Source organism: Leucobacter sp. GX0328, assembly GCF_053567315.1.
The window spans coordinates 397,013-624,083 of sequence record NZ_JBSGPC010000001.1 but is presented as its reverse complement, the minus strand read 5'-3'; the positions used below and the strand labels follow the sequence as shown (position 1 = coordinate 624,083).

General features: G+C 69.1%; 195 protein-coding genes, 3 tRNA genes, 1 other RNA gene, 2 pseudogenes and 1 riboswitch (2 of these 202 cut by a window edge). Of the genes and pseudogenes, 128 read left to right on the top strand and 73 right to left on the bottom strand.

What is annotated here, in order from left to right:
- The 3 genes in view from ACUYTF_RS02770 to ACUYTF_RS02760 are tightly spaced (at most 26 nt apart) and all read right to left on the bottom strand, a layout consistent with a single transcriptional unit that may run on beyond the window.
- Window positions 1–740, bottom strand: the 5' portion of a protein-coding gene (locus tag ACUYTF_RS02770; protein WP_434140883.1) for an NUDIX domain-containing protein. 1 nt of this gene lie to the left of the window's left edge; only the first 740 of its 741 coding nucleotides appear in the window; the start codon lies at window positions 738–740; the stop codon is cut by the window's left edge — 2 of its three bases fall inside, at window positions 1–2.
- A gap of 26 nt (window positions 741–766) precedes the next feature.
- A complete protein-coding gene (locus ACUYTF_RS02765) occupies window positions 767–1,039 on the bottom strand; it encodes a hypothetical protein (protein ID WP_434140884.1) in 273 nt (90 codons plus the stop codon).
- 13 nt (window positions 1,040–1,052) lie between these two features.
- The gene (locus ACUYTF_RS02760) at window positions 1,053–2,645 is read right to left on the bottom strand and encodes a carboxyl transferase domain-containing protein (protein WP_434140885.1); all 1,593 of its coding nucleotides are present in this window, start codon (window positions 2,643–2,645) and stop codon (window positions 1,053–1,055) included.
- Between the two features lie 113 nt (window positions 2,646–2,758).
- Here ACUYTF_RS02760 and ACUYTF_RS02755 point away from each other — a divergent pair, with 113 nt between their 5' ends.
- Entirely contained in the window at window positions 2,759–3,616 is an 858-nt protein-coding gene (locus tag ACUYTF_RS02755) for a biotin--[acetyl-CoA-carboxylase] ligase (protein WP_434140886.1), read from the top strand.
- Between the two features lie 22 nt (window positions 3,617–3,638).
- On the opposite strand, the gene purU is transcribed toward ACUYTF_RS02755, so the two are convergent.
- A complete protein-coding gene (gene purU / locus ACUYTF_RS02750) occupies window positions 3,639–4,523 on the bottom strand; it encodes a formyltetrahydrofolate deformylase (protein ID WP_434140888.1) in 885 nt (294 codons plus the stop codon).
- Between the two features lie 66 nt (window positions 4,524–4,589).
- Here purU and ACUYTF_RS02745 point away from each other — a divergent pair, with 66 nt between their 5' ends.
- The 6 genes from ACUYTF_RS02745 (at window position 4,590) to ACUYTF_RS02720 (ending at window position 11,598) form a co-directional block, all read left to right on the top strand.
- Window positions 4,590–5,984 (top strand): hypothetical protein, encoded by a 1,395-nt coding sequence (locus ACUYTF_RS02745; protein WP_434140889.1) that lies wholly within the window; start codon window positions 4,590–4,592, stop codon window positions 5,982–5,984.
- Window positions 5,985–6,195: 211 nt separating this feature from the next.
- Window positions 6,196–7,923 carry a carbon starvation CstA family protein gene (locus ACUYTF_RS02740; protein ID WP_434140890.1) on the top strand — a complete coding sequence of 576 codons (1,728 nt, stop codon included), beginning with the start codon at window positions 6,196–6,198 and terminating at the stop codon, window positions 7,921–7,923.
- A gap of 3 nt (window positions 7,924–7,926) precedes the next feature.
- Window positions 7,927–8,250, top strand: a complete 324-nt coding sequence (locus ACUYTF_RS02735) for a cory-CC-star protein (protein ID WP_434140892.1) — start codon at window positions 7,927–7,929, stop codon at window positions 8,248–8,250.
- Complete coding sequence (locus ACUYTF_RS02730; protein ID WP_434140893.1) at window positions 8,241–9,245, top strand: TRC40/GET3/ArsA family transport-energizing ATPase; 1,005 nt, start codon at window positions 8,241–8,243, stop codon at window positions 9,243–9,245. Before ACUYTF_RS02735 ends, ACUYTF_RS02730 begins: the two co-directional genes overlap by 10 nt.
- 51 nt (window positions 9,246–9,296) lie before the next feature.
- A riboswitch (ZMP/ZTP riboswitch) is annotated at window positions 9,297–9,379 on the top strand.
- 36 nt (window positions 9,380–9,415) lie between these two features.
- Window positions 9,416–10,699 carry a serine hydroxymethyltransferase gene (glyA, locus tag ACUYTF_RS02725; RefSeq protein ID WP_434140894.1) on the top strand — a complete coding sequence of 428 codons (1,284 nt, stop codon included), beginning with the start codon at window positions 9,416–9,418 and terminating at the stop codon, window positions 10,697–10,699.
- A 14-nt stretch (window positions 10,700–10,713) separates the two neighbouring features.
- A complete protein-coding gene (locus ACUYTF_RS02720) occupies window positions 10,714–11,598 on the top strand; it encodes a bifunctional methylenetetrahydrofolate dehydrogenase/methenyltetrahydrofolate cyclohydrolase (RefSeq protein ID WP_434140895.1) in 885 nt (294 codons plus the stop codon).
- A 42-nt stretch (window positions 11,599–11,640) separates the two neighbouring features.
- Here ACUYTF_RS02720 and ACUYTF_RS02715 read toward each other — a convergent pair whose 3' ends face one another.
- On the bottom strand, window positions 11,641–11,964 hold the full coding sequence (locus ACUYTF_RS02715) for a DUF6907 domain-containing protein (protein ID WP_434140896.1): 324 nt from the start codon (window positions 11,962–11,964) through the stop codon (window positions 11,641–11,643).
- Window positions 11,965–12,039: 75 nt separating this feature from the next.
- Window positions 12,040–12,324 carry a helix-turn-helix domain-containing protein gene (locus ACUYTF_RS02710; protein WP_434140897.1) on the bottom strand — a complete coding sequence of 95 codons (285 nt, stop codon included), beginning with the start codon at window positions 12,322–12,324 and terminating at the stop codon, window positions 12,040–12,042.
- 182 nt (window positions 12,325–12,506) lie between these two features.
- Between ACUYTF_RS02710 and ACUYTF_RS02705 the strand changes: the two genes are divergently transcribed.
- Window positions 12,507–15,710: a DUF5979 domain-containing protein gene (locus tag ACUYTF_RS02705; RefSeq protein ID WP_449279308.1), complete on the top strand. Its 3,204-nt coding sequence runs from the start codon at window positions 12,507–12,509 to the stop codon at window positions 15,708–15,710.
- Between the two features lie 105 nt (window positions 15,711–15,815).
- Here the strand turns inward: ACUYTF_RS02705 and ACUYTF_RS02700 are convergent, their stop codons facing one another.
- Entirely contained in the window at window positions 15,816–15,980 is a 165-nt protein-coding gene (locus ACUYTF_RS02700; protein WP_434140899.1) for a hypothetical protein, read from the bottom strand.
- A 247-nt stretch (window positions 15,981–16,227) separates the two neighbouring features.
- Here ACUYTF_RS02700 and ACUYTF_RS02695 point away from each other — a divergent pair, with 247 nt between their 5' ends.
- From ACUYTF_RS02695 to ACUYTF_RS02685, 3 genes are all read left to right on the top strand, one after another.
- Window positions 16,228–16,911, top strand: coding sequence for a VTT domain-containing protein (locus ACUYTF_RS02695; RefSeq protein WP_434140900.1), 684 nt, complete (start codon window positions 16,228–16,230; stop codon window positions 16,909–16,911).
- A gap of 74 nt (window positions 16,912–16,985) precedes the next feature.
- A complete protein-coding gene (locus tag ACUYTF_RS02690; RefSeq protein ID WP_434140901.1) occupies window positions 16,986–17,357 on the top strand; it encodes a metalloregulator ArsR/SmtB family transcription factor in 372 nt (123 codons plus the stop codon).
- 20 nt (window positions 17,358–17,377) lie between these two features.
- Window positions 17,378–18,370, top strand: coding sequence for an SRPBCC domain-containing protein (locus tag ACUYTF_RS02685; RefSeq protein ID WP_434140902.1), 993 nt, complete (start codon window positions 17,378–17,380; stop codon window positions 18,368–18,370).
- A gap of 22 nt (window positions 18,371–18,392) precedes the next feature.
- Here ACUYTF_RS02685 and ACUYTF_RS02680 read toward each other — a convergent pair whose 3' ends face one another.
- On the bottom strand, window positions 18,393–20,300 hold the full coding sequence (locus ACUYTF_RS02680; RefSeq protein WP_434140903.1) for a glycerophosphodiester phosphodiesterase family protein: 1,908 nt from the start codon (window positions 20,298–20,300) through the stop codon (window positions 18,393–18,395).
- Window positions 20,301–20,528: 228 nt separating this feature from the next.
- Between ACUYTF_RS02680 and ccsB the strand changes: the two genes are divergently transcribed.
- Entirely contained in the window at window positions 20,529–21,449 is a 921-nt protein-coding gene (ccsB, locus tag ACUYTF_RS02675; protein WP_434141665.1) for a c-type cytochrome biogenesis protein CcsB, read from the top strand.
- 23 nt (window positions 21,450–21,472) lie between these two features.
- Window positions 21,473–22,027: a DUF308 domain-containing protein gene (locus ACUYTF_RS02670; protein ID WP_434140904.1), complete on the top strand. Its 555-nt coding sequence runs from the start codon at window positions 21,473–21,475 to the stop codon at window positions 22,025–22,027.
- On the opposite strand, the gene ACUYTF_RS02665 is transcribed toward ACUYTF_RS02670, so the two are convergent.
- Together ACUYTF_RS02665 and ACUYTF_RS02660 are read right to left on the bottom strand one after the other, a co-directional pair.
- Window positions 22,014–22,403: a response regulator gene (locus tag ACUYTF_RS02665; protein ID WP_449279307.1), complete on the bottom strand. Its 390-nt coding sequence runs from the start codon at window positions 22,401–22,403 to the stop codon at window positions 22,014–22,016. The genes ACUYTF_RS02670 and ACUYTF_RS02665 overlap by 14 nt on opposite strands.
- Window positions 22,404–22,559: 156 nt before the next feature.
- Entirely contained in the window at window positions 22,560–23,093 is a 534-nt protein-coding gene (locus ACUYTF_RS02660) for a chlorite dismutase family protein (protein WP_434140907.1), read from the bottom strand.
- Window positions 23,094–23,174: 81 nt separating this feature from the next.
- On the opposite strand from ACUYTF_RS02660, the gene galE reads away from it, so the two are divergent.
- Window positions 23,175–24,191, top strand: coding sequence for a UDP-glucose 4-epimerase GalE (gene galE, locus ACUYTF_RS02655; RefSeq protein ID WP_449279306.1), 1,017 nt, complete (start codon window positions 23,175–23,177; stop codon window positions 24,189–24,191).
- Between the two features lie 458 nt (window positions 24,192–24,649).
- Here galE and ACUYTF_RS02650 read toward each other — a convergent pair whose 3' ends face one another.
- Genes ACUYTF_RS02650 through ACUYTF_RS02640 form a run of 3 tightly spaced genes read right to left on the bottom strand, consistent with a single transcriptional unit; the run spans window position 24,650 to window position 28,625 of the window.
- Entirely contained in the window at window positions 24,650–25,267 is a 618-nt protein-coding gene (locus ACUYTF_RS02650; protein ID WP_434140910.1) for a response regulator, read from the bottom strand.
- Entirely contained in the window at window positions 25,264–26,550 is a 1,287-nt protein-coding gene (locus ACUYTF_RS02645) for a histidine kinase (protein WP_434140911.1), read from the bottom strand. The genes ACUYTF_RS02650 and ACUYTF_RS02645 overlap by 4 nt, the downstream gene beginning before the upstream one ends.
- A complete protein-coding gene (locus ACUYTF_RS02640; protein WP_434140912.1) occupies window positions 26,547–28,625 on the bottom strand; it encodes an MMPL family transporter in 2,079 nt (692 codons plus the stop codon). The genes ACUYTF_RS02645 and ACUYTF_RS02640 overlap by 4 nt, the downstream gene beginning before the upstream one ends.
- Window positions 28,626–29,227: 602 nt before the next feature.
- Here ACUYTF_RS02640 and ACUYTF_RS02635 point away from each other — a divergent pair.
- From ACUYTF_RS02635 to ACUYTF_RS02580, 12 genes are all read left to right on the top strand, one after another.
- Window positions 29,228–32,254 carry a LamG-like jellyroll fold domain-containing protein gene (locus tag ACUYTF_RS02635; protein WP_434140913.1) on the top strand — a complete coding sequence of 1,009 codons (3,027 nt, stop codon included), beginning with the start codon at window positions 29,228–29,230 and terminating at the stop codon, window positions 32,252–32,254.
- Window positions 32,255–32,392: 138 nt separating this feature from the next.
- A complete protein-coding gene (locus ACUYTF_RS02630; RefSeq protein WP_434140914.1) occupies window positions 32,393–35,971 on the top strand; it encodes a family 43 glycosylhydrolase in 3,579 nt (1,192 codons plus the stop codon).
- A gap of 92 nt (window positions 35,972–36,063) precedes the next feature.
- Window positions 36,064–37,083, top strand: coding sequence for a substrate-binding domain-containing protein (locus tag ACUYTF_RS02625; RefSeq protein ID WP_434140915.1), 1,020 nt, complete (start codon window positions 36,064–36,066; stop codon window positions 37,081–37,083).
- 338 nt (window positions 37,084–37,421) lie between these two features.
- Window positions 37,422–38,423 (top strand): ABC transporter substrate-binding protein, encoded by a 1,002-nt coding sequence (locus tag ACUYTF_RS02620; protein WP_434140917.1) that lies wholly within the window; start codon window positions 37,422–37,424, stop codon window positions 38,421–38,423.
- 111 nt (window positions 38,424–38,534) lie between these two features.
- On the top strand, window positions 38,535–40,139 hold the full coding sequence (locus ACUYTF_RS02615) for a sugar ABC transporter ATP-binding protein (protein WP_449279305.1): 1,605 nt from the start codon (window positions 38,535–38,537) through the stop codon (window positions 40,137–40,139).
- Complete coding sequence (locus tag ACUYTF_RS02610; protein WP_449279304.1) at window positions 40,136–41,236, top strand: ABC transporter permease; 1,101 nt, start codon at window positions 40,136–40,138, stop codon at window positions 41,234–41,236. The genes ACUYTF_RS02615 and ACUYTF_RS02610 overlap by 4 nt, the downstream gene beginning before the upstream one ends.
- A complete protein-coding gene (locus ACUYTF_RS02605; RefSeq protein WP_449279303.1) occupies window positions 41,233–42,300 on the top strand; it encodes an ABC transporter permease in 1,068 nt (355 codons plus the stop codon). The genes ACUYTF_RS02610 and ACUYTF_RS02605 overlap by 4 nt, the downstream gene beginning before the upstream one ends.
- A 4-nt stretch (window positions 42,301–42,304) precedes the next feature.
- Complete coding sequence (locus tag ACUYTF_RS02600; protein ID WP_434140924.1) at window positions 42,305–43,045, top strand: L-ribulose-5-phosphate 4-epimerase; 741 nt, start codon at window positions 42,305–42,307, stop codon at window positions 43,043–43,045.
- Between the two features lie 5 nt (window positions 43,046–43,050).
- Window positions 43,051–44,820 carry an FGGY-family carbohydrate kinase gene (locus ACUYTF_RS02595; RefSeq protein ID WP_449279586.1) on the top strand — a complete coding sequence of 590 codons (1,770 nt, stop codon included), beginning with the start codon at window positions 43,051–43,053 and terminating at the stop codon, window positions 44,818–44,820.
- Window positions 44,817–46,340, top strand: a complete 1,524-nt coding sequence (gene araA, locus ACUYTF_RS02590) for an L-arabinose isomerase (RefSeq protein ID WP_449279302.1) — start codon at window positions 44,817–44,819, stop codon at window positions 46,338–46,340. Before ACUYTF_RS02595 ends, araA begins: the two co-directional genes overlap by 4 nt.
- A gap of 81 nt (window positions 46,341–46,421) precedes the next feature.
- Entirely contained in the window at window positions 46,422–49,448 is a 3,027-nt protein-coding gene (locus ACUYTF_RS02585) for an immunoglobulin-like domain-containing protein (RefSeq protein WP_449279301.1), read from the top strand.
- Window positions 49,449–49,680: 232 nt separating this feature from the next.
- Entirely contained in the window at window positions 49,681–51,771 is a 2,091-nt protein-coding gene (locus ACUYTF_RS02580) for a choice-of-anchor G family protein (RefSeq protein WP_449279300.1), read from the top strand.
- Window positions 51,772–51,985: 214 nt separating this feature from the next.
- Here the strand turns inward: ACUYTF_RS02580 and ACUYTF_RS02575 are convergent, their stop codons facing one another.
- The 11 genes from ACUYTF_RS02575 to ACUYTF_RS02525 all read right to left on the bottom strand — a co-directional run bounded on the left by ACUYTF_RS02575 (window position 51,986) and on the right by ACUYTF_RS02525 (window position 62,758).
- Window positions 51,986–53,431, bottom strand: coding sequence for a type II toxin-antitoxin system HipA family toxin (locus ACUYTF_RS02575; protein WP_449279299.1), 1,446 nt, complete (start codon window positions 53,429–53,431; stop codon window positions 51,986–51,988).
- The gene (locus tag ACUYTF_RS02570; protein ID WP_434140930.1) at window positions 53,428–53,718 is read right to left on the bottom strand and encodes a helix-turn-helix domain-containing protein; all 291 of its coding nucleotides are present in this window, start codon (window positions 53,716–53,718) and stop codon (window positions 53,428–53,430) included. Before ACUYTF_RS02570 ends, ACUYTF_RS02575 begins: the two co-directional genes overlap by 4 nt.
- Window positions 53,719–53,794: 76 nt before the next feature.
- Window positions 53,795–54,139 (bottom strand): metal-sensitive transcriptional regulator, encoded by a 345-nt coding sequence (locus ACUYTF_RS02565; RefSeq protein WP_434140931.1) that lies wholly within the window; start codon window positions 54,137–54,139, stop codon window positions 53,795–53,797.
- Between the two features lie 10 nt (window positions 54,140–54,149).
- Complete coding sequence (gene rarD / locus ACUYTF_RS02560; protein WP_449279298.1) at window positions 54,150–55,061, bottom strand: EamA family transporter RarD; 912 nt, start codon at window positions 55,059–55,061, stop codon at window positions 54,150–54,152.
- 3 nt (window positions 55,062–55,064) lie between these two features.
- Window positions 55,065–55,517: a GNAT family N-acetyltransferase gene (locus tag ACUYTF_RS02555; RefSeq protein ID WP_434140933.1), complete on the bottom strand. Its 453-nt coding sequence runs from the start codon at window positions 55,515–55,517 to the stop codon at window positions 55,065–55,067.
- 225 nt (window positions 55,518–55,742) lie between these two features.
- The gene (locus tag ACUYTF_RS02550) at window positions 55,743–56,645 is read right to left on the bottom strand and encodes an ROK family protein (protein ID WP_449279297.1); all 903 of its coding nucleotides are present in this window, start codon (window positions 56,643–56,645) and stop codon (window positions 55,743–55,745) included.
- Window positions 56,642–58,201, bottom strand: coding sequence for a glycoside hydrolase family 3 N-terminal domain-containing protein (locus tag ACUYTF_RS02545; RefSeq protein ID WP_434140937.1), 1,560 nt, complete (start codon window positions 58,199–58,201; stop codon window positions 56,642–56,644). The genes ACUYTF_RS02550 and ACUYTF_RS02545 overlap by 4 nt, the downstream gene beginning before the upstream one ends.
- Window positions 58,198–59,094 (bottom strand): ABC transporter permease subunit, encoded by an 897-nt coding sequence (locus ACUYTF_RS02540; protein ID WP_434140938.1) that lies wholly within the window; start codon window positions 59,092–59,094, stop codon window positions 58,198–58,200. Before ACUYTF_RS02540 ends, ACUYTF_RS02545 begins: the two co-directional genes overlap by 4 nt.
- Entirely contained in the window at window positions 59,091–60,023 is a 933-nt protein-coding gene (locus tag ACUYTF_RS02535; protein WP_434140939.1) for an ABC transporter permease subunit, read from the bottom strand. Before ACUYTF_RS02535 ends, ACUYTF_RS02540 begins: the two co-directional genes overlap by 4 nt.
- Before the next feature lie 94 nt (window positions 60,024–60,117).
- On the bottom strand, window positions 60,118–61,458 hold the full coding sequence (locus tag ACUYTF_RS02530; protein ID WP_434140940.1) for an extracellular solute-binding protein: 1,341 nt from the start codon (window positions 61,456–61,458) through the stop codon (window positions 60,118–60,120).
- A 97-nt stretch (window positions 61,459–61,555) separates the two neighbouring features.
- Window positions 61,556–62,758, bottom strand: a complete 1,203-nt coding sequence (locus ACUYTF_RS02525) for an ROK family protein (protein ID WP_434140941.1) — start codon at window positions 62,756–62,758, stop codon at window positions 61,556–61,558.
- Between the two features lie 201 nt (window positions 62,759–62,959).
- On the opposite strand from ACUYTF_RS02525, the gene nagB reads away from it, so the two are divergent.
- Together nagB and ACUYTF_RS02515 are read left to right on the top strand one after the other, a co-directional pair.
- Window positions 62,960–63,751: a glucosamine-6-phosphate deaminase gene (gene nagB / locus ACUYTF_RS02520; RefSeq protein ID WP_449279296.1), complete on the top strand. Its 792-nt coding sequence runs from the start codon at window positions 62,960–62,962 to the stop codon at window positions 63,749–63,751.
- Between the two features lie 3 nt (window positions 63,752–63,754).
- Entirely contained in the window at window positions 63,755–64,957 is a 1,203-nt protein-coding gene (locus tag ACUYTF_RS02515; RefSeq protein ID WP_449279295.1) for an N-acetylglucosamine-6-phosphate deacetylase, read from the top strand.
- A gap of 222 nt (window positions 64,958–65,179) precedes the next feature.
- Here the strand turns inward: ACUYTF_RS02515 and ACUYTF_RS02510 are convergent, their stop codons facing one another.
- On the bottom strand, window positions 65,180–65,878 hold the full coding sequence (locus ACUYTF_RS02510; RefSeq protein ID WP_449279294.1) for a GntR family transcriptional regulator: 699 nt from the start codon (window positions 65,876–65,878) through the stop codon (window positions 65,180–65,182).
- Window positions 65,879–66,057: 179 nt separating this feature from the next.
- Between ACUYTF_RS02510 and ACUYTF_RS02505 the strand changes: the two genes are divergently transcribed.
- Both ACUYTF_RS02505 and ACUYTF_RS02500 read left to right on the top strand, forming a co-directional pair.
- On the top strand, window positions 66,058–67,533 hold the full coding sequence (locus ACUYTF_RS02505) for a sugar porter family MFS transporter (protein WP_434140947.1): 1,476 nt from the start codon (window positions 66,058–66,060) through the stop codon (window positions 67,531–67,533).
- On the top strand, window positions 67,530–68,420 hold the full coding sequence (locus ACUYTF_RS02500) for an N-acetylglucosamine kinase (protein ID WP_449279293.1): 891 nt from the start codon (window positions 67,530–67,532) through the stop codon (window positions 68,418–68,420). The genes ACUYTF_RS02505 and ACUYTF_RS02500 overlap by 4 nt, the downstream gene beginning before the upstream one ends.
- Window positions 68,421–68,468: 48 nt before the next feature.
- Here ACUYTF_RS02500 and ACUYTF_RS02495 read toward each other — a convergent pair whose 3' ends face one another.
- Together ACUYTF_RS02495 and ACUYTF_RS02490 are read right to left on the bottom strand one after the other, a co-directional pair.
- Entirely contained in the window at window positions 68,469–69,536 is a 1,068-nt protein-coding gene (locus ACUYTF_RS02495; protein ID WP_449279292.1) for an LLM class flavin-dependent oxidoreductase, read from the bottom strand.
- 60 nt (window positions 69,537–69,596) lie between these two features.
- The gene (locus tag ACUYTF_RS02490; protein WP_449279291.1) at window positions 69,597–69,965 is read right to left on the bottom strand and encodes a DUF2568 domain-containing protein; all 369 of its coding nucleotides are present in this window, start codon (window positions 69,963–69,965) and stop codon (window positions 69,597–69,599) included.
- A 178-nt stretch (window positions 69,966–70,143) separates the two neighbouring features.
- On the opposite strand from ACUYTF_RS02490, the gene ACUYTF_RS02485 reads away from it, so the two are divergent.
- The 7 genes from ACUYTF_RS02485 to ACUYTF_RS02455 all read left to right on the top strand — a co-directional run bounded on the left by ACUYTF_RS02485 (window position 70,144) and on the right by ACUYTF_RS02455 (window position 79,401).
- Window positions 70,144–71,370, top strand: a complete 1,227-nt coding sequence (locus ACUYTF_RS02485; protein ID WP_449279290.1) for an amidohydrolase family protein — start codon at window positions 70,144–70,146, stop codon at window positions 71,368–71,370.
- The gene (locus ACUYTF_RS02480) at window positions 71,367–72,932 is read left to right on the top strand and encodes an ABC transporter substrate-binding protein (protein ID WP_449279289.1); all 1,566 of its coding nucleotides are present in this window, start codon (window positions 71,367–71,369) and stop codon (window positions 72,930–72,932) included. Before ACUYTF_RS02485 ends, ACUYTF_RS02480 begins: the two co-directional genes overlap by 4 nt.
- A complete protein-coding gene (locus tag ACUYTF_RS02475; protein WP_449279288.1) occupies window positions 72,910–73,896 on the top strand; it encodes an ABC transporter permease in 987 nt (328 codons plus the stop codon). The genes ACUYTF_RS02480 and ACUYTF_RS02475 overlap by 23 nt, the downstream gene beginning before the upstream one ends.
- Window positions 73,896–76,511 carry an ATP-binding cassette domain-containing protein gene (locus tag ACUYTF_RS02470; RefSeq protein WP_449279585.1) on the top strand — a complete coding sequence of 872 codons (2,616 nt, stop codon included), beginning with the start codon at window positions 73,896–73,898 and terminating at the stop codon, window positions 76,509–76,511. Before ACUYTF_RS02475 ends, ACUYTF_RS02470 begins: the two co-directional genes overlap by 1 nt.
- A 108-nt stretch (window positions 76,512–76,619) precedes the next feature.
- Complete coding sequence (locus ACUYTF_RS02465) at window positions 76,620–77,162, top strand: hypothetical protein (RefSeq protein WP_434140959.1); 543 nt, start codon at window positions 76,620–76,622, stop codon at window positions 77,160–77,162.
- Between the two features lie 38 nt (window positions 77,163–77,200).
- Window positions 77,201–78,748 carry an SPFH domain-containing protein gene (locus tag ACUYTF_RS02460; protein ID WP_449279287.1) on the top strand — a complete coding sequence of 516 codons (1,548 nt, stop codon included), beginning with the start codon at window positions 77,201–77,203 and terminating at the stop codon, window positions 78,746–78,748.
- A gap of 5 nt (window positions 78,749–78,753) precedes the next feature.
- Window positions 78,754–79,401 carry a PH domain-containing protein gene (locus tag ACUYTF_RS02455; protein WP_449279286.1) on the top strand — a complete coding sequence of 216 codons (648 nt, stop codon included), beginning with the start codon at window positions 78,754–78,756 and terminating at the stop codon, window positions 79,399–79,401.
- Here ACUYTF_RS02455 and ACUYTF_RS02450 read toward each other — a convergent pair.
- Window positions 79,365–79,919, bottom strand: a complete 555-nt coding sequence (locus ACUYTF_RS02450) for a YqaJ viral recombinase family protein (RefSeq protein ID WP_449279584.1) — start codon at window positions 79,917–79,919, stop codon at window positions 79,365–79,367. The genes ACUYTF_RS02455 and ACUYTF_RS02450 overlap by 37 nt on opposite strands.
- Window positions 79,920–80,294: 375 nt before the next feature.
- On the opposite strand from ACUYTF_RS02450, the gene ACUYTF_RS02445 reads away from it, so the two are divergent.
- The 6 genes from ACUYTF_RS02445 to ffs all read left to right on the top strand — a co-directional run bounded on the left by ACUYTF_RS02445 (window position 80,295) and on the right by ffs (window position 86,460).
- Window positions 80,295–81,002, top strand: coding sequence for a response regulator (locus ACUYTF_RS02445; protein ID WP_434140965.1), 708 nt, complete (start codon window positions 80,295–80,297; stop codon window positions 81,000–81,002).
- Between the two features lie 402 nt (window positions 81,003–81,404).
- Window positions 81,405–81,914 (top strand): 50S ribosomal protein L10, encoded by a 510-nt coding sequence (rplJ, locus tag ACUYTF_RS02440; RefSeq protein WP_434140966.1) that lies wholly within the window; start codon window positions 81,405–81,407, stop codon window positions 81,912–81,914.
- A gap of 81 nt (window positions 81,915–81,995) precedes the next feature.
- The gene (gene rplL / locus ACUYTF_RS02435; RefSeq protein ID WP_434140968.1) at window positions 81,996–82,379 is read left to right on the top strand and encodes a 50S ribosomal protein L7/L12; all 384 of its coding nucleotides are present in this window, start codon (window positions 81,996–81,998) and stop codon (window positions 82,377–82,379) included.
- A gap of 144 nt (window positions 82,380–82,523) precedes the next feature.
- The gene (locus tag ACUYTF_RS02430) at window positions 82,524–84,260 is read left to right on the top strand and encodes an ABC transporter transmembrane domain-containing protein (RefSeq protein ID WP_434140970.1); all 1,737 of its coding nucleotides are present in this window, start codon (window positions 82,524–82,526) and stop codon (window positions 84,258–84,260) included.
- On the top strand, window positions 84,260–86,341 hold the full coding sequence (locus ACUYTF_RS02425; RefSeq protein WP_449279285.1) for an ABC transporter ATP-binding protein: 2,082 nt from the start codon (window positions 84,260–84,262) through the stop codon (window positions 86,339–86,341). Before ACUYTF_RS02430 ends, ACUYTF_RS02425 begins: the two co-directional genes overlap by 1 nt.
- 22 nt (window positions 86,342–86,363) lie before the next feature.
- An RNA gene (gene ffs / locus ACUYTF_RS02420) (signal recognition particle sRNA small type) lies at window positions 86,364–86,460 on the top strand.
- 216 nt (window positions 86,461–86,676) lie between these two features.
- Here ffs and ACUYTF_RS02415 read toward each other — a convergent pair.
- The 3 genes from ACUYTF_RS02415 to ACUYTF_RS02405 all read right to left on the bottom strand — a co-directional run bounded on the left by ACUYTF_RS02415 (window position 86,677) and on the right by ACUYTF_RS02405 (window position 91,665).
- Window positions 86,677–88,155 carry a sensor histidine kinase gene (locus ACUYTF_RS02415; RefSeq protein ID WP_449279583.1) on the bottom strand — a complete coding sequence of 493 codons (1,479 nt, stop codon included), beginning with the start codon at window positions 88,153–88,155 and terminating at the stop codon, window positions 86,677–86,679.
- Window positions 88,156–88,294: 139 nt separating this feature from the next.
- Window positions 88,295–88,996 (bottom strand): response regulator, encoded by a 702-nt coding sequence (locus ACUYTF_RS02410; protein WP_434140974.1) that lies wholly within the window; start codon window positions 88,994–88,996, stop codon window positions 88,295–88,297.
- Window positions 88,997–89,067: 71 nt separating this feature from the next.
- Window positions 89,068–91,665, bottom strand: a complete 2,598-nt coding sequence (locus ACUYTF_RS02405) for a LuxR C-terminal-related transcriptional regulator (RefSeq protein WP_434140975.1) — start codon at window positions 91,663–91,665, stop codon at window positions 89,068–89,070.
- A gap of 291 nt (window positions 91,666–91,956) precedes the next feature.
- On the opposite strand from ACUYTF_RS02405, the gene ACUYTF_RS02400 reads away from it, so the two are divergent.
- From ACUYTF_RS02400 to ACUYTF_RS02390, 3 genes are all read left to right on the top strand, one after another.
- Entirely contained in the window at window positions 91,957–94,611 is a 2,655-nt protein-coding gene (locus tag ACUYTF_RS02400) for a DUF5979 domain-containing protein (protein WP_449279284.1), read from the top strand.
- 138 nt (window positions 94,612–94,749) lie between these two features.
- Complete coding sequence (locus ACUYTF_RS02395) at window positions 94,750–96,222, top strand: SpaH/EbpB family LPXTG-anchored major pilin (RefSeq protein ID WP_449279283.1); 1,473 nt, start codon at window positions 94,750–94,752, stop codon at window positions 96,220–96,222.
- 136 nt (window positions 96,223–96,358) lie between these two features.
- Window positions 96,359–97,336, top strand: a complete 978-nt coding sequence (locus tag ACUYTF_RS02390; RefSeq protein WP_449279282.1) for a class C sortase — start codon at window positions 96,359–96,361, stop codon at window positions 97,334–97,336.
- A 212-nt stretch (window positions 97,337–97,548) separates the two neighbouring features.
- On the opposite strand, the gene ACUYTF_RS02385 is transcribed toward ACUYTF_RS02390, so the two are convergent.
- Window positions 97,549–99,210, bottom strand: coding sequence for a DNA repair helicase XPB (locus ACUYTF_RS02385; RefSeq protein ID WP_434140979.1), 1,662 nt, complete (start codon window positions 99,208–99,210; stop codon window positions 97,549–97,551).
- Between the two features lie 64 nt (window positions 99,211–99,274).
- Window positions 99,275–100,024, bottom strand: a complete 750-nt coding sequence (locus ACUYTF_RS02380) for a UTRA domain-containing protein (RefSeq protein WP_434140980.1) — start codon at window positions 100,022–100,024, stop codon at window positions 99,275–99,277.
- 240 nt (window positions 100,025–100,264) lie between these two features.
- Here ACUYTF_RS02380 and ACUYTF_RS02375 point away from each other — a divergent pair, with 240 nt between their 5' ends.
- Genes ACUYTF_RS02375 through ACUYTF_RS02340 form a run of 8 tightly spaced genes read left to right on the top strand, consistent with a single transcriptional unit; the run spans window position 100,265 to window position 111,001 of the window.
- The gene (locus ACUYTF_RS02375) at window positions 100,265–101,350 is read left to right on the top strand and encodes a substrate-binding domain-containing protein (RefSeq protein WP_434140981.1); all 1,086 of its coding nucleotides are present in this window, start codon (window positions 100,265–100,267) and stop codon (window positions 101,348–101,350) included.
- Between the two features lie 40 nt (window positions 101,351–101,390).
- Window positions 101,391–102,920, top strand: coding sequence for an ATP-binding cassette domain-containing protein (locus ACUYTF_RS02370; RefSeq protein ID WP_434140982.1), 1,530 nt, complete (start codon window positions 101,391–101,393; stop codon window positions 102,918–102,920).
- Window positions 102,917–103,888, top strand: a complete 972-nt coding sequence (locus ACUYTF_RS02365) for an ABC transporter permease subunit (RefSeq protein WP_434140983.1) — start codon at window positions 102,917–102,919, stop codon at window positions 103,886–103,888. The genes ACUYTF_RS02370 and ACUYTF_RS02365 overlap by 4 nt, the downstream gene beginning before the upstream one ends.
- Window positions 103,885–104,976 (top strand): ABC transporter permease subunit, encoded by a 1,092-nt coding sequence (locus ACUYTF_RS02360; RefSeq protein WP_434140985.1) that lies wholly within the window; start codon window positions 103,885–103,887, stop codon window positions 104,974–104,976. The genes ACUYTF_RS02365 and ACUYTF_RS02360 overlap by 4 nt, the downstream gene beginning before the upstream one ends.
- Window positions 104,969–105,841 (top strand): 3-hydroxy-5-phosphonooxypentane-2,4-dione thiolase, encoded by an 873-nt coding sequence (gene lsrF / locus ACUYTF_RS02355; RefSeq protein WP_449279281.1) that lies wholly within the window; start codon window positions 104,969–104,971, stop codon window positions 105,839–105,841. The genes ACUYTF_RS02360 and lsrF overlap by 8 nt, the downstream gene beginning before the upstream one ends.
- A 53-nt stretch (window positions 105,842–105,894) precedes the next feature.
- The gene (gene glpD / locus ACUYTF_RS02350) at window positions 105,895–107,595 is read left to right on the top strand and encodes a glycerol-3-phosphate dehydrogenase (RefSeq protein WP_449279280.1); all 1,701 of its coding nucleotides are present in this window, start codon (window positions 105,895–105,897) and stop codon (window positions 107,593–107,595) included.
- Window positions 107,592–109,082 (top strand): FGGY family carbohydrate kinase, encoded by a 1,491-nt coding sequence (locus ACUYTF_RS02345; protein ID WP_434140989.1) that lies wholly within the window; start codon window positions 107,592–107,594, stop codon window positions 109,080–109,082. The genes glpD and ACUYTF_RS02345 overlap by 4 nt, the downstream gene beginning before the upstream one ends.
- Complete coding sequence (locus ACUYTF_RS02340; RefSeq protein ID WP_449279279.1) at window positions 109,079–111,001, top strand: SDR family NAD(P)-dependent oxidoreductase; 1,923 nt, start codon at window positions 109,079–109,081, stop codon at window positions 110,999–111,001. Before ACUYTF_RS02345 ends, ACUYTF_RS02340 begins: the two co-directional genes overlap by 4 nt.
- Window positions 111,002–111,012: 11 nt before the next feature.
- Here ACUYTF_RS02340 and ACUYTF_RS02335 read toward each other — a convergent pair whose 3' ends face one another.
- The gene (locus tag ACUYTF_RS02335) at window positions 111,013–112,803 is read right to left on the bottom strand and encodes a helicase-associated domain-containing protein (RefSeq protein ID WP_449279278.1); all 1,791 of its coding nucleotides are present in this window, start codon (window positions 112,801–112,803) and stop codon (window positions 111,013–111,015) included.
- A gap of 2 nt (window positions 112,804–112,805) precedes the next feature.
- Window positions 112,806–113,084 carry a hypothetical protein gene (locus ACUYTF_RS02330; protein WP_434140993.1) on the bottom strand — a complete coding sequence of 93 codons (279 nt, stop codon included), beginning with the start codon at window positions 113,082–113,084 and terminating at the stop codon, window positions 112,806–112,808.
- A 187-nt stretch (window positions 113,085–113,271) separates the two neighbouring features.
- On the opposite strand from ACUYTF_RS02330, the gene ACUYTF_RS02325 reads away from it, so the two are divergent.
- Together ACUYTF_RS02325 and ACUYTF_RS02320 are read left to right on the top strand one after the other, a co-directional pair.
- A complete protein-coding gene (locus tag ACUYTF_RS02325) occupies window positions 113,272–113,649 on the top strand; it encodes a cold-shock protein (protein ID WP_449279277.1) in 378 nt (125 codons plus the stop codon).
- Window positions 113,650–113,671: 22 nt separating this feature from the next.
- On the top strand, window positions 113,672–114,349 hold the full coding sequence (locus ACUYTF_RS02320; protein ID WP_449279276.1) for a DUF3027 domain-containing protein: 678 nt from the start codon (window positions 113,672–113,674) through the stop codon (window positions 114,347–114,349).
- 58 nt (window positions 114,350–114,407) lie between these two features.
- Here the strand turns inward: ACUYTF_RS02320 and serC are convergent, their stop codons facing one another.
- Window positions 114,408–115,523, bottom strand: coding sequence for a phosphoserine transaminase (gene serC, locus ACUYTF_RS02315; protein WP_449279275.1), 1,116 nt, complete (start codon window positions 115,521–115,523; stop codon window positions 114,408–114,410).
- A gap of 96 nt (window positions 115,524–115,619) precedes the next feature.
- Between serC and ACUYTF_RS02310 the strand changes: the two genes are divergently transcribed.
- From ACUYTF_RS02310 to ACUYTF_RS02290, 5 genes are all read left to right on the top strand, one after another.
- The gene (locus ACUYTF_RS02310; RefSeq protein WP_449279274.1) at window positions 115,620–116,312 is read left to right on the top strand and encodes a metal-dependent transcriptional regulator; all 693 of its coding nucleotides are present in this window, start codon (window positions 115,620–115,622) and stop codon (window positions 116,310–116,312) included.
- An 81-nt stretch (window positions 116,313–116,393) separates the two neighbouring features.
- Window positions 116,394–117,746 carry an NADP-specific glutamate dehydrogenase gene (gene gdhA / locus ACUYTF_RS02305; protein WP_434141001.1) on the top strand — a complete coding sequence of 451 codons (1,353 nt, stop codon included), beginning with the start codon at window positions 116,394–116,396 and terminating at the stop codon, window positions 117,744–117,746.
- Window positions 117,747–118,069: 323 nt separating this feature from the next.
- Window positions 118,070–118,783, top strand: a complete 714-nt coding sequence (locus ACUYTF_RS02300) for an NlpC/P60 family protein (RefSeq protein ID WP_434141003.1) — start codon at window positions 118,070–118,072, stop codon at window positions 118,781–118,783.
- 114 nt (window positions 118,784–118,897) lie between these two features.
- Window positions 118,898–118,970 (top strand) — tRNA-Arg (locus ACUYTF_RS02295).
- Between the two features lie 173 nt (window positions 118,971–119,143).
- Entirely contained in the window at window positions 119,144–119,908 is a 765-nt protein-coding gene (locus ACUYTF_RS02290; protein WP_449279273.1) for a formylglycine-generating enzyme family protein, read from the top strand.
- A 15-nt stretch (window positions 119,909–119,923) separates the two neighbouring features.
- Here ACUYTF_RS02290 and ACUYTF_RS02285 read toward each other — a convergent pair whose 3' ends face one another.
- The 5 genes from ACUYTF_RS02285 to ACUYTF_RS02265 all read right to left on the bottom strand — a co-directional run bounded on the left by ACUYTF_RS02285 (window position 119,924) and on the right by ACUYTF_RS02265 (window position 124,909).
- Window positions 119,924–121,582, bottom strand: a complete 1,659-nt coding sequence (locus ACUYTF_RS02285; protein ID WP_449279272.1) for an ABC transporter permease subunit — start codon at window positions 121,580–121,582, stop codon at window positions 119,924–119,926.
- The gene (locus ACUYTF_RS02280; RefSeq protein WP_449279271.1) at window positions 121,579–122,463 is read right to left on the bottom strand and encodes an ATP-binding cassette domain-containing protein; all 885 of its coding nucleotides are present in this window, start codon (window positions 122,461–122,463) and stop codon (window positions 121,579–121,581) included. Before ACUYTF_RS02280 ends, ACUYTF_RS02285 begins: the two co-directional genes overlap by 4 nt.
- The gene (locus ACUYTF_RS02275; protein WP_449279270.1) at window positions 122,460–123,098 is read right to left on the bottom strand and encodes a TetR family transcriptional regulator; all 639 of its coding nucleotides are present in this window, start codon (window positions 123,096–123,098) and stop codon (window positions 122,460–122,462) included. Before ACUYTF_RS02275 ends, ACUYTF_RS02280 begins: the two co-directional genes overlap by 4 nt.
- Before the next feature lie 45 nt (window positions 123,099–123,143).
- Complete coding sequence (locus tag ACUYTF_RS02270; RefSeq protein WP_449279269.1) at window positions 123,144–124,088, bottom strand: helix-turn-helix domain-containing protein; 945 nt, start codon at window positions 124,086–124,088, stop codon at window positions 123,144–123,146.
- 254 nt (window positions 124,089–124,342) lie between these two features.
- Window positions 124,343–124,909 (bottom strand): hypothetical protein, encoded by a 567-nt coding sequence (locus ACUYTF_RS02265; protein ID WP_449279268.1) that lies wholly within the window; start codon window positions 124,907–124,909, stop codon window positions 124,343–124,345.
- A 40-nt stretch (window positions 124,910–124,949) separates the two neighbouring features.
- On the opposite strand from ACUYTF_RS02265, the gene ACUYTF_RS02260 reads away from it, so the two are divergent.
- From ACUYTF_RS02260 to ACUYTF_RS02245, 4 genes are all read left to right on the top strand, one after another.
- A complete protein-coding gene (locus tag ACUYTF_RS02260) occupies window positions 124,950–125,726 on the top strand; it encodes a CYTH domain-containing protein (RefSeq protein WP_449279267.1) in 777 nt (258 codons plus the stop codon).
- A gap of 9 nt (window positions 125,727–125,735) precedes the next feature.
- A complete protein-coding gene (locus ACUYTF_RS02255; protein ID WP_434141018.1) occupies window positions 125,736–125,948 on the top strand; it encodes an HPP family protein in 213 nt (70 codons plus the stop codon).
- A 66-nt stretch (window positions 125,949–126,014) separates the two neighbouring features.
- Window positions 126,015–126,404, top strand: a complete 390-nt coding sequence (locus ACUYTF_RS02250) for a cupin domain-containing protein (RefSeq protein ID WP_434141020.1) — start codon at window positions 126,015–126,017, stop codon at window positions 126,402–126,404.
- Between the two features lie 133 nt (window positions 126,405–126,537).
- The gene (locus ACUYTF_RS02245) at window positions 126,538–130,266 is read left to right on the top strand and encodes an AAA family ATPase (RefSeq protein ID WP_449279266.1); all 3,729 of its coding nucleotides are present in this window, start codon (window positions 126,538–126,540) and stop codon (window positions 130,264–130,266) included.
- 410 nt (window positions 130,267–130,676) lie between these two features.
- Here the strand turns inward: ACUYTF_RS02245 and ACUYTF_RS02240 are convergent, their stop codons facing one another.
- Window positions 130,677–131,015 carry an FmdB family zinc ribbon protein gene (locus ACUYTF_RS02240; RefSeq protein WP_434141023.1) on the bottom strand — a complete coding sequence of 113 codons (339 nt, stop codon included), beginning with the start codon at window positions 131,013–131,015 and terminating at the stop codon, window positions 130,677–130,679.
- An 11-nt stretch (window positions 131,016–131,026) separates the two neighbouring features.
- Window positions 131,027–131,644, bottom strand: coding sequence for a 5-formyltetrahydrofolate cyclo-ligase (locus ACUYTF_RS02235; RefSeq protein ID WP_449279265.1), 618 nt, complete (start codon window positions 131,642–131,644; stop codon window positions 131,027–131,029).
- A gap of 96 nt (window positions 131,645–131,740) precedes the next feature.
- Here ACUYTF_RS02235 and ACUYTF_RS02230 point away from each other — a divergent pair, with 96 nt between their 5' ends.
- From ACUYTF_RS02230 to ACUYTF_RS02205, 6 genes are all read left to right on the top strand, one after another.
- Window positions 131,741–132,688 carry a UTP--glucose-1-phosphate uridylyltransferase gene (locus ACUYTF_RS02230; RefSeq protein WP_449279264.1) on the top strand — a complete coding sequence of 316 codons (948 nt, stop codon included), beginning with the start codon at window positions 131,741–131,743 and terminating at the stop codon, window positions 132,686–132,688.
- Window positions 132,685–133,296: a GNAT family N-acetyltransferase gene (locus ACUYTF_RS02225; protein WP_449279263.1), complete on the top strand. Its 612-nt coding sequence runs from the start codon at window positions 132,685–132,687 to the stop codon at window positions 133,294–133,296. Before ACUYTF_RS02230 ends, ACUYTF_RS02225 begins: the two co-directional genes overlap by 4 nt.
- Window positions 133,297–133,352: 56 nt before the next feature.
- A complete protein-coding gene (locus ACUYTF_RS02220; protein WP_434141029.1) occupies window positions 133,353–134,423 on the top strand; it encodes a hypothetical protein in 1,071 nt (356 codons plus the stop codon).
- Window positions 134,424–134,490: 67 nt separating this feature from the next.
- A tRNA-Ala gene (locus tag ACUYTF_RS02215) sits at window positions 134,491–134,563 on the top strand.
- A gap of 75 nt (window positions 134,564–134,638) precedes the next feature.
- On the top strand, window positions 134,639–135,787 hold the full coding sequence (locus ACUYTF_RS02210) for a calcium:proton antiporter (protein ID WP_434141030.1): 1,149 nt from the start codon (window positions 134,639–134,641) through the stop codon (window positions 135,785–135,787).
- Window positions 135,788–135,880: 93 nt separating this feature from the next.
- Window positions 135,881–137,140: an MFS transporter gene (locus ACUYTF_RS02205; RefSeq protein WP_434141031.1), complete on the top strand. Its 1,260-nt coding sequence runs from the start codon at window positions 135,881–135,883 to the stop codon at window positions 137,138–137,140.
- On the opposite strand, the gene ACUYTF_RS02200 is transcribed toward ACUYTF_RS02205, so the two are convergent.
- Window positions 137,120–138,004, bottom strand: a complete 885-nt coding sequence (locus ACUYTF_RS02200; protein WP_434141033.1) for a helix-turn-helix domain-containing protein — start codon at window positions 138,002–138,004, stop codon at window positions 137,120–137,122. The two genes, ACUYTF_RS02205 and ACUYTF_RS02200, sit on opposite strands and share 21 nt — an antisense overlap.
- A 116-nt stretch (window positions 138,005–138,120) precedes the next feature.
- Here ACUYTF_RS02200 and ACUYTF_RS02195 point away from each other — a divergent pair, with 116 nt between their 5' ends.
- The 3 genes from ACUYTF_RS02195 (at window position 138,121) to ACUYTF_RS02185 (ending at window position 142,163) form a co-directional block, all read left to right on the top strand.
- Window positions 138,121–138,468 carry a YbjQ family protein gene (locus ACUYTF_RS02195; protein ID WP_434141034.1) on the top strand — a complete coding sequence of 116 codons (348 nt, stop codon included), beginning with the start codon at window positions 138,121–138,123 and terminating at the stop codon, window positions 138,466–138,468.
- 194 nt (window positions 138,469–138,662) lie between these two features.
- Window positions 138,663–140,684 (top strand): biotin carboxylase, encoded by a 2,022-nt coding sequence (locus ACUYTF_RS02190; protein WP_434141036.1) that lies wholly within the window; start codon window positions 138,663–138,665, stop codon window positions 140,682–140,684.
- A gap of 54 nt (window positions 140,685–140,738) precedes the next feature.
- The gene (locus tag ACUYTF_RS02185; RefSeq protein ID WP_434141038.1) at window positions 140,739–142,163 is read left to right on the top strand and encodes a serine hydrolase; all 1,425 of its coding nucleotides are present in this window, start codon (window positions 140,739–140,741) and stop codon (window positions 142,161–142,163) included.
- A 39-nt stretch (window positions 142,164–142,202) separates the two neighbouring features.
- Here the strand turns inward: ACUYTF_RS02185 and ACUYTF_RS02180 are convergent, their stop codons facing one another.
- From ACUYTF_RS02180 to ACUYTF_RS02170, 3 genes are read right to left on the bottom strand one after another with little or no spacing between them, the layout of a single operon-like run.
- The gene (locus ACUYTF_RS02180) at window positions 142,203–142,805 is read right to left on the bottom strand and encodes a histidine phosphatase family protein (RefSeq protein ID WP_434141040.1); all 603 of its coding nucleotides are present in this window, start codon (window positions 142,803–142,805) and stop codon (window positions 142,203–142,205) included.
- A 37-nt stretch (window positions 142,806–142,842) separates the two neighbouring features.
- Window positions 142,843–143,073 carry a helix-turn-helix domain-containing protein gene (locus tag ACUYTF_RS02175; RefSeq protein WP_434141042.1) on the bottom strand — a complete coding sequence of 77 codons (231 nt, stop codon included), beginning with the start codon at window positions 143,071–143,073 and terminating at the stop codon, window positions 142,843–142,845.
- Window positions 143,073–143,690: a hypothetical protein gene (locus tag ACUYTF_RS02170; RefSeq protein WP_449279262.1), complete on the bottom strand. Its 618-nt coding sequence runs from the start codon at window positions 143,688–143,690 to the stop codon at window positions 143,073–143,075. The genes ACUYTF_RS02175 and ACUYTF_RS02170 overlap by 1 nt, the downstream gene beginning before the upstream one ends.
- A 185-nt stretch (window positions 143,691–143,875) precedes the next feature.
- On the opposite strand from ACUYTF_RS02170, the gene ACUYTF_RS02165 reads away from it, so the two are divergent.
- The 4 genes from ACUYTF_RS02165 (at window position 143,876) to ACUYTF_RS02150 (ending at window position 148,070) form a co-directional block, all read left to right on the top strand.
- Window positions 143,876–146,401: an AAA family ATPase gene (locus ACUYTF_RS02165; RefSeq protein WP_434141046.1), complete on the top strand. Its 2,526-nt coding sequence runs from the start codon at window positions 143,876–143,878 to the stop codon at window positions 146,399–146,401.
- A gap of 101 nt (window positions 146,402–146,502) precedes the next feature.
- Entirely contained in the window at window positions 146,503–147,030 is a 528-nt protein-coding gene (locus ACUYTF_RS02160) for an amino-acid N-acetyltransferase (RefSeq protein ID WP_434141048.1), read from the top strand.
- Window positions 147,031–147,057: 27 nt separating this feature from the next.
- The gene (locus ACUYTF_RS02155; RefSeq protein ID WP_434141050.1) at window positions 147,058–147,735 is read left to right on the top strand and encodes a hypothetical protein; all 678 of its coding nucleotides are present in this window, start codon (window positions 147,058–147,060) and stop codon (window positions 147,733–147,735) included.
- A 161-nt stretch (window positions 147,736–147,896) separates the two neighbouring features.
- Window positions 147,897–148,070: a hypothetical protein gene (locus ACUYTF_RS02150; protein WP_434141052.1), complete on the top strand. Its 174-nt coding sequence runs from the start codon at window positions 147,897–147,899 to the stop codon at window positions 148,068–148,070.
- Between the two features lie 24 nt (window positions 148,071–148,094).
- Here ACUYTF_RS02150 and ACUYTF_RS02145 read toward each other — a convergent pair whose 3' ends face one another.
- Window positions 148,095–149,606: a PucR family transcriptional regulator ligand-binding domain-containing protein gene (locus ACUYTF_RS02145; RefSeq protein ID WP_434141054.1), complete on the bottom strand. Its 1,512-nt coding sequence runs from the start codon at window positions 149,604–149,606 to the stop codon at window positions 148,095–148,097.
- Window positions 149,607–149,690: 84 nt separating this feature from the next.
- On the opposite strand from ACUYTF_RS02145, the gene ACUYTF_RS02140 reads away from it, so the two are divergent.
- The 5 genes from ACUYTF_RS02140 (at window position 149,691) to ACUYTF_RS02120 (ending at window position 154,514) form a co-directional block, all read left to right on the top strand.
- Window positions 149,691–150,869 carry a CoA transferase gene (locus ACUYTF_RS02140; RefSeq protein WP_434141055.1) on the top strand — a complete coding sequence of 393 codons (1,179 nt, stop codon included), beginning with the start codon at window positions 149,691–149,693 and terminating at the stop codon, window positions 150,867–150,869.
- A 55-nt stretch (window positions 150,870–150,924) separates the two neighbouring features.
- Complete coding sequence (locus tag ACUYTF_RS02135; RefSeq protein WP_434141056.1) at window positions 150,925–152,085, top strand: acyl-CoA dehydrogenase family protein; 1,161 nt, start codon at window positions 150,925–150,927, stop codon at window positions 152,083–152,085.
- Between the two features lie 60 nt (window positions 152,086–152,145).
- Window positions 152,146–152,496 carry a hypothetical protein gene (locus ACUYTF_RS02130; RefSeq protein ID WP_434141058.1) on the top strand — a complete coding sequence of 117 codons (351 nt, stop codon included), beginning with the start codon at window positions 152,146–152,148 and terminating at the stop codon, window positions 152,494–152,496.
- Between the two features lie 114 nt (window positions 152,497–152,610).
- On the top strand, window positions 152,611–153,741 hold the full coding sequence (gene ygfZ / locus ACUYTF_RS02125) for a CAF17-like 4Fe-4S cluster assembly/insertion protein YgfZ (RefSeq protein WP_434141669.1): 1,131 nt from the start codon (window positions 152,611–152,613) through the stop codon (window positions 153,739–153,741).
- Between the two features lie 32 nt (window positions 153,742–153,773).
- Entirely contained in the window at window positions 153,774–154,514 is a 741-nt protein-coding gene (locus ACUYTF_RS02120) for a phosphoglyceromutase (RefSeq protein ID WP_434141059.1), read from the top strand.
- Between the two features lie 96 nt (window positions 154,515–154,610).
- Here the strand turns inward: ACUYTF_RS02120 and ACUYTF_RS02115 are convergent, their stop codons facing one another.
- Window positions 154,611–154,799 carry a DUF3073 domain-containing protein gene (locus ACUYTF_RS02115; RefSeq protein WP_434141060.1) on the bottom strand — a complete coding sequence of 63 codons (189 nt, stop codon included), beginning with the start codon at window positions 154,797–154,799 and terminating at the stop codon, window positions 154,611–154,613.
- Between the two features lie 187 nt (window positions 154,800–154,986).
- On the opposite strand from ACUYTF_RS02115, the gene ACUYTF_RS02110 reads away from it, so the two are divergent.
- Complete coding sequence (locus ACUYTF_RS02110; protein ID WP_434141061.1) at window positions 154,987–155,628, top strand: hypothetical protein; 642 nt, start codon at window positions 154,987–154,989, stop codon at window positions 155,626–155,628.
- 20 nt (window positions 155,629–155,648) lie between these two features.
- Here ACUYTF_RS02110 and ACUYTF_RS02105 read toward each other — a convergent pair whose 3' ends face one another.
- Window positions 155,649–156,944 (bottom strand): DUF445 domain-containing protein, encoded by a 1,296-nt coding sequence (locus ACUYTF_RS02105; RefSeq protein WP_434141063.1) that lies wholly within the window; start codon window positions 156,942–156,944, stop codon window positions 155,649–155,651.
- Window positions 156,945–156,997: 53 nt separating this feature from the next.
- Between ACUYTF_RS02105 and ACUYTF_RS02100 the strand changes: the two genes are divergently transcribed.
- From ACUYTF_RS02100 to ypfJ, 6 genes are all read left to right on the top strand, one after another.
- Entirely contained in the window at window positions 156,998–160,819 is a 3,822-nt protein-coding gene (locus ACUYTF_RS02100; RefSeq protein ID WP_449279261.1) for an efflux RND transporter permease subunit, read from the top strand.
- A 2-nt stretch (window positions 160,820–160,821) separates the two neighbouring features.
- On the top strand, window positions 160,822–162,321 hold the full coding sequence (locus ACUYTF_RS02095; protein ID WP_434141065.1) for a DEAD/DEAH box helicase: 1,500 nt from the start codon (window positions 160,822–160,824) through the stop codon (window positions 162,319–162,321).
- A gap of 24 nt (window positions 162,322–162,345) precedes the next feature.
- On the top strand, window positions 162,346–162,843 hold the full coding sequence (locus ACUYTF_RS02090; protein WP_434141066.1) for a hypothetical protein: 498 nt from the start codon (window positions 162,346–162,348) through the stop codon (window positions 162,841–162,843).
- Window positions 162,844–163,057: 214 nt separating this feature from the next.
- Window positions 163,058–165,139 (top strand): acyl-CoA dehydrogenase family protein, encoded by a 2,082-nt coding sequence (locus ACUYTF_RS02085; protein ID WP_434141068.1) that lies wholly within the window; start codon window positions 163,058–163,060, stop codon window positions 165,137–165,139.
- Window positions 165,140–165,347: 208 nt separating this feature from the next.
- Window positions 165,348–166,373 carry a prolyl aminopeptidase gene (pip, locus tag ACUYTF_RS02080; protein WP_434141069.1) on the top strand — a complete coding sequence of 342 codons (1,026 nt, stop codon included), beginning with the start codon at window positions 165,348–165,350 and terminating at the stop codon, window positions 166,371–166,373.
- Between the two features lie 221 nt (window positions 166,374–166,594).
- Complete coding sequence (ypfJ, locus tag ACUYTF_RS02075) at window positions 166,595–167,488, top strand: KPN_02809 family neutral zinc metallopeptidase (protein WP_434141070.1); 894 nt, start codon at window positions 166,595–166,597, stop codon at window positions 167,486–167,488.
- A 15-nt stretch (window positions 167,489–167,503) separates the two neighbouring features.
- On the opposite strand, the gene ACUYTF_RS02070 is transcribed toward ypfJ, so the two are convergent.
- The 3 genes from ACUYTF_RS02070 to ACUYTF_RS02060 form a co-directional block, all read right to left on the bottom strand.
- On the bottom strand, window positions 167,504–168,364 hold the full coding sequence (locus tag ACUYTF_RS02070) for a LysR substrate-binding domain-containing protein (RefSeq protein ID WP_434141071.1): 861 nt from the start codon (window positions 168,362–168,364) through the stop codon (window positions 167,504–167,506).
- The gene (locus ACUYTF_RS02065; protein WP_434141073.1) at window positions 168,361–168,705 is read right to left on the bottom strand and encodes an MGMT family protein; all 345 of its coding nucleotides are present in this window, start codon (window positions 168,703–168,705) and stop codon (window positions 168,361–168,363) included. The genes ACUYTF_RS02070 and ACUYTF_RS02065 overlap by 4 nt, the downstream gene beginning before the upstream one ends.
- A gap of 169 nt (window positions 168,706–168,874) precedes the next feature.
- Window positions 168,875–169,597, bottom strand: coding sequence for a VIT1/CCC1 transporter family protein (locus ACUYTF_RS02060; protein WP_434141074.1), 723 nt, complete (start codon window positions 169,595–169,597; stop codon window positions 168,875–168,877).
- Window positions 169,598–169,867: 270 nt separating this feature from the next.
- Here ACUYTF_RS02060 and ACUYTF_RS02055 point away from each other — a divergent pair, with 270 nt between their 5' ends.
- Window positions 169,868–170,371: an SRPBCC domain-containing protein gene (locus ACUYTF_RS02055; RefSeq protein ID WP_434141076.1), complete on the top strand. Its 504-nt coding sequence runs from the start codon at window positions 169,868–169,870 to the stop codon at window positions 170,369–170,371.
- Window positions 170,372–170,378: 7 nt separating this feature from the next.
- The gene (locus ACUYTF_RS02050) at window positions 170,379–170,819 is read left to right on the top strand and encodes a DUF1801 domain-containing protein (RefSeq protein WP_434141078.1); all 441 of its coding nucleotides are present in this window, start codon (window positions 170,379–170,381) and stop codon (window positions 170,817–170,819) included.
- Window positions 170,820–170,875: 56 nt separating this feature from the next.
- Here ACUYTF_RS02050 and ACUYTF_RS02045 read toward each other — a convergent pair whose 3' ends face one another.
- Together ACUYTF_RS02045 and ACUYTF_RS02040 are read right to left on the bottom strand one after the other, a co-directional pair.
- The gene (locus ACUYTF_RS02045; RefSeq protein ID WP_434141080.1) at window positions 170,876–171,367 is read right to left on the bottom strand and encodes a nucleoside deaminase; all 492 of its coding nucleotides are present in this window, start codon (window positions 171,365–171,367) and stop codon (window positions 170,876–170,878) included.
- 57 nt (window positions 171,368–171,424) lie between these two features.
- Complete coding sequence (locus ACUYTF_RS02040) at window positions 171,425–171,961, bottom strand: dihydrofolate reductase family protein (RefSeq protein WP_434141082.1); 537 nt, start codon at window positions 171,959–171,961, stop codon at window positions 171,425–171,427.
- Window positions 171,962–172,009: 48 nt separating this feature from the next.
- On the opposite strand from ACUYTF_RS02040, the gene ACUYTF_RS02035 reads away from it, so the two are divergent.
- A complete protein-coding gene (locus tag ACUYTF_RS02035) occupies window positions 172,010–172,432 on the top strand; it encodes a hypothetical protein (protein ID WP_434141083.1) in 423 nt (140 codons plus the stop codon).
- A gap of 28 nt (window positions 172,433–172,460) precedes the next feature.
- On the opposite strand, the gene ACUYTF_RS02030 is transcribed toward ACUYTF_RS02035, so the two are convergent.
- A complete protein-coding gene (locus tag ACUYTF_RS02030; protein ID WP_434141085.1) occupies window positions 172,461–172,928 on the bottom strand; it encodes a GNAT family N-acetyltransferase in 468 nt (155 codons plus the stop codon).
- Between the two features lie 212 nt (window positions 172,929–173,140).
- Between ACUYTF_RS02030 and ACUYTF_RS02025 the strand changes: the two genes are divergently transcribed.
- Window positions 173,141–173,395, top strand: coding sequence for a hypothetical protein (locus ACUYTF_RS02025; protein WP_434141087.1), 255 nt, complete (start codon window positions 173,141–173,143; stop codon window positions 173,393–173,395).
- A 153-nt stretch (window positions 173,396–173,548) separates the two neighbouring features.
- On the opposite strand, the gene ACUYTF_RS02020 is transcribed toward ACUYTF_RS02025, so the two are convergent.
- The 4 genes and pseudogenes from ACUYTF_RS02020 to ACUYTF_RS02005 form a co-directional block, all read right to left on the bottom strand.
- The gene (locus ACUYTF_RS02020; RefSeq protein WP_434141088.1) at window positions 173,549–174,334 is read right to left on the bottom strand and encodes an alpha/beta fold hydrolase; all 786 of its coding nucleotides are present in this window, start codon (window positions 174,332–174,334) and stop codon (window positions 173,549–173,551) included.
- A 63-nt stretch (window positions 174,335–174,397) separates the two neighbouring features.
- Window positions 174,398–174,523, bottom strand: a pseudogene (locus tag ACUYTF_RS02015) (LLM class flavin-dependent oxidoreductase); the annotation flags it as partial.
- 2 nt (window positions 174,524–174,525) lie between these two features.
- The gene (locus ACUYTF_RS02010; RefSeq protein WP_434141089.1) at window positions 174,526–175,026 is read right to left on the bottom strand and encodes a GNAT family N-acetyltransferase; all 501 of its coding nucleotides are present in this window, start codon (window positions 175,024–175,026) and stop codon (window positions 174,526–174,528) included.
- 28 nt (window positions 175,027–175,054) lie between these two features.
- On the bottom strand, window positions 175,055–176,104 hold the full coding sequence (locus ACUYTF_RS02005; protein WP_434141091.1) for an LLM class flavin-dependent oxidoreductase: 1,050 nt from the start codon (window positions 176,102–176,104) through the stop codon (window positions 175,055–175,057).
- A gap of 139 nt (window positions 176,105–176,243) precedes the next feature.
- Here ACUYTF_RS02005 and ACUYTF_RS02000 point away from each other — a divergent pair, with 139 nt between their 5' ends.
- The 6 genes from ACUYTF_RS02000 to ACUYTF_RS01975 all read left to right on the top strand — a co-directional run bounded on the left by ACUYTF_RS02000 (window position 176,244) and on the right by ACUYTF_RS01975 (window position 180,539).
- Complete coding sequence (locus tag ACUYTF_RS02000; protein WP_434141092.1) at window positions 176,244–176,975, top strand: CPBP family glutamic-type intramembrane protease; 732 nt, start codon at window positions 176,244–176,246, stop codon at window positions 176,973–176,975.
- 5 nt (window positions 176,976–176,980) lie between these two features.
- The gene (locus tag ACUYTF_RS01995; RefSeq protein ID WP_449279260.1) at window positions 176,981–177,373 is read left to right on the top strand and encodes a hypothetical protein; all 393 of its coding nucleotides are present in this window, start codon (window positions 176,981–176,983) and stop codon (window positions 177,371–177,373) included.
- A gap of 21 nt (window positions 177,374–177,394) precedes the next feature.
- Window positions 177,395–177,634, top strand: a complete 240-nt coding sequence (locus ACUYTF_RS01990) for a helix-turn-helix domain-containing protein (RefSeq protein WP_434141094.1) — start codon at window positions 177,395–177,397, stop codon at window positions 177,632–177,634.
- A gap of 9 nt (window positions 177,635–177,643) precedes the next feature.
- On the top strand, window positions 177,644–178,276 hold the full coding sequence (locus tag ACUYTF_RS01985; protein ID WP_434141095.1) for a LysE family transporter: 633 nt from the start codon (window positions 177,644–177,646) through the stop codon (window positions 178,274–178,276).
- A gap of 113 nt (window positions 178,277–178,389) precedes the next feature.
- Complete coding sequence (locus tag ACUYTF_RS01980) at window positions 178,390–179,154, top strand: ATP-binding cassette domain-containing protein (RefSeq protein WP_434141096.1); 765 nt, start codon at window positions 178,390–178,392, stop codon at window positions 179,152–179,154.
- Entirely contained in the window at window positions 179,151–180,539 is a 1,389-nt protein-coding gene (locus ACUYTF_RS01975) for an FtsX-like permease family protein (RefSeq protein ID WP_434141097.1), read from the top strand. The genes ACUYTF_RS01980 and ACUYTF_RS01975 overlap by 4 nt, the downstream gene beginning before the upstream one ends.
- A gap of 30 nt (window positions 180,540–180,569) precedes the next feature.
- Here ACUYTF_RS01975 and ispF read toward each other — a convergent pair whose 3' ends face one another.
- From ispF to ACUYTF_RS01960, 3 genes are all read right to left on the bottom strand, one after another.
- On the bottom strand, window positions 180,570–181,037 hold the full coding sequence (ispF, locus tag ACUYTF_RS01970; protein WP_434141098.1) for a 2-C-methyl-D-erythritol 2,4-cyclodiphosphate synthase: 468 nt from the start codon (window positions 181,035–181,037) through the stop codon (window positions 180,570–180,572).
- The gene (gene ispD, locus ACUYTF_RS01965; RefSeq protein ID WP_434141099.1) at window positions 181,034–181,822 is read right to left on the bottom strand and encodes a 2-C-methyl-D-erythritol 4-phosphate cytidylyltransferase; all 789 of its coding nucleotides are present in this window, start codon (window positions 181,820–181,822) and stop codon (window positions 181,034–181,036) included. Before ispD ends, ispF begins: the two co-directional genes overlap by 4 nt.
- Before the next feature lie 119 nt (window positions 181,823–181,941).
- Window positions 181,942–182,442 (bottom strand): CarD family transcriptional regulator, encoded by a 501-nt coding sequence (locus tag ACUYTF_RS01960; protein WP_434141100.1) that lies wholly within the window; start codon window positions 182,440–182,442, stop codon window positions 181,942–181,944.
- A gap of 221 nt (window positions 182,443–182,663) precedes the next feature.
- On the opposite strand from ACUYTF_RS01960, the gene ACUYTF_RS01955 reads away from it, so the two are divergent.
- A complete protein-coding gene (locus ACUYTF_RS01955) occupies window positions 182,664–183,194 on the top strand; it encodes a DNA modification methylase (protein ID WP_449279259.1) in 531 nt (176 codons plus the stop codon).
- Between the two features lie 85 nt (window positions 183,195–183,279).
- On the opposite strand, the gene ACUYTF_RS01950 is transcribed toward ACUYTF_RS01955, so the two are convergent.
- From ACUYTF_RS01950 to ACUYTF_RS01940, 3 genes are read right to left on the bottom strand one after another with little or no spacing between them, the layout of a single operon-like run.
- Window positions 183,280–184,383, bottom strand: coding sequence for a variant leucine-rich repeat-containing protein (locus ACUYTF_RS01950; protein ID WP_434141102.1), 1,104 nt, complete (start codon window positions 184,381–184,383; stop codon window positions 183,280–183,282).
- 47 nt (window positions 184,384–184,430) lie between these two features.
- A complete protein-coding gene (locus tag ACUYTF_RS01945; protein ID WP_434141103.1) occupies window positions 184,431–185,123 on the bottom strand; it encodes a winged helix-turn-helix domain-containing protein in 693 nt (230 codons plus the stop codon).
- Window positions 185,123–186,385 (bottom strand): sensor histidine kinase, encoded by a 1,263-nt coding sequence (locus ACUYTF_RS01940; protein ID WP_449279258.1) that lies wholly within the window; start codon window positions 186,383–186,385, stop codon window positions 185,123–185,125. The genes ACUYTF_RS01945 and ACUYTF_RS01940 overlap by 1 nt, the downstream gene beginning before the upstream one ends.
- Window positions 186,386–186,540: 155 nt before the next feature.
- Here ACUYTF_RS01940 and phoU point away from each other — a divergent pair, with 155 nt between their 5' ends.
- Genes phoU through rlmB form a run of 3 tightly spaced genes read left to right on the top strand, consistent with a single transcriptional unit; the run spans window position 186,541 to window position 189,659 of the window.
- Complete coding sequence (phoU, locus tag ACUYTF_RS01935) at window positions 186,541–187,182, top strand: phosphate signaling complex protein PhoU (protein WP_434141105.1); 642 nt, start codon at window positions 186,541–186,543, stop codon at window positions 187,180–187,182.
- A 36-nt stretch (window positions 187,183–187,218) separates the two neighbouring features.
- A complete protein-coding gene (cysS, locus tag ACUYTF_RS01930) occupies window positions 187,219–188,646 on the top strand; it encodes a cysteine--tRNA ligase (RefSeq protein WP_449279257.1) in 1,428 nt (475 codons plus the stop codon).
- Window positions 188,643–189,659, top strand: a complete 1,017-nt coding sequence (gene rlmB / locus ACUYTF_RS01925) for a 23S rRNA (guanosine(2251)-2'-O)-methyltransferase RlmB (RefSeq protein WP_434141108.1) — start codon at window positions 188,643–188,645, stop codon at window positions 189,657–189,659. Before cysS ends, rlmB begins: the two co-directional genes overlap by 4 nt.
- Before the next feature lie 24 nt (window positions 189,660–189,683).
- Here the strand turns inward: rlmB and ACUYTF_RS01920 are convergent, their stop codons facing one another.
- Window positions 189,684–190,199: an Rv3235 family protein gene (locus tag ACUYTF_RS01920; protein WP_434141109.1), complete on the bottom strand. Its 516-nt coding sequence runs from the start codon at window positions 190,197–190,199 to the stop codon at window positions 189,684–189,686.
- Window positions 190,200–190,384: 185 nt separating this feature from the next.
- Between ACUYTF_RS01920 and ACUYTF_RS01915 the strand changes: the two genes are divergently transcribed.
- From ACUYTF_RS01915 to cls, 6 genes are all read left to right on the top strand, one after another.
- Window positions 190,385–190,909 (top strand): PH domain-containing protein, encoded by a 525-nt coding sequence (locus tag ACUYTF_RS01915; protein WP_434141110.1) that lies wholly within the window; start codon window positions 190,385–190,387, stop codon window positions 190,907–190,909.
- Window positions 190,906–192,594, top strand: coding sequence for a PH domain-containing protein (locus ACUYTF_RS01910; protein ID WP_434141111.1), 1,689 nt, complete (start codon window positions 190,906–190,908; stop codon window positions 192,592–192,594). The genes ACUYTF_RS01915 and ACUYTF_RS01910 overlap by 4 nt, the downstream gene beginning before the upstream one ends.
- Complete coding sequence (locus ACUYTF_RS01905) at window positions 192,591–193,310, top strand: DUF2520 domain-containing protein (protein WP_434141113.1); 720 nt, start codon at window positions 192,591–192,593, stop codon at window positions 193,308–193,310. Before ACUYTF_RS01910 ends, ACUYTF_RS01905 begins: the two co-directional genes overlap by 4 nt.
- 128 nt (window positions 193,311–193,438) lie before the next feature.
- The gene (gene lysS, locus ACUYTF_RS01900; RefSeq protein ID WP_434141114.1) at window positions 193,439–195,010 is read left to right on the top strand and encodes a lysine--tRNA ligase; all 1,572 of its coding nucleotides are present in this window, start codon (window positions 193,439–193,441) and stop codon (window positions 195,008–195,010) included.
- Between the two features lie 202 nt (window positions 195,011–195,212).
- The gene (locus tag ACUYTF_RS01895) at window positions 195,213–195,386 is read left to right on the top strand and encodes a hypothetical protein (RefSeq protein WP_434141115.1); all 174 of its coding nucleotides are present in this window, start codon (window positions 195,213–195,215) and stop codon (window positions 195,384–195,386) included.
- 114 nt (window positions 195,387–195,500) lie between these two features.
- Window positions 195,501–196,982: a cardiolipin synthase gene (gene cls / locus ACUYTF_RS01890; RefSeq protein WP_434141117.1), complete on the top strand. Its 1,482-nt coding sequence runs from the start codon at window positions 195,501–195,503 to the stop codon at window positions 196,980–196,982.
- A 22-nt stretch (window positions 196,983–197,004) separates the two neighbouring features.
- On the opposite strand, the gene ACUYTF_RS01885 is transcribed toward cls, so the two are convergent.
- On the bottom strand, window positions 197,005–198,240 hold the full coding sequence (locus tag ACUYTF_RS01885) for a CapA family protein (RefSeq protein WP_434141118.1): 1,236 nt from the start codon (window positions 198,238–198,240) through the stop codon (window positions 197,005–197,007).
- Between the two features lie 204 nt (window positions 198,241–198,444).
- Here ACUYTF_RS01885 and pstS point away from each other — a divergent pair, with 204 nt between their 5' ends.
- The 6 genes from pstS to ACUYTF_RS01855 all read left to right on the top strand — a co-directional run bounded on the left by pstS (window position 198,445) and on the right by ACUYTF_RS01855 (window position 205,055).
- A complete protein-coding gene (gene pstS, locus ACUYTF_RS01880; protein WP_434141120.1) occupies window positions 198,445–199,536 on the top strand; it encodes a phosphate ABC transporter substrate-binding protein PstS in 1,092 nt (363 codons plus the stop codon).
- Window positions 199,537–199,678: 142 nt separating this feature from the next.
- Entirely contained in the window at window positions 199,679–200,617 is a 939-nt protein-coding gene (gene pstC, locus ACUYTF_RS01875; protein ID WP_434141122.1) for a phosphate ABC transporter permease subunit PstC, read from the top strand.
- Complete coding sequence (gene pstA, locus ACUYTF_RS01870; protein ID WP_434141124.1) at window positions 200,617–201,735, top strand: phosphate ABC transporter permease PstA; 1,119 nt, start codon at window positions 200,617–200,619, stop codon at window positions 201,733–201,735. The genes pstC and pstA overlap by 1 nt, the downstream gene beginning before the upstream one ends.
- A 63-nt stretch (window positions 201,736–201,798) precedes the next feature.
- On the top strand, window positions 201,799–202,578 hold the full coding sequence (gene pstB, locus ACUYTF_RS01865) for a phosphate ABC transporter ATP-binding protein PstB (RefSeq protein WP_434141126.1): 780 nt from the start codon (window positions 201,799–201,801) through the stop codon (window positions 202,576–202,578).
- A 447-nt stretch (window positions 202,579–203,025) separates the two neighbouring features.
- Window positions 203,026–204,918, top strand: coding sequence for an amino acid transporter (locus tag ACUYTF_RS01860; RefSeq protein WP_434141670.1), 1,893 nt, complete (start codon window positions 203,026–203,028; stop codon window positions 204,916–204,918).
- A gap of 65 nt (window positions 204,919–204,983) precedes the next feature.
- Window positions 204,984–205,055, top strand: a tRNA-Lys gene (locus tag ACUYTF_RS01855).
- Window positions 205,056–205,150: 95 nt separating this feature from the next.
- On the opposite strand, the pseudogene ACUYTF_RS01850 reads toward ACUYTF_RS01855, so the two are convergent.
- Window positions 205,151–205,354: pseudogene (locus ACUYTF_RS01850) on the bottom strand (helix-turn-helix domain-containing protein); the annotation flags it as partial.
- A 106-nt stretch (window positions 205,355–205,460) separates the two neighbouring features.
- Here ACUYTF_RS01850 and ACUYTF_RS01845 point away from each other — a divergent pair.
- The 9 genes from ACUYTF_RS01845 (at window position 205,461) to ACUYTF_RS01805 (ending at window position 222,534) form a co-directional block, all read left to right on the top strand.
- The gene (locus tag ACUYTF_RS01845) at window positions 205,461–205,655 is read left to right on the top strand and encodes a hypothetical protein (protein WP_449279256.1); all 195 of its coding nucleotides are present in this window, start codon (window positions 205,461–205,463) and stop codon (window positions 205,653–205,655) included.
- A gap of 393 nt (window positions 205,656–206,048) precedes the next feature.
- Window positions 206,049–207,128 carry a hypothetical protein gene (locus tag ACUYTF_RS01840; protein WP_449279255.1) on the top strand — a complete coding sequence of 360 codons (1,080 nt, stop codon included), beginning with the start codon at window positions 206,049–206,051 and terminating at the stop codon, window positions 207,126–207,128.
- 364 nt (window positions 207,129–207,492) lie between these two features.
- On the top strand, window positions 207,493–208,503 hold the full coding sequence (locus ACUYTF_RS01835) for a hypothetical protein (RefSeq protein ID WP_449279254.1): 1,011 nt from the start codon (window positions 207,493–207,495) through the stop codon (window positions 208,501–208,503).
- On the top strand, window positions 208,496–209,278 hold the full coding sequence (locus tag ACUYTF_RS01830; protein WP_449279253.1) for a hypothetical protein: 783 nt from the start codon (window positions 208,496–208,498) through the stop codon (window positions 209,276–209,278). The genes ACUYTF_RS01835 and ACUYTF_RS01830 overlap by 8 nt, the downstream gene beginning before the upstream one ends.
- Window positions 209,271–210,071, top strand: coding sequence for a hypothetical protein (locus ACUYTF_RS01825; RefSeq protein ID WP_449279252.1), 801 nt, complete (start codon window positions 209,271–209,273; stop codon window positions 210,069–210,071). Before ACUYTF_RS01830 ends, ACUYTF_RS01825 begins: the two co-directional genes overlap by 8 nt.
- 1,152 nt (window positions 210,072–211,223) lie before the next feature.
- Window positions 211,224–212,543 (top strand): hypothetical protein, encoded by a 1,320-nt coding sequence (locus ACUYTF_RS01820; protein ID WP_449279251.1) that lies wholly within the window; start codon window positions 211,224–211,226, stop codon window positions 212,541–212,543.
- A 95-nt stretch (window positions 212,544–212,638) separates the two neighbouring features.
- On the top strand, window positions 212,639–215,485 hold the full coding sequence (locus ACUYTF_RS01815) for a hypothetical protein (protein ID WP_449279250.1): 2,847 nt from the start codon (window positions 212,639–212,641) through the stop codon (window positions 215,483–215,485).
- Between the two features lie 663 nt (window positions 215,486–216,148).
- Window positions 216,149–217,360 (top strand): sigma-70 family RNA polymerase sigma factor, encoded by a 1,212-nt coding sequence (locus tag ACUYTF_RS01810; RefSeq protein WP_449279249.1) that lies wholly within the window; start codon window positions 216,149–216,151, stop codon window positions 217,358–217,360.
- Window positions 217,361–217,599: 239 nt separating this feature from the next.
- Window positions 217,600–222,534, top strand: a complete 4,935-nt coding sequence (locus ACUYTF_RS01805) for an SdrD B-like domain-containing protein (RefSeq protein ID WP_449279248.1) — start codon at window positions 217,600–217,602, stop codon at window positions 222,532–222,534.
- 919 nt (window positions 222,535–223,453) lie between these two features.
- Here ACUYTF_RS01805 and ACUYTF_RS01800 read toward each other — a convergent pair.
- The 4 genes from ACUYTF_RS01800 to ACUYTF_RS01785 all read right to left on the bottom strand — a co-directional run bounded on the left by ACUYTF_RS01800 (window position 223,454) and on the right by ACUYTF_RS01785 (window position 225,261).
- Complete coding sequence (locus tag ACUYTF_RS01800) at window positions 223,454–224,017, bottom strand: hypothetical protein (RefSeq protein WP_449279247.1); 564 nt, start codon at window positions 224,015–224,017, stop codon at window positions 223,454–223,456.
- Window positions 224,014–224,265, bottom strand: coding sequence for a hypothetical protein (locus ACUYTF_RS01795; protein ID WP_449279246.1), 252 nt, complete (start codon window positions 224,263–224,265; stop codon window positions 224,014–224,016). Before ACUYTF_RS01795 ends, ACUYTF_RS01800 begins: the two co-directional genes overlap by 4 nt.
- A gap of 71 nt (window positions 224,266–224,336) precedes the next feature.
- The gene (locus ACUYTF_RS01790) at window positions 224,337–224,996 is read right to left on the bottom strand and encodes a DUF6349 family protein (protein WP_449279245.1); all 660 of its coding nucleotides are present in this window, start codon (window positions 224,994–224,996) and stop codon (window positions 224,337–224,339) included.
- 4 nt (window positions 224,997–225,000) lie between these two features.
- The gene (locus ACUYTF_RS01785; RefSeq protein WP_449279244.1) at window positions 225,001–225,261 is read right to left on the bottom strand and encodes a hypothetical protein; all 261 of its coding nucleotides are present in this window, start codon (window positions 225,259–225,261) and stop codon (window positions 225,001–225,003) included.
- Window positions 225,262–225,699: 438 nt separating this feature from the next.
- Between ACUYTF_RS01785 and ACUYTF_RS01780 the strand changes: the two genes are divergently transcribed.
- The 3 genes in view from ACUYTF_RS01780 to ACUYTF_RS01770 are tightly spaced (each overlapping or abutting the next) and all read left to right on the top strand, a layout consistent with a single transcriptional unit that may run on beyond the window.
- Window positions 225,700–226,284 carry a hypothetical protein gene (locus tag ACUYTF_RS01780; protein WP_449279243.1) on the top strand — a complete coding sequence of 195 codons (585 nt, stop codon included), beginning with the start codon at window positions 225,700–225,702 and terminating at the stop codon, window positions 226,282–226,284.
- Window positions 226,274–226,789: a hypothetical protein gene (locus ACUYTF_RS01775; protein ID WP_434141146.1), complete on the top strand. Its 516-nt coding sequence runs from the start codon at window positions 226,274–226,276 to the stop codon at window positions 226,787–226,789. The genes ACUYTF_RS01780 and ACUYTF_RS01775 overlap by 11 nt, the downstream gene beginning before the upstream one ends.
- Window positions 226,786–227,071: the 5' end (the start) of a hypothetical protein gene (locus tag ACUYTF_RS01770; RefSeq protein WP_434141148.1), read on the top strand. It continues 602 nt past the right edge of the window; only the first 286 of its 888 coding nucleotides appear in the window; it begins with the start codon at window positions 226,786–226,788; the stop codon falls past the right edge of the window. The genes ACUYTF_RS01775 and ACUYTF_RS01770 overlap by 4 nt, the downstream gene beginning before the upstream one ends.

Genomic DNA, 227,071 nt, shown 5'->3' with positions numbered 1-227,071 from the left:
TACGGCAGCACCTCGAATTCGCGCCCCGCATCCCACGGCACCGACCAGCCGAGCCGGTCGAACATGGTCGCGAGCAGTATGCCCGTGAAGCCCCACAGCACGCGGCCGCCGAAGCGTTCGTGCAGCGCGAAGGCAGGGCCGCGGTGGGTGTAGCCGCCGCGCCTGAGCACTGACGACCCGCGGCTGGCGGGGTCGAGCAGTTCGGCGACGGGGGTGCGGAAGACGTCGACCGATTCCGAGTGGTCGGCGGCGACCTCGCTGGGCGAGCGCCACCAGCCGACGACGGGGGTGACGAGGTTGTTGCTGACAGGGATCAGCACTTCCGGCAGCCTGCCGAGCACCTCGACGCCGTCGGGGTCGAGGCCGGTCTCCTCCTGCGCCTCGCGCAGCGCGGTGCGGTCGGGGGAGTCGTCTGCGGGTTCGGCGCCGCCGCCGGGGAAGGCGATCTGGCCGGGGTGGTGGCGCATGCCGTCGGCGCGGCGGGTGAGCAGCACGTCGAGTTCGGCGGGCACGGGGAGGTCGGGCGCCCGGGGCGCCGCGGATGCGGAGGTCGCCTCTGGATCCGCGAGCCGGCCCGAGGGCTGCGCGATCGTGCGGTCGAGCGCCCCGAAGAGGATGAGCACCGACGAGTGCCGGGCCGGTCGGTCGGCGAGCGGCCCCTGCGGTTCGATGTCGTAGGGGCGCGGGTCGCGCAGCAGCTCGCGCAGGTCTCGCTGCACGTCGTCGATGCTGCGGGTCATGCCCGCCAGCCTAGCGAATCCGACTGTCAGCCCTCGACGAGCAGTTCGTGAATGCCCTCGGGTACGCGCTGCGAGCGCGACCACGGTTCGCGGTCGCGGCGTGCGACGCGCTTGACGCGGTCGGTCTCCTCCGTGCGCACGCGGGTGAGCACGGCGATGACGGCGGCGCGCTCTTCGGGGCGCACCTGGCGGGTGACGAAGCGGATGTCGTCGCCGCTGAGCGCGGCGTCGGCGTCGCCCTGCTCCTCGCGCCGTGCGGCATCACGGGCCGCCGCGTCGGGCGGCAGTGGGGTGTCCATCGTCTCTGCCTCCTTACAGCGGGATGTTGCCGTGCTTCTTCGCCGGCAGCTCGTCGCGCTTGCCGCGCAGGCCGCGCAGGGCCTTGATCACGGCGAGGCGGGTGCCGGCGGGCTCGAGCACGTTGTCGAGCTCGCCGCGCTCGGCGGCCAGGAAGGGGGAGGTGACGTCGGCGGCGTACTTCGCGGTGAGCTCGGCGCGCAGCGCCTCGACGTCCTCGCCGCGCTCGGCGGCCGCGGCCAGCTCCTTGCGGTAGAGGATGTTGACGGCGCCCGAGCCGCCCATGACGGCGATCTCGGCGGTGGGCCATGCGATGTTGAAGTCGGCGCCCATCTGCTTCGAGCCCATCACGATGTACGCGCCGCCGTAGGCCTTGCGGGTGATGATGGTGACGAGCGGCACGGTCGCTTCGGCGTAGGCGAAGAGCAGCTTCGCGCCGCGGCGGATGACGCCCTGCAGCTCCTGGTCGGTGCCGGGCAGGTAGCCGGGCACATCGACGAGGGTGAGGATCGGGATCGAGAACGCGTCGCAGAAGCGCACGAAGCGTGCGGCCTTCTCGCTCGCATCGATGTTCAGGGTGCCCGCCATCTGCGCGGGCTGATTCGCGACGATGCCGACGGTGCGGCCCTCGACGCGGCCGAAGCCGATGAGGATGTTGGGGGCGAACAGGGGCTGCACTTCGAGGAAGTCGCCGCCGTCGAGAATCGCCTCGATGACCACCTGCATGTCGTAGGGCTGGTTCGGGCTGTCGGGGATGATGCTGTTGAGCGCGCGGTCGGCCGCGGTGATCTCGAGCGCCGTGTCGGTGTCGTAGATCGGGGCCTCTGCCAGATTGTTGTCGGGCAGGTAGCTGATGAGCGCGCGGGCGTAGTCGAGGGCGTCGTGCTCGTCGCTCGCGAGGTAGTGCGAGACGCCGCTCGTCTTGTTGTGGGTGAGCGCGCCGCCGAGCTCTTCGAAGCCGACGTCTTCGCCGGTGACGGTCTTGATGACGTCGGGGCCGGTGACGAACATGTGGCTCGTCTTGTCGACCATGATGACGAAGTCGGTGAGGGCGGGGGAGTACACGGCGCCGCCGGCCGACGGGCCCATGACGATCGAGATCTGGGGGATGACGCCCGAGCACGCCGTGTTGAGACGGAAGATGTTCGCGTACTTCGAGAGCGAGACGACGCCCTCCTGGATGCGCGCTCCGCCCGAGTCGAGGATGCCGATGCAGGGCGCGCCGGTCTTCAGCGCGAACTCCATCGCCTTGACGATCTTCTCGCCGGCGACCTCGCCGAGCGAACCGCCGAAGGTGGTGAAGTCCTGCGAGTAGACGACGACCTGCCGGCCGTGGATCATGCCGGCGCCGGTGACGACGGAGTCGCCGAAGGGGCGGCTGTTCTCCATGCCGAAGCCGTGGGTGCGGTGCTTCACGTACTTGTCGAACTCGACGAACGAGCCCGGGTCGAGCAGCTGGGCGATGCGCTCGCGTGCGGTCATCTTGCCGCGCGCGTGCTGCTTGGCCGCGGCGGCGGCATCGCGGTCGCCCACGGCCTCCTGGTACTTGCGGCGGTGGTCGGCGATACGGCTCGCAGTGGTTGCAAGCGGGGCGTTGTCTCCAGTCACGCAGCCAAGCCTAGCGCGGGCCGTATGCCTGACGCGCAACAACTTCTCCAACTGATCCCGAAATCCTTAGTCGAAAGCCTACGAAGGCGCTCCGTGGGCGATAACGTGTGGGCATGGAGTTGCCGCGTACCCGGGATGTGCTGCCGCAGGTGATCTGGCGCGAGAGCTCGCCTTCGACGAACGCCGAGCTGCGCGATCTCGCGCTCGATCGGGCGGGGGGCGCCGAGCCACTGCCGCACGGCACGCTGCTCGCGACGACCGAGCAGACGGCGGGCCGCGGCCGCCTCGGGCGCGGATGGGTGACGCCGCCCGACATGGCGGTCGCGGCATCGCTGCTCGTGCGCGGGTTCGGGCAGGGCCACGGTGCGGGCCAGGGATCGGGCCTCGGCCCCGGCTGGCTGCCGCTCATCGCGGGGGCCGCGATGACGGCTGCGCTGCAACCGTATTTCGGCGACGGGATGCGGGTCGGGCTGAAGTGGCCGAATGACGTGCACGTGCGCGATGAAGACGATGCGATGGCGGGGCGGCCGGGGTTGAAGCTCGTCGGCATCCTCTGCGAGATGCTGCCCGACGGGGCGATCGTCGTCGGCACCGGTGTCAACCTGCTGCTGCCCGAATGGGAGCTGCCGACCGAACGCGCCACGTCGCTGCTCGCGGCCGGCGCCGACGTCGACGGCGCCGAGTCGCTGCACGATGCGGCCGGGCAGCGCCTGCTCGACGACGTGCTCGCCGACTACGCGACCGATCTGCTGCGGCTCATCGAGCTCGCGGGCACGAACCCGGGCGCCGTGCGCTCGCGGGTCGCACGCACCTCGGTGACGCTCGGAGCCGAAGTGCGGGTGCACTTGCCGGCCGGCGAGGTCGTCGACGGGCGGGCGCGATCCCTCGCCCCAGACGGTTCGCTCGTGGTCGACCTGCCGACGGGCGGCGAGCTCACGGTCGCGGCGGGCGACGTCGAGCACCTGCGCTGACCGACCGGCGGGCGGCGCCCCGCTACTTGAAGATGATGGTGCGGTGACCGTCGGCGAGGATGCGGTTCTCGGCGAACCAGTTCACCGCGCGGCGCAGCACCCGCGCCTCCTCGTCCTGCCCCAGCTGCACGAGCTGGCGGGGCGAGTACGAGTGGTCGACGCGCACGACGTCCTGCTCGATGATCGGGCCCTCGTCGAGGTCGGTGGTGACGAAATGCGCCGTCGCGCCGATGAGCTTGACGCCGCGCTCGTGCGCCTGCTTGTAGGGGTTGGCGCCCTTGAAACCGGGCAGGAAGGAGTGGTGGATGTTGATGGCCCGGCCCTCGAGCGCCGCGCACAGCCCGGGCGAGAGGATCTGCATGTAGCGGGCGAGCACGACGAGCTCGATGTCGTGCTCGTCGATCGCCTCGAGCACGCGGGCCTCGAAGGCGGCCTTGTCGGCCGGCTCGGCGATGGCGCGGTGCTCGAACGGCACGTCGTAGAACGCGGCGAGGTCGCGCACGGTCTCGTGGTTCGACAGCACGAGCGGCACCTCGATCGGCAGTTGGCCGGCGCGCTGGCGGTAGAGCAGGTCGTTGACGCAGTGCGTGGCGGTCGAAGCGAGAATGAGGGTGCGCACCGGGCGGCCGACGCGGTCGAGGCGCCAGGTCATGCCGTAGCGTTCGGTGACCGGGGCGAGGGCGGCGGTGAAGCGCTCGTCGAAGGTGCCGATGTCGGTGAGCGCCTCGATCTGCAGGCGCATGAAGAAGCTCGCGGTGTCCTGGCTCGAGAACTGCTGGCTCTCGGCGATGTTGCCGCCGGCCTCGACGATCGCGCCGCTGATGGCGTGCACGATACCCGGCCCGTCGATGCATGAGAGGGTCAGAACCCATTGGGCGCAGGTGTTGGTCGTCTCGATCGTGCTCACGAGGCACAAGGCTAGTAGATCGCGGCGCGTCGGGTGAGACGCGGCCTCTGCGATTACAGTCGAACCATGGCGACACCTGCAGCACCGATGGCGGCCCCCGAATGGGCGCCGCCGCGAAAACGCGCGAAGAAGCCCAAGGCCAAGGGCGTCGGGGTGCTCTGGAGGTCGTGGCTGTGGGTGTCGTGGTTCATCTTCCCGGCCGCGTTCCTGTTCCGCTCATTCGCGGGCGTCGGCGGCTGGGAGTCGCTCTTCGCGGTACTCTTCTCGCCCCTGATCGTGCCGGGGGTCGGGCTGCTCGGCGCCGTGCCCCGCTTCGTGCTGAAGCATCGCGGGTTCCGCAGCATCCCGGTCTCCGTCGGCGTCACGATCGTCACGAGTTGCTGGGGCCTCGTGATGATCTGCCTCTCGATGCCCGGCGCTACGGACGCGGCGCCGATCGAATCGGTCGTGCGCGCGACGTTCGGCTTCGTGTCGCAGCGCGCCGAGGAGACGCTGCTCGGCATCTCGTTCATCGTGTGGGTGGGTGCCTACCTCGCGGCGCTCGTGCTGGTGTTCGTGCTGCGCCCCGCACCGCCGGCGCTGGCGGGCGCGGTAGAAGCGGCCGTACCGCAGCAGTTCGGCGCTGCAGGGATCGCTGCTCCCGACGCCGAGCCCGCGCCTGCGGCCGCGCATCGCGCTCGCCGCAGCAACATCGCAGCGCTCATCGCGGTGTGCGTCGTGCCCGCGATGCTGATCGGCGGGGCGGTCGCGGCCGATTACGTCTCGATGAACGGCGAGCGCGACTTCGGCGGTCAGAAGGAGATCGAGGTGGCGGGGCTTTCGCTCGACCAGCAGCGCGACCGACACGAGGCGCAATGGCGCGAGGCGCAGGAGGCGCTCGCGCCGCTGCGCACCGAGATCTCGCCCACCGGCTGGCGGGTGCTCGGCGGCGCCGGCATCGACTACGACGAGTACAGCTACTCCGACACCTTCAACTACCAGGTCGACGTCGTCTGGGGTCGGGCTCTGGCGGGCGACCCCGAGTCGGTCGCGAAGTCCGCGCGCAAGTCCGCCGAACAGCAGGGGTGGATGCTGCGCGAGATCGACGACGGCCCCACCTACACGGCGAGGCCCGGCGAGCCCGGCATCTTCTGGGAAGACGAGAACGGCGAGGTCGAGTCGGTGCGCTACGAGTTCGAGAACGAGCGGGGCTACCGCCTCTCGATGACGGCGGCGCGGCCCGATACTCCAGCGCCGGGCGACGAAACGGCAGACCCCGAGTTCGACCTCGACACCGACCAGCCCGCCATCCCTGAGGCGACCCTGGCGCTCTTCCTCTCGAGCGGCGACTACTGGCAGAGCCGCGGCGGCATCTTCGACTGGTTCGACGTCGAGCGCACCGGCGTGAGCCTGCCGAAGACCTATGCGAGCGACCAGTGGCCGACCCTCATGGAGCTGGCGTCTGAACCCTCGAGCTCCTGAGACTCGAAGCGAGACGCTGCGGGAGCGGGATCGAGGGCCCGAATGCGACGACGACCGGTTGCTGGCTATCGCCTCGGCGTTGTTGGTAGCTTCGAGGGGAGAGGTACGGGCCGCACCGTCGCGGCACGCGCCTCTCAAGGTGTGACCCGACTTCACCCGCCCGACGGAGGCCTCGCAGAGACGCGCGGCCAATGAGAGGAAGAACAGTTCTATGAGTCCCGTCATTCTCATGTTCATCGGTCTCGCGATCTTCGTGTTCGGATACCTCGTCTATTCGAAGTATCTGGCGAAACGCGTCTACCGGTTGGACGACGATTTCGAAACCCCGGCGCACGAGCTCAACGACGGCGTCGACTACGTACCTACCAACAAGTTCATCCTGTGGGGCCACCACTTCACCTCGGTCGCGGGAGCCGCACCGATCGTGGGCCCCGCGATCGCCGTCATCTGGGGCTGGCTGCCGGCCTTCCTCTGGGTGACGATCGGCACGGTGTTCTTCGCCGGCATGCACGACTTCGGCGCGCTCTGGGCCTCGGCCCGCAACAAGGGGCGCTCGATCGGCGCACTGTCCGAGCGGTACATCGGCAAGCGCGGCGCGAACCTGTTCCTCGTCGTGATCTTCCTGCTGCTGCTCATGGTGATCGCCGCGTTCGCGGTCGTCATCAAGAACCTGCTCATCAGCACCCCGACCGCGGTCATCCCGACCTGGGGCGCGATCATCGTCGCGCTGCTCGTCGGCGTGGCCGTGTACCGTCTGCGCTGGCCGCTCATCCCGGTCACCATCGTCGGCGTGACGGCGCTGTACGCGCTCATCGTGCTCGGCGACCAGGTGCCGGTCGTGCTGCCCGAGTCGGTGCTCGGCATGAGCCCGGCGACGTTCTGGATCGTCGCGCTGTTCGTCTACGGCGCGATCGCCTCGCTGCTGCCGGTGTGGGTGCTGCTGCAGCCGCGCGACTACATCAACGGCGTGCAGCTGTTCGTCGGTCTCGCACTGCTCTACGGCGCGGTGCTCATCGGCTCGCTGTTCGTGGGCAACTCGCACACCATCGTGGCGCCCATGATCAACAACGCGGTGCCCGACGGCACCCCGAGCATGGTGCCGCTGCTCTTCGTCACGATCGCGTGCGGCGCGATCTCGGGCTTCCACGGCATGGTGTCGTCGGGCACGAGCTCGAAGCAGCTCGATAAAGAGACCGATGCGCGTTTCGTCGGCTACTTCGGCGCCGTCGGCGAGGGCCTGCTCTCGCTCGGCACGATCCTCGCCGTCATCGCCGGCTTCCGCACCGTGGCCGAGTGGGACGAGGTCTACAACGCGTTCGGCGCGGGCGGCGTGAACGCCTTCGTCGAGGGCGGCGGCATGCTCATGCAAGACGGCATCGGCCTGCCCGCATCGCTCAGCGCGACCGTGCTCGCGACGATGGCGGTGCTGTTCGCGGCGACGACCATGGACACCGGCATGCGTCTGCTCCGCTTCGTGGTGCAGGAGATCGGCGAGACCATGAAGGTGCGCATCACGAAGGTGCCGGCCACCCTCATCGTCGTGATCGTCGGTCTCGGCCTCACCTTTTCCCAGGGCCTCGGCGGCGACGGCGGCCTGCGCATCTGGCCGCTGTTCGGCACGACGAACCAGCTCATGGCATCGCTCACGCTGTCGATCATCGCGGTGATCCTCATCCGCAAGCGCCGCAGCCCGCTGCCGGCGCTCGTGCCGCTCGTGTTCGTGTTCGTCACCTCGTTCTGGGCCGCGATCGACCAGCTCGCGTCGTTCGCGAACCCCGAGAACCCCGACTGGCTGCTCTTCGTGCTCGACGCCATCATCATCGTGGCGAGCATCTGGGTCGCCGTCGAGGCGGTGCTCGCGATGCGCCGCGCGGCGAACGAGCCGCCCGAGGCGTTCGACGCCGACGTGAAGCTCGAGGCCGTACGCGAAGAGGTCTGACGCATGGCAAGCGCACCGCGCCCGCCGCACCACGATGGCGGGCGCGGCACCCGGCGCCGGGGGAGCGAACTCTCCCGGCGCTGGGCCGCGCTGCGCGACGGCCTGCAGGAGTACTATGCGGGCCCCTACCGGCAGGCGATCGCGCGCGACAAGCGCGACGAGGACGACTTCTTCACCCTCGCCGTGCTCGGCGAGGCGCTCGGCGTGCCCGACCCGGCCGCGTACTACACGGTCGAGCTCATGCCGAGCCTCTACGACGACTTCCATCAGTGGCATCGCCGCATGGGCATGCCCCGAAGCCCTTTGGATCACGTGTCATGCTGCTAGACGCCACGCTCCTCGAGACCGTGCGCGCGCGCCGCGTGCTCTTCGTCGGCGGCAAGGGCGGGGTCGGCAAGACCTCGGTGTCGTCGGCGGTCGCGCTCGCCCGCGCCCGCGAGGGCTCCCGGGTGCTCGTCGTGTCGACCGACCCGGCGCACAATCTCGGCCACCTCTGGGGGTGTCGGGTCGGCGACTCGCCGGCGCGACTCGCGACCACGGAGGGCGGCGGCCGCGTCGACGGCATCGAGATCGACCCGCAGCGCACCGTCGACGCGCACCTGCGGGCGGTCGCCGAGACCATGCGCCGCATGCTGCCCGAGCGCATGCACGCGCACGCCGAACGCCACCTCGCGCTCGCCCGCGAAGCACCCGGCAGCCACGAGGCCGCCGTGCTCGAACGCGTCGCCGACGCGGTCGCGCTCGGGCTCGAGGGCTACGACCTTGTCGTGTTCGACACCGCCCCGTCGGGGCACACCCTCCGGCTCATGCGCCTGCCCGAACAGCTCACGGGATGGACGGAGACGCTCCTGTCGAATCGCGACCGCTCCGAGCGCTACGCCTCGGCAATGCGCGGTCTCGCGAGTAGCCGCCAGCGCACCCCCGACGAGAGCGCCGACGCCGAACTCAGGCGCGTGCTCATCGCGCGCCGCGAACGGTTCGCGAGACTGCGCACCACGATCGAGGACGCGTCGCTCACCGGCTTCGTCATCGTCAGCATCGCCGAACCCATGCCCGTCTCTGAGACCCTCGAACTCGCGGCCGCGCTCGACGGCATCGGCGTCGACCTCGCCGCCCTCGTCGTGAACCGCGTCTCGCCCGACGACGCCGGCCCCCTGCTCGCTGCTCGCCGCGCGCTCGAGAACGAGCAGCTCGATCGCCTCGCCCGCGAGCTGCCCCGCGCCCCGCGCGTACTCGTGCCGCTCATCGGCGGTGCTCTGGTGGGCGAGTCGGCGCTCGGGGCGCTCGCCGCCGAGTTCGGGGCCCCGGCCGAGGCCCGCTGACGGACGGTGCGGAGAAAATCCGTGCGCCTCGCAGGCGGGGCTTGCTAGGCTGGTGGGCGTCGTGACTGGCGTGCAGATGGGCGACCATCGGGGAGCGACGATTCGAACATAGGCCGCTCGCCTGGGCCGCAGGAACAGACCTGCGTGCGCAGGAGGAACGAGGAGTCCGTATGTCCCAGCAGTCCGCCTTCTTCAACGAGCCGCTCGCGGCCGTCGACCCCGAGATCGCCGCGGTGCTCGAGCAGGAGCTCGGCCGTCAGCGCAGCACGCTCGAGATGATCGCGAGCGAGAACTTCGTGCCGCGCGCGGTGCTCGAGGCCCAGGGCTCGGTGCTCACGAACAAGTATGCCGAGGGCTACCCGGGCCGCCGCTACTACGGCGGCTGCGAGTTCGTCGACATCGCCGAAGATCTCGCCAGGGATCGCGCCAAGGCGCTCTTCGGCGCGAAGTTCGCGAACGTGCAGCCCCACTCGGGCGCCTCGGCCAACGCGGCCGTGCTGTCGGCGATCGCCGAGCCCGGCGACACCATTCTCGGCCTCGAGCTCTCGCACGGCGGCCACCTCACTCACGGGATGAAGCTGAACTTCTCGGGCAAGCTCTACACCGTCGCCTCGTACGGCGTCGACCCTGAGACGATGCTCGTCGACATGGATGTCGTGCGCGCGAAGGCCCGCGAGCATCGGCCGAAGGTCATCATCGCCGGCTGGTCGGCGTACCCGCGCACGCTCGACTTCGCGGCGTTCCGCGAGATCGCCGACGAGGTCGGCGCGACCCTGTGGGTCGACATGGCGCACTTCGCGGGCCTCGTCGCGGCGGGCCTGCACCCGAACCCCGTGCCCTACGCCCACGTCGTCTCGTCGACCGTGCACAAGACCATCGGCGGCCCGCGCTCGGGCTTCATCCTCACGAACGAGGCCGAGATCTCGAAGAAGCTCAATTCGAACGTGTTCCCCGGCCAGCAGGGCGGCCCCCTCATGCACGTGATCGCCGCGAAGGCGACCGCGTTCAAGCTCGCCGCGACCGATGAGTTCACGGAGCGCCAGGTGCGCACCCTCTCGGGAGCGAAGCTGCTCGCCGCGGCGCTCACCTCCGATGCGTCGAAGGCCGCCGGCGTCGACGTGCTCACGGGCGGCACCGATGTGCATCTCGTGCTCGCCGATCTGCGTAACTCCGCGCTCGACGGTCAGCAGGCGGAAGACGCGCTGCACGCCGTCGGCATCACGGTGAACCGCAACTCGGTGCCGTTCGACCCGCGCCCGCCGATGGTCACCTCGGGCCTGCGCATCGGCACCCCGGCGCTCGCGACCCGCGGCTTCGGCGACGCCGAGTTCGCCGAGGTCTCGGACATCATCGCGCTGACGCTGCAGGGCGAGGCCGACTCGGACGCGCTGCGCGGCCGCGTCGAGGCGCTCGCCGAGGCGTTCCCGCTGTACCCCGGCCTCGAGAACTGGTGAACGGAGCACGCGAGATGACTGCGCAGAAACTCGACGGCCGCGCCGCCTCCGCGGCGATCAAGGCGGAACTGACCGAGCGTGTCGCAGCGCTCGCCGAGCGGGGCGTCGTGCCCGGCATCGCGACCGTGCTCGTGGGCGCCGACCCGGCCTCGCAGCTGTACGTCGGCATGAAGCACCGGCAGTCGCAGGCGATCGGTATGAACTCGATGCAGCGCGAGCTGCCGGCAGACGCCACGCAGGCCGACGTCGAGGCGCTCATCGACGAGCTGAACGCCGACCCCGAGTGCCACGGCTACATCGTGCAGCTGCCGTTGCCGAAGCATCTCGACACCGATGCGATTCTCGAGCGCATCGACCCGGCGAAGGATGCCGACGGGCTGCACCCGACGAATCTCGGCCGTCTCGTGCTGAACGTGAACGGCCCGATCGACACCCCGCTGCCGTGCACGCCGCGGGGCGTGATCGAGCTCTTGACCCGCAACGGCTACGATCTCGCAGGCAAGCACGTCGTGGTCGTCGGCCGCGGCGTGACGATCGGGCGCTCAATGGGGCTGCTGCTCACGCGCCGCGAGTTCAACGCGACCGTGACGCTGACGCATACGGGCACGGTTGATATGCCGTACTACCTGCGCCAGGCTGATGTCATCGTCGCGGCTGCGGGCGTGAAGCACATGATCCGCGCCGAAGACGTGAAGCCGGGCGCCGCGGTGCTCGACGTGGGCGTGAGCCGCGAAGAGGGTTCCGACGGCGGTCAGGATCGCGTGTTCGGCGATGTCGACCCGGCCGTCGCCGAGGTCGCGGGCTGGGTCTCGCCGAACCCCGGCGGGGTCGGCCCGATGACCGTGGCGCTGCTCATGACGAACGTCGTGGAGATGGCCGAGCGCCGGGCCGGTATCTAGCGGGGTGCCCGCCGGCCCGCGGCCAGCGGGTCGACGGGCGTCTCAGGGGCCGCCCTCGCGGAGATGGACCATCTCGTCGGTGAGGCGTGCGAAGCTCTCCGCGCTGATCTCGATCTCGAGGCCCGCGTCGTCGCCGATGAAGTACCAGACCCGATCTTCGCCGTCTCGCTGCCAACGGCCGAGGGTCAGGCTGCCTTCGTGGATGCGCTCGACGAGTCGGCCCTCGTGGAAATCGCGGTGGCGGAACACCGCAGGGATCGCGATGCCGGCGTCGCGATGGGCGCGGTCGTCGGGGTGATCGGCCTCGTCGTGGTCGATGACGCACCACTCGGGGCAGGGGCTGCTCTGCCAGCTTGTTCGGAACACGGGCCCTCCGTATACGATGACTGCGGCACGGCATTCACAGGCTAGGCCGGACCCCGGACATCCGGAGGCGCAGGGTCAGTCGTCGAAGAGACCGAGATCCGGCCACGGTTCCGGGAGCAGCTCGTCGAGTGTGCAGCCGAGCTGCTGCGCTACCGCCATGATGGTGCGCAGACTCGGGTTCGCGGGGGTGCCGGGAGCGGATTCGCCCTTCTCGAGCTTCTGGTACGTGTAGCGCGTGATCCCTGCGGATGCCGCGAGACGCTCCTGGCTCACACCGAGCTCGATGCGCCTGCGCTGCAATCGCGTGCCGATGTCGCGTGCGTACTCGACCCAATGCTCCCCCGGGATGTGCTTTGCCATGCCTCCAGATTGAAGGTTTCGCCTAACTCATGAGGCCTCTTTTATTTTGCTTTCCGTTTCATTATATGCATAATAAAAGAGGCCATTCGTCTTATGTGAGCTCTCAATTTCAACGCCCGAATGGTCGGGAATGCTCCGAAACCGGACCTTCCTCTATCCGTGTGAAGAATCGAGGAGACTGCATGAGTACCTTTGCGCTGCGAAAGGGGGACCACGACTCGAGGTCGAGACGCGTGCGCTTCGAAGGCGCCATACTCGCCTTCCTCGCGTTGGTGGCCACCCTCGTCGTCCTGCCGCAATCAGCTGCGCTCGCCGCTACCGCGGCGACCATCGACAGTGTGGATTTCGTGAACGACGAGTTCCCGGGCGGCAGCCGTCAGGAGATCAACGTCGCTTGGAGCGTGGCGGATAACCCGTCGACGCCGCTCACGGCCACGGTGGAGCTGCCGGAGGAACTGCGTGGGCACGCCGACCGGTTCCCCGCGATCGATTCCGACGGTGAAGTGGCAGGCGAATGCATTGTCTCAGCGCAGCAGGTGGTGTGCACGATCGATGATGACTACGTTGCGAGTCATCCGGTCGAGATCAGCGGCACCTTCACATTCCTCGTGAACGTGAACATCTACAACACCGAGGAGGTCGAGCGCACTTTCGACTTCGGCAATGTGACGGCACCTCCGGTGACGGTGACGCCGAACCCGGTCGTCTGCATCGAGGACTGCGACTACGAGGGCTCCTGGCAATGGAAGGGCGGCTGGTACGACAACCTCACTGACCAGATCGAATGGACGGTGGCGGTCGACGATAGCGTCAACGGCTCGGCGCGCGGGGACGGTATGCCGGTCGGTCTGAACGTCGAGGTCACCGACCTGCTCGACACCTCGGCGTTCGAGCTCATCGGTGATCCTGTGGTATATGAGGCGGGCAGCGTGCGGCGCAGCCCGCAGACCAACCGCGAAGACCTCGTGTGGCACAAGATTCCCGACGACCTCGTAACGGTCTCTGCCGACAAGCTGACCGTCTCGTTTACGACGCGCGAAGGCTTGCCCGATGACCAGCCGAACGCGGGCGACCGCGGCCTTACCGGTTCGGTCTACCATGTGGAGTGGCTTGTGAAGGTGCTCGACGAGGGCAAGGCGAAGACCTACCGGAACCAAGCGGAGTACACCGTCGAGGGGCAGAAGAAGCGTATCGTCGAGGGCAGCGCGACCCGCTACTCCGGTTCGGGCACCGTCGTCGGGAAGAACTTCGGCAAGTTCGCCGTCACCAAGGCGCTCGCCGGTGACGCCGCGTTCAACCCGACTCCCGAGTTCACCCTGAACTGGACGGCCTACGATACGACGGACGCGAACTACCCCGGCACGCCCGGTTCGACGAAGATTCGCGTAGGCGAGACCTTCTTCAGTGAGGAGTTCTTCAAGGACACCCGCCTCGTCATTACCGAGGTGCAGCCGACGGATCCCGCGAACGTGACCTGGGGCACGCCGAAGTTCATCGCGACCAACGCGAACGGCGAACCCCTCGAGGGTGCGGAACCGACCGACAGTATCGAGATCACCTTCTCCGCCGCCAACAAGAACTTGGCGAAGGTCTCGTACTTCACGCTCACCAACGAGGCCATGCTCGACAAGACGACTTTCCAGGCGAAGAAGACCGTCGAGAACCCCGACGGCGCGAACCTCGACGGCGTCGACGGCTACACCGTGAACTACAGCTACCCGGCTTCGAGCACCTGGGCCGCGGGCTCGGGTACCCTCACGCTGCCCGCAGACGGCACGCTCGTCACGAGCGGTGAACTGCCGGTGGGTGCGAAGCTCACCTTCTCCGAGGTCATGCCGAACGCGATTCCGGGCGCGACCTGGGATGCGCCGGTGATCAGCCCGCAGACCCTGACCGTCGGGGTCGACGCCGAAGCAGTGGTCGAGGTGACCAACCGGATCACGAAGGATCTGGGCGCGTTCAGCATCCAGAAAACCCTCTCCGGCGACGGCTCAGGGCTCGTGCCCGAGGGCACTGAATTCCGGGTCGCCTGGTCGCACCCGGCAGGCCCCGGCTACGAGGCCGACACCGGCACCGTGACCGGGGTCGCCGGCGGCGATCCCGTCATCGTAGAAGGCCTGCCCGCGGGCGTCGAGATCACGCTGACCGAGGCCGCACCGGATCCGGTGACCGGCGGCGAGTGGCTCGACCCGGTGTTCTCGCAGTCGACGTTCACGATCATCCAGAACCAGAGTGTGACGATCGACCTCGACAACCCGATCCTGCTCGGCAACGGCGACTTCCAGATCCGTAAGGTTCTCGAAGGCACGGGCGCGGAGCTGGTGGACCCGTCGACGACGTTCACCGTCGAGTACGGCTACCCGGCAGGCATCGGCTTCGAAGCCGGTTCCGGCACAGTGACGATCTCGGCGGACGGCGAGCCCGTCGCGAGCGGCCCCCTCCCGTACGGCGCCGAGGTGACGCTCGCCGAGATCGACCCGGCCCCGGTACCCGGCGGCACCTGGGAAGGCCACATCTTCGACCCGCAGACCTTCACCATCGGTGACGGCACCACGGCCGAAGTGACGCTGACCAACACGATCAGCCGCGATGTGGGCGCGTTCAGCCTCGCCAAGACGGTCACGGGCGACGCCCTCCACCTCGTACCCGACGGGCAGGAGTACACCTTCGAGTACGCCTACCCGGCCGGCGACACCTTCGACGCCGGCGAAGGCACCATCAATGTGACCGCGGGCAGCGACCCCGCGACCGTCAGTGACATCCCCGCCGGTGCGGTCGTCACCGTGACCGAGGTGGCGCCCGAGAAGGTCACAGGCGGTACCTGGCAGCCCGTCGAGCTCGACGGCCCGAGCACCTTCACCATCGAGAAGGATGTGACGGTCGAGCTGCTCGCGACGAACGAGCTCTCGCTCAACAGCGGCGGTTTCGCGGTCACGAAGCAGATCGCCGGGAGCGGTGCGAGCCTGGTGGCCGACGGTACCGAGTTCGAGGTGCGCTTCACCTACCCCGCTGGCGACGGCTTCGAAGCCGGTGTGGGTTCGCTCACGGTGGCCGCGTACGGCGAGACCATCAGTGTCGAGGGGCTGCCCTACGGCGCCGAGGTCACGTTGACCGAGGTCACACCCACGAAGATTGAAGGCGGGGCCTGGCAGCAGCCCGCGTTCAGCACCGACACGTTCACCATCGGCGACGGCACCGTCGTCGAGGTCGAACTCACGAACACCATCACCCGCGACCTGGCTCCGGCATCCCCCAAGAAGCCGAACCTCGTCGCCACCGGCGGCGCTCCCTTACTCCCCCTGGGGATCGCCGGTGCCCTGCTCCTCGCAGCAGCCGGCGGAGTGATGGCGCTATCCGCGCGGCGACGCAGTTTCAAGACTGAGTAAGTCGAACGGATAGCACCTCGGGCCCGCAGTCGGAGTATTCCCTACTTCCGGCTGCGGGCCCACCCCTTTTCGGGTGCGCCGTCCCGATGGAGCGCTTCGTCGTATTCAGGCCTGATCGGTGGGGAAGATGCGCTTGGTGATCGCCTGCACGTCGCGGTCGAGGTGGATGATCTGGGTGCGCACGTTTCCGATGTCTGCCGGTAACTCGGGTCGTACGTTCGGGATCTCGGCGTGCAGGTCAGTACGAATGCTCGTGCCTTCGATGCGCACGCTCGTGACAGCGGACGTCGGCCCGCAGCTCGTGCCCGAGCGACTTCGATTGCTGGAGCGTGGTCGCGAACTGTATGTACACCGTGCGGAGAATCACCGTGATGGTGCGGATCATGATCGCAATGACAGCACCGATCATGGTTCAGGTTTGCGGTTCGGTCATCGCGCACATCCCTTCGTTGCGCCGGTGAGTTCAACCACCATGCCCGGGGTTTCTCACTGGCCCGCCTGGTATCTTGACGGGGTGATGACCCCCCTTCTCGTGCCCGCACTGCTCGGCATCGACTGGCTCGACCCCGAGACCCTGCTGCAGGCCGGCGGCTGGTTCGCACTGATCCTCGCGTGCGTGTTCGTCTTTCTCGAGACCGGTGTCGTCGTGCTCGCGTTTCTGCCCGGCGACTCGCTGCTCTTCACGGTCGGGCTCTTCAGCGCGACGGGCCCGGGCGGGGTGCCCATCATCGATATCCCGATCTGGATCACCTGCGCGGTGCTGTTCGTGTTCGCCTTCGCGGGCGACCAGCTCGGATTCATGCTCGGCCGCAAGATCGGCCCGGCCATCTTCAACCGGCCGAAGAGCAAGCTCTTCAACCCCGAGAACGTCGAGCGCACGCACGCGTTCTTCGAGAAGCACGGCCCGAAGGCGATCATCATCGCGCGGTTCCTGCCCATCATCCGCGGCTTCGTGCCGGCGGCGGCCGGTATCGGCCACATGACCTATCGCCGCTTCGTCGTCTACAACGCGGTCGGCGCGCTGCTGTGGGCGGTCGGCGTGACGCTGCTCGGCTACTTCCTCGGGCAGATTCCGTTCGTGCAGAAGTACAGCGAGATCTTCATCATCGTGCTCGTACTGATTCCGGGGATCCCGATCCTGATCGAGATGTGGCGCGCGTTCTCTTCGTGGCGCGAGAAGCGCCGCAGCGTCGCCGAGTAACGGGCCGGGCTGTCCCGAGCGGTTTGCCGCTCGGGGGTTGACAACGGCTTTCGGCGGACGTAACGTACAACCAAATGGTTGCACAAATTGATCTTGACGACGACCGGGTAGATCGTATCTTCCGGGCCCTGGCCGACGCGACGCGGCGCGATATCGTGCGCCGCACGCTCGTCGGCGAGGCCTCGGTCTCCGAGCTCGCCCGCGACTACGACATGAGCTTCGCGGCTGTGCAGAAGCACGTCGCGGTGCTCGAGGCCGCAGACCTCGTCGCCAAAGTTCCGCGGGGGAGGGAGCGCATCGTGCGAGGCAACCCCGAGACCATTCGCCGGGCGCAAGCGCTTCTGGCTCATTTCGAACAGCTCTGGCGAGGCCGCATCGCCCAGCTCGATGCGCTGCTCGCCGAAGACGACGGGCAAGAGCGGCGCTCCGCAGTCGAGCGCCGCTGATCAACGAGGAGGAAAACATCATGCCGATCACCGCATTCACCACCGACCCCGAGGCGCTGACGACCACCATCGTCGCCGACTTCACCGCCCCGGTCGAGAGGCTCTGGGATGCCTACGTCGACCCGCGCCAGATCGAGCGCTTCTGGGGCCCGCCCGGGTACCCGGCGACCTTCGCGCGTCACGACGCTGCCGTCGGAGGCCTGAGCAACTACTACATGACCGGGCCCGAGGGCGACCGCTTCGGCGGCTACTGGAAGTGGGTGGCCGTCGACGCCGGCCGCTCGTTCGAAGTGCGCGACGGATTCGCCCTCGATGATGGTTCGCCCAACGAAGACCTGCCGAGCCTGCGCATGGTGTTCGAATTTCAGCAGACGGCGCTGGGTTCACGGGTGACGACGAAGACCTACTACGGTTCGCTCGACGAACTGGAGCAGCTGCGCGAGATGGGCATGGAAGAGGGCACCCGTCAGGCCATGGGGCAGATCGACGATGTGCTCGCAGATCTCGCATCGTTCGCCGCCGACCTGCCGACGAAACTGCAGCGCATCGGCGAGACGCAGGCGCGCACGAGCCGCGTCGTGCGCGGCGACGTCGAGCAGGTGTGGCGTGCCCACCATGACGCCGACCTGCTGCGTCGCTGGATGCTCGGCCCCGACGGGTGGGAGATGCCGGTGTGCGAAGTCGCGACCGAACCCGGCCAGCGCTTCCGCTACGAGTGGCAGAACGTCGAGAGCGGCGAGCGCTTCGGCTTCATCGGCGAGTTCCTCGAGGGGCAGCGGCCGGTGCGCGCCGTCACGACCGAGACGATGGTCTCGCCCGTCGACCCCGAAGGCGCGAACAGCGCGGTGACCCGCAACGAGCTCACGCTGACCGCCGTCGAAGGCGGCACACTCATCACGCTCCTGATCACGTACCCGGATGCCGAGACCCGCGAGATGATCCTCTCGACCGGCATGCTCGACGGCATGGAGGTCGGGTACGCCCGCCTCGAGGCTGAGGTGCTCGTGCATTGACCGCGGAGGCCCGCGGGCGCGCTCAGATGATCGTCACGAATCGGCTGAGCGCGTCTGCGAGCACCGGCATGAGACCGGTCTGCTGCTGCATCTCGTCGCGCAGTGCGAGCACCTCGTCGGGGTGGTCGCTGATGATGCCGTCGGTGCCCCGGCGCAGGTGCTCGCGCATGCCGTTCTCGTCGTTCACGGTCCAGGCCATGAACCCGTAGCCCGATGCGATCGCTGCCCGCTGCATCTTCTCGGTCGCGGTCCACTCCTCGACGACGATGAAGTCGGCGGGGGTGTCGGGCACGTCGACGGCGGCGAACGCCATGGTGTAGCCGACGGTCGTGTCGGGGCGCAGGTGCTTCAGTCGCTCGACGCTCGGGGCGTCGAGCGAGTGGTAGATGTTCTGGTCGAGCGCCCCCAGCGTCTCGAGTTCTGCGACGAGCCGGTCGACGTGGTCGGGTGTCTCGGCGCCGCTCAGCTTGATCTCGACGAGCAGCGGCATCTCGAGGGCGGCGGCCCGCTCGACGTACTCGGCGAACGACGGGATGCGGTCTTCGTGGCCGAAGCGGTCGTGCACCGTGATGGCGGTGAGCTCGTCGAGGGTCAGATCCTTGACGGCCACGTCCTTCCCGGCGAGGCGCGACAGGCTCGCATCGTGCATCGCGACGAACTCGCCGTCTTGGGTCTGCATGACGTCCATCTCGACGAGGTCGGCGCCGGCGGCATGGGCGGCCTCGAGCCCGCTGATGGTGTTCTCGACCCCGCCGTCGGTGAAGCCGCGGTGCGCGAGCACGAGAGTCTCGGGGCTGTTCGAGAGCTGCTGCATCGTGCCGATGCCGAGCGTGCCGGTCACCGCTGCGACGGCGACGAGCCCGATCGCGGTGAAGGCTCCCGAGCGGGAGCGCAGCGCACCGTAGCGAGGTTGCAACGGGGGCGATGCGGCAGGAAGCGCACCGTCGGGTGATCCGGCCGTGGAACCGGCGGACGAGGAGACGAGGGCGACGCCCGCGGGCAGTCGCTCGGCGCCCCGCAGCGCGAGGGTGATGAGCACTCCGGCGACGAGCGCCGTGACGATGCCGCTGAGCATGAAGCCTACGGCCTGGGCGATGCCGAGCGAGTAGGCGGCCACGACGTACGAGGCGTCGGGCGCGACGGCATCCGAGATCGCGGTCGGCACGACCGCGGCAACGGTGAGGAGGCCGCCCGCGAACCCGCCGGTCGCGACCACGGCGACGACGGCCAGCACCATCGGCATACTCGAGCGCAGGCCGCGCGTGAGGCGCCACGAGCTGCGCGCGAGCTTGCCGCCCGTCGTGAGCACGAACACGGGGACGGTGGGCGCCAGGCGAATGTTCAGCAGCGCGAGCAGCAGCAGAACCCCCGAGTAGACGATCGCGGTGACGGTGCTCTTCTCGAGCTCGCCCGACACGAACGAGGGGATGGCGATGCCGCGGGTGAACACCGAGGTGAACCCGAATCCGGTGAGCGGTACGAGCAGGAAGAGGTAGAAGACGAGCGGTGCCGCCCCGGGGTGCACGAGCTTGCGCGCGACCCGGCCGAGCTCGCGCAGGTATGCGCGGCCGCCGAGTTTCGGCCAGCGCAGCAGCACGACGAGCGCGGTGAACTGCAGGGCGATCAGCCAGAACGCGATCGTGATGATCGCGATGATGAGGGCGACGGTGAGAGGGAAGCCGCGGCCGAGCTGCAGCTGCCCCATGTCGAGGCCGTGCATGCCGACGGCGCGCAGCGCTTCGCGGAAGAGCCAGCCGATGACGGGCAGCGCGACGGCGACGATGATGAGCTGGCTCGCGAGCAGCAGGGCGAGCAGTTTCGCGCCGCCGGCGCGCACGAGTCGCATCGAGCCGGCGAGCAGCGCCCCGGTCTCGTGCCAGATGCCGGTGCGCGGTACGGCAGAGCTCGAAGTGCGGCGCTCGCTGGTCATGTTTCCCCCTGCACCCGGTCACCGACGACGAAGGGTGTACTGCATCCAACGTTATTGTGCCGATCATATGGCATGGCTGTGAGTTCACCGCGATCGGCCGGCGAACCCGCACCGCATACGGGGCACGGGCGCCGCAGTTCTCAAGCGAATTCACGGAGTGACCGGATACTCTGAACGATTGTGGTGAGTGAGCTGGAAACCTATTCGACGATCGCGCTCTATTCGGCGATGATCGTGTACGCGATCGCGTTCGTCTTCTACGTCGTCGACCTGGCGAACCGCAGCGGCGATGTCGCTCTGCGCCAAGCATCGGCCGCCTCGCAAGAGCGCGCCGAGGCCGCCGGCAGCGGCGGTGTCGCCACCCTCACCCGCACGGCGACCGAGGCCCCGGCGAAGCGTTCGCGCTCGCTGAAGATCGGCTTCTCGCTCACAGTGCTCGGCTTCGTGCTGCACCTCGCCGCGACCGCAATGCGCGGCATCGGCGCCGAGCGCGTGCCGTGGGCGAACATGTACGAGTTCGCGCTCACCGCGACCTGCGCGATCATGCTCATCTTCATCGTGACCCAGTTCATCGTCGACGTCCGCTTCCTCGGCGCCCTCGTCACCGGCCTGACGGTGCTGTTCCTCGGCATCACGAAGCTCAACTTCTACGTCGCGATCGTGCCGCTGCCGCCGGCTCTCGACTCGTACTGGCTCGTCATCCACATTCTCGTCGCGGTGCTCGCGGTCGGCTTCCTGACGCTCTCGTTCGGTCTGTCGATTCTGCAGCTGGTGCGCGCGAAGTGGGATGCGGCGAAGAGCGGCGAGAGCTCGCTGCGCTTCATCTCGACGCTGCCGACCGCGGTGCGGCTCGAAGACCTCGCCTACCGTCTTGCGATCATCGGCTTCGTGTTCTGGACGTTCACGCTCATCGCCGGTTCGATCTGGGCCGAGGCCGCATGGAGCCGCTACTGGGGCTGGGACGTCAAGGAGGTCTGGACCTTCGTGATCTGGGTGCTCTACGCCGGCTACATCCACGCGCGTGCGACGCGCGGCTGGCGCGGCACCCGGTCGGCGTGGCTGAACCTCATCGCGTACGGCGCGATCCTGTTCAACTACACGATCGTCAATGTCTTCTTCAAGGGCCTGCACGCCTACTCGGGCCTCTAGGCCGAGCCTTCGACGGGAGCATCATGACCTGGGAGATCGTTCCTGAAACATCGGGGCCGGCGCGCAAGTTTCCGTGGTGGATCCCGCTCGTCGTCGGCATCGTCGTGCTGGCGGCCGCGCTCGGCCTGCTGCTGTGGCCGTTCATCGCTGCGTCGTGGGTGCTCGTCGTGCTGTTCGGTTCGGCGATGGTCGCGAACGGGCTCGCGCTGCTCGTGCGGCGGCGTTCGTCGGGCGCGACGATCGGTGCCGGCATCGTGCTGATCGTTGTCGGTGTGCTCGCGATGCTGTTCTCGCAGTTCACCGTGAACGTGCTCGTCACCTTCGTCGGCGTCTCGGTGATTCTGATCGGCGCGCTCTGGCTGACGCTGGGCATACGCGCCGGCGGAGGCGCCGCAGCGCTCGGCCCCGCGATCGTCATCATGCTGGCGGGCGTCGTCGCCCTCATCTGGCCCGACGTCGCACTCGCGTTCGTCGCCGTCATCGGCGGGCTCATCATGGTGCTGCTCGGCGCCACAATGGTGTGGACCGCCCTCGCACTGCGACGCGCGCTGCAGAACTCGCGCGTCAGCGTGCGCTGATCAGGCGCGGCGCCGGGCCTTCGAATCGGGCGATCGCGATCTTGACCTCGGTGAGTTCACCGGCCATGGTGCTGGACCCATCCTCGAGTAGGCCGATACGACGGTCGACTTCGTCGAAACGCCGGTCGACTTCGTCGAAACGTCGGTCAACGACGTCGAATCGCCGATCTACTTCTTCGAAGCGTCGATCTACTTCTTCGAAGCGGCGATCTACGTCGTCGAAGCGTCGATCTACTTCCTCGAAGCGTCGATCGATGCCTGCGAAGTGCTGATTGAGACGCTTCTCCAAGTAGTGGAGCATGCCGAAAACACCGCCGAGTATTGCCGCGCCTATTGCGACAAGGCCAGCGAGAGTGCTGATCATCTCCGGGCTCACGTACATGCCTCCATTCTCGGCGTCGTGTGACGGAACTACAAGCGACGCTAGCGATACCGGGCACATTCAGCCTCGGCGGACGCCTCATTGTGGATAACTCGCTCGTGAACCGGGCAGTACTAGGCCTGTGGATGAAGGTACGGGAGCACTCGGCGACTACTGCAGCACCTCGACGAGCTCGAACGCTTCGATGAGGCGCCCCACGTACGCCGCAGCGCGGCGCTTGCCCGCATGGCGGCCGCCTGTCGTTTCGTCATCATTGAGTGCACCGATGAGTTCGGTGATCGAATCGGCCTCGCGCACGTCCGGGTACTCCAGCGGCCCCGATGGCCGCAGCGCGACCCACGACTGCGCCTCGTCGCCGAGCGGCGGCGCTTGCTCGTCGTCTTCGAGGTAGATGGTGCCCCAGGTGCGAATGAGCGAGCGCAGCAGCGTCGTGCGTCGCAGTTCGCGCAGCGACCACTGCACATCCTCGGCGGCCGATCCCTGCAGGCAGACCATGATGTCGGCGTCGGCGCGCATCCCGCTGACGTCGTACCAGCCGCGCACGGTGACGTCTTCGTCGCCGATGAGGCCGACGACGTCTTCGAGCTCTTGCACCGTCTCGGGCACATCGTGGCCGTCGAAGACGACCGGGTGCGACGAGCTCACGCGGAAGGTGGCGAACAGGGTGTAGGTGTTCTCGCTCATACCCTCATGGTCCCGCGCTACGGGTGAAGCCGCAAGAGGTTCGCACATGCTGGTCAGGCGGGCTCAACTACGATGAACTGCATGCGAGTATTGCTGACCGGGGGAGCCGGATACATCGGGAGCCACACGGCTCTGGCTCTGCTCGAGTCGGGCAACGAGGTCGTCGCGCTCGATGACCTCTCGAACTCGAGTCGAGAGTCGCTGCACCGCGTCGAAGAGCTGACGGGCAAGACGGTCGATTTCGTGGAGGCCGATCTCACCGACGCCGTGGCGACCCGCCAGAGCCTTGAAGGCGTCGAGTTCGACGCGGTCATCCACTTCGCCGGGCTCAAAGCGGTGGGGGAATCGGTCGCCCAGCCGACCCGGTACTACCGCACCAATATCGACTCGACGCTCACGCTGCTCGACCTCATGCGCGAGCGCGGCGTGACCCGTCTCGTATTCAGCTCCTCCGCCACCGTGTACGGCGACCCGCTGACCGACCGCATCGCTGAGACGCACCAGGTGGGCGTCGGGCTCACGAACCCGTACGGCTGGTCGAAGGCGATGATCGAGCAGATCATCGCCGATGCCGCGCACGCCTGGCCCGAGCTGGCCGCGGTGAATCTGCGCTACTTCAACCCGGTCGGGGCGCACCCGTCGGGCCGCATCGGTGAAGACCCCGACGGTATTCCGAACAACCTGATGCCGTTCGTGGCGCAGGTCGCGGTCGGTCGGCGCGAGCGGCTCAGCGTCTTCGGTGACGACTACCCGACCCCCGACGGCACGGGCGTGCGCGACTACATTCACGTCATGGATCTCGCGGAGGGCCACGTCGTCGCACTCGAGCACGCGAAGCCGGGAGTGCGGTCGGTGAATCTCGGTTCGGGCGAGGGGTCGAGCGTGCTCGAGGTGGTGCGCGCGTTCGAGCGCGCCTCGGGTCGCGAAGTGCCGTTCTCGATCGAGCCGCGCCGTGCGGGCGACGTGGCGAGCGTCATCGCCGACCCGTCGCTGGCGCTCAGCGAGTGGGGCTGGCGCACGACGCGCTCGCTCGACGACGCCTGCCGCGATGCCTGGGCCTGGCAGCAGAGCAACCCGCAGGGGTACGCGAACGCGTGAATGCTCGTCGAAGTGCGGGCCTCACGTCGACGCCGAGCGCGTTGATGAGGTATGGCGGCAGCACGAAGATGATTGTGAACTCTCCGATGGCGACCATCGTGGCCGTGATATTGCCTCACGAGAACGTCGAGAACGAGAATAGCCCGAGAACGATCAAAGCCGCGCGGCGTACTTTCTCCCGGTGCCGCTCTTGGATTACGAACTGGCCGAGTGAGATCGTCGCGACCGCCGATAGGTATAGGCTCCGCTGAAATCGCCGCGTGTCTTGAGCGCCCCGAGCGGCACGTTCACCAGGAAGATCCAGTGCGACGACGCCCACTGCGTCAGCGCGCCGCCCGCAGGCGAGCCCCCGAGATCGCGGGGCCGCACACTCCGTGCGCGGGCGCCCGGTGCGTGCCGCGGACCGTCGTGTTCACCGTCGGCAGAATCGGCGGCATCATGTACGCCGCCCGTTCGTTCTAAATGAGACCGGTCTCGCGTGCGAGGTGCGTCGCGCGCGATCGGCTGTCGACATCGAGCTTCGTGAAGATATGGGCGATGTGACTCTTCACCGTCGCCTCCGTGACGAACAGGGCGCGGGCGATATCCCTGTTCGCCGCGCCCGTCGCCATGAGTCGCAATACCTCGAGCTCCCGGTCGGTGAGGCGGGGCAGCGGGTTGCGCATGCCCTTGAGCACGCGATTCGCGAGCTCAGGGGCAAGCACCATGTCGCCGCGGGCCGCACGAAGAATGCCGTCGATGATCGTCTCGGGCGCGACATCCTTGAGCAGGTAGCCCGCGGCACCCGCCTCGAGCGCGCCGAGAATCTCGGCGTCGCGGTCGTAGGTGGTGAGCATCAGCACGGCGGGCGCGGGGTCGATGCGCCGCAGCGCGGCCGTGGTCTGGATGCCGTCGATCCCTGCCCCGAGACGCAGATCGCAGAGCACGACATCGGGATGCACGTGTTCTGCGAGGGCGATAGCCTCCTCGCCCGTCGCGGCCTCGCCCACGATCCGCACGGTGCCGCCGTCGAGCACGGCACGCAGCCCGCTGCGCACGACAGGATGGTCATCGACGAGCAGCACGGTCGTGGTCACGGCGTCTCCTCCGGAACGGTCTCGGAACCGGCGGTGCGCCCCGGCTCCCGATGGATCGGCAGGTGCACCGAGATCGCGGTGCCCTCGCCCGGGGCGCTCTCGATATCGAGGCCGCCGCCGAGCTCCCTGAGCCGTGCACGCATGAACCGCAGACCGTAGCTCGACGACCCCGAACCGGGCTCCGCCGCCCGCTCCCAGGCCGCCGCGTCGAAGCCGACACCGTCGTCGAAGACGTCGAGGCGCACCGTGCTGCCGGAGTCGATGAGGCTCATCACCACCCGGTTCGCCCCCGCGTGCAGGCGCGCATTCGCGAGGGCCGATTGGGCGGTGCGCAAGAGGGCGACTTCGATATCGCTGGGCAGGATCGGCAGGCCCGCGTCGACGTGCAGCTCGGTGCGCAGACCCGCCTCGTCGTGCGCGCGGTCGAGCATACGCCCCAGTGCCGCTGCGAGGGCATTGTCTTCGAGCTCGGCGGGTACGAGAGCGGCGACGATGCGGCGCACATCTGCGAGGCTGTCGCCCGCGAGCGCCTCGACCTGTCCGAGCGTGCGCGCCGCATCGGCATCACCGGTGCGCGCCGCGCCAGCGTGCGCGAGCAGACGGATCGAGGAGAGCGCCTGCGCGACCGTGTCGTGGATGTCGCGCGAGATGCGGGTGCGCTCGGCGACCGCGCCCGACTCGCGTTGTACGAGCGCGAGCTCGTCTTGCAGCCCCGCCATCTCGGCCTGCGCCCGCGTGAGCGAGGTCACGAGGCGCTCGCGCTCCGCCGCATCGCGCAGCAGCTGCAGGTAGCCGCGCGAGATGCCGAACGCGAAGACTCCGCCGATGAGCGGCCCGAATACGTTCGCGTAGCTCGTCGCACCGTGATGCAGAATCGGGGCGACCACTACCACCACGAGCACCAGAGCCGAGTACAGCAGCCCCCACGGTACAGGCAGCAGGTGGCCTGCGAGCAGCCACAGCAGAAACGCGACCCACACGAACTCGGCCGATACGGCGGTCGCAGCGACCCACACGAGTGCGAACCCGACGAGCCACCACACGGCCGGCTGCCGCGAACTCGTGCGCACCGGAAGAACGGTGCCGGCGGTGTGCCAGGCGAGGATCGCGACGCCTGCGATAACCGCAGCCACTGCCGAGGTGCCGTCGCCGATCGCGCGGATGACGCCGATCAGTGTGAGCACGACCGCGATGAGGTGCCGGCCGACCTCCATCGCCCGCACCGTGGCGCTCGCCGGGGCCGCCGAGCCGGTGCGCGCCAGAGGTGCGTTCACGAGATTCATGCGTCAAGTCTCTCGGAACGCGGCCGCCCTGGCCACCAGATGCGGTCACCGACGAGCGCGAAGATCGCGGGCACGATCACCGTGCGCACCACGAGCGTGTCGACGATCACTCCGACCCCGACGATCAGGCCGAGCTGCCCGAGCGTTACGAGCGGCAGCACGCCGAGCGCGGCGAACACCCCCGCGAGCACGATGCCCGCGCTCGTGATCACGCCGCCGGTGTGCGCGACCGCCTCGACGATGCCATATCGGGTGCCGTGCCGGGCTGCCTCGCTGCGGGCGCGGTGCACCAGGAAGATCGTATAGTCGATGCCGAGCGCGACGAGGAAGAGGAAGGCGAGCAACGGCACCTGCAGATCGAGCGCGTGCTGCCCGAACAGCACCCGGCTCAGCCAGGCGCCCGCCCCGATCGCGGCGACCGCGCTCGCGAGGTTCACCGCGAGCAGCAGCACCGGCGCGACGACCGACCGCAGCAGCACCAGCAGCACGAGGAAGCTGACCGCGAGCACCAGCGGTGCGATGAGCCAGAGGTCGTGCTGATTGCCCGCTCGGGCGTCGAGGTCGGTGGCGACCGCGCCGCCCACGACCGCGTCGGCGCCCGTCACTTCGTGCACGGCGCCCCGCAGCTCGGTGATCTGGTCGAGGCTCTCGGCGGTGCTCGGCGCGTAGTCGCTCGTCACCATGATCTTCGTGAGCGCACCGTCGTCGGTGGCACCGACCGGGTGCGCGCGCACGACGCCCTTGACGCTCGCCGCAGCCTCGATCACGGGGTCGGCTTCGGCGCTGTTCGCGACGACGAAGATCGGCTGTGCCTCGCCGGGCGGGAAGTGATCCGAGAGCACCTCGAGCCCTGCTGCCGACTCGGACTGCACCCGAAACTTCTCGAGCTGATCGAGCCCGACCGAGGTGCCGAAGAGTCCCGTCGCCATCACAGCGAGCAGGGCGAGGCCCGCGGCGAGGCTCAGTGCCGGGCGCCGAGTCACGCGGGAGGCGATCGCGCGCCAGACGCCGCCGTGCCGCTTCGCGTTGCGCTTCGTGTCGGTGTCAGGGCGCGGCACGAACGGCCAGAACACCCGGCGCCCGCACACCGCGAGGAGCGGCGGCAGCAGGAGGAGCACGGCGGCGAGAGCGATGACGAGCCCGATCGCCGAGGCGATGCCGAGGCCGTGCGTACCGGGGATGACCGCGAGCACGAGGGTGAGCAGCGCGAGCACGACCGTGACGTTCGAGGCGAGAATCGCGGGCGCGGTCTTGCGCCAGGCCGTGCTGAGCGCCCGGCGGTGGTCGTCGGTCAGGTGCAGCTCCTCCCGGTACCGCGAGATGAGCAGCAGGGCGTAGTTGGTGCCCGCTCCGAATACGAGCACGCTGATGATGCCCGCATCGAACTGCAGGTTCCACGCCGCGCCCGCCGCCGCGGTCATGCGGCCCGCGAGGCCGTCGGCGAGCCCGACCGCGGCGAGCGGCAGCAGCCACAGCACGGGGGAGCGGTAGGTGACGATGAGCAGCACTGCGACGATCAGAATCGTGACGAGCAGCAGCGTGAAGTCGGCGCCCGCGAACGCGCCTGCCACATCGGCGCCGAACGCGGGGCCGCCCGTCACCTGCAAAGTGAGGCCCACCGGCGCGTGGTCGACGATGTCGGCACGCAGCTCAGTGATGAGCGCCGCCGTGTCGGAGTTCGTCTCGCCCACGCGCATCGGGGTGATGAGCACCGCCGCCTCGCCGTCATCGCTCATGATCGGGCCGGTTGCGTCGGCGTCGGCGTGCTCGTCGAGCACCGGGAGCAGCCCCTCGAGCTCGGCCACGTCGGCGTGCGTGAGCTTCGCGCCGTCGCCCCGGGCCGCCACGACCATCACGGATTGGCGGTCGGCGTTCGGAAACTGCTGCAGCAGCTCGCTCGTGCGCGCCGATTCCGAATCAGCCGGCGCCTGATCGTTGCGCGCCGGAGCCTCGGCAGACCCGAATGCGCCGAAGAGTGCCACCATGACGAGGAGCACGAGGCCGAGCGATATCCATGCGCCACCGCGCGAGGTCAAACGGTCGGAAAGGGGGCTGCGTGAGCGAGAAACTGCCATGACATCAACTTCACCAAGCAACGCCTTTCTCGGCATCGCGAGCAGGGGTGAACTGCACCTACACCTTTTGGATGATGCCGGGTCGCCTTGCCTTTGGCGGCGCTGGTCGTCATTCGAGTGTCAAAGCGCAACCCGTCGGGGTCGCGTATGGACACTCGTGCCAAGAATGGGCAGCCAGATCCATGCGGCAAACGGCACAGCGAGTGGTCCGTCGGGGCATCCGAAGCGCGCTCGATGTTAAGAAATTGAAACATCGTGATGATGTTCGAAAAATGAGACATTGCCGGATGCACCTAGTGCTCCCGAGCGTCCATTATTGGGACGCGCATTTGGATGGCGTCCTCTTCTGTTTCGAGGGGCGGCGGGTTGGGCTGCAATTGCCATGCAGTGCTCGGTCAGGTGGAAGTGACCCTGGCGCACGCGGGCTGTTCTCGCTAACATGGGAGAGGCGTCGTCCTGTTATCGCTCACAATCATGTGAGTGGGCTGCGCCACCCGCGGCACCATCGGGGCACGAACCGGCCCACGACGGCATCGCCGCAACGCACTGTCGAAATCGCTGCCGCACGCACTTGTGGGAAACACTGTCGAAGGGGACACGGAGTGAAACAACGCAATTCGAGAGCCCGATTCTGGTCGAGGAGCTGCGCCGGGGCCACCGCGGCCGCCTGCCTGCTGATCGGGGCACCGCTGGGCTTCGCGCCCGACGCGGCGCAGGCCGCACCCGAGGCGCCCGAACCGGTCGCCTCATTCGATTTCGACGCCCCGGCAGTCGACGGGGCCTACGCGGGAGCCGGCGCCATCGCGACCGTCAACGGCACCGAGGTGCTCGAGCCGGGCGCCGACGGCCAAGGCACCGCCGCCCGCCTGGGCAAGAACTTCTGGCTCGATGTCACCAACGGTTCCGGCGCCTCGCCGCTCGCGGGGCTCGACGCTGCCACCATCTCGTACGACAGCCTGCCCGACACGTCGGGCAACACCGGTTGGGCGGTCTACGCCGCCCGCACCGCGGCGGCCCCGGTCTTCGGCAAGGAGACCTACCTCGGCACCCTCGACACCGCCGCGAAGCTCTCGGTCGAGCGCTACGCCAACACCGGGTCGCGCGACGCGACCGGCAATCTCAGCGCCACCCGCACCGCTGGCGCCTGGCAGCACGTCGACATCGTGCTCGACGGCAGCACCGCCCGTCTCTACGTCGACGCGCAGCTCGTCGACAAGAAGGAGCAGGGCCCGGCCCTCTCCGAGATTCTCGGCGACACCGGGGGAGTGCTGCAGCTCGGCAAGGCCAATTGGGGCGGCGGCGAATACTTCTCGGGCCTCATCGACAACGTGACCATCACACCGGCCGCGCTCACCGCGGCGCAGCTCGGCGCCCCCTCGCCCGAAGCGGTGGCCATCACCGGCACCGGTATCGAGCAGGGCGAGAGCGGCGCGACGCTCGCGGCCTGGGAAGGCGAGACCACTCGGCTCACCGCCACCGTCACCCCCGCCGGCGCCGAGAGCGACGTCGTCTGGGAATCGACGGATGCCGCCGTCGCAGAAGTCAGCGACACCGGGGCGCTGCTCGCCGTCGCCCCGGGCACCGCGACCATCACCGCGTCGGCCGCCGGAGACGCCGCCGTGCAGGCGTCGGTCGACGTGACCGTCGCCGCCGTCACTCCCGAGAGCTCGGCCGAACGCGACGCGCAGGCGCTCAGCGTGCCCGCCGAAGTGCGCGGCGACTTCTCGCTGCAGCGCGCCGGCGCCCAGGGATCGACCGTGACCTGGGAGCTGCTCGCCGGCGCCGAACAGGCGGTCATCGCCGACGGCGTGAGTGCCGAATCGTTCACCGTGCAGGTCGACCGGCCCGCCGCAGGCGATGCCGCGACCGAGCTGCTCCTGCGAGCGACCGTCGCGAACGGCGACGCGAGAGTCACCCGCGAGTTCGACACCCTCGTGCAGCCGTTGCCCGCCGAGGCCGGCGACGACGAGGCCTATGTCTGGGCCTTCTTCACCGGCGAAGGCGTCGGCGGCGAGAAGATCAGCCTCGCCGCCTCCAAGGGCAACGACGCGCTCGACTGGAACACGCTGAACGGCGGCGAACCGCTCTTCACCTCCACCCTCGGCGAACAGGGCCTGCGCGACCCGTTCATTCTGCGTTCGCCCGACGGCGACACCTTCTACATGATCGCCACCGACCTCAAGATCGACGGTCGCGCCGGCGGCTTCACGGGAGCCCAGACCCACGGCTCGCTCGCGATCGAGGTGTGGGAGTCGACCGACCTCGTGAACTGGTCTGACCAGCGCCACATCGAGGTCAGCACCGGTTACGCGGGCAACACCTGGGCGCCCGAGGCGTACTGGGACGACGAGCTCGGCCTCTACGTCGTCTACTGGGCGTCGAACCTCTATGACTCCGACGACCAGGCAGCGCACGGCACCACGCCGAACTACAACCGCATGATGGTCGCCACCACCCCCGACTTCGTCGAGTTCTCGGAGCCCGAGGTGTGGATCGATGTCGACCGCCGAGGCCAGGCCGGCGCCGGTTCGATCGACGTGACCGTCGCGAAGCACGGCGACGCCTACTATCGCGTCTACAAAGACGAGAAGTCGATGACGCTGCGACAGGAGCACTCGAACGACCTGCTCGCGACCGTCGCGGGCAGCTACCCGGCCACCACCGGCGCCGACGACGAGTGGGTCGAGGACGGCACGCAGATCGGCAACGGCCAGCCCAACGGCTACGGCGGCACCTTCTCGGCGGGCGAAGGCCCCTCGCTCTTCCCCGCGAACCCCGGCGACGTCAACGGCTACGAGTACTACCTCTTCGCCGACCAGCCGAACTACCACGGCGGCCCGAACCACTACGTGCCCATGGCGACGACCGACATCACCGACGCATCGCAGTGGCAGGTGATCGGCGACGAGCTGCCGGCAGCGCAGCTGCCCGTCAACTCCGACGGCGGCAAGCCGCGCCACGGCACCATCGTGCCCGTCACCCGTGCGCAGTACGAGGGCGTGCTCGCGGCCTTCGCACCGGACGTCGCGATCGTCTCGGCGGCCCCCGTCGAAGTCTCGACCGCGATCGGCGTCGCCCCGGTGCTGCCCGAAACCGTCGCCCTCACCACCGGCACCGACGAGACCGTCGACGCCGCTGTGGTCTGGGACGAGGTGCCGGCAGACGCCTATGCGGCCGCCGGAGTCTTCACCGTCTCGGGCGTCGCGCAAGACGACTCGCGCCACCCCGTCACCGCGACCGTCACCGTCGGCGACGCGTCGAACGAATCCGATGCGGAGGCCTCCGGCGAGGCCGATGCCGCGGGCGAGGACGCGGATGCCGAGGGCGGCACCGCCGGTGCCGACGGCGGGGCCGCCGACACCAGCGGCGGATCCGCCCATGCCGGTGCTGCCGATGGGAGTGGCAGCACCGCCGATACCCGCGGCGGTGAGGCCGCAGCCGACGGCGCGCAGGCGACCGCCTCGGGCGATGCGCATCACCTCGCGTCGACCGGCGGCTCGAGCCTCTGGCCGCTCGCCGGCGGCGCGGCGCTCGTCGTGCTCGTCGCCTTCGCGCTGCTGCTCGTCGCCCGCCGGCGCGCCGCCGCGCAGCGTGACGGCCAGACCCCCTCGGTCGACACGGCGGAGTAGCAGCCGCCGGTCACCCCGTCCTGCTGCGCAGCCCCGCAGGCTCGCAGCAGGACGGGGGCCGAAATCGTAATCACGACACACACCCGCGTGCGGGGAGGCATCACCGCCTCGCACGCCCCGGGCAAGGAGGCCCAGAAGATGATGGACACACGTACACCGGCGCTGCCCCGAGCGCGCCGCCGACCAGGGAAGGCCGCCGTCACGCGCGCCTTCGCGCTCGCCGCAGCGGGCGCGATCGCCCTCACGATCGCGCCGCCCGCGAGCCCCGCGTTCGCCGAAGCGCCCGGCCCGATCGCCGAGTACCTCTTCACTCAGACCGCGGGCAGCTCCGTGGCCGACCTCGCCGCCCCCGCCAGCGCCGGCGACACGACCGCCGCGACTGTCGAGAACGCCGACGACGCTCTCTGGACCGGCACCTCGCTGCGCTTCTCGGGCGGGGCGAAGAACGGCTCCGGCAACTGGGTGCGTCTGCCCGAGAACCTGCTCGCCGGCCAGACGTCTGCGACCGTCACCACCGAGGTGAAGATCGACGCCGCGATGAAGCGCGACTACAACTTCCTCTGGAACTTCGGCAACGACCAGAGCACACAGTACTTCTTCGCGACAGTGAAGGACGCCCCGCGCACCGCCATCACGGCCTCGTCGAACCCCGGCGAGACGAACGCCCGCGCCGCGACGAACCTCGACGCCGACCGCTGGTACTCGCTGACGAGCGTGCTCGACGGCGCCGCGGGCACCCTCTCGTTCTACGTCGACGGCGCCCTCGCCGGCACCACGAGCACCGCGCTCACGCCGGCGTCGATCGCCGATCAGTCGCTCAACACGATCGGCCGCTCGCCGTGGCCCGACCCGCTCTTCGCGGGCGAGGTCGCCGCGTTCCGCGTCTACGACCGCGCGCTCGATGCTTCGGAGGTCGAGGCGGCGAACCTCGCCGATGCGACCATCAACGAAACGCAGATCGCCGCCCGCGCCGAGGCCCTGCTCGATGGGCTCGAACTGCCCGCGGGCGATGTCGCGCGCGACCGCGTCGGCCTGCCCACCGCCGGCGGCACCGTCACCTGGGAGTCGAGCAACCCCGACGTCGTCGCCGTCGACGGCACCGTGACCCAGCCCGCCCGCGGCGAAGACCCGGTCGACGTCGAGCTCACTGCCACCGCGTCCATGCGCGGTATCACCGCGACCCGCACCACGACCGTGCACGTGCTGCCCTCCGAACTCACCGATCAGGAGCGCCTGCAGCAGATCGCCGACCGCTACGTCGTACCGCAGCTGCTCGCCGACGGCGCAGCCCTCCCCGCGGCCCCGGCGGGCCTCGCGCTCACCGTAACCGGCACGACCGGCGCCGAGTACACGGACGGCGTGCTGCGCCGTACCGACGGCAGCGATGCACCCGTGACCGTCACCGTGCAGCTCGCCGCCGAGAACGACGCGTCGCTCACGGTCGAGAAGAGCTTCACGATCGACCTGCGCCCCGTCGCCGAGACCTCCGAGCTGCTCGCGTACCATCGCACTCCGACCTCCGAGCAGACCGCGAACAATGCCGATATCGCGCTCAGCATGCATCTCGCGCTGAACGATGCCGAGACCGGGGCGTGGGCGCCGCTGAACGAGAACTACGGCGTCTTCTTCGCGAAGACCTCGGAGGAGGTGCCCGAGACCGGGCCCGACCACGCCATCATGCGCAGCCTGAAGGATCCGTCGGTGTTCCAGCTCGCCGACGGCAGCTACGCCGTCATCGCCACCCGCCTCGCTCGTGGCGGCGGAGCCGACGGCACCGAGACCACGAGCGCGCTCATCGCGACCACGAACGACCTGCGCGAGTACACCGAGGTCGGCCTGCTGCAGCTCGACGAGACCGACGGCGTCACCCGCCCCACGGCCGTCTACGACACCGCCGCCGAGACCTACCGCGTCTCGTGGACCACCGCCTCGGGCGCTGAGCGGCACCAGGACGTCGCCGACATCGTCGCCGCGGCCACCGCGGGGGTCGCCGACGGCGCCTCGGCCGCCGGCCGCACCACCGGCACCACCGTCATCGCGGTCGACGCCGAAGCCGGCATCGACGACTTCGCCGGCGGCACCCAGCTCACCGTCACGGCCGAGGCCGCCGCCGCGCTCGAGCAGCGCTACGGACGCCTCGTGAACACCGGCGTCGCCCCGTTCGACGACGTCGCCGTTGAAGCCGGCGAGACCGACGCCGCGACGCTGGCCGCGACGCTGCCCGCATCGGCCGAACTCGCCTACTCCGACGGTTCGACCCGATCGCTGCCGGTCAACGGCTGGAACCTCGACGGCGTCGATCTCACGACCCCCGGCACGTACGAGGCCACCAGCACCATCAAGCAGACCTCGTACGCGACCCCGTTCGCCGATGAGCGCGCCGACCCCTCGGTCTACCGCTTCGACTACAACGGCGAGGACCGCTACCTGATGATCGCCACCAACGACATCTACGGCGACAACATCCACCAGCAGGGCGCGGCGTTCATGCCGATCCGCATCGCCGATACCATCGCAGGGCTCTCGGACGAGGCGGGCGGCGCAGAGATCCACCTGCTCGACCGCGGCGACGCCGACGCCAACGGCAACATCATGACCGGGTGCTTCTGGGCGCCCGAGTTCCATGAGATCGACGGCAAGCTCTCGATCCTCTTCATGCCCTGCTACGGCAACGGCCCCGACATGATGACCGGCCGTGCGTCGATCATGCAGCTCGGCCAGACCGAGACCGGCGAGCATCTCGACCCGGCAGACCCCGTCAACTGGTCGCTGCCCGAGCCCGTGGTGCGCGCCGACGGCTCCGCTCTCAACGCCGTGTCGGGCATCTCGCTCGACATGACGTACTTCACCGACGCCGCAGGCCAGGCCTACTACGCCTGGCAGCAGGTGTGCGTGACGTTCATCGCGAAGGTCGACCCCGCGCAGCCCGCAGTGCTCACCAGCGAACCCGTGCGCATCATCGCGCCCGAGTACGGGTGGGACAACACCTGCGCCGAGGGGCCGAACGTGCACGAGCGCGACGGCAAGCTCTACATGATCTACTCGGGCTCGAGCGTCGGCGACACCTACACGACGGGCCTCGCGATCGCCGATGCGAGCGGCAGCGATCTCACCGACCCGGCCTCGTGGCAGAAGCTCAACGCTCCGCTGCAGAAGTCGGGCCTGTTCGAGGGGGAGTGGCAGCTCGGCACCGGCCACGGCATGTGGTCGGAAGATGAAGACGGCAACCTCATCTACGTCTTCCACGCCCGCACCGACCACAACGGCCTCTCGGGGCGCGACATGTTCGTGCGCCGCGTGCACTTCGACATCGAAGGCATGCCCGTGCTCGACATGGAGGCGGCCGAAGAGGTCGCGAACCCGGCGGTGACGCTGCGCGTCGTCGTGGGCGAGGCGGGGGCCGGCGATTCGGGCGCCAACGGTGCCGGTGCCGGGGCTGATGGCGCCTCGGCCGATGCCGGTGCCGGTGGTTCTGGAGCCGATGGCGCCGGTGCGAACGGTGCCGCGGCTTCGGGGAGTTCGGGTGCCGATGGCGCCGGATCCGGAGCGAACGGCGCCGGTGCCGCCGGTGCTGCCGATGGCCAGTCGCCGACCGGTGGCGACCTCGCGCGCACCGGTCAGAACGGCATCGGATGGGCCTTCGGCGCAGCGCTCGCGCTCGCCCTCGCAGGGGCGGCAGTGCTCACGCGCCGGCGCCGTGCGGCCCAGGGCCAGTAGTGGATTGCGCTATCGTCTGATGGCATAGGCCGGGTACGCCCGGCCCCCAATGGAGGGGTCGGAGCGTGCCCGGCGAACGGAAGGTGGTGGAGATGACCTACCCGGCGACAACCGGCGCTGGCCGCGCCAACATCTACGATGTGGCGAAGCTCGCGGGAGTCTCGCACATGACCGTGTCGCGGGTGCTCAACGGGCACCCGAACATTCGGGACACGACGCGCAAGAAGGTCGACGACGCGATCGCCGAGCTCGGCTACCAGCGCAGCGCGACCGCACGGGCGCTCGCCATGCGCCGCGCGATGCGACTCGGCGTGCTCGTCGACAACCCCGTCGAGTTCGGCCCGAACAGCATGCTGCACGCCTTCGAGGCGGCCGCCCACGACGCCGGCTACACCGTCGGCTCGTTCACCACGAGCGACGAGGGCAGCCTCAGCATGGAGGCCGCGCTGCAGGGCCTCCTCTCGCAAGACATCGACGGCCTGTGCGTCATCGCACCGCGGGAGTCGTCGCTCGAGACGCTGCGCGCCCAGCAGGTCTCCGTGCCGAAGATCATGCTCATGCCGGCGGCCGTGCCCGACGCGGTGACAGCGTCCGTCGACCAGTACGCGGGCGCGGTGCTCGCCGTCTCGCACTTGATCGAGCTCGGGCACACGCGCATCGCGCACCTCGGCGGCCCCTCAGACTGGTTCGATGCGCGCGAGCGCGACCGGGCCTGGCGCGAGACCCTCGCGGCCGCCGGCCACGCTCCCGAGGTCTACGGCGAGGGCGACTGGACGGCCGACTACGGCTACCGCTTCGCCCAGGAGCTCGACGTCGACAGCTGCACCGCGATCTTCGTCGCGAACGACCAGATGGCGCTCGGCGTCATCCACGGGCTCGCCGACCGCGGCGTCTCGGTGCCGGGGGAGATGAGCATCGTCGGCTTCGACGACGTGCCCGACTCGAGCCACTACCTGCCGCCGCTCACCACGATCAGGCAGGACTTCGTCGCGCTCGGGCAGCTCGCCGTGCAACTGCTCGTCGAGGCGATCGACGGCGGCACGAACGCGACCAGCACGCACATCAGCCCGCAGCTCGTGGTGCGCCGATCGGCGACCGCTCCCCGCGCCTGACGCTGCCCATGAACTGAACTCTGCCGCGCCCATATTTCGGCTCTCACCCATATCTCGGATGAAAACCCCGGTTCTGCTCCGAACGACGGGTGAGAGCCGAAATTCGGGTGCGCGGGGGTCGCAGGGCTCGGGGATTCCAGTCTGATCCGGGCCGAATCGAGGCGCTCGCGCACCGGGCTCAATGTTCGCGGTAACAGATTGGTAACGAAAGGTAGCAGGCCTTGTCAATCCCAATTGTGAGCGCGCACAATTGGTGAGAACGGCCGAACTATAGGGGAGCGGCCCGTGAACGGCGGAGTCGCCGGGACACCCCACCGAATCTCGAAGAGGAGAAACACATGGCACTGAAGAAGCGCATGCTCGGCATGGCCGGCATGATCATGGCGGGCGCGATGACGTTCGGCCTCGCAGCCTGCTCGGGCGGCGGGGACTCGGCATCGGGCGACTCGGGCGCGAGCGGCGAGACCGTTACCGTCGGCTTCGTCGCGGTCGGCCCCGAGGGCGGCTGGCGCGAGGCGAACGAGAAGAACATCCGCGACACCTTCACCGAGGAGGAGGGCTTCAACCTCAAGTACGCGCCCGCCACGAACCTCGACCAGAAGTCGCAGATCGATGCGTTCACCTCGTTCGTCGATGAGGGCGTCGACGTCATCCTGCTGTCGGCCACCGAGGCCACCGGCTGGGAGGATCCGCTCGAGCGCGCGCAGGAGGCCGAGATCCCCGTGCTGCTGCTCGACCGCGGCATCGAGCCCGACAACACCGACCTCTACGTCACCCGCATCGCCCCCGACAACGCGACCGTCGCCGAGGCCGTCGGCGACTGGGCCGTCGCCGAGTTTCCCGAGGGCGCCAACTACATCGTGCTCGAGGGCCCCGCAGGCGTCGGCGTCGTGAACGAGCGCAACAAGGGCTGGGACGCGGCCGTCGAGGGGTCGAGCCTGAACAAGGTCGCCGCGCAGACCGCGAACTGGTCGACCAGCGAGGGCAAGAGCGTCACCGAGACCCTGCTGAAGTCGAACAACAACGACGTGCAGCTCATCTTCGCGCAGAACGACGAGATGGGTCTCGGCGCCGTGCAGGCCGTCGAAGAGGCCGGCCTCACGCCGGGCGAGGACGTGAAGATCGCGACCATCGACGGCACCAAGCCCGCGCTCGAGGCGCTCGCCGCCGGCAAGCTCAGCTTCGTGCACGAGTACAACCCGCTGTTCGGCGAGACCGCCATCGACGCCGTGCGCAAGACGCTCGACGGCGAGAAGGTCGACTCGTACATCATGGTGCCGAGCGAGGCGTTCGACTCGCCCGAGGCCGCCCAGGCCGTGCTGGCCGACCGCCAGTACTGAGCCCCGGCCCACCGCCGCTCCCCGGGGCGGGCGCCCAGCGCCCGCCCCACCGGGTCGACCTTCCGCCCCGGCCCCACTCTCGCTCTCTCACGCTGAAGGGGTGCATCTGCAATGCCCGCACTCGACACGCCCACCGTTCACATGCACGGCATCACGGTGGAGTTTCCCGGAGTCAAAGCCCTCGACGAGGTCTCGCTGAGACTCTTCCCGGGCGAAGTCCACGCCCTCATGGGCGAGAACGGCGCCGGCAAGTCGACGCTCATCAAAGCGCTCACGGGCGTCTACAAGATCACCTCCGGCACCATCGAGGTCGAGGGGCGCGAGCAGCGCTTCGACGGCACCGCCGATGCGCAGAGCGCCGGCATCGCGACCGTTTACCAGGAGGTCAACCTCGTCACGAACCTCAGCATCGGCGAGAACGTCATGCTCGGGCACGAGGTGCGCGGCCCCTTCGGCATCAACTGGAAGGCCACCCATTCGGCCGCCCGCCAGAAGCTCGAACGGTTCGGTCTCGGCCACCTCGACACCCGCAAGCAGCTCTCCACCCTCTCGATCGCGCTGCAGCAGCTCGTCGCCATCTGCCGCGCCATGGTCATCGACGCCCGCGTGCTCATCCTCGACGAGCCCACCTCGAGCCTCGACGCCAACGAGGTCGAACAGCTCTTCGCCGTCATGCGGCAGCTGCGCGAATCGGGCGTCGCCATCCTCTTCGTCTCGCACTTCCTCGACCAGATCTACGAGATCAGCGACCGCATGACCGTGCTGCGCAACGGCGAGTTCGTGGGCGAGCACCTCACGAGCGAGCTCGACCGGCACGCCCTCATCGCCGAGATGATCGGCAAAGACCTGAACGCGCTCGCCGAGCTCGGCGGCAACCGCCGCAGCGCCGCGCGCGACCATGCGAGCGAAGCGCCGCTCGTACAGGCGAAGGGGCTCGGCCGCCGCGGCGCGCTCGCCCCCACCGACCTCGACATCTACCCGGGCGAGGTCGTCGGCGTCGCCGGCCTCCTCGGCTCGGGCCGCACCGAGCTCGCGCGCCTGCTCTACGGCGCCGACCGCCCCGACGCCGGCACCCTCGAGAAGCAGGGCAAGAAGGTCGACCTGCGCACCCCGGCGGCAGGGCTCGCGAAGCGCATCGCCTACTCGACCGAGAACCGCCGCGACGAGGGCATCGTCGGCGAGCTCACGGTGCGCGAGAACCTCATCCTCGGCCTCCAGGCCCGGCGCGGCTGGGCCCGGCCCATCCGCCGCAAGGAGCAGGACGAGCTCGTCGCCAAGTACATCGAGCAGCTGGGCGTGCGCCCGGCCGACCCCGAGCGCCTCATCAAGAACCTGTCGGGCGGCAACCAGCAGAAGGTGCTGCTCGGCCGTTGGCTCGCCACCGACCCCGAGCTGCTCATCCTCGACGAGCCCACCCGCGGCATCGACGTCGGTGCGAAGGCCGAGATCCAGGAGGCCGTCGCCGAGCTCGCCGAGGGCGGCGTCTCGGTCGTCTTCATCTCGTCCGAACTCACCGAGGTCGTGCGTCTGAGCGAACGCATCGTCGTGCTGAAAGACCACGCGAAGGTCGGCGAGCTCGCCGGCGGCGCAGGCGTCACCCCGCAGCACATCGTCGACATCATCGCGTCGGAGTCGGTCGACCCCGACGCGCACCCCGAACTCGAAACCGCCGGGGTCACCGGCGACGCCACCGCAACGCGAGAGGAGACGCGATGACCAGCCGCACCGCGAACGACGGTCTCATGAAGCGCCTCGTGCGCTCCCCGCTCTTCTGGGGCGCCGCGGCCATCGTGCTGCTGCTCGCCCTCAACCTGCTGAAAGACCCGGCCTACCTCGCCATCTCGGTCAACCCGACGAACGGGCACCTCGTCGGCAACCTCATCGACATCCTGCGCGCGAGCGCACCCATCCTCATGATCTCGATCGGCATGGCCCTCGTCATCGCGACCGCCGGCATCGACCTCTCCGTCGGCTCGGTCATGGCCGTCGCGGGCGCCGTCTCGATGGAGTTCCTGAAGAGCGCGGGCCCCACCCCCGGAGCCGCCTTCACCGCCATCGTGCTCACCCTCGCGATCAGCGCCGCGATGGGCGCGATCAACGGCATCCTCGTCTCGGTCATCGGGCTGCAGCCGTTCATCAGCACCCTGATCCTCATGCTCGCGGGCCGCGGCCTCGCCAAGGTCATCACCGGTGGCCAGAACACGACCGCCACCAACGACACCTTCAAATGGATGGCCAACGGCTACGTCTTCGGCACCCCCGTCGTCTTCATCCTCGCGATCCTCATCGTCGTCGCCGTCGGCCTCATCGTGCGCCGCAGCGCCCTCGGCCTGATGGTCGAATCGATCGGCATCAACCCGAAGGCGAGCCGCATGGCGGGCGTGCGCCCCCGCGGCATCCTCATGACGGTCTACATCGCGAGCGGCCTGCTCGCCGGCATCGCCGGCATGTTCTCCGTCGCGACCGTGATGACCGTCGACGTGTCGCGCACCGGCTACCAGCTCGAGATGGACGCGATCCTCGCAGTCGTCATCGGCGGCACCTCGCTCATGGGCGGCAAGTTCTCGCTCACCGGCGCCACTGTCGGTGCACTGCTCATCGCGACGCTCAACAAGACCATCCTCTTCCTCGGCGTCTCGTCGTCGGCGACGCCCGCCTTCAAAGCCGTCGTCATCCTCGTGCTGTGCCTGCTGCAGTCGGAGCGCGTGCGCACCTGGTTCATTCGCAGACGCACGGGCGGCGCTCCGCCGACGAAGCTGCCGCAGACGGCCATGATCAAGCTCGACGCCGAGCGCAAGGGAGCAATGGTATGACTCTCACCCGAACCGCCGCACGCCCGCAGGGCGACGCGCAGACCCAGACCCCCGGCACGATCGTGCAGCTGTGGCAGAAGCTCACCCGGGCCGCCACCACCAACCTCGCGATCTTCCCGACCATCGCCGCCATCGTGCTGTGCCTCGCGCTGCTCATCTTCGGCGAAGTCGCCTACGGCCGCATCTTCCAGTTCAGCACGCTGTCGAACCTGCTCATCAACAACGCCCACCTCATCATCCTCGCGGTCGCCCTCACCTTCGTGATCATCACCGGCGGCATCGATCTCTCGGTCGGCGCGATCGTAGCGCTGTCGAGCGTCGCCGGCGTCATGCTCGCGAAGGCCGGCTGGCCGCCCCTCGTCGTCATCGTCGTGATGATCGGCATCGGCAGCGTGCTCGGCCTCGTCTCGGGCATCCTCATCCGCTACTTCAACGTGCAGCCGTTCATCGCGACGCTCGCGATGATGTTCCTCGGCCGCGGCCTCGCGTCGCTCCTGAGCACCGAGCCCGAGCGGGTGCCCGACTCGGCGACCGCGCTCACCTGGCTCAACACGCAGTGGAAGGTGATCGACGGCCCCAAGGTCAACGACCTCGTCATCACCCCCGGCGTCGTCATCGCGCTGCTCATCGTCGCCGTCGCCTGGTTCGTGCTGCACCGCACCCGCACCGGCCGCACCGTGTACGCCATCGGCGGGTCGGCCCCGTCGGCGAAGCTCATGGGCCTGCCCGTCGAGCGCACCACGCTGCTCGTCTACGTCATCAGCGGCACCCTCGCCGGCGTCGCCGCCCTCGTCTACACGGCCCGCCTCGGCACCGCGCAGAACATCACCGGCATCGGCTGGGAGCTCGACGCGATCGCGGCCGCGGTCATCGGCGGCACGCTGCTCACCGGCGGCTTCGGCTACGTGCTCGGATCGGTCGTCGGAGCCCTCGTGCTCGGCCTCATGACCGTGCTCATCACCCGCGACGGCGGCATCCGCCCCGAGATGACCACCATCATCACCGGCGGCATCCTGCTCGCCTTCGTGCTGCTGCAGCGCCTCGTCACCCGATCCAAGGAGTAGCACTGTGACCAGCCCCCAGAGCACCGCAGCCCCTGCCGCCTCCGCCTTCGCCCCCGAGATCGAGGCCGCCATCGCGGCCGCGCGCGAAGACGTCGCGCGCCTGCACGGCGAGCTCACGCGCAACGGCCTCGTCGTGTGGACGGGCGGCAACGTGTCGGGCCGCGTGCCCGGCGCCGACCTCTTCGTCATCAAACCCTCGGGCGTCTCGTACGACGACCTCGCCCCCGAGAACATGATCCTCTGCACCCTCGACGGCGAGCCCGTACCCGGGGCCCCCGGCTCCGAGCGCAGCCCCTCGAGCGACACCGCCGCGCACGCATACGTCTACCGGCATATGCCCGAGGTCGGCGGAGTCGTGCACACCCACTCGACCTACGCCGTCGGCTGGGCGGCGCGCGGCGAGGAGATCCCGTGCGTCATCACGGCCATGGCCGACGAGTTCGGCGGGCCCATTCCGATCGGCCCCTTCGCCATCATCGGCGACGACTCGATCGGCCGCGGCATCGTCGAGACCCTCACCGGCCACCGCTCGCGCGCCGTGCTCATGCAGAACCACGGCCCCTTCACCATCGGGGTCTCGGCCGCAGACGCCGTCAAGGCCGCCGTGATGGTCGAAGACGTCGCCCGCACCGTGCACCACGCGCGCCTCGCCGGCCCCCTCGTGCCCATCGAACAGCAGTACATCGACCGCCTCTACGACCGCTACCAGAACGTGTACGGCCAGTCGGGCGACGAGCGGCGATGACGGGCATGTCTCACCAGGGATCATCGAGCGAGCCCGCCGCCGACTCGGCCGCGTCGGTGATCTCGGCCGGCCGCGCCGCGCTCGGCATCGAGCTCGGTTCGACCCGGATCAAGGCCTGCCTCATCGACCCCGCGACCCACGCGGTGCTCGCCACCGGCGCGCACGACTGGGAGAACCGCCTCGAAGACGGGCTGTGGACGTACGCGCTGGAGGACGTCTGGGGCGGCATCGCCGATGCTTACGCGAGCCTCGCGCGGGCCGTGCAGACGGAGCACGGCGTCGCCCTCGCTCGCGTCGCCTCGTTCGGCGTCAGCGCCATGATGCACGGCTACCTCGCCTTCGACGCCGCGGGCGAGCCGCTCGTGCCGTTCCGCACCTGGCGCAACACCAATACCGGGCCCGCAGCCTCGCGGCTCACCGAACTGCTCGACCGCAACATCCCGCTGCGCTGGTCGGTCGCCCACCTCGGCCAGGCCATGCTCGACCGCGAGCCCCACACCGCCGACGTGAGCTTCCTCACGACCCTCGCGGGCTACGTGCACTGGCAGCTCACCGGCGAGCGCGTGCTCGGCGTCGGCGACGCCGCAGGCATGTTCCCGATCGACTCGGCCGCATGCGACTGGGATGCGCCGCGCCTCGCCGCGTTTGCCGAGTTCGCGGCCGAGACCGGCCACCCGCACCTCGCGGGCCTCGGCGCCCATATGCCGCGCGTGCTCGCCGCGGGCGCCGACGCCGGCACGCTCACCGAGGCCGGCAGCCTGCTGCTCGACCCGACCGGCGGCCTCGCCGCCGGCGCCCCCGCCGCACCGCCCGAGGGCGACGCCGGCACCGGCATGGTCGCGACGAACGCCGTCGCGCGCCGCAGCGGCAACATCAGCGTCGGCACGAGCGTCTTCGCGATGGTCGTGCTCGAGCACGAGCTCGAAGCGATTCACCCCGACCTCGACCTCGTCACCACCCCCGCGGGCGACGCCGTGGCCATGGTGCACTGCAACAACGGCGCGAGCGAGCTCTCGGCATGGGCGCGGCTCTTCGCCCAGTTCGCCGACGCGCTCGGCGTCGGCGCGGACGGCGGCACGGGTGCCGGCGTCGACAGCGACCGCGTCTTCGCCGCGCTGCTCGGCGCCGCCGAGACCGGCCCCGCCGACGCCGGGGGAGTGCTCGCCTACAACCAGCTCTCGGGCGAGCCCATCGCCGGCCTCGACACCGGGGCGCCGCTCGTCACCCGTGCGCCCGACGCCGACTTCACGCTCGCCTCGTTCATGCGCGCGCAGGTCTACAGCGTTTTCGGCACCCTCAGCCTCGGCATGCGCGCCCTCGACGCCGAGCGCGTCGAGATCGACCGCATGGTCGCCCACGGCGGCGTCTTCAAGACGGCGGGCGTGGTGCAGCAGCTGCTCGCCGACGCGCTCGGCACCTCCGTGACTGTCGCAGGCACCGCCTCGGAGGGCGGCGCCTGGGGCATGGCGGTGCTCGCCGCCTACCGCGCGCACGCTGCTGCCGATGCCCTCGCGGCGACGTCGCTCGCCGACTACCTCGAGGCCCGCGTCTTCGCCGGGCTCCCGCAGACGACGCTCGACCCCGACCCCGCGGGCGCCGCGGGCTACCGCGGCTTCCTCGCGCGCTACGAAGCGGGCCTCGCCGCTCCGCGCGCGGCCGAGGCCGCACGGCGCGTCGCCGATTCCCCCGAACCACCCGAATCACCCACCGCACCACCGCACGCCCCCGACGCCGGGAAGACCCTCGGCGCCGGCCCCCGAAAGGATGCAGCATGAACCGCACCCCGCCCACGACCCCGCTCACCACCTCGTTCGATGCCCGCGAGGTGTGGTTCGTCACCGGCAGCCAGCTGCTCTACGGCGAGGAGACGCTGCGCCAGGTCGCCGAGCAGTCGCAGCAGGTCGTCGACGGCCTCTCGGGGCTGCCCGTGCAGGTCGTGTGGAAGCCGGTGCTCACCGATCGCGACGCGATCCTGCGCCTCATGCTCGAGGCCAACGCCGATGACCGCGTCGTCGGCGTCATTGCCTGGATGCACACCTTCAGCCCCGCCAAGATGTGGATCCGCGGGCTCGACGCCCTGCAGAAGCCGCTGCTGCACCTGCACACCCAGGCGAACGTCGAGCTGCCGTGGAACGACATCGACTTCGACTTCATGAACCTCAACCAGGCCGCGCACGGCGACCGCGAGTTCGGGTACATCCAGACCCGCCTCGGCGTGCCCCGCACCACCGTCTCGGGCCACGTCAGCGACGAACGCGTGCTCGCCCGCGTCGAGACCTGGCAGCGCGCCGCCGCCGGCCTCGCCGAGGCCCGCTCGCTGAAGCTCGCACGCTTCGGCGACAACATGCGCGGCGTCGCCGTGACCGAGGGCGACAAGACCGAGGCCGAGCGCATCTTTGGCGTGCAGGTGAACACCTGGGGGGTGAACGAGCTCGCCGCGGCAGTCGCCGCAGCCTCCGACGCCGAGATCGACGCCCTCGTCGCCCAATACGTCGAGCTCTACGACGTCGCCGACGAGCTGAAGCCGGGCGCCGAACGCCACCAGTCGCTGCGCGACGCCGCCGCCATCGAGGTCGGGCTGCGCGGCTTCCTCGAAGCGGGCGGCTTCGGCGCCTTCACCACCAACTTCGAAGACCTCGGCGACCTCAAGCAGCTGCCCGGCCTCGCCGTGCAGCGGCTGCAGGCCGAGGGCTACGGCTTCGGCGCCGAGGGCGACTGGAAGACCGCGCTGCTCACCCGCGTCGGCAATGTGATGAGCGCCGGTCTTCCCGGCGGCGTGAGCCTCATGGAGGATTACACCTACGACCTCACCCCCGGCAACGAGCTCATCCTCGGCGCCCACATGCTCGAGGTGTCGCCGAGCCTCACCACGGCGAAGCCGCGTCTCGAGATCCATCCGCTCGGCATCGGCGGCAAGGACGACCCGGTGCGTCTCGTCTTCACCGCCGACCCCGGGCCCGCCGTCGTCGTGTCGCTCGCCGACGTGCGCGACCGTTTCAGGCTCGTCGCGAACGTCGTCGAGAACGTGACCTCGCCCGACCTGCCGAAGCTGCCCGTCGGCCGTGCCGTCTGGCGCCCCGCGCCCGACTTCGCGACCTCGTCGGAGTGCTGGCTCGCCGCCGGCGGCGCGCACCACACCGCTATGCTCACCGCCGTCGGTATCGAAGCGGTCGCCGAGTTCGCACGCCTCGCCGAGGTCGAGCTGCTCGTCATCGACGGCGAGACGACGACCCGCGGATTCGAGCGCGAACTGCGCTGGAACCAGGCCTACCACAAGCTCGCCCAGGGCTTCTGACCCGCCGGCGCCCCGATCCGCCGACTGTTCGCACCGCCGACCGCTTGACCTGCTGACCGCCACACCAGAAAGGCCTCGACGATGAGCCCACGTCATTCGACCATGCCCCGAGCGCGCGGGCGCGCCTTCGGGCTGACCCTCGCCTGCGCCCTCGCACTGCCGTTCGGCGTGGTGGCGGCCCCGGCGGCCTTCGCCGCCGACGCGCCGCAGCCGACCGCGCACTACGACATGTCGGTCGCGGGCGGCGCGCTCGTCGACGTGTCCGGCAACGGCCGCGATGCGGCGCTCTCGGGCATCGACGAGACGAGCGTCATCGCCGCGGGCGACGATGCGGTGCTGCGCATGCGGGGCGACGGCTACGCGACCCTGCCGTCGGGTGCCATCACCGGCGACGACAACGAGTTCACCGTCGAGATGACGGTGTCGGGCACCGCCGCCCAGAACCAGTTCGGCTGGGTTATCGGCGACGGCGTCGGCCCGTGGAACACGACGCGTCTTGGCAACCACGTCTTCGTGAACCCCGTCAGTTCGCAAGGCGGCTACAACGGCGAGGCGCTCGCCGGCATCCGCGTCAAGACCGGCGACGGCAACGGCGAGACCCGCCTGCCCGCGGGCGGCGGCCCCGCCGCGGGCTTCAGCACCCTCACCCTCGTCGGCTCGGGCGACACGCTCACCCTCTACCGCGATGGCGAACAGATCTCGACCGTGCAGCACGGCGCGAGCCTCGCCCAGATCATCCCGAGCGGCGACGTGCTCGGCTACCTCGGCCGCTCCCTCTACGAGGGCGACGCGCTGCTGCGCTCCGACGTCACCGACCTCAAGCTGTGGGATGCGGCGCTCACTCCCGACGAGGTCGTCGCCGCCCAGCCGACCGCCGCCGAGAAAACCGCCAGCTCCGAGGCGCTCATGCGCCACGACCTCGCGACCCTCGTGCTCGGTCAGAACCCGTCGCTCGACCGCGTCACCACCGACCTGACGCTCCCCGCCCAGGTCAACGGCGTCCCGCTCACGTGGAGCACCTCGCACCCCGACATCGTCTCGAACACGGGCGCGGTCGAACGCTTGGCGATCCTCACGGACACCGTCGTCACCCTCACCGCGACCCCCGAGAGCGCAGCGCCCGTCGCCCTCGATGCGACCGTGCTCGCGCCGCGCGTCACCAGCGACCTCGACGCCATCGCGCTGCAGCCCCGCACCGGCGAGCACCTGCCGCTCGCCACCGTCGGCGCGGTCGAAGGCGCGACCATCACCTGGGAGTCGTCGGACCCGGCGCTCGTCACCCCCACCGACCCCGACTACGCGGCGCCCGCCGTGGGCTCGGCAGACCCCTACGCGGGCGGCGGCATCGTCACCCGGCCCGCATACGGGGCGGGGGATCGCGAGGTCGTGCTCACCGCCACCGCCGTGCTCGGCGCGCAGACCGACACCCGCAGCTACACCGTGACCATCGCCGAGCTCGGGCGCACCGCCCCTGACGCCGGCTACGCGAGCGCCTACTTCAAGTCGGACAGCGACGAGCGCATCTACGCGGCCGCCACGACCGGCAACGACTTCTTCACCTTCACCGAGGTGAACGACGGGCAGCCCGTCGTCGACAACTCCGCCGACACCACCGGGCACCGCGACCCCTACATTCTGCGCTCGCACGACGGCGACAAGTACTACATGATCGCCACCGACCTCTGCATCGGCTGCGGCACCGGCTGGGGCCCCGCCCAGAGCGAGGGCAGCCTCAAGATGAACGTGTGGGAGTCGACCGACCTCGTCACCTGGACCCGCACCAACGGCGACGAGAACGGCGGCATCGTCGTCAACCAGCCGAAGGCCGGCATGACCTGGGCGCCCGAAGCGAACTGGGACGACGAACTGCAGTCGTACGTCGTGTTCTTCGCGTCGCGCCTCTACGACGACGAGGCCCACACCGGCGGTCAGCTGCACGCGCGCATGTTCACCGTGCTCACCCGCGACTTCGTCACCTTCACCGAACCGGAGGAATGGCAGAACACCGGCTACGCCCGCATCGACTCGACCGTGCAGAAGATCGGCGACACCTACTATCGCTTCACCAAGAACGAAGACGGCGGCGGGGCCGACGGCCTCGAGCGCGGCAAGGACATCTTCCTCGAGAAGTCGCAGGTGCTCACCGCGCCCACGACGGCATCAGACTGGAACGGCGACCCCGCCTCGACCTGGCAGCTCACCGACACCGCCATGACTACCCCGATCACCGGGCACGCCGGCGAAGGCCCCGAGATCATCCGTCTCAACGCGGGCGACCCGAGCAACCCGTCGGGCGACGGCTACGTCTTCCTCGTCGACAACTACAGCGCCGGCGGCTACCGCGCCTTCGTCACCACCGGAGACGCGATCGCCTCGAGCACCGAGACCGACCGCGTCTCGCAGCGCGCCGACTGGGTCGCCCACGACGGCGGCCTGCCGAAGAGCCCCCGCCACGGCGCCTTCGTGAGCGTCACGCAGCAGGTGCTCGACGCCATGCACGGGTGGCGCGCGGTCGAGGCCGTCGCGTCGACCGCGACGAGCGCCGTCGACGGCCGCACCGTCACCACGACGGTCACCGCCGACGACGGGGGAGACGTGGCCGGCACCGTGACGTTCACGGCGGCTGGTGCCGGTGCTGCGCTCGCCGCCGATGGCGCGTGGAGCGAGACCGTCGCGCTCACGGGCGGCGCCGCCTCGGTCGAAGCGCCCGCGGGCATCACCGAGGTCGTCGCGAGCTACGACGGCTATCGCGACGGTCTCGTCGCGCCGTCGACCGCCGATGCCGTGCAGCTCGATGGCGACGGAGGTACTGCCGGAGCCGGTGCAGGGGGCGCCGGTTCCGGTGGGGCCGGGGGAGCAGCCGGTGCCGCGGGTGCGCATGCCGATGCCGGTGCCGCGGGTGGCGGCGCCGACACGGGCGCGACCGGTGCTGCAGGCGCCTCGGACGCCTCGGGCACTGCGGGCACTGCGGGCACTGCGGCCGGGCACGAGCCCGGGCTCGCGAGCACTGGGTCCGGGGCGCTCGGCGCGCTGCTCGGCCTCGGCGGGCTGCTCGTCGCTGCGGGCGCCGTGCTCGCGGCCCGCACGCGGCGGCGCCGACGCGCGTAGCGGGCGCTGAATGCACGTGACGCACTGACCCGGGCCGAGATCCCATCGAGGGGCGAGAGATTGCGCTGATCCCTGTCGGATCGCCCGATCTCTCGCCCCTCGAGGCGCATTCTCGGCGGGCATGGCGCCAGATCGTGCACGCTGCGACTGAAATGCGCAAAGAAACCCAAACGGCGTCCAAGTTTCGTAGGGTCTCCCTGGAACATTCACAGAAATTCTTGGGGGAGATGCAATGAAGCAACCGGGAGCGCGCGTGCGCCCGCGACCGAAACGAGTACTGGTGTCGGGTGCGGCATCGCTGACGGTCGGGGCGCTCCTGTGCCTCGGCGCGGCGCTGCCGGCGACTGCCATGCCGGGCGAGACGGCGTCGGCATCGGCCGAATTCGTGTCGGTGAGCGGCGTCGAGCTCGGCGGGGCAGAGTTCGCGGCGGCGCGAGCCGCAGCCCCGGGTACGCCGAGCGACCAGGCGCAGTTCGACCACGCGGCGTTCGCAGCGCTGACCGACCGGGTCGCGCTGCACGAGGGGTCGTGGGGCGGCGTGCCGCTGGTCTACGACGCATCGACCGGGCACGGGCTGCTCGACATCGGGCAGAACAGCATCTCAGGGATCGCCGAGGCCTCGGACCGCGACCCGAGCATTGCGCTCAGCGGCGCCGTCGGGGGCGGCCCCGACGCGACCGGCGGCGGCACGACCACCGTGAACCTCGCGTCGGCCTTCGACTCGCTCGGCGTCACCCCGGTGACCCGCCACCTGCTCAGCCAGATCGACCTGCAGATCGGCGAGCTCTCGAGCCTCGCCGCGAAAGACGCGTATGCAGCGGCGAGCAGCGCCTACGGCATCGACGGCATGACCCTCGAACTCACGAGCCCGGCGCTCACCGGTCTGCCGGTGCTCGTCGACGGATCGATGCAGGCCGCGAGCGCGCTCGTCGCCGAGGCGATCGAGCTCGTCGCGCCCGGCGGCGTCGTGAACCTGCCGGCGGGCACGATCCCGAACATCCCCGTGCAGAGCGTCGGCACCGTCGAGCCGGGCGCCGCATCCCTGCAGGTGACCGCGCCGAACTTCGACACCGTCGTCGCCGACGTCATGGCCGCGACCGGCGGGGTCGTCGTCAGCGATGACGGGCTCGCCGTCGTCGACATCGCGACCGGCGAGATCTCGCTCGACCTGAGCGTGCTCTTCGGCGGCAGTCTCGAAGGCCTCGCCCCGAACACCGTCGTCTTCACCGAGGCGAACATGGCCGCGATCTCGGCCGCGGTCGCGAACGCGCTCGGCAAGACGACGCCGATGTTCGCCGACGGGGTGGTCGCCGCGATCCACGCGACGCCGATCGCGCTGAGCGCCGATATCGCGCTGCGCGCGGATACTCCGCTGACGCCCGCGCTCAACGGCAACATCGTCGCAGCGGGCACGCTGACCGGCTCGGGAAGCCTGGACGCCTTCGCCGACGGCACGAGTGCGTTCGCATCGAATGTTGCGACGGTGCCCGGCGCCTGCAGCGGCTTCAACTGCATCATCGTCAGCGGCCTGGTCTACAGCCTGAACGCCGCCGTGCCGACCGTGCTGCCGCCGCTCGTGCAGGGCGTGGTCGCGCCGCTCATGGAGCAGCTCGTCGACGTCGAAGCGCAGATCATCGCCGAGGTCGATGCGGTCGTCGCCGAACTCTACCTCGACATCACGAGCGCCTTCGACGGGCTCATGCCGAGCCTCGCATCGGTCGTCATCAACGAGCAGACGGAGCCGGCCGGCCCGGGCGACTCGTTCACGGTGCGCGCCGTCGGCATCACGATGCTGCCGACCTTCCACCACTCGACCCTGACGCACATCGGGCTCGCCTCGTCTGCGGTGCGCATGGTGCCGTCGCCGACCGTCGCGATCGCCGAACCCGAAGTCGACCCGAGCGGCACCGTCTCCATTTCGGGCAGCGGGTGGAACCCGGCCGGCTCGCCGGTCGCGCTGACCTTCACCGATGCCGACGGCGTCACGGTCGGCGCCCCCTTCGAGACGCTCGTCGACGCGGACGGCAGCATCGCCGCGACCTGGACGGTGCCTGAGGGTATCGCCGATGCGGAGCTCACGCTGACGGCGGGGCAGGACGGCCTCGAGCGCGTCGCCGCCGTCACGGTGCGCGCGGCGGTCGTGCCGCCGAAGCCGGTCGACCCGACGAAGCCCGACGGCAAGACGCCGGGCAAGACGCCCGCCTCGAAGTCGGCGCTGCCGCAGACCGGCAGCGCGACCCTCGCGCCGATCGGCGTCGGAGCAGCGCTGCTTATCGCGGCGGGCGCCGTGCTCGCGGCCCGTACGCTGCGCCGCCGCGTGTAGCGGGTGCCGAGCGCCCGGGCCGCACTGGCCCGGGCGCGACCCCGTCGAGGGGGGAGGGGGGGANNCCCCCCCCCCCCCCCCCCCCCCCCCCCCCCCCCGACCCCGTCGAGGGGCGAGAGGTCGAGCTGATCCCTGTCGGATCGCCCGATCTCTCGCCCCTCGAGGCCTTTCAGCACACTTCGATGTCGGGGCCCCGGCACTGAGAGGTCGCAGCTCAGTGGGCGCCGGCGCGCCAGAACCCCTCGACCCATGCGCCCCCTCGCATGTGGCCGCGCACCCAGACTGCGCCGGCCTGCGGAGCGTTCGAGCCTTCGGCCGGTGCAGCAACCGATCTGCTCGGGGCCGCTATCGAGATGGTCGTCGACGGACCGCCGCCGCTAAGCATCGTGATCTCGCGCAATGCGTGCTCCTGCTGCTCGGGCGAAAACGCGCGAGCCATGTGGGTGATCTCGGAGTCGGGAATGCCTGCAGCGCGCGCGACCTCCGGCCAGCTGCGCACCGCGTCGAGCACCTCGCCGAGGGCGCGACCGGCATCGCTCGCGGAGAGCGAATAGACGCTTCGCGACTCGGTGAGGTGCCTGATATCCCGTCGCCGCGGGTCGTCCTTCGGCGAGATCGCGCGAGACGTGACCGCCCCGACGCTGCGCGACGGGTTGATGTCGAACGCCGGGCTCAACCCCCAGCGACCCCGGTCGCGCAAGAAGCCATGGTTTTTCCAATGGTCATCGACGTTGTTGATGAGCACGGTCAGGGCGATCCGCTTGAAGAGATCGCGCAGCTGCCGTCGGTCGCCGCCCGAGAGATGGTCGACGGTGTCGGCAAGATCCTCATAAGTGGTGCTGTCGTGACCGTGCTCGGCGAGGCCCATCGCGGTGCGAGCGGAGATGAAACCGATGCGGCCGCCGTTCTCCCGGCGATCGAACCTGTCCACGACGAGAGTCGAGCTGCCCCCGCTGCTGCGCAGGAGCCTCCCCGATTGCACCGAGATCCCGGCTCGCTGAGCGAGTTCGATGGCCGCGAATTCCCAGGCCTCGCCGTCGCGGCCGTGGTCGCGCTCCGACGGAAGCTTGAGCATCTTGAGCTTCCCGCCGACCATCGCTGCGACCTTCGGACGTGCACCACCGGCCGAAGTGCCCGGGGCGCCGAGAAGTTCGAGATCCGCCTCATCGGCCTCGTGCTCCTCGAAACGGGCCGCCGCGTTCGTAAACGCGTCGAGTCCGTGATCTTCGAGCCGCGGCACCGGTGCGTCGGCCACCCACTCTCCGCCTCCGGCGGGTTGGAAGCGTATCGCCCCCAGTCGTGCCGCATCGCCGGAGAACGACAGGTAGTCGAATTCGCCGATCGTACTCGGTGCTCCGAGACCCGCAGCACGGTCGTTCGACAGCTTCGCGTCGATGACCATACGGCCCCAGTCATCGGGGGTCAGGTCTTGGAACGCGAGGAACAGGCTGCGGTCGGCGCCGGTGCGAATCGTGCCCTGCGCGAACTCGAGATCGGGGGAGAGCGGGTACGCATCGACGGAGTCGACATAGCCCTGCTCGTATCGGAACCAGCTGCCGCCGATCTGCCGCCCGCCGAGAAACGAGGCGCCGAGCTCGCCCGCTCGCATCGTGCGACCGTCGAGCTCGACGTACACGGAGAGCGAATCGTGGAGCTTCATCTCGCGCCTGCTTGCTCCAGCGCGAGCGCGCGCCCGGCATCGGTGCTGAGCGGGTCGGCCGCCGCAACGAGCGTGTCGATGATTCCGAGGGCCGACGCCACTGCCAGCACGGAGTCGAGCTGCGTCGTACCCGACCCCTGCTCGATCGCCCGCAGCGTATCGCGGGAGACGTGCGCCCGCCTCGCGAGCTCTGACGCGCTGAGCCCGTGGAGCTTGCGCCAATCATGCAGATGCCTGCCGAATGCCTCGAGCGACCGCTTTCGGGCCGGGGAAGTGCGTTGAACCACGATCGACCTCCGAACACCTGACTGCTGCAAGTGTCAGTTTACCATCGAATTGACATGTGCAGAGGTCAGATGTTCATCACCGCACGAGGCGCGCGATCGCGTCAGACGCCTCCTTGAGCTTCGCCGCCGCCACCTCGCCGCCCTCGCCCGCGGCCTCGGCGACGCAGTGCCGCAGGTGGTCGTCGAGCAGCTCGAGGGCCGCCCGCTCCAGCGCCTTCGTCGCCGCGGAGACCTGCGTGATGATGTCGATGCAGTACGCATCCTCCTCGATCATGCGGTGCACGCCGCGCACCTGGCCCTCGGCGCGACGCAGCCGCTTGAGCAGCTGATCCTTGTGCTCGATGTAGCCGTGCTCGTGAGCGTGAGCCTCGGGGGTCCCGGCAGCATCGAGGTGCTCGCCGGCGGGAGTCGCGTCGTCCATGCGATGCACTCTACCCCGCCCGGCCACCGCGCGAACGCAGCAGCTGCACCGCGCCCCCGGCGGTGATCACGAGCACCGCGAGCCAGATCGCCCCGTACATCACGAACTCGCCCGCCGAGATGCGCTCGCCGTTGAGCAGCGACGCCACCATGAGCAGCGCCGGCTCGAGATAGCTGAGCAGCCCGAAGAGGCTGAGCGACAGCAGCTTGGACGCCGTGAGGTAGAGGATGAGCGCCAGACCGGTCGTGAGGCCGTACAGCGGGCCGAGCCACCACAGCAGCGGATTCTCGCTCAGCGCGGGCGTCGCCACGATCTCGCGTACGACGAAGAAGAGCAGCGCCGGCAGCACGATCACGAGGTCCCAGAACATGCCGCCCAGATGCCCCGTGCCGAGCTGGCGCCGCAGCACGAAGTAGATCGGGTACCCGACGCACACCACGAGCGTCTCCCACGAGACCCCGCCGACGCGGAACAGCTCGAAGACCACGCCCACGGCCGCGATGCCGGCGGCGGCCCACTGCCACCACGTGAGGCGATCCCTGTAGAGCAGCCGCCCCACGACGATGAGCGTGAGCGGCAGCAGGAAGTAGCCCAGCGCCACTTGCAGGCCGCGGCCGTGCAGGGGCGCCCAGCCGAAGATCCACAGCTGCAGCGCCAGAAGCAGCGCCGACGCGATCAACGGGAGGATGATGAGCGGCCGCGCCAGAATGCGATGCCAGATGCCCACGATGAGTTCGCGCTGCCGCCCCGCGAGCAGCACGAGCAGCACGAGCGGAATCGTGAGCAGGCACCGGATCGCCCACAGGCCTTCCGCGCTCGTCGGGACGAGCATCGGGGTGATGAAGAAGACGCCGGCGAAGATGACCGACGAGCCGACCGCTGCGAGGACTCCTCGCGCGCCGGCCGCGAGCGAGCCCTGCACTCCTTAGAGGTCGATCGCGCCGATGATCTCGCCGTACGGTGTCTCGCCCGACGGCTTGAATCCCATGTGCAGGAAGAACTCCTCGGGGCCCTCTTCGCCGCGCTCCCACAGCACCGTCAGGCGGCCGACACCGCGGCGGCGGGCCTCTTCGATGAGCGCGTTCACCGCGAAGGTGCCGACGCCCATGCCCTGGGCCTCGGCGTCGACGTTGATGCGCCAGAGCGCCGCCCGGAACTCCTCCTGCGGAGCGTCGGGGTCGAAGTTGCCGTGCACGAACGCGACCACGCGGTCGTCGTTCAGCACCACGCGCTGCCAGGCCGAGTGCGCCGGAGTCACCGCTGCGGCCGCTGCGTACGACACCGGGGTGATGAACTGCTCCTGGCCCGGCTTCAGACCCAGCTGATTCACTGCGACGATCGTCGCGGCCGACAGTTCTTCGAGACGCAGAGTATTCATAGAGCAAGGCTATCGGGTGGGGTCGGATGTGCAAGTGCGATGTCGGGGCATGACGGCATCTCACAGGTGACCGGCCGGTTGCGGGGGCGGCGCGGGTCGGCGCTCGATGCCGCGCCGACCCGCCTGATCGACGGTGAAGCGCAGGCCCGGGTGCTGCCGCGGGCGGTGCAGCCGGCGCCGAAGCGGAGCACCCCGCCCGGCCCGGCGATTCGGAGCGCGCCGCGTCTAGTGCAGGGCGGAGAGCGCGGCGCCGACCGCGGCGGCGGGCGAGCCCTCGGGCAGCACCTTCACGCGCTCGTCGAGCCCGAGCCCGCTGATGAACGGAGACTCGTCGGCCCAACGCCGCAGGTGCCCGCGGATGCCGCCGATGAGCGGCCCGCCGAGCAGCCGCAGCCCGCCGCCGATCACCACGGAATCCGGGTCGAAGGTGAGCGCCAGCAGACGCACGGCGCTCGCCGCACCCTCGACGAGATACCCGAACTCGCGCTGCGCCGTCTCATCGCCCCGCCCGATCGCCGCGAGCAGCGCCGGGCCCGGGTCGTCGCCGCCGACCGGCCAGAACCGCTTCAGCGCCGCCCCGCTCGTCTGCGTCTCGAGGCACCCCGTCTGCCCGCACGGGCACGGCCGGTCGAGCCGCGAGATCGGCAGATGCCCGATCTCGCCCGATACCCCGTGCGCCCCGCGCACCGGAGCGCCCGCGACCACCGCCCCCGAAGCGAGGCCCGTGCCGAGATTCAGATACGCCACATCGCCCGGCAGCCCCATCAGGTGCACCGCACCGATCGTGGCCGCCGTGACATCGTTGTCGATCTGCGTGTCGATGCCGGTGCGCTCGGCGAGCAGCGGGCCGATCGCGAGCCGTTCGATGCCCATGTTGTAGGCGTTGCGGATCTCGCCCGACGCACGATCGAGCTGGCCCGGCAGGCCGATGCCGATCGCCGCGTAGTCGTCGCGGCCCGTCCGCTCGCGCAGCTCGCGCACCGCGCGCTCCGCCGTGCCGAGCACCGCCTCGGGCCCCGGCACCGTCGCGAGGCGCACCGTGGCCTCGATGCGCGAATCGCGGTCGAGCGCGACCGCCTCGGTCTTCGTGCCGCCGATATCGATGCCGATGAGGGGGCGCGGGCTCATGACCGGGCTCCTTCGTCGGCGCGCGCCGCCGTCTCGAACAGCTCGATGAGCGCCGTGCCGACGAGCCGGGTCGACCCGTAGCTCGCGAGATCGGCGTAGCCGCTGCGCGCATCGGGCCACCCCGTCTCGACGCAGAGCACGGGCACCCCGAGCTCGCGCAGCTCGTCGATGCGCGCCCGCGCGAACTCGTGCCGGTGCAGATCGCGACCGATCGCGATCGCCCCGCCGCGGCGCAGTTCGTCGATCGGCCAGATCGGTGCGCTCGCCGCATCGACGATGAGCTGCGACCGGCGTGCGAACGCCGCGACGTCGGCCTCGCTGCCGGGCAGCGGCGCGGCGGCCGCCGCGAACGGCCCCCACGGCGCGCACCCGACCGCCATGTTGGCGTCGGTGTCGAAGCGCAGCACCCAGGCTTCCGGGTGGCTCGCGACCCACGCCCGCGCCTCCCCGGCGCCCGCGAAGCTCTCGGCGACGCGCGCGATCTCGGCGGCGGAGGGCAGGCCGCTCGGTGCTGCGTTGATCGACGCGGCGCTGCTCGGCACCGCGCGGCTCAGCGCCCGCACCCGCTCGGCGGCCTCGTGCACCCGCGCGCGGTCGAGGCGCCCGTCGTGCACTGCGGACGCAACATGCGCCTCGAGCTCGGCGACCGATTCACCGGTCGCGCCGACGCCGAGGCAGAGCAGGTCGCAGCCGGCCGCGAGGGCGCGCACCGCGGCCTCGGGGATGCCGATCTCGCCGCTCGCGCCGGCCATGTCGAGGGCATCCGACACGATGACGCCGGTGAAACCGAGCTGCTCGCGCAGGAGCCCCTGCAGAATCGGGCGGCTGAGCGTCGCGGGTGCGATCGGGTCGAGCTGCGGCAGCAGGATGTGCGACGTCATGATCGTCTGGGCGCCCGCCCCGATGGCGGCCCGGAACGGCGGCAGGTCGCGCGCCTTGAGCGTCTCGATCGGCGCATCGACGACGGGCAGCGCGAGATGCGAATCCTGCGCCGTGTCGCCGTGCCCCGGGAAGTGCTTCGGGCACGCCACGGCGCCCGTCGATTGCAGGCCCGCGATCCATGCCGCCGTGTGCCGCGCCGCCGTCTCGGCGTCGGCCGCGAAGCTGCGCGTGCCGATCACGGGGTTCTCGGGGTTGCTGTTCACATCGGCGTCGGGCGCGAGCGCCAGGTTGAACCCGGCCGCGAGAATATCGGCGCCGACGCGACGCCCGATCTCGGCCGTGTAGTCGAGGTCGTCGATGCGCCCGAGCACCGCGGCGCCCGGGTAGCGCGATCCCTCGAGATAATCGAGCCGTGTGACCTCGCCGCCCTCCTCATCGATCGCGAGCAGCGACTGCGGCGCCGCGTCGCGCAGCTGCCGGCCGAGGGCCTCGAGCTGGGCGCGATCCCTGATATTGGTGCCGTACACGCAGGCCGAGAGCAGCCCGTCGCCGAGCAGCCCGAGCAGCCAGGCCGGGGCCGTGAAGCCTTCGAAGCCCGGCATGAGCGTCGCGCGGATGTCGGCGGTGAGCGCCGCGTCGGCGGCATCCGCACAGCCGATCCCTGCCGCGCTCATCCCTTCACCGCCCCGCTCACGAGACCGCTCGTCATGCGGCCCTGCACGATCATGAAGAAGATGATGACCGGCACGGCGACGAGCGTCGACGCCGCCATGACCTCGCCCCAGTCGATCGCGCGCGACGCCGACTGCTGGATGAAGCCGCGCAGCCACAGCGGCAGCGTCTGCACCGCGGAATCCTGCAGAATCACGAGGGCGACGGTGAACTCGTTCCACGCCTGGAGGAAGGCGAAGACCCCGCTCGCGATGAGCCCCGGGGCCAGCAGCGGGAAGGTGATGCGCATGAACGCCTGCGTGCGGCTCAGCCCGTCGACCATCGCGGCCTCCTCGAGCTCGGCCGGCACGCCCGCGACGAAGCCGCGCAGCATCCAGATCGTGAACGGCACGACCGCGGCGATGTAGATGATGCTCACGCCGAGGATCGAGTTCAAGAGGCCGATCGACCCCATCAGCTTGTACTGGGCGATGAACATGCCCTCGGCGGGCAGCATCTGGATGAACAGCACCGCGAGTACGAAGCTGCGGCGGCCCGTGAAGCGGAAGCGGCTGATGGCGAGCGCCGCGAGGAACGCGAACAGCAGGCAGCAGGTCACCGCGATGCCCGCGACGGCGAGGCTCACGCCGAGCGCGGGGAGGAAGGTGCCGCTCTCGAAGATCGCGGCGAAGTTCTTGAACGAGCCGCCGATGGGCAGGAGCGTCGGCGTCGACTTCTCGAGCACCACGTTCGGCAGCAGCGACGAGTTCAGCATCCAGTAGACGGGGAACACCCAGATCAGGGCGACGACGACGCCGATGATGCCGAACACGAATCGGGAGACGCGCTTGGGGGTGGCGCGCCCGCGACGGGCGACCACCTCGAGCGGGGCGGTGTATGGGGCCGGCCTGGTCATGATTCCTCATCCTCTTTCAGCAGGTTGCGCACGTACGCCCAGCTCAGCGCGATGGTGAGCAGCAGCACGAAGATCGACATGGCGCTCGCCATGGCGAAGTCGCTCGAGCCGACGCCGAGCTGATAGATGTACGTGCCGAGCACGTCGGTCTGGCTGGCGATCGATCCGCGATCCTGCAGCAGCTTCACCTGGGTGAACACCCGCAGGTTCCAGATGATCTGCAGCAGCATCACGATGCCGAGCACCGGCTTGATGAGCGGCAGCGTGATGCCGCGCAGCCGCTGCCAGCCCGTGGCTCCGTCGACCTGGGCGGCCTCGAGCACCTCGCCCGGCACCTGCGTCAGCGCCGCGTAGATCGAGAACGCCACGAAGGGCACGCTCATCCACACCACGATGATGAGGGCGACGCCGAAGAAGCTCAGCGGATCCTGCAGCCAGTTGTGGCCCTGCACCGGCAGCCCGAGATTCACGAGCACCCAGTTCACGAGGCCGCGGCGCCAGTCGAAGATCCAGTTCCAGATCGTCATCGCGGCGACCACCGGGGTCGCCCAGGCGAGCAGCAGCGCGATCTGCATGATGATGCGCACCGTCTTCGACACCGCCTGCATGAGCAGCGCGAGGCCGACGCCGATGACCATCGTGACGCCCGCGGTGATGAGGCAGAAGAGCACCGACCTGAGCACGACGAGCCACGTCTGCGGCTGCGAGAACAGCTCGATGTAGTTCGCGAACCACACCCACTCGGGCGGCTGGCCGAACTGCTGCGAGAGGCCGAAGTGCTGCATCGAGGTGATGAGCTGCCACACGATCGGGTAGCCGAGCGCGAGCAGCACGATCAGCGTCGCGGGCAGCAGCAGGGCGTAGGGCGTGATGCGGAATCTGCGTCGCCTCGGGGCGACGGGTTCGGCTTGCGCGGTGCGGGTGCTCATCGCCGGCCTTTCGAGATCTGGGGTGGTGGGTGAAGCGGAGAGGGATCGGGCCCCGACCCCGCACGCACTGCGGCGGTCGGGGCCCAAACGCCGCCTACTTCTGGTTGAGGATGGGGTCGAGCTTGGCGTTCGTATCCTTCGCCAGCTGCTCGAGGTCATCCGCGTCGCGGATCTGCGAGAAGAACTCCTCCATGATGTTCTTCGCCTCGACCGCGGCCCAGCCGGGTGCGGCCGGGGTCAGCTTCGAGTTCGACGCCGACTCGATGAGCGCCTGCGCGAACTGGTCGTCGCCGAGCGACGACGCGTACTTCTGGTTCGCGGGGCCGAGGCCGTTCTCGCCGAGCATCGTCTGGTACTCCTCCGAGTAGATGATGCGCAGCAGATCCTTCGCGAGCTCGGGGTGCTCGGACTTCGCCGAGATGCCGAGGTTCGAACCGCCCGCGAAGACCGGGGCCGGCTTGCCGTCGTTGCCCGGCAGCGCGAAGGTGCCGAACACATCGTCGTTCCACTCGCGCGCGGGCTCGCCGTCCTCGCCCTCGACGAGGTCGCCGATCGACCAGTGGGCCCAGCCCGGCGCCATGATGGTCGCCGCAGCCAGCGAGATGTCTTCGGTGACGGCGCCCTCTTCGTCCTTGACCTGATCGGAGTCGTTCAGGAACTGGTACTGGTTCGCATCCTTCGCATCGTTCGGCGCGTTGGAGGCGGTGCGGTAGATCTGCTGCAGCTGCTCGAGGCCCTTCAGCGCCTCGGGCGAATCGAGGGTCGCGACCCACTCGCCATCCTGCAGCTCGGCGATCTCGCCGCCGTTCGCGAAGATCCACGAGATGCCGTCGCGCCAATCCTGGCCGCCCAGGTAGAAGCCCGAGAAGTTCGCGATGCCCTTCGGGTTCGCCTCGGTGATCGCGGTGACGGCGGTGTTGAACTCGTCGAGCGTCGTCGGCTGGGCCACGCCCGCCGCGTCCCACACGTCCTTGCGGATGAACATGTACCGCGAGCCGAAGTAGTAGGGGAGGGCGTACTGCTTGCCGTCGACCTCGCCGACCTCGACGAACGAGGGCAGCAGATCGTCGCCGCCGAGCTCGTCGTACATGTCGCTGACGTCGAGGAAGGCGCCGACGTTGGTGAAGGTCGGCGACTGGGTGTTGCCGATCTCGGTCACGTCGGGGGTGTTCTTCGGGTCGGGCAGCGCGGTCGTGAGCTTGGTGACGAGGTCGCCCCAGCCCTGCTCCTCGATCTTGAGCGTCGCGCCCGTCTGCTCCTGGAACTCGGTCTTCAGGTAGTCGCGCAGCTCATCGGGGGTGTCGCTGCCGGCGAGCCACAGCGTGATCGAGTCGCCGCCGGCATCGCCGCCCTGCGATCCTCCGGCGCTGCAACCGGTCAGCAGCAGAGCAGATGCCATTGCCGCTGCGGCGAGGCCCTGGAACTTTCTCTTCATGGTGGGTTTCCTTTCGATGTGCGTTCCGGCGTCTGCCGGGCGGCGCTGGGGTGGAAGACGGAGTCTGCGGATCCGCCCGCCGATGGGACCGGGAGTCTTAGGCGACTCCCAGCTGTTCTTGGAGCACGATCGCGAGCGCGCCGCGCAGTACGAGCGAGTCGTAGGGGCTCGTGCGCAGCACGAGGTCGTCGTGCGTGTCGGGCATGGTGCGGCGGCCGAGGATGCCGAGCGTCGCCTCGGCGAGCGGCCCCTCGACGAGCTCGGGCGGGCCGGCGAGCACGATCTCGGCGAGGTTGAGCACGCCGACGACGGGGGTGAGGGCGACGCCGAGGCGGCTGCCCGCCTCGCGCAGCACCCGGTCGCGCGCCTCGGCGGCGTCGGGGCCCGCCTGCGCGGTGGCGGCTGCGAGCGCGGCGTTCAGCTGCGGGGCCGAGAGCCAGTGCTCGAGCACCTGCTCGCGCGAGTAGGTGGCGTCGATGCCGAGGTCGGTGCCGACCATGACCTGGCCGATCTCGCCCGCGGCGAAGCGGTGGCCGGCGACGAGGCCGCCCGCGATGATGAGGCCCGAGCCGACGCCGTGGCCGATGGTGATGAGGATGAAGTCGTCGCTCGACTCGCCCGAGGCGTACTCGGCGAGGGCCGAGATGTTCGCGTCGTTGCCGACCGAGGTGGGCAGCCCGGTCAGGTCTTCGACGATGCTGCCGAGGGGCAGGTTCTGCCAACCGAGGTTCGGGGCGACGCGCACGACGCCCTCGTCGTCGACGAGGCCGGGGGTGCCGATGCCGATGCCGAGCAGCGGCAGCTCGGAGAGCCCCTGCAGCGAGCGCGCGAGGGTAGTGGCGAGCTCGAGCGCGGCGTCGCCGACGGCCTCGTTCAGCGGCGCCTCGCGACGCACCAGCACCTCGCCGTCGAGGCGCAGCACGGCGCCGCGGAAGACGCGGTGGTCGCTGAGGTCGAGGCAGACGACGGCGTAGGCCTCGCGGGCGAGGTCGACGAGGATGGCGGGCTTGCCGGGGCGCTGGGTCTCTTGCTGGCCGAGCTCGCGGGCGAGGCCGGCGTCGATGAGCTCGGCGACGAGGCCCGAGATGGTGACCTTCGTGAGGCCGGTGCTGCGCGCGATGTCGGCGCGGCTCAGCGGGCCGGTGCGGAAGAGGGTCTGCAGCACGAGCGTGCGGTTGTGCAGCTTCGAGTCGCCGAGCGTTGCGCGCAGGCCGACGCGCAGGGGGCTCGTGCGCCGGGTCTTCGGCTTGCGAGCGGCTGCACCGGATGCGCCCTGAGGACGCGGCTTTGCGACGTTCATGAAAGTTAGTAAAACTTACGAACTAAATATTCGCAACCCGATTGCATGATTCTCCGGCGTTGTGATGCAATCGTGACACGGCGTGTTACGCTAACCGGCGCAGCGCGGCACCGCCTCGCGGCGGCCGGGGGAGCACCGTGCCGCGCGCCTGCCGACCCGCCCGCGACCACCCGCGACTTTGGAGATAAACTAGGCGTTCCTATGAGAGTTGTGATCACCGATACCTCAGCCCACGTCGCGCAGTTCGCTGCCGGCATCATCGCCGACGAGATCGCGCAGCGCCGTGCGGAGGGCCGTGCCGCAGTGCTCGGTGTCGCCACCGGGTCGTCGCCCCTCGGCACCTATGCGGAGCTCGCCGCGCTCGTCGAATCGGGCGAGCTCGACACGACCGGCGTTTCGGCCTTCGCGCTCGACGAGTACGTCGGCATCGCCCTCGACCACCCCGAGAGCTACCACACGGTCATCGACACGACCGTCACGAAGCCCCTCGCCCTCGACCCCGCCCGCGTGCACGTGCCCGACGGGCTCGCCGCCGACCTGGCCGCAGCATGCGAGGCGTACGACCGAACCATCGTCGACGCCGGTGGCATCGACCTGCAGCTGCTCGGCATCGGTGCGAACGGTCACATCGGCTTCAACGAGCCGACCTCGTCGCTCTCGTCGCGCACCCGCATCAAGACGCTCGACCCGCGCACCCGCGAGGCCAACGCGCGCTTCTTCGCCTCGGCCGACGAGGTGCCCGTGCACTGCGTCACGCAGGGACTCGGCACCATCCTCGACTCGCGTAAGGCGCTGCTCGTCGCCCAGGGCGCGGGCAAGGCCGACGCCGTCGCGCACATGATCGAGGGCCCCCTCGCCGCGATCTGCCCCGCCAGCGCGCTGCAGCTGCACCGCGACGCCATCGTCGTGCTCGACCGCGCGGCGGCCTCGAAGCTCGAGCTCGCCGACTACTACGAGTACATCGAAGCGAATCAGCCGACGCAGGCGGGCTGACCCGTGCTCGTCACCGCGGCCCGCGTCGTGACCTCCGCCCGGGTGCTCTCGCCCGGGTGGATCGAGATCGCGGGCGACCGCATCGTCGCCGTCGGCGAGGGCGAACCCGCCCAGGTGCCGGCGGGCGCCGGCCTCAGGCGCGACCTCGGCGATGTCGTGCTCGTGCCCGGGTTCGTCGACATCCACGTGCACGGCGGCGGGGGCGGCGGGTACACCGACGGGCTCCGCGCCTCGGCGCTCACCGCGCGCGCCGCCCACCTCGCGCACGGCACGACGACATCGATGGCGAGCCTCGTCACCGCCTCGCCCGAGGGCCTCCTTCGGGGCGTGGGCATGCTCGCCGAGCTCGCCCCCGAGCACATCCGCGGCATCCACCTCGAAGGGCCGTGGCTGAGCCCCGCCCGCGCCGGCGCCCACGACACGACCCAGCTGCGCGCGCCCGAGGCCGACGAGATCGACCGCGTGATCGAGGCCGCCGGGGGAGCGCTCGCCATGGTCACCCTCGCCCCCGAGCTCCCCGGCGCGCTCGACGCCGTGCGCCGCTTCGTCGCGGCCGGGGTGCGCGTCGCCGTCGGCCACACCGACGCCGACTACGACACGACCCGTCGCGCGATCGACGCCGGCGCGACCGTCGCCACCCACCTCTGCAACGCCATGCGTCCGCTGCACCACCGCGAGCCCGGGCCGTCGCTCGCGCTGCTCGAAGACCCCCGGGTCTTCCTCGAAGTCATCGCCGACGGCACCCACCTGCACCCGGCGCTCACGACCGGCATCGAGGCCGCTGCCGGCCCCGAGCGCACGCTCTACGTCACCGACGCCATGGACGCCGCAGCGTGCGCCGACGGCGAGTACCGGCTCGGCGCGCTCGACGTGACCGTCGCGAACGGCGTCGCCCGCCTCACGGGCAAGGATACGATCGCCGGCAGTACCGCGACGATGGACGCGCTCTTCCGCGGCCGCGCGCTGCGGGGGGCAGAGGGACCGGGCGCCGCGCTCGACCCCGCCGCGCTCGTCGCCGCCGCACGCCTGACCGCGACGGCGCCCGCACGCGCCATGGGCTGGGACGGGGTCGGCGACCTCGCGTCCGGCCTCATCGCCGACGCGGTCGTGCTCGGCGGCGCGCCCGGTCGTGCCGCCGGTGAGCTCGCGGTGCTCGACGTGCTGCACCGCGGCCGCTGGCTGTCGGAGTCGCAGGCGGAGGGGTAAGTCGAGGGGGAGGCCAGGCCGCTGCGCCCGCGCCTCGGCGCCAGAGGCACCAGAGGCACCAGAGGCGCCAGAGGCGCCAAAGGTGCCCTTGCGCTCGAGCGGTGCCCGTATGAGCCGTGTCCAAGGGCACCGCTCGTGCACAAGGGCACCGCTCACGCAGGAGGACGCCGCGGGCACCGTTGCCCAGGCCCCGCTGGCAGGCGCGGGGGCGGGCCCCGACCGCTACGCCCGCGCGGTGCTCGCGCGGAACCGGAAGCGGTCGCCCCGGAACGCCGAGCGCGTGTACTCGACCGGCCGGCCGTCGCCAGCGCGCGCCGTGCGGTGCACCACGAGCAGCGGCTGACCGATCTCGATGCCGAGCAGGGCGGCCTCGCTCGGGTTCGCGAGCTCGGTGCCGATCTCGTCGTCGACCGAGGCGAGCGAGATGCCGTACGCCTCGCGCAGCGTGCGGTAGAGCGAGCCGCGCTCGGTGAGTTCGGCGGTGATGCCGCGGTACGTGCCGGGCAGGTGCGCAGTCTCGCGAGCGAGCGGGGCGCCGTCGCGTCGTCGCACCCGGTCGACCCGGGTGACGGCGTCGCCGACCTCGACGCCGAGCGCCTCGGCGACCTCGGCCGTGGCGGGCTCCTCGCCGATGTCGAGCACGTCGCTGTCGAGGCGCGATCCGTCGAGATCTTCGCTGAACGAGGTGAGCTGGCGCACCGTGATGATGGGAGGGGCGGCGACGAAGGTGCCCCGGCCCTGCGTGCGCTCGATGCGGCCCTCCATGACGAGCTCGGTGAGCGCCTGGCGTATCGTCGTGCGCGAGGTGCCGAAGCGCTCGGCGAGCTCGCGCTCGGTCGGCAGCGGGTCGCCGACGTGCGCGTGCTCGATGAGCTCGAGAATGCGGAGCTTCTGCGTGTAGTACTTCGGTGTGCTGGCCATGGAGTCCCCCTTCGGTTGCAATCTCGCACTTCCTGTTCCCCGAGAACTGCCGACGGGTGGATACTGCGGGGGAGGTCGGTAGGCAAACTGCTTGACATGAAGATTGGTCTATGCCTATCTTAGGCACATCGAATTGGTCTAGTCCTATAGGGGTCGGGCCCGGCTCAGAAGATCTGCACATGACGAAAGGTGCCAGCGTGGGCATTCTGCACGACCTCAAGAACTCGTCGCGGGGAGCGATCCTCGTGGCCATCGCCGCTGCGGCGGTCGGCATCATCTACGGGTACGACTCGTCGAACATCGGCGGTGCGCTCGACTTCATCTCGGCCGATTTCGGCATCACCTCCGAGGCGGAGAAGGGCCTCCTCACCTCGTACGTGATCTTCGGCGAGATCCTCGGCGCGATCATCGGCGGAACGCTGGCGAACCACTACGGCCGCAAGCGCATGATGGTGCTCGTCGCCGGCACCTTCACCCTCTTCTCGCTCTTCTCGGGCCTGGCGTGGGATGTGCCGTCGCTCGCCGTGGCCCGCGTGCTGCTCGGCCTCTCGATCGGCATCTCCATCGTCGTCGTGCCGATGTACGTCGCCGAATCGTCGCCGACCAGGATCCGCGGCGCGCTGCTCGTGATGTACCAGGTCGCGACCGTGTTCGGCATCATCCTCGGGTACCTGCTCGCCTGGGCGCTCGCCCCGAGCGGCAACTGGCGCGTCATGCTCGGTGCCGCCGCAGTGCCCGGCATCATCATCACCCTCATGCTGCTGCGCTCGCCCGATACGCCGCGCTGGTACATGATGCAGGGCCGCCGCGACGATGCCGTGCGCGTGCTCGGCCAGATCGACCCCGAGGCCGACGCCCATACCGAGCTCGCCGCCCTCGAGGCCGAGCTCGCCGACGGCCGCGGGCGCCCCTCGGCCCTGCAGGGCCTCAAGGAGATGGCGCGCATGCCGTACCTGCGCGCCACCTTCTTCGTCGTGCTGCTCGGCTTCTTCGTGCAGATCACCGGCATCAACGCGATCGTCTACTACAGCCCGCAGATCATCAAGGCGATGGGCTTCTCGCCCGACGACCACATGGCCATCTTCGGTCTGCCCGCCCTCGTGCAGTTCATCGGCCTCATCGCCGTGTTCGTGTCGATGAGCCTCGTCGACCGTATGGGTCGCCGCCCGGTGCTGCTCATCGGCATCGGCATCATGGTCACCGCGGGCGCCGTCATGGTCATCACCTTCCTCTTCGGCGCGAGCGGGCAGGATCCCACCGACGTGCGCCTCGACGGAGGCTTCGTCGCCCTCGGCTTCCTCGGCCTCGTGCTCTTCAACGTCGGCTTCACCTTCGGCTTCGGCGCCCTCGTATGGGTCTACGCCGGCGAGACCTTCCCGTCGCACCTGCGCGGCCTCGGCTCGAGCACCATGCTCACGAGCGACCTCGTCGCGAACTTCATCGTCGGCGTGGCGTTCCTGCCGCTGCTCAAGGCGACCGGCGGCGCGGGCGTCTTCGCCATCCTCGGCGGCTTCGCCATCCTCGCCTTCCTCTTCGTGCTGAAGTTCGCGCCCGAGACCAAGGGCCGCCCGCTCGACGACATCTCGATGTACTGGGAGAACGGCGGCAAGTGGCCGGCCGAGCCCGCGGGCACCGGTGCGGGGGCGCAGTCGTGACATCGCCGCGCCTCGTGCTCGGCCTCGACGTCGGGGGTTCGAAGACCCACGCGGTGCTCTCGGACGGCGAGCACACCGTCGCCGAGGTGCTCGCGGGCAGCGCGAACCCGGCCTCGGTCGGACTCGAGGAGGCGGCGAAGCAGCTGCGCAGCGTCTTCGCGCAGATCGGCCAGACGCCCATCGCGGCGATCGTGGCGGGCGTCGCGGGCGCCGATTCGCCTCCCGCGGCCCAGCGCTTCCGCGAACTCGTGGCGATCAACCGCCCGGGCGTGCCCGTCGAGGTCGTGCACGACTCCGAGCTGCTGCTCGCGACCGCGGGGCTCGAGTCGGGCGTCGCCGTCATCTCGGGCACCGGGTCGGCGGCCTGGGCGCGCGACGAGCGCGGTGGCAACGCCCGCGCGGGCGGCTGGGGCTATCTGCTCGGCGACGAGGGCAGCGGGTACTGGGTGACCCGCATGGCCATGCGCCACGCGCTCGAACGCATCGACCTCGGCAAGCCCGCCGACCACCTCTCGCAGCAGCTCGCCGCCGACTGCGGCCTGCAGGGCCCCGAAGGCCTCCTCGACCACTTCACGCTGAACCCCGAGCGCCGCTTCTGGGCCGCGCGCGCCCGCGTCGTGTTCGAGCTCGCCCACGACGGCGACCCGGCGGCGCTGGCGATCGTGTCGGGCGCCGCCGACCATCTCGTGTTCTTCATCACGAGCGCCGGCGGCCGCCTCGGCATCACCGGCCCGGTCGTGCTCGCGGGCGGCCAGCTCGTGCACCAGCCGCAGCTGCAGCGGGCGGTGCGCGAGCGGCTCGAGGCGCGGGGCTTCAGCGACATCCGCGTGCTCGACCGCGACCCCGTGCACGGCGCCGTCGCCCTCGCGCTGAAGCTCGCGGCGTAGCGGGCACGGCGTAGCGGGCACGCGGGCACGGCGCCGCGGGCCGTGCGCTCAGCCCGCGAGCAGCTCCCGTACCCGGGGCATCACCTCGGTCGCGTAGAGCTCGATGCTCTGCATGAGCTGCGCGTGCGGCATCGCGCCGTTCGCGTACTTGAGGTCGAAGCGGTCGGCGCCGAGCGTGCGCACGGTGCGCGCGATCTTCTGCGCGACCGTCTCGGGCGAGCCGACGTAGAGCGAGCCGGAGTCGGCCTCGCGGTCGAATTCGTGGCGCGAGGTCGCGGGCCAGCCGCGCTCGGCGCCGATGCGATTGCGGTTCTCGGCGAAGTGCGGCCACAGCTGCTCGCGGGCCTCGTCGTCGGTCGCGGCGAGGTGGCCGGGGGAGTGCACGCCGAGCGGCATCGGCGCGACGCCGAGCTTCTGCTGCGACTCGCGGTACAGCTGCGCGAACGGCGCGAAGCGTGCGGGGTCGCCGCCGATGATCGCGAGCATCATCGGAATGCCCGTGCGCACGGAGCGCAGCACCGACTGCGGGCTGCCGCCGACGCCGACCCATGCGCTGACGCCATTCGGCTGCTCGGTCTTCGGGTACACGTGCTGGCCGGTGAGCGGGGTGCGGTGCGTGCCCGACCAGGTCACCGCGCCCTCCTTCTTGAGCTCGGCGAACAGCGCGAGCTTCTCCGAGAAGAGTTCTTCGTAGTCGTTCAGGTCGTATCCGAAGAGCGGAAACGATTCGGTGAACGAGCCACGGCCGAGGATGACCTCGGCGCGGCCGTTCGAGACGGCGTCGAGGGTGGCGAAGCGCTCGTAGACGCGCACGGGGTCGTCGCTCGAGAGCACGGTGACGCCGGTGCCGAGCAGGATGCGCTCGGTGCGGCCGGCGATCGCCGCGAGCGCGATCTCGGGCGAGCTGAGCGCGAAGTCGTCGCGGTGGTGCTCGCCGAGCGTGATGGCGTCGACGCCGAGCCGGTCGGCGAGGGCGGCCTGCTCGACGACGTCGCGCAGGGTCTGGGCGTGGCTGATGCGTTCGCCCGATGCCGTGCTGCCGACGTCGCCGAAGGTGTCGAGGCCGAGGAGGAGCTGATCGGGCGCGGCGCCGGCGATCGCCTGGGGAATGTTCATGCCCCGTGCAACCGCGGGGACGCCGGGCGTATTCCGGGGAGCGCCGAGCGCCCGCAGGGGTCAGTGAGTGCGGGTCGAGACGATGTAGCCGATCACGGCGCCCGCGGCGCCGAAGAGCGCGGGCCAGACCCAGAGCAGACCGAAGTCGAGCAGGGCGGCGACCGCGGCTGCGAGCAGCAGCAGTTCGATGAGCGCCTGGCCGAAGCGGTCGGTGGGCAGCACCGGTCGGGGCGAGAGGAAGAGCGCCCACACGACGACCGAGAGCACGAGGAACCCGAGTCCGGTCAGCACGCCCGGGAAGGGGAACGACCAGGCGAGTGCGCCCCAGGCGGTCACGCTGGCGACGGCGACGAGGTGGAACAGGCCGCGCACGGTCTGCAGAACGACGGTCGAACGCGCGGCGGGGGCGGTCTCAGCGGAGGTAGTCACCCCGGCATTCTACCCGGGGTGCGGGCGCCGAGCCTCCGTCGGGCCTCAGGGAAGGTGGTTCAGCGTCCCACTCCAGAAGTGGTCCATTGGTTTCGGGCGAGTTAACCTGAAGCTCTAGACCAGTACGCGGTGCTGGGACGGGTCTCGAACCGAGACCGCACAGGGAGGCGGGGCGCGCATGGCGACGGGAACAGCGGAGCGATCGGGGGCGATCGCGCGCGCCCGCGTGCTCGATGCGCAGGGCGGCTTCGGGGCCCCGCAGCGGCTGAGCTGGGCCGACGGCCTGTTCGAGGCCGGCACGGGCGCTGATTCCGATCGCCAGGGATCGCCCCTCTGGGTCACCCCCGGTTTCGTCGACGCGCACGCGCACCTCGCCTGGCACGCGTTCGACGAGTCCGACCGCGCGCGGCTCGGCGAGGCCGAGACCCGCGACGAGACCGCAGCGGCGCTCGCCCGCAACCTCGCCGCGGGCTTCACCTCGGTGCGCGACGCCGGCGGCCTCGTGCCCGGCGACGTGCGCGGCACCGATTGCGGCACGCTGCCGCGCGTGCAGTGCTCCGTGCGCATGCTGGGCCGCGCCGAGGCCGACGCCGCGGGCGGGCTCGACCGCGCCGTCGAGCAGGTGCTCGCCGAAGGCGCGCAGTGGGTGAAGCTCGTCGCCACCGCCTCGGTCGCCTCGCCCGCCGGCGCCGGCCTCGAACCGGTCTTCGCGCCCGACGAGGTGCGGGGCGCCGTGCGCCTGGCCACGGCCTCGGGCGCCGGGGTCATGGTGCACGCCTGGGGCGGCGCCGCGATCGACGACGCCATCGAGGCGGGCGCCGCGAGCATCGAGCACGGCATCTTCCTCACCGATGCGCAGGCCCGGCGCGCGGCCGACCGCGGCCTCGTGCTCGTGCCGACGCTGCGCATCTACCGGCAGGTGCAGCAGATGATTCGACAGGGATCGCTGCCCGAGGCCTTCCGCCGCCGCGTCGACGAGGCCGTCGCCCAGCACCCCCGCGCCGTGCTGCGCGCCCGCGATGCCGGGCTCGCGCTCGCCGTCGGCACCGACTCCGGAACCCCCGAGCAGCACGGCTCGGGCGCGCACGAGATCGCAGCGCTGATCGGCGCGGGCCTCACCCCCGCCGAGGCGCTCCTCGCTGCGACCCGGGGCGGCGCCGAGCTGCTCGCCCGCGTCGAACACGGGGGCTCGGAAGCGGGCTCGGCGATCCCTGGAGCCGCCGCCCCGCCCGTCGGAGCCCCCGGAACCATCGCCCCGGGCGCCGTCGCCGATGCCGTCGTCTTCGACCGCGACCCCCGCGAACCGGGCGTGCTCACCGACCCCGACCGCATCGTCGCCGTCGTGCTCGGCGGCCGCACCATCGCCTTCGACCAGACCGACCCCACCCGAAAGGATCAGCGATGATCACCCGACCCACCACCCGGCGCTTCGCGTTCGCGGCCGCCGCGCTCTCGGCAGCGCTCGTGCTCAGCGCATGCTCGGGCGGCACCGCCGCAGAGCCCGCCCCGACCGGCGACCCCGTCAGCGGCGGCACCCTCGTCTTCGGGCGCACCGCCGCGGTGAACGACCTCGACCTCAACCAGCAGATCACCGCGAACAACGCCTTCGCGATCGACAAGATCTTCGAACCGCTCGTCGCGTTCGACGAGAACGGCGAGATCGGCCCCTGGCTCGCCGACGTCACCGAGAAAGAGGCGGGCACCGCATACGTGTTCACGCTGCGCGACGGCCTGAAATTCTCGAACGGCGCCGATGTCACCCCCGCCGACGTCGTCTTCTCGCTGAACCGCCACCTCGAGGTCGGCGGCCCGCTCGCCTTCTCGGCCCCTATCGCCTCGGTCGCCCAGACCGGCGAGCGCGAGGTCACCATCGTGCTCGACTCGCCCTACACGCCGTTCCTGTCGGAGCTGTCGAGCTTCTCGAACGGCATCTTCCCCGCCGACTTCGGCGGCGCGAGCGAAGAGGAGTTCTTCCAGAACCCCGTCGGCACCGGCCCCTTCGTCGTGTCGGAGTGGGACAAGACGGGCGACCTGACCTTCGTGAAGAACGGGCACTACTGGCAGGAGGGCAAGCCCTACATCGACGAGCTCGTCTACAAGTTCGTCGCCGACGACACCCAGCTGCGCCAGCAGCTCGGCGCCGGCCAGCTCGACGCCATCGACACCGTGCCCGCCGCGAACGCCGCCGAGGTCGACTCCGACGACGCCACCGTGCTCTCGCAGACCCCCGGTTGGTCGACCGACCAGATCTTCTTCAACACCCAGCGCCCCGAGTTCGCCGACGAGCACGTGCGCCGCGCCATCGCGCACGCCGTCGACCGCGAGGGCATCACCGCCGCGACGTCGTTCGGCACCGCCGAGGTCGCGAACGCGCTCATCCCATCGAACGTCGAGTACTCCGCCGATGACGAGGGCTACGCCCTCGACTACCACATCGACTCGGCCAAGAAGGAGCTCGCGCAGTCGGGCTACGCCGACGGCTTCGACGTGACCCTCATGATTCCGAGCGGCAATTCGCAGCGCGCCCAGATCGCGGAGATCGTGCAGGAGTCGCTGTCGCAGATCGGCATCACCGTGCAGATCGAAGAGCTCGACATCGCGGCCTTCCGCGAACGCTTCAAAGCCTACGACTACGACTTCATGGTCAACAACGGCCAGCTCGATGCGCCCGACCCCAACGGCTTCATCACCTTCCAGGCCGACCCCGAGGGCTTCAGCAAGTCGTACTGGACGCACTACACGAACGACCGCGTGACCGAGCTCATGCACGAGGGCCAGACGACGCCCGAGGGCGACGACCGCCAGGCCATCTACTTCGAGATCCAGAAGATCCTCGCCGAGCAGGTGCCCTACATCCCCCTCCAGTTCCCAGCGAACCTGAAGGCCACCACGGCCGAAGTGCAGGGCTTCACGGTACTGCCGAACGGTTCGGTACGATTCCAGGATGCGTGGCTGGCCTCGAAGTAGCGCCCTGAGCACCGTGCTGCGGGCACTGCGTGCGACCGGGCTGCTGCTCGCGCGCGTAGTGCCCGTCATGGTCGGGGTCGTCGTCGCCGTCTTCTTCCTGCTGCGGCTCGTGCCCGGCGACCCGGCGGTCATGATCCTCGGCGAACGCGCCGACCCCGCCTCGATCGCGAAACTGCGGGGCGAGCTCGGCCTCGACGACCCGCTCTGGCAGCAGTTCGCCGCCTTCGCGACGCGCATCGTCACGCACTTCGACACCGGCGACTCGCTCGTCACGGGCGACTCGACCCGCGACATGATCTTCGCGAAGGCGCCCATCAGCCTCGGCATCGTCGTCTTCGCCGTGCTGCTCGCCGTCGCCATCGCGCTGCCGCTCGCGCTCGCCGCCGCCCGCGGCAAAGACGGCTGGGTCGACCACGTCGTGCGCGTGCTGCCCACCATCGGCATGGGGATGCCCCTCTTCTGGATCGGCCTGCTGCTCATCATCGTGTTCGCGGTGCAGCTCGGCTGGTTCCCCGTCGGCGATATCGGCACCGGCCCCGGCGAACCCGTGTACAGTCTCTTCCTGCCCGCCCTCTCGGTCGCGCTCGGCATGTCGCCGCCGCTCATCCGCTCGCTGCGCACCCAGCTCATCGAGGCGCTCGGCGCCGACTTCGTGACTACGCTGCGCGCCGCCCGCATCCCCGAGCGCCGCATCGTGCTCGGCCACGTGCTGCGCGGCGCCGCCCTGCCCACCCTCACCCTGCTCAGCGTCAACACCGCCTACCTCATCGGCGGCACCCTCGTGGTCGAGAAGGTGTTCGCCATCAACGGCATCGGCACACTGCTGTTCACCTCGATCTCGAACCGCGACTTCCCGGTCGTGCAGGGCATCGCGCTCACCTGCGCGGTCGCCGTCGTGCTCGTGACGACGCTCGCCGGCGTGCTGTCGGCGCTGCTCGACCCCCGACTGCGGGTGGCCCGGTGATGCGCCGCATCCCGCGCCGCCGCATCCTGCCCGGTCGCGTCTCGCCCACGCTCATCGCGGGGGCCGTGCTCACCGCGCTCATCCTGCTCGCGGCCGTCTGCGCGCCCCTCATCGCGCCCGCCGGGCCCACGGCGCAGTCGCTCGTCGACGGGCTCCAGCCGCCGTCGTTCGCGCACCTCTTCGGCACCGACCAGCTCGGTCGCGACATCTTCTCGCGTGTGCTCTACGCCGCCCGCACCGACCTGCGCATCGCGTGGGTCTCTGCCGTGACCCCCTTCGTCGTCGGCGTGACCGTCGGTCTCGTCTCCGGCTACTTCGGCACCCGCCTGCGCGGCGCGGTCGGCTGGGGCTTCGCGCGCATCACCGACACCTGCATCGCCTTCCCGTTCTACGTGCTGATCATCGCGATCGTGTTCGCGGTCGGCGCCGGCGAGACCGGTATCGTGTTCGCCTTCGCCCTCATCGGCTGGGTCGGCTACGCCCGCGTGCTCGGCGCCATGACCGCCGCGCTGCGCGACGCCGAATGGGTGCGGGCCGCGCGCGGCAGCGGGCTTTCGCATGCGCGGGTGCTCGTGCGGCACGTGCTGCCGAACATCCTGCCGCAGGCGATCGTGCTGCTCGCGACCGAGATCGTGCTCATCATGGTCGCGATCGTCACCCTGGGCTACCTCGGCCTCGGCGTGCCCCGCCCCACTCCCGACTGGGGCACCATGATCGCCGACGGCCAGCTCTTCATCGAGACGCACTGGTGGATCTCGGCGATGCCCGGCCTCGCCGTCGTCATCACCGGTATCGCGTTCTCGATGCTCGGCGACGGGGTCGGCGACGCGCTGCGCATCGGGGGCGGCTCGCGGGGCGATGCCGGTCGCGAGCACGGGCGGTCTCGGCTCGGGCTCCGGGCCAGGGATCGCGCCGCAGCGCCCGCCGCGGCGACGAGCGCTTCCGAGTCGGCGGGCACCGCCGAGCTCGAGCCGGGCGAGGTGCGCGTGGCCGGGCTGCGCATCGATGCTGCTGCCGCCCCTGCGGGGGAGCCCGCGCCACCGCTCGTCGCGGGCATCGATCTCGCGGCGCGGCCGGGGGAGGCCCTCGGCATCGTCGGCGAATCGGGCTCGGGCAAGAGCCTCACGCTGCGGGCGCTGCTCGGCATGATGCCGAACGGCACCCGCATCGCCGGCGGCGCGGCCCGTGCCGGAGGCCGCGTCGGTATGGTCTTCCAGGACCCCCTCACCGCTCTCGACCCGCTGACCCGCGTCGGCAGCCAAGTGCGCGAGGCGCTGCGCGCCGGCGGGCGGGTCGGGCAGAGCGGATCGCGCGGGCACGCCGAAGTATTGGCGCTGCTGCACGATGTCGGCCTCGGGGCGGCCGGTAGCGGGGCGGCCGACGCCGGGTCGGCCGACTCCGGGGAGGCCGAGCGCATCGCCCGCGCGTACCCGCACCAGCTCTCGGGCGGTCAGCGGCAGCGCATCGTGATCGCGATGGCGCTCGCCGGCGACCCCGACGTGCTGCTGTGCGATGAGCCGACCACAGCGCTCGACGTGACGGTGCAGCGCCAGGTGCTCGCGCTGCTCGCCCGGCTGCGGCGCGAGCGCGGCCTCACGCTCGTGTTCGTGTCGCACGACATCGCGGTCGTCGCCGAGGTGTGCGAGCGCATCGCCGTGATGCGCGGCGGCCGCATCGTCGAGACCGGCACGGCCGCCCAGATCGTGCAGCGCCCCGCCGAGGCGTACACGCAGGGCCTGCTCGCGGCGCTGCCGACGCTGCCGGCGATCCCTGCCGCTGCCGGTCATGAGACCGAGGCGCCGGTGGCGATCGCCTCGCCGCCGGCCTCCTCGCCGCCCGAACCACCGGTGCTCGCAGTCGCCGCGCTCGAGGTGCGCTACGGGCGATCGGTCGCCGCCACCGGCGTCTCGTTCGCGCTCGCCCGCGGCGCGGCGCTCGGCATCGTGGGCGAGTCGGGCTCGGGCAAGACGACCATCGCGCGCGCCGTCGTGGGCCAGCTGCGCCCCGCCGCAGGCCTCATCGCCCTCGACGGCGCCGAACTGCCCCACCGCCGGGGCGCCGCGCTCAGACGCGCCGTGCAGCTCGTGCCGCAAGACCCGTACTCCTCGCTCGACCCGCGCATGACCATCGGGCGCAGCATCGCCGAAGCGATCGAGCGCGACCCCGCCCGACGCGCCGGGCGCCGCCGGCCGGGCGCCGCCGAGACCCGCGCCCGCGTCGCCGAACTGCTCGCGCTCGTGCGCCTCGACCCCGAACACGCCGCCCGGTACCCGCACGAGCTCTCGGGCGGCCAGCGCCAGCGCGTTGCGATCGCCCGCGCGCTCGCCGCATCGCCGCGCGTGCTCGTCGCCGACGAACCCACCAGTGCCCTCGACGTGTCGGTGCAGGCCGAGGTCGTCGACCTACTGCAGTCCCTGCGCCGCGACCTCGGCCTCGCGCTCGTGTTCGTGTCGCACGACCTCGCCCTCGTGCACGAGCTCTGCGACCGCGTGCTCGTCATGCGCGGCGGCTCGCCCGTCGAGCTCGGCGGGCCCGAGCTCTTCGCCAGCCCGCGCGAGCCCTACACGCGCGAGCTGCTCGCCGCCGTGCCGAGGCTCGCGCCGCCGACGGCATAGCCCCTGCACAGCCGGCGCCCTCGTGCGGGGCGGGGAACGGGGTTACTAGACTGGAGTCCACGCGGGTTCGACAACGGATGCGGCCCCGGCGACCCGAGGAGGCCCGGCATGCACGACATGGCGAACTGGATCGAGCGCCTGCTCGACGGCTCGCTCGTCGCGGGCGGCATCTTCCTCATCATCGGCGTCGCCGGCGCGGTGCTGCTGCTCATCTCGCTGCTGCTCGACGGCATCTTCGACGCCCTCGACTTCGGCGACGGCCCGCTCAGTCTCACCACCATCGCCGCATTCACCGCCATCTTCGGCTTCGCCGCCTTCGCCTGCGTCGGCGCGGGCCTGAGCACCCCCGTCGCCTCGGTGCTCGGCGCCGTCGCCGGCCTGCTCGGCGGGGCCGGCGCGTGGTGGCTGTCCCGGCTGATCCGCGGCGCCGAATCGAACAGCGCAGTGAGCGGCGACGACCTCATCGGCTCGACCGGCTCGGTCGTGCTCGCCATCCCCGAGACCGGCCTCGGCGAGGTCGCGGTCGTGCGCAACGGCGAGCGCATCTCGCTCGCGGCATACGCCGACGGTCCGATCGCTCGCGGAACTGCCGTGCGCGTCGTGCAGACCGTCACCTCGACCTCAGTGCGGGTCGAACCGCTCGACTCCTGAACCCCTCCCACCGACCCCACCCCTCGAACGGAGCATCCATGTTTCTCGTAACGCCGGCCCTCGTCGGCACCTTCGGCGCCGTCATCGCGCTCGTGCTGATCGCGCTCGTGATCATCAAGCGCTACCGCATCGCGAAGCCCGACGAGGCCATCATCGTGACGGGCGGCAAAGGCAAGGAAGTGCGGTCGGCCGACGGCAAGGTCTCGCGCGATCTCTCAGGCCAGAAGGTCGTCACCGGCGGTGGCGTGTTCGTCGTGCCGTTCGTGCAGAAGTCGTTCACGATCTCGCTGCGCTCGCGCCGCCTCGCCATCACGACCGAGGCGCAGACGACCGACGGCATCACCATCCAGGCGCAGGCCGTCGCGGTCGTGAAGGTCGGCGGTACGCAGGAGATGATCCGCGCGGCCGCTCAGCGCTTCCTCTCGAACTCCGACGAGATCGACGAGTCGACGCAGGAGGTGCTGTCGGGTTCGCTGCGTTCGATCATCGGCGGCCTGACGGTGCTGCAGATCATCCGCGACCGCGCCGTCGTCGCCCAGAGCGTGCTCGAGGCCGCCGAAGAAGCGCTCACGAAGCAGGGCCTCGTCGTCGATACGCTGCAGATCCAGGAGATCCGCGACGGCGCCGACTACATCGCCAACATCGGCCGCCCGGAGGCCGCGAAGGTGCGCCAGGCCGCCGACATCGCCGAGACCGAGGCCTACCAGGCATCGCAGGAGGCGAAGATCGCCGCCGAGCAGGTGCTCGTCGACCGCAACCGCGAGCTGAAGCTGCGCCAGGCCGCCGTGCAGGTCGAGACCGACAAGGCGACGGCGCAGGCGTCGGCCGCCGAGCCGCTCGAGCAGGCGATCCAGCAGCAGGCCATCGTCGAACAGCAGCAGATCACCGCGCAGAAGGAGGTCGCGCTGCGCACCGAGAAGCTGAACGCCGACGTGCGCGCCGTCGCCGAGGCCGAGGCCTACCGGGTCGAGGCGCTCGCGAAGGCCGACGCGGCCGCCGCGATCTCCGCCGCCGAGGGCCGCTCGCAGGCGATCGAGCGCGAGGGCGTTGCGAACCGCGCCGCGCGTATCGCGGCTTCCGAGGCGGTCGCCGCCGAGGGTCGCGCCGAGGGCGCCGCGATCGAGGCGAAGGGTACGGCAGAAGCGGCGGCGATCGATGCCCGCGCCCGCGCGCTCGAGACGCAGTCGCAGGCGGTGCTGGCGCAGGAGCTCATCCACCTGCTGCCCTCGATCGCGAACGAGTACGCGCAGGCGATCGGCGCGATCGACAACATGACGGTCGTCTCGGCAGACGGCACCTCGAAGGTCGCCGGCGACGCGATGGGCAACATCAAGGGACTGCTCGAGATGGCGAAGGATACGGTCGGCATCGACCTCGTCGGCATGCTCAACGGCGCAGTCACCGGCGGTGCGGCGGGGGCGGCCGCGGGCCGCGCTTCGCAGCGCGCGGCCTCCACGACGGCGCAGGCGCGCTCGGTCGTCGCGGCAGAGGCGTCCGAGACGCCCGGCGCCGACGAAGCCGACGAGGCCGTACCCGCCGTCCTTGCCGCACCCGCAGACGAGTCGCAGCCGGGCGCGGCAGAATAGGGGTCATGCCGCACCGCTCAGACTTCGACGCCCTGCTCGGGAGCGCGGCGACCACCGCGCTCCCCGGCACGGTGACCGGCGCGCTTCCGGGTTCGGCGACGGGGGCGACGCCGCGGCACCCGGGGGCGGCGCCCTTCGAACCGCTGGAGCCCGAATCGGTCGTGCTGCGCATGCGCCGCCACGGCCGCGTGCTCGTGCTGCCCGTGGTCGCGCTCATCGCGATCGCGGGTGCCGCCGGCTACTGGGTCGGCTCGTTCGCCGAGGGGTGGAAGAACCTCGCGGCCGCCGGCGGTGCGGTCGCGCTCGCCCTCGTCCTCGGCATCGCGCCCGTGCTCGCCTGGTCGACGCGGCGCATCACGGTCACGAACCGCCGCGTCATCTTCCGCCACGGAGTCTTCGTGCGGCACCGCGCAGAGCTGCCGTTCTCGCGCGTGCGCGAGGTGCGCACCCGCCGGGGCCCCGTGCAGCGCGTGTTCGGCTCGGGCCACATCGATCTCTACGTCGGCTCCGAGCGCACCACGATGCACGACGTGCCGGGCGCGGCCCTCGTGAACGACGCGCTGCAAGAGCTCGTCGAGCGCGGCTACGAGCACTCGACCGGCATGTTCGTGAACGGTCAGGTCGTGCGGTCGATGAGCACGTCGATGAGCTGAGACGCCAGGTTCACGAGGCGCTCGATCTCGGACTCGTCGCGGTCGACCCAGGTGAACTGCGGGTCGCCGACCGGAACGAAGTTCTCGTGCCGCTCCCACACCATGAGCGTGCGCTCGGCCCCGAGCACGTACTGCTGCCACCAGACCTGCCGCAGGTAGTGGCGGGGGATGGTGCGCCACTCCTTGTTCGTCGTCTTGATCTCGGCGAGCTCGACGCGGCCGTCGCCGCGCAGCACCACCCCGTCGGGGGTCGCGAGATGCCGGCGGTCGAGCTCGGCGTGGAAGAGCGCCTGGCTCGGGGCGATGCCGTGCTCCTGCTGCACCCACGCCGCGATGACCGGTTCGCGGGCCTTGCCGTGCTCGGTGTAGGCGTTGCCCGTGAACCGGCTGCCGTACAGCTTCGCCTGCGCCGCGGCCTCGATCGAACGGGGGGTCGAGAGCTTGGCGACGTCGGTCGCGGTGATGCCGCGCGAACGGGCGGTGAACCATGCATTGCGATCGCTGCCGTCGGTCACCATTCGGCTCAGATGGGCGGGAACGGTCGTGTGCACCTCTCCAGTCTCGCACGCCGGCGCGGAGCGGCCGGTGCCGCAGACCACGTTTCGCGGTTTCGAGCCAATCTTTACCAGTACCGCGTTGTCTATGGACAGCGCAACAGCCGTAGGTTACGGTTCGCTCTCGTTTTTCTTACGCCTGTAAAACTGAGAGCTCGCACAGTAATGCCGGTTGCGGCACAGGAATTCCCGGAATCCGCACTGCATGCGCGAGTATGGTGAAGTAGCGACCATTAATGATTTGGTTGGCCGTTATCGAGTCCAATCGATAGATCGCACTGGTGAAGCGGAAATGTTTCACCTGCAATGACAGTGGGGGCCTACATGAGGGAGCAAGATATGGTGCGAGGAGACCAGGAGCGGGGGCGTGCGCTCATCGTCGATGATGAGGAGTCGATCACCCAGCTCGTCTCCATGGCCCTCCTCTACGAGGGCTGGAGCGTCGAGACCGCATCGAGCGGGGCCGAGGCCCTCGAGCGCATCCGCGAAGACGCGCCCGACGTCGCCGTGTTCGACATCATGCTCCCCGACATGGACGGGATGCAGCTGCTGTCGCGCGTGCGCAGCGAAGGCGCGGTCTTCCCCGTGCTGTTCCTGACCGCACTCGATTCGGTCGAGGATCGGGTCAAGGGGCTGACCGCCGGCGGCGACGACTACGTCGTGAAGCCCTTCAGCCTCGAAGAGCTGACTGCGCGCCTGCGCGGCCTCGTGCGCCGTTCGCGCATGACGGCGGCGCTGCAGCCCGACCCGGTGCTGCGCGTCGGCGGCCTCACTCTCAACGAGGACAGCTACGAGGTCGAGCGCGACGGCGAGCAGATCACCGTGACGAACACCGAGTACGAACTGCTGCGCTACCTCATGCGCAACCCGGGGCGCGTGCTCTCGAAGGCGCAGATCCTCGACCGCGTATGGGCCTACGACTTCTCGGGCAAATCGACCGTCGTCGAGCTCTACGTGTCCTACCTGCGCAAGAAGATCGACGTCGACCGCGAGCCGATGCTCCACACGGTGAGGGGCGCGGGCTACATGCTCAAGCCCGTGGCTTGAGGATCGCGGAAGCATCGCTTCCGCGCAGCCCGCGGTGCCGCCCACGGCGGCAGCCCAGGGAGCATGGAGCGAAGCGACGTGCCGGGCGCGGGCTACATGCTCAAGCCCGTGGCTTGAGGTGGCGCGCCCGCGCTTGAGCGCTCCGGGGTCCCTGTGGTACAGTTATCGACGGCCCAAGACCGCCGGTAGGGTCCGCAAGGATCCCGGAACGTTCGTCGCAGTGGAAGCGCTTCGACGAAGACCAGCGCAGGTACGAATTTCCTTGAGTGCGGATTCCGATCCCTATCTCGAACGAAGCTCCGTGCGTGCGCGCCGGAGCTTTTCTCGTTTTCGAGACTCGCTCCGAGCGGCACGGCCCCCGAGCGGCATCCGTCGCGCGGGTACGACAACATAGGGAGCGCCATGGCTACGAAGGACGCTACGGTTGCCGATCTTCAGAAGAAGTTTGAAGAGTCGAGCGCCGTTCTGCTGACTGAGTACCGCGGTCTCACGGTTGCTCAGCTGCGGGATCTCCGCAACAGCATCCGCGAGCACGCGACGTACGCTGTGGCGAAGAACACGCTGACCAAGATTGCGGCCAACAACGCCGGGATCACCGCATTCGATGACGAGCTCGCCGGCCCTTCGGCTCTCGCCTTCGTGCACGGTGACACCGTCGCGGTCGCCAAGGCTCTGCGTGACTTCGCCAAGGCAAACCCTCTTCTGGTGGTGAAGGCGGGCTACTTCGATGGCAACGCCCTGACCGCTGCAGAGGTAGGCAAGCTTGCCGATCTCGAGAGCCGCGAGGTGCTGCTGGCCAAGGCCGCAGGCGCAATGCAGGCTGCTCTGGTCGGCGCTGCACAGCTGTTCGCCGCCCTGCCCGCCAAGGCCGCTCGCGGCTTCGGCGCGCTGCAGGAGAAGCAGGACGCGTAAGGCTCGGCTTTCGCCGATCCGCACACAATAGGACCCGCCTGACGGCCGCTGGCCGACAGGCATACATCAAGGAGATACATCATGGCTAAGCTTTCGACTGAAGAGCTGCTCGAGCAGTTCAAGGAGCTCACCCTCATCGAGCTCTCGGAGTTCGTCAAGGCATTCGAGGAGACCTTCGACGTCTCGGCTGCTGCTCCCGTCGCAGTTGCTGCTGCTCCGGCTGCCGGCGGCGAGGCCGCTGCTGCCGAGGAGAAGGACGAGTTCGACGTCGTCCTCGACACCGTCGGCGACAAGAAGATCCAGGTCATCAAGGCTGTGCGCGAGCTGACCGGTCTCGGCCTGGGCGAGGCGAAGGCTCTCGTCGAGGAAGCCCCCAAGAACGTGCTCGAGGGCGCGAACAAGGACGACGCTGAGGCCGCCAAGGCCAAGCTCGAAGAGGCGGGCGCGGGCGTCAAGCTCGTCTAAGTTCTCTTCGCGTTTCGCGAATTCTCAGGGGCGGGGTCACCTTCGGGTGGCTCCGCCCCTGGTGTTCTCCGGGGTCGTCGGCTCGGGGCTCGCGCAGGCCCGCCCGATCTGCTACAGTTTTCCGGCTTGAGGAAAGGAGCCCGCGTGGCCCTCATCACTTTGACTCTGCGGCATGCGCGCCGCTACCCCGGCTACATCGCCGCGGTGATCGTACTGCAGTTGCTCGCGACCATCGCCGCGTTGACGCTGCCCAGCATGAACGCCGACATCATCGACAAGGGCATCGCGCTCGGTGACACCGGCTTCATCTGGCGCACGGGCGGCTTCATGCTGCTCGTCTCGCTCGGCCAGGTCGTCTCGGCCGTGCTCGCCGTGTACTGCGGTGCCCGTGCATCGATGGGCATCGGCAGGGATCTGCGCCGAGAGGTCTACCGCAAGGTCGACTCGCTCTCGACGCTCGAGGCGACCAAGTTCGGCGCCGGCACGCTCATCACCCGCGGCACGAACGACGTGCAGCAGATCCAGATGCTCGTGCTCATGACCTTCAACTTCATGATCTCGGCCCCGATCATGGCGATCGGCGGCATCATCATGGCGCTGCAGGAGGACGCGGGCATGTCATGGCTCGTGTGGGTCTCGGTCGCGGTGCTCGCCGTGATCGTGAGCTTCCTCGTCTGGCTGCTGCTGCCCCTGTTCCGCGTCATGCAGAGCAAGGTCGACGCCATCAACGGGGTGCTCCGCGAGCAGATCATGGGCATCCGCGTCGTGCGCGCTTTCGTGCGCGAGCGCTTCGAAGCCGAACGCTACGGTCTCGCGAACCGCGAGATCACCGACGTATCGGTGAAGGTCGGCAACATCTTCGTGCTCATGTTCCCCGTCATCATGATGGTGCTGCACATCGCAACGGCCGCCGTGCTGTGGTTCGGCGGGCACCGCGTCGAGGCAGGGCAGATCGAGGTCGGCTCGCTGACCGCCTTCCTGCAGTACCTGCTGCAGATCCTCATGGCGGTCATGATGGGCGTCTTCATGACGATGATGATCCCGCGTGCCGTCGTGTGCGCCGAGCGCATCCGCGAGCTGCTCGACACCGAGTCGTCGCAGCAGTTCCCCGCGCAGCCGGTCGTCGCGACCCCCGAGGCGGGCCGCGTCGAGTTCGACGGCGTCACCTTCGGGTTCCCGGGCGCCGAGGAGCCCGTGATCAAGAACGTGAGCTTCGTCGCCGAGCCCGGCAAGACGACCGCGATCATCGGTTCGACCGGCGCCGGCAAGACCGTGCTGCTCGGCCTGCTGCTGCGGCTCTACGACCCGCAGCAGGGCGGCATCACCATCGACGGCTCGCCGGTGTCGCAGCTGACCCGCGAGCAGCTCGCGGCGACCGCGAACCTCGTGCCGCAGCAGCCGTACCTGTTCTCGGGCACCATCGCTTCGAACCTGCGCTTCGGCCGCAGCGACGCGAGCGACGAGGAGCTGTGGGAGGCGCTGCGCGTCGCCCAGGGCGCCGACTTCGTGCGCGAGAAGGAGCTCCAGCTCGAGGCGCCGGTGTCGCAGGGCGGCACGAGCGTCTCGGGCGGTCAGCGCCAGCGGCTCTCGATCGCGCGCACGCTCGTCGCGCGGCCGCGGGTCTACCTCTTCGACGACTCGTTCTCGGCGCTCGACGTCGCGACCGACGCCCGCCTGCGCGAGGCGCTGCCCGATGCGACCGCCGGCGCCACGACCATTATCGTCGCGCAGCGCGTCTCGACCATTACCGCGGCCGACCAGATCCTCGTCGTCGAGGGCGGCGAGATCGTCGCCCGCGGCACCCACCAAGAGCTGCTCGAGAGCAGCGAAGTCTACGGCGAGATCGTGCGCTCGCAGCTCGAAGAGGCAGGTGCAGCCTGATGGCCCGTAAGAAAAACGCGAAGAACTCGGCTCCGACCGAGGAGTTCGAGCTGCCCGACGACTACCAGCCCGACGGCGACGACATGTTCGGCGGCGCGCCCGCGAAGAAGGCCAAGCACTTCTGGCCGTCGGCGAAGCGCCTCGTCGGCCTGCTCGCGCCCGAGAAATGGTTGTTCGCCTTCGTCGTGGTGCTGGTGGTGGCCTCGGTCGTACTGACCGTGATCGCCCCGAAGGTGCTCGGTCAGGCGATGGACGTCATCTTCGACGGCATCATCGGCAAGAATCTGCCGAAGGGCGTGCCGATCGAGCAGATCATCGAGGGCGCCCGCGCCGAGGGCAAGGGCCAGTTCGCCGACATGCTCTCGGGCGCGAACGTCGTGCCCGGCGAGGGCATCGACTTCGAGACTCTCGCGCGCCTCATCCTGATCGTGCTCGCGCTCTACCTGGTCGCCTCGTTCCTGATGTGGTGGAACGGGTACATCCTCAACAAGCTCGTCATGCGCGTCGTCTACCGTCTGCGCGCCGACATCGAGGCCAAGATCAACCGGTTGCCGCTCAGCTACTTCGACAGCCGCCAGCGCGGCGACGTGCTCTCGCGCGTAACCAACGACGTCGACAACATCCAGCAGGCGCTGCAGCAGGCGCTCTCGCAGCTCGTGCAGTCGGCGCTCACCGTCATCGGCATCGCGATCATGATGTTCGCCGTGTCGTGGCAGCTCGCGCTGATCGCGCTCATCGCGCTGCCGCTGTCGGGCATCATCGCCGGAGTCGTCGGCGTGCGCGCGCAGAAGCTCTTCGTGGCGCAGTGGAAGCACACCGGCGACCTGAACGGCCACATCGAGGAGTCGTTCACCGGTCACGAGCTGGTGCGCATCTTCAACCGCGATGCCGAGATGACCGAGGAGTTCGACCGCCGCAACGAGGAGCTCTTCCAGGCGACCTTCAAAGCGCAGGCGCTGTCGGGCACCATTATGCCGGCGATGCAGTTCGTGCAGTACCTGAGCTACGTGCTCATCGCCGTCGTCGGCGCCCTGAGGGTGACCGCCGGGCAGATGACGCTGGGCGATGTCACCGCGTTCATCCAGTACTCGCGCGAGTTCTCGCAGCCGATCGGCCAGATGGCGGGCATGGCGAACATGCTGCAGTCGGGCGTCGCCTCGGCCGAGCGCTCGTTCGAACTGCTCGATGCCGAGGAGCAGGAGCCCGACACGGCGAACGCCTCGCTGCCCGAGCGCACGGAGGGCCGGGTCGAGTTCGAGAACGTGCACTTCAGCTACGACCCGGAGACCACGCTCATCGAGGACCTGTCGCTCGAGGCCGACCCGGGGCACACCGTCGCGATCGTCGGCCCGACGGGCGCCGGCAAGACGACGCTCGTGAACCTCATCATGCGGTTCTACGAGCTGAACCGCGGTCGCATCTTGCTCGACGGCGTCGATATCACGCAGCTGTCGCGCGCCGAGCTGCGCGGCCACGTCGGCATGGTGCTGCAGGATGCGTGGCTGTTCGACGGGACCATCCGCGAGAACATCCGCTACGGTCGGCTCGACGCGAGCGATGATGAGATCGTCGCGGCGGCGCAGGCGACGATGGTCGACCGCTTCGTGCGTCAGCTGCCCGACGGCTACGACACCGTCATCGAGGAGAACGCCTCGTCGCTGTCGGCCGGCGAACGCCAGCTGCTCACCATCGCCCGCGCGTTCATCGCGAACCCGTCGCTGCTCATCCTCGACGAGGCGACCTCGTCGGTCGATACGCGCACCGAGGTGCTCGTGCAGCAGGCGATGCGCGCGTTGCGCGCCGACCGCACGTCGTTCGTGATCGCGCACCGTCTCTCGACGATCCGCGATGCCGACATGATCCTCATGATGGAGAGCGGGCGCATCGTCGAGCAGGGCTCGCACGACGAGCTGCTGGCACGTAAGGGCGCGTACTTCGCCCTCTACCAGGCGCAGTTCGCGGGTAAGGACGCCGAGGAGCAGGCGGAGGCGCAGTTCGCGGAGGCCGCGGCGGCGACGGGCGCGGTCCCAGTTGTCGGGGAGGCGCCCGAACCGCCCGCCGGCGCCCCCGGTTCGGAGTAATCGCGCTCATCGGCTAAGCTGGTACGGCTCCCCACGTGGCGCTATCTCAGGGAACTCCCCCAGGTCGGAAACGAAGCAAGGGTACCTGTGCTCTAGCGGGTACGTGGGGAGTCTTGCATTTGCAGCGCAAATGCGGGACTCACCACCCGCCGCACACGGCGGGCCCACGGAGCGTAGCGAGGGGCAGGGGAGTCTTGCATTTGCAGCGCAAATGCGGGACTCCCCACCGCTGTACACCTGCTCGCCACCCGCCCCGCATCTGCTGAACGAGCGTAGAGCTCGCGAACGAGCGTGCACCTGAAGCACGGTATCTCGTCTATACGCTGGTGCGTCAGCTATACGCCGGTACCGATGACGCCTGTTTCGGTCGAGGCTGCCGCCGCCGGCAGGTCGACGCGGAACGTCGCGCCGCCACCAGGCGTCTCGTGCACGCTGACCGTGCCGTGGTGGGCATCGACGATCGACTTCACGATGGCGAGGCCGAGGCCCGACCCGCCCGTCTCGCGGTTGCGCGAGTTGTCGGCGCGCCAGAAGCGGTTGAAGATCTTCTCGCGGATCTGCTCGGGCACGCCCTCGCCGTGGTCGACGATCTCGAAGCGCGCCATCGGAGGGGCGGGGGCCGTCGCTTCCGGGTCGGCCGGGTCGGCGGGCACGGACGACACGGCGATCTCGATCGGCGAGCCCTCCTCGGTGTGCCGCATGGCATTGCCGATGAGGTTGGTCATGAGCTGGCGCACCTTGTGCTCGTCGCCGAGCACGGCGGGCGACGCGTCATCGAGCGACACCGCGACCTCGCGTCCCGGCGCCTGCGCGCGGGCGTCGAGCGCCGCGTCCTGCGCGAGCCGGTTCAGATCGAGGGCGGTGCGTTCGAGGGCGCGGCCCTCGTCGAGGCGGGCGAGCGCGAGCAGATCCTCGACGAGCGAGGTCATGCGGATCGCCTCCTTCTCGATGCGCTCCATGGCCTGGCCGATGTGTTCGTCGTCTTGCAGCGCGCCCATGCGGTACAGCTCGGCGTAGCCGCGCACCGACACGAGGGGAGTGCGCAGCTCGTGGCTCGCGTCGCCGATGAAGCGGCGCATCTGCTCGATGGTGCGCGCCCGGTCTTCGAGCGACCCGTCGAGCCGGTCGAGCATGACGTTGAGCGATTCGCCGAGGTGCCCGACCTCGGTGTGCGTGCTCGGCACCATGATGCGCTTCGAGTAGTCGCCGCGGGAGATCTCGAGGGCCGTCTTCTCGACCTCGGCGAGCGGCAGCAGCGTCGTCGTGATGAGCAGGCGCGTGAGGGCCGCGCCGAGCAGGATGACGGCGATGCCGAAGCCCGTGAACACGGTGACGTAGTTCGCGATGATCTGGTTGATGCCCGCGGTCGATTCGGCGATGAGCAGGGTGCCGCTCGGCTGGCCGTCGGGGCCTGCGATGGGCCTGACGACGGCGCGCCACTCGACGCCCTGCGCGCTGTGCAGGGCGAAGACGGCGTCGTCGAGACTGAGCACCCGGTCCATCGAGAGGCCCTGCACCTGGGGCACCGCAGCGTCGCTGCCGAGCGTGTTGTCGTACTGCAGATCGCCGTCGGTGTTCAACAGGCCGACGTAGTACTGCTGGTTCGCGTAGAGCACGTCGGCGCGCTCGAGCGCGTTCGTGTTCGCACCGCGGGCGAGTGCGTTCGTCGGGTCGGTGCGCAGCTGCACGAGGCGGTTCGCCTGGTTGGCGCTCAGCATCGGGTGCAGCACCGACAGCGTGCCGACGCCCGCGACGATCAGCCCGAGGAAGAGGATGAAGACGGTGACGCCGGTGATCTTCGCGCGCAGCGAGATGTCGTTCCAGCGGTCGCTCCAGTTGCGCGCGCGCTGATGCCTGCGGGGCGGGGCGGGCGAGGGGGTCGTCGGCGATCCCTGGCCGGATGCCGGCCCGGCCCCCTGCTGCCCCGCAGCCGATGCCCCTGCCCGAGACACCCTACTTCGATTCGGTCTTGAGCATGTAGCCGAAGCCGCGCTTCGTCTGGATCAGCGACTCTTCGGTCAGCGGATCGAGCTTGCGGCGCAGGTACGAGATGTACGACTCGACGATGCCGGCGTCGCCGTTGAAGTCGTACTCCCAGACGTGGTCGAGGATCTGCGCCTTCGACAGCACGCGGTTCGCGTTCTGCATGAGGTAGCGCAGCAGCTTGAACTCGGTGGGGGAGAGCTCGACCGCGGCGCCCGAGACGGACACCTCGTGCGTGTCCTGATCCATGGTGATGGGACCGATGCTGAGCACCGAATCCTCGTCCTCCTGGATGGTGCGGCGCAGCACCGCTTTGATGCGGGCGATGATCTCATCGAGGCTGAACGGCTTCGTGACGTAGTCGTCGCCGCCGACGGTGAGGCCCTCGACCTTGTCCTCGGTCTCGTCCTTCGCGGTGAGGAAGATGATGGGGGCCGTGTAGCCGGCCGACCGGAGGCGCTTGGTGACGCTGAACCCGTTCATGTCGGGCAGCATCACGTCGAGAACGATGAGGTCGGGTTCTTCTTCGAGAACGGCCGAGATCGTCTGCGCGCCGTTGGCGACGGCCCGCACGCCGAATCCAGCAAATCGGAGGCTCGTGCTGAGCAGCTCGCGGATGCTGGGCTCGTCGTCGACGATGAGAATCCGGGGTCCCTTGTGCTGAGTAGTCATGACTCCAGTCTCTGAATATTTGCTATGAAGTCGCTGACAGTGGATGCGGTCGTGCGCGATGGCGCGATCGCTCAGGCGCCGTGCTCGCGCGAGCGCGCGAACCAGCTGCGCAGCTCCTCGCGATTGCCGATCGCGAGCTTCGCGTAGACGTGGGCGAGGTGGGTCTCGACCGTGCGCGGCGACAGGTGCAGGCGCTCGGCGACCTGCTTCGACGGGTAGCCGAGGGCCGTGAACAGCGCGATCTCGCGCTCGCGGCTCGTCAGCGACCCCGCGGGCGGCAGCGGCAGCCAGACCCCGAGCTCCGAGAGCAGGCGCTCCTCGGGAATGAGGTCGTTCGAGCTGCTGCCCACGAGCGTGCGGATGTGGGTGAGCAGCACCTCGCCGATGGGCTGGTCGATGCGCGCGGCGAGCGCTTCGGCGCGCGCCAGGTAGCGCTGCGCCGCCGGGCCCGCCTCGTGCGCGAAGATGTCGATCGCCTCGAGCTCGATGAGCGGCAGGTCCTGCTCCGCGGCCCAATCGGTGAGCGCGGTCGCGTGGCTCCTGATGGACGGGTCGCGCAGCCAGTGCCGGGCACGCAGCGAGAGGATGCCGACGAAGCCGAACAGTGTGCGCGAGAGACCGGGCGCCGGGGTGGCGGCGAGGCGCAGCGATCGCTGCGCCTTCTGATGCTCGCCGAGCGTCGCATACGTGAGCGCCGCGATCGCGTGCGCGAGCGATGCGAGACGCATCGGGTCGTCGGTCTCCAGCTGCTCGAGGATGGGGCCGATGAGCTCTGCGGCCTCGACCCACCGGCCCTCCTGCGCGGCGAAGAGCGTGATCGACAGCTCGACGGTGCGCGTGAGCGTTCGCAGGGCGCGCACGTCATCGCGGGGTGTCGCGTACTCGCGCAGCGCGAGGTCGGTCGACTGCATCGTGCCCCGCGCCCAGTGGGCGAGGAAGTACGCGAAGCTCTCGACGTCGCCCGACGTACTGGGCTCGGGGTCGTTCAGCAGCATGATCTGGCGCGCGTTCTCGGCGAGCGCGATCGCGGAGCGGAACTCGCCGCGCTGCACGCGCAGCAGGGCTTCGAACGCATGGGCCGAGATGGCGTGCCGGTCGCTGCCGAGGGTGTGGTCGCCAGGGGTCGGCGCGCAGAGTTCGAACGCCTCGCGCAGCCTGCCGGCGAAGGTGAGCGAGCGGATCTTGGCCGACTGGACGACGTACTGCGGGTCGAAGCCCTGCGCACGCCACCGCTCCGCCCACATGTCGTAGTGCTCGGCTGCAGCGGCGGGATCGCTCTGGTACGTCGGGTGGCAGCGCACCGACATGACGATGAGCCCGGCCTGCGTATCGAACGGGACCTGCGAGAAGCGGTCGTCATCGGCGATGAAGGCGTTGAGCGCCTCGACCGCGTCGACGAGGGCGTCTCGGTCGCCGAGGAAGTAGGCGAGGTTCGTCGCCCGCATGATGGCCTCGGCCGACGGTCGCGCCTCGGGATGCGTCATCGCGGCGAGCGCCAGCGTGAGCGTGAAGGGCAGGTCGCCGTGCCGCGCCGACTGCCGCAGCGCATGCCACAGCAGGTCGACGGGCAGCGGGCGGCCGCTGTCGGTGCCGAACTTCACGAGACGCAGATAGGTGCCGTCGGCGAACGGCGCGGCCGCCGGGTCTTGATTCAGAGCCTCGAAGCATTGGGAGGCGATCGCGACGCGCTGTAGCGGCGACAGTCCCGCGCGCAGGGCGTTGCCCACGATCGGGATCTCGGTCCGCAGCGATGTCTGTCCGGCCGCGTCGCTGTGCACCGTGAGGATGTGGCGGGAGAGCAGTGCGTTGACCGTCGCCGAGTCGAGCAGCCGGAAGAGCGCCGGTTCGTGCACCGGGCTCGCATACGCCACGAAGTCGAGGGTCTCGCGCTCGATCGGGGTGAGCGCGCCGAGCTGGTCGATGAAATCGGTCGGGGCGATGTCGTCCTCCGGCCGCACCCAGGCCGTGCGCCGTGCCCGCTGCACCGCACCGCGGCGCTCAGCCGAGACGGCGAGCGTGATGAGGGCGTGCTGGTTGCCGTTCGTCGCCGCGTGCCAGCGGCGCAGGAGGTCGGGGGCGATCGCATGGACCTCGAAGATCTGCATGAGCAGCGCCCGCGACTCCTTGAGCGTGAGCGGGGCGACTGCCTGCTGGATCACCTCGGGGTTGCGCGCCAGCCGGTCGGCGGCGCCGGCGATGCGCCGCGCCGTGCAGATGAGCCTGACCCGTCGTGCGCGTGCGAGCCCCTCGAGCAGCACCGTGCTCTCGTAGTCGTACTGGTCGATGTTGAGGGCGATCGCGAGCATGCCGGTCTCGCCGGTCGGGTGCTCGAACCGCTCGAGCAGTGCTTCGAGTTCGTCGTGCACCCCCGTGAAGCCGGCTCCGCCGGGTCGGATGGGATCTTCGGTCGCGCCGATGAGCACGTACTCGAGACGGGTGCTGATCGCCTTCTCGAAGTGCTGGGCGGCGGCCTGGGCGATGTACGCCTTGCCGCTGCCGGGCGCGCCGACGAGTACGACGCAGACGCCCTCCGGGGCGAGCAGGTCGGCGATGTGGCTGATGCGAGCCTCGAGCGGGCCGTTCGGCAGCTCGGATGTCAGGGGCGACGTCGTTGCAGGCAGCCGAGAGCTCGCGCTGTTCGGTGCTTCCGACGGTTGCTCGATAGGCACAAGACCCCCTCAGTCCCGCTCCCCCCTATGCTGCGAATGGCTGCCCAGTTAAGCACAGAAATCTCCGAAGAGGGCCCGGTGGCGCGCACGTGCGTCTTCGCGGGCGTATTGGTCGCGCATTGGTTGCACTGAGGCGTTCGCTATTCGAATCCTGTCAAGATACGTATTTCTCCCGGATCCCGAAAGCTGTGAGTTTCTTTAGCGTTCGTATGCATACACGGATGCGTCTCCCCGGTGCGGGAGGGCACCCTCGAATTCGTTGGGGGCGAGGACGTAATGGGGCGTCGACTGGTGAACTCAGAGCAGGGATCGGCGCGCCGTCGTGCGCACAGTGCGAGGCGGTGGTCGCGCTCGAAGCCGCTGGCGGCGATCGCGGGCGTCGCGGTCGCGTCGCTCGCGGTGATGGGTATCGCCAGCCCGTCGCTGGCCGAGGAAACCGCTCCGGCGGAGGCGCCGGTCGTCGAACAGTCCGTCGCCGCCGAGGCTCCGGTCGTCGAGGCCCCCGTGGTCGAAGCGCCCGTGGTCGAGGCTCCGGTCGTGGAAGCGCCGGCTGCGGATACGCCGGTGGTCGAGCCTCCCGCCGTCGCAGAGCCCGCCGCAGACCCTGCGATCGTTCCAGCCCCTGAGACGCTGCCTGCCGGGCCCCCCGCGGCCGGCAGCGCTCAGGCCACCGACCCGGCCGATCCCGCAGCGGCCGTCGACGCTCCGCCGTACCTGCGATTCGCCGTCATCGATGCGGCGGGTACACCGCTCCCCGGAACGACAGTGCAGATGCAGGGCGTGAAGAACCTCTCCGTCGCCGACGACGGCGCCGACAGCCAGTGGGCAGGGGCGCTCACGCTCACCGCTCTCGACAACATCGGACAGGCCGGATACGCGGGGCTCGACCTCGACCCCGCTCCTGGCGCGATGCTCGTGAAGCAGCTCGTCGACGACTCCGACCCTGGGGCCGTGCACGACGTCGCCGCGGGCGAGACGTACCGGGTGCGCGCTGTCGCGGCCCCCGAGGGGCTCGCGGTCGGCGATGACGCCGCGTGGACCGAGATCGCTTCGGCCGCCGATGCGGGTGAAACCGGCCAGCTGGTGCTCGCACCGGCAGCGGAAGAGACGCCCGAGCCGGCCGCCGAACCGCCGGCCGCCGAGACGCCGGCGGAGCCCGCCGGCCCCGCGGCACGGACCGCTGCGCCCGAGGCGAATCTGCTCGCGGCCCCTCCGGGTACGCTGGCGAAGGGTTCGTACGGTCGATCGGATGACGCGGATCCGACGAGCACTTGGACTACCGGTGGCCCGCCTTCTCCGCAGGCCGAGATCAACAATTTCACCAGCAGTGTCGACCCGGACGGTGCGGATTGGCGATATACCGCGAGCTGGAGTCGAACGGGCGTGAACGGTGAGTTCGGCTGGGTAGTCGAATATACGGTTGCCGGAGAATCCTGGGGGCCCGCCAATGTGCCAGCTGCGGACCAGGTGCCGCGCCCGGACCGGAGCCTGGGCGGCACGGCAATCCGGGTGAACAGCAAAGGGCAAGATACTCGGGCCATCATCTGCACGTATACCTCTCAAGCGGACTACCCGACCAGCTGGTCCGGGAGCAACTGCGTCACCATACTGAACGCAGCGACGTACGGCCCGAACACGGTATCCCTCGATTTCCTGCTTCCGAGCGAGCTCTTCGGCACCCCGGGGTGCCCACCGACGTTCGGTTCGACTGCATATGTTCGCGCCTGGACCGGCGGCCTGCAATTGCAGACCTGGGCGGCACCGCAGCCGTTCACCCCGCCGTCGACCTGCGGCTCGCTCTCGATCGTGAAGGCGTTCGACGCCACGGTCCCTGCGGGCGCAGCCTCCGGTGTGACCTTCACCGGTACTTATGCCTGCGTGGTGAACAGCCAGACCGTGGCCTCGGGAACCTGGTCGCGCACCGGCACCGGCGCCGCGACGCTGACCCCGGCGACGGGAAGCCCGGCACCGACGGCCATTCCGCCGGGGGCGACATGCTCCGCTACAGAGAATGCACCGATCGGAGGGCTGCCGAACGGCAGTTGGGCGTGGGACAGCCCCACGATCACCGGGCCGGTGACCATCGTCGAGCAGACACCGAGCTCGATCACGGTGACGAACCAGATGAAGCGCCTGTACGGCGGCTTCCAGGTGACCAAGGTCGTGCCCGAGGGCAGCACCGCCGACGCGGATGCCGCGTATGCGGGCGGCTGGGCCTGCGCGTTCGAGGGCGAGCAGACCGCCACCGGTACCTGGGGTCCGATCAAGGCCGGCGAGACCTGGACGATGAACGAATCGAACACGGTGCTGCTCGGCTCGACCTGCTCGGTGACATCCGAGACCCGCGCCGACTGGCCGGTCGTGACCGACCACTCCTATCAGTGGGACGGGGCGCCGGGCCTCGGCGACTCGGTCATCGCGACGAGCGGCGGCCTCGCCACCATCACCGTGACGAACCGGACCGAGCGCGTACTCGGCTCGGTGGCGTGGTCGAAGGTCGACGGCGGCGGTGCGGCGCTCGCCGGCTCCGAATGGGAGCTGACCGGCCCGACCGGCTTCTCCACGATGCAGTTGTCGGCTGAGACCTGCACCGGCAGCGCCGTACCGACGACCGAGCCGACCTGCACCTATACCGACGTCGGGAAGTTCTCCGTCGACAACCTCCTCTGGGGCGACTACACGCTGAGAGAGACGAAGGCGCCCGCGGGCTACATCCCGGACACCACGGCGCACCCCTTCACGATCGGCGAAGGCTCGCTCGAAGGCGTGATCGCCGGGCTCGATGGCAACGCCGTGGTGAACCTCCCGATCCCTGGCCCCGCACTGCCCATGAGCGGCGGTCTCGGCAGCGACTTCTACGCGCTCGCGGGAGGCGGAGTGATGCTCGCGGGCCTCGCCACCGCAGGCGTGCTCATGCTGCGCCGTCGACGCGAGGAGGTCGTCTAGATTTCCCCCGCGAACCGCGGCCGGTCGAGACCCGAGGCGAGTATCGCTCGCTCTCCCGGCCGCCCGAGACGACCCGTACCCGTACCGCTCGGTTCCAGCGACGGAGCCAGAGAACGAATCCAGAAGAGAGTGAACGACATGAGTAGGAAGAGTGCAGTGCTCCACCGCACGGCTGCAGGGATCGGGGCCCTCGCCCTGGTCTTCGCCGGGGCAGTGGCGATGGGAACCGCGGCGAACGCCGTCACCGGGCCGGCGCCCGACCAGCCGGGCGCGCCGACGGCCGGTACCCTCACGATCAACAAGTACTCGGGTGCGCATACCCCGACGCCCGACCCCGCCGACCTGCTCGACGGCGTGGAGTTCACCGTCACCCAGGTCGGTCATACGGTCGGGGGAGCCTGCGTCGCGCTCGACCTCACGGATGCCGACAACTGGGACGGGCTGCCCGAGCTGTTCGACAGCGCGCCGACCGCGCCCGCCGATCCCCTCTGCTTGACCGGCACCCAGCAGGTCGAGTCGACGGTCGACGGGCAGGCGATTTTCGACCTGGGCGTCGGCGTCTACTACGTCGTGGAGACCGGCCCCAGTGACCACCCGATCGTGTCGCCGGTGCCGAACTTCTACGTCTCGATCCCGACGTCGAACGGCGCATCCGGCGACGGTTGGAACTACGACGTCGTCGCCGACCCGAAGAACCAGCTCTCCGAGGCTCCGAGCAAAGTCATCTCCGACCGGCCCGACGCACTGGTCATCGGCAGCAACGTGACCTGGACGCTGACCGTGCCGATCCCGACGTTCAACAACGACGAGACGTTCACGACCGCTTCGATGACCGACACGCTGCCCGCGGGCCTGGCCTACACGAGCTCGACCATCGAGGTGGGCGGTGAGACGCTCACCGAGGGCGACGACTACACCGTGACCGGGGCCACGACCTGGAGCTTCGGTGCGACCGGCCTCGCCGCGCTCGACGCGAACCAGGGCGGCGACATCACCATCACGCTCGTCACCCAGGTGACGACGGTATCGGAGTCGGGCCACATCGTGAACGATGATTACGAGAGCAGCTTCAACGGGACCGTCGTTCCCGGCGAAGACTTCCCCCACACCTACTGGGGGCAGCTGAACATCCAGAAGAACGACAACTCAACCCCGGCTCGCGGGCTCGAGGGGGCCGAGTTCCAGGTCTTCGAGATGGGGGCGAGCTGCCCGGCAGAAGCTCCGGGCAGCGGCGCAGTCGCCACCGGCGTCTCCGATGACAACGGCGTCGTGCAGTGGACGGGCGTGACCCCGGCCTCGCCGCTCGGCCTGTGGGTCGCGAACTCGAACGCCGGCGAACTCACCGACCCGTCCAAGGACTACTGCGTATATGAGACCGTGATTCCCGCGGGCCACACCGTCGGTACGTCCATCACGAACCCCGTCTCGATCGAGCCGGGCACCGTCAACGTGGCGAACTTCACCGTCGTGAACAACAAGAAGCCGGGCCCGGCGCTGCCGCTCACCGGTTCGACCGGCACCCTCGCCATGACGATCGGCGGCATCGCGATCATCGCGCTCGGCGCCGGAACGCTGCTGGTGTCGCGTCGACACCGCAAGGGGTCGCTCTGATCGGGTAGCGGCGGTGTGAGCCGTCGCATCCGGCCCGGGTGCCGCTCACCCCGCTGAACTCGGGTGGCGAATCGGAGGATTCGCCACCCGAGACCGTTCCCGCACAGGCGCACGAGGTAGCCGAGAGGAGCAGCAGATGAGTCTTTCGACACTGGCTCCGCGCGAACATCATGACGCGCGGCCACCGCAGCAGTCGGCCGGCACCTGGCGGTTCCCCTGGCTGCAGGCCATCACCGGGCTCGTGATGCTCGTCGGGTTCTGCGTCTTCCTCTACCCGTCGACCGCCGCCTGGTTCTCCCAGCTCGACCAGTCGCGCATCATCGAGATCTCGCAGGCCGAGCTCGACCTGCCGCCGAACAACGACGCGCAGTTCCGGGCCGACCAGCTCGGCCGGGCGCACGAGTACAACGACTCGCTCGCCAGCGGCGCACTGTTCGCGGCGCACTCGCGCGTGCCCGTCGGCGACGGCGATCAGCCGATGGGCGAAGACGCCTACGACGAACTGCTGAACAGCTCGGGCACCGGCTTCATGGGGCGGCTCAGCTACGACTCCCTCGACATCGATCTGCCGATCTACCACGGCACGAGCGACGACACCCTCGGCACGGGCGTCGGCCACCTCGAGGGCACCTCGCTCCCGGTCGGCGGCATCGGTACCCGGTCGGTGCTCACGGCGCACCGGGGGCTGCCCTCTGCGAGGCTCTTCACCGACCTGAACCACGCGAAGGCCGGCGACACCTTCACCGTGTCGGTGCTCGATCAGGTGCTCACCTACCGAGTCATCGAGACACGGGTCATCGAGCCCGAAGACACCGAATCGATCCGGGCGCAGGCCGACCGGGACCTGGTGACGCTCGTCACCTGCACCCCGCTCGGCCTGAACACGCAGCGCATCATCGTCACAGGGGAGCGCGTGACCCCGACGCCGGCCGCCGATATCGAGCGCGCCCAGCACCGGCCCGACATCCCGGGGTTCCCGTGGTGGGCCGTCGGGGCCCTGGCGGCGGTCGCCCTGCTGTCGGCCTACGTCTGGCAGGCAGGCCGGCCGCGCGCTGCACGACCCGAGCCCGGCACCGCAGCATCCGCGAAGGGCGGCATCATCATGGACGGATGATTCGAGGCTTCGGGCGCGCTTCGTCACGCCCGATCGAACCCGGCCGGCTCAGGCCCCCATTTTCCTCAGCCGCGCCGCGGAAGAGAGCACACGGATGCACGGTCGTCGCGCGGTTTCCCCAAGTGCCGCGCCGCCGAAAGGGCGATCCGGTCAGTGCTCCGTTCACCGCCGGGCCGCGACCTGCAGGGTCTCAGGCCCGGCGGTGAACCCTGTTACAGATCATCGGTGTCGAGGATCGTGTACGCATACCCCTGCTCGGCGAGGAACCGCTGACGGTTCTGCGCGAAATCCTGGTCGACCGTGTCGCGCGCGATGAGCGTGTAGAACGAGGCCGTCACATCGGTCGACTTCGGGCGCAGCAGCCTCCCGAGGCGCTGCGCCTCCTCCTGGCGCGAGCCGAACGACCCCGAGATCTGAATCGCGACCGACGCATCTGGCAGGTCGACCGAGAAGTTCGCGACCTTCGAGACGACGAGAATGCGCTCCTCACCGGTGCGGAACGCCTGGAAGAGGCGCTCGCGCTCGTCGACCGGGGTCTGCCCCGTGATGAGCGGGGCGCCGAGCGCCTCCGACATCGCCTCGAGCTGGTCGATGTACTGGCCGATGACGAGCACCTGCTCGCCCGGATGCTTCGCGATGATGCGCTGGGCGACCTGCTGCTTCACCGTCGTCGACGACGCGATACGGTAGCGATCCTGGTCTTCGGCGACCGCATAATCCATGCGTTCGCTCTCGGGAAGGTCGACGCGCACCTCGAAGCAGGCGGCGGGCGCGATGAAGCCCTGCGCCTCGATGTCCTTCCACGCCGCGTCGTAGCGCTTCGGGCCGATGAGGCTGAAGACATCGCCCTCGCGGCCGTCTTCGCGCACGAGCGTCGCGGTGAGACCGAGACGGCGGCGGGCCTGCAGGTCGGCGGTCAGCTTGAAGATCGGGGCGGGCAGCAGGTGCACCTCGTCGTAGACGATGACGCCCCAATCCTCGGCGTTCAAGAGCGACAGGTGCGCGTATTCGCCCTTCCGGCGGCTGGTGAGGATCTGGTAGGTCGCGATCGTGACCGGTTTCACCTCTTTCACCTGGCCCGAATACTCGCCGATCTCGTCTTCGGTGAGGCTCGTGCGGCGCAGCAGCTCGTCGCGCCACTGCCGGGCCGAGACCGCGTTCGTCACGAGGATGAGCGATTTCGCGCCGAGCGCCGCCATCGATGCCGCGCCGACGATCGTCTTGCCCGCTCCGCACGGCAGCACGACGACGCCCGATCCGCCGCGCTGAAACGCCTCGACGGCCTTCGCCTGGTAGTCGCGCAGATGCCACTCGTCGGTCTCGACGAGCTCGATGCCGTAGGGCTCGCCGGGTGTGTAGCCCGCGAGATCCTCCGCAGGCCAGCCGCGCGCCACGAGCTGCTGCTTGAGCTCGCCGCGCGCCCACGCCTCGACCGGGAAGGTGCGGTCGTCGAGCCTGTTGCCCAGCAGCGGGGCGATCTTCTTCGCGCTCGACACCTCGCGCAGAATGGCGGGCTCGTCGCTGCGGAGCACGAGCGCGCCCTCGTGCTCGCCGCCGAACTCGTCGGCGCCGGCCCGCTCGATGGTGAGACGGCCGTAGCGGCGCATGGTGTCGGCGATCTCGCTCGCGACGCCGCTCGGCACCGGGAACTTCGCGTAGCGGTTCAGGGTGTCGAGGATGTCCTCTGCCGTGTGGCCCGCGGCGCGCGCGTTCCAGAGACCGAGGCGCGTGACGCGGTAGGTGTGGATGTGCTCGGGTGCGCGCTCGAGCTCGGCGAAGACCGCGAGCTCGTGGCGTGCCTCTTCGGCATCCGGGTGCGCGACCTCCAGCAGGAGCGTGTGGTCGCTTTGGACGATGAGGGGCCCGAGAGTCATAGCGATCCAGTCTACCCGCTCGCGCGCTCGCGGCGCCGGCGCAGCTCGGCTGCGCCGGCCGTTGTCAGCGAATGCCGACGTAGAAGCGCGACTCGCCGCTGCGGTGCAGAGCGTGATAGCGCTCGAACGGCACTCCCTGCTCGTCCCAGACGACCGACTCGATCGAGAGTACGGGCTCATTCGGCTGCAGCTGCAGCAGTGTGGCGTCGTCTTGGCTCGGCAGTACGGCACCGATCCAGCGGTCGGCGCCGCTGGGTCGCACGCCCATATGGCGGCGCAGGTGCTCGTAGAGTGAGCGGTTCTCGAGGTTCGAGCGTTTGAGTCCGGGAAAGCGCGCTTGCGGTAGCACCGTGTCGACCAACAGCCAGGGGGTCGAGTCGACCGAGCGCAGGCGGCGAAGCCGCCATACCGGACTGCCGGCTTCGAGCTTCAGCTCCTCGGCTTCGACCGCATCCGCAGTCGAAGCGCGGAACTCGATGACGTTCGTCGTGATCAGCCTCCCGGTAGCTGCGAGGTCGGCCGACGAACCCATAAGGGAGCCGATGAACTTGAGGTCTGGGCGCTGGGGCGAGACGAATGAACCGCGAGCGCGCACCTTGTAAATGAGGCCGGCACGAACGAGGTCGGCAAGCGCTTCGCGCACGACGGTACGAGAGACGCCGTAGCGATCGATGAGTTCGGCCTCGGAGGGGAGCGCCTGGTCCGGTTGCAAGTTGCCGGACTTGATGGTCTCGCGCAGCACGACCGAGAGCTGATGCCAGAGCGGTGTGGCTGCGGAGCGATCGAGCGCTGCCGCTGTCGGAGTGTTCGGCACGTGGCTCCTTCGTTCAATGACTGGCCAGGGCGGCAACCCAACTCGAGCGTACATTGCGGAATCGTTATCTTCGCAAAGTTGACAGCCGGGTGCGCCGCCCATAATCTGATCACTACCAACTCGTCATGACAAGTTGGTAACTATAAGGATCTTAAGGCTGCGTGCGCTTCAAAGTCGAGTGACGCGGTTCGTGGAAGATCTGACCCAGACCGCGAAGGCGCGAGCCCAGGAGGCAAAACAATGAAGTTCACATTCACCCGACGGGTGCTCAGCGGCGTGGCGGCGCTCACGACTGCAGCATTGCTCATGACAGGTTGTGCAGGTGGCTCGGGCGATGGTTCCGAGACTGCCGACGGCGAGCCGGAAGGACTCAAGATCGCCCTGTCCAACGGCTTCGTCAACGGATGGCGCCTCACTCTCATCGACAAGTTCGAGAAGACCGCTGAACAGCTCAAGAAAGACGGCGTCGTCTCGGAGTTCTCGGTCGTCAACGCGCCCGGCGAGAACAGCGCGACCGAGCAGGCGTCGCAGATCCGCAGTCTCATGCTGCAGAACCCGGATGTATTGATGGTCATTCCGGCTTCTTCGACGGCGCTGATCCCCGTGGTCGAAGAAGCATGCACTGCAGGTATCAATGTCGTCATCCTGGACGCCGACATGGACACGAGCTGCGGCACGGTCGTTCGCAATGATTACTCGCAGTGGGGCGCAGATTCGCTCCAGCCCGCCCTCGATGCCATCGACGGAAAGGGCAATATCATCCTCAACCGCGGCGTGATCGGTTCTCAGCCGGACGAGGCCTTCTACGCCCGTCAGCAGGAGATCCTTGCGGATTACCCCGACGTGAAGGTGGTCGCCGAAGTCAATGGTTTCTGCGATTCGCCGACCGCGCAGAAGGAGATCGTCGCAATCCTCGGTTCGATGCCCGAGATCGCGGCCGTCCCCGGCTGCATCGGCGGCATGGGCGTCGTCCAGGCCTTCGAGTCGGCAGGTCGCGACATCCCCGTCGTCGTCTTCGACACCGATGGCAAGTCGCTCAGCTTCTGGAAGGAACGCGGCATCGACAACGGCTCGTTCGCAGCACTGACCGACCCCGGACAGGTAGTCGCGGCAATCTACGTCGCTTTGGCGAAGGAGCGCGGCGATAAGGTACCCGATCAGGTCGTACTGCCTCTCGTGCAGGTGACCCAGGACAACCTCGACTACTGGGTCGATGCGCTGAGCGTCGACGAGTACGCCGCGAACGCATGGGATGAGGCGACGACCGATGCCGCCATCGCCGCTCTGCTCAAGGGCGAAGACGTCCAGGTTCCTGCACTCCCGTAACCGCCGCATGACCGACCAGTCCGAGAGAAAGAACATTTCGATGACGAGTTCGATGCTGGGGCGCGAGCCCGAAACGAACCACGGCAGGCGCACCTTACTCGAAGCGCGAGGCGTCTCCAAGCGCTATGGCAGCACAGTCGCCCTGGCGGGCGGCGATATCGCCGTCGTCTCCGGAGAGATTCTCGGGCTGGTCGGCCACAACGGCGCAGGCAAGAGCACGCTCATGCGCTTGCTCGCAGGTCGGGAGGCCGCCGACACCGGCACCATCGCGTGGCATTCCGGCGGTGCCTGGAATCAGAATGCGGCCGAGACGGCCGGCGTGCGCATGATCTATCAGGAGCTCGCGCTCTGCCCCGACCTCACGGTCGCCGAGAACATTGCGCTCTCGACCCCCGCTTCGACCGGATGGAGCTGGCGTCGCCGAGCCGAGCACGAGATCGTTGAGACGCTCGATCGCGTTTTCCCGGGACACGGCATCGACATCATGAAGCGTACGAGCGACCTTCCGATGCCGCAGCGGCAGATGGTCGAGATCGCGCGCGCAATGTGCACGCCGAACCTGTCGATGCTGATTCTCGACGAGCCTACGGAATCTCTCAGCCTGCAGGCGATGCAGCAGATGTACGAAGCGCTGCACGTGCTCGCAGCCCAGGGCATCGGAATGGTGCTGATCTCGCACCGTATGCAAGAGGTGCTCGCCAATGCCGACCGCATCGCCGTGCTGAAGGATGGACGTATCGTCGAAGTCTCCGACGCATCCGACACCTCCGAAGAACGCCTGCTCGTGGCGATGGGCGGAGACGTGCACGCCGACACCGCCATCATGCGGAGCATCGAAGAGGTCGAGGAAAGCCTCGAGCACTCGAACGAAGGCACCATCGCCACGGTACCGGGCAACGCAATGCCGTTCTCGGTGCGTGCGGGCGAGATCGTCGGCCTCGCTGGTCTCGCCGGGCACGGCCAGGAAGAGCTCTTGAAGCGGCTCTGGAACGGCGGCCGCGGAGTCGAAGCGGCCAAGCGTCGCACCTATGTGCCTGGGGACCGGCAGACAAGCGGGATCTTCCCTCTCTGGACGGTAGCCGATAACCTCACCGTTTCGGCCACACGTCAGTTGGCGACAATCGGCATCATTTCGGTGCCCAGACAGCGGGACCTTGCGGCGGACTGGGTCGACCGCCTGAAAGTGAAAGGCGGGGCGAAAGCCCCCATCACCTCGCTGTCCGGCGGCAATCAGCAGAAGGTGCTCATCGCACGGGCCTTCGCGACTGATGCGCCTCTCGTGCTCCTCGACGATCCGTTCCGGGGCGTCGATGTGAAGACCAAGAACGAGCTCTATGCGTTGATGCGCATCGAAGCCTCGCGAGGCCGCTCGATCGTCTGGTACTCCACCGATAACGGAGAGATGGCGCACTGCGACCGCGTCTACGTATTCCGCTCCGGAGAGGCCGTGAGCGAGCTGCGCGGCGGCGAGATCACTGAAGACCGAATCATCGCCGACTCGTTCGGCGCCGAACACCACACCGATGTGCAGCGGGCCCTCGGCCAGCACGATTCGAAGGAGAACCGATGAGCACCGCGACTGCATCCCTACCCTCATCGGCCCAGCGCTTCCGGGCCGGCGCACTCAATGGTTCGCCGGCGCTCCTCGCGCTTGTCGCGCTGATCGCGATCTTCGTCATCACCGCGATCCTGCAGCCGGGTATTCTCAGCGTGTCGGGCCTGACACTCATGCTCATGTCATCAGTGCCGCTCGTACTCGCATCGCAGGCCCAGATGATCATCATGGCGGTCGGCGACATCGATCTGAGCGTCGGATACCTCGTCGGGCTCGTAACCGTGATCGTCGCCAAGCTGCTCATCGATACCCCGCTGATCGCGGCTGGGCTCATCATCGGAATCATCGCAGTCTATGCGGTCATCGCATACGCAGTGCAGCGGCGCGGAGTTCCCTCGATCATCGTCACGCTCGGGCTGTCCTTCGTCTGGCTCGGCGTCGGCCTGCAGATCAGCCCGACGCCCGGCGGTGAAACGCCCCAGTGGCTGTCGGCGCTGTCGACTTGGCGTCCGAGCTGGATTCCCGCCCCTCTCGTGTTCATCGCAGTCGCGACCGTGCTCGGCTGGTACGTCACACGCCGCGCGAAGTCCGGCGCGCGGATCAGAGCGCTCGGATCGCAGGCCGCGACGCTCGAGAAGACCGGGGCCTCGCTCGTCGGCACTCGCGTGCTCGCCTACTCGGTCGCGGCCGTGTTCATGGTGCTCGCCGGGCTCATCCTCGCTTCGCAGACCTGGTCGGGCGATATCAATGCGGCGACGGAATACACGCTCATGACGATCGCAGCAGTGATCCTCGGCGGCGGTACCTTCTCGGGCGGTCGGGCGCTGCCGATCGGCACGACCCTCGGAGCCATCACGCTCGGCCTCATCACGGTGCTGCTGAGCCTCATCAATCTGTCTTCCAGCCTGCAGTCGGCGGCTCAGGGCGCGATCGTGCTCGCCGTACTCGCCGGCCGCATCATCACCGAGAGGTTCGCACGATGAACGCACAAGCCGCAGCGCCCTCCCCGCGAAGCCGCGGGTTCGTCTGGCCGGCCTGGGGATGGTCTCTCCTCGGAGTGATCGCCGTATGGGGCATCATCATCTCCGTGCGCCCCGGCGCTCCCTTCGACCCGCTCGTGCAAGCCCTCTCGCTCGCACCGTTCCTCGTGCTCGTCGCCCTCGGACAGATGCTCGTTATCACGCTCGGCCCCGGCAATATCGATGTCTCGGTTGGCACCGTCATATCGATGGCTTCATACGTCTCCGTCGCGGTAGGCATGAACGCCGGCCCGATCATCGGGCTGCTCGCCGCGATCATTTCTGGCTGCATCGCCGGCCTCGTGAGCGTCGCCGCGATTTTGCTGCTGCGAGTTCCTCCCATCATCGCGACCCTCGCCACGAGCCTGATCGTCACGAGCGGCACCCTGCTCCTCGCCGACTCAGCACGCGGAGGAGCAGCGCCCTCCCTCCGCGCCTTCGTCAACGCCAAAGTGCTCGGCGTCCCTGTCACCGCATTGCTCGTGGCGGCCATCACAGCCATCATCTGGTTCGTGCTGCGCCGTACGCGCTTCGGCATCTCGGTGATAGCCGTTGGCCAGAGCGCACCGGCCGCGGAGCGCGCCGGGATCTCGGTGAAGTTGGTCACGGCGATCACCTACCTGATCTGCGCAGGCTTCGCCGGGCTCGTCGGCGGTCTGCTCGCAGCCTTCATCTCGCCCAGCACCGTTCTCGGAACTTCGTACATGCTCGACTCGATCGCAGTGGTCGTCATCGGAGGCACGCTGATCGCAGGCGGCCGACCGATCGCCATCGGCACCTGGACCGGTGCCATGTTCTTCGTGCTGCTCTCGGGCCTGCTGAATCTCGTCGGCTGGTCGGTCGGTGCTCAGAACGTGCTCAAGGGCGTGCTGGTCGTGCTCGTCGTGGTCGTCGCTGCGGCTTCCACGGGAACCGGCCGGCGCACGCTGCGCAGATTCCGTCGCTCGTTCGCGCCGGGGCCCGGCGACTCCGACGATACCGACGACCCCGGTGCTGCCGGGACCTCAGAGAACTCGCACCACGCACAACAGAAGGAGAAAACACATGGCTGATCTCGACGACCTCCGTGAAGGCACCGATTACTTGGGCGCCCCTGCCGAACGGAACGATTTCCATTTGAAGGGACTATCGGGGCAGGACTGGGGCATGCGCGCGCGCCTGTCACGAGTATTCGACCCGAAGGACGGCAAGACCGTCATGCTCGCATTCGATCATGGGTACTTCCAGGGGCCGACCTCGGGCCTCGAGCGACTCGACCGCTCGATCCTGCCGCTGGTGCCTCAGGCCGACGCGCTGATGTGCACACGGGGGGCGCTGCGCACCACGGTTCCGGCCGACAACGGGAAAGGCATCGTGCTGCGGGCCTCGGGCGGACCGAGCGTCTTGGGAGACCTCTCGAAGGAGGAGATCGCTGTCTCGATCGATGATGCAGTGCGCCTTGACGCAGCTGCGCTCGCCGTGCAGGTCTTCATCGGGAGCGAGAACGAGACCAAGTCAGTGCACAACCTGACCACGCTGGTTGACCAAGGGCAAGCGGCAGGCATCCCGGTGCTCGGCGTCACTGCGGTCGGGAAGGACATGGTGCGCGATGCGCGCTACTTCCGTCTCGCGACCCGCATCATGGCGGAGCTCGGCGCAGGCTTCGTGAAGACCTACTTCGTGGAGGACGGGTTCGAGACCGTCACGAGCGCATGCCCCGTTCCGATCGTCATCGCCGGTGGCAAGAAGGTCGAGGAGCGCGAGGCGCTGCGCGTCGCGTATCGTGCGATCGACCAGGGCGCTGCAGGCGTCGACATGGGCCGCAATGTCTTCCAGTCTGAGCACCCGGCCGAGATGCTCACCGCCGTCCGAGCAGTCGTGCACGATGGGCTGACCGACGCCGAGGCATACGAGCTCTTCCAGACCCTCACCCACTGATCCCGTCCGGCGAGCGCCTGCGAACGGGCGCTCGCCGGCCCGAAAGGCGATCCATGTCAACGCTCAGCACCTACGCCGAACCCAGCACGGCCGATGTCGTCGTCATCGGCGCCGGGATCAACGGCCTCGCCATCACACGTGAGGCGGCACGACGCGGCCTGCGCGTCGTGATGATCGATCGCGACGATATCGCGGCGCGCACATCGGCGATCTCGACCCGCCTCATCCACGGCGGACTCAAGTACCTCGAGCGGTTCGAAGTCCCGCTCGTTCTCGAGTCGATCCGCGAGCGCGACGTGCTGCTGCGTTCCGCTCCGCACCTGGTGCGGCCGTATCCGATGCTCATTCCGTTCTCGCGCGGCGCATCTCGGCCCGGTTGGATGCTGTCGTGCGGGTTGATGCTGCACGATATTCTTGCATTCCGCAAGAAACTGCCGTGGAACCGCATCGTCTTCTCGAAGCAGCTGCAACGCAACTGGCCTGCCGTCGCCGAAGGCGGAGTGAAATGGGGCGGCGTCTTCCAGGACGCGCACGTTCCCGTGACCGAGCGCTTCGCTATGGAACTTGCGATCGACTCCGCTCGGCACGGGGCCCAGATCCTGACGCATACCCCCGTCGTCACGATGCTGCACAACGGAAGCGGCATCGCCGGCGTCGTGTACCGCGACCGTGAAACCGGTGACGAGCGCGAGCTCCGCGCCCGTGTCGTCGTCAACTCGGCGGGACCCTGGGTCGATGAGGTCCTCGAGCTCGACGGTGCGCACGATCGCCGTATCGGCCCGACCAAGGGCAGCCATCTCATCGTCGACGCATTCTCCGGGGCTCCGCGCACCTGCATATTCTTCGAATCGCCTGATGACCAGCGCCCGATGTTCGTGCTGCCCTGGCACGACGGCAAGTACATGATCGGAACCACGGATCTGCCCTACGACGAGTCGATCGATGAGATCGTCATCAATGATGACGAAATCGCGTATCTGCTGCGCGCGGTGAACGGGTTGCTGCCTTCGGCCGGATTGACGGCCGATGACGTGCTCTGGTCGTACTCCGGAGTGCGCCCGCTGCCCTATGTCGCGGACCTCTCAGATCCGTCGTCGGTGACCCGCGACAGCGACATCGTCGAGCACACCGGCACAGCACGGGGCCTGATGAGCGTCATCGGCGGCAAGTACACGACCCATCGAGCCCTCGGCGAGGAGGCCCTGCGTCACATCGAGACAGCCCTCGGCATGAGCCATCGCCGGTCGGGAACGCGAACGGCCATGTTCCCGGGCGCACCGCCCGCGGGCGTGCGGGAGTTCCGTCAGCAATTCGCTGCCACCAGCGTTCTGACCGATCGGTCTGCCCTGCGTCTCGCCTCGGTATATGGAACGTTCGCGTGGCGTATCGAAGCGATCGCCGAGCAGCACGCCGAACTGCGCGAGGTCGTCGATGAAGAAAGCGGAGCGATCGCCGCCGAGCTCGTCTACGCGGTGCGCGAAGAAGGAGCAGTGACGCTCGAGGACGTACTGCTGCGGCGCACGACCATCGCGCTGGGTAGCGATGTCGCACTCGCCTGCGCTCCGCGGGCAGTCGAGGTCCTGGTCGCGCATGCCGGATGGTCACGGAAGTACGCTAGTGAGGAGCTCGCGCGCTATCGGTCCGCGGTCCGTCGTTTCGCTCCCCGTGCACTCGCTGGAGATGCCAGTGGCGCAGGGCCGGGGCGGTCTCGGCGGACGGAAACCGGAACTCACGTGGAGCAGGGGGAACGATGAAAACCTGCTTCGTCGGGATCGATGTCGGCTCGACATCAGCGAAAGCGGCGGCGTTCGATGCGAGCGGTTCCGAGATCGCGACGGTCGCGGCACCGAATCCGCGTGTCGCGGTCGCCCGAGACCGTCAGGAGATCGATATGGCGGCACTGTGGGATGTCGTCTGCGGAGTGCTGCGAGAGTTGACCGATGGTCTCGCGCGTGATGGCTGGAGCATCGCCTCGCTCGGGTGCACGGGGCACGGCAACGGGCTGTACCTCGTCGACGAAGAGTTGCGACCAGTGCGCACCGCATTCGCCTCTACGGATAGCCGTGCGGAGGAGATCGTCGGCGCCCTCGAGGCAGTTCAAGTCGAGCGCACTCGTTCGCTCACCGGATCGATGCCCTGGGCAGCGCAGCCCGCGGTGCTGCTGCGCTGGCTGCACGAACACGAGCCGGAGACGCTGCAGCGCTCCTATCGCGCCTTGACCTGCAAGGACTGGTTGACGACCTGCCTTACCGGTGCTCCGAGCGCTGACCTCTCCGATTCTTCGGGCTGCGGGCTCGTGAACCTTCGCACCCGGGAGTACGAACCGGCGGTGTTCGAAATGCTCGGGCTGCCCGCCGACCTGATGCGGCTGCTCCCGGATCTGCACGATTCGGACGCGATCGTCGGACGGGTGACTGCGGCGACGGCGCAGCTCACGGGGCTGCCGGAAGACGTACCCGTGGTCGCCGGCTGTATGGATTGCGTGGCGAGTCCGCTCGGAGCAGGCGCTGCCGAGCTCGGCGATGTCACCGTGATCATGGGCACCTGGGCGATCAACGCCGTGGTTGTGCCCGCCGACGACGAACCGCCTCGGGTGACCATCAACGCGCTGTTGCCGAATCGCGACCTCATGCTCGCGATGGAGGTCGCGCCGACCTCGGCAGTGAGCATCGAATGGGCGGCGAGGCTGCTGGGAGCCAGGTCGGAGCGGCCCCTCACCCCCAAGGATCTGCTCGAAGCCGCGCAGGAGATTCCGCCGCTGGCCGACGGACTCATCTTCCTGCCCTTCATCCACGGAGCCCCGGAGCATCTCGGGGCATCCGGGGCGCTGCTCGGCGCGATGGGGAGTCACGGTTTCCCGCATGTCGCGCGGGCGGTAGCGGAAGGTATCACGCAGTATCATCGCGTGCAGCTCGAGAAGGTCATGGCTTCTGGAGCTGAGGTGTCCGACGCGCCGTGGACGCTCGCCGGCGGCGGCGCGAAGAATCCGCAGTGGGCGCAGATGTTCGCCGATATCGTCGGGCACCCGATCCGGCGCCAGCTCGGCACGGAGCTCGGAGCGCGCGGTGTCGCGTCGCTCGCCGCCGCAGGTATCGGTGTCGATATGTCGGCCTGGAAGGTGGTGCCCGACCCCGAACTGGTGGTCGAGCCCGGCCCGGATCGGGCAAGATATCGAGAACAGGCGGAGCGCTTCGACCGCATCATCACGTCCATGTCAGCAGTCTGGGAGGAATACGCATGACGACTCAGCAGGAGCGCGATCTCGCGCAGATCGTACGCGTCAGTCGCGAGATCGGTTCAGACCCATCGTTCGTGCTGCACGGCGGAGGCAACACCTCGATCAAGAGCACAGGCGTCGATATCACCGGTGACGAAGTCGATCTCGTGCTCGTGAAGGGGAGCGGTTGGGACCTGGCCACGATCGAAGCGCCCGGATTCGCGCCGCTGCGACGGGATCGCCTTGCCGCCCTGCTCGAACTGTCATCGCTCGACGACGAGGACATGGTCAACGAACTGCGCCAGGCATCGCTCGATTCTCGGGCGCCGACTGCGTCGATCGAGGCGCTGCTCCACTCGTACCTTCCGGCGAAGGTCGTGCTCCATTCGCACGCCGACGCTATCGTCGCGCTCACGAACAGTGGCCTGAGCGACACCGAGATCGTCGAAGTGCTGGGCGAACGCGTCCTCGTGCTGCCCTATGTCATGCCGGGCTTCGGCCTTGCGAGACTGCTCGCCGGGACCGATGTCGGCGGGGTCGACGCGATAGTACTGCGCAACCATGGGTTGTTCACCTTCGACGACGACGCCGACGCGGCGCTCAATCGGCACCGCGAGCTCGTCGGCGTTGCGGCGTCCGTGCTCAGCGCGGAACACTGGGGAAATCCCGGTACTGACGCCGCCAGGACGGGGGCGCTGATCGACCTCGCTGACCTGCGCCTGGTGATCTCGCGCATCGCCGGTCGTCCGCAGTTCGTCCGTCAGTCGACCTCGGCGCGTGCGCTCGAGTTCGCCCAGCGCGAGGGATTGGACGATCTGACCTCGCGAGGCACCGCAACTCCTGAACACGTCATCTACACGAAGCGCTCGCCGATGATCGGGAGAGATGCGATTGCATTCGCTGCGGAGTACCGGGCGTACGTGGACCGGCAGCGCTCACGTGCCGCCGGTCCGATCACCGAACTGCCGGCCTCTCCTCGAGTGGTGCTTGACGCGGAGTACGGCATGCTGGTCACGGGCGGCACTCCGCGCGACCTGCGCATCACCCACGACATCGCTCTGCACACAATGGATGTCATCGATGCCGCCGAGCGCATCGGCCGCTACAACTCGCTCGACGAGAGCAGTACCTTCGACATCGAATATTGGTCGCTCGAACAGGCGAAGCTCGCGGGGCGCACTGCGAAGCCGCTCGCCGGAGAAGTTGCTATCGTGACCGGTGCCGCATCGGGCATCGGCCGCTCGGTCGCGGAGCAGCTGCTTGCCCAGGGCGCCGCGGTCGTGGGTATCGATCTCAGCCCGGGCGTCGAGAGTGCCTTTGCCGCTGAAGAGTGGCGGGGCATCACCGGAGATGTCGCTTCGAGCGAGGCGATCGAAGCCGCGATCGACACTGCGGTACGCGATTTCGGTGGGGTCGACATGCTGGTTGTCGCGGCCGGTATCTTCCCGCCGAGCGAAGCGATCGCAGATCTCGACGACGAGGTCTGGGACCGGGCTTTCCGAGTCAATACCACGGCTGTGGCACGAATCTTCCGCGCGACGCACCCGTTGCTTGCACGTTCGCCCCGCGGAGGCCGTGTGGTGCTCATCTCGACGAAGAATGTCGCGGCCCCTGGGCCCGGTGCCGCCGCCTATTCGGCGAGCAAGACCGCTGCGGCGCAGCTCGCACGAGTCGCGGCGCTCGAATGGGCGGCGGATGGCATTCGCGTCAACCAGGTGGAACCCGACGCTGTGTTCGATACGGCGATCTGGACCGACGAGCTGCTGCGCGAGCGAGCCGCGAACTACGGCCTGAGCGTCGACGAGTACCGCACCCGGAATCTGCTTCGCACGGAGGTTCGTAGCGCGACCGTGGCTGACGCCGTCGTTGCTTTCTGCGAACGTTTCCCGGCGACGACAGGCGCCCACCTGAGCGTCGACGGGGGTAACGACCGGGTGATCTGACCGCCGCCCCTCTATTCGACGGCCGTGATGGTGCTCACTGGCAGGGTGCGCTCGACACCCGCCCCAGGGTCGGTAGCGCGCAAACGGCCGGCATCGAGCGAGGTCGGCAGCAGCGTGAAGATGTGGGTGCGGCCCTGCGCCGAGGCCGTGACGCGCACGGTGCTGCGATCCTTGATCGCGAGTTCGAGGCGCCGAGTGAAACCGCTCGCATCGGGCTCTGCCGCGGCCGCGGCGTGCACCCGGTCGACGAGCCCGACGAGGTCGGCAGGCAGGCCTGCGCGGGGCTCGGCGGGCACGGCGAGTCGCGGCGCGGCACGGCCCGGAAGGTCGGCGTACGACGCGGTGTACCGCGCATCGACGAGCGCGGCGACGACGTGCTCGGCGCGCAGCTTCGAGTAGAGCGCATCGCCGCCCGCCGACGGCGCGAGCTGCAGGTGGTGCAGCGCGCGGTCGACGAGCAGCGTATCGCGCAGCTCGGCACGCGAGACCTCGAGGCGGGTGCGCCCCTCGTCGCCATCGTGCTCGTGCACGACGATGCTGCGGATGCGCTCGCCGAGTGAGGCGAGCATGTATTCGAGCGGCTGGGGAATGCCGGTGAGCGACAGTCGTTCGAGCATGGCGCGCGCCTCGCCGACGCCGAGCCCCTGCTCGAACGCCTCGGCCAGAGCCGCCTCGGTGATGCGCCGCGTCGAGGCGATGCCGGTCTGCTCGGGGCGGCTGAACGTGACGAGCGCGGTTTCGTCGGCGGGGGAGAGCGGACCGGGCACGATGACGCTCAGATCGGGCTGGATGTATACGCCCGGCGCGGGGGCCGGCATGTCGCGCCGCGCGATCGCGAGCGCCCCATCGGCATCGTCGACGGACTGCGTGACCAGGCTTCGCCCGGCCTCGCTCAGCGTGCCGCCGACCGCGAGGCCGAGGTGCGCCGCGAGCTCGGCGTAGCGGTCGACCGCGGCGACCGTCGAAGCAGCGAGCAGCGGGTAGCGTTGCGGCAGCGCGCGGAGTACGGCGGCGAGGTCGATGCCGGCCGCGAGACCATCAGCATCAGCAGTATCGGTCGCACCGCTCGCCTCGCGCAGCAGTGCGCGCAGGGGGGCCGGGGTGCCCGCGGCGACGGCGCCGGCGAGCCGCGCCCACCGTTCGGGCGAGGGGAGCTCGAGCCACTCGGCGGCGCCCGAGGTCCAGGCGAGCAGCGCATCGTGCGGCATCGGGGCGAGGAGGCCGCCGGCGATCAGCGCGTCGAGCGCGCAGGAGATCTCGTGCGCCGGGATCCCTGTGGAGTCTGCGAGCGCCTTCACTGTCGCGACCGCCACCGAACCGCTGCGGTTCAAACTGCCCGGGCGGGTGCGCAGCGCCCGCAGCGTCTCGGCCGCGATAGCGACCGAGGCGAGCGCCGGCACGTACCAGGAGGCGGTGTCGGCGGGCTGCGGCGGCCCGGCGTCGACCGGGTCGATCAGCTCGTCGACCGTGAGTCCGACGCGGTCGAGGCTCGCGGCGAGTGCCGCACCCGCTTCGGGGAGCGCGACGGGGCGGCCCTCGTCGACGCCGAGCAGTCCGAGTGCGGTCAGGAGCGACAGCTGCTCCACGCTCGCGTGCTCGGGCGAGACGATCGCGGCGAGCGAGCCGCGATCGAGGGGACGCAGGGCGCGCTCGATCGAGTCGGCCCGCAGCAGCTCGACGGCGAGGCCGATGGGGTCGACGATGCCCGAGACGGCTTGCGGCCGTCGGCGCACCACCAGTTCGGCGAGGGCATCGCGGCTCATAGCCGCAATGGCCGACGAGAGCGCGAGAGTGCCGCTCATGGTCAGTTCTTGTGCGCGTTCCGCTTGAAATCGGCGCGACGGCGCGCCTGGCTCAGGATGAGCAGCGTGATGAGCAGCACGAACCCGATCGGCAGGCCGATCAGCGAGAATCCGTAGACGAACGGCCAGAACCCGGCCGCGAGCGCGGCCCCGTCGATCATGCCGACGATGAGAGTGGCGAAGAACGAGAGCAGTGCCGCCGCGATGATCGCGATCGTGGCGTAGGCGAGGGCCCGCTCGATCGCCGAAGGCTCCTGCGGGGTGCTGCGTTCTTTGGACATCCCTCCTATTTTAGCCGATGTCGGGGCGGGAACGCTTGGAGTCGGGATCGGGGCGTTCATCGGTAGGATTGGCAGAGCGAGCGGCCACGGCCGCGGAAGACTTCGGGCGGCGGCAGGCGCAGCCCAGGATCAGGCGATCGGGGTGGTGCGAGCCTCCCGCATCGATCGAGCAGGAGAGGAACGAGGCATGCCGAACGGCAAGGTCAGGTTCTACGACGAAGACAAGGGCTTCGGGTTCATCCACGGCGATGACGGGCAGCAGGTGTACCTGCACGCGTCCGTGCTGCCCGAGGGCGCCGATGTGCAGGCGGGCACCCGCCTCGAGTACAGCGTCGCCGACGGCCGCCGCGGGCCGCAGGCGCTCTCGGTGCGCGTGCTCGAGACGCCGCGTCTCGCGAAGCGGTCGCGCAAGTCGGCCGACGACATGGCGGTCATCATCGAGGATCTGGTGAAGCTGCTCGACGGTATGGGCGGGCGCTTGAAGGCCGGGCAGTACCCGGAGCGCCAGCAGGCGCGCAAGGTCGCGACGATGCTGCGGCGCGTGGCGGATGATTTCGATGTCTGAGCCGGTCGGGAAGGACGGGGCAGTGGAGAACGCTGAAGCCGTGGAGAACGTGGACGCAGCGGAGAGCGCTGAAGCCGAGCAAGCCGCCCAGGTTGCCGAGACCGTCGCCGATCCGGTGCTGCTCGCCGCCAGGGATCAGGCCCGAGCCGCCCTCGCCGAGATCACCGACCCCGCGTCGATCGGGGCCGACGCGGGCCACGAGGTGCAGGAAGAGCACGTGCTCACGCTGTTCTTCGAGTGCCGGCTGCCCGGCTACCCGGGCTGGCGCTGGGCGGCCGCCGTCGCGCGCGTCGATGAGGAATCGCCGGTGAACGTGCTCGAGGTCGAGCTGCTGCCCGGCCCCGGCTCGGTCGTCGCCCCCGACTGGGTGCCGTGGTCGGTGCGCCTGGCCCAGTACCGCGAGGCGCAGGCCCGCCAGGCCGCCGAGGAGGCCGCCGATGCCGAGGCCGCCGCGGCCGAGCTCGCGGATGAGGACGACAGCGAAGACGACCTCATGGAGAACGACTTCAGCGACTACGACGACGAACTCGATGGCGTCGACCTCGAGGGCGAGGGCGGCGAGTTCGCCGACGATGACGCTGATGACGAGGATGACGCCTCCGACGAGGACGAAGATCTCGACGAGCCCGACGAGCTCGACCTCACCGAAGACGTCGAAGGCGAAGAGAACGACGACGACACCGACGACGAAGAGGAGTAGCGCCCCCAGGCGCACGGAGATCCTGCGGCCGCGCAGCGGCTCGCAGGACTCCTCGGTGTCAGAGGCGCTCGAGCACGTAGTCGATGCAGCTCGTGAGCGCGAGCGCATCGGCCGGGTCGATCGCCGTGAACGTCGCGACGCGCAGCTGGTTGCGGCCGAGCTTGCGGTACGGCTCCGTGTCGACGATGCCGTTCGCACGCAGCGCCTTCGAGATCGCCGATGCGTCGACGCTGTCGTCGAAGTCGATCGTGACGACGACCTGCGAGCGGTGCTCGGCCTTCGCGACGAACGGGGTCGCGACCTCGCTGCGCTCGGCCCAGTCGTAGAGCAGCTGCGACGATTCGCGGGTGCGGGCGTCGGCCCAGGCGAGGCCGCCCTCGCCGTTGATCCACCGCACCTGCTCGTCCATGAGCGCGAGCGTCGCGAGCGCCGGAGTATTGAGGGTCTGGTTCTTGCGCGAGTTCTCGACCGCGCCCGCGAGGTTCAGCGTCGATGGGATGTAGCGGTCGCACGCGGTGACCCGCTCGATGCGCTCGAGCGCGGCGGGCGATACGAGCGCGAACCAGAGGCCGCCGTCCGAGGCGAAGTTCTTCTGCGGCGAGAAGTAGTAGACGTCGGCCTGCGAAGCATCGAAATCGATGCCGCCTGCGGCGCTCGTCGCGTCGATGACGGTCAGCGATCCCTCATCGCCCGAGACCCGCTGCACCGGGGCCATCACGCCCGTCGAGGTCTCGTTCTGCGGGTACGCGTACACGTCGACGCCTTCGAGCGCCGCCGCCTCCGAGCGCGAACCGGCCTCGGCGTTACGGATATCGGGCTCTTCGAGGAAGGGGGCCGCGCCAGCCGCCGAAGCGAACTTCGCGCCGAACTCGCCGAAGGTCAGGTGCTGGCTGCGGCGCGCGATGAGCGAGTGCACGGCCGAATCCCAGAACGTGGTCGCGCCGCCGTTGGCGAGCAGGATCTCGTAGCCCTCGGGGGCCCGGAACAGTTCGAGCAGGCCTTCGCGCACGCTCCCGACCAGATCCTTCACCGGCGCCTGGCGGTGCGAGGTGCCGAGCACGCGCGGCTGCAGCGAGGCGAGGCGGTCCAACTGCTCGCCTCGCACCTTCGACGGGCCGCAGCCGAAGCGGCCGTCTTCGGGGAGGAGTGCCTGGGGGATGGAGATATCTGCCATGGCACTCCACTCTACCGGCTCGATGCACCGCCCCGAGCAGCCGCCCAGCCGGGTTCCTCTAAGATGAAACTCGAGAGCCGAGGAACAGAGGTGCAGATGGTCGACCTGATCGATACCACCGAAATGTACCTGCGCACCATTCTCGAACTCGAGGAAGAGGGCATCGTGCCCCTGCGAGCACGCATCTCGGAGCGCCTCAGCCACTCGGGCCCGACGGTGTCGCAGACGGTCGCCCGCATGCAGCGCGACGGGCTCGTCGTCGTCACCGACGACCGTCGGCTGGAACTCACAGAGGCGGGTCGCGCCAAGGCCGTGCAGGTGATGCGCAAGCACCGGCTCGCCGAACGGCTGCTCTCGGACGTGATCGGCCTCGAGTGGGCGTACGTCCACGAGGAGGCGTGCCGGTGGGAGCACGTCATGAGCGAGCGCGTCGAGCGCAAGATCCTCGGCATCCTCGACCACCCCGTCGAGTCGCCGTACGGCAACCCGATCCCGGGGCTCGACGAGCTCGGCATCACCCGCGTCGGCTCGTTCCAGACGGGCGTCACGGGCGTCCTCGACCTGCTGCACGAGCACGGAGCCACGGTCACGGCCCGCGTCAAGCGCCTCGCCGAGCCGCTGCAGGTCGACCCCGCGCTGCTCGAGCAGTTCAGCACCGCCGGCATCATGCCCGGTTCCACAGCCTCCTTCACCCGGCGCGACGACATCGTGCACGTCGAGGTCGAAGGATCGCGTGAGGCGCTCGATGTCCCCATCGAGACGGCCGCACACATCTTCGTTGCGTCGTAGGGCCGAACCTACGCCGCCCCCCTGCCCGGGGTAGTCGCGAAACCACATCGATCTGGAGTTGATAGACCAAGGAGTCCCCCATTGTCCCTGCCTACCCCCGAAGCCCATCTGCGCGCCGTAGCCGAAACTGTCAGCCAGCGCAGCGTCGGTGAATCCGAGTTCCTGCAGGCCGTGCACGAGGTGCTCGACACGCTCACGCCGGTGTTCGCGGAGCACCCCGAATACATCGAGGCAGGCATCCTCGACCGTCTCGTCGAGCCCGAGCGCCAGCTCGTCTTCCGCGTGCCTTGGACCGACGATTCGAACCACGTGCGCGTCAACCGCGGCTTCCGTGTGCAGTTCAACTCGGCGCTCGGCCCGTACAAGGGCGGTCTGCGCTTCCACCCGAGCGTCAACCTCTCGGTCATCAAGTTTCTCGGCTTCGAGCAGATCTTCAAGAACGCGCTCACCTCGCAGCGCATCGGCGGCGGCAAGGGCGGTGCCGACTTCAACCCGGCCGGCAAGAGCGACGCCGAGGTCATGCGCTTCTGCCAGAGCTTCATGATGGAGCTCGTGCACCACATCGGCGAGGACACCGATATCCCCGCCGGCGATATCGGCGTGGGCGCTCGCGAGATCGGCTACCTCTTCGGCCAGTACCGCCGCATCACGCAGCGCTACGAATCGGGCGTGCTCACCGGCAAGGGCGTCAGCTGGGGCGGCTCCGAAGTGCGCACCGAGGCGACCGGTTACGGCGCGGTCTTCTTCGCGGAGGAGATGCTGCTGCGCGCCGGCGAGGGCATCGAGGGGCGCCGCGCGATCGTGTCGGGCTCGGGCAACGTCGCGACCTACGCGATCGAGAAGATCGAGCAGCTCGGCGGCAAGGCGATCACGGCATCCGACTCGAGCGGATACATCGTCGACGAGCAGGGCATCGACCTCGAACTGCTGAAGCAGATCAAGGAGGTCGAGCGCGCCCGCATCCACGTCTACGCCGAGCGGCGCCCGGGCGCCCGCTTCATCAAGGGCGGCTCGGTGTGGGATGTGCGGGGCGACCTCGCCTTCCCGTGCGCGACGCAGAACGAGCTCGGCGCCGATGCGGCCCGCGCGCTCATCGCCAACGGCGTGCGCGCCGTGTCCGAGGGCGCGAACATGCCGACGACCCCCGAGGCCGTCGAGCTCTTCCAGGACGCCGGGGTGCTCTTCGCGCCGGGCAAGGCCGCGAACGCGGGCGGCGTAGCGACCTCCGCGCTCGAAATGAGCCAGAACGCCTCGCGCGCCCAGTGGGGCCGCGACAAGAGCGAGAACCGTCTGCACGACATCATGCGCGATGTGCACGCGCAGACGTACGCCGCCTCGGAGCGGTACGGCCGCCCGGGCGACTACGTGCTCGGCGCCAACTCGGCCGCGTTCGTCACGGTCGCGCAGGCGATGCTCGAGCAGGGCGTCATCTGATCACGATGATCGTCGACTGATCGCTCATGCGGCGGCGATTCCCGGGGTGCTGCACTCTCCACGGATCGCCGCCGCCCTGCGGCCGTTCCCGTCCGCGAGGCGCGGTCCGCACGAATCGGCTCCCGGGGTCGCGAGATCGTTCGGCGTCGAGATATCGCACCGTCCGAAAACCTGGAGATCACGCCAAGTTTCAACCTAGGTCGAGACTTTCGTGACCTCAGCGTGACATTCCCGTTATCTTCGGTTACCCTTGAACGGTCGCGGCTTCCGAAGGGTCGCAACCACTGAAACGAAGCTCGTTCAACGTAAGGCAGATGAAACTCGTGGCTCAGACCCCCAGCACCGCACTAGCGCTCACCAGCGAGGCGCCCAAGGCAACCTCCTCGACCGGCAAGCGTATCGCGCAGATGGCGGGCGCAGCGGCCCTCAGCTTCGGCATGATGGGCACGTTCGCGCTTCCCGCATACGCGACGGCACCGGAGGGCGACGCTTCGCTCATCGACGGCTACTCCGCTCCCGCGCAGTCGCTGCAGACCGCCGACGTCGCAGTCGCAGAGGTTCCGACGATCGCCCTCGAAGGCGTCGAAGACGCCGCGATCCTCGCCGCCGAGGCCAAGCTGGCCGAAGAAGAGGCGAAGGCCGAAGAGGCGAAGAAGCAGGCTGCTGCATCGACCGAGAACAAGGCCTACTCGGGCGTCGACATCCCCGCGGGCGCAGGCGCCTCGGGCATCGTCTCGGCCGCCCTCGCGCAGCTCGGCGTGATGCAGGATTGCACCGCCCTCGTCGAGAACTCGCTGCGCGCTATCGGCATCCCCGCCGGTGACCTCGGTACCCAGATCGGCGAGTACACCGCCCTCGGCGGCACGCTCGTCTCGAGCGGCGACTACGCCCCGGGCGACGTGCTCATCTGGCCGGGTCGCCACGTGGCGGTCTACATCGGCAACGGCCAGGCCGTGCACGGCGGCTACGGCGGCAATCAGACCGTCGTCGCGGGCGCGTTCATCGACGGCGCCCCCGGCGGTGTCGTGCGCTTCTGAGTCGCAGACTCTTCGAACGGGCGGGGCTTCGGCCCCGCCCGTTTTTCGTCACCCGCGTGAACGCGCCGAGGCCCGGCGCTGCTAGAATCGACTCTTGGTGCGTGCGCGCTCCAGGCCTCTGTAGCTCAGTGGATAGAGCACTTCTCTCCTAAAGAAGGTGTCGTAGGTTCGATTCCTATCAGGGGCACTGTTCTTCCGGAGCATCGCTTCGGAAGAACAGAGCCGTCGCGCCGCAGCGCGACCTCGGCGGTTCCCAGTTGTGAACTATCCGCACCGCGTGCGGAACCGAAGCTGCGCTTCGTTGATCCGTGCTGTCGTAACATCCGCCCGTTGCCCGCGCTGCCGTGCGAGGATGGGGACGTGCCGCCCATCGACCTGGTTTCCCTGCCCGCGGGCGAAGTGGAGCTGCACGATGCCCGGCGGAAGCGTCGATGGACCGTGCGGCTGGAACCGTTCGAGATCGCGCGGGTGCCCGTCACCCTCGAGCAGTACGCGCAGTTGACCGCGCGGCCGGTACCGAGCGCCGAGATCGACCCGCAGGTGCCGCTCGCAGACCTCTCGTGGCGCGATGCGATCGCGCTCTGCAACGCCGCATCCGCCGTCGAAGGGCTTGCGCCCGCGTATGCTCTCGACGGTGACGACGTGAGCTGGCGGGTCGGCGCCGACGGCTACCGGCTGCCCACCGAGGCCGAGTGGGAGTACGCCTGCCGGGCCGGCACGAGCGGCCCCCACTACGCGCCGCTCGAGACCGTGGCCTGGACGTCGCGCGACGGCGTCGATGCGCCGCACCCCGTCGGCGCGAAGCGCCCGAACGGCTTCGGCCTCTTCGACGCCCTCGGCAACGTGTGGGAGTGGTGCTGGGATCTGCTCGACCCCGCCCGGTACGGCGACTACCGCGTCTTCCGCGGTGGCGGATTCGCCGACGAGGCCTGGAGCGTGCGCGCGTCGACGCGCCGCGGCGGCGCTCCCGGCATGAGCCACCCGGATGTCGGGCTGCGTCTCGCGCGCGGGGCGTTCGCGCCGGGCCCCGTCGTGCAGGGCTGGTCGGCCGAAGCCGATCGCGAGCGCGCCGCGATCGGCGGCCCGCTGCCATCGGGCTGGACGCCGCGCGGCGCTCGACCGTAACGGCCGCCGCCGGGCCTACCCGCCCGAGAGGCGCAGGTCGCGCCGCGAGAAGAGCGGCAGGCCTGCGACGGTGAGCGCGACGGCCGCGACGGCGAGCCAGACCGGCTGCCACCAGGCGATGCCGTGCACGAGGGGCGGCCCGGCCAGATAGGCGCGCATCGGCGACCACCACGCCGCATCCCCGTGGCCCGATGCGAGCAGCAGCGTGTACCCGAAGTACGACGCCACCGCGGCACCGGCCGTCGCCCAGACGGCGAGCGGAGCGCGCCCCGTCGCGGCGGTCACGAGCAGCGCCAGCCCGCCGAAGCACCAGCCGGTGAGCGTCAGCAATGCGCAGACGCCGGCGAGGTGCGCGATCGAGACGTCGATGCCGGCGATCGCGATGCCCGCCCAGCTGCCGAGGAAGAGCGCGACGGCGACGACGAGCACTGCGACCGCCGTGGCGGCCGCGACGGTGCCGTAGACGCGTGAGCGCGAGATCGGCTGCGCGAGCAGCAGCGACATGCGCCGCGCGCGCTCCTCGCCGCCGATGCCCGACGACGCGGCGACCGTCGCGACGAGGATCACCGCCGCAGGCGCGACCATGCCGAAGATCTCGAGGTGCAGAAACCCGGCGGCCGTGCCGAGGTCGCCGCCGCCGAAGAGATCGGCGAGAGTCTGCGGGAATGTCGCCGCGAAGTCGCCCATGAGGCGGCTCAGCGAGCGGTAGAGCAGGGGCATCGAGACCCCCATGAGCAGCCCGACGACGAACACGACGTAGGCGAGCAGCATCTGCTCGGCGGCGAGACGCAGCCCGAAGAACGACGAGCCCCGCCCGGTCGGGGCGAGCACCCTGCCGACCCGAGGCATGGCGCGCAGCCGTTCCAGCAGCGACGGGGTGCCGGCGGTGAGGCGCAGGTCGCGCGCGCGGAAGGCGAGCGCGCCGAGGGCGAGCAGCACGAGGGCTCCGCCCAGCAGCAGTGCGAGACGCGCGCCGTCGACACCGTTCACGAGCGGCGTCGCGCCGTTGAACCAAGACCACGGGATCCAGTCGGCCGCCCCCTCGCGCCACATCGGCAGCAGCCCGGCGCCGAGCCAACCGAGCACCATGACGGCCGCGGCCACCCCGCCCGCGGCGGCCCTGCGGCCCGTCGCCGCCCCGATCGCGAACGCGAGCGACGCGTGGAAGACGGCGGCGGCCGTGAGGTGCGCCACGAGGGCGAAGAGGTGCGCGTCGCCAGTTTCGGCGCCGAGCACCCGCGGTGCGATCTCGGCGACCGCCCACAGCAGCGCCCCGCCGGCGACGATCAGGGCGATCATCGCCGCGCCCCGTCCGGCGACGTAGCCCGTGCGCGAGATCGGCCGGGCGAGCGCGAGGTGCAGCGTGCGCGCCTCCTCCTCGCCGGCGACGGCCCGCGCGCCGATCGAGATGGCGACCCCGACGAAGGCGAGTGCGCCGATCGAGGCGAGCATCTCGTTGTAGGCGATGAGCGACGCGTCGGCGTGCGCGGGGATGCCGGCGAGTGCGCGTACCGCCTCGGGCAGCCGCTCGTAGAGGGTCAGATCGATGTCGCGGTAGACGGCGAGGCCGAGCGCGAGCATCGCGGCGACCGCGGCAGTCGCGATGAGCAGCCCTTTCCAGCCCGAGACGAGGCCCCGGCGCAGCACCGCGGCCCGGGCCGCCGCGGCGGTCATGACCCCTCCTGGTAGTAGGTGAGGAAGATGTCCTCGAGCTCCGCCTCCTGCGTGCGGATGTCGCGCAGGCGGGCCCGAGCGGTCACGGCCTCGAGCAGCCGCGCCATGTCGCCGTCGAAGTGCAGCTCGACGCGGTCGGACAGCACCTCGAGATCGCGCACCCCCGCGATGCCGGCGAGATCGTCGGCGGCGAGCGCCCCGTCGAACTCGATCTCGATGCGGCGCATCCGTTTGCGGCGCATCGCCGCGACCTCTTCGACGGCGACGAGGGAGCCGCGCCTGATGATGCCGACGCGGTCGGCGACGCGTTCGACCTCGGCGAGCGTGTGGCTCGACAGGAACACGGTGCGGCCGTCGGCGGCGGCCTCGCGCATCATCGCCCAGAACTCGTGCTGCACGAGCGGGTCGAGCCCGGCGTTCGGCTCGTCGAGGATGAGCAGTTCGGGGTCGTGCATGAACGCGGCGATGAGGCCGATCTTCTGACGATTGCCGGTCGAGAGTTCGCCGACGCGCTTGTCGAGGTTCGCGTCGAGGCGCTCGGCGAGGCCGTCGATGCGGCGCCGGTCGACACCGCCGTGCAGCTCCGCGAAGAACCGCAGCGTCTCGCGGCCGGTCATCGCTGGCCACAGCGCGAGGTCGGCGGGGAGGTAGCCGAGGCGCCTGCGGTGCGCGACGTCGCGCGGCGGAGCGCCGAGCACCGCGGCGGTGCCGGCGGTCGGTCGCAGCTCGCCCATGAGCAACCGGATCGTCGTCGATTTGCCCGCGCCGTTCGGCCCGAGGAAGCCGAAGACCTCACCCGCGCGTACTTCGAGGTCGAGGTCGTTCAGCGCTGTGAACGCGCCGTACCGCTTGGCGAGCCCTGCGGTCTCGATCGGATTCATGGTTCCTCCTGCAGTTCATCGAGCGCGGCGCCGTACCGGGCCGCGGCGTCGGGGGTCGCGACGCCGGCGAAGATCTCCATCTGCGTGCGCAGGTAGCGCGCGAAGCCGGGCTGGGCGGTGAGGTCGGCGGCGCGCAGGTCGACGCCCATGAGGCGCTTCAGGTGGCGGTGCAGCGACAGGGATCCGAGCGCGAACACCGTGAGCACTGCCGCGCGGGCCCGCTCGTCGGCGGTCGGAGTGAAGATGCCGAGCTCGGTGCCCTCGGCCATATAGGCCGAAGCATCGTCGACGATGAGGTCGACCAGGTGGTCGATGAGCGGGCTGTCGTCGGCGACGCGGGCCGAGAGATACCCCATGAGGTGCGGGTCGCCGCTCGCACGAATCGCCGTGAGCGCATCGAACCCGGGGGTTTCGCGGATCGCGCTCTCCTTGATTCGCCTGATCGCCGCGGCCACATGGTCGTCGCAAGCGGTCAGCAGCGCTGCCATCGACCCGAAGTGGTGTCTGATGAGCCCGGCCGAGAGCCCGGCGCGCTCGGCGACGCCGCGGGCGGTGAGATCGCGCGAGTGCCCCTCGGCGACGATCTCGATCGCCGCGTCGCGCAGCTTCGCTCTGGCCGTTCGATCATCCGTCATGACACGAACGTATAACTCCTTATACGTTTGTGCAATCAGGAAAGATTACGGAGAGGAGGCGCTGCCGCCCGCGGTCTCGGCGAGCGCCCGGTAGAGCGCGGATTTCGAGCCGAAGCCGAACGTCTGCGCGAGCGTCGTCGCATCGATCTCGACGTTCTCGCGCCGCATCCGCGTCGCCGCGGCGCCGCGCAACCCGCGTACGTGCCGCTGCACCGTCGTGCCGTGCCGCTGGAACTCGAGCTGCAGGCTGCGCGCCGAGACCCCGAGCCTCGGGGCCAGGGTGTCGGCGCTGAGCTTCGAGTTGCTGATGTCGAGCAGGATCGCTTCGGTCGCCCGATCGAAGAGCGGCTGCGACAACGGCGACCCCTGCCGCATCAGATGCACGATGGAGCGCGTCATCTCGGCGACCGCGTGCCTGAGGGGCGGGCCGGTGGGCTCCCGGCGCGCGGACTGCGCGAGGGCCGTGAGCATGCGGAACGCGCCGTCGACGACTCCGGCGTCGATCGGCTCGCCGTCGGTCGTCGAGGGGAGCGGGATATCGGCGATGAGGCTCGCGGACATGCCGATGAAGACGAGCTCGTTGCTCGACTGCTCGAGAGCGAACTCCACCTCGGAGATGCCCGGCGGGATGAGCGCGATGCCGGGGGAGCGGGTGAGCACCCCCGCGCCCGACACCGAGACGTCGCCGTTCGGGCTGAGCACGAGCGCCGCTCGGTGCCGCGAGATCTCATCTCGCGGCCAGAGGGCGGTGCCCGATGGTGCGTGCGCGTGCGCGATCGTGATGTCGGCGAGCTGCGCCACCTGCATACGGGTCGCCTGCGTCCCGCTGAAGCCCGTGACCTGGAAGTTCGCGGCAGCGAGGTACTCGCTCACCGGGCTGCCCGGTGCGAGGTCGCCTGCGCCGTGCAGCTTGAACGAGCGATGCCAGTACTCGCGGTTCTGAAAGTAGCGGAAATGCGCGTTCCGCCGACTCTTCTGTATCTCTCCCATGCGTGCGATGTTCCCCTCCTATGCGTAATCTCACCATGGTGCGCGAGCGGGGCTCCGATGCGTGCGCAGAATGAGTCATTCTTGCGCAATCAGGGACTGTTCTGGCGATTTCCGCAGCGCCCTCCCGATATGCGCAGAACCGTTCGGGGGCCTGCGCCGAGAATCTACTCTCGGTGCAGGCAGGGCCCGTCGGCAGCGCTGCTTCCCCCCGAATCAGCGCTTCCGGCGGGTGCTGCCGCTCTTCCCCTCCGAGCTCAGTCGGTGAACTCCGGCGCCACGATCAGCGACACCCGTTCGCGCAGATACGCGCGCAGCGACGGCGCCCCCTCGAGCGGAGCGCCCGCGCGCCACCGCACCCGCACGACGGCTGCGGCGCCATCTCCGGCACCGGTCGGGGCGACGCCGATCGGGTCGGCGGAGGCGAGACCGGTGACCCCGGCCGGGGTGAGCGGCAGCTCCCGGGCATCGTAATTGACCGGTGAGCCGGCCGCATAGCCGCCGCGCAGCGCCGCGGCCGCGATCTCGCGCCGCTCCTCGCGCGAGACCGACTGGTAGTTGGGGCGCCCCCGCTCCGCCGCCCGCGTCGCGCGGCCCAGCGCGTAGAGGCGCGCATCGGTGCCGAGCAGCAGTGACCCCAACCGCCAGACTTCGCCGAGCGGCACCATTCGAGCGGGGCGCGAAATGAGCAGCACCCGCCGCGCCTCGACATACTCGGCGAGCGCCTCGGGGGCGACCGCTGCAGCGCTCAGGGCCGCGGCCGCCTCGCGGCACGCGTCGCCCGCCTCGGCCGCCGCCGCCTCGAGATCCGCCTCCTGCTGCACCACGCCAGTGTAGCTCCGGGTGCGCCGTAGAATCGGTGGCATGAACGAGCGCCCGACGGAGTCCATCGAGATCGAACGCAAGTACGAGGTACCGACCGCGCTCGCACTGCCCGACGCCGCCGCGCTCGCCGCCGCTGGCTTCGCCGCCGCCGAGCCGCGCACCTTCGCACTGCGCGCCGTCTACTACGACACCGAGCACGGCGACCTCGCGCAGCACCGGCTCGCGCTGCGCCGCCGCGAAGGCGGTCCCGATGCCGGCTGGCATCTGAAGCACAAGAACCGGACCGGGGCCCACGAATTCCAGTGGCCCGAATCCGACGAGATGCCGGCCGGTCTGCGCGACGAGGTCGCCCGGCGCATCGGCGCCGAGCCCGAGCTGACACCGCTCGCCGAGCTGCGCACCGAGCGCACTGTGGTGCTGCTGCACAGTGCTCCTAGTACTCCCAGTGCTCCCAGAACTCCCGATGTTCCCCCGCGCGGCGGAGCCGAGACCGCCGTGATCGAGCTCGTCGACGACCGGGTGCGCACGCACGACCTGCGCACCGGAGCGCACCGCGCCTGGCGGGAATGGGAAGCCGAGCTCGTGCCCGGTGCAGATACCGCACTGCTCGACGTGCTCGAAGCGCTGCTCTGCGAGGCCGGAGCTTCGGCGTCGCCCAGCCCCGCGAAGATCGCCCGGGCGACGGGCCGCCTGGTGCCCTGGGCGCTGGCCGCGGGCGCCGACGACGCGACGCTCGCTCGTCTGCGCGCGATGGAGGCCGACGACCTCGCAGCCGGCCTCGCCGCCGACGCGCAGAACGACCCCGCGCCCCGCTAGGCTGGAGCCATGAGCACGAACCGCAAAGGCGGGCGCGATGCCCGGGGCGGCGACAAGGTCGACCCGAAGGCCCGGCGCAAGCAGATCATCGTCGGCCTCGTCATGGGCGCCGTCGTCGGTCTCGTGCTCAGCCTGCTGACCGAATTCTGGCTGTGGCTGCCCGCGGGCGTCGCGATGGGGCTCGCCACGGGCGCCATCATGAAACCGCCGCCGGGCCGCTGACCCGAACCGCCGCCGACCACCGTGCAGGTGTCGCGGGAACGAACCGACAGATCTGAGGAGATCGCTGTGAGTGCACTGCTGCCCGAGGGGCGCAACGATGTCGTACGAGGTATCGCGGCCGAGGTCGCGCTCGACGCCGTACCCGCTGCCGACGTGGTGTCGGGCGAGCCCCGCCAGGGCACGCTCGAGCTCGGCGGCATCGCCGGTGCCGCGCTCGGTATCTGGGAGCTGCGCGGCGGCGTCGTGACCGACACCGAGGTCGACGAGTTCTTCGTCGTGCTCTCGGGCGGGGCGACGATCGAGCTGCTCGGCGGCCCCGAGATCGATAACGGCACGGTCGCCGCGGGCACCGCGATCGAGGTCGGCCCGGGCGACACGATGCGCCTCGTCGCGGGCACGCAGACGCGATGGACGGTCGAGGATCACATCCGCAAGGTGTACATCGCCGAGGCGTGACCTTCGAACTCCCCGAGTCTCGCGACGAAACTCCGGGCGAGTTGCGCTGAATCCCGGCCATTGCGCATATGGTGGCCGTGTGTGGAGCGTAGATCGGCGACGGCAGAACAATGCCAATGGTCGCGACAAGGGAATGCCGGATCAGACGGCGACCGAGGCTGAGCAGCCTCGGAACGAGGGCGCCCTCGCGACCGCACCCGATCCATCGCCGAAAGCGGCGCCTCCCGAAGACCTCACGGCGCACCTCACCGGCCCCGTCTCGCTCGTCGACTCCTACGCCGACGAGCACTCGAAGTGGCGGCGCGAGCTCGCCGGCATCGGCGGCCGCAACCCGCTCCTGCACTTCGACGATCGGCCCGCGAACCGCATCGAGCTCTCGACCACGCACCCCGGAGGGCTGCCCCAGTTCATCACCGGCAACAAGATCCTGCTGTCGGCCCTCATCCGCGACGACCTGGCGCTGCGCCACGCGCGCGCCGCAGCCGGGCGGGTCACCGACAAGGCGATCGAGATGCGCACCGTGCGCGGGCTCGAGACCGTCAACCTCGGCGTGGGCATCGCGAAGTGGTCGTACGAGGGCGAAGATTTCTGCGCGCCGGTGCTGCTGCGCCCGCTCGCGATCCGCCGCTACGGCCGCGACTACGAACTCAAGCTGAAGCAGTTCCCGGTCGTCAACTCCGAACTGATCCGCGCCCTGCGCGAGCAGTTCGGCATCACGCTCGATGCACGATCGCTGATCGAGCTGTCGCAGTCCGAGGGAGTCTTCAAGCCGCAGCCCGTGATCGACCGCCTGCGCCAGATGGTCGCCGGCGTCCCCGATTTCATGGTGCAGCCGAGGCTCGTGGTCTCGTCGTTCCACAACGTGTCTCAGGGCATGGTCGCCGACGCCCGGGATCTCGACCAGCCGATCCTCGAAGCCGTGTGCGGCAACGAGCCCGCGAAGCAGCGCCTCGCCGAGGCGTACCGCCCGGCCAGCCCGCTGCCCGCCGACGAGCGCGCGCCCGACACCGATCGCTGCCTCTACGACGCCGACGCCGAACAGGACGACGTGCTCGCGCAGATCGACGCCGGCCACTCGATCGCGGTGCGCACGCTCCCCGGCACCGGCGGCACCCAGACCGTCGTGAACGCTATCGGCAACCTCGTGCGCGCGGGTAAGCGCGTGCTCGTCGTCTCGCCGCGCCGTGCGACGCTCGATGGCATCACGCACCGGCTCACCCGGGCGGGCCTGCCCGGACTGGCGGTCACTCCGAGCCGCCTGCGCCGCAACCTCGTCGAGTCGATCAGCCGCAACGAGAACGCCGCCCCCGAGCAGATGCGCGAGGTCGACGAGGCGCTCGTGCGCCTGCGCGGCGTGCTGCTCGACTACCAGACCGCGCTCGAGACCCCCGACGAGCGCTTCGGCGCGTCGCCGCTCGACGCGCTGCGCCGCCTCACGACGCTTTCGCTCGGCGAACAGCCGCCTGCGACCACCGTGCGCCTCGACGACGAAGCGCTCAGCCGGCTCACCCTCGACCGCAGCTCGGTCGCCGAGTCGCTGACCGAGGTCGCGCGTCTCGGCCAGTTCCAGTACGGCCCCGAGGATTCGCCGTGGTACGGCGTCGACTTCGCGAGCACCGACGAGGCCCGCACGGCGTACCGCCTCGCGGTCGACCTCGGCGAGTCGCAGCTGCCCCGTCTCATCTCGATGGCGAACGAGGTCATCGGCCAGACCCCGATGCGTCCCTACGCCACCATCGCCGAGCTCGGCATCTACCTGCGCCTGCTCATGGGCGTGCGCGACACCCTCGACCGCTTCACGCACGAGGTGTACGACCGATCCCTCACCGAAGTCATCGCCGCCCACGCCCCGCGCGGCAACGAAGAGATGACCTCGGCCAACAAGCGCCGCCTGAAGAAGCTCGCGCGCGAGTACGTGCGCCCCGGTGTCACCGTCGGCGACATGTATTCGCGTCTCGTGCAGATCCAGCAGCAGCGCGTGCTCTGGCAGCGCTACTCGGCCATCGCCGGCGCCCGCCCCGAGGTGCCGCTCGGCATCTCCGACGTCGTCGTCGCCTTCCAGGCCGCCTACCAGGATCTCGACGAGCTCGACCGGGTGCTCGGCACCGCGCACGAATCCGAGCGCATGAAGAACCTCTCGCTCGGCGCGCTCGCGAACCGCATCGCCGACCTCTCGCGCGAATCCGAGGTGCTCCAGAACATCCAGGAGCGCACCGCGATCGTCGAGCGGTTGCGCGCCCAGGGCCTCGAACCGCTGCTCGACGACCTGTCGTCGCGCCACATCCCCGCCGAGGACGTTGCCGCCGAGCTCGAGCTCGCCTGGTGGCAGTCGGCGCTCGAACGCATGCTGCAGACCAACCAGGCCCTGCTCAGCGCGAACACGAGCGTGCTCGAACGGCTCGAAGCCGACTTCCGCCTCGTCGACGACGCCCATGCCGGCGCGAACGGCGCTGGCCTCGCCGCGACCCTCGCCGACGCCTGGCGCGTCGCCGTGCTCGACTACCGTCAGGAAGCCCTCGCCCTGCGCGAGGTGCTGCGCGGCGGCTACGCCTCGATCGGCTCCCTCGCCCAGCGCGCCCCGAACCTGCTCGGCTCGCTCGCGCCCGTGTGGATGATGTCGCCCTACGAGGTGCCGCAGCTGCCCGATTCGCTGCGCTTCGACACCGCGCTCATCGTCGACGCCGGCGCCACGACCCTCGTCGAGAACCTCGGCGCGCTGCGTCGCGCATCGCAGGTCGTCGCGTTCGGCGACACGGTGACGCAGAGCCCCGCGCCCTTCGCGGTCTCGGTCGGCGACACCGGCCCGAGCGAGAACGAAGACGTCGAAGCGATGCACGCAGCGTCGACCTTCGCGCAGCTCGAGGCCGTGCTGCCGACGCTCTCGCTCACCCGCAGCTACCGCGCCGGCGGCGAAGACCTCACCGATCTCGTCAATACCCGCTTCTACGACGGCGCCATCCAGTCGCTGCCGTGGGCCGGCAGCTTCCTCGGCCACTCGAGCCTCACCTACGAGTTCGTGCCGGGCGGTCAGGGCCTGCCCGACCAGCAGTCGGGCGCGGTCGAGAGCACCGACGCCGAGGTCGACCGCGTCGTGCAGCTCGTGCTCGAGCACGCGAGCGAGCGCGCTGGCGAGTCGCTCATGGTCATCACTGCGAGCGCGCGCCACTCCGTGCGCGTCTACCAGGCCGTGCTGCAGGCGTTCTCGAAGTTCCCGCAGTACCGCGACTTCCTGCTCGGCGCCCGCGCCGAACCGTTCGCGGTGCTCACCCTCGAGCAGGCGACCGCGCAGAGTCGCGACCGCGTCATCTTCTCGATCGGCTACGGCCGCACCCCGCACGGCCGTGTGCTCTCGAACTTCGGTGCGCTGGGCCGGCCCGGCGGTGAGCGCCTGCTCGCGGTCGCCATCACCCGCGCCCGCCGCGCCATGACCATCGTCAGCTGCTTCAAGCCCGAAGACCTCGACGCGAACCGCATCAAGCACGGCGTCATCGAGCTCGCCGAGCTGCTCGCCTTCGAGCACCCGGAGCCCGAGCCCCTGTCGCTGCCGGCGGAGCGCGACCCGATGATCGGCGAGCTCGCCGACCGGCTCGAGCACCTCGGCCTCGAGGTCACGCTCGACTATCGCGGAGTGATCCCGCTCGCGGCGTCGTTCGGCGAGCGCGCCATCGCCGTCGAGATCGACCTCGGTGAGGGCGACAGCCTGCGCGACTCGCTGCGGCTGCGGCCGGCGGTGCTGCGCCGTCTCGGCTGGCACTACTACCGCGTGCACAGCTTCGATCTGTTCGCCGACCCCGACGAGGTCGCCCATCGTATCGCGCGCATCATCGGGTGCGAACCCGAGGTCGTGACCTCGGGTGAGTGAAGCGGGGTCAGCGCCCGAGCCTCAGCCTGCCGCGCAAACCGAGGAGCGGTCTGCGCGGCGCCGCGGGTCTCATCGCCGTGCGACGAGGCCCGCCGCTGCGGGTGTCGACCCGTCGCCGTCGCGGCATCCGTTGAACTCGCGCGCGGCAGAAGACGCCCCCGAGGGCTGGGGCGAGCCGTCGGCGCAGCGCGCGGCCGGCGAGAACGAGGCGCGGCTCAAGCGCGACCGCCCGCCGCACTGGGGGTAGCGGCGGGCGCGGCGATCCCTGACGGCGCGAGTGTGCAGGTGCAGTGCGAGCGTGCACCCGGAATGCCGTGATCGCGCTGCACGCTCGCTCTGGAGGTATACACTCGCGCGGGGAATGGCGCGGGGAAGTGGCACGGGCGGAGTGGCGCCGGGGAAGCAGCTCGCTAGGAGGCTGAGCTCGACGGGCCCGAGGAAGCGGAGCTCGACGATGACGAGCCCGAAGACGAGCCCGACGATGAGCTCGATGATCCCTGGCCGGATGCGCTCGAGGACGACGAGCCCGAACCACCGGAGCCCGACCCCGACCCGGAGCCCGACCCCGACCCGGCCCGCGAATCGGTGCGGTAGAAGCCCGACCCGTTGAAGGTGACGCCGAGCGAGCCGAACACCTTGCGCAGCGTGCCGCCGCACTCGGGGCAGATCGTCAGCGCGTCGTCCGAGAACGACTGGTAGATGTCGAAGGCATGGTCGCAATCGGCGCAGCGATAGGCATAGGTAGGCACGATCTCAGATCTTACCCCCGCGGGGCGAAGCGGATGACCCGGCTCGGGGTGACCGCGCCGTCGACGGGAGAATCGTGGGGCTCCGCAGGGATCTCGGGCAGCACCTCGTCGTCGTGCACGATCGCGAATATCGGGGGCCGCCGCTCGAGCGACGCGATGCAGCGGTCGTAGTAGCCGAGGCCCCACCCCATGCGCATGCCGCGCAGATCGACCGCCGAGGCCGGGATGAGCATGAGGTCGACATCGCCGACCGCCGTGCCCGGCAGCAGTTCGCCGATCGGTTCGCTGATGCCGTGGGCGCCGACGACGGTGCCGCGGCCGTCGGGCCTGATCCAGCCGAGCCGGTGGCCCTCGAGCGACTTCGGCAGCAGTACATCGAGGCCCGTGCCCGTCGCCCATTCGAGGAACGCGGCGGTGTCGGGCTCGCCCGGCATCGCGAGATAGCACGACAGCGACCGCGCCCCCGTCTCGCGCACGAGCCGCGCGAGGTGCTCCGCGAGCCCGGCGGCCGCCGCGAGCCGCTGCTCGGGCGACAGGGATCGCCGGCGCCGTCGCACCTCGCCGCGGATGCGGCGCTTCTCGGCGACGAACGACGGTTCGGGCGGTGCGGCGGGTTCCGGTGCCTCCATATGCCTCAGGATAGGCCGCCGGGCAGCCCGTTCGCGAGCCATGTCATTCCTATGGAATATGGTGTGGGTATCAGCCCGCGAGATTCCGGAGGTTACATGTCTCAGAATGCAGCATCGACGAATGTCACGAAGGCCGTCATCCCGGCCGCTGGTCTCGGCACGCGCTTCCTGCCCGCGACGAAGGCGATGCCGAAGGAGATGCTGCCGATCGTCGACAAGCCGGCGATCCAGTACGTCGTCGAGGAGGCCGTTTCGGCGGGCCTGCGCGACGTGCTCGTCATCACCGGGCGCAACAAGGGCAACCTCTCGAACCACTTCGACAGCGTGCCCGAGCTCGAATCGACGCTCGCGAACAAGGGCGACGAGGCGAAGCTCAACAAGGTGCACGAGGCGAGCGAGCTCGCCGACGTGCACTTCCTGCGCCAGGGGCAGCCGCTCGGCCTCGGCCACGCGGTCGGGCGCGCACGGCAGCACGTCGGCGACGAGTCGTTCGCGGTGCTGCTCGGTGACGATCTCATCGACGCCCGCGACCCGCTGATCGACCGGATGATCGCCGAGCACGATGCGCGCGGCGCGACCGTGATCGCGCTCATGGAGGTGCCGCAGAGCGCCATCCACCTCTACGGCTGCGCCGCGGTCGAGAGGACCGACGACCCCGACGTGGTGCGGGTGACCGGCCTCGTCGAGAAGCCGGCCGCGGCCGACGCGCCCTCGAACCTCGCGGTGATCGGCCGCTACGTGCTGCGCCCCGAGATCTTCGACATCCTCGACGGCCTCGGGCCGGGGCGTGGCGGCGAGATCCAGCTCACCGACGCGCTCAACCACCTCGCCGAGGGCAAGGGCGATGGCCCCGTCTACGGCGTCGTCTTCCGCGGCCGACGCTACGACACGGGCGACCGCGCCGACTGGATCAAGGCGAACGTGCTGCTCGGCGTCGATCATCCCGAGATCGGCGACGAGGTCGGCGACTGGGTGCTCGATTTCGCCGAACGCCTGCGCGCCCGCCGCGCGGCCGAGGCCCCGGAGCCGCAGCACCGATCGTGACGCCCCCGCGCCCGCTCGAACCGCCCCCGCCGATGCGCGAGGGCCGTATCGGCCTGCGCCTCATCCGGGTCTCGGATGCGGCCGCGCTCGAACGACTGCTGCGCGAGAACCGCGAGTGGCTCGTGCGGTGGGAGGCGACGCACCCGTCGGGCCGCGGCATCGAGCCCGGCTCGGTGTCGATGCGCCCCACCATCCGTGCCATGCGCAAGCAGCTGCGCACCGGCCGCGGCGTACCGCTCGTCATGACGTACGACGACGCGGTCGTCGGGCAGCTGAGCATCTCCGAGATCAGCGGCGGGGCGCTGTGCTCGGCGCAGATCGGCTACTGGGTGGCGCAGAGCGTCGCGGGGCGGGGCATCACGCCCACGGCCGTCGCGCTCGCCATCGACCACGCGTTCTCGCACCTCGGCCTGCACCGCATCGAAATCTGCCTGAGGCCCGAGAACGACGCCTCGCGCCGGGTCGTCGAGAAGCTCGGGCTGCGCTTCGAGGGGCGGCGCCACGCCTACATCCACATCGACGGCGCATGGCGCGATCACGACTGCTTCGCGGTGACCCGCGACGAGACGGACGGCGGGATGCTCGGGAGGCTCGCGCACCGATCTTGACCGCTTCGCGGCGCGCCGGGGAACACGGCGCGCGCGGGGGCCGTACAGTTTACGGCATGAGTGGCGGCGGATTGGGTGGTGGCGTGATCTTCGTGGTGGCGGCGCTGCTCTGGGCCGCCGTACTGGTGCCGGCATGGCTCAGACGCCGCGAGTTCAAGGCCGCCGAACGCAACGCGCTCCGGCTGCAGCGCACGCTGCGAGTGCTCGCCGAGACCTCGGAGGTGCCGCAGGAGGTGCGCGTCGAAGCGACCGCCCGCGAAGCGCTCGCCCAGGAGAAACTGCTGCGCACGGCGCAGCGCAGGCAGGATGCGGAGCGCGAGGCGCAGCTCGCATCGGAGCGCGCCGAGCAGGTGCGCGCCGAGATTCTCGCCCAGCAGTCGCAGCGCAAGCACCAGGCGATGCAGCGGGCCGCGAAGCTGCGCCGCCCCGTCGTGCGCCGCGCGCGCGCCATCGCCGCGCTCGCGACGGTGCTCGGCATCGCCGGCGTGTGCGTCGGCGCAGGGCTCGCGCTCGCGGGCAGCGGCACGCTGCTGCTGCTCGGCGCCTCGCTGCTCGGTGCGATCGGTGCCGGCGTGCTCGTGCTGCTCGCACCGGGCCGCGCCAAGGTGCATCCGATCGCCGCCGAGAACGTCGAGCCCCCCGTCGCGGCAGCGGAGCCGATCGCGGAGCCGGCGGAGCCCGAAACGGTGAGCGAGGATGCCGCGGCAGCGGCGCACGCCGCCGCCCAGCAGGTCGCCGCCGCCCGCATCTCGCGGGCCCGCGCCCTCGCCCGAGCACGTGCCGGGCAGACGAATGTGCCGATGGAGAACCAGACCGACTCGATCCTGCTGCGCGAGGCCCGCGCGCAGGTCGAGCGCGCCCGCGGTGCCGTCGCCGCGGGCGGAACGACGGGGCCGCTGGCGCAGGATGCCGAGCGCCTGGCCGCCGAAGCCCGCCGCACGGCGGAGGCCGCGGCGCAGGCCGATCAGCGCCGCGCCGACGAGGCCGCGCTCGAGGCGACCGTGCAGCGCCGCGCCGAATCGAACGCCCGGGCCGCGCGCCTGCAGGCGATGGGCGTCATCGGCGACACGAGCGAGGGCAGCCTCGATCTCGACGCGGTGTTCCGCCGACGCCGCAACGCGGGCTGACACCGCCGCGCGACGGGCCGCACCGTGTTCGAAGCGGGCGCTCGGATCTGCTAAAGTGATCCGGTCAGGGTCTTTAGCTCAGTTGGTAGAGCGCGTCGTTCGCAATGACGAGGTCAGGGGTTCAATTCCCCTAAGATCCACGGAAAGCCGCCCCGGGACGACCCGAAGGGCGAACGCCCGTGCCGGGGACGGCCCCGCAGAACGGTGAGATCCCCGTGCTCCGCGCAGTCCTCACTCCCTCCGCTCTCATGCGCCTCGCCCTGGCCTGGGGCTCGTGCCTCGTACTCGCTCTCGTGCGCCCGGTGCTGCACGACGCGCCGTCCGCCGTCGTGCTCTGGGGCGCGCTCGCCGCGATCATCGCGGTCATCGTCGCCAGCGCCTTCGGCGTCGTCGGCGAGGCCGAGCACCTCGCGAAACGGCTCGGCGACCCGTACGGCACGCTCGTGCTGACGCTCTCGATCGTCATGATCGAGGTGATCCTCATCTCGGCCGTGATGCTCGGCCCCGGCGATCACACGACGATCGCGCGCGATTCGATCATGGCGGTCTCGATGATCATCATGAACCTCGTCGTCGGCGTCGCGCTGCTCGTCGCAGGGCTCAGTCGCCGGCTGCGTGCGCGCGGGGCGGAGCTGCGGCCCAACAACGCCGGCGTCACCGCTTATCTCGCCATCCTCGTCGTGCTCATCGCGGTCGCGTTCGCGCTCCCCGGCACCGTCGGTGCGAAAGGCGCCTACTCGCCGGCGCAGACCGTGCCGATCGTAGTGGTGACCTTCGGCTTCTACGCATTCTTCCTCGTGCGGCAGATGGGGGCGCAGAAGGCCGATTTCCAGGAGGTCGAGGGCCCTCTGTCGGTGCCCGGGCCTGCCACCGACGCGGTGCCCTCGGCCGAAGAGCCCCGATTCGGGCTGCGCGCCGAGGCGACCGCCCGCACCGCCCTGCTCGTCGCGCTCATGCTGCCGATCGTGCTGCTCTCGCACGACCTCGCGACGCTGCTCGACGACGGACTCGACCGCGTCGGCGCACCGGTCGCGCTCACCGGCCTGCTCATCGCGATGATCGTCTTCCTTCCCGAGACCATCACGACGGTGCGCGCGGCGGCCGGCGGCGAGATGCAGCGCGTGAGCAACCTCTGCCACGGCGCCCTCGTCTCGACGGTCGGGCTCACCGTGCCCGCGGTGCTCGTGATCGGCCTCCTCACCGACCAGCACGTGCTGCTCTTCGAGAGCCCCACGAACCTCGTGCTGCTCGGCGCGACGCTGCTGCTCACCGCCGTGAGCTTCATGGGCCGCCGGGTGACCGCGATCCACGGGGCCGCCCATCTCGCGATCTTCCTGATCTACGGACTGACTGTTTTCCAGTAGCCGTCGGGCGTCCCGGGCGGGTTCCGGACGATCGGTCGGGGTTCGTGGACGTGCGGTCGGGCGGCCCGACCGCTCGGCCGAAATGATGGATCCATGACCGCAACAGCCTCCATTCCACTCGTGCCCGCAGAGAACTCCCCGGGCGCCGCGTCCGCGGGCCGCCGTGCGCGGCGACCCGGCTCGCAGGGCCGCATGAACTACGGCGCGCTGATCACGATGATGCTCATGAGCTTCTTCCTCGTCACCGCCGAGTTCCTGCCGAGCGGCATGCTCACCCGCATCGCCGACGGCCTCGGCGTGAGTTCGGGCCAGGCCGGCCAGATGGTCGCCGTGACCGCGCTCGGCGGGCTGATCGCCGCGCCGACGGTCGGCCTGCTGTTTCCGCGCCTGAACCGGCGATCGCTGCTCGTCTGGCTGTCGATCGCGGCCGCCGTGTCGAATCTCGTGGTCGCGTTCGCGCCGGGCCTCGTGCTCGTGCTCGCTTCGCGCTTCCTGCTCGGCGCCGCCATCTCCGGCTTCTGGGCGATGTCGATCTCGGTCGCCGCTGCGATCGCCGGCCCCGAACGTCTCGGCCGCGCCGTCATGTTCAACTCGGCGGGGGTATCGCTCGCCACCGTCGCCGGGGTGCCCCTCGGTGTGATGCTCGGCGACGCGATCGGCTGGCGCGGCGTCTTCGTGGTCGCGGCCGCGCTCAGCGCGGTGCTCGCCTTCGGACTGCGCTGGCTGCTGCCCTCGGTGCCCGCAGAACGGGCCGCGTCGATCGCCGTGCTGATCGGTGCGCTGCGCCGGCCCGGCATCGCGCTCGGCGTCGTCGCGAACGTCTTCGTCGTCACCGGCCACTTCCTCGCCTACACGTACGTGCGCCTCGCCCTCGAACGCGTCGAGGCGGGCGGCGGCACCGTCGGGCCCGACACGATCGTCGTGCTGCTCGCGCTCTTCGGCGTCGGCGGCCTCATCGGCAACCTCGTCTTCGGCGCCTTCGTCGACCGCGCGTACCGCGTGCTCGCGGTGCTCACCCCGATGACCATCGCGGCCTTCCTGCTGCTCGTCATCGCCAGCGCCGGTTCGCTCGGGGCGACGGGCGCCGCAGTGTTCGTGTGGGGCTTTTTCTTCGCCTCGTGGCTGCTCGTCGCCAACACGTGGGTGGGAGGCCGCATGCCCGACCTGCTCGAAGCGGGCGGCAGCCTCATCGTGCTCGGTTTCCAGGCCGGTATCATGCTCGCGGCGGGCGTCGGCGGCGCCATCGTCGACGCCATCGGCATCGTGCCGGTGTTCGTCGTCGGAGCCGCGCTGCTCGGCGTCGGGGGAGCGCTGTTCGGCCTCGCGGGCCGGTCAGGACGCCGGAGCGCGTAGCGCCGTGCGCCACGTCGACGGGCTCGTGCCGACCCGTCGGCGGAACGCGCGGCTGAACCCGTCATCGGAGCCGTAGCCGATCGCGCGCGACACTTCGGAGACGCCGAGGCCTCGGGCCAGCAGCTGCTGCGCCTGGCGGATGCGCACACCGGCGAGGTACTCGGCGGGGGAGGTGCCCATGGCTGCGCGGAACCGCTCGGCGAACACCGACCTCGACATCGCCCCGGTGCGGGCGAGATCTTCGACCGTCCAGTCGCGCCCGGGCTCGGCGTGCATGGCCTCGACCACCCGATCGAGATGCGGATCGTCGGTGCGCGAGGGCCAGCCGAGCGGAGCGCAGCCGCCGACGACCCAGCTCTGGATCACGGAGACGAGCACGGTCTTCGCCATCATCTCGCAGATGAGCGTGCTGCCCGGCATCTCGTCGCACAGCATCGGCGCCGGTTCGGCGCTGCTGCGCTCGCGCCCGAGCTGCGCCGCGAGAGCGGCGACCGCCGGCGCACTGCGGCGCAGATCGATCGCGGTCACGGTGCCGGGCAGCAGCTCGAGCACGCCCGCCCCGGAGGCTGAGAAGTCGAAGGTCGAGACGAGCACGAAGGCGCCGCCCGAGATCAGCGAGTGCGCGTCGCGCCCGGTGAAGAGGCGGGCGTCGCCCGCCGCGAGCCCGATCGGACCGCCGGCGGCGGCGCCCTGGGCGGCGGTGCAGAGCCCGCCGTCGATCACGTAGACGAGCGTCGCTTCGCCGCTGCGGATGGCGAGGACCTCGCCGGGCTCGAGCGAGACCCGATGCTGCTGCCGCACGCGGGCGTCGACCTCGGAGAGTACACGGTCGATCGAGGCGGGGGAGGTGCGGGGCTCGGCCATAACTGCAGCAACGCCGTGCCTCTGCGCGGTATTCCTGCGGCGCACCGCATTATTCTGGATGCGGCTGTGCGAACCCGACCGCAGTTCACCCACCCCGATGCACCCTGGAGGCGCAGATGTTCGTAGTCACGACCAACGATGTACCCGGCTACCGGGTGACGCAGGTCTTCGGAGAAGTAATGGGCCTCACCGTTCGCTCGGCGAACTTCGGCCAGAACTTCACCGCAGGTTTCCGCTCGCTCGGCGGCGGCGAGATGACCGAGTACACGCAGGTCATCTACGAGTCGCGGTGGGAGGTCATGCAGCGCATGTGGACCGAGGCGCAGCAGCGCGGGGCGAACGCCGTGATCGGTATGCGCTTCGACTCGGGAGCCATCGGCAACTTCACCGAGTTCTGCGCCTACGGCACTGCGGTCGTCATCGAGCCGATCGAGCCGACCGCCCCCGCCGCGCCGGCGCAGTAGCCGCAGGCGCCCATGCGCGCTCGGGCGTGATCTGCCGGAGCGCCCCTCTCCCGTGGAGCCGTATGCACCACCGCTAGTGCGCGGTTGGTGCGTACGGCTCCACGTTTCGGTTCCGGGGTCGCGCACCTCCGGTTTTGCTCCGGTGGGAGTTGCGTGGGAGGATGCGTGCACCGTCTTCGATGGAAGGAAACGCAATGGCGCGTGAAGCTACTCCACAGACCCCTCGAACCGCAGCAGCGGGGGCCGACGCCTCCGCGGGCGCAGCGCCCCCGGCCGCCGGGGCGGTGAAGCCCGCTGCGAAACCCGTGGCGAAGAAGACCGTTGCCGTCCGGAAGCCCGCCGCGAAGCCCGCGGCCGCGAAGCCCGCCGCGAAGCCCGCGGCCGCGAAGACCACCGCGAAGCCCGCGGCCGCGAAGACCACCGCGAAGCCCGTCGCGAAGAAGACCACCGCGAAACCCGCGGCGAAGAAGACCGTCGCGAAGCCGGCCGGGGCCGCGGCCCCGACGACCGCGGCAGCGCCTGCCGTGCCGGCCGCGTCGAAGAGCCAGTCGACCGCGAAGGGCGGGGCGATGCTGCCCCCGGCGGCGGGAGCCGCGCAGACGGCCCCGGCGCCCGGCCTCAAGGGCGGTGCGCTCAAGGGCGGCGCTGCGAAAGGCGGTTCCCTGACGGGCACCGGAACGGACGCCCCTCCGCTCGAACGCAAGAAGCGCCGCCGCTCGAAGCGCCAGACCGCTCCGGGGCCGATCTCGATCGGTCGCAGCGGCTGGACCAAGCTCAAGAACATCTCCGAGATCAGGCATTACTTCCGTACGAGCGAGACGCCGGTGTTCTTCATCGGCGCGACGGCCTTCAACCTGCTCGGTCTCGACCGGTGGGTGCGCGGCTTCTCGTACATCGCCTACTACGACAGCTGGGACGGCAATCACCCGCGCGTCTTCACGCCGGCGCACAAGCCGCACGTCGACTTCCAGAGCGGCGAAGACATCAACAACTGGCTGCTGCGCAACCACGAAGTGCGCGCCCACATCGAGAGCCGTACCCCGCCCGGGGTGCGCCCGAAGGTGGTCATGGTCTTCTTCGACGAGGAGACCGAGCGCATCTGCGAGGAGCTCGACTACGAGCTGATCCTGCCGAGCCATGCGCTGCGCGAGCGGCTCGACTCGAAGATCGTCACCACGCAGATCGCCGACTCGGTGGGCGTGCCGAGCGTGCCGAACGCGCTGACGCAGGTCGCCGGCTGGGACGAGCTCGTCACGGTCGCCGACGAGGCAGGGCTCGGGCAGGATCTGGTGATCCAGACCGCCTACGGCGATTCGGGCAAGACGACGTACTTCGTGACGAGCGAGGCCGAGTTCGCCGCGATCGCCGATGAGGTGACCGACGTCGAGATCAAGGTGATGAAGCGCATCAACCATCGGCCGATCGCGATCGAGGCGGTGCTCACCCGGCACGGCACCATCGTCGGCCCGTGCATGACCGAGATCACGGGGCACCGCGAGCTCACCCCGTACCGCGGCGGCTGGGCGGGCAACGAGATGTTCCCGACCGTGCTCGACGACGAGAGCCGCCACGAGGCGATCAGGCTCGTGCGCACGCTCGGCGATCGGCTCGGCAAGGAGGGGTACCGCGGCTTCTTCGAGGTCGATGTGCTGCTCGACACCGACACGGGCGACGTCTATCTCGGCGAGCTGAACCCGCGCGTGAGCGGGGCCTCGGCGATCACGAATGTCACCGCCGGCGCCTACGCCGACATGCCGCTGTTCGCGTTCCACCTGCTCGAGTACTCGGGCATCGACTTCGAGATCGACATGGACGAGATCAACAAGCGGTGGGAGGAGCTTGCCTCTGAGGACGAGTGGAGCCACATGGTGATCAAGCACACCTCCGACTCGGTCGAGCTCATCGACGTCGCGCCGCGCACCGGCCGCTACGTCATCGCCCAGGACGGTTCGCTCGTGTACAGCAACCCGAGCCTCGACTGGCATTCGCTGCGCACCGACCGCGAGGCCTTCTACCTGCGCATCTACAATGCGGGCGATTACCGCTGGAAGGGGTCGGACCTCGGCATCCTCGTGACGAAGGGGTACCTCGAGGGCGACCACGGCGGGCTCACCCTGCATGCGAAGTATCTGATCGACGCGATCCGGGGCATGTACCGAACGACCGTCATCGAGCAGGGCGGTGAATCGCCGAAGAACGGTTCGGCGAAGGGATGACGGGCGCCTCCCGGGCGAACGCGGGGCGAATCCGCGGGGTGGGATACTGGAAGAATGCCCGCTGACTTCGATCCGATCACGCCCGCAGCGGCAGCCGGGGCGGCCGATTACGGCTACCCGCCGGCGACCGGCGCGATTCCGGTCGTGCCGCCCGTGGTGCCCGCGGCCCCCGCAGCACCGATCCCGGCAGCCACAGGGATCCCTGCCGTGCCCGTTGCGCCTGCCGTGCCCGTGCCCGTCCCTGACCCGAGCCCGCCGACCGGCGCCATCATGGTGCCCGGCGCGCCGACCGGGGACCCGGGGCGGGTCGCGTACCCGCCGCCGCTCGACCAGTGGCAGTTCGCCCCGTACCTGCGATGGTCGATGCAGAACATCGAGACGTTCCTGCCCGTGCACAAGATCGCGCGCGGCGAGCGGACGAGCGACTTCGGGTACCGGCAGGCCGAGCTGCGCAGCCTTACGGTCGCGCACCCGTGGGAGAACCGCGTGGCCTCGTTCGCCGACGTCATGGCGACGACCGAGGGCGACGGCTGGATGGTGCTGCACCGCGGCGAGATGGTCGGCGAGCAGTACTACGGCGACTACACGCGCGGCGGCATGCATCTGCTCATGTCGGTCTCGAAGTCGCTCACCGCGACGACCGCCGGCATCCTCGCGAGCTCGGGCGAGCTCGACCTCGATGCGCCCACGACGCGGTACGTGCCGCAGCTCGCGGGGTCGGGGTACGAGGGGTCGATCGTGCGCCACCTCGTCGACATGCGCACCGGGGTGAAGTTCTCGGAGGCGTATCTCGACGCCGACGCCGAGGTACGGCTGCTCGAAGAGGCCATCGGCTGGGCGCCGAAGCGGCACCCGCACGTGCCCGACAGCCTGCTCGGGTTCCTCGCGACCCTCGGTCAGAGCGGCCCGCACGGCGGCGCCTTCGACTACAAGTCGTGCGAGACCGACGCGCTCGGCTTCGTCATCGAGGGGGCGACCGGCCGGCACACCGCCGACGTCATGTCGGATCTGCTGTGGAAGCCGATGGGGGCAGAGTACGACGCCCACGTCGGTGTCGACAGCGTCGGCGGCGGCATGTTCGACGGCGGCGTCTCGGCGGCGATGCGCGACCTCGCCCGTTTCGGCCACCTGTTCGTGAACGGCGGCGTCGGGCTCGACGGCACCCGGGTGCTTCCCGAATCGTGGGTCGACGACACCTTCGCGGGCGGCGTCGATTCGCGCGAGGCGTTCGCGATGGCACTGGAGCCGACCATGATGCCGGGCGGCATGTATCGCAACGGCTTCTGGTTCCCGGGCGAGAGCGGCGACGTCATGCTCGCGCTCGGTATCCACGGCCAGATGATCTATATGAACCGCGCGACCGGCGTCGTCGGCGTGAAGGTGTCGAGCTGGCCGACCCCGCAGGCGGCCGAGAAGCTGTTCTGGACGCTGCGGGCATTCGACACCGCTTCGTGGTCGCTCGCGAGCGGCGCGGCCTGAGCCCGGCCGCCTCGGCGGCGCCCAGGCTCGGCTTCGTCCCTACTTCGGCACGGCGATCGTCGGTGCGCCGAGGCGGCGCACCCGGGGGAGGCCTGCGGCTCCCGGCCCGTCGGACGCCGCTTCGAGCAGCCAGGCTTCGCCGTTGAGCACGCGCGGCATCTCGTGGCCCGCGAGCTCCTCGAGCGCCGAGCGGATGAGGGCGCCGTGGGCGACGACGATCGAACCGGGCTGCTCGCGCAGAACGCGCCCGAAGGCGTCGGCGCCGCGGCGCGCGAGATCGTCGAGCGATTCTGCGCCCGGCACGTCGAGGCCGGGCCAGCGGGTCTGCGCCTCGGGTACCGGCAGCCCCTCGGCGGGGCCGAAGTCGCGCTCGAGTACGCCCGCATCGATGGCGGGGGCGTCGAGCCCGAGGGCTTCGGCGACGATAACCGCCGTTTCGACGGCGCGGCCGAGCGGCGACGCGATGACGCGGCTCCACGGGCCGGTGCCGACGAGCAGGGCCGCCGTTTCGGCGGCCTGCGCGCGGCCAACTGCGTTGAGCGGCACCTCCGTGCGCCCCTGGATACGGCGGGCCGAGTTCCAGTCGGTCTCGCCGTGCCGGATCACGACGATCGAATTGCTGCGCGATGCGTGAGTCGTCATACCGCTACCGTAGCCGGGGCGTCTGGGGTGTTCGTGATCATCCGCGGTCGTCGGCGATGACGAGCAGCTCGCCGACCTCGCACTCGAGCACCCGGCAGATCGCGGTGAGCGTCGAGAAGCGGATCGCCTTCGCGCGGTCGTTCTTCAGCACCGAGAGGTTCACGATGCTCACGCCGACGCGCTCGCTCAGTTCGGTGAGGGTCATGCCTCGCGCCGCGAGCAGCGCGTCGAGGCGGCAGCGGATCGCATGGGCCTCCTCGGGGGGCATCAGATCAGCCCCTCGGTGTCGCGCTGCAGCCGCTCGCCGATCGCGAAGACCGCGGCGATGAGGCCGCCCGCGAACGCGACGGCGATGTAGGTCGCCGGTTCGAAAGCGAACACGAGATTGTCGAGCTGCCGATCCGTCGCCCAGGCGACCGCCCCGTTCGCGAGCATCGTGCTGCACAGGTTCGCGATCGAGAAGCCGATGAGCCCGGTCAGCACGGCGGTCGTCACCAGGCGGGTATTGCGCCGGCTGAAGACGCGGCCGCTCAGGGTCGAATAGGCCAGGAGCGCGAGGCAGATCGCGATCGTCGCGGTCGTCAGCACGGTGACGATCGGGCCCGCCACTCCGGCGGCGAGGGAGACGCCGGGCAGCTCGGTCGCCCGGATGACGGCCGATTCGACCTCGACGGGCAGGCTGCCCGCGGCGCCGGTGGCGATCTCGGCCGGGGCTCCGGCGAATTGCACCTCGACCGGCACGGGCCCCGGCCCGAGCACCTCGATGATGCGGGCGGCACCGGCCGCCGCGGTCCAGACGGTGATGACGGCGCCGGCGACGATGAACGCCCAGAGCGACCATCGATCGCCGCGGGGCGGCACGTAGGGGGAGGTTGCGCGGTTCATGATCGTTCCTTATCGATTATCGTTGTTATCGCTTTTCGATAAATTAACGGATCGCACCCCGTCCTGTCAAGGGCCGGTAACGCCGACGGCGAACAGGGCCCCGCGACGCCGGGCCAGCCCGTAGCCTTGATGCATCGGCCGGAGTCGACCCGTCGACGCGACACCGGCCCCAGGAGGTAGAAGAGATGTTCGAGAGATTCACCGATCGCGCCCGCCGTGTGGTCGTCCTCGCCCAGGAAGAGGCGAAGATGCTCAACCACAACTACATCGGCACCGAGCACATCCTGCTCGGCCTCATCCACGAGGGCGAGGGCGTCGCAGCGAAGGCCCTCGAGCAGCTCGATATCTCGCTCGACGCCGTGCGCGCGCAGGTGACCGACATCATCGGCACCGGCCAGCAGCCGCCGGCCGGCCACATCCCCTTCACGCCCCGCGCGAAGAAGGTGCTCGAGCTGAGCCTGCGCGAGGCCCTGCAGCTCGGCCACAACTACATCGGCACCGAGCACATCCTGCTCGGCCTCATCCGCGAGGGCGAGGGCGTCGCCGCCCAGGTGCTCGTGAAGCTCGGGGCCGACCTGAACCGCGTGCGCCAGACCGTCATCCAGCTGCTGTCGGGCTACCAGGCCGGCAAGGAGAGCGCGACCGTCGGCGCCCCCGAGCAGCAGGGCGAGACCAAGGGCTCGCAGGTGCTCGACAACTTCGGCCGCAATCTCACGCAGGCCGCCCGCGAGGGCAAGCTCGACCCGGTCATCGGGCGCGAGAAGGAGGTCGAGCGGGTCATGCAGATCCTCTCGCGCCGCACCAAGAACAATCCCGTGCTGATCGGCGAGCCCGGCGTCGGCAAGACCGCCGTCGTCGAGGGCCTCGCTCAGGCCATCGTCAAGGGCGAGGTGCCCGAGACGCTGAAGGACAAGCAGGTCTACGTGCTCGACCTGTCGTCGATGATCGCGGGCAGCCGCTATCGCGGCGATTTCGAGGAGCGCCTGAAGAAGGTCACCAAGGAGATCCGCAACCGCGGCGACATCATCATCTTCATCGACGAGATCCACACCCTCGTCGGCGCGGGTGCCGCCGAGGGCGCGATCGACGCCGCGAACATCCTGAAGCCCATGCTGGCCCGCGGCGAGCTGCAGACCATCGGCGCGACCACGCTCGACGAGTTCCGCAAGCACTTCGAGAAGGATGCGGCTCTCGAACGCCGCTTCCAGCCGATCATGGTGAACGAGCCGTCGCTGCCGCATTCGATCAACATCCTGAAGGGCCTGCGCGACCGCTACGAGGCGCACCACAAGGTCTCCATCACCGACGGTGCGATCGTCGCCGCGGTGAATCTCGCCGACCGCTACGTGCAGGATCGCTTCCTGCCCGACAAGGCCATCGACCTGATCGACGAGGCCGGCGCGCGCCTGCGGCTGTCGATCCTCTCATCGCCGCCCGAGCTGCGCGAATTCGACGAGAAGATCGCGGTCGTGCGCGCCGATAAGGAGCATGCGATCGAGGAGCAGGACTTCGAGAAGGCCGCCGGCAAGCGCGACGAGGAGAAGAAGCTCATCGCCGAGCGCCTGCGTCTCGAGAAGCAGTGGCGCGCCGGCGACGTCGCCACCCACGCCGAGGTCGATGAGGGTCTGATCGCCGAGGTGCTCGCCCAGGCGACCGGCATCCCCGTCTTCAAGCTCACCGAAGAGGAGACCTCGCGCCTCCGCTTCATGGAGGAGGCGCTGCACCAGCGCGTCATCGGCCAGAACGAGGCCATCTCGGCTCTCGCGAAGACGATCCGCCGCCAGCGCGCGGGTCTCAAGGATCCGAAGCGCCCTTCGGGCTCGTTCATCTTCGCCGGCCCCACGGGCGTCGGCAAGACCGAACTCGCGAAGGCGCTCGCCGAGTTCCTCTTCGACGACGAGGACGCGCTGATCTCGCTCGACATGTCGGAGTACGGCGAGAAGCACACCGTGTCGCGCCTCTTCGGCGCCCCTCCCGGGTTCGTCGGCTTCGAAGAGGGCGGCCAGCTCACCGAGCGCGTGCGCCGCAAGCCGTTCTCGGTCGTGCTGTTCGACGAGATCGAGAAGGCTCACCCCGACATCTTCAACTCGCTGCTGCAGATCCTCGAGGAGGGTCGCCTGACCGACGGCCAGGGCCGCGTCGTCGACTTCAAGAACACCGTCATCATCATGACCACGAACCTCGGTTCGTCGGCGATCGCGGGCGGCCCGGTGGGCTTCCAGATCGAGGGCGACACCCAGATCGGCTACGACATGATGAAGGGCAAGGTCAACGAGGAGCTGAAGAAGCACTTCAAACCCGAGTTCCTGAACCGCGTCGACGACACGATTGTGTTCCCGCAGCTCACGAAGGCCGAGCTGCTGCAGATCGTCGACCTCTTCGTGAAGCAGCTGAAGGATCGCCTGCTCGATCGCGACATGCATATCGAGGTCGCGCAGGCCGCGCGCGAGCGCCTGGCCGAGGTCGGTTACGACCCGACGCTCGGCGCCCGCCCGCTGCGCCGCGCGCTCCAGCGCGAGATCGAAGACCGCCTCTCCGAGCAGATCCTCGGCGCCGAGCTGCTCGCCGGCGACCTGGTGAAGGTCGACTTCGTCGACGGGGCGTTCACCTTCGAGACCGAGCGCGCGAGTGAGAAGGAGCACGGCAAGACCTCGGCCTCCTCGGCCGCCGCCGTGGCTTCGACCGCCGCGACGCCCGGCACGGCCGAGTAGCGCAGCGCGAGACGAGCCGAGAACCCCGGAGCGCCCCTGGCCTCCGGGGTTCTCGCCGTTCCGGGCCGCGCGGCACCGGCACCGCTCACTATGCTGGAGGGATGAACGCGACCGAGCCCATCAGCATTCGCAGCGCGCGCACCAGCGATGTGCCCCGCATCGTCGCGCTCATGGAGCCGCTCGTCGCGAAGCGCATCCTGCTCGGCAAGGACCTCGTCGACCTCTACGCGGCCGTGCCCGAGTTCCTCGTCGCGGTCGTCGATGCGCCGGAGGGTGAAGAGATCATCGGCTACGGCGCCGTGCACGTCATGTGGGAGCAGCTCGGCGAGGTGCGCACGCTCGGCGTTTCGCAGCAGTACCTCGGGCGGGGCATCGGTCACCTGCTGCTCGAGGCGCTGTCCGATCGCGCCCGCGCGCTCGGACTCACCCAGCTGTTCTGCCTGACCTTCGAGACCGACTTCTTCGGCCGGCACGGCTTCGACGTCGTGAGCGAGAACGCCGAGCTCGTCGCGGCCGAAGTCTACGCCGAGCTGCTGCGCTCGAACGACGAGGGCGTCGCGGAGTTCCTCGACCTCGCCCGCGTGAAGCCGAACACGCTCGGCAACACGCGCATGCTGAAGCACCTGTAACCGAGGCGGGCCGGATACGCTGGCGACATGTCGAAGTCGCCGAGAGCCCCCGAGGACGCGGGACACGAGCGTGCATCAGAACGATCGGGCACGATGGGCGCGCTGCGCAACCCCGTCGGCCCGAAGGCGCGCGGCGTGTACCTCAGACGGCGCCTGCTCGTGCTCGCCGGATTCATCGCGATCGTCGCGGTCGTCGTACTGGTCTTCCTGAAACCCGGGTCGAGCGGCGGCGCCCGCAACGCCTCGCAGGTGGAGGTGCCGGCCGACCTGCCGCGCGAGACGCCGGCGCCCGAGGGCGAGGTCGCCGCCTGCGCCCCGACCCAGCTGGCAGTCGTGCCGCTGACCGACAAGTCCGGGTACGCCGAGGGCGAGGACCCGCAGCTCTCGCTCACGGTCGAGAACACCGGCACCGAGCCCTGCTCGGCCGACCTCGGCACGGCCGGCATGACCTTCGCCATCACGAGCGGCGAAGACGAGGTCTGGCGCTCCGTCGACTGCCAGGAGAACCCGAAGAGCCTCGCGGTCGTGCTCGACCCGGGCAAGCCCCTCACGAGCGAGACGGTGCCGTGGGTGCGCGAGCGCTCCGACCCCGAGACCTGCGGCATCGAGCGCGAGAAGGTGCCGGCCGCCGGCGCCTCGTACCACCTCGTCGCCACCGCGGGCGGGGTCACGGGCACCGACACCGCTCAGTTCCTGCTGTACTGACGGCCCGCCCGGCCCCGCGCCGCCCGTTCGGGGCCCGTTCGTACGGCCTCTCCGCGGGGCCGGTCGCGCCGCACCGCGCTGCGAGAGGGCGAATGCTGCAGATCGGTAAAATTCCAGCTCGAGCCCGCCGCCCCGAGTCGAAACGGGGTTATGGTGATGCTATGGAGAAGAAACTGAGAGCATCTGAGACCGGTATCCGGGTGGAGATCCTCGATGGCACGAACGAAGCCGTCGGTGTCGACAAGCTCGTCGATGACTTCTTGCATGACAAGGTCGACGACGCGCTGCGCGATCTGCACGAACCCCATCGCGAAAGCGAGGCAGCGGCCGAATAATGCGCCCGAGGCCGAGGGGTCTCATCACCCGACGGCCGGCGACCGCAGCTCCTCGACCCGCAGCGCCAGCCACAGCTCGGCGCGGTCGTCGGCGCTCGCGAGAGAACGGTCGGTGATGCGCTCGATGCGTGCGATGCGATCCCGCAGCGTATTGCGGTGAATGCCGAGCGCCGCCGCGGTCGGCCCGCGCTGACCGTCGGCGGTGAAGAGCGCGACGAGGGTGTCGCGCAGCGTTGCGCGGTCGGCCGTCGACAGGTCGCCGCCGGTTTCAGCGCCATCGCCGGCCCCGCGCGAGAGCGCGCCGAGCACGCGCAGGGCGAGCCGCTCGCCCGCGCCGGGAAGCTCGAGCAAGGCCTCGATCACGGGGGTCTCGCGGTCGGCCCAGACGGCGGCGGGCGTGCGCGGCGTCTCGTACAGCGGGTCGGTGAGCGACAGCGACCGCAGCCCGGCACGCGCCGAGCGGGCGCTGATGGCGGCGTCCTCGAGCGGCACGGGCCGGCCGATGACGGCGTCGAGGCCGTGGTGGGCGGTCGCCGCGATCGCGCGCTGCAGCCGGTCGTCGATATCGGCGCACAGCTGCCAGGCGAGGGCGAGGCCGCTCGCGTCGGGGTGCGCCCCGGGGTCGGGCGCAATGAGGCGGTCGGCGCCGGTGCGCGGCCGCCGGCGCCAGGCCGACACGTCTTCGGCGGCGCCCTGCACGGCGACCGCCCGCACTCGGGCCGGTAGGCGGAAGTCGGGGGAGAGCACCGCAGCAGCAGCCGGCGACTGGCTGCCGTCGAGCAGCCCCGCGGTCAGGCGCTCCCAGCGTTCGCGCTCGCGATTGGCGTCGGCGCGGTCGCCGCGCAGCCCGATACCGAGTACGATCGCGCCCGCCGCGATGACCGAGCGGCCGCTGGGGCTCAGCGGCTCCGAACCGGCGACGGCGAGCTGCAGCGTTCCCGCATCGTCGAGGTCGATGCGTTCGACGGCGCCGCTCGACGCGAGGGCCGCATACCGGCCGGTGCTCGCGATGCGGGAGCCGTCGGTGCCGATGAGTGCGAGGTGCCGGCCGGTGGCCTGCGCCATTGTGGCGAGCACCTCGGCGGGTTCGTGCTCGCCCCGCGACGCGTCGAGAATGCGCTGCGCGGCGCCGAGCGCGCTGCGGGTGGCGCGCAGCTCGTCCGAGCGCAGCAGTTCGGCGACGGCCTTGCTCACCGCGATGAACGGGGTCGGCAGCGGCACTTCGAAGAGCGCGACGCGGTAGGTGCTGGCGGCGCGCACGAGGGCGGGCGGCACGGCGTCGTGCGCGATGCCGATGCCGAAGCCGATAGCGGCGATGCGGGCGCGGCTGAGCCCGGCCGTGAAGTCGTGCCAGCGCCGGTCGTCGTGCGCGAGCGAGAGACCGGTGGTGAGGATCACCTCTCCGCCCTCGAGGTACGGCCCGAGGGCGAGCAGTTCGGTGATCGACACCCAGCTGATCTCGGGGTCGTCTGGCCCGGCCTGGATGAGGCGGAGCCCGAGCCCGGGGGCGGCGAGCAGCTGGGAGAGCGTGGTCATGATGCGATTCTTGCATATCCCGATCCCTCAGGACTGTGCAATGCTGCCCATGGATGCGTGTTGCGGCCGCCCTAGGCTGAGGGCATGGAAGCAGAAGCGCAAGCACCGCTCGCCGGCATTCGCGTGGCCGACTTCTCGCGAGTGCTCGCGGGGCCGCACGCCACGATGATGCTCGCAGATCTCGGGGCGGACGTCATCAAGATCGAGAGCCCCGAGGGCGACGGCACCCGCCAGTGGACGCCTCCGGTGAACGCCATCGGCCAGAGCACCTACTACGCGGGCGTCAACCGCGGCAAGCGCTCGGTCGTGTGCGATCTGCGCGACTCCGAGGGCCTCCGCACCGCGACCGAGCTCGCCCGCACCGCCGACGTCGTCATCGAGAATTTCAAGCCGGGCACCATGGCCCGCTTCGACCTCGACTACGAGCGCGTGGCCGCCGCGAACCCGGGAGTCGTCTACTGCTCGATCTCGGGCTTCGGCGACGGCGCCGGGGCCGACCTGCCGGGCTACGACCTGCTCGTGCAGGCCGTCGGCGGGCTCATGAGCATCACCGGACCGAGCGATGCCGAAGGCGGCGAGCCGCTGAAGGTCGGTGTGGCGCTCGTCGACATCCTCACCGGGCTCAACGCCGTCGTCGGCATCCAGGCCGCGCTGCGCGCTCGCGACGCAGAGCATGCAGCGGGCCGCGGCCAGCACGTGCGCATCACCCTGCTCGGGTCGCTGCTGTCGGCGCTCGCGAACCAGGCCTCCTCCACCCTCGAGACGGGCCGGTCGCCCGGGCGGCTCGGCAATGCGCACCCCTCGATCGCGCCGTACGAGACCTTCCGCACCGCCGATCAGACGCTCGCGCTCGCCGTGGGCACCGATGGACAGTTCGCGCGACTGTGCGAGACGCTCGGCGAGCCGGGCCTCGCGCGCGACGCCCGCTTCGCGACGAACGAGGCTCGCGTGGCCCACCGAGCCGAGCTGAAGCCCGCCCTCGAAGCCCGGCTCGTCACGCGCCCCGCCGCCGAATGGATCGACGCGTTCACCGCCGCGAACGTCCCCGCCGGCCGCGTGAACACGATCGGACAGGCCTTCGAGCTCGCCGAAACCCTCGGCCTCGACGTCGTCGCCGCCACCCCGGCCGCAGACGAGGCGGGCCGGCCGCAGCAGCTGCGATCGGTCGCGCTGCCCATCCACCTCTCGCGCACCCCCGCGCGCTACGGCACGCCGCCCCCGGCGCTCGGCGAGCACCAGGGCGCCGCATGGCTGCCCCGCTGACGCCGCCCGCCCAGCCCTGCGGTCGCAGCCTCACGAACCACACCGAAAGGACCCCATGAGCACCATCGACCAGCTCTTCGACGTCGCCGACTTCGTCACTGAAGAGGAGCGCGAGTGGCAGCTGCGCGCCCGCGAGTTCGCGACGACCCGCATCGCCCCCATCATCGACGAGGCGTTCGAGGAGCGCCGTCTGCCGACCGAGCTGCTGCCCGCCGTCGGCGAGTTCGGCGCCTTCGGCATGTACCTGCACGGATACGGGCTGCGCGGCGCCTCCTCCGTCGCGTACGGCCTCGTCGCGATGGAGTTCGAGGCCGTCGACTCCGGCTTCCGCACCGCGCTCTCGGTGCAGGGCTCGCTCGCCATGGGCGCCATCTCCAAGTTCGGCTCGGAGGATCAGAAGCAGCGCTGGCTGCCCGCGATGGGCCGCGGCGAGGCGATCGGCTTCTTCGGCCTCACCGAACCGCAGGGCGGCTCGGACCCCAACACGATGATCACGACCGCGCGGCGCGAGGGCGACCAGTGGGTGCTGAACGGCAAGAAGCGGTGGATCGGTCTCGCCTCGATCGCCGCGGTCGGCGTCATCTGGGCGAAGGACGAGGAGGGCGTCGTGCGCGGCTTCGTCGTGCCGACCGACACCCCGGGGTTCACCGCCACCGCGATCGAGAACAAGCTGTCGATGCGCGCCTCGCTGCAGTGCGAGATCGAGCTCGACGACGTGCGCCTGCCCGCCGACGCGATCCTGCCCGGTTCGAAGGGTCTCTCCTCGCCGTTCCAGTGCCTGAACGAGGCCCGCTACGGCATCGTCTGGGGCGTCATGGGAGCCGCCCGTTCGTGCCTCGAGGCCGCCGTCGAGCGCTCGCAGAGCCGCGAGGTGTTCGGCGCGCCGATCGGCGGCAAGCAGATCACGCAGGCGAAGCTCGCCGATATGTTCGTCGAGTACGAGAAGGGGCTGCTGCTCGCCCTGCACCTCGGCCGCCTCAAGGATGCGGGGCGCCTGAGCCACGGCCAGATCTCGGTCGGCAAGCTCAACAATGTGCGCGAGGCCATCAAGATCGCGGGCACCGCGCGCTCGATCCTCGGCGGCGACGGCATCACGAGCGACTTCCCGGTCATGCGCCACATGGCGAACCTCGAATCGGTGCGCACCTACGAGGGCACCGACGAGGTGCACCAGCTGGTCATCGGCCGCGAACTCACCGGCATCGCCGCGTTCTGAGCCGGGGCGCCGCGCATCTGCAGGGATCGCCGATCCCTGCAGATGTGCGAAGATGAGACCGTGACCGAGCAGAGCCCCGCCGACGCGCACGGCGCCCCCGACGCCGCCGGCGCCGCGGCCCCCCACGCGCGCGAGATGACCGATGTGCAATCGTGGCATCTGCCGCGGCTCATCATCGCCTGGGCCGTCGCCGCGATCTTCGGCGTGCTCATCACCGTGCTCGTGCCCGAGACGAGCCGCTTCCCCTGGCTCGTGCTCGCGATCGGCATCGCGACGCTCGTCACCTTCGCACTGCAGCTCGGCACCGCCCAGAAGGTCGGCTTCATCACGCGCACGGCGTTCAGCGTCGCGGGATCGGTCGTCGTCATCGCGGTGATCGACCTCATCAGCGCCCTCGTCTCGCTGCTATGATCGAACCATGCTCCTAGCTCTCGAACTCTTCTTCCTCGGGCTTCTCGGCCTGGCATCGCTGGCGATCGCTTGGGTCTCGGGAACGGTCATCTACAAGCTCTTCAAGGGCCAGCGCTGAACTTCCTCCAGCTGCCGGGCGCTGTCGCGGCCGACGGATACGGCGTCGCGATGCACTACGCCGCGCCGTTGCGCGAGCAGCGGGCGCTCGCCGCGGGCGAGGCGATCGTCGACCTGTCGCATCGCGGCATCGTCACCGTCACGGGTGCGGACCGGCTGAACTGGCTGCATGCGATGACGAGCCAGGGCCTCGCCCGGCTCGCTCCCGGCGAGGGCGTCGAAACGATGCTGCTCGACCCGAACGGGCGCATCCAGCACGCCATCCGCATGGTCGACGACGGCGAGACGAGCTGGCTGCTCGTCGATGAGGGCTCGGCCGAGGCGCTCGCCGCCTACCTGAACCGCATGCGCTTCGCGATGCGCGTCGAGGTCGCCGACGTGTCGGCCGACTACGCCGCCGTGCTCGCGTTCGCGGGCGACGCGGCAGCTGCCCTGAACGGGCTCGGCCCGGTCGTCGCCTGGCGGGACCCGTGGGCCTCGGTCGCACCGGGCGGTGTGCAGTACGCGCACAGCGCGGAGCACGCCGGCGCAGACTGGACGGCGACGCAGTTCGTCTTCGCCCGCACCGAGCTCGACAGCGTCGTCGCGCTCGTCTCGAGCGGCACCGTGCAGGCCGCGGGCCTCCTCGCACTCGATGCGCTCGAGGTGCGCGCCTGGCGGCCGGCGCAGCACGGCGACGTCGATGAGCGTTCGATCCCGCACGAGTTCGACTGGTTGCGCACCGCGGTGCACCTCACGAAGGGCTGCTACCGCGGCCAGGAGACGGTCGCGAAGGTGCACAACCTCGGCCACCCGCCGCGGCGGCTCGTGCTGCTGCACCTCGACGGCTCGGCCGGCGAACTGCCCGTCCCAGGAGCGCTCGTCTACCCGGACGGGAAGGCCGCAGACCCGGATGCCCGCCCGGTCGGGCGCATCACCCGTGCCGCACTGCACTACGAGTGGGGGCCGATCGCGCTCGCCCTGGTGAAGCGGTCGGTCGCCGAGGATGCGCTGCTCGAGGTGCGCGGAGGCGCCGCGGGCGCCGATCCCGCAGCCGCGGTGCTCGAAACGCTCGCCGCATCGCAGGAGGTCATCGTGCCGGCGGATGCGGGTGCGACCCGCCGTGTGCCGCGCCTCAAGCGGCTCTGAACCGGCGAGTCGCCGCCGCTAGACTGGGGCGTATGACGAATACGCTGATCCTTCTCCGTCACGGCCAGAGCGAGTGGAACCAGAAGAACCTCTTCACCGGCTGGGTCGATGTCAGGCTCACCGACCAGGGCCGCGGCGAAGCGGCCCGGGCGGGCGAGCTGCTCGCAGAATCGGGCCTGCTGCCCGATGTGCTGCACACCTCGGTGCTGAGCCGCGCCATTCAGACGGCCAACCTCGCGCTCGAGAGCGCCGACCGGCTGTGGGTGCCGGTGCGCCGCTCGTGGCGCCTGAACGAGCGCCACTACGGCGCGCTGCAGGGCCTCGATAAGACCGAGACGCTGCAGAAGTACGGCGAAGAGCAGTTCATGGAATGGCGCCGTTCGTTCGACACCCCGCCGCCCGTGCTCGACGACGCGAGCGAGTGGTCGCAGGCGAACGACCCGCGCTACGCCGGTATCGACGGCGAGCAGCCGCGCACCGAGTGCCTGAAAGACGTCATCGAGCGCATGCTGCCCTACTGGCAGAACTCGATCGTGCCCGATCTGAATGCGGGCAATACCGTGCTCGTCACGGCCCACGGCAACTCGCTGCGCGCGCTCGTGAAGCACCTCGAGGGCATCTCGGACGCCGACATCGCATCGCTGAACATCCCGACCGGCATGCCGCTCGTCTACGACATCGCGGAAGACGGCACCGCCGTAGGCAAGGGCCGCTACCTCGACCCCGAGGCCGCCGCAGCCGGCGCTGCCGCGGTCGCAGCTCAGGGCAAGTAGTCCCGGGAACGGGTGAGGCCCCCTTCGCGCGAAGGGGGCCTCACCCGTACGGTTCAGCGGCGCGGGCGCGAGCCCGTCAGCCGAGGGGAGCCGGGCTCACCGTTCGTCGTCGTCCTCAGCGTTGTACTTGCTCGCGTACTCCGCCCAAGGGTCCTCTTCAGGACGTTGCTGCGGCGCCTCCGATGCGAGCTCGCGCTCGAGATCGGAATAGTTCGTCGCGGGGCTGAAGTACTTCAGCTCCCGTGCAACCTTGGTGTGCTTTGCCTTCTGACGGCCGCGCCCCATGCGTGACCCCCTTACACATTCGGGCCCCGCGAGTTTTTGGACTTCGCGAGGCAGGTACTCAACTGAAATAGACGTATAGGGGCGATTCTAGCATGATGGAGCACTCCACCACCGCCGTTTCGGGCTCTGTGCGCTGTGGGCGAAGTCTGAAAGCACCGCCGACGCGCGCGTACATTACTATTGGGGCATGAGCACCGAGTCTGGGCGCGGTCGAGCGACCCGCATCGCGCTCATCGCGCTGCTCGCAGTGGCCGTCATGGTGCTGGCGGTGGTGATCGCCGTGCTGCTGCCGATCCTCACGCACACGAGCGCGGGCGGCTCGGGCCAGCAGGTGCCGACCGACTTCGTTTCGTCGTCGCAGGCGACCGGCGACGACGGGCGAGTGCGCGAGCTGCGCGTCGAGAGCGCCGACGGCGCACCGGCCGATCTCGGCGCGGTCGCCGCCGGCGATACGTTCGCCATCACCGGATCCGGCTTCGATGCCGGCATCGGCATATACGTCTCGGTCTGCGCGATCCCGGACACGCCCGCGCAGAAGCCGGGACCCTGCCTCGGAGGCATCCCCGAGGGAGCGGAGGAGGGGAACGCTGCGACGGAGGACCTCACGAGCGCCTGGGTCACCGACGACTGGGCCTGGCGCGCCTTCGCGACCCACCGGTACTCCGTCGCCTCGGCAGGGACGTTCGCAGTCGAGCTGACCGTGCCGGCGGCCGCGAGCAACGGCATCGACTGCCGCGAGACGCGCTGCGCCATCACGACGCGGGCCGACCACACGGCGAGCGACGACCGGGCGCAGGACATGCTGCTGCCCGTGCGCTACGCCGACTGACGCCGCGCCGTCCGCACGGGCTACGCGGAGAGCGGGCCGAGCACCAGCGTCGCGACCGTGGTGATCGCGAGCCCCGCGAGCGCGCCGATCACGGTGCCGTTGATGCGGATGAACTGCAGATCCTTACCGACCTGCAACTCGATCTTCTCGGCCGCCTCGCGCGCGTCCCAGCGCTGCACGGTCTCCGACACCACGTTCGCGAGGTCGTGGCGGTAGCGTCGCACGAGGTGCTCCACGACCTCCATCACCCAGACATCGATCTTGAACTGCAGCGTGGGGTCGTCGCGCAGACGCTGACCGAAATCGACGAGCGCCCGGGTCATGCGCAGGCGCAGCTCGCTCCCCGGATCGCCGAGCATCTCGACGAGCGCCGCCCGCGCGGTGTCCCAGGTCGCCGACGCGAGCGCTCGGATGCGCGGGCTGTCGAAGACGTCGTGCTTGAACTCCTCGAGCTGCTGCTGCAGGCGCTCCTGGTGCTGCAGATCCTCCGCGAGATCGGTGAGGAAGCGGGTGATGGCGGCGCGCGCCGGATGCCCGGGCTCCGTCGCCACGGCTTCGGCGAAGCGCACGGCCTCGGCGTGCAGCCGCTGGTCGAGGAAGCGGTCGACGATGCTCGGCACCCAGGTCGGCATGCGCGACGAGAGCACGCTGTCGAAGGCGTCGGGGTGCGCTACCAGCCACTCGCCGAGGCGGTGCGCCGCGATCTCGACGAGTGCCTCGTGGTGGCCCTCGGCGACGAACGACGCCGTCGCGCGGCCGAAGAGCGGCCCCCATTCCGGGTCGACGACGTGGCGCCGCACGAGCGACTCGACGAGCTCCTGCACATCGTTGTCGTCGAGCACCGTCAGCGCCCCGAGCGCCGCATCCGAGATCATCTCGGCCACGCGCTCCGCGTGGCCCGATCCCTGGAGCCAGTTGCCCGCCATGCGCGCCCCGCTGATCTCGGAGAGCTTGTCGTGCACGACGTCGTCAGCGAGAAAGTTCTCCTCGATGAACGAGCCGAGGCCCTCGCCGATGTCGTCCTTGCGATTCGCGATCAGATTCGTGTGGGGGATGGGCAGCCCGAGCGGGTGGCGGAACAGCGCCGTGACCGCGAACCAGTCGGCGAGCGCGCCGACCATGCCGCCCTCGCTCGCGGCGCGCACGTACCCGAGCCACGGCAGCCGCTCCTGCAGCATGAACGAGACGACGAACACGACGAGCATGCCGAGCAGCAGTGCGACGGCCACGCCCTGCATGCGGCGCAGCGACGCGAGGCGTTCGAAGTCCGCCGGGGTAGTGGCTCCGAGAGTACGACGGTTCGCGATCAGGGGCATCCCTGCATTATCCACCCGAAGGCTGCTCGATGCCGCATGGGATACTGGACGCCATGCATCTTCTCACGGTCGTCAGTCTCAAGAACCGCGCCCTGATCGCGCTCGTGACGATCGTCGCAGCGGTGTTCGGCCTCATCGGCGTCGGGTCGCTGAAGCAGGAGCTCATGCCGTCGGTGCAGTTCCCGGCGATCGCCGTCGTCACCTCGTATCCGGGAGCGTCGCCCGAGGTGGTGAACAACGACGTGTCGGGCCCGATCGAGACCGCGCTGCGGGCCGTGCCGAGCCTCGAGAGCACGACCGCCACCTCGAGCACCGGGGCATCGATGGTCGTCGCGCAGTTCACCTACGGCGTCGACATCACCGCGACCGAGCAGAAGGTCGAGCGCGCGATCAGCCGCATCTCCGAGCTGCTGCCCGCGGCCGCCGACTCGCAAGTGCTCTCGGGCAGCATCGACGACTTCCCCGTGATCCAGATCTCGGTCGCGCCGGCCGAAGGCGAGACGCCCGAGCAGGCGGCCGCGACCATCGAGCGCCTCGCCATCCCCGAGCTCAGCGACATCGAGGGCGTGCGCGACGCGCAGCTCACCGGCGCCCGCCCCGACCGCATCACGATCGCGCCGTGGCTCGACGTGCTCGCCGAGAACGGCATCGCCCCGCAGACACTCGGCGACACGCTGCAGCAGAGCGGGCTGCTCGTCGCCGCCGGCACCGTGACCGAGGGCGAGCGCACCCTCGCCATCGAAGCGGGCTCGGCGCTCACGGGCGTCGAAGACGTCGCGGCGCTGCCCATCCCCGGCACCGCGCTCACCATCGGCCAGGTCGGCGAGGTGCGACTCGAACCCGGCCCCGTCGAGAGCATCTCGCGCGTGGACGGCGCCCCTGCCCTGACGATCGCCGTCACCAAGATGTCCGCGGCCAACACGGTCGACGTCTCGCACGCGGTGCAGAGCTCGCTCGACGGCCTGCAGGAGCAGCTCGGCGGCGCGCAGCTGACCGTCATCTTCGACCAGGCGCCCTACATCGAGCAGTCGATCGAGACGCTCACCACCGAAGGGCTGCTCGGCCTGCTCTTCGCGGTGCTCGTGATCCTCGTCTTCCTGCTGTCGGTGCGGGCCACCCTCGTGACGGCGATCTCGATCCCGATGTCGGTGCTGCTCACCTTCATCGGCCTGAACTTCGCCGATTACACGCTCAACATGCTCACCCTCGGTGCGCTCACGATCTCGATCGGCAGGGTCGTCGACGACTCCATCGTGGTCATCGAGAACATCAAGCGGCATCTCGGCGAGCGGCCCGACGACGAACGGGCCCGTACCATCGTCACGGCAGTGCGCGAGGTCGCCGGCGCCATCACCGCCTCGACCATTACGACCGTCGCCGTGTTCCTGCCGATGGCGTTCGTCGACGGTATGGTCGGCGAGCTCTTCCGCCCCTTCGCGTTCACCGTCACCATCGCGCTCATCGCCTCGCTGCTCGTGTCGCTCACGATCGTGCCAGTGCTCGCGCACTGGTTCCTGCGCATCTCGCACCGCGGCGCGACGCCCGCCGCACCGCGGCCCGAACCGCGCGACACCTGGCTGCAGCGCGCCTACCGCCCCGTCATCGACTGGACGCTCAAGGGCCGCGGCCCCGCACTCACCCTCGGCGCCGCCGTGATCGTCGCAGGGCTCACCGGCGCGCTCGCCGCGACTCCGCTGCTGAAGACCAGCTTCATGGGCGATCAGGGTCAGAACTCCGTCGGCCTCGTGCAGACCCTCGCGCCCGGCACGAGCCTCGACGCGCAGCTCGCGCAGGCCGAACGCGTCGAGGAGGCCCTGAACGGCGTCGACGGCATCGAGACGGTGCAGGTCACGATCGGCAGCGCCGGCGGCGGCATGGCCGCCATCTTCGGCGGGGGCGGCGACGGCGCCGTCACCTACTCGATCACGACCGACGCCGACGCCGACCAGGCCGCGCTGCAGGAGCGGATCCGCGGCGCAGTGGACGCCCTCGACGACGCGGGCGAGTTCTCGCTCGGCCAATCCGACGGCGGCGTCACCGCCTCGAGCAGCATCGCCGTCACCGTCGAGGCCCCCGACCAGGCGACCCTGGCAGAGGCGAGCGACGCGGTCGTCGCGGCGCTCGCGGAGCAGCCGTCGCTGGAACAGGTCGAGAGCGATCTCGCGCAGTCGCGCCCGTTCCTCAAGGTCGCCGTCGATCGCGCAGCCGCGGCCCAGTTCGGGTTGACCGAGACCGCGGTCGCCATGCAGGTCGCGCAGCAGATGCAGCCGCAGCAGATCGGCCAGATCGTCGTCGACGAGACCAGCACGGCCGTCTACCTCGCGGTCGGCGTGCCACCGACCGACCAGGCCGGAGTCGCGGCCCTCGGCATCCAGAGCGCGCTCGGCCCGGTCGCCCTCTCGCAGGTCGCCGCGGTCGAGGTCGCCGACGGCCCGGTCACCGTGCGCAGCGAAGACGGCGCCCGGGTGGTGACCGTCTCGGCGCTGCCGAAGAGCGACGACCTCGGCGCCGCCGGCCTCGAGGTGACCGCCGCGCTCGACTCGGTGCAGCTGCCCGAGGGCGCGAACGCGAGCATCGGCGGCGTTATGGCGCAGCAGAGCGAAGCGTTCGAACAGCTCGGGCTCGCGCTGCTGGCCGCGATCCTCATCGTCTACGTCGTGATGGTCGCCACCTTCCGCAGCCTGCTGCAGCCGCTGCTGCTGCTCGTCTCGGTGCCGTTCGCGGCCACGGGCGCGCTGCTGCTGCTCGTCGCGACCGGCATCCCGCTCGGCGTCGCATCGCTCATCGGCGTGCTCATGCTCGTCGGCATCGTCGTGACGAACGCGATCGTGCTCATCGACCTGGTGAACCAGTACCGAGAGCGCGGCGACTCTCTGCACGATGCCGTGACGCACGGCGCGATGCAGCGTCTGCGCCCCATCGTGATGACCGCGCTCGCCACGATCCTCGCCCTCACCCCGATGGGCATCGGCATCACCGGGAAGGGCGGGTTCATCTCCCAGCCGCTCGCAGTCGTCGTCATCGGCGGCCTGCTCTCGTCGACGGTCCTCACCCTCATCGTGCTGCCCGCACTGTACTACGTCGTCGAACGCGGCCGTGAGAACCGGCGCGATCGCCGGGTTCGCGCAGCCGCCCCGGACGGACCCGTGCCCGCGCTGACGGGGGCCGATGCCGACGCCGCGCTCGCAGCTCCCGGTTCGGGGACGCCCACCGCTGCGGAGCCGGCCGGGCGCCCCATGGCGGTCGCTCCGTGGGTGATCGACGCCGAGCCCGTGGCCGCCTGGGAGCCCGTGGCGGCCGCTGAGCCCGAGATCGATGCCGCGCCCGAGATCGATGCCGCGCCCGAGATCGTCGCTGAGCCTGAGCCTGAGCCTGAGCCAGATGTCTTCGCGGAGCTGTTCGGCGAGCACGAGCACGAGTCTGAGTCGGAGTCTGAGTCGGAGCCGGAGCCGGAGCCGGACGGTGAGCCCGATCCGGAGTCCGCTGGTGCTCCGAATCCCGAGTTCACCCCCGAACCGGAAAGCGCGGCCGAGCGGGACTGCGCACCACCGACGGCGTCAGAGGCCTTGCCCGCGCCTGCGCAGACCGCCGACCCGGAGACGCAGCGCCGCATCCTCGAGGAGCTCATGCGGGTCGGAATGTCGGCCCCCGAGGTGTCGGGCCACGCCGGGCACGCCGAATCGCAACCGGCAGCGCCCGTGCCCGTCGCAGACGAGCCCGAACCCGACTGGGATGAACTCATGCGCCAGGCGCTGCTCGACACCGACGCCGAAGCGGGCGTCGAGTCCGAATCCGATACCGGCGCAAGCTCCGCCTCCGGAGCCCCAGCGGACTCCGAGGCGGACGGCACGCGCGGCGACCAGGAAGGCCGGTAACCATGGCCCAGAAGAAGAATCGCGGGTTCAAAGCGCCCGCCGATTACGACCCGCGACGCGGCGGCAAGGGCGGCAAGAACCTCAGAGGGCGCAAGTACGGTACGGAAGCGACGCGCGGTACCGACGCGCCGCGTTCGCGCGATCGGGACCGGGGTCGCGACCGCAGCGCGGCGCAGTCGACCGACCCGATCGACGGGCGATCGCGCCGGCAGCAGAGCGACCCGCAGCGCCGAGAGGCGCAGCCCCGGCTCGAGCGGATCGAAGCGCAGCGCACGACGGCCGCCGACGTGCGCGGCATGACCTTCGCGGACCTCGGGCTCGGCGGCAACATCGTGCGCACCCTCGGCGAGCTCGGCGCCGATCGACCGTTCCCGATCCAGGCCGCGACCATCCCCGACGCCGTCGCGGGCCGCGACGTGCTCGGCCGCGCGCGCACGGGCTCGGGCAAGACGATCGCGTTCGGCGCGGCGCTCGTCGAGCGCCTGCTGAAGCTCAAGGCCGAGGGAGCGTTCGCCGCCGATCCCCGGGCGCAGAAGCACCAGCCGAAGACACCGCGCGGCGAGCGGGCCCCGCGCACTCCTGCGCGAGCCGCCCGTAACCCGAAGGCGCTCATCCTCGCTCCGACGCGCGAGCTGGCGCTGCAGATCGACCGCACGGTGCAGCCGATCGCGCGCTCCGTCGGCTTCTACACGGCGCAGCTCGTCGGCGGCGTGCCGATCGACCCGCAGGTGCACGCCCTCGAGCGCGGCATCGACATCGTGATCGGCACCCCCGGGCGGGTGCAGGATCTCGTGAACCGTCGCAAGCTCGACCTGCGCGAGGTACTCGTATCGGTGCTCGACGAGGCCGACCACATGTGCGAACTCGGCTTCCTCGAACCCGTGCAGCGCATTCTGCGGCAGACCGAGCGCGGCGGCCAGCGGCTGCTCTTCTCGGCGACGCTCGACAGCGGCGTCTCAGAGCTCGTCGCCGAGTTCCTGCGCGACCCCGCCGCGCACGAGGCCGAAGAGGCCGCCGCCGGCGGCACCGAGCATCGCGTGCTGCTCGTGATGCGCGAGGACAAGCAGCGGGCGCTCGTCGAGCTCGCCTCGCAGCCCGGGCGCATCATGGTGTTCTGCCGCACGCGGGCCTTCGCCGAGCAGGTCTCCGAGCTGCTGCAGGACGCGGGCATCAAAGCGACCTCGCTGCACGGCGACCTGAGCCAGGCACGGCGCGAACGCAGCCTCGCGAAGTTCTCCGAAGGCAGGGCGCGCGTGCTCGTCGCGACCGATGTCGCGGCCCGGGGCATCCACGTCGACCGCGTCGACCTCGTGCTGCAGGCCGACCCGCCAGACGACTACAAGGCCTATCTGCACCGCGCCGGCCGCACGGGCCGCGCGGGCGCCGACGGGCGGGTCATCACGCTGATCCCGCGCACCCGGCAGAAGCGCACCCGCGAACTGTTCGCCGAGGCAGGCATCGAGCCCGACTTCTTCGGCGATTTCCGCCCCGGCGGGCAGTAGCGGCAAAGCGCGAAGGGACACCGCATGACCGAAGACCAGCAGCCCTCGCAGGGCCTGCAGCCTCCGCAGCTCGTGCCCGGGCAGGCTCCGCCGCCGTACCCGACGTGGGCGCCGCGGCCGTCGGGGCGAAAGTTCTGGGCGCTCGGCTTCCTCGCCTTCATCCCGTGGGCAGGGTGGATCGTGGCGCCCATCGTGCTGCTCGTGCAGCAGGCGAACGTGCGGCGCGACCCGTCGCCGGTCGTGCGGGAGAACGCGCGCTGGGCGGCGAACTGGATGCTGACGGCGACGCTCGCGATGATCATCGGCCTCGGCGGTCTGCTCGCCGCTGCGGTCTTCGGGCAGATCGCGATCGACGCGGGCGGCAGCTTCGAACTGATGCCGCTCGTCGTGATGAGCGCCGTGCTCATGGTCCTCATGCAGCTCGCCCATGCCGTGATCTCGCTCATCGGCACCATCCTCGCCGCCGACCGGGTATTCGACCCGGTCGCCGTGATCCGCTTCATCCCTCCGGTCGATGGCTGACAATCCGCGACACTGAATTTTGGCGGGTTGCCACAAACTCCTCCGGGAAGCGCCGGAGCCCGATTGTGCGCCGGTGCCCGACCGGTGGCACCCGCGCGCGGGCGGCCGTAGCCTGAGTACCACGCGGAGGCCGAGCGTGCCCGGCACGCCCGGACCGGCCTTCGCACGAGCATCGCCCCGAGGCCCCGAACGGCCCCGCATCGAAGGAGCACCGATGAGTGAGAACACCGCACGCACCGAACCGCGCATGAACGTCGCCGAGGTCGGCGATGCACTGCTCGGCAAGTGGAAGCAGGAGCGCCTCGAGTCGCGCGCGCTCGCCGCCGACCCCCGGCTGCACACCGCGCAGGGCACCCCCATGGACGAGTTCCGCGAGCGCGCCCTCGGCCAGCTGCAGGTGCTCGTCGACGCCGGAGCGATCCAGCGCGCCTTCCCGAGCGATCTCGGCGGCGGCGACAACCACGGCGGCAACATCGCCGCATTCCAGGAGCTCGTGCTCGCCGACCCCTCGATGCAGATCAAGAGCGGTGTGCAGTGGGGCCTCTTCGGCGCCGCCGTGCTGCACCTCGGCACGCGGCAGCACCACGAGAAGTGGCTGCCGCAGATCATGAGCCTGGAACTGCCCGGCGCCTTCGCGATGACCGAGATCGGCCACGGCTCCGACGTGGCCTCGATCGGCACGACCGCGACCTACGACCCCGACACCGAGGAGTTCGAGATCCACACCCCCTTCGCCGGGGCGTGGAAGGAGTTCCTCGGCAATGCCGCGCTGCACGGCCAGGCGGCGGTCGTCTTCGCCCAGCTCATCACGCAGGGCGTCAACCACGGCGTGCACGCCTTCTTCGTACCGATCCGGACGCGCGAGGGCGAGATGCTGCCGGGCATCGGCAGCGAGGACGACGGGGTCAAGGGCGGTCTCAACGGCATCGACAACGGCCGGCTGTACTTCACCCACGTGCGCATTCCGCGCGAGAACCTGCTCAACCGCTACGGCGACGTCGCCGCCGACGGCACCTACTCGTCGGCCATCGAGAGCCCCGGCCGCCGCTTCTTCACGATGATCGGCACCCTCGTGCAGGGGCGCGTCTCGCTCGACGGCGCCTCGGTGCGCGCCATGCAGGCGGCCCTCGCGATCGCGGTCAAGTACGGCAGCGAGCGCCGCCAGTTCCCCGGCGCCTCGGGCCGCGAGACCGTGCTGCTCGACTACGGCCGCCACCAGCGCCGCCTCATCCCGCGCATCGCCCAGACCTACGCCATGGCCTTCGCCGACGAGCGCCTGCTCACCGTGTTCGACGAGGTCTTCTCGGGGGCGCGCGACACCGACGAGAACCGCGAAGACCTCGAGACCCTCGCGGCGGCGTTCAAGCCGCTGTCGACCTGGGCGGCGCTCGATACGCTGCAGGAGGCGCGCGAGGCCTGCGGCGGCGCCGGATTCATGGCGAAGAACCGCCTCACCGGGTTGCGTCACGACCTCGACATCTACGTTACCTTCGAGGGCGACAACAACATCCTGCTGCAGCTCGTCGGCAAGCGCCTGCTCTCGGATTACGCGGCGCAGTTCGCTGGCGGCGACCGCGCAGCGCTCGCGAAGGCCGCCGCGAGCCAGATCGGCGACCGGGTCAGCCGCTTCGGCCTGCGCCAGATGGGGCAGAGCATCGCCGACCTCGGCCGCGTCGCCCGCTCGGTCGAGAGCATGCGCACCCCCGAGGCTCAGCGCGAACTGCTCACCGACCGCGTCGAGACGATGGTCGCCGAGATCGCCGTCGCGCTGCGCGACGCCACCAAGGGCATCGACAAGAGCGACAAGCGTGCCCGCGCCATCGCCACCGAGGACGCGTTCAACGCGCAGCAGAACAAGCTCATCGCGGCGGCGCGCGCGCACGCCGAGCTGCTGCAGTGGGAGGCCTTCACCGAGGGCATCGGCGAGCTGCGCGACGAGGGATCGCGCCAGGTGCTCACCTGGCTGCGCGACCTGTTCGGGCTCGGCCTCATCGAGCAGAACGCGGCGTGGTACCTCACGGCTGGCCGCATCTCGGGCCAGCGCGCCGAGGCCGTCACCGCCTACATCGACCGCCTCATCGGGCGCCTGCGCCCGCACGCGCTCGACCTCGTCGATGCCTTCGGTCTGACGCCCGAGCTGCTGCGCGCCGAGATCGCTACCGGCATCGAAGCCGAGCGCCAGCAGGAGGCACACGACTACGTCGAGGCGCAGAAGGCCGCCGGTCTCTGGCCGATCCACGAGAAGGAGCTGCGCGCCCGCGCGAAGGCCGAGGCCAAGGCCGCCGCGAAGGCCTAGGTGGATCGCCGGGGCCCGTGAAGGGCCCTGGTGATCCCTGCCGTGCCCGGCGATCCCTGTCGGGCCACGTCCGTCTCGCCCGTTGATCAGGTTTCTGCCGTATATCTGCCATTCGCCCCAGGGATCGGCCATATCTTCGGCCGAAGACATACCCTGGGGCGGGCGCCGGCGCCTGCGCGCCTCCCGCTCGTCGCCCTAAGGTGGAAGCATGACTGAACTGCGCACCCTGTACCCGCCGATCGAACCCCACGCATTCGGGCGACTGCCCGTCGGCGACGGGCAGCAGATCTTCTGGGAGGAATGCGGCAACCCCGAGGGCAAGCCCGTCGTGTTCCTCCACGGCGGTCCCGGCGGCGGCGCCAGCGCAGACCACCGCCGCTACTTCGACCCCGAGAAGTACCGCATCGTGCTCTTCGATCAGCGCGGCTGCGGCCGCAGCCTGCCGCACGCGAGCGACCCCGAAGCCGACCTCAGCGCGAACACGACCTGGCACCTCGTCGCCGACATCGAGCGCCTGCGAGAGCACCTCGAGATCGACCGGTGGCAGGTCTTCGGCGGCTCATGGGGCTCGACTCTCGCCCTCGCCTACGCGCAGACCCACACCGAGCGGGTGACCGAGCTCGTGCTGCGCGGCATCTTCACGCTGCGCGAGACCGAGATCCACTGGTTCTACCAGGAGGGCGCCTCGCAGCTCTACCCGGACGCCTGGGAGCACTACCTCTCCGTCATCCCGGAGGCCGAGCGCGACGACCTCGTGCGGGCCTACCACCGGCGCCTCTTCGACGCCGACCCCGCCGTGCACGTGCCTGCGGCGGTCGAGTGGACGGTGTGGGAGAACTCGACGATCCGGCTGATCCCCGAAGCGCAGAGCATCGCCGCCGCCCGCGCCGATGAGACCTCTGCGGTCGCGTTCGCGCGCATCGAGAACCACTACTTCACGAACGGCGGCTGGCTCGAAGACGGGCAGCTCATCCGCGATGCGGGGGAGAAGCTGCGCGGCGTGCCCGGCGTGATCGTGCAGGGCCGCTACGACACCTGCACCCCGCCCCGCACCGCATGGGACCTGCACCGCGCCTGGCCCGAGGCCGCGTTCGAGATGATCGCCGACGCGGGCCACGCCGCGAGCGAGCCCGGCATCGTCGACGCCCTGGTCCGGGCAACCGACCGCTTCGCTCGTTCGGCTGGCGCAGTAGCGCCACCGGCCGATACTCAGAACGCGATGCGTTCTTCGTGATCGTCCGCCGACCGCTTCGCTCGTTCGGCTGGCGCAGTAGCGCCACCGGCCGATACTCAGAACGCGATGCGTTCTTCGTGATCGTCCGCCGACCGCTTCGCGGAATAGTCACCGCGGCGTCGCGCGGAAGGCGCGGCGAAGGGGGCCGGCGGCCCATACACTGAAGATGCGACGCAGCGCCGCCCCGACAGCCGCACAGCAACCCCGATGAGGAGCCCAGCATGACGTTCAACGAGAACGCGCGCATCGATACCAGCAAGGTCACGAAGCGGCGCGGGGGCATGAAGAAGGGCGGCATGATCGCGGGCGGCGGCGGTGCCATCGTGCTGCTCCTGCTGCTCGGCTCGCAGCTGCTCGGCGTCGACCTCACGGGCTTCGCGCCCGTCGCCGAGCAGGCGTTCGGCGGGGGCGCGGTCTCGCAGGAGTACCAGGGCGACCTCGAGAACTGCGCTACCGGCGCCGATGCGAACCGCGACGCCGAGTGCCGCATGGCCGGCACGAGCGACTCGCTCGACCGCTACTGGGCGGGCCAGATCGACGGGTATCGCAGCCCGGCCGATGTCGTGCTCTTCGAAGGCAGCACGCAGTCGCAGTGCGGTACGGCTTCGTCGGCGACGGGCCCGTTCTACTGCCCGCCCGAAGAAGCCATCTACGTCGATGTCGCCTTCTTCGACACGCTGAGTCAGGAGTACGGCGCCTCGGGCGGCCCGCTCGCCGAGATGTACGTGCTCGCGCACGAGTGGGGCCATCACGTGTCGAACCTGATCGGCTCCCTGCAGGGCGTCGGCCGCGACACCGGCCCGACCTCGGGCTCGGTGCGGCTCGAGCTGCAGGCCGACTGCTTCGCGGGCGCCTGGGTGCAGAACGCGTCGACGGTGCCCGACAGCCAGGGCGTGCCCTATTTGCAGCCGGTGACGCAGCAGGAGATCGCCGATGCGATGAGCGCTGCGGCGGCCGTCGGGGACGACCGCATCATGGAATCGGCAGGCGTCGGCGTCAACCCCGAGCGCTTCACCCACGGCACCTCCGAGCAGCGCCAGCGCTGGTTCCAGACCGGCTACCAGCAGGGCCCGACGGCCTGCGGTACCTTCGACGTGCCGGCCGCGCAGCTGTAGCGGAGAGCGGTGCGCCTAGCGCTTCTTGCGCCCGGCCGCCTGGCGCTTCTCGGCCTTCTTGCGCTCGGCCTTCGCTTTCGCCGCCGCGAGCTGCGCGCCGCGCGAGCCCGGCTTCGGCCCGGCCTTCTTGCTCGCCGCGGTCGCGGGGCGGGGCGGCTTCCGCTTCGCACGCTGCTCCGCGGCCTCGCCGACGCCAGGAGCGCTGTCGCTGCCGCCGTCGCCCGTGGACGCGGCCGTGCGTGAGCTGCGGGCCGTGCGGCCCCGCATGATTCCTGCGAGCTGCTGCACGTCCGATGCGTCGCGCGTCAGATCCCAGCTCGCCCAGACGACGCCGCCCTCGAGGTCGGTGTCACCGGTCACGGGCAGCACGGCGTGCTCTTTGCGCGACGAGAGCTGCCGGGCGAGCGGCAGCGGCAGCAGAATGGCACCGGCCCCCGTCGCGACGACCGCGAGTGCCGCTGCAGCGTTACGGGGCCTCCACGACGGGTCCGCGGCGGGCTCGGCGGCCGGCCACTGCTCCAGGTGATCCCCATGGTCCATGAGCCGCACGAGGGCCAGATCGGCCGCATCGATGCCCGGCTCGCCGGCGAGCTCGTGGTCGGCCGCGACGACGAGCGCGACCGCCTCGATGTACAGGCGCACGGCGTGCCGCGTGGGTTCGGGTGAGGCCGTGCCCTCGGGCAGGTCGCCGGGGCGGGTGCGCTCGAGCATGACATCGACGGGGCCGCCGTCGATGGGCCGGTGATCCCTGCCGTAGGTGACCCCGAGGGGCACGAGCTGGAGCGGCTCGCCGACCGCCTGCTGCCACCGCTTCGCCCACTTGCCGGGGGCCATGCCGCGCGCGAAGCCGAGGCGCAAGGGTCGATGCTCGCTCACAGGGCGACCTCCGAATAGATCTCGTGGGTGTAGGGGAGCCGCGCGGTCGACAGCGCGAGCCGGTAGTCCTCGGGGTGCCGGGCGTCGTATCCGCGAAGCGGCGTTCCCTCCTCGAGGTAGTGCGGCAGGGCGGGGCGCGCGTGCCCCTGCGGCGGGAGGCCGCTCGCCGGCACGACCCGCCACCAGGCGACGGCATGGCCGTAGAGCGCCAGTACGCGGCCGACGGCGCGCGGCGCCTCGGAGCCGATCGCGATGCCGACATCGCCGTAGGTCATGACACGCCCCTCGGGGATGCGCGCGACGATGCCGAGAACGGCTTCGGTGAACTCGGCGCTCGGCATGCTTCCAGAGTACGGCAGCTGTGCGATGCGGTGGCGCATTCGCGAGCGCCGTGGCTTCATTCGGAGATGGGAGCTCGATCGGATGGATTCGGGCCGGAATGTCCGACTGAGCTCTCGAATCCGACTGAGCTCACGGACGCAAGCAGCACTCGACAGGGATCGCCGCCGATCAACCGAGCGACGAGACCCCGAGCAGCATGCCGATCGTGTAGGTCGCCGCGACCGCGATACCGCCGAACACGAGCTGCCGCAGCGCCCCCTTCACCCAGTTATGACGCGCGAAGCGCGCCGCGAGGCCGCCGGCGACGAGGAGGCCCGCACCGCCGAATGCGAAACCCCAGCCGAGCGTGCCGAAGCCGAAGATGAAGGGGATGATCGGGATGAAAGCGCCTACCGCGAACGACAGGAACGACGAGAAGGCCGCGACCCAGGGCGAGGGGTGCCCGTCGGGGCTGAGACCAAGCTCCTGCATCAGGTGCAACTGCACGGCGCTGTCGCGGTTCTCCTGCACCTGAGAAGCAGCGGTGCGGGCGATCTCGGGGGTCATGCCGTAGCGCAGGAAGCGGCGCTCGAGTTCGGCCTGCTCGCCCTGCGGGTTCCGGGTGTGAGCCTGGACCTCGGCCGTCATCTCGGCGTCGAACTGCTCGTTCGCGGTGCGCACCGACGTGTACTCGCCGAGCGCCATCGAGATCGCGCCGGCGATGAGGCCCGAGATGCCCGTGATCGCCACGATGCCGGGGGCGGCGCCCGCCGCTGCGATACCGGCGATGAGTCCGACGTTCGAGACGAGGCCGTCCATCGCGCCGAAGACGCTCGCGCGCAGCCAGCCCGATGAGACATCGGCGTGGCTGTGATCGTACTCGTGCGGGTACGAGATGTCGTACTCGGTCATGTCGCTGCTCCCTGATCCGTGCGGCCGTGCGCGCAGGTCGCGCGCTGCGGCGCCCGGCCGATGATCCGCGGCCGCGCCTCGCACGAGGCATCACAGTAGCAACTTCCGGAGGCGAGGGAGAAGCCGGTCCACGACCTCGCCGCGGGGGCGCATTGATGTTCGGGAGGGCGAACTTTCGGGGCTGCGCGGGCGGTGCGCGTCTGGGGCGGTGCGCGGTAGGCTGTGCCGCGAGGCACGGAGAGCGCCGAGCCCGTGCACGGAGGAGACGAGATGAGTGGCGAAGCCAGCGGCCGAGTGGTGACGGGCGAGCGGGGTCCGGTGCTCGTGCTGGTGCGATCCCTGGCGCTGGCCGCCGAGGAGACCTGGGCGCATCTCACCGAGTCCGAGCTCACCGAGCAGTGGTTCGGGCCGTGGGAGGGAGATGCGAGGCCGGGCGGCGCCGTGCGGGTGCGCATGCGCTTCGAGGATCACGAGCCGGCCATCGGTATGCGCATCGACGCATGCGAGGCGCCGGCGCGGCTCGTGCTGCAGGCCGAGGAGGAGGTCGGGGGCTGGCACCTCGAGCTGCGGGTCGAGGAGGACGGCGAGGACGACTCGCTGCTGACCTTCATGCACCATCTCTCTGACGCCGACCTCGCGCAGGTCGGCGAGATCGGCCCCGGTTGGGAGTACTACCTCGATCTGCTCGTCGCCGCGACCGAGGGCACCGAGCGGCCGGGGTTCGACCAGTACTACCCGGCGCTGCGCGAGGCGTACCTGGTCTGGCAACGGTGAGGTCGGGATGGTGACGAAGCAGCCTGCGATGCGCCCGACCGGCGAGAGCATCGCCGAGGTGCTGGGCCGGGTCTCGGGCCCGAGGCGCGATGAGGCCGCCGAACTGGTCGCGCTGCTCGGCGCGGTGAGCGGCACCGAGCCCGTGGTATGGGCCGGCCGCATCATCGGCTTCGGCGAGTACGAGTACCGTTACGCGACCGGTCACGGCGGGCGCGCGCCCGAACTCGGCTTCGCGACGGGCTCGGCGAAGCACACGATCTATCTCATCGAGGGCTTCGCCGAACGCTGGCCCGGTCTGCTCGAGCGGCTCGGCAGGCATCGCGCGAGCCGCGTCTGCCTGTACCTGACGCGGCTGACCGGTATCGATCGCGAAGTGCTGCGCGAGCTGCTCGTGCGTTCGCTCGAGCTCAACCGCGAACGCTGGGGGAGCGCCGGCGGCGCCGACTGACCCCGCCGAGCTCCGCGGAGATGCTCCGGGGAGCCGCTCCGAAGGGCGGCGTCGCGCTACCTTCCGTGGAGGCGGGCCTGCAGCGTCTTGACCTCGTCAGCGAGCTCGGGTGCGGGGCCGCGGGTCGCGATGCCCGGGGCGACCGCCTCGACGGGCAGCGGGTTCACGGGGCCGGCCGGCACGTCCCATTCGGCAAGCCAGGCGGTGAGCTGCTCGGTGCTCGAGGCGTACACGATATCGGCGAGCCCGACCCACGCGTGCGCGGCCGAGCACATGGGGCAGTGCTCGCCCGAGGTGTAGACGGTGGAGCCGGCGCGCTCCGCGGGCGTCAGGTGGTTCGCCGCCCAGCGGGCGATCTCGAACTCGGGGTGCAGGGTGTGGTCGCCGCCCTTGACCCGGTTGCGATCCTCGAAGCGCACGGCGCCCGAGGCATCGACGAGGATCGAGCCGAACGGCTCGTCGCCGTCGTCGAGCGCTTCGCGGGCGAGCTCGACGCAGCGGCGCAGGTGGGCGAGGTCTTCGGGGGAGAGCGAGCGCGAATCGGTCATGCCGTCACGGTAGCAGGCCCGGCGGGCACGGGTTCGAGTGCTGCGCCGCCCGGCCCGTCAGCCGAGCGGGGAGTCGTGCATTACTCCGTAGCGGGCGCACACGAAGTCGCGGTTGCGGGCCGTGTCGAGCAGCTCGAGGTGCAGTCTGCGCGGGAAGAGCGGGCGGCCCTCTCCGAGCATGACGGGGGCGTACTGCACCCACACCTCGTCGAGCAGGCCGGCATCGGCGAACTGGCCGGCGAGATCGCCGCCGCCCATGACCCAGACGTCCTTGCCATCGGCGGCCCGAGCCGCCGCGGAGTGCATCTCGCGCACATCGCCCTGTACGAACCGGATGTCGGCGCCCTCGATCACGGGGAGGTCGCGGTGCGTGAACACCCATGCGGGCTGCTCGTACTGCCACCCCTCGTCGGCGGCGAGCAGCCATTCGTAGGTCGACGCGCCCATGACGAGCGCGCCGATGCCCGCCGAGAACGCGGGGTAGGCCATGGGGCCCTCGAAATCGAAGTCCTGCGCGAAGAGCCAGTCGAGCGAATGGTCGGGGGTCGCGATGAAGCCGTCGAGGCTCGAAGCGGTGTAGAAATGGGTGGCCATGCCTTCATCGTAGGCGTGCCGGGCGTACGAGTCGCTTAAGCTCGAAGCATGGAATCGGAGGCCTTCGCCCGCGCACTGCGCGAGGGGCGCCGCAAGGAGCGCCGCGACGGCGTGCTGCTGCTCGTCGTCGGCGCGGTCTTCATCGCGGCCGGGGTGCTGCTGATCGTGGTCGGCAACCGCTGGCTCGGGGCGACGGGCGCCGCCTTCGGCGCGATGGCGGTGTGCACGGGCATCGCGCACCTGCGCGGCAGCGAATCGGCCGCAGCCCGCATCCCGGTGCTGCTCATCGCCATCGCGATGGTCGTGACGGGCGTGCTCGCGGTGATCGCCGGCATCGCGACGCCCGGGGCGTGGGGCTGGCGCGGCGGCGGCGCTGGCGTAGTCGCAGGCGTGCTGTTCCTGGTGCTCGGCGCTGCCGGAATCGCGGCGTTCATCATCGCGTCCGTGCGTCGGCGCCGTCATCGCGTCTGAGGGCGGCGACGGGTCTGCCGCGAGTCGACTACGACCGCAGCGCGAGGTGCAGCAGCGGGTACGGGCGGCCGTCGCCGTCGAGTTCGCTGCGGCCGACCTGCACGAAGCCCCGACTGGTGTAGAAGCCGACAGCGGCCGGGTTCTGCTCGTTCACGTCGACCGTGTTCACGCCGTAGTGCGCGATCGCCTCGGCGAGCAGAGCCGAACCGATGCCGGCGCCGCGGGCCTCGTCAGTGATGAACAGCATCTCGAGGTTGCCCTCGGCCACTCCCGCGAAGCCCACGACCTCCGCGCCGCGCTCGGCGACGGTGAGCGCGACCGCGGGGAAGTAGTCGGCGGCGAGACGGGATTCGATGCGTGCGAAGTCGGCCTCGTCGAGGAAGTCGTGGGTCGCGCGCACGGCGCTGCGCCAGATCTCCACCAGCATCGGATACTCGTCCGCGCCGCGGCACGGGCGAATCAGGAGGTCAGCGGTCTGCCGGTCGTGCGAATCCATCGTCCCAGTATCCCATCGAATCGCACCGGAGCCTCCGTCGCGTCTCCTACGGTCGCCGTCGGTGCCCCTACGCACGCGCGGTGCCCTGATGGGCGGGGAATAACGGCACCTCGCGTCCAGAAGGGCACCTTCGACGGACAAAGCTATCCCGAGCCCTACCGGGCCCCGCTCCACGGTCGCTTGAAGAAGCACCCGCCGCAGGAGGTGCGTACTTGGGCCCGGAGACCATCAGCATCATCGTGGCGATGGCCACGTTCGCTGTGGTCACGATCGGCACGTCAGTGACGCTGGTGCGTCGCCTCGAAGCGCGGACGGACGCGCGATTCGAACAGGTCGCCTCGCATATGGATGCCCGCTTCTCCGAGCAGGGCGCACGGATCGACGGACTGTCAGCCGAACTCACCGAGGTGAAGATCTCGATCGCTCGACTCGAGGGGACTCCGCCGCGTCTCATGGGCACCCGTTGAGATGAGCCTGCAAGAAGCGGCACCGGCCGCACCCGAACTCTGCTGCCACCCGAGCTCGGGTGCGACGTGCTTCGCGAACGACTCGAGCACATGGAGGTTGTACTCCGAACCGAGCTGGTTGGGGTACGCGGTGCAACGAATGCGAGCGTGTTTCTATGCGTAGAAAACGGACACGCGATGGAGCCACTCACGGATCAGTGCCGAAACGATCTCCGGCTGTTCAAGGTGCAAATTGTGGCCTGCTGCATCGAGAACCGTGAATGTTCCCCGAACATGGTGGTTGCGGAAGGAGGTTCCGTCCTCAAACCCAACTACCTGATCCTGGCGTCCAAATACATGCAGGGAGGGTGCCATGAAAGTCCCCGCCGCGGCAATCTCGGGAGTGTACGCGGTGCTGTATCTTTCACCGATCCGATCCAGTACCTCTTGTTTGGATTCGCGTATGCCCGGTAGTACGAATCTTTCGAACGCTTCGAGGTTCGCTGCTGTGTGAATCACCGCCATTTCAGCGAATTCTTCGCGTGCTTCTCCGGCCAGTTCGAGGACTTTTTCGTCGTACTGAGTCGCCTGGTGCTGAGGGAGGACGCGCTGAGTTCGATCCATCTGGAAAGCACCCGCAAGCGTTGCTAGGCCGACACACTGTTCGGAGAGGGTATGGGCAACATGGCGAGCGACCATGGCGCCAAAGGAATTGCCGATCACCGCGAAACTTCTGCCCCCAAGGATCTGACTCACTTCCTCGAGCACAGAATCTGCGAGCTCCTGAGGCGATGCAACTCCGGTGTCTTCGGCGGCCGCAGCCCAGGGCAGGTCCAGGTATACCCGTTGCCAGTTCTGTTCTCCGAGCATGTCCTCCAACGGGAGCATGATTCGGTGGTCTACGCCGAAACCGTGGATGACGATGAGCGGCGGCCCTTCGCCGCGGATTTCTGCGATCACTCCACAACCCTAGCTCGGCTCATGACGGGCACAGGTCTGACGCACATTGCTGGCCACGATGAGTCAGGCGCTGATTGCGTCTCCCTGCACAGGGCCCTCCGTGCTGGGCTTCCACCCCAGAGCAGGAGCCACATGGGTAGCAAAGGACTCGAGCACATGGAGGTTGTACTCCGGACCGAGCTGGTTCGGACCTAAATGTGCTCTTCGTCCAGCAACTTGCGCATTCGATAGTTGACAAGCTTTACTCCCAGTTTGACCGGCTCCTGTCGGCGCTCGATAGAGAATCTATGTCTCTCGAAGAACGGTCGAGCAGTAATGCTGACATCGGCGGTAAGGCTCGTCGCGTGGAGTTCTCTTGATTGCTTTTCCGCCTCCATGAGAAGCGCGTGCGCGACTCCTTGTCTCTGGTGTTGGGGGTCCACAAACATCATGTCGATGTATCCACGCTCATCGACATCGGAAAACCCAACGACCTCACCGTTCGCAGTGGCGACAAAACTATTCCGCTTGCGCATGGCGAGGTTCCACCTCGCAACATCGCGCCGGCCCGGTTGGGCCCAGGCCTGGACTTGCTCTGGCGAGTAGTCAGCCGCAGCGATTCTTGTGATCGCCGTCGTGAAAATCCTCAGTGTGGTCATAGCATCGTCAGCCTGATAGTGGCGGATGCTGGGAGTTTGCGGCGTCGCGCTCATAGGCTGTCAAGACTATAAGACGCTGTCCCTAGACCGCGTCGCCCTGCACCGGCCCCTCGGTGTTCGGCTGCCATCCGAGCGCGGGGGCGACGTGCTTCGCGAACGAGTCGAGCACATGGAGATTGTACTCCGGACCGAGCTGGTTCGGGATGGTCAGCATGAGCGTGTCGGCAGCCATCACGGCCTCGTCGGCGCGCAGCTGCTCGATAAGGCGGTCGGGCGAATCGGCGTAGGTCTTGCCGAACGTCGAGCGCAGCCCGTCGATGATGCCGACCTGATCCTGCCCATCGCGCCCGCGGATGCCGAAGTACATCTCGTCCTGCTCGTTCACGAGCGGGAAGACGCTGCGGCTCACCGAGACGCGGGGCGCGCCGGTGTGGCCGGCCTCGCGGTACGCCTCGCGGAACTGCTCGATCTGCTGCCGCTGCAGCACATGGAACGGTTCGCCCGTCGCCTCGGTGAGCAGCGTCGAGCTCATCATGTTGAGCCCCATGCGCCCGACGTCGACGGCCGAGGTGCGCGAGCCGGCGCCCCACCAGATGCGGTCGCGCAGCCCGGGGGAGCGCGGCTCGATCGCGAGGCGGCCCGGTGGCGCCATCTGCGGGTCGGCCTCGACGAGTCCGTCGCCGTCGATCGCCTGCAGGAACAGTTCGAACTTGTCGCGGGCGATGTCGGCGCCGCGCGGGTCGTCGGAGCCGGTGTAGCCGAACGCCTCGTAGCCGCGCACGGCGGTCTCCGGGGACCCCCGGCTGATGCCGATCGCGATGCGCTGGTCCGAGATGAGATCGAGCGCCGCGAGCTCCTCGGCCAGATACAGCGGGTTCTCGTAGCGCATGTCGATCACGCCTGTGCCGACCTCGATGCGCTTCGTGCGCGCGGCGATCGCGGTGAGCAGAGGGATCGGCGATGCCGCCTGCCGAGCGAAGTGGTGCACGCGCACGAAGGCGCCGTTCACACCGATCTCATCGGCTCCCTCCGCGAGCTCGATGGTCTGCTTGAGCATGTCGCCCGCAGTGCGCACGCGCGACCCCGGAACGGGGCCGTAGTGGCCGAATGAGAGGAATCCGAATGCTTTCATGATGGCTCCAACCTGTATGCATGTGCATCTATTCCCGCCGGGAGGCGCGTCGGGTGGCGCGATGCGCGCGGGCGGGTGTCGGCCGCGAGTCTGTCAAGGGTGCTTGACTTCCATGTCAAGGTCGCTGTACATTCAGATCATGACCACGACGACCAGCACCCAGCATCCCGCCGGTCTGCCCGGCACCGTACCGACCCCGGCGCTCCGCCTCATCGGCGTGCTCGCCATCCGCCCCGTGCTCATCCTCGCGCTCGGGCTGATCCTGATCGCAGCACGTACCTCCCTGATCTACGCCAACGCCCTCGTCGTCATCGTCGATGTCGCCGCGCTCGCCGCCGTCGCGCTCGCGATGCGCGCCGAGGGTCGCGGTCTGCGCGACCTCTTCCGCCCCTGGCGCTGGGTCGACCTGGCCTGGGGCGCGCTCATGCTCGTCATCCTGACCGTCGGTTTCCTCGTCTCGAACTTCGTCGCGAACCTCATCGTCTACCACGGCGCCCCGCCCATGCCGACGGGCGCTACGCCGAGCGTGCCGCTCTGGGTCGGGCTCGTCGCCGTCATCGTCGCACCGCTCAGCATCGCCCTCGCTGAAGAAGCGGTCTACCGGGGCTACGCCCAGCCGCGCCTCGCGGGCCGCATCGGAACCGCGCTCGCGCTGATCATCGTGGCCGTCGTCTTCGGCATCCAGCACATCGGCTTCGCCCTGACCTCGCCGGCCGATGTCGCTGCGAAGGTGCTCACCACCCTCTTCGCCGGCCTCATCCTCGGCGGGCTCATGGTCTGGATGAAGCGTATCGCGCCGCTCGTGCTCGCGCACTGGGGACTCGACCTGCTGTTCCTCGGCCTACCGACGCTGATGCTCGCACTGGCGTGATGACGATGCGCAGAGATCCTCGCCGCACGATGTCGCCATCGGCCCGTTACAACGCGCGCTTCGCCGCGGGAATGGTGCTGTACGCCCTCACGCTCGCCGCAGCGCTCGTCATGCGCGGCGCCGGTATCGGCACCTGGCAGCCGATGCTGCTCACCCTGCCGAGCGTCGCGGTGATGGCCTGGGCGGTCGTCGCGTACTATCGGGAATCGGACGAGTTCGCACAGCGCAAGCTCGCGGAATCGTTCATCATCGCCTTCGCGGTCGGAGTGCCGACGCTGCTCGTCATCGGTCTGCTCGAATCGTTCGGCGGCCCGCATCTGAACTGGATGATCGCGTTCGCCGTCATGATGGCGGGCTGGTTGGTCGGGTCGCTCGTCGCGAACGCGCGGTACCGCTGAGCGGCTGAGCTGGTAAGGATCATGCGCAACGACATCAGGGCCCGACGCGCCGAGCGCCGGTGGTCGCAGGCGGAGCTCGGGGCGCGCCTCGGGGTCTCCCGGCAGACCATCATCGCCATTGAGAGCGGCAAGTACGACCCGTCGCTGCCGCTCGCCTTCAAACTGGCGGCCGTCTTCGGCACGACGATCGAGGCGATCTTCGACCCGGGGGCCGTTGCCGAACCGGAGGCGGATGCCGCCGGGGACGCCCCGCGTCCGTAGACTGCTCGGGTGCCGTTCTCCGCCTGGCTGTCGCTGCTCGCCGCCACCGTCGTCATCAGTTTCACGCCCGGCGCGGGCGCCATCAATACGATGTCGATCTCGCTGACGCGGGGTTGGCGCCGATCGCTCTGGGGCATCATCGGCCAGCAGATCGCGCTCATCGTGCACATCGTCATCGCGGCCGCCGGTCTCGGGGTGCTGGTGGCGAGTTCGCCCGTGCTCTTCGCGCTCATCCGCTACGCCGGTGCCGCCTATCTCGCCTACCTGGGCCTGCGCATGCTGTTCTCGCGGCCTCGGGCGAAGGAGGAAGGGGCGGCGGGCCCGGCCTCGCGCTTCGGCGATCGCCGTCGCGACCTCGTGATGCGGGGCATCTGGGTGAACCTGCTGAACCCGAAGGCGATCGTGTTCTTCCTCGCATTCATTCCTCAGCTCGTGCGCCTCGACCAGCCGCAACTGCCGCAGTACCTCATCATCGCGGCGACGACGGTGCTCGTCGACACCTGCGTGATGTGGTTCTTCTTCGCTGCCGCCGCGAAACCCTTCGGCCGCTTCGCCGGAACGATGCGCGGGCAGCAGGTGCTCGGCTCGATCTTCGGTGCGCTGTTCATCGCAGTCGCCGCGCTGCTGCTCTGCATCCGCTGAGCCGTCTTGCCGGAACCGGCGCCGGCACCGGCCCGGACACCGGTACCGGGGTACGACCCGATCGGTACTCCCGGTCGATCCCCCGCCCCGCTCCCGCCGCATAGTTTCGAAGCATGGAAACGAAACCGAGCGAAATGGGACTGGTCGCGCGCGTCGCGAACCTGGGCAAGCAGTACGGAGGGACCGCGCAGCGCGTGACTGCCCTCGACGACGTGTCGATGGGTATCAGGCGAGGCAGCTTCACCGCGATCATGGGGCCGTCGGGGTCGGGCAAGTCGACCCTCATGCACATGATGGCGGGCCTCGACACACCGACGAGCGGCCGCGTGTGGCTCGGCGACGACGAGATCACGGGCCTCGGCGACGCCGACCTCACCCGTCTGCGCCGGCGCCGCATCGGCTTCGTGTTCCAGGCGTTCAACCTCGTGCCGACGCTCGACGTGCTCGGCAACATCCGCCTCCCGTTCGAACTCGACGGGCGCGCCCCGAACTCCGAAGAGCGCGCGCGCATCGGCTCCCTGATCGGTCGGCTCGGCCTCGACGGTCGCACCGGCCATCGGCCCCACGAGCTCTCGGGCGGCCAGCAGCAGCGCGTCGCCATCGCGCGCGCCCTCGCCACGCGTCCCGAGGTGATCTTCGCCGACGAGCCGACCGGCGCCCTCGACTCGCGCACCGGGCGCGATGTGCTGCGCCTCCTGCGCGCGGCCGCCGACTCCGAGGGGCAGAGCATCGCCATGGTGACCCACGACCCCATCGCAGCGAGCCACGCCGACCGCATCCTCTTCCTCGCCGACGGCCGCATCGTCGCCGACCACGGAGCCATGTCGGCCGAGCAGATCTCCGAGACCATGCTGCATCTCGAGGGGGTCGCGGCATGACCTCCGTCATCCGCGAGCACCTCGCGACCGTCACCGTCTCGGCCCTGAGCGCCCTGTTCGCCGCGACGCTCATCATCTTCACCGGCATTCTCACCGCCGCGCTCGACCCGGAGCTCGTCGCAGAGGCCGGCACCTTCCGCGTGATGCTGCTCATCGTGTCGTTCATCTTCATCGTCATCGCGCTCTACGTCGGCGCGATCGTCACCGCCAACACCTTCGCCACGGTGATCGCCGGGCGCACGCGCACCATCGCGCTCTTGCGGCTCATCGGATCGACCTCCGCGCGGGTGCGCGCGAAGACCGCCGGCGAGGGTCTCTTCATGGGCGCGGTCGGCGCGATCCTCGGGCTGCTGCTCGCCATCGCGCTCTGCGCCGTCACCGTCGGGATCGGCCCGTCGCTCGGCTGGCTGCCCGAAGGGCGCGACTACCCGCTGCTCGACCCGCTCGCGCTCGCCGCCGCCGCGGTCGTCGCAGCGACCACCTGGCTCGCCGCGTGGGCCGGCACCCGACGCGTCGCCGGCATCTCGCCCATCGCGGCGACGGGGGCGGCCGTCGAACTGACCCCCGAGGCCTCCCGCAAGCGCACCGGCCGCACCGTATTCGCCCTCATGCTGCTCATCGGCGGTGCGGCGCTGATCGCGTTCGGCCTGCTGCTCAGCTTCGTCACGCCGCTCGCGCTGCTCGTCTCGTTCTTCGGCGGTCTCTTCTCGTTCACCGGCATCGCCGTCGGCGCGCACTTCGTCATGCCGCCCCTGCTGCGCCTCGCCGGCCGCCTGACCGGCCGCAGCATCACCGGCCGCATCGCGGCGGCGAACACCGTGCGCTTCCCCGAACGCAGCGCCCGATCCACGATCGGCCTCGTCATCGGCGTCACCCTGGTCGTCATGTTCGCCGTCGCGCTCGAGAGCTACCGCTCGATGACTCTCGAAGCGTTCGCGAACGACCCTGAGCTGGCCGCGAGCCTCGACAGCACGCTCGCCATCACGACCGGCGTGTTCACCGGGCTCGTCGGCTTCTCGGCGGTCATCGCCGCCGTCGGCCTCGTGAACACCCTCTCGCTCAGCGTGCTGCAGCGCACCCGGGAGCTCGGCCTGCTGCGCACCCTCGGCTTCACGGGATCCCAGGTGCGGCGCATGGTGCTCACCGAGAGCGCGCAGATGACGCTGGCCGCCCTCGGCGCGGGGCTCGTGCTCGGCACCTTCTACGGGTGGGTCGCGGCGCAGTCGATGCTCGGCTCGCAGGTGGGCCTCGCACTGCCGACGATGCCGTGGATCGTCATCGCGGGCGTCGTGGTGTTCGGCGTGCTGCTCGCGATGCTGGCGGCCGCGGCCCCGGCCCGTCGCGCGATCCGCGTCTCGCCGGTGGTGGCGCTCGCAGCAGACTGAGCCGCGGGGGAGCGGCTCAGCTCCGCTCGATCAGACCCGTTCGATCAGGGCGGTGGCGATCGCGGCGATGCCCTCTCCGCGGCCGGTCAGGCCGAGGCCGTCGCTCGTCGTCGCGGCGAGCGACACCGGCGCGCCGAGCAGCAGCGACATCGTCTCCTGCGCCTCGGCGCGCCGCGGCGCGAACTTCGGGCGGTTGCCGATGATCTGCACCGACACGTTCACCGGCAGCCAGCCCGCGGCCGCGAGCTCCTCGGCAGCGCGGAGCAGAAAGCCCGTGCTGTCGGCGTCCGCGGTCTCGGGTGCGTCGACGCCGACGAGCGACCCGATATCGCCGAGGCCCGCGGCCGACAGCAGCGCATCGACGATCGCGTGGCAGACGACGTCGCCGTCGCTGTGCCCCGAGAGGCCGGTCTCGCCGGGCCAGTCGAGGCCGGCGAGGCGCAGCGGGGCCGCCGGGTCGAAGGCGTGCACGTCGACCCCGGTGCCGACCCTGATCACCGCAGCTCCAGCGCTTCCGCGACGCCCTGCGCGTAGAGCGCCTCGAGTACGGCGAGGTCGGCCCGCGTCGTGAGCTTGTGCGCCCGCTGCTCGCCTGCGACCGTACGCACGGTGCCGCCCGCGCGCTGCACGAGGTCGGCGTCGTCGGTGGGCAGCAGCCCGGCCCCGCCCTGCAGCTGAGCGGTCGCGTGCGCCGCCGCCAGTTGCTCGCGCACGAAGCCCTGCGGCGTCTGCACGGCCGCGAGCGGTGCCCGGTCGACGGTCTCGTGCACCACGCCGTCGCCGTCGATGCGCTTCAGGGTGTCCACGACAGGGATCGCCGGGATGACGGCGTCGCCCGTGCGCAGCACCTCGGCCAGCACCCGTTCGAAGAGCTCGGCGCTCGCGAACGGGCGCGCGGCGTCGTGCACGAGGACCGTTTCGACGGAGTCGGGGAGCGCGTCGAGACCGAACCTGACGGATTCGTGACGTTCGCGGCCGCCGACGGCGACCGTCGCCTCCCACGCCGAGGTCGGAGGCAGCACCTGATCGACGAGGGCGAGCGTCTCGGCGGCCCGGCCCTCGGGCACGACGATCACCAGGTGGCCGGCGTGCGGCAGCGAGGTCACGGTCGCGACGCCGAACTCGAGGAGGCGGCGCCCGTGCAGCTGCACGAAGGACTTCGGGACGTCGAGGCCGAGCCGTTCGCCCCGGCCCGCCGCGACGATCACGACGCCCAGGGCGCCCCGGGCGTGCGGCCGCGCGCCGGTCGGGTGGAGTTCGTTCTCGAGCGGTGAGTTGACCATGGGCCCAGCGTACTCGCGGAGGAGCACAGGCGGGATCGGAATGCGAACAGGGCGGGCATCCCGGAGGATGCCCGCCCTGTTCAATGGCCCGCGATCGCCACGGGCCCCTCAGAATTCGTTCAGACCGTCGCCTCGGAGGCGAGGACCTCGTCGAGGATCTTCGACGCCTGCTCCTCATCGGTCTTCTCGGCGAGCGCGAGCTCGGAGACGAGGATCTGACGGGCCTTCGCGAAGAGGCCCTTCTCGCCGGCCGACAGCGAGCGGGTGCCCTGGCTGCGGCGCCACAGGTCGCGAACGACCTCGGAGATCTTGATGATGTCGCCCGAAGAGAGCTTCTCATTGTTCAGCTTGAACCGGCGCGACCAGTTGCTGGGCTCTTCGGTGAACGGTGCACGCAGCACGTCGAAGACGCGCTCGAGACCCTCGGGATCGATCACATCGCGGATGCCGACGAGCTCGACGCTGTCTGCGGGGATCTCGATGTCGACCGGAGTCGGCTGGCTCGCGTGCAGGCGGAGGAATGTGACTTCCTCGCCGCCGATCTTGCGCTTCTTGATCTCGATGATCTTGGACGGTCCGTGGTGGGGGTAGACAACAGTCTCTCCGACCTCAAATTGCATCGAGTCGCTCCTTTATGTTTTCCAGCCACTAGGATACCATAGCCGCCGCCGGAATTGGCGGGCGGCCCCGCTGCGCCGCTATGATTGATCCGAACTGCGCGTCATTATCCGTATGGCGCACTGCGTGTAGATACCGACGCTCGGAGGACCACTTGAAGAATCGGATCGCCTCTTCCATCGCTCTTGCAGCGGGCCTTCTGCTCGGTGCATCGGGCTGTGCCATGATGGCGCCCCAGGCGACTCTCGTGAGCTACGCCCCGAGCGACGGCGTCGACGTCAACGTGGGCGAGATCGAGCTGCGCAACGTGCTGCTGATCGAGGACGAGAACGGCGAGAACTTCAATGTCGTCTTCTCGAGCGTCAACAACTCGGGCGCCCCTGTCGACCTCACCATCAACTTCGAGGGCGAGAACTCGCAGCACGCGACCGCTGAATTCACCATTCCCGAGGGCATCGCCGAGTTCGGCAATCCCGAGGGCGAAGAGGCTCCGGTGCTCGTGACCGTCAAGGGCCTCGCCCCGGGCGCCACCGCCCCCGCGAGCTTCCAGGTCTCCGGCGCCAGCGAGGTCGCGCACCAGGTGCCCGTGCTCGACGGCGAGCTCGCCGAGTACCGCGACTATGTGCTGCCGGCCGGCTTCGGCCAGGACGCCGACGATCGGACTGCCAATAGCGCCACCGAGAAGGCCGCGGCCGAAGGCGCGACGGACACCTCCGAGGCGCTCGAGGCCGAGGACACGACCACGGCCCAGTAGTTCCCGTTCGTACGGCGGAGGCCCCCGGAACCGACGCGAGTCGTTCCGGGGGCCTCCGCCGTACGGGCGCGGGGGCGGCCGGCGATCAGGTCGCGGGCATCGGTGCGCCGATGAGCGCCGCCCACTCACGGATCGCCTGGCGCTCGGACTCATCGCAGACGTAGCCGTACCCGCTCGAACCCTGCTCGTTCTCCAGCGTCCACCCGCCCGTGTAGGTGAGCGCGTAGCAGTCGGACATCTTCTCGCCGCTGCCCTCGAAGAGGCCCTGCTCCTTGAGCACCATGGCGGCGCTCCGCTCCTGGTCGATCCGCTCCTCGAGGTCGGCGTTCTGGTACAGGTGCGCGAGCTCGTGGAGCGTGGTGATGCGCACGCCCCAGTCGCCGAAGAGCTCGCCCTCGGGCAGAATGTGCACGCCGAGCGGATCGACCGATGTGCATCCCGCGGTCGTGCTCTCCGCGTCCTCCGACGCGCTGCAGGCGGTCGCCGCATCCCATGCGATATCGATGAAGCCGTCCCCCGCCTCGTCCACGAGCGCCTCGCTGACCGTGCCCGACGCGTTCCCGCGCCGTGCCGCGGCGTCCGCGACGCGCGTTTCGAGCGCTTCCCTCAGCTGCAGCGCCTCCTGCGCGAGGCGCTCGGCGTCGTACCGGTTCGCCGCGCCCTCCGAGATACGGCGATCGAGACGCTCCGACCTCGCGCGCTCGGTCACGAGCGGGGCGACCGGGTTGCCGGCGAGCGGAGCGGCGAGCTCGGCGAACCGCTGACGCTCCGCGACCGCGAGCGCCATCTGCTCTGCGATGATCTGCGAGTCCGGGGCATCGGAAGCGGTGCCCCGCTGCGGCGCGTCGGACCCGTCGCCGGAGGCCAGCAGCGCTCCGCCCGCGAGCAGCGCCCCGCCTACGACGAGCGCGAGGAGCCCGAAGCAGCCGCACCCGGCGAACCACCACCCCGCACCGCTGCGCCGCGCGCGCAGTGCCGGGGCGGGGGAGGCCTGCGCGGGCGGGGCGGGGGCGGGGGCGCCGGCTCCCACGACCGCGATCCAGCCGAGCAGCTCGGGGAACGCATTCGGATCCGCCGAGACGGCGGCGCGCAGGTCGGGCCTGCGCGCCGCGATGTCCGAAAGCAGCTGCGGGTGCGAGCGAGGATCGGCCGCGGCCTGCGCCTCCCAGTCCTGCGGTGCGCCGTTCATGTGCTCGATGCTAGCGGCCGGCGGCCGCGCAGGCGGGCAGCGAGCGGCTAGCCGAAGCGGTAGCCGACACCGCGCACGGTCGAGATGAGGCGAGGTTTCGCCGGCTCGGTCTCGATGCGGGCGCGGATGCGCTTGATGTGCACGTCGAGCGTCTTGGTGTCGCCGTAGTAGTTGCTGCCCCAGACGCGGTCGATGAGCTGGCCGCGCGTGAGTACCCGCCCCGAATGGCGCATGAGCATCTCGAGCAGCTCGAACTCGCGCAGCGGCATGGCGATCTCCTCACCGCGCACGCTGACCGAGTGGCGCTCGGGGTCGAGCACGATGCCGAGCTCGTCGAGCACCGGCGACTCGTGAGCGATGCGGGCGCTCTCGTCGTGGCCGGTGCGGCGCAGGGCGGCGCGGATGCGCGCGAGCAGCTCGCGGGCGGCGTAGGGCTTCGTGACGTAGTCGTCGGCGCCGAGCTCGAGGCCGACGACGATATCGATCTCGCTGTCCTTCGCGCTGAGCATGATGATCGGAATCTGCGAGGTGAGGCGGATCGCGCGGCACACCTCGGTGCCGGGGATGCCCGGGAGCATGAGATCGAGCAGGACCAGGTCGGGGGTGGCCGAGGCGAACGCGTCGAGCGCGGAGCTCCCGTCGCCCGAGACCGTTACCCGGTAGCCTTCGCGTTCGAGCAGGAAGGCGAGGGGCTGCGAGATCGATTCCTCGTCTTCGACGAGCAGGATGTGGTGCGCCACTACTGCGCTCCCTTCGATTCGGTGGATGCGCTCGAGGCCGAGGCGCGCGAGGTCGGTGCGGCCTCGCCGGGTGCCGGCGAGGCCGCGGGCGTCGAGCTCAGGAACTCGCGCACCTTCTTCATCCGCTTCTTGCTGCGGGTCTTCTCGACGGTGTCGTGCCGCGGGAAGGTGAGGCTGAAGCTCGAGCCGATGCCCGGCTGCGACCACACGTCGATGTCGCCGCCGTGGGCGCGCATCGAATGACGGGCGATGCTGAGGCCGAGGCCCGTGCCGCCGTCGCCGCGCGTGCGCGCGCCGTCGACGCGGTAGAAGCGTTCGAAGATGCGGCCGATGTGCTCGGGGGCGATCCCTTCGCCCTGATCGGTGATGGTCACGACGAACTTCGTCTGCTTGACCTCCATGCCGACGCCGACCCTCCCGCCGGTCGGGGAGTGGCGGATGGCGTTGCTCAAGAGGTTCGAAACCGCTGCGCCGAGCGACGATTCGCGCCCCTCGATGACGGCGTCCAGGCCGTTGTCGCCGGTCACGACGAGCTCGACCCCGTTCTGCGAAGCGTAGACGCGGTGCGCCTCGACCTCTCGGCGCACGAGATCGGGCAGCGACACCGACTGGCGATCCTCGGGCCTCAGCGACGACTGCGCCTCCGAGAGCTGGATGATGCCGCGCGAGAGCTCGCCGAGCCGGCGCGACTCCTTCACGAGCGTCTTCGCGAACCGGCGCACCGTCTCGGGCTCCTCAGCCGCCTCCTGCACCGCCTCGGCCAGCAGGCCGATCGCGGCGATCGGGGTCTTCAGCTCATGGCTGACGTTCGCGATGAAGTCGCGCCGCATCGAATTCAGGCGCTGCTCTTCGCCCAGATCCTCCGCGAGTACGACGAGGAAGCGGGCCTGGATGCGGACGATGTGCACGCGGATCGCATCGCCGGGGACCGCGGGGTCGGGTTCGCGCGTGTCGGGCACGCCCGTCATCATGACGCGGCGGGCGCGGCGCAGGAAGTCCGGGTCCGAGAGCTCTTCGCCGCTGATGAAGCGCTCGTAGCGCGCCGTCGGGTTCGCGTAGACCGGGGTGAGGGAGGCATCGAGGATGACCGCGAAAGTCTCGATCTCATCGAGCAACGTGGTCGCGATGGGCGGTAGTTCGGGGCGCATCGCCGCCGCCCGGCGTCGCCCGGCGCTTCGCGCGCCGATGATGGCGATGGCCGCGGCTGACCCGATGAGGATGCCGAGCGCGACGGAGGTCAGTACGAGCCCGGTCGGTGTCATGCTTGCTATCGTAGGCCGTGCCGATGAGGCGAAGGCCGCGAGTTCAACTGCTGTTCACCATCCGGTGCGCTGGGATTCACCTGTTCGAGTCAGACTTGTCGAGTGCGCGTGCCGACCGGTAGCGCGACCCTTCAACCGAGGAGACAACAGAAGACATGCGTGAGGTCTTTCAGCAGGAGCTGCGCGACGTGCAGAACCGACTCGTCGAGATCGCCGAGCTCGTCGAGCAGTCGATCGAGAACGCCACCGCGGCGTTCAGCAACTCGGATGCGGCGCTGGCCGAAACCGTGATCGACTCGGGCGACGAGATCGAGCGCCTCACGGACGAGCTCGACCGGCAGACGATCGACATCCTCGCGCTGCAGCAGCCCGTCGCATCCGACCTGCGTCTGATGGTCGGCGCGCTGCGCATGAGCGGCTCGCTCGAACGCATGGCCGACCTGGCCCAGCACATCGCCCAGCTGGCGCGCTACCGGTACCCCGAGAGCGCCATCCCGAAGGGGTTGAAGAAGACCTTCGTGCGCATGGGCGCGCTCGACGTCGAGATGGCGCAGAAGATCGTCGAGCTGCTGCGCACACAGGAGGAGCACGTGATCGACGAGGTGCGCGACCTCGACGACAGCCTCGACGAGCTGCATGCGAAGGTGTTCGAGAAGGTGCTGAGCGACAAGGTGATCGACAACCCGACCGGTGCCGTCGATGCGACGCTCGCGAGCCGCTACCACGAGCGCTTCGGCGATCACGCGGTCAGCGTCGCGAAGCAGATGAAGTACTTCCTCCGCGGTTCGATCGACTGACCGCCCACCCGACCGCTGCAACGGTAGGGTTGTAGCGTGAAACAACGCATCTACGATTCGCGACTGCGAGAGGTCGTCGACCTGCAGCCGCGCGAGGCGGGTCGCATCGGCATGTACGTGTGCGGCCCGACCGTGCAGTCGGCCCCGCACATCGGCCATCTGCGCAGCGCCCTCGTCTACGACCAGATGCGCCGCTGGTTCGCGGCCCAGGGGCTCGACGTCTCGCTGATCCGCAACGTCACCGATATCGACGACAAGATCCTCGATAACGCCCGCATCGCGCAGGGCGAGGGATCGACCGAGGAGTGGTGGGCCCTCGCCTACCGCGTCGAGCAGCTGTTCGCCGGGGCGTACACCGCCATCGGCGTGCTGCCGCCTACGTACGAGCCGCGAGCCACGGCGAACATCGCCGAGATGATCGCGCTCATCGAACGGCTCATCGAGCGCGGCCACGCCTACCAGGCGGCCGACGGGTCGGCGAGCGTGTACTTCGACACGGCCTCCTGGCCCGACTACGGCGCACTCACGCACCAGAGCCGCGACCAGATGGAGGACGCGGCGGATTCGGAGCCGGTCGGCAAGCGCGACCCGCGCGACTTCGCGCTGTGGAAGGCGCACCGCGATCACGAGCCGTTCTCTGCATCGTGGCCGTCGCCGTGGGGCCGGGGGCGCCCGGGCTGGCACATCGAGTGCTCGGCCATGGCCACCCGCTACCTCGGCGAGGAGTTCGACATCCACGGCGGCGGGCTCGACCTGCGCTTCCCGCACCACGAGAACGAGCTCGCCCAGTCGAGCGCGGCGGGTCACGTCTTCGCCCGGCACTGGATCCACAACGGCCTCGTGAACACCGGCGGCCAGAAGATGTCGAAGTCGCTCGGCAACTCGCTGTTCGCAGCCGATCTGCTCGCCGCCGCCCGCCCCATCGTGCTCCGCTACTTCCTGGGTTCGGCCCACTACCGCTCGGTGCTCGAGTTCTCGGAGAACTCGCTCGCCGAAGCCGCGAGCGCTTTCGAACGCATCGAGGGCTTCCTCGCGCGGGCGGCGGAGCACACCGCAGCGGCGGACGACGCATCCCGAAAGCTTCCGGAAGCGTTCGTCGCAGCGATGCTCGACGATTTCGGCATCCCGCAGGCCCTCGCCGTGCTGCACGACACCGTGCGCGCCGGCAACACCGCCCTCGATGCCGGCGACGCGGCTGCCGTAACCGATTGCGCGGGCCGGGTCATCGCGATGCTCGATGTGCTCGGACTCAACCCGAACGACGGCGCCTGGCAGCAGGGCGCCGCGACCGACGCCGCCGGCAGCACGGCGCTCGACTCGCTGGTGCAGGCGCTCATCGCGGATCGCCGCGACGCCCGCGCGAACAAGGACTTCGCCACGAGCGACGCGATCCGCGACCGCCTGCACGCCGCGGGCATCGCACTCGAAGACACCCCGAACGGAACCCGCTGGAGCCTGACATGACCAATAAGAAGAGCCGCACCGGAGCCGTGCGCAAGAAGGGTCTCGGCAAGGCCGTCGGGTCGGGCGGCCAGGGCCGCCAGGCGCTCGAGGGCCGCGGGCCGACTCCGAAGGCTGAGGACCGCGAGTACCACGCGGCCTACAAAGCGAAGAAGGCGCGCGAGCGCCACGAGGCGGCGCGCACCCGCCACGGCCTCGATCCGCGCGGGCGCGGCGACGGCTCGCGCTCCTCGCGCCCCGCGAAGAAGAGCGACGACAGCGAGCTCGTCACCGGCCGCAACGCGGTGCTCGAGGCGCTGCGCACCAAGATCCCGGCGACGGCGCTGTACGTCGCCGCGCGCATCGAGGTCGACGACCGCGTACGCGAGATCCTGCGTCTCGCGACGAATCGCGGCGTCGCCGTGCTCGAGGTCATGCGCCCCGAAATGGATCGCATGACGGAGCGTGACACCGTGCATCAGGGCGTCGTGCTGAAGGTGCCTCCGATGGAGTACGCGCACCCGATGGAGATGCTCGACGGCATTATCGACAGCGACCGTACGCCGCTGATCGTCGCGCTCGACGGCGTCACCGATCCGCGCAATCTCGGCGCGATCATCCGTTCGGTCGCGGCGTTCGGCGGTCAGGGAGTCGTGATTCCGCAGCGCCGCTCCGCCGGCCTCAACTCGGCGGCGTGGAAGACCTCCGCGGGCGCCGCGGCGCGTATTCCAGTCGCCATGGCGTCGAACCTGACGCAGACGATCAAGGAATTCAAGAAGCAGGGCGTCTTCGTCGTCGGCCTCGACGGCGGCGGCGATGTCGAGCTGCCCGGCCTCGAGCTCGCGGATCGGCCGCTCGTGCTCGTGATCGGCAGCGAGGGCAAGGGCCTCTCGCGGCTCGTCACCGAGACCTGCGACGCGATCGTCTCGATCCCGATCTCCGCTGCGACCGAGTCGCTGAACGCGGGCATCGCGGCGAGCGTCGCGCTGTACGAGGTGTCGAAGCTGCGGGCGGAGGGCTCGGCCGCCGCCGAGTGACCCCGGCGCGCGGCTGCGGCGCCGTCACAGCACGGTCAACTGCGTCGCCTGCCAGCGCTCCGCCGTCCATTCGAACCGGAACGCCACGGCGATCGACCGCGGCACCGCCCGGAGCACCACGACGCCGTCGACGACCCGGTCGGCGGTGCGGCTGAGGTGCGCGGGCCCGGGCGTCGGCACGATGCGGCGCGTATCGCCGTGAAGGCTGCGCTGCTCGGTGCGCGCTCGGCGCTGCAGACGCAGTTCGGCGATGACCTCGGGCGAGATGAGGCGCCCGAGCCCCGCGATCGCGCGAGAGCCCTCGACTGCCTCGAACGCGAACAGGGCGAGCCTCTGCACTGCGGCCTCGGCCGGCGGCGGCATCTCGGCGTCCGTGCCGGGTGGCGGGACCGGGCGGCTCGCCGCTTCCACGGCGTGCAGGTGCCGCGGGCGCCCGGAGCGCGCTGCGCTGCGTGCTCGCGGCGGAGCCTGCGGCTCCGGCAGCGGCGGTACCGGTACGAGGACGGGTGCGAGTCCCGGGTTGCGGGCCGTGAGCGGCATGGCGATATCCAATCGTCTTCCGGTCGAATCCCCAAGCGCCTAGTATGGCATTGCGCCCGGACCGGTCGACGTTCGCGATGCCTGGCCGATCAGCCTACGAATAGCGGCCTATGCGCTGTCAATGGATGCAAAGCTCAGAGCTTTCTTGGCGCCTCCTGAAAATGCGAACCTCATATGATTGAACGGTGGATGAGCAGCGACAGACGCAGACCGATCGGCCGGCCGTGCCGCATGCCGAGGGGCCCTGGCAGCGGGTGTCCCCGAAGTACGCCTGGGCTGACCTCGCGGGCAATCTGCTGTGGGTGCTCATCGTCGTCGCCGGGCTCGTCGTCCTGCTGACCGTGCCGGCACCGGGCGCGGTGCCCCTCATCGTGCTCATCGCGGTGGCAGCGGTCGCCGCGATCAGCCTGGTCAGCGCGCTCCTCGCCTTCCGGCGGGTGCGGGCCATCGGCTACATCCTCAGAGAGGACGACCTCCTCTTCCGCCGAGGCATCATGTTCGAGCGCGTCGTGGCGGTGCCCTACGGCCGACTGCAGCTCGTCGACGTGACGCGAGGCCCCGTGCTGCGCGCGCTCGGCCTCGCGACGCTCAAGTTCGTCACGGCCTCTGCGGCCACGGGCGTGCAGCTGCCCGGTCTCGCACTGGAGGACGCGGAGGAGCTGCGCGATCGCCTCGTGCACCTCGCCGAATCGCGCAGGTCGGGCCTGTGACGCCCGAAGACCTGCCGCACGACGGGGGAGCGCAGACCGGCGCGCTGCTCCCCGGCACCGCCGATGCCGACGGCTGGCGCCGCCTGCACCCGCTGTCTCCGCTCTTGCGCGGCGGCATCGTGCTCGTCGTTGTCATCGGTATCGTGGTCGCGAATTTCCGCGACCGCTTCGTCGAGCTCTTCGTCACCGACCGGGTGCTCGGCGACCGGGCCGGGTCGGGCGAACGCGGCGGCGATATCCTCGCACTGATCGAATTCCTCGTCGACCGGGGTCTGCTCCTCGCAGTGATCGGCGGCCTCGTCGCGCTGCTCGCCGTCATCGTGCTGCTCGCCTGGCTCTCGTGGCGCTTCGCGACCTACCGCGTGACCGACGACGCGGTCGAGGCGCGCAGCGGCGTGGTCTTCCGCAACCACCGTCGCGCTCCGCTCGAACGCATCCAGAGCGTCAACCTGCAGCGCTCGCTGCCCGCCCGCGTGCTCGGGCTCACCAAGATCGAGGTGGTCACGGCCGGTCAGGGAGGCAAGGTCGCGCTTGCCTACCTCGGGCACCGCGACGCGAAGACCGTGCGCGAGCAGATCATCAGGCGCGCCGCGATCATGCGCGGCGACGTCTCTCCGGCGATCCGCAGCGCTGGGGGAGGCGCCGCCGCGCCGCAGCCCGCGGGCGTCCCGCAAGACCCTGCGACCGCGGGTGCCTCCGCGGTGCAGCGGCTCGACGAGCGCGTGACCGACTTCATCGACGAAGACGTCGACCCCGCCGCGCTCGCCGAGCGCACCCTCGTGCGCGTGCCGGTCGGCCGCCTCACCGCCAGCATCGCGCTCGCGTGGGAGGGCGTCATCGCGGTGCTCGGCATCCTGCTCGTCGTGGTCTTCGCCGCGAGCGGAGCGATCGGGCTGCTGCTCGACGGCCCCGACTTCGTCGCGGCGATGAGCGCGGCCGTGCTCTTCAGCGCCGTGCCGCTCGTGCTCGTGCTCGTCGGCGTGATGATCTCGCAGTTCAACAAGGGCTTCCGCTTCACCCTGTCGCGCGACGGCGAAGCCGTGCGCATCGGGGCGGGCCTCACCGCCACGGCGACCGAGACCATCCCCTTCGGCCGCATTCACGCGGTCGAGGCGCGGCAGCCGCTCCTGTGGCGGCCGCTCGGCTGGTGGCGCGTGCGCATCACCGTCGCGGGCCACTCCGCCGCCGAGGCCGGGCAGAACCAGTCGCAGAACGTGGTGCTGCCCGTGGGGCGCGAAGACGACGTGCTGCGCGTCATCGAGACCCTGCTGCCGGGAGCCGCGGGCGGCATCTCCGCGGGGCTCGCGGGCGACGGCGCCGACTACCTCGGGGCCGGCCGCCGCTCCGCCTGGGTGCTGCTCTGGGGCAGACGACGTGCAGGGATCGCGCTCGTCGACCGCGGTGCACCGCATTCGACGCTCCGCGTGCGGCGGGGCGCCCTGACGCGATCCCTGTCGATCATGCCCGTCGTGCGCGCCCAATCGGTGCAGCTGCGCCGTCCGCTCGTGCACCGCATGCTCGGGCTCGCCTCGGTGCAGGCGCACACCGTGCTCGGGCCGGTGCGCATGGAGATGCGGGGCCTCGACCTCGCCGCCGGCCGCGCGACCTTCGACGCGCTCGCCGCCGAGGTGCTCGCCGTGCAGGGCGCCGATGTCGCTCGAGCCCGGCAGCGGCGGGGCGCATGATCGGGGCGGAGGCATCGCGCCTCGGCATCGGCATCATCGGAGCCGGCCGCGTCGGCCCCGTGCTCGGCCGCGCGCTCGCGGGAGCCGGCCACGCCATCACCGGCATCAGCGCGATCAGCGAAGCCAGTCGCGAACGAGCCGATGCCATGCTGCCCGACGTTCCCGTGCTCGAGGTGCCCGACATCGTGCGGCGCTCGGAGCTCGTGCTCTTCGCGGTGCCCGGCGACCAGCTGCCCGAGCTCATCGCCGGTCTCACCGCGACCGGTGCCTGGCAGCCGGGCCAGCTCGTCATCCATACCTCGCCCGCCCACGGCTACGGCGTGTTCGCCCCCGCGCTCGCCGCGGGCGTGATCCCGCTCGCGCTGCACCCCGCGCTCGTGTTCACCGGCACGAGCCTCGACCTGACGCGGCTCGCCGAGGCCACCGTCGCCGTCACCGCCCCCGCCCCGGTGCTGCCCATCGGCCAGGCGCTCGCCGTCGAGATGGGCGCCGAACCCGTCGTCGTCGCAGAAGCCGACCGCCCGGCGTACGCCGAAGCCGTCGAAGCCGCCGCCGAGTTCTCGGCCGCGGTCGTGCGGAGCGCCGTCGCGGGCCTCGTCCCGCTCGGCATCGACGACCCGGCCCGGCTGATCGGCGGCATCGTGCGCGCCGCGGTCGACGAGCAGCTGCGCCGGGCCGAGACTCCGGGGGATCCGCCCAGCGCGTCGGTGCTCTGAGCGTTTCGTGGAGCCGCATGCACCACCCGGGCTTGCGCAGTGGTGCGTACGACTCCACGGCGCATCTCGCGATGCACGGCCGGGTAGACTTGCCCGGTACGTCGAAACACACGGAGGAACCCGCCGCGATGAGTGAGCAGCCTGCAGCCGCACCCGCCGAGAACACTGCCGACCACGAAGCAGAGCGCCTCGAACAGGCGGAGATCTTCGAGCAGAAGCAGGTGCGGCTCGACAAGCGCGCCCGGCTGAACGAGCTCGCCGCCGGTGACCTCGCGGCGGGCGCCTACCCGGTCGCCGTGCCCGTCACCGCCACCATCGGCGAGGTCCGCGCGCAGTGGGGCCACCTCGAAGAGACCCCCGACTCCGCCTCGGGCGAGACCGTCGGCGTCGCCGGCCGCATCGTCTTCCAGCGCAACACGGGCAAGCTCTGCTTCGCCTCGCTGCAGGCGGGCGACGGCACCCGTATCCAGGCCATGGTGAGCCTCGCCGGCGTCGGCGAGGAGTCGCTCGCCGCGTACAAGGAGCTCACCGACCTCGGCGACCACCTCTTCGTGAGCGGCGAGGTCATCTCGAGCCGCCGCGGCGAGCTCTCCATCATGGTGAGCGAGTGGTCGATCGCGGCCAAGGCCCTGATGCCCCTGCCGAACATGTATGCCGAGCTGAACGAGGAGACGCGCGTGCGCCAGCGCTATCTCGACCTCATCCAGCGCGAGCAGGCCCGCATCAACGTGGTCACCCGCGCCCGCACCATGGCGAGCCTGCGGCAGACGTTCGCCGAGCGCGGCTTCATCGAGGTCGAGACCCCGATGCTGCAGACCATGCACGGCGGCGCTTCGGCCCGTCCCTTCGAGACGCACTCGAACGCCTTCGACACCGAGCTCTTCCTGCGCATCGCACCCGAGCTCTACCTCAAGCGCGCCGCCGTCGGCGGGCTCGAGCGCGTCTTCGAGATCAACCGCAACTTCCGCAACGAGGGCGCCGACTCGACCCACAGCCCCGAATTCGCGATGCTCGAGTCGTACCAGGCCTACACCGACTACCACGGCATCGCCGACCTGACGCAGGACCTCATCCAGCATGCCGCGATCGCCGTCAACGCCGGCACCGAGCGCGCCGGCACCGCCGTCGTGCAGTGGGCCGACGGCACGCTCTTCGACCTCGGCGGCGACTGGGACCGCATCTCGATGTACGGCACCCTCTCGGAGGCGGCGGGCCGCGAGATCGCCCCGGAGACCGGCGTCGCCGAGCTCCAGGCCATCGCCGACGCCGAAGGCGTCGAGGTGCACCTGCCGAACCACGGCAAGCTCGTCGAGGAATTGTGGGAGCACTTCGTGAAGGGCGGCCTCACCCGCCCGACCTTCGTCATGGACTTCCCGGTCGAGACGAGCCCGCTCACCCGTCACCACCGCAGCATTCCCGGCGTGGTCGAGAAATGGGATCTCTACGTGCGCGGCTTCGAGCTCGCCACGGGGTACTCCGAGCTCATCGACCCCGTCGTGCAGCGCGAGCGCTTCGTGCAGCAGGCCGCCGAAGGCGCCCGCGGCGACGACGAGGCGATGCCGATCGACGAGGAGTTCCTGCGCGCCCTCGAGCACGGCATGCCCCCGACCGGCGGTATGGGCATGGGCATGGACCGGCTCCTCATGGCGCTGACGGGACTGGGCATCCGCGAGACGATCCTCTTCCCGCTCGTCAAGTAGAAGGTGCGCGGCGGGGTGCCGAGCCCGCCCGGGACTAGGGCAAGGGATCCCGGCGCTGTCGTGCCTTCGGCACGCCACGCCAACCTTGATGCGTCCCGGTCGGGCCCGGCACCCCGCTACTCGGCTCTGCCTCCGGGCGGGACGGGGCCCGTCCCGCGGAGGCCCAGGATCCCTGCGGGAACGGGCGATAGAATCGGGCATTATGGATAACTGGTGGCTCAACGCGGTCTGGTCGCTCACGCCGACCGTGCTGATCGGTCTCTTCTTCTTCTTCGTGCTGCGCTGGATTCTGCGCGCCGACCGCACCGAACGCCGCGTATCGCAGCAGATCGAGAACGAGGAGCGGGCGAAGGCGGGCCTGCCCCCGCGCGAGTAGATCTCGCCGCGAGCGCTGCAGGCCTCGCAGAGGCCACGGGCGATTCTCGCGGGGTCGTGCTCCCGATACAGTAGAGCGAACCGCTGTGCGGTCCGATACTGCAATGGAGGTGCGATGACCATCGAATGGACCGGTTTCAGCTGGGCCTATGCCTGGACCATCACGGTCCTCGTCGTCGACAACCTGATCCGCATCACCGCCCTCTTCGTCGTACCGCGCAACCGCCGCCCGACCTCGGGCATGGCCTGGCTGATGCTCATCATCCTGGTGCCCGTGCCCGGCATGCTGCTCTTCCTCATCATCGGCTCGAAGCGTCTGCCGAAGGAGCGCGAGCGCAAGCAGGAGGGCATCAACCAGATCGTCGCCGACCTCGCCTCGCGCGAGGAGGAGAGCCTCGTCGCCGACGTCGAAGAACTCTCGTCCGGCGTCGAGAACGCGGTGCGCCTCGGCCGCTCGCTCGGCGCGCAGCCCCTGCTGATGGGCAACACCGCCCGCATCTGCATCGAGTACGAGGAGTCGTTCGCGCAGATGGCGGCCGCCATCGACCGCGCCGAGCAGTACGTGCACGTCGAGTTCTACATCCTCGTGCACGACTCGACCACCGACATCGTCTTCCGCGCCATGCGGGCCGCCGTCGCGCGCGGCGTCAAGGTGCGCGTGCTGCTCGATCACATCTCGGCCGTGCGCAACCCCGGGGCGAAACGCACGCGCAAGAGCCTCACCGATCTCGGCGCCGAATGGGACTACATGCTGCCCGTGCGCCCCTGGCGCGGCGAATACCAGCGCCCCGACCTGCGCAATCACCGCAAGCTGCTCGTCGTCGACGGCCGCGTCGGTTTCATGGGCTCGCAGAACCTCATCGACTCCAACTACAACAAGCGGTCGAACATCCGCCGCGGCCTCCACTGGCGCGACCTCATGGTGCGCGTCGAGGGGCCGATCGTGCTCGGACTCGAAGCCGTCTTCCAGGGCGACTGGTTCCTCGAGACCGGCGAATATCTCGACCACCTCGCCGAGGGCGACTTCGCCGCGTCGAAACCCGGCGTGCTGGATTGCCAGATCGTGCCGAGCGGCCCCGGATACGCGGGCGAGAACAACCTCCAGGTATTCGTCGCGCTGCTCTACGCGGCCCGGCACCGCATCAGCATCACCAGCCCCTACTTCGTGCCCGACGGGTCGATCATGAACGCGCTGCGCGCCGCGACGGCCCGCGGCGTCGCGGTCGAGCTCTTCGTCTCCGAGATCGGCGACCAGGCCGTCGTCTACCATGCCCAGCGCTCGTACTACGAGGAGCTGCTGCGCGCCGGGGTGCGCATCTGGATGTTCCGGCCGCCCTACATCCTGCACTCCAAGCACTTCACCATCGACGACTCCGTCGCCGTCGTCGGCTCGTCGAACATGGACCAGCGCTCGTTCGGCCTCAACATGGAGATCTCGATGGTCGTGCACGGCGAGAGCTTCGTGAACGACCTCGACGGGGTGAACGACTACTACCGTGCGAACTCGCGCGAGCTCACCATGGAGGAGTGGCAGCAGCAGCCGCTGCGCTGGCAGCTGCTCGACGGGCTCGCGAGGCTCACTTCGGCGCTGCAGTAGCGGCAGGGATCGCAGCGCGGGGCTACTCCTGCGTGATCAGCCACTCGTGGGCGCCGGCGGTCGCAGCCGCCATCGAGTCGACGGTGGCTCGGGTGCGCTCGCGCACGTCGGCGTCGAAGCCCTCCGACTGGCACACGCCCTGCGGCATGTCCGAGGCGACCGAGCACCACTTGTAGCCGCCGTTCTGCATGTTCGTCGCCGCTGTCCACGCGACGTCGTTCGTCGTCCAGCTGCCGTCTGGCTGCTTCGCGAACTGCACGCGGCTGAGCAGGAACTCGTTGTTCACGCGGTTCTCGGGCGGGGCGCTCTCGCTGATGAAGTTGCCGGTGCTGTAGAGGATCCACTTGCCGTTGTAGTTCTCGAGCGGCTGGATGGCGTGCGGGTGGTGGCCGTACACGAAGTCGAACTGACCGCTGTCGACGAGCTGATGCGCCAGTTCGACCTGGCCGCCCGTCGGCTGGCTCCAGTACTCCTCGCCGATGTGCTGCACGCCGATGACGAGCTCGGCCCCCATCTCGCGCGCCTTCTGCGCCTTCGCGATCGCGCGCTCCGGGTCGGTGCGCGGCTCCTCCTCGCGGTAGTCGACCTGCCACCAGAACTCGTTGAAGTTGCCGTTCACCGAGAAGGTGTTCGTGATGATCGCGATCTTCACGCCGTTCGCCTCCACGATCAGCGGCACATCGCGCTCGCCCTCGGCCCGGTACGTGCCGGTGTGCGCGAGACCCGCGGCATCGAGCGTGTCGAGCGTGCGCACGAGGCCCTCCGTGCCCATGTCGACGCTGTGGTTCGAAGCGGTCGTGCACACATCGAAGCCGACGGCCTTCGCCGCATCCGCGACCTCGGGCGGCGTATTGAAGTTCGGGTAGCCCTGGTACGGGCCGCCGGGGGCCGAGAGCGGCGTCTCCATCTGGCAGACGGCGAGATCGCTGCGATCGAGGTAGGGCTTCGCTCCCTCGAAGAGCGGCACGAAGTCGAAGTTCTTGCCCGCCTCGTTGGTCGGGATCGCGAACGGGGTCCAGAGGCCCTCGTGGAAGAGCAGATCGCCCGCGACCGCCACCGATACGCAGTGCTCGGTCGGGCAGGCGGGGCCCACGCCCGGCTGCGGTTCCGGGGTCGGTTCGGGCGTCGGCGTCTCAGTCGCCACCGGCTTCTCGGGGGCCGGGGCGGGCTCCTCGGGCGCGCAGCCCGCGAAGCCCAGAACGAGCAGTAGAGCCGCTCCGGTCGCCGTTGCCGTGTGGAGTACGCGCCGCTTCGTCATACGGATCATCCTATAAGCGCCCCGGGCGCCAGCCGCGGAGGAGGAGGGGCGATCCCTGCAGGGCGGCGAGAGACCGTTGGTCTTCGTTCACCTTCCGTTCACCACCGCGCAGACCGCCGGTTACCCGGGGTCCGTAGCGTAGCTGCATGTCGGGCCTCGCATGCTCGGCCCCCGGATCACATCGAGAAATGGATACGACCAGAAGTGAAGTTCTCCCCCGTGCTCAAGACCGCCGCTATCGGCGGTATCGCCATCCTCGCCCTCACCTCCTGCGCCGCGAATGAAGCAGCGACCGAGGGTGCCGCCGCCTCGAGCGGCCTCTCGGGCGAGCTCTCCGGCTCGGGCGCCTCTTCGCAGGGTGCAGCCCAGGAGGCATGGATCGCCGGTTTCCAGACCGCCAACGCCGATGTCACCATCAACTACGACCCCACCGGTTCGGGTGCGGGTCGCGAGACCTTCCAGCAGGGCGCCGCCGCATTCGCCGGCTCGGACCGCGCATTCAAGACCGACGAGATCGCGGCCGGCCCCTTCGACGGCTGCGCCACCGGCGACGTCGTCGAGATTCCTGCATACATCTCGCCGATCGCCATCGTCTTCAACGTCGACGGCGTCGACAGCCTGAACATGGATGCCGCGACCGTCGCCGGCATCTTCTCGGGCAAGATCACCACCTGGAACGACCCCGCGATCGCCGCGCTCAACCCCGACGCGACCCTCCCGGACACCGCGATCTCGGCCGTGCACCGCTCCGACAAGTCGGGCACCACCGGCAACTTCACCGAGTACCTCGAGGCCGCAGCTCCCGAGGCGTGGACCTCGGGTGCGATCGAGGAGTGGCCGACCGAGCTCGGCGGCGAGGGCGCGCAGGGCACCTCGGGCGTCGTCGAGGCCGTCAGCAACGGCGTCGGCACCATCGGCTACGCCGACGCCTCGAAGGCCGGCGACCTCGGCACCGTCAAGATCAAGGTCGGCGAGGAGTTCGTCGAGTACACTCCCGAGGCCGCATCGGCGATCGTCGACGCGTCGACCCTCGAGGCCGACCGCACCGAGCACGACCTCGCGATCGAGCTCGACCGCACCTCGACCGAGGCCGGCGTCTACCCGATCGTGCTCGTCAGCTACCTCGTCGGCTGCGAGGAGTACACCGATGCCGCGAGCGCCGAGCTCGTCAAAGAGTACTTCGGCTACATCGTGAGCGCCGAGGGCCAGGACGTCGCCGCAGAGGCAGCGGGCAGCGCCCCGATCTCGGACGATCTGCGCGCACAGGCGCAGGTCGCGATCGACGCGATCAAGTAACCGCACCGGAGCGGGGTATCGTCGCAGAACAGGGTCAGCCCCTGATTCGGCGCGGTGCCCCGCTCCTGCCGGTCGCCCGGCCCGCCGCCGTGCGCCCCGCACCACTCCGTTCGACGCCCCTAGTCTGTAAGGAACGCACCTCGTGACTTCACCCGCGACCACGCCGAAGCCCGTGCTGAGCATCGGCGATCGTGTGTTCTCCCGCTCGGCGACCTTCGCCGGCAGCATGATCCTCGTCACCCTCGCCGCCGTCGCGATCTTCCTCATCGTCCGCAGCATGCCGGCGTTCACCGCGACCGGCGAGAACGCGTCACTGCTCACCACGAACTTCTGGGCCTACGTCGGCCCCCTCGTCTTCGGCACGGTCTGGGCCGCGGCCCTCGCCCTGCTCTTCGCGCTGCCGCTGTCGATCGGCATCGCCCTCTTCATCTCGCACTACGCGCCCCGCAAGCTCGCCAGCATGCTCGGCTACGTCGTCGACCTGCTCGCGGCCGTGCCCAGCGTGGTCTACGGCCTCTGGGGCATCGGCGTGCTCGCCCCGGCCGCGCAGCCGGTGTACGCCTGGCTCAACGCGAACCTCGGGTGGATCCCGCTCTTCAGCGGCGTCGTCTCGGGCACCGGCCGCACCATCCTCACCGCCGCCCTCGTGCTCGCCGTGATGATCCTCCCGATCATGACCGCGATCTGCCGCGAGATCTTCCTGCAGGCCCCGCCGCTGCACGAGGAGGCCGCGCTCGCCCTCGGCGCGACGCGGTGGGAAATGATCCGGATGGCCGTGCTCCCGTTCGGGCGCCCGGGCATCATCTCGGCCGCGATGCTCGGCCTCGGCCGCGCGCTCGGCGAGACCATGGCCGTCGCCATGGTGCTCTCGGCGACGGGCATCGTCAGCTTCAAGCTGCTCGCCGCCGAGAACCCCTCGACCATCGCCGCGAACATCGCGCTCTCGTTCCCCGAGGCCTACGGCGAGAACATCAACGTGCTCATCGCAACCGGTCTCATCCTGTTCATCGTGACCTTCCTCGTGAACGCGCTCGCCCGCTGGATCATCAGCCGTCGCGCCGAGTTCTCAGGGGCGAACTGATGCTGCAGCAGACGCAACGCACAGAAAAGGGAAGTCGCCCAGTGGCCCTCACCATCCGCCCGGTCAGCGCCGGCTCCACGCTCGCAGGCAACCGGCTCTCGCGCCGTATTCCGTGGGTCGTGCTCGCGGCGAGCTTCGCCGCCTCGATCGCGCTCTTCGCCCTGCTCGCACTAGCGTCGGGCGGCGAGTTCTCGCTCGTCGGCGCCGTGCTCATCGGCGCCATCGGCTACCTCGTCGTCATCACGGTGCTCTCCTTCTCGGTCGAGGGCAGCCGTCAGGCGCTCGACCGCTTCGTCACCGGTCTCGTGGCGGGCGCCTTCCTGCTCGCCATGGTGCCGCTCATCTCGGTCGCCATCACGGTGATCGGCAACGGCGCTGCCCGCTTCGACGCCGAATTCTTCAACTCGTCGATGCGCAACGTCACCGGCGAGGGCGGCGGCGCGCTCCACGCCATGGTCGGTACGCTGCTCATCACCCTCGCCGCCACCATCATCTCGGTGCCGCTCGGTCTCATGACCTCGATCTATCTGGTCGAGTACGGCCGCGGGCGCCTCGCGAAGACCATCACATTCCTCGTCGACGTCATGACCGGCATCCCGTCGATCGTCGCGGGCCTCTTCGCCTACGCCGTCTTCGCCGTGTTCCTCGGGCCCGGCGTGCGCATGGGCATCGTCGGCGCGGTGTCGCTCTCGGTGCTGATGATCCCTGTCGTCGTGCGCTCGAGCGAAGAGATGCTGCGGCTCGTGCCGAACGAACTGCGCGAGGCGTCGTACGCGCTCGGCGTGCCGAAGTGGCGCACCATCATGAAGATCGTGCTGCCCACCTCGATCGCCGGCATCACGACCGGCATCATGCTCGCCATCGCCCGCGTCATCGGCGAGACCGCGCCGCTGCTCATCACCGCCGGGTTCACCGCGTCGATGAACTACAACCTGTTCGCCGACCGCATGCAGTCGCTGCCCGTGTACGTGTACACGCAGTTCGCGAACCAAGGCAACCCCGCCTTCGCGTTCCTCGAGCGCGCCTGGGCCGCGGCCCTGCTCCTCATTCTCATCGTGATGGCTCTCAACCTGGTCGCGCGCATCGTGGCCCGGGTGTTCGCCCCGAAGACCCGGTAGTCGCGGCAGGCCCCGCCCGCCGTCTCCGCACGATCTCCCAGACTCCACAGAAAGAATCACTGCATGTCGAAGCGCATCGAGGTTTCCGACCTCAACGTCTACTACTCGAAGTTCCTCGCCGTCGAAGGCGTCTCGATCGACATCGAGCCGCGCAGCGTCACCGCCTTCATTGGCCCCTCGGGCTGCGGCAAGTCGACCTTCCTGCGCACGCTGAACCGGATGCACGAGGCCATCCCCGGCGCCTACGTCGAAGGCGAAGTGCTGCTCGACGGCGAAGACCTCTACGGCACCGGCGTCGACCCGGTGCTCGTGCGCCGCCAGGTCGGCATGGTGTTCCAGCGGCCGAACCCCTTCCCGACGATGTCGATCCGCGAGAACGTGCTCGCCGGTGTGCGCCTCAACAACCGCCGCATCTCGAAGGGCGACGCCGACGACCTCGTCGAGCGCTCGCTGCAGGGTGCGAACCTCTGGAACGAGGTCAAGGACCGCCTCGACAAGCCCGGCGCAGGCCTCTCCGGCGGCCAGCAGCAGCGACTCTGCATCGCCCGCGCGATCGCCGTGTCGCCCGAGGTGCTGCTGATGGACGAGCCGTGCTCGGCCCTCGACCCGATCTCGACTCTCGCGATCGAGGATCTCATCGACGAGCTGAAGCAGCAGTACACGATCGTCATCGTGACCCACAACATGCAGCAGGCCTCGCGCGTCTCCGACCGCACCGCTTTCTTCAACATCGCCGGCACCGGCAAGCCCGGCAAGCTCATCGAGTACGACGACACCAAGAAGATCTTCTCGGCCCCGGCCGTGCAGGCGACCGAGGACTATGTCTCCGGTCGCTTCGGATAGGCGACGGAGACCCGCGACCGAGACGGTCGCGGCGCCCTCGCACGGCAGCCAGAAATGTCTGCCGTCGCCGAGCGAGCGCGCTGGTCGCTTCGGATAGGCGACGGAGACCCGCCTTAGCCCCGCGTCACCGCGCGTTCGGCGTTGTCGATCCCTGTCCCTGCTGCTTCGTGGGGGCAGGGATCGATGCCGTCCGCGGCAGACAGCTCGGGTTCACAAGCAACTCCCAGGCCCGCCGCTCGCGCCCGGGCGTAGTGTGGCGCCGTGAACAGCAGTGCTGATTCGGGCTCATCGCTCGAAGCCGTCGCGGCAGAACCGGTAGCGGGGCGGGGTCGCCTGCGCCCCGGGCTCGCGCGATGGCTGCTCGCCGAGACCACCGAGGCCCCGGGGCGCCACCCCGGCCCCCACGGGCGGCCCGAATCGCAGAGCCGCCAGCACTGGCTGCGCGTCATGTGCCTCACCGGCCTCGACTACTTCTCGACTCTCGGCTACCAGCCCGCCATTGCGGCGCTCGCCGCGGGCGCCATCGCCCCGCTCGCGACCGTCGTGCTCGTGCTCGTCACCCTCGCCGCGGCGCTTCCCGTGTACCGCCGGGTCGCCGAGGAGAGCCCGCACGGCACCGGCTCCATCTCGATGCTCGCCGAGCATCTGCCGCGCTGGAGCGGCAAGCTCGCCATCCTCGTGCTGCTCGGCTTCGCCGCGACCGACTTCATGATCACGATGACGCTGTCGGCCGCCGACGCGACGGCGCACCTCGTCGAGAACCCTTTCGCCCCGGCCGCGCTGCACGGGCAGGAGGTCGTCATCACGATCGCGCTGCTCGCCGGCCTCGGCATCGTGTTCCTGCGGGGCTTCCGCGAGGCCATCCGGATCGCGACCGTGCTCGTCGCCGGCTTCCTCGCCGTGAACCTCGTCGTCGTGGCGGTCGCCCTGGCGCAGCTCGCTCTGCACCCCGTCGTGCTCGGCGAGTGGTGGAGGGTGCTCACCACGCAGCACGGAAACCCGATCTTCGCCGTCGCTATCGCCCTGATCGTGTTCCCGAAGCTCGCGCTCGGCCTCTCGGGCTTCGAGACCGGCGTCGCGGTCATGCCGCAGATACGCGGCGAGGCCGACGACACCGAGCAGCATCCGGCCGGGCGCATCCGCGGTGCGAAGCGGCTGCTCACCACGTCGGCGCTCATCATGAGCGGCTTCCTCATCGCCTCCTCCATCACCACGATCGCGCTCATCCCTGCGCAGGAGTTCGAGCCCGACGGCGCCGCGAACGGGCGCGCGCTCGCCTATCTCGCCCACGAGTACCTCGGCAATGGATTCGGCACCGTCTACGATCTGCTCACGATCGCGATCCTCTGGTTCGCGGGCGCCTCGGCCATGGCCGGTCTGCTCAACCTCGTACCTCGGTACCTGCCGCACTACGGCATGGCGCCGTCATGGGCGCGGGCGACCCGGCCGCTCGCGCTCGTCTTCACCGCGATCGCGTTCTTCATCACCGTCGTGTTCGGCGCGAGCGTCGACGCACAGGGCAGCGCATATGCGACCGGCGTGCTCGTGCTCATCACCTCGGCGGCGATCGCCGTCACGCTCTCCGCGCGCAGCCGCCGCCAGCGGCCCGCCACGATCGGGTTCGGCATCGTCAGCGCCGTCTTCCTCTACACGACCGTCGCGAACATCATCGAACGGCCCGACGGCATCAAGATCGCGGCCTGGTTCATCGCCGGCATCGTCGCCGTGAGCTTCGTGTCGCGCATCGCCCGAGCGACCGAGCTGCGGGCGACCGCGGTGCACCTCGACGAAGCCGCGGTCGAGTACGTCGATGCGTGCGCCGCGGCGAGTGCGGGGACGGGTGCCGGGGCGGGTGCGAGTGCCGGTGCCGAGCCCGGCGGCACGGTGCGGCTCATCGCCCACGAGCCGAGCGACCTCACCGCCGAGAAGTATGCGCGCAAGCTGCGCCATGCGCGCGTCGCCCACGGCCTGCGTGCGCTGGGGGAGCGGGGCGCCGTGAACGGGCCCGATACCTCCGTGCTCTTCATCGAGGTCGAGATCTCGGACAGCTCGGACTTCGAGGACGATCTGCAGGTGCACGGCACCACGCGCCACGGGTATCGCGTGCTCACCGTGCGCGGCAGCACGGTGCCGAACGCGCTCGCCGCAGTGGCGCTGCATCTGCGCCGGGAGTACGGTTGCACGCCGCACGTGTACTTCCGGTGGACCGAGGGCAGCCCCGTGAAGCACCTGCTGCGGTTCCTGCTCTTCGGCGAGGGGGAGATCGCGCCGACCACGCGCGAGGTGCTGCGCGAGGCCGAGCCCGACCCGGCGCTGCGGCCCTGGGTGCACGTCGCGTAGCGACTCGGACGGTGCGGCGGGCTTGGCGCTCCGGGAGGCCGGCATGCTCTAAGCTGGAGGGCGTTGCCCCTATAGCTCAGCGGTAGAGCTACGGACTTTTAATCCGCAGGTCGTAGGTTCGATCCCTACTGGGGGCACTGACTTTCTCTGCCTCAACCCCCGCTTCGGCGGGGGTTTTCGGTTTCACTGGCTCTGCGGTCTCAATGGGGAGTCGGCCAATGAGGTAATCGAAGGAAACCTCGAAAGCATCGATCAATGCGACGATCTCCTCGATGTTCCAACGCGTTCCGCCATTCATCTTCTGGCTCAGGGCAGCGGGCTTCATGCCGAGTCTCATTGCTGCTTGCTTTTGAGAAAGACGATTAATAAACAGCAAGTGATTTACCCGCAACGAGACTTGATCGTAAGGGTTGTGTTCAATCTGCAATTCGCCCATGTAGTCATGTTAGATCGTGGCGACGTTGTAATGCCACAAAATCCACAATTCGAACGTGTAATTGCTAAAAATCAATGAAACATAGATTCTGTGTTACTGTGTGAACATGCCTAAATCAAACGATGATGCTCGCCTCGAGCTTCAGGAGATTCTGAAAAAGGAAGAACGCGATGCGTCGTGGATTGCCCGCAGAATCGGCAAGTCGTACCAGTGGGTGCAACGCCGCTTGCGGGGCGTAACACCGATGCAGATTGACGACTACAACCTGATCCTCAGTGCATTCGAGCGCGAACAGGTCTGAAACGAAACGAACCCCCAGAGCGGCAACTCCAGGGGCTCGGCGATATCCCGAAAGGAACATCTACGTGTCTCACTACTATGACACGGCCTCGCGCGCAGTGGCAAAGCCTGGAAGCGAACCCACAGCCCACGAGACCATCAATTCTCCCACACCCGACTTCTTCGACCTTCTGGCCGCTTTAGTGCGTCAGATGCGGACGGCTGAGACCGAGGGTGACCGCTCGCGGTTCGCATCCCTAGTGGCTACAGCACGGCAAGAGCTGCATCACTTGATGCTCGGCCGCCCAGAGCGGGATACGCACTGTGCCTTCATTACGAGTCAGAACGGGTTCCTTCAGCCAGTCGACGAGAGGCTCGCAAGCGAACTTGCCGCAGTGCTCCGGGAGCGTGCTTCATGAGTGAACCGATTATCGTCCGCCCCAGGCTCAGCTTCGAGGAGCAGTTCGGGCAGCACCGAAACTGGTGGGTGAGAGATCAGCGACTCGCAGGCAATCCGCTGTCGATCCTGCTCTTCCTGCTCTCGCATGATCCCGCGAAGATGCCAACGCAGACTGACTCGCAGAGAATGCTCGGTCTGGGGAAGGATGCCTGGCAGTCGGCGAAGAGAACGCTGATCGAGTGCGGCTTCATCGTCGAAGTGCGCGACCGTTTTCCGCACAATCACGTCGACCGTGACGGTCGGCACCGCGGCGGACAGCGCCGGTTCCGGCTGTTCCTCCAGGACCCTGAACCGGACTCCTCGGTACGGCTGGAAGACGCGGTAATTGAGCTGGATGAGCCGTACGAGGACTACCTGGCAGCGGTCGAAGATCCCGTGTGCGGAAAATCCGCAGTGGTTTCTAAAACCCCAGATCAGCCGGACTGCGGAAAATCCGCAGTGGACGAGATTCCGTATGCGGATAATCCGCACACGGCGGAAAATCCGCAGTCCTTTAAGGAAGAGAAAAGGATGGGATTGGATGGGATTAATAAATCCAATCCTTCCCATCCCTCCAGCACCGAGCGTGCGCGCGAAGATGCGCCGGCCACAGTCGGCATCGACGTTGCGGAACTCGACGCGGAACTCGCAGAGATTCACCCCTCGCTTTCAGTAGCGGCGCTTGCTCGCGAGCTTCGGGGACGAGTGCCAATCGAGAGCCTCGACCTGGTGCGGGCTTGCCGTGAGATCCTCGGCGCGAACCGGCAAGCCGGCGGAGTGAAGTACCCGCCGGCGTACTGCGCGAAGTCGATCGTGCAGGCGCCGGAACGCTGGCAGGCCGCCCTCGAGCCCTACCTGGCGCCTCGCCCACGACAGGGCGGTGAGGAGACTCGGTCAACGGCCGACGACTGCCAGGTCGGGAACCACTGGTGGGGCCCCGAATCGTGGGGAGAAATCGCCAGATCGCATTGCGTCAACTGCGGGGTGCCGCGCCGCACAGTCGACGCCGTGTACAGCGAGCTCGAGACCGAACTGTCGTTTGGAGGTGGACGCTGATGGGCCGCGTAGTGAAGCGAGAAATCGTCGGCATCCGCTGCGAGCTTGCGACGCCGAAAGGGCGCTGGAAGCCGAGCTGCTGGGCCGTCGAAACCGTATGGCCTGTGCCTGCTGATGCGGGGTGGGAAGACCAGGTCCGAGAGCTTGCGCGTTTGGTGGAGAGCGGCTGGGCGCTGGTGCTGTTGCCGATGCTGCGGAGCTACTGCCCTGATCATGCTGAGCGTGCTTCGTTGTGCAGCTGCCGGACAAACCCGCAGCGGCAGCACCTGTGCGCCGTGCACAGCGAAGCGAAAGACCTCATCTGGACGCGAGACAGAGTGCCTGCAGAGGTAAGCCGCGAACTTGACCGAAATGGAGTGAAAGCATGACCGAGGGATTGATCCGTGGCGATGTTCGCCAGGATTGGAAGCCAGTGCCCGTCGCTGATGTGGTTGTTCGTGAGCGTCAGCGCAAACTCAACGACGCGCACGTGAAGGCGGTTCGGGAGTCGTTCGATTCGCTCGGTGGCCAGCTGCAACTGCAGCCCATCGTGGTCGACGCAGACCTGGTACTCATCGATGGTCGGCATCGCCTCGAAGCGGCACGTCAGGCCGGGTGGGAGCATATCTCCGCCCTCATCCTCCACGACGTCACGCCGGAGGACCGGGCGTTGCTCGAAGCCGAAGCGAACCGCGTCCGCCTCCAGCTGACACCTCTCGAAATTGAAGAAGCGTGGACCAAGATATACGAGCCGGCATTCAAATCGCGGGCCAAGGCGAAACAAGCCCAGACTCAGGTGCGAGGGCACGAGATCCCGGTTATTGGAAATTCCAATAACCGGGAAAATGCGGAAGTTCTTTCCCTTCCGCAATCGGCGAAGCAGGTGACGGGGATCTCGCTGGACACGATCAACAAGATCACCGACATCCGACAGGTGGCTCAGTCTGAGACTGCTCCGGAGGAGCTTCGGGAAGCTGCCGAGAAGGGGCTGAAGAAGCTGCAGCGGCCTGGAGCATCGGTGGATGCGGTGCACAAGTCACTGCTGCAACTGCAGGAGCGCGCCTCCCGTTCGCAGCAGGATCCTGCTGAGACGCAGCGGCTGCTGCTGGAGAAGCGGCTCGACAAGACCTTGTCGGAGACCACGTTGCTGCAAGAGCGGCTGGGCGGGGAACTCGGACTGGACCTGATGTCGGCCGCGCGAGCTAACCAAGTCGCGGGCGAGCAGCTGCGTGCGATACGTATCGCGCTCACACACGGCCTTTCCCGTGTAGTCGCCATCGAATGTCGACTCGGGGGCGACCCGTCCCAGAACCTGGCACGGCTCGGTGGGGAAGTGACCCGCATGCTGTCCGAAGAAACCATCCGAGACCTGGAACTGGAGGCCGACAATGGCTAGCGTGGAACGCTTTGACCTGTGGCGTCAACGAGCAACCCTCACTGAGCTCGCCGATCAGGGCGGGCAGTTCCTCAGCACAGCAGAGGGCTTCGCGTTTATCGAGCAGCTGACCGAGTTCTTCGCCCCTGGCCTGAAGGGTGCGGCCCGCGGTTGGGGATATGACCTCGAACGCGACGAGGTCGTGAACATGATCGTCGAGCAGCTGCTCGCCACTCGGCAAGACGGTGAGGCTGGGCCGGCACGGTACGCGGCGACCGCGGAGAACCCGTGGGCATACCTGTGGGCGTGCGCTGTCCGTTGGGGGCAGGAGCAGTGGGGGACCCGCGGCGTGCCGATCGAGGCTGCCGAAATGATCCCGATGCCGATCGAAGACGACGAGTCGCCGCACACACCGATCCAGGAAGTAGTTGACTTGACGTTCGCGCTGGTCGCGCAGGTGACGCCTGAGAAGCATCATGTAGCGATCCGGGAACTGCTCATGTGGACTGCGGTCAACCCTCCTCAGCGGCTCTCGTACGAGACGGACGAGCGCCGTGCGGCGCACAGGATGTGCCCGACTCTGACGCTCGAGCAAGTCATCGCGGTCATGAAGATTGCGCGCGGTTCGCGGCCTCGAGCTGCGTCCACGAGCTTGATGGGCCAGTTCCTGCTCGATCCTGATTTCCGGGTATCAAGCTCTGCATCGCATGCACGCGCGCTCACGCACTTCAAGAACGAGTTCCGAGCCGGTGAAACCGGGTCGCGGATGCTGTCGGATTGGATAACTCATGGCTAAGAAACCCACACGCACTTGGGCCATGGTCGCCTCGCTCGGGATCCCTCTGGCGATCGTGGGCGTCTCGGCAATGGCGATCTCGTACGCGACTCTCATTGATGTTGCCCGCGTGAACGGACTGCCGCTTCCTGAACTGTTCCCAGTACTTGTGGACGTGGGGACGGTGGCAACGATGATCGCTGCTGCTCAGTTCAGGATGCGCGGTGTGAGCGGACGCTGGCTTGCTTACACTACGTTCATTCTGCTCTCTGGGGTTTCAATCGTGGCAAACGCTACGCATGCGTGGCGTGCGGCAGACATGACCGTGACCAGCCCGTGGGCTGCAGCGATTCTCGCGTCGACGCCGCCCGCGGCGCTGCTGGCGATCACGCATCTCGTGATGATGCTGATCCCTGACGAGAAGGAACGCGCGAAACTGCAGGCGCTGCGAGACCGAGCTGAGTTCGCGCCCCGCCGCCAAGCTCCGGCACCCGAGCCGCCGAATAAGGTCTCGACCCCAAGCGCTGCAGCGTACAGTGCCGAACCAGTCCGGCAAGAGCCGACGGCGCCGGCTCCCTTGCGTCTGGTGAACCCGGACCTCATGGAGGCCGGTGACGACGAAGTGCGTGAGCTTGTACTCGACTACGTCGTTCGTGAGGGGAAGCGGCCTACAGGCAAGGTCGTAGGGGACTGGCTTGGCGGGAAAACCCCGAAAACAGGGCAGAGGTTCCTGAAACGAATGGAAGACGAGGGGCTGCTCGAGCAGGGTGATACGTCAGAACCAGCCGGGGTTTCGGCGGTGGCGAATGTGTGAGTCCGAACAGTGCGGAACGCGGGGTACTCCAGTGACCTCGATGAAGTCACCAGCAAGTCATCCGGGAGAAGAGCGCCGTGGCAAGAGCTGTCGCGTCTGCAAAAGGCGCGCGATTGATTCGGCACTCACCGATATCGCAGGAGGCATCGCTTTCCTTGCGATCGGTGCCTGGCTCGGAATTGCTGCGGCTCCATGGTTGGGGATGTAATACATGAATGCTGTCCTCGCCCTCTCATGCACTTCTGTGGCGTGCCAAGTGGATCTCTTTTGCCCTCTCCGTCGCGTTTCTCGTGTCCGTGGTCGCGACCGCGTTCGCTCCGTTACAGCCCTGGGTTCGTATTCCGGTGGATTCTGTGTCCACGGTCACAGAGCCAACGGAATCTGGAAGCAGGGTCCAGCTGCACTACTACTTGGATCAGGGCGGCGGGGCGCGTTGCGCCCCGGTCCCGGATCTCGATTTCGACTTCGAGGCTCAGAAGGCGGAGTTTTCGATCGAAAACACCGAATGTATTCTTCCTGCCCGGACTCTGTGGGGATTGCTACACGAAATCTCCGCGGGGTTGGTCTTACCGGCACTCTCGTTCTTTGCGTACTTCGGGCACTGGCTTCGTCAGGGGAGAGAGCCGCGATGGCGTGGGGTCAATGCCCTGATAGGGATACTCTCCGCAGCGGCACTCATGTATGGCTGGTTGAACTACTCGGCGATCCACATCGAGGTCGTCGATGGTATCGCGAAGGATCTGTCCACGGCCACAGACTTTTGGTCACGGATGCGGGGCAGTACTTTCGCGATGGGCCTCGGCGGCCTTCTCAGCGTGCTAGTCACACAAACCACCGCACTCTCAGTCGAGCGAATCAGGAGCAGGATCCGTGGATATGAATCCGAGTACCGAGCCCCCATTGCCCGGCGTGGAAAATGACCGGCCGTGGACGCTTGAGTGCGGCCACCCAGTGCGGCGTTCGTCAGGATTTGCACGGCTCTTTATAAGGCAGTTGTACCTGCCACTCGCCGTCGCAGCTGGGATCCCGATTGGGATTCTGCTCGCAGGCATCCCCGTCCCTTAGTTCGAGTTCTCGAACGTCAGTGGTCTCCTCTACCCTCAATGTCGGGGGTGACGAAGGGGACCGAAACGAAAGGCAATCATGGAAAACATGACTGATGATGACGGCGCTGCAGGCGCCGCCCGGACCCCGACGAGAAAGCCCAGGCGGAAGGCGCTGCTGATCGGCGGCGCGGTCTTGGTCGCAGCGCTAGCAGCGGTGGGCATCACGGCTGGCGCGCTGATCCATCAGGAGCAGCAACGCGCCGAGTACGCGGCCGTCGTTGACGAGGTGAACGAGCAGCGGACAGAGGCTGCAGAACTTCAGCTGGGTACCGACCTCGCATCTGTGCTGAGCGTTAAAGAGCTCGCAGAAGCGAAGGGGGTGGCCGATCGCCTCAAGCAGCTCGGCGAAACGGCCGATCCGATATTCACCGCGGAGCAAGCGAAGGCGCTGAAGACTGCAGGGGAGTCGGTTGCTGAGAAGCTGCCGAAGGATGCAATGTCAGAGGAAGACCAGGCGCTCGCAGATCAGGCGACTAAGGCTCTGAAGTCTGCCGGGGTGAAAGTGTCGCAGTGGACTGGCACTGACACGGTCGTGCTCGGTGATGTGGTGACGTGGGAAGCTGCGGACGTCGAACGTGTGAAGGTCGGGGAGTACTCGCCTGAGCGACTCGAAGCAGCAAAGCAGGAACTCAAAGTGGCCGAGCAGGCGACCGCGGCCGCGCAAGCCGAGCTCGATGACGTCGAGGACCGCCGCGGGATTGTTGCGGATGCGGTGGCCGGTGCATTGGAATCGGTGCGGGATGCGAGCGCGAATGCTCCGAAGCAGGTCGCCGCAGTGACCGCGGTGACTCAGTCGGTGCCCGATACGCATGCTGCTGTGACGAGCGCGGCGAAAGCCGCGGCTGACACGGCAAAGATCACGGAGATCTCGCCTGATGCGCTGATCCTCACCGCCAGCACGAGCACAAAGAAGCCCGTTGAGATTTCAGATGCGGCGCTCGTGACGATGCTGTCGGTCAAGCTCAAGGCGTACGCCGATGCGGGCACGGCAGCGAAGGCTGCTGAAACCGAAGCGGTGGCGCAGGCTGCCGCGGCAGAGGCAGCGGCGGCGGCTGCCGCGGCAGGTACCGGCGGCTACGTCGATCCGGGCACGGGTGGCTGGGTCGACACGGGCTGGGCTGGCGGCGGCGGTGGCTGGGTCGACACAGGCTGGACCGGCGGTGGCGGTGGGGGAGGATACGTGCCTCCCGCCGGCGGCGGAGGCACCGCGCCCCCCGCGGGCGGTGGCGGGGGCTACGATCCCGGCTACGTCCCCGGCGGCGGTGGATGCCTCCCGCCCCCTCCGGGTTGGTACCCGACCGGGGGCTCCGGAAACGGTTGCCCCACCTACGCACCTCCCGGATCTGGCGGAGAGGACGAGTGGTGAGATAAGCCCTGGCTTCACGAAAACTTTGTGAAGCCGGGGCTTTTCCCTTCCTGTGCCTATTGCGAACTGCGCGTGAGGTTGCTTCTTGCCGGTGGATGGCGAACCTATCGCATCTACGACAAGAAAGGCCTTTCATGTCATTGAAAGAAACACAGCGTCTGAATCGGCGCGAAAGAAGAAAGCGCGGTATCAGACGCGCAAGCGGGGCACTGCTCGTAGCGGGCCTCCTGCTCGGCACTGGCAGCGCATTCGGCACCTCCATGCTTACCGCCGCACCCGCATCGGCAGTCAGTTTGGGGGCGGGTGTCTGGTTCGGCGGTGATACCGGAGCCGGTAACTTCCTGCACGCTGACGGCTACATCGTCTACTGCGCGGAGCTCGGCAAGGCGACCGTCATGGGGAACAATCCCGCGCTCGGAGCAACATCCGCGCTCCCGGCATACTCGGTCGGCTCATACATGGTGAACGGCCAGACCTTCACCGGTATTTCTGCGCCTGAACTCTCGGGCGACATGCTGAAGTACTACAACTACGTACTCAGCCACTATGGCGCGACGGCTGACAACCATCAGGCCGCCGCGGTGCAGATCGCGCTCTGGCAGCTGCGCTCCGGTGGCGCATCCGCCGGCTACCAGCAGGCCCTCGCCTACATGCAGGCCGGCGTCGGCCCCGATGTCGTCGCGTTCGCGAATGCGATGATCGCGGAAGCCATGAACGCGGGTGCAGCGATTGGAGCGCCGAGCGATCCTCGCATCACTCATACCGGCCCCTACGCGGGTTACGTGACGGCGGATCCGGGAACTACTGAGCTGACGATTGAGAACGCGATCTTCACTCAGACCGGTACGAATCGGATCGAGTTCCCCGGTGGCACGACGGGTGTGCTCGATATCCCGTTTGTCGGTCAAGCTCCCTATGACGACGCGGGGTGGGATCGGTACTACACGATCACGGTCACCGGGAAGTATCAGTACACCGTCGAAAGCTCCGAGGTCTACTACGGCACTCCCGGTGGCCTGGGGCAGGGCCTTGTGGCAGGTGGAGGTGTGACGCCGGTGTCTGGCGACTACAGCGCCGTCTATATCGACCCGGACACCATCTGGTCGCCCTCGCTCACGACGGAGACACCGTCGAAGTTCGTCCAGGAAGGCGAGAGCTTCTCGGACACTGTGACCTTCGATGTTGCTGACGGCTCCAACCCGTGGCGTATCGGTGTCCGTGACGGTGCGACGATCTTCGCTCCGATCACGGCGAAGGGGACGCTGTACGGCCCGTTCCTGAGCGATCCGGCAGATAACCCATCAGCGGAACCGCCGAAGAACGCACCGATCGCTGCGACTGCCGAGATCACGACGGACACAGTGACGGGGCCTGGCACGTACGCGCCCACGGTTGAGGGCGTGTCGAAGGAAGCAGGCTATTACTCGTGGGTCTGGTCCATCGAATACGATGAGCAGCTTTCGTCGATCACGAATCCTCCTGGCGGGCACCCGTCGCTTCCGGAGAACTACTACTTCACGGACGGGTTCGGCAAGGTCTCCGAGGGGCAGATCACCCCGTCGGACATCAGCTTCACGACTCAGCTGTCCACGGACTCGGTCACGATCGGTGGCACCTTCACCGATGATGTCTCCGTATACCTGAACAAGGGCGGATGGCTGCAGACCGACGGCGGACGTACCCCGTTCACGCTCCGCGGTACCGTGTACACGCTCGATGAGAAGCCGGAGCAGCAGGCCACGGCTCCGGCCGACGCCGAAGTACTCACCACCACGATGATGAACATCGACAGTCCCGACGAGACCTTCACGTCGGAGGCGGTGCAGATTCCGTACACGAGCGATGACAAGTACGTCACCGTGCAGTGGTGTCTCCTCGACGAGGACCAAGCTGAGAACGCTGTGGGCAAGGCGAAGGAATACTGCGACGACTTCGGTGTACCGTCCGAGACCGCCGAGATTACTCGCCCCGAGGTCTCGACTCAGGCTCAGCCGGACGGCGCATACAAGGGCGACATTCACGACACTGCGCTCGTAGAGGGCTCGATTGTCGACAACGCGAAGAACGAGATCGACTTCACCTACTACCTCCAGCCGAAGGCCGGCGAGCCGAAGTACGACTCGAACTGGGAGAAGGTGCTCGATGAAGCCGGCGAGCCCGTCCTCTGGACCGAGGAAGAACTCACGGACCCCGCTGCTGTCTGCCTGGCGCAGCCGGTAGCGACCACGGATCGTGTGGAGGTCACCCAGACCGGGAATGTCGATTCGCCTGCCGTGCTCGCGAACAGCGTCGGCACGGGCTACTGGGTCGAGCGCTACTACGTCACTCCGCCCGAGGGTGAGGAGGTGCTCATCCACGAGGGCAAGTGCGGTATCGAAAACGAGAAGACCGTCGTCGACTACCCCAAGGTGAGGACCGAAGCGCAGTCGAGCGTTGTCGTCGGTGATGACATTTGGGACACCGCCATCGTGGAGGGCCCCATCTCGGAGCGCGTCGAGTACGAGGTCACGTTCAAGGCGTACGAGCGCGAGGGCGACAAGCTCGTGTGCTCGCCCGAAACTGAGATCAAGGACTTCGAGGACGCTACTGGCGTGAAGGTCGACAAGCCTGGCCGGTACGAGTCGAAGAAGGTCACCACGACGGAGAAGCACGTCGGCCTCGGCGGCTACGTCGAGACCCTGTGGCTGATCGAGGACGGCGAGAAGACCGCCGTTCATGTCGGCAAGTGCGGTGAGCCGTCGGAGAACTTCGAGGTGAAGGAGAAGCCCTTCATCCCGGTGCCGCCGGTCATCGAGAAGCTCGCCACCACGGGTGGACCGAGTCTCGCAATGTTCGGCCTGGCCGGCGCAGCACTGCTCGCAGGCGGTGCGGCAGCTACGGTGTACGCAATGCGTCGCCGCAAGCTCGCAGGCCCTGAGAGCGTAGACGTCGACGAAGCCTAATCTCCCCGGCTCGGCCTCGACAAATAAGTGCCCTACGCACGCTTCAAGCGTGCGTAGGGCACTCTGCATTCTGCAGGCGTCTCAGATGAGCGAACCCATTCAGCAATCGAGCTGAGGGTGAACGGAGCGGGCGTGACTCACCGAAGAGCGCAGCTCGGCGCGAGAAGTGTGAAAGTGTGCGCAGCCGATCGCGGGATCACCTAGTCGGAGAACTAGCCCATGGGCGCGACAAGAGCACGGGCAAGGGGCGCAGCTCACTCTCTTGAGGAAGACGATTGCCTACTGAGGGGCGATACGCATTTGCGCCACGGCGGCGATCCCGGCGAAGTGCCTCGTTTCCCGTTTCGGGCCCATGAATACGCTCCAACTCGGCAGGAAAACTCATGACTAATTTCTGAACGAGGCTCGAGTCCAAGAGCACGACAGCGTCTCGTTTCAAGTCGCCGCTGCAGGGCTTTTGACGGCCGTGGTCTTATTTTCTTTCCGGCACAGCCTTCTGGGCGTTGCAATCAAGGGGTGATCAGCATCCTATTAAGATATTAGGTCCGAGTCATCAGTATTTGGGATATTATTCGGGACAGAACCCGCTGTATCTGGGGGAGTTGCTGGTAAATGTAGCAGCCATGATGGGTGTGCCGGAGGAGCTAGGGAGGTGTGGGAACGATGAGCGATGCTGCATTGCGTGTCCCGGTTCCAACTTCTCTATCTGGCACTGACGTGCAAGCACTGGATGATCGAATGCTGTGCGATCTCGTTCGTGCCGGGGCCGGTACTGCCTCTGGTCGCGCGGCGTTTGGAGAGCTGTATGAGCGGCATCGCGGGCCCGCGCTCGCGCAGGCCCTCCTGATGACACGGGATCGTGGCAAGGCCGAGGACCTGGTATCTGAAACATTCACTCGGGTGCTGCGTGCATTGGCGAACGGAAAAGGGCCGACGGAGTCGGTGCTCGGCTACTTGCTGATCTCGCTTCGCAGCGAGGCAACCCGCACCTTCCAGATCGACGCCGGCACTGTCACGATTGCCCCGGATGTCCTCACGGAACTCTTCGATGAAGCAGCAGAGCCAGTCGTCGCGTCATTCGGAGAACGTGACCAGATCGGTCGCGCCTTCGCCACACTCTCAGAAGATGCTCGCCGGGTACTGTGGCTGTTGGATGTCGAGGGGATCACTGCGGAGGCCGCATCCGAGTATCTGGGGATGCAGGCGGGCGCGGTGCGGGTGGTCGCACATCGGGCGAGGAAAAAGCTCGCCGCAGCCTACTTGCAGCAGTACGTCGAGAGTCCGGGACCCGGCTGTGTGGATACTGCCCGCCTCCTCGGGGAGCACGTGCGCGGCGAACTTGGGATGCGTGACACCGCACGGGTGGAGCAGCATCTGCCGGAATGTTCGGAGTGCAAGGCCCAAGTGTCGAGGTTGCGTGATCTCGGGCAACAGCTGCGTGCCTGCGCCGGCCCAATTATCGCCGGCAGCGGGATCGCCGGAACAGCGGCCATCTCTGGTGGTGATGCGTCGGCAGCATCCGCGACCAGCCCCACGAAATCATCTGCGGACGCAGCACAGACGGTGGGAGCCAGCAGCGGGAGCCGGGTCGTCGGTTGGCTTGGTCTTGCCGCGGGTGTCGCGTTCGTCGTAGCGGGCGCCTTCTCGTTGTTCCCGAAGGACGCTATTGGAACTCCCGCCGCTCCGACCGTAGGGACGGAACCAACAAGTTCCCACACTCTGAAAGCCGAAACGGATCTCACAGAGGACACTGATCCTGAGACCCGGCCGAACCTCATCAGGGACCTTCCTGATCCGAAAGCGTCACGGCTACCGAAAGCAGACCCGACGATATCTCCTGACGACACAACGCCGAACTGGAAGCTTCGGGACTAAGCCAGAGGACCAGATAATGAGCCTCCCTCGCACAATGAAGTGCGTCACGCGCAGACAAGGGTTTCAGGTGGATCTTCGGAACCCTGTAACACTCCACGCCACTGCATGGTCTTTATGTATGAAGGGATGCGTATCTGCGTGCTTTGGGGGAGTGCGTGGATCCTGCGACAGGTCCGCCCCTAGCGGGGGAGCGATCTACCGCAGAACCCTGTTGTTGTATTGAGACAAGAGGAGACACATTGCATATCAGCGACCCATCACCGGGCATCCGCCCCGTGAGACGATCCCAATTCCGGAGGGAGGGGGGAAAGCTCATTGCCTCGGCGCTCGCGTTGGCTCTCGCATTCACTCTTACTCCTGCGACCGCTTCTTGGGCTGAGGAATCCGAAGTACCAGCCGATGAATCCCCGGCGACCTCAGAGGCACTGGACGAGCCGGAAGATGCAGGTGAGAGCACCCAGGATGTAGATACCTCTGAGGTGCCCGCGCCGTCTGCCGAAGACGCGCCTGTAATCACGCCGTTCGCAGCAGGTGAGGGCACGCTGAGCCTGACAGTCTCGCAACAGACCGGGACTGAGCCGTTCCAAGACAACGACGACGCCGGCAACGACTCCGGGCCCGATAACGACATCGTGCGCACGAACGATACGATCACCACCAGCCTTGGTATCCGATACGAGGGCGAGGACCACACAAACCCGACGATCACCATCACGATCCCGAAGGGGCAGGAGCTCGTAAGCCTGCCGCCCTACTGCGGTCCCGGTTCGTCGGTGACCCCGGAGTCGCTTCCTGATCCGGACGTGCCGCTCACTGCGACTTCGTGGGAATCGCTCCCCGAACAGATCGTCATCTGCGCGTTGGACGACGTAACTATGGGGACATCGCTGGATTATTCGTTCCTCACACAGGTTCGGCCGGAGGTCCCGAACGGCACCGAGATGGACCCGATCTCGTTTGAGGTGATCAGCGAGCAGGCTGAGGCTACGCAGATCGAGACCGTTCCGGCAACCGTCTCCGCGAAGGCGCAGTTCGACCTGTCGAAGCGCGTCGCCGCGAGCCAGCCGAACCAAGGCCCGCTGTTTCAGAACTCCGAGCCGTGTGAGCGCGACGATTCTCGGACGTGCCGGGTGATTGCGTACCCGGTGAGCGTCACCGTGCCTGCCAGTGGCAAGGGGACGACCCCGCTTTCCAGTCCGATCTCCTTCGAGGAGAACCTTGACCCGGCCTCCTTCTTCGGCGCGACCGTCTGGAGTCAAATGGTTACTGCCGCGGGCTCTGAGGCCGCCGCACGCGACGCCTACGCGCCCAGCATGAAAGACTGCGGCCTTATCACTCAGGGTTCGGGCTTCCGTTCCAGCCTGCCGTACAGCAGGATCGGGCTGGGCGAGTACGCGACCGAATCGAACTCGGTACGAGATACGGGCAGCATCAACTGTCCAAGTGGTACGCCGGGCGAAAACGTTACTATCACGATCACGGATGTTGACACGAGCGCGGCTACCGTACCGACCACGACCGGTAGCGGGAACGCTCTCCCGGCGAACCTTGGCTTCGTGGTGTCGTTCGAACTGCGCGTTCAGGTGCCGCAGGATGCGGTGCTTGACTTCGGTGGCGGTGATACCGAGGGTGTGTACGCGCTTGACACGCACAACGAGTACGTCAATGTTCAGATGAATGGGATCGACGGCACCCCGAACGTGGACGACCCGAGCAACAACGACCGCGACGCGAATGTCCGCATCCAGCTCAATGGCAGCTTCGACAAAGCCTTCACAGGGATCTTCGGGACTGACGGGAACACCTCGGCGCTGGACTACACCGGCAGCTACTTCTTTGAGGGACTTCCGGGCTCTGGTAAGTGGAAAGACGGCAACACCGTGGTAATGCCGGGTCAATCGGTGCAAAGCGTGCTGTTGACCGGCAACGAAGGGGCTGCTGGCACCGGTGAACAGTTCTCGCGCACGATGGTGTCGTGCGACGTGTGGGATCCCTCGCGGCTCGCACTCGCTGCGCACCCGGACTGGCATGGCTTTAACACCGGGATGTATCCGAGCAACGGCGAACCTGTGTTCGTAGCGCGATACCGAGAAGGGAACACAAACCATCCCGCTTCGAGTATCGGTACCCCGACTTCCGGCGTGCAGGACCTCCGGATCGAGTACAGCAGCGGCCCGGCTGGCGCCGGTGCCGACAGCGATTGCTCGAGCGGCACCTGGGTGACCGACCCCGGCGAGGTTGCTGGCGCGAGCGTCTCCACCGACGACCAGGGGCGCACCATCTGGGCCGGGGTCAACCGCGTCCGTGTGAGCTTCCACACCGCCTACCCCGAGGGGACGACCTTCGCCGGGATCACCGCCGACTTCGCGATCGGACAGGTAGTTCTCGATTCCGAGGACACGTCGCCCATCGGCAACTGGGCCTCGCAGATGTATGCGAACGGGGTCATGACGGCCGAGGAAGTCACTGAGGCTCCGAACCGCGCCGACCGCGTCCCGAGCTACGACCCCGAGACTCACAAGGGCGGGCTCGGTGATCGCCTCATTCTGGGCGAGGCGATCGTCCGTGTAAAGAAGTACGTCGAGAACCCGACCACAGGCGAGTTCGTAGACACCGCGGTCCCGCAGTACACATCCGGTACCACTGTGCGATACCGCCTCAACCCCTCCTTGTCAACGTCTGTCCCTGTTGAGGGCAGCACTGCCGAGGTGATCGTTGAGGATTGCCTGCCGAAGTATCAGGTGTTCCAGAGTGCAACCCAAGGCGATGCCGCATTGAGTCCAGAGCTCGTACAGTACGGTGCACCCGCCAATGCTGAACTCGACTGCGCCGACGATCGTCAGTATGTGCGTTGGAACCTCGGCGCCCTTCCGGTCGGACAGCCCATTGAACCGATCGTGGTCACCGCCGAGATCCTCGACGTCGCCGGCAACGGCGTCTACACGAACGACGTGTTGGTGTCCTCGCCGGCCGACCAGAGCGACGCATCCGTACGTTCCGATGATCGTCAGATGCAGCTGGTGGTGCCGACGGGAATCAAGATCTCCAAGACAGTTGATAAGCCGGTCATCGAGTTGAACCAGGACTGGGTGACGAACCCGCGTACTCTGCGCTGGACGGTGCAGTTCGCGAACATCGACGCGCCGTCGAACGTAGAGAACGTAGACGTCATCGACGTGTTGCCCGCGAACGGGCTGAACGGCAATGATTTCGATGGCACGCTCGTGTTCGACTCCGCGGCCCCCACAGCGGGTGACGACATCGTGATTCTCTACACCAGTGCTACGGCAGCGTCGCTGAACTCGGACCCTTCTGACCCGTCGAACGCGACGGATGGGGCGACGGTGTGGTGTGACGCGGTGGCCGGTGCGGTGATCTCCGGTGACGGGACGGCTGCGAATTGCCCGCAGACGAACGAGGAGGTCACAGGGCTCCGGTTCCAGCGTGCTGGAGCATTCACCCCGGATCACGACTTCGCAGTCGCGATCAACATGACACCGGTCGGCAATGCCGCAGGCGACGTATACCGCAATATCACCTCGGGCCGCGTAGACGGTGTTTCCCAGGGGGTTGGACCCGCTGCGCGCGTCGTGAACGTCGTCTCTTCCTCCGTCGGTGACCGTGTCTGGGACGACCTGAATGGCAACGGTTTACAGGACGACGGTGAGCCGGGTATCTCGGACATTCCGGTTCGTCTGCTCGGTACCGATGCCGATGGGAACACGGTCGACCTATCGACCACGACAGATGCCGATGGCATGTACCTCTTCGAGGAGCTCGCTTCTGGCAGCTATCGAGTCGTGTTCGACGCGTCGGGCCTCACCGGATACACCTTCACTGAGAAGCATGCCGGCGGCGACACCGAGATCGACTCGAACGCGGACCCCGCGACGGGAGAGAGCGACGAATTCGAGCTCGCAGCCGATACCGACGATCTGTCGATCGATGCAGGCCTCGTACAGCACACTGGTGGCCTGATCATCAACAAGCTGCTCGAAGGCGTCGGAGTTGAGGAGTTCGCGGCGTCGGACGAGCTGACCTTCAATGTGGTCTGCATGGTCGACGGTGAGCGCGTGTTCGAACAGGACGTCACCTTGCAGGTGAACGGCGGGTCCTCGGTCACCTCAGATGCGCTGGAGCCGATCCCAGCCGGCGCCGAGTGCACCGTCACCGAGACCGTGGCTGGGAACGCAGACCCGGACGCGCTGCCTGATCCGGTGGTTGTCACGATCCCGTGGAACCCGTCGACAGGAGAATCCGGCACGGTGACCGCGTCGCTGACGAACTACTACTCCGCCGGCACAATCGAGGTGTCAAAGGCTCTCGCGGGCGACGACATCGCGGTCGAGGCCGCACAGGATCGCATGTTCGAGATCCTCGTCACCTGCCAGGTCGAAGAAGTGAACGACGCAGGCGAGACCGTGCGCTCTGATGTCTACTCCGGCGTGGTGAAGATCAAGGGTGGACAGACGAAGGTCCTCGTCGGCGACAACGACGAGCCTCGTCTCCTGCCGCTCGGGGCTCGCTGCTTCGGCGAGGAGACCGTCACCGGTGGTGCAGCTCAGTCCGAGATCGATTTCGACTCGTGGGAGAACTCGGTCGCCGTCACCAGCGGTACTCCCGAGGACCTGCAGGCGCTCACGATCTCGGCGGTGAACACGTTCGAGAACGCGGAACTGACGGTGTCGAAGAAGGTCGAGGGCCCCGGTACCGGTGGTGCGTACGACTTCACTCTCGCCTGCACCATTCCCGGCACGGGTGAGAACGGTGAGGCCGTGGATGGCGACTACGTGCTGCCCGCGGCTGATGCATCCTTCAGTCTGAAGGACGGCCAGTCACGGACGATCACGGTTCCGGCAGGGGTGACTTGCCAGGTCGCAGAGACCAACGTGCCAAACGGCGCAAAGGTCACGGTCTCGGACAGTGATGACACGACCGCAGGCGGGGATAGCGACGGCATCGTCGCGAACCTCACCGGGGTGAAGAACGTAGTAAGGGTAACCAACACCTTCACCACGCCACCCCCAGTGCCGGGCCTTGCGATCACCGGCGGGCAGTTCCTCGGCGGTGCGGCTCTCCTCGGTGCAGGACTCCTCCTCGTTGGCGGCGCAGTATTCCTGCTCCGCAAACGCCGTAGCGAGAACACTGCAACCGGCGACATCGCTCAAGGGTAGGTAGCCTCGGAGATTCCCTGGTCCCGACCGAGACCTAATGTGGTTCTCAGTTGGGGCCAGGGAATCCCGAAACCAGATCGGCCCAGACCCTGAGCGTTTCCTAACACCGAGCACTGTCTCGTATGTGGCCTGAGTCACTGGGAAGTGCCCTCATGCCCGCTCACAACATCAATGATTTTGACCACTGACTTCTTGAACACAGAATCTTTAGTAATTGTGTCCAAGACTTGACCACCCGTGCTGTTACCAGTGCGGGTGACAGGCCGCCACTCATAGCTCCCTAATAGCGCCGTAATCCTTGAACTCTGCACCTCCCTCTTCCCCCCCTGGGAATCGTGCCCCATAGTTCCGGACAATCGGTCGGGTGGCGGCCGCCGCCAGGATCCCCTTGATGCCCGCAAGGGTCATGACTACCACACACGGCATCACCTCGGCGGCATCCCCCAAGGTGCGGCTCTGGACCCCGCTGACTTCATTCGTGGAGACGCAGGCGTCCAGAGCCGTACCGCCCGAACTGTTCGACCAGTCCTTTCGGCCTCGCTATTCCTCAACTAGTTCCAAGCACTCGAAGACGTGTGTTCATGACAGTGGAGTTCCCGCTACTCATCTCAGTTTGAGTACTGTCCTCAATAAGAAAACTCTTCTTGGCTGGCAGCACGTTCACTAGTCAGAATTGGGGCGAAGCTTCGTTGACTCAGCTTGGCGTTGAGTACGTTTGTACGGCAGGTGGCCCGTACACACAGTTCTTGATGGTTGCCAGAGGGGGCCTTACTTACGTTGGTGGCACGCCTTTCTCGGACAGTCATCGATGACCACCGAAGATTCAGGCTCACCCTGTAGCTGAGTGTGGATTTCTGATGGGCCATCCGATTTTGCGGAGAGCCCATCATGCATATATCGGACTGGTCGGCGGGCTCGTTCACTGTATTCCGGTGTTCCAGGGTTCCGGGAGGAGGCCATCGCATGCATCGGTGACGGCGTTTGAGCCGGGGAACAGGTCGTGGAGTTCGTCGTGACCGGCTTGGTATCCGAGCGCTGCAAGGACCCATCTCGTCCAGGCTGCCGGTTTTGCTCCAGCGAAGCCGCGCTTGTTCTCTACTCCGGCGTGCAGCACGTCGTCGACAGCGAGGCCGGTCCCGTGGGCTCGCCTTCCCGCAGGTATTCGTACCAGGACAATCTCGTATGAGGAGCGGATTCGCGCTCCCGATGGTTGCGCGTTGCCGCGATGCCAGATCATGACGCGCACGTCGGTCGGCATTGCTGGCCGAAGAGCTTCTAGGTAGTCGGGTGCGCCGGCGTACGCCCAGCCGTCGTAATCGGTCTCGAGCGTGCGGAGCAGTGCGTGGTGCGTCTCGATCCGGTCGTACTCGGCTGCCTGGAGATGCTCGTCAGCGCGGCCGACGCCGCCGCGGTGCCCGCGGCCGGACCCATACCAGCGGTTTGCGCGACCGAAGTACGGTGGGTCGGCGATCGCGAGCTTCATCGGCGCGGCTCAATGAGATTTAGGCCGGCGAGGCCGTCTGGATCGATCTGCTGCTGCCACCAGGGATCGGTCGGACGGTCGCAAGAAGGGCACGTGCCGAGGGGGCCATCCTGCGCGAGGTGACTGCGGACGACGACCGTGCCGCACCAGGAATGCTGGAGGATCTGCTGCAATCCGACCTTTATCGCGATGGTGGGTTCGTTACTGAGCCGGAGTGCCGATAGATCAAACTTCAGAGGCTCGCTCATGGGGTCTCCTTCGAAGGTGCTTTTGCTTTGTAGATGTGCGGGGCGGCGCTGAGCGCTGCCCCGCACCCTTGCTATTGGAGGGCAGTGTGGGAGAGGTCGTAGCCTCCCCACGGAGAGCGCCCGGGAACGTGGCGGGTGCCGTACTCGGTACGTTCAGTGATGATCGGGTGACCGGCCTGCCTGGCCTCGAACGGATAGTGTTCGTCGACCCAGTCGGAGAACCGCTGGCTTCCCTTCTTGGTCTCGCGGTCCTGAACGAGTTTGAGTGGCACGACGGGGAGTGTGCGCCAGCTGGCGAGGGCGTGGTCGTGCCAGGCTTCGACCGCTGCGGATTCGTTTCTGCTGATGTGGTTCCAGCTGCAGGGCTCGCAGATGATCTGCGTCATCATCGTGCCGGGGAGTTCCCCTTCGGGGTGGGTGTGGCTGCGTTGGACTTCGTATTGGTCGCTGCAGACTGCTTCCGCGGTGAAGAGTGCGCATTGATGGTTGACGGTGTACGGTTTCGGTTCGAACTCGAAGCCGTCGCGGTGTGGATCGCGGTGCCACATGTGGCTGTCGGGGATGCATCCGAAGTGGCCGTTCTCGAAGATCCAGCGTTCGAATGCGGCATCGAGTTCTGCGGGGGTGTAGTAGTTCTCGTGGTAGCGCAGCGGCGCCCCGTGCCATTGGGGCGCCGCTGCTACGTCTGCTTCGTGGAGCAGGTCGTCGATTGCGAACATCTGCTGGCTCATGGGGTCACTTTCCCTGGAGACGGGCGAGGGTTGCGCGGGCGTAGGCGATCCAGGCGGCCGCGGTGCCCGTGTGGACGCTGCCGGTGCCGTATGCTGCTGCGAGATCCCGGAGGTTCGTGATGAGCTGCCCGACGGTGATGGTGCCGAGGTATCTGACGGGGGTCTCGCGCATGCTGCTGGCGACCTGGTCGCTGTTGAACTGCTGCGTGTACTGCTCGGCGAGTGCCGTGAGTTCCTGGGCCTGAGGCTGGGTGATGCCGCTCATGAGTTGGTGTCCTTTCTGCGGGGTGCGATCCAGAGGCGGTAGCCGGCGATGAGCCAGAGCGCGCCGATGAGGACGGCTGCTGCTCCGGGTTCGATCTGGTCTTGCATCGTGGTTCTCCAATCCCTCCCCTCACGTTTTCTTGCCGTGAAGGCACGTAGTGCCTGTCGTTGCGGATGCCGTGGAGCACAATCCGCAGCGGGATGCCTGCACGGCGCAGCATTGCTGCGACGGGCGAGCATCCCGTGTCAAGCGCGCCCCAGCATGGGGTGTGCGGGCGGTTGTGTGGAGCGGTGGCCGCCGTAGACTGCCGCAGGCTTCACGGCAAGAAAAACGGGGCGTAGCCCGAAAATGGGCCCGGCACTTGTGCCGGGTTCGTCCAGGCGTGCATGAGCACGCTTTCCCGCGAAGCGGTCTGCGCGGGTCGCTGGTTCGTTGGGCATGAGGATGAATTCGGCATATCGGCAGATTGCGCGGTCGCTCCAGCGCCGTGAGGAGCAGCGCAGCCGTGAGGAACGACTGGAGCGGGAACAGAAGAAGGCGGCTGACGCGCAGCGGCATGCCGAGTATTTGAACGAGCAGTTAGAGCTGCTAGATGGAGCGTTTCGCGCCAGGCGGGCAACGCTCCGAGTGAGATCGACGAGGACCGACCACGTTCTCGAACTGCGCTGGGACACGGGCGTGGGAGTGCCGGCAGTACTTGGGTGGGTGGCCGCAACAGTCGTTGTGATCGTCGGGATAGTCGTGGTCCGAGATGCAGTCTTCTCGGCGATCTCCTTGTTCTCCCTCGCTGCACTTCTGGCTTTGGCAGTCCTCTGGGTTGTGGAAGCTCCGAAGATGTCGGAACTCCACATCAGTGCTGACGACGTTCTGGTTGAGGAACTTCTCGAGTCGATGCGCACAGGGGATAGCGCGGAGGTGTCGTTGCGGGTGCGGGCGCTTCTGCGACGCCAACCGGGGACGAAAGTGACGAAGGGAACGTCATTGCTTCGTCAGTGGCGGTCCGGGGTACGCCGTGGTGCGTGAACGCGGGGCACGGCCGGAGGAACCAGTGGCGCCGGCATCTGCTGTTCCATCGCCGCCGGCGTTGCCGATCAACTGGTGGCGGTTGGACATCGAGGAGCAGGCGGAGACGCTGGAAGTGCTCGTTGAGTGGGTGCCAGAATTGGTGCGCCGGTACGGGCTTTCGGACGCGTATGTTCCGCCGTGCTGGTACGAGCACGAGGCGCTCGTGCAGGAGCTCCTGGCGCTGTTCCAGTACCGGAACCAGCAGCAGTTCAATGAAGCGTTAGGCCCGCCGCCGTCGGCGCCACTGGACTATCACTATCAGCAGCAGTTGGCATTGACGCGTCTCAGATTTTGGGCAGCGATGACGGGTTGCAACTCTGCCGAGCACTTTCCCGCCCAGGTGCAGTCCTGGGCAGATCTCAGCAGCGTGCGTGCAGCCATGTGGGAAACCACAGTGTCCGACGCTATCGATACGTTGCGTCAGACACATTCGAACGGAACCGAAGAGGAAGGAAGCTCGTGATGACTTGGTGGAGGTCGCAGCCGGCAGGTCGCCGCGCAAAGTTCATGATCCTGATGGTCGTGCTGGCGCTGATTGTGCTCGCCGCTGTATTTGGACTGGGCCGAATGCTGTTCGCAAAGGGTGATTCCGGCATCGTCGCAGAAGGTACGGCTCCTGTGCAGCAGTCCGAGGAGGAAAGCTCGGACCCTGGCGCGGATGAGAACGGGACGAAGGCTTTCGGGATCGAATATGACGGGAACGGGATGGCGGTGATGCCGGTCACGACGGATCCGCGCGAGGCCG

Excerpts from the sequence above, each read along its gene's own strand:
- ACUYTF_RS02765 (WP_434140884.1), bottom strand. The coding sequence starts at position 1,039 with ATGGACACCCCACTGCCGCCCGACGCGGCGGCCCGTGATGCCGCACGG.
- ACUYTF_RS02755 (WP_434140886.1), top strand. The coding sequence starts at position 2,759 with ATGGAGTTGCCGCGTACCCGGGATGTGCTGCCGCAGGTGATCTGGCGC.
- ACUYTF_RS02745 (WP_434140889.1), top strand. The coding sequence starts at position 4,590 with ATGGCGACACCTGCAGCACCGATGGCGGCCCCCGAATGGGCGCCGCCG.
- ACUYTF_RS02740 (WP_434140890.1), top strand. The coding sequence starts at position 6,196 with ATGAGTCCCGTCATTCTCATGTTCATCGGTCTCGCGATCTTCGTGTTC.
- ACUYTF_RS02735 (WP_434140892.1), top strand. The coding sequence starts at position 7,927 with ATGGCAAGCGCACCGCGCCCGCCGCACCACGATGGCGGGCGCGGCACC.
- ACUYTF_RS02730 (WP_434140893.1), top strand. The coding sequence starts at position 8,241 with ATGCTGCTAGACGCCACGCTCCTCGAGACCGTGCGCGCGCGCCGCGTG.
- glyA (WP_434140894.1), top strand. The coding sequence starts at position 9,416 with ATGTCCCAGCAGTCCGCCTTCTTCAACGAGCCGCTCGCGGCCGTCGAC.
- ACUYTF_RS02720 (WP_434140895.1), top strand. The coding sequence starts at position 10,714 with ATGACTGCGCAGAAACTCGACGGCCGCGCCGCCTCCGCGGCGATCAAG.
- ACUYTF_RS02710 (WP_434140897.1), bottom strand. The coding sequence starts at position 12,324 with ATGGCAAAGCACATCCCGGGGGAGCATTGGGTCGAGTACGCACGCGAC.
- ACUYTF_RS02705 (WP_449279308.1), top strand. The coding sequence starts at position 12,507 with ATGAGTACCTTTGCGCTGCGAAAGGGGGACCACGACTCGAGGTCGAGA.
- ACUYTF_RS02695 (WP_434140900.1), top strand. The coding sequence starts at position 16,228 with ATGACCCCCCTTCTCGTGCCCGCACTGCTCGGCATCGACTGGCTCGAC.
- ACUYTF_RS02690 (WP_434140901.1), top strand. The coding sequence starts at position 16,986 with ATGGTTGCACAAATTGATCTTGACGACGACCGGGTAGATCGTATCTTC.
- ACUYTF_RS02685 (WP_434140902.1), top strand. The coding sequence starts at position 17,378 with ATGCCGATCACCGCATTCACCACCGACCCCGAGGCGCTGACGACCACC.
- ACUYTF_RS02680 (WP_434140903.1), bottom strand. The coding sequence starts at position 20,300 with ATGACCAGCGAGCGCCGCACTTCGAGCTCTGCCGTACCGCGCACCGGC.
- ccsB (WP_434141665.1), top strand. The coding sequence starts at position 20,529 with ATGATCGTGTACGCGATCGCGTTCGTCTTCTACGTCGTCGACCTGGCG.
- ACUYTF_RS02670 (WP_434140904.1), top strand. The coding sequence starts at position 21,473 with ATGACCTGGGAGATCGTTCCTGAAACATCGGGGCCGGCGCGCAAGTTT.
- ACUYTF_RS02660 (WP_434140907.1), bottom strand. The coding sequence starts at position 23,093 with ATGAGCGAGAACACCTACACCCTGTTCGCCACCTTCCGCGTGAGCTCG.
- galE (WP_449279306.1), top strand. The coding sequence starts at position 23,175 with ATGCGAGTATTGCTGACCGGGGGAGCCGGATACATCGGGAGCCACACG.
- ACUYTF_RS02645 (WP_434140911.1), bottom strand. The coding sequence starts at position 26,550 with ATGAATCTCGTGAACGCACCTCTGGCGCGCACCGGCTCGGCGGCCCCG.
- ACUYTF_RS02640 (WP_434140912.1), bottom strand. The coding sequence starts at position 28,625 with ATGGCAGTTTCTCGCTCACGCAGCCCCCTTTCCGACCGTTTGACCTCG.
- ACUYTF_RS02630 (WP_434140914.1), top strand. The coding sequence starts at position 32,393 with ATGATGGACACACGTACACCGGCGCTGCCCCGAGCGCGCCGCCGACCA.
- ACUYTF_RS02625 (WP_434140915.1), top strand. The coding sequence starts at position 36,064 with ATGACCTACCCGGCGACAACCGGCGCTGGCCGCGCCAACATCTACGAT.
- ACUYTF_RS02620 (WP_434140917.1), top strand. The coding sequence starts at position 37,422 with ATGGCACTGAAGAAGCGCATGCTCGGCATGGCCGGCATGATCATGGCG.
- ACUYTF_RS02615 (WP_449279305.1), top strand. The coding sequence starts at position 38,535 with ATGCCCGCACTCGACACGCCCACCGTTCACATGCACGGCATCACGGTG.
- ACUYTF_RS02610 (WP_449279304.1), top strand. The coding sequence starts at position 40,136 with ATGACCAGCCGCACCGCGAACGACGGTCTCATGAAGCGCCTCGTGCGC.
- ACUYTF_RS02605 (WP_449279303.1), top strand. The coding sequence starts at position 41,233 with ATGACTCTCACCCGAACCGCCGCACGCCCGCAGGGCGACGCGCAGACC.
- ACUYTF_RS02595 (WP_449279586.1), top strand. The coding sequence starts at position 43,051 with ATGTCTCACCAGGGATCATCGAGCGAGCCCGCCGCCGACTCGGCCGCG.
- araA (WP_449279302.1), top strand. The coding sequence starts at position 44,817 with ATGAACCGCACCCCGCCCACGACCCCGCTCACCACCTCGTTCGATGCC.
- ACUYTF_RS02585 (WP_449279301.1), top strand. The coding sequence starts at position 46,422 with ATGAGCCCACGTCATTCGACCATGCCCCGAGCGCGCGGGCGCGCCTTC.
- ACUYTF_RS02580 (WP_449279300.1), top strand. The coding sequence starts at position 49,681 with ATGAAGCAACCGGGAGCGCGCGTGCGCCCGCGACCGAAACGAGTACTG.
- ACUYTF_RS02575 (WP_449279299.1), bottom strand. The coding sequence starts at position 53,431 with ATGAAGCTCCACGATTCGCTCTCCGTGTACGTCGAGCTCGACGGTCGC.
- ACUYTF_RS02565 (WP_434140931.1), bottom strand. The coding sequence starts at position 54,139 with ATGGACGACGCGACTCCCGCCGGCGAGCACCTCGATGCTGCCGGGACC.
- ACUYTF_RS02555 (WP_434140933.1), bottom strand. The coding sequence starts at position 55,517 with ATGAATACTCTGCGTCTCGAAGAACTGTCGGCCGCGACGATCGTCGCA.
- ACUYTF_RS02550 (WP_449279297.1), bottom strand. The coding sequence starts at position 56,645 with ATGAGCCCGCGCCCCCTCATCGGCATCGATATCGGCGGCACGAAGACC.
- ACUYTF_RS02545 (WP_434140937.1), bottom strand. The coding sequence starts at position 58,201 with ATGAGCGCGGCAGGGATCGGCTGTGCGGATGCCGCCGACGCGGCGCTC.
- ACUYTF_RS02540 (WP_434140938.1), bottom strand. The coding sequence starts at position 59,094 with ATGACCAGGCCGGCCCCATACACCGCCCCGCTCGAGGTGGTCGCCCGT.
- ACUYTF_RS02535 (WP_434140939.1), bottom strand. The coding sequence starts at position 60,023 with ATGAGCACCCGCACCGCGCAAGCCGAACCCGTCGCCCCGAGGCGACGC.
- ACUYTF_RS02530 (WP_434140940.1), bottom strand. The coding sequence starts at position 61,458 with ATGAAGAGAAAGTTCCAGGGCCTCGCCGCAGCGGCAATGGCATCTGCT.
- ACUYTF_RS02525 (WP_434140941.1), bottom strand. The coding sequence starts at position 62,758 with ATGAACGTCGCAAAGCCGCGTCCTCAGGGCGCATCCGGTGCAGCCGCT.
- nagB (WP_449279296.1), top strand. The coding sequence starts at position 62,960 with ATGAGAGTTGTGATCACCGATACCTCAGCCCACGTCGCGCAGTTCGCT.
- ACUYTF_RS02510 (WP_449279294.1), bottom strand. The coding sequence starts at position 65,878 with ATGGCCAGCACACCGAAGTACTACACGCAGAAGCTCCGCATTCTCGAG.
- ACUYTF_RS02505 (WP_434140947.1), top strand. The coding sequence starts at position 66,058 with ATGACGAAAGGTGCCAGCGTGGGCATTCTGCACGACCTCAAGAACTCG.
- ACUYTF_RS02495 (WP_449279292.1), bottom strand. The coding sequence starts at position 69,536 with ATGAACATTCCCCAGGCGATCGCCGGCGCCGCGCCCGATCAGCTCCTC.
- ACUYTF_RS02485 (WP_449279290.1), top strand. The coding sequence starts at position 70,144 with ATGGCGACGGGAACAGCGGAGCGATCGGGGGCGATCGCGCGCGCCCGC.
- ACUYTF_RS02480 (WP_449279289.1), top strand. The coding sequence starts at position 71,367 with ATGATCACCCGACCCACCACCCGGCGCTTCGCGTTCGCGGCCGCCGCG.
- ACUYTF_RS02475 (WP_449279288.1), top strand. The coding sequence starts at position 72,910 with ATGCGTGGCTGGCCTCGAAGTAGCGCCCTGAGCACCGTGCTGCGGGCA.
- ACUYTF_RS02470 (WP_449279585.1), top strand. The coding sequence starts at position 73,896 with ATGCGCCGCATCCCGCGCCGCCGCATCCTGCCCGGTCGCGTCTCGCCC.
- ACUYTF_RS02465 (WP_434140959.1), top strand. The coding sequence starts at position 76,620 with ATGCACGACATGGCGAACTGGATCGAGCGCCTGCTCGACGGCTCGCTC.
- ACUYTF_RS02460 (WP_449279287.1), top strand. The coding sequence starts at position 77,201 with ATGTTTCTCGTAACGCCGGCCCTCGTCGGCACCTTCGGCGCCGTCATC.
- ACUYTF_RS02455 (WP_449279286.1), top strand. The coding sequence starts at position 78,754 with ATGCCGCACCGCTCAGACTTCGACGCCCTGCTCGGGAGCGCGGCGACC.
- ACUYTF_RS02450 (WP_449279584.1), bottom strand. The coding sequence starts at position 79,919 with ATGGTGACCGACGGCAGCGATCGCAATGCATGGTTCACCGCCCGTTCG.
- ACUYTF_RS02445 (WP_434140965.1), top strand. The coding sequence starts at position 80,295 with ATGGTGCGAGGAGACCAGGAGCGGGGGCGTGCGCTCATCGTCGATGAT.
- rplJ (WP_434140966.1), top strand. The coding sequence starts at position 81,405 with ATGGCTACGAAGGACGCTACGGTTGCCGATCTTCAGAAGAAGTTTGAA.
- rplL (WP_434140968.1), top strand. The coding sequence starts at position 81,996 with ATGGCTAAGCTTTCGACTGAAGAGCTGCTCGAGCAGTTCAAGGAGCTC.
- ACUYTF_RS02425 (WP_449279285.1), top strand. The coding sequence starts at position 84,260 with ATGGCCCGTAAGAAAAACGCGAAGAACTCGGCTCCGACCGAGGAGTTC.
- ACUYTF_RS02410 (WP_434140974.1), bottom strand. The coding sequence starts at position 88,996 with ATGACTACTCAGCACAAGGGACCCCGGATTCTCATCGTCGACGACGAG.
- ACUYTF_RS02395 (WP_449279283.1), top strand. The coding sequence starts at position 94,750 with ATGAGTAGGAAGAGTGCAGTGCTCCACCGCACGGCTGCAGGGATCGGG.
- ACUYTF_RS02390 (WP_449279282.1), top strand. The coding sequence starts at position 96,359 with ATGAGTCTTTCGACACTGGCTCCGCGCGAACATCATGACGCGCGGCCA.
- ACUYTF_RS02385 (WP_434140979.1), bottom strand. The coding sequence starts at position 99,210 with ATGACTCTCGGGCCCCTCATCGTCCAAAGCGACCACACGCTCCTGCTG.
- ACUYTF_RS02375 (WP_434140981.1), top strand. The coding sequence starts at position 100,265 with ATGAAGTTCACATTCACCCGACGGGTGCTCAGCGGCGTGGCGGCGCTC.
- ACUYTF_RS02370 (WP_434140982.1), top strand. The coding sequence starts at position 101,391 with ATGACGAGTTCGATGCTGGGGCGCGAGCCCGAAACGAACCACGGCAGG.
- ACUYTF_RS02365 (WP_434140983.1), top strand. The coding sequence starts at position 102,917 with ATGAGCACCGCGACTGCATCCCTACCCTCATCGGCCCAGCGCTTCCGG.
- ACUYTF_RS02360 (WP_434140985.1), top strand. The coding sequence starts at position 103,885 with ATGAACGCACAAGCCGCAGCGCCCTCCCCGCGAAGCCGCGGGTTCGTC.
- lsrF (WP_449279281.1), top strand. The coding sequence starts at position 104,969 with ATGGCTGATCTCGACGACCTCCGTGAAGGCACCGATTACTTGGGCGCC.
- glpD (WP_449279280.1), top strand. The coding sequence starts at position 105,895 with ATGTCAACGCTCAGCACCTACGCCGAACCCAGCACGGCCGATGTCGTC.
- ACUYTF_RS02345 (WP_434140989.1), top strand. The coding sequence starts at position 107,592 with ATGAAAACCTGCTTCGTCGGGATCGATGTCGGCTCGACATCAGCGAAA.
- ACUYTF_RS02340 (WP_449279279.1), top strand. The coding sequence starts at position 109,079 with ATGACGACTCAGCAGGAGCGCGATCTCGCGCAGATCGTACGCGTCAGT.
- ACUYTF_RS02335 (WP_449279278.1), bottom strand. The coding sequence starts at position 112,803 with ATGAGCGGCACTCTCGCGCTCTCGTCGGCCATTGCGGCTATGAGCCGC.
- ACUYTF_RS02330 (WP_434140993.1), bottom strand. The coding sequence starts at position 113,084 with ATGTCCAAAGAACGCAGCACCCCGCAGGAGCCTTCGGCGATCGAGCGG.
- ACUYTF_RS02325 (WP_449279277.1), top strand. The coding sequence starts at position 113,272 with ATGCCGAACGGCAAGGTCAGGTTCTACGACGAAGACAAGGGCTTCGGG.
- serC (WP_449279275.1), bottom strand. The coding sequence starts at position 115,523 with ATGGCAGATATCTCCATCCCCCAGGCACTCCTCCCCGAAGACGGCCGC.
- ACUYTF_RS02310 (WP_449279274.1), top strand. The coding sequence starts at position 115,620 with ATGGTCGACCTGATCGATACCACCGAAATGTACCTGCGCACCATTCTC.
- ACUYTF_RS02285 (WP_449279272.1), bottom strand. The coding sequence starts at position 121,582 with ATGACCGCCGCGGCGGCCCGGGCCGCGGTGCTGCGCCGGGGCCTCGTC.
- ACUYTF_RS02280 (WP_449279271.1), bottom strand. The coding sequence starts at position 122,463 with ATGAATCCGATCGAGACCGCAGGGCTCGCCAAGCGGTACGGCGCGTTC.
- ACUYTF_RS02275 (WP_449279270.1), bottom strand. The coding sequence starts at position 123,098 with ATGACGGATGATCGAACGGCCAGAGCGAAGCTGCGCGACGCGGCGATC.
- ACUYTF_RS02270 (WP_449279269.1), bottom strand. The coding sequence starts at position 124,088 with ATGGGAGAGATACAGAAGAGTCGGCGGAACGCGCATTTCCGCTACTTT.
- ACUYTF_RS02260 (WP_449279267.1), top strand. The coding sequence starts at position 124,950 with ATGAACGAGCGCCCGACGGAGTCCATCGAGATCGAACGCAAGTACGAG.
- ACUYTF_RS02255 (WP_434141018.1), top strand. The coding sequence starts at position 125,736 with ATGAGCACGAACCGCAAAGGCGGGCGCGATGCCCGGGGCGGCGACAAG.
- ACUYTF_RS02245 (WP_449279266.1), top strand. The coding sequence starts at position 126,538 with ATGCCGGATCAGACGGCGACCGAGGCTGAGCAGCCTCGGAACGAGGGC.
- ACUYTF_RS02235 (WP_449279265.1), bottom strand. The coding sequence starts at position 131,644 with ATGGAGGCACCGGAACCCGCCGCACCGCCCGAACCGTCGTTCGTCGCC.
- ACUYTF_RS02230 (WP_449279264.1), top strand. The coding sequence starts at position 131,741 with ATGTCTCAGAATGCAGCATCGACGAATGTCACGAAGGCCGTCATCCCG.
- ACUYTF_RS02220 (WP_434141029.1), top strand. The coding sequence starts at position 133,353 with ATGAGTGGCGGCGGATTGGGTGGTGGCGTGATCTTCGTGGTGGCGGCG.
- ACUYTF_RS02205 (WP_434141031.1), top strand. The coding sequence starts at position 135,881 with ATGACCGCAACAGCCTCCATTCCACTCGTGCCCGCAGAGAACTCCCCG.
- ACUYTF_RS02200 (WP_434141033.1), bottom strand. The coding sequence starts at position 138,004 with ATGGCCGAGCCCCGCACCTCCCCCGCCTCGATCGACCGTGTACTCTCC.
- ACUYTF_RS02195 (WP_434141034.1), top strand. The coding sequence starts at position 138,121 with ATGTTCGTAGTCACGACCAACGATGTACCCGGCTACCGGGTGACGCAG.
- ACUYTF_RS02190 (WP_434141036.1), top strand. The coding sequence starts at position 138,663 with ATGGCGCGTGAAGCTACTCCACAGACCCCTCGAACCGCAGCAGCGGGG.
- ACUYTF_RS02185 (WP_434141038.1), top strand. The coding sequence starts at position 140,739 with ATGCCCGCTGACTTCGATCCGATCACGCCCGCAGCGGCAGCCGGGGCG.
- ACUYTF_RS02180 (WP_434141040.1), bottom strand. The coding sequence starts at position 142,805 with ATGACGACTCACGCATCGCGCAGCAATTCGATCGTCGTGATCCGGCAC.
- ACUYTF_RS02175 (WP_434141042.1), bottom strand. The coding sequence starts at position 143,073 with ATGCCCCCCGAGGAGGCCCATGCGATCCGCTGCCGCCTCGACGCGCTG.
- ACUYTF_RS02170 (WP_449279262.1), bottom strand. The coding sequence starts at position 143,690 with ATGAACCGCGCAACCTCCCCCTACGTGCCGCCCCGCGGCGATCGATGG.
- ACUYTF_RS02165 (WP_434141046.1), top strand. The coding sequence starts at position 143,876 with ATGTTCGAGAGATTCACCGATCGCGCCCGCCGTGTGGTCGTCCTCGCC.
- ACUYTF_RS02160 (WP_434141048.1), top strand. The coding sequence starts at position 146,503 with ATGAACGCGACCGAGCCCATCAGCATTCGCAGCGCGCGCACCAGCGAT.
- ACUYTF_RS02155 (WP_434141050.1), top strand. The coding sequence starts at position 147,058 with ATGTCGAAGTCGCCGAGAGCCCCCGAGGACGCGGGACACGAGCGTGCA.
- ACUYTF_RS02150 (WP_434141052.1), top strand. The coding sequence starts at position 147,897 with ATGGAGAAGAAACTGAGAGCATCTGAGACCGGTATCCGGGTGGAGATC.
- ACUYTF_RS02145 (WP_434141054.1), bottom strand. The coding sequence starts at position 149,606 with ATGACCACGCTCTCCCAGCTGCTCGCCGCCCCCGGGCTCGGGCTCCGC.
- ACUYTF_RS02140 (WP_434141055.1), top strand. The coding sequence starts at position 149,691 with ATGGAAGCAGAAGCGCAAGCACCGCTCGCCGGCATTCGCGTGGCCGAC.
- ACUYTF_RS02135 (WP_434141056.1), top strand. The coding sequence starts at position 150,925 with ATGAGCACCATCGACCAGCTCTTCGACGTCGCCGACTTCGTCACTGAA.
- ACUYTF_RS02120 (WP_434141059.1), top strand. The coding sequence starts at position 153,774 with ATGACGAATACGCTGATCCTTCTCCGTCACGGCCAGAGCGAGTGGAAC.
- ACUYTF_RS02115 (WP_434141060.1), bottom strand. The coding sequence starts at position 154,799 with ATGGGGCGCGGCCGTCAGAAGGCAAAGCACACCAAGGTTGCACGGGAG.
- ACUYTF_RS02110 (WP_434141061.1), top strand. The coding sequence starts at position 154,987 with ATGAGCACCGAGTCTGGGCGCGGTCGAGCGACCCGCATCGCGCTCATC.
- ACUYTF_RS02105 (WP_434141063.1), bottom strand. The coding sequence starts at position 156,944 with ATGCCCCTGATCGCGAACCGTCGTACTCTCGGAGCCACTACCCCGGCG.
- ACUYTF_RS02100 (WP_449279261.1), top strand. The coding sequence starts at position 156,998 with ATGCATCTTCTCACGGTCGTCAGTCTCAAGAACCGCGCCCTGATCGCG.
- ACUYTF_RS02095 (WP_434141065.1), top strand. The coding sequence starts at position 160,822 with ATGGCCCAGAAGAAGAATCGCGGGTTCAAAGCGCCCGCCGATTACGAC.
- ACUYTF_RS02090 (WP_434141066.1), top strand. The coding sequence starts at position 162,346 with ATGACCGAAGACCAGCAGCCCTCGCAGGGCCTGCAGCCTCCGCAGCTC.
- ACUYTF_RS02085 (WP_434141068.1), top strand. The coding sequence starts at position 163,058 with ATGAGTGAGAACACCGCACGCACCGAACCGCGCATGAACGTCGCCGAG.
- pip (WP_434141069.1), top strand. The coding sequence starts at position 165,348 with ATGACTGAACTGCGCACCCTGTACCCGCCGATCGAACCCCACGCATTC.
- ypfJ (WP_434141070.1), top strand. The coding sequence starts at position 166,595 with ATGACGTTCAACGAGAACGCGCGCATCGATACCAGCAAGGTCACGAAG.
- ACUYTF_RS02065 (WP_434141073.1), bottom strand. The coding sequence starts at position 168,705 with ATGCCGAGCGCCGAGTTCACCGAAGCCGTTCTCGGCATCGTCGCGCGC.
- ACUYTF_RS02060 (WP_434141074.1), bottom strand. The coding sequence starts at position 169,597 with ATGACCGAGTACGACATCTCGTACCCGCACGAGTACGATCACAGCCAC.
- ACUYTF_RS02055 (WP_434141076.1), top strand. The coding sequence starts at position 169,868 with ATGAGTGGCGAAGCCAGCGGCCGAGTGGTGACGGGCGAGCGGGGTCCG.
- ACUYTF_RS02050 (WP_434141078.1), top strand. The coding sequence starts at position 170,379 with ATGGTGACGAAGCAGCCTGCGATGCGCCCGACCGGCGAGAGCATCGCC.
- ACUYTF_RS02045 (WP_434141080.1), bottom strand. The coding sequence starts at position 171,367 with ATGACCGATTCGCGCTCGCTCTCCCCCGAAGACCTCGCCCACCTGCGC.
- ACUYTF_RS02040 (WP_434141082.1), bottom strand. The coding sequence starts at position 171,961 with ATGGCCACCCATTTCTACACCGCTTCGAGCCTCGACGGCTTCATCGCG.
- ACUYTF_RS02035 (WP_434141083.1), top strand. The coding sequence starts at position 172,010 with ATGGAATCGGAGGCCTTCGCCCGCGCACTGCGCGAGGGGCGCCGCAAG.
- ACUYTF_RS02030 (WP_434141085.1), bottom strand. The coding sequence starts at position 172,928 with ATGGATTCGCACGACCGGCAGACCGCTGACCTCCTGATTCGCCCGTGC.
- ACUYTF_RS02010 (WP_434141089.1), bottom strand. The coding sequence starts at position 175,026 with ATGAGCGCGACGCCGCAAACTCCCAGCATCCGCCACTATCAGGCTGAC.
- ACUYTF_RS02005 (WP_434141091.1), bottom strand. The coding sequence starts at position 176,104 with ATGAAAGCATTCGGATTCCTCTCATTCGGCCACTACGGCCCCGTTCCG.
- ACUYTF_RS02000 (WP_434141092.1), top strand. The coding sequence starts at position 176,244 with ATGACCACGACGACCAGCACCCAGCATCCCGCCGGTCTGCCCGGCACC.
- ACUYTF_RS01995 (WP_449279260.1), top strand. The coding sequence starts at position 176,981 with ATGCGCAGAGATCCTCGCCGCACGATGTCGCCATCGGCCCGTTACAAC.
- ACUYTF_RS01990 (WP_434141094.1), top strand. The coding sequence starts at position 177,395 with ATGCGCAACGACATCAGGGCCCGACGCGCCGAGCGCCGGTGGTCGCAG.
- ACUYTF_RS01980 (WP_434141096.1), top strand. The coding sequence starts at position 178,390 with ATGGAAACGAAACCGAGCGAAATGGGACTGGTCGCGCGCGTCGCGAAC.
- ACUYTF_RS01975 (WP_434141097.1), top strand. The coding sequence starts at position 179,151 with ATGACCTCCGTCATCCGCGAGCACCTCGCGACCGTCACCGTCTCGGCC.
- ispD (WP_434141099.1), bottom strand. The coding sequence starts at position 181,822 with ATGGTCAACTCACCGCTCGAGAACGAACTCCACCCGACCGGCGCGCGG.
- ACUYTF_RS01960 (WP_434141100.1), bottom strand. The coding sequence starts at position 182,442 with ATGCAATTTGAGGTCGGAGAGACTGTTGTCTACCCCCACCACGGACCG.
- ACUYTF_RS01955 (WP_449279259.1), top strand. The coding sequence starts at position 182,664 with ATGATGGCGCCCCAGGCGACTCTCGTGAGCTACGCCCCGAGCGACGGC.
- ACUYTF_RS01950 (WP_434141102.1), bottom strand. The coding sequence starts at position 184,383 with ATGAACGGCGCACCGCAGGACTGGGAGGCGCAGGCCGCGGCCGATCCT.
- ACUYTF_RS01940 (WP_449279258.1), bottom strand. The coding sequence starts at position 186,385 with ATGACACCGACCGGGCTCGTACTGACCTCCGTCGCGCTCGGCATCCTC.
- phoU (WP_434141105.1), top strand. The coding sequence starts at position 186,541 with ATGCGTGAGGTCTTTCAGCAGGAGCTGCGCGACGTGCAGAACCGACTC.
- rlmB (WP_434141108.1), top strand. The coding sequence starts at position 188,643 with ATGACCAATAAGAAGAGCCGCACCGGAGCCGTGCGCAAGAAGGGTCTC.
- ACUYTF_RS01920 (WP_434141109.1), bottom strand. The coding sequence starts at position 190,199 with ATGCCGCTCACGGCCCGCAACCCGGGACTCGCACCCGTCCTCGTACCG.
- ACUYTF_RS01905 (WP_434141113.1), top strand. The coding sequence starts at position 192,591 with ATGATCGGGGCGGAGGCATCGCGCCTCGGCATCGGCATCATCGGAGCC.
- lysS (WP_434141114.1), top strand. The coding sequence starts at position 193,439 with ATGAGTGAGCAGCCTGCAGCCGCACCCGCCGAGAACACTGCCGACCAC.
- ACUYTF_RS01895 (WP_434141115.1), top strand. The coding sequence starts at position 195,213 with ATGGATAACTGGTGGCTCAACGCGGTCTGGTCGCTCACGCCGACCGTG.
- cls (WP_434141117.1), top strand. The coding sequence starts at position 195,501 with ATGACCATCGAATGGACCGGTTTCAGCTGGGCCTATGCCTGGACCATC.
- ACUYTF_RS01885 (WP_434141118.1), bottom strand. The coding sequence starts at position 198,240 with ATGACGAAGCGGCGCGTACTCCACACGGCAACGGCGACCGGAGCGGCT.
- pstA (WP_434141124.1), top strand. The coding sequence starts at position 200,617 with ATGCTGCAGCAGACGCAACGCACAGAAAAGGGAAGTCGCCCAGTGGCC.
- pstB (WP_434141126.1), top strand. The coding sequence starts at position 201,799 with ATGTCGAAGCGCATCGAGGTTTCCGACCTCAACGTCTACTACTCGAAG.
- ACUYTF_RS01860 (WP_434141670.1), top strand. The coding sequence starts at position 203,026 with ATGTGCCTCACCGGCCTCGACTACTTCTCGACTCTCGGCTACCAGCCC.
- ACUYTF_RS01845 (WP_449279256.1), top strand. The coding sequence starts at position 205,461 with ATGCCTAAATCAAACGATGATGCTCGCCTCGAGCTTCAGGAGATTCTG.
- ACUYTF_RS01840 (WP_449279255.1), top strand. The coding sequence starts at position 206,049 with ATGAGTGAACCGATTATCGTCCGCCCCAGGCTCAGCTTCGAGGAGCAG.
- ACUYTF_RS01835 (WP_449279254.1), top strand. The coding sequence starts at position 207,493 with ATGACCGAGGGATTGATCCGTGGCGATGTTCGCCAGGATTGGAAGCCA.
- ACUYTF_RS01830 (WP_449279253.1), top strand. The coding sequence starts at position 208,496 with ATGGCTAGCGTGGAACGCTTTGACCTGTGGCGTCAACGAGCAACCCTC.
- ACUYTF_RS01825 (WP_449279252.1), top strand. The coding sequence starts at position 209,271 with ATGGCTAAGAAACCCACACGCACTTGGGCCATGGTCGCCTCGCTCGGG.
- ACUYTF_RS01820 (WP_449279251.1), top strand. The coding sequence starts at position 211,224 with ATGACTGATGATGACGGCGCTGCAGGCGCCGCCCGGACCCCGACGAGA.
- ACUYTF_RS01815 (WP_449279250.1), top strand. The coding sequence starts at position 212,639 with ATGGCGAACCTATCGCATCTACGACAAGAAAGGCCTTTCATGTCATTG.
- ACUYTF_RS01810 (WP_449279249.1), top strand. The coding sequence starts at position 216,149 with ATGAGCGATGCTGCATTGCGTGTCCCGGTTCCAACTTCTCTATCTGGC.
- ACUYTF_RS01800 (WP_449279247.1), bottom strand. The coding sequence starts at position 224,017 with ATGAAGCTCGCGATCGCCGACCCACCGTACTTCGGTCGCGCAAACCGC.
- ACUYTF_RS01795 (WP_449279246.1), bottom strand. The coding sequence starts at position 224,265 with ATGAGCGAGCCTCTGAAGTTTGATCTATCGGCACTCCGGCTCAGTAAC.
- ACUYTF_RS01790 (WP_449279245.1), bottom strand. The coding sequence starts at position 224,996 with ATGAGCCAGCAGATGTTCGCAATCGACGACCTGCTCCACGAAGCAGAC.
- ACUYTF_RS01785 (WP_449279244.1), bottom strand. The coding sequence starts at position 225,261 with ATGAGCGGCATCACCCAGCCTCAGGCCCAGGAACTCACGGCACTCGCC.
- ACUYTF_RS01780 (WP_449279243.1), top strand. The coding sequence starts at position 225,700 with ATGAGGATGAATTCGGCATATCGGCAGATTGCGCGGTCGCTCCAGCGC.